Annotated in this window: 223 protein-coding genes, 1 tRNA gene and 1 riboswitch (1 of these 225 running past the window's edge); of the genes, 113 read left to right on the top strand and 111 right to left on the bottom strand. The window is 57.1% G+C overall.

What is annotated here, in order from left to right; translation table 11 throughout:
* Positions 1-47: 47 nt before the first annotated feature.
* From GS646_RS05310 to GS646_RS05295, 4 genes are all read right to left on the bottom strand, one after another.
* Positions 48-344 carry a hypothetical protein gene (locus GS646_RS05310; RefSeq protein ID WP_171647701.1) on the bottom strand — a complete coding sequence of 99 codons (297 nt, stop codon included), beginning with the start codon at positions 342-344 and terminating at the stop codon, positions 48-50.
* A complete protein-coding gene (locus tag GS646_RS05305) occupies positions 328-585 on the bottom strand; it encodes a hypothetical protein (RefSeq protein WP_171678525.1) in 258 nt (85 codons plus the stop codon). The genes GS646_RS05310 and GS646_RS05305 overlap by 17 nt, the downstream gene beginning before the upstream one ends.
* 882 nt (positions 586-1467) lie before the next feature.
* A complete protein-coding gene (locus GS646_RS05300) occupies positions 1468-3828 on the bottom strand; it encodes a VapE domain-containing protein (protein ID WP_171647705.1) in 2361 nt (786 codons plus the stop codon).
* A gap of 138 nt (positions 3829-3966) precedes the next feature.
* The gene (locus GS646_RS05295) at positions 3967-4230 is read right to left on the bottom strand and encodes a hypothetical protein (protein ID WP_171647707.1); all 264 of its coding nucleotides are present in this window, start codon (positions 4228-4230) and stop codon (positions 3967-3969) included.
* 588 nt (positions 4231-4818) lie between these two features.
* On the opposite strand from GS646_RS05295, the gene GS646_RS05290 reads away from it, so the two are divergent.
* Positions 4819-6675 carry an SLC13 family permease gene (locus tag GS646_RS05290; protein WP_171186249.1) on the top strand — a complete coding sequence of 619 codons (1857 nt, stop codon included), beginning with the start codon at positions 4819-4821 and terminating at the stop codon, positions 6673-6675.
* Positions 6676-6755: 80 nt separating this feature from the next.
* On the opposite strand, the gene GS646_RS05285 is transcribed toward GS646_RS05290, so the two are convergent.
* Positions 6756-7712, bottom strand: coding sequence for an NAD(P)-dependent oxidoreductase (locus GS646_RS05285; RefSeq protein ID WP_171186127.1), 957 nt, complete (start codon positions 7710-7712; stop codon positions 6756-6758).
* 146 nt (positions 7713-7858) lie between these two features.
* Positions 7859-8076, top strand: a riboswitch (cobalamin riboswitch).
* Between the two features lie 93 nt (positions 8077-8169).
* On the opposite strand from GS646_RS05285, the gene GS646_RS05280 reads away from it, so the two are divergent.
* From GS646_RS05280 to cobJ, 7 genes are read left to right on the top strand one after another with little or no spacing between them, the layout of a single operon-like run.
* Positions 8170-8544 (top strand): DUF1636 domain-containing protein, encoded by a 375-nt coding sequence (locus GS646_RS05280; RefSeq protein ID WP_171090997.1) that lies wholly within the window; start codon positions 8170-8172, stop codon positions 8542-8544.
* 1 nt (position 8545) lies between these two features.
* On the top strand, positions 8546-9601 hold the full coding sequence (cobW, locus tag GS646_RS05275) for a cobalamin biosynthesis protein CobW (RefSeq protein WP_171090999.1): 1056 nt from the start codon (positions 8546-8548) through the stop codon (positions 9599-9601).
* Between the two features lie 3 nt (positions 9602-9604).
* Positions 9605-12898 carry a cobaltochelatase subunit CobN gene (gene cobN / locus GS646_RS05270; RefSeq protein ID WP_171647709.1) on the top strand — a complete coding sequence of 1098 codons (3294 nt, stop codon included), beginning with the start codon at positions 9605-9607 and terminating at the stop codon, positions 12896-12898.
* The gene (locus tag GS646_RS05265; RefSeq protein WP_171186133.1) at positions 12895-14016 is read left to right on the top strand and encodes a cobalamin biosynthesis protein CobG; all 1122 of its coding nucleotides are present in this window, start codon (positions 12895-12897) and stop codon (positions 14014-14016) included. Before cobN ends, GS646_RS05265 begins: the two co-directional genes overlap by 4 nt.
* Positions 14016-14645, top strand: a complete 630-nt coding sequence (locus GS646_RS05260; RefSeq protein ID WP_171186135.1) for a precorrin-8X methylmutase — start codon at positions 14016-14018, stop codon at positions 14643-14645. The genes GS646_RS05265 and GS646_RS05260 overlap by 1 nt, the downstream gene beginning before the upstream one ends.
* The gene (locus GS646_RS05255) at positions 14642-15370 is read left to right on the top strand and encodes a precorrin-2 C(20)-methyltransferase (RefSeq protein WP_171186137.1); all 729 of its coding nucleotides are present in this window, start codon (positions 14642-14644) and stop codon (positions 15368-15370) included. The genes GS646_RS05260 and GS646_RS05255 overlap by 4 nt, the downstream gene beginning before the upstream one ends.
* On the top strand, positions 15367-16131 hold the full coding sequence (gene cobJ, locus GS646_RS05250; protein ID WP_171186139.1) for a precorrin-3B C(17)-methyltransferase: 765 nt from the start codon (positions 15367-15369) through the stop codon (positions 16129-16131). The genes GS646_RS05255 and cobJ overlap by 4 nt, the downstream gene beginning before the upstream one ends.
* On the opposite strand, the gene GS646_RS05245 is transcribed toward cobJ, so the two are convergent.
* Positions 16122-16868, bottom strand: coding sequence for a cobalt-precorrin-6A reductase (locus tag GS646_RS05245; RefSeq protein WP_171186140.1), 747 nt, complete (start codon positions 16866-16868; stop codon positions 16122-16124). The genes cobJ and GS646_RS05245 overlap by 10 nt on opposite strands.
* Between GS646_RS05245 and cbiE the strand changes: the two genes are divergently transcribed.
* The 13 genes from cbiE to mdoH all read left to right on the top strand — a co-directional run bounded on the left by cbiE (position 16867) and on the right by mdoH (position 31578).
* Complete coding sequence (gene cbiE / locus GS646_RS05240) at positions 16867-18066, top strand: precorrin-6y C5,15-methyltransferase (decarboxylating) subunit CbiE (protein ID WP_171647711.1); 1200 nt, start codon at positions 16867-16869, stop codon at positions 18064-18066. The two genes, GS646_RS05245 and cbiE, sit on opposite strands and share 2 nt — an antisense overlap.
* Positions 18063-18443 carry a cobalamin biosynthesis protein gene (locus GS646_RS05235; RefSeq protein ID WP_171091015.1) on the top strand — a complete coding sequence of 127 codons (381 nt, stop codon included), beginning with the start codon at positions 18063-18065 and terminating at the stop codon, positions 18441-18443. The genes cbiE and GS646_RS05235 overlap by 4 nt, the downstream gene beginning before the upstream one ends.
* Entirely contained in the window at positions 18440-19234 is a 795-nt protein-coding gene (cobM, locus tag GS646_RS05230; protein WP_171091017.1) for a precorrin-4 C(11)-methyltransferase, read from the top strand. The genes GS646_RS05235 and cobM overlap by 4 nt, the downstream gene beginning before the upstream one ends.
* Positions 19221-20543, top strand: coding sequence for a cobyrinate a,c-diamide synthase (locus GS646_RS05225; RefSeq protein ID WP_171186145.1), 1323 nt, complete (start codon positions 19221-19223; stop codon positions 20541-20543). The genes cobM and GS646_RS05225 overlap by 14 nt, the downstream gene beginning before the upstream one ends.
* Entirely contained in the window at positions 20540-21268 is a 729-nt protein-coding gene (gene cobA / locus GS646_RS05220) for a uroporphyrinogen-III C-methyltransferase (RefSeq protein WP_171186147.1), read from the top strand. Before GS646_RS05225 ends, cobA begins: the two co-directional genes overlap by 4 nt.
* Entirely contained in the window at positions 21261-22004 is a 744-nt protein-coding gene (cobF, locus tag GS646_RS05215) for a precorrin-6A synthase (deacetylating) (protein WP_171186149.1), read from the top strand. Before cobA ends, cobF begins: the two co-directional genes overlap by 8 nt.
* 85 nt (positions 22005-22089) lie before the next feature.
* Positions 22090-22548: a DUF302 domain-containing protein gene (locus GS646_RS05210; RefSeq protein ID WP_171186151.1), complete on the top strand. Its 459-nt coding sequence runs from the start codon at positions 22090-22092 to the stop codon at positions 22546-22548.
* Positions 22549-22627: 79 nt separating this feature from the next.
* Positions 22628-24247, top strand: coding sequence for a thiamine pyrophosphate-binding protein (locus GS646_RS05205; protein ID WP_171647713.1), 1620 nt, complete (start codon positions 22628-22630; stop codon positions 24245-24247).
* Complete coding sequence (locus GS646_RS05200) at positions 24234-25418, top strand: CaiB/BaiF CoA-transferase family protein (protein ID WP_171186154.1); 1185 nt, start codon at positions 24234-24236, stop codon at positions 25416-25418. Before GS646_RS05205 ends, GS646_RS05200 begins: the two co-directional genes overlap by 14 nt.
* Positions 25419-25597: 179 nt before the next feature.
* Complete coding sequence (locus GS646_RS05195; RefSeq protein WP_171186156.1) at positions 25598-26968, top strand: tetratricopeptide repeat protein; 1371 nt, start codon at positions 25598-25600, stop codon at positions 26966-26968.
* A gap of 28 nt (positions 26969-26996) precedes the next feature.
* Complete coding sequence (locus GS646_RS05190) at positions 26997-28214, top strand: OpgC family protein (protein ID WP_171647715.1); 1218 nt, start codon at positions 26997-26999, stop codon at positions 28212-28214.
* Positions 28211-29710 carry a glucan biosynthesis protein gene (locus GS646_RS05185; RefSeq protein ID WP_171647717.1) on the top strand — a complete coding sequence of 500 codons (1500 nt, stop codon included), beginning with the start codon at positions 28211-28213 and terminating at the stop codon, positions 29708-29710. Before GS646_RS05190 ends, GS646_RS05185 begins: the two co-directional genes overlap by 4 nt.
* Entirely contained in the window at positions 29707-31578 is a 1872-nt protein-coding gene (gene mdoH, locus GS646_RS05180; RefSeq protein WP_171647719.1) for a glucans biosynthesis glucosyltransferase MdoH, read from the top strand. The genes GS646_RS05185 and mdoH overlap by 4 nt, the downstream gene beginning before the upstream one ends.
* On the opposite strand, the gene GS646_RS05175 is transcribed toward mdoH, so the two are convergent.
* Positions 31579-32403, bottom strand: a complete 825-nt coding sequence (locus GS646_RS05175) for a PHB depolymerase family esterase (protein WP_171186164.1) — start codon at positions 32401-32403, stop codon at positions 31579-31581.
* A complete protein-coding gene (locus tag GS646_RS05170; protein WP_171186165.1) occupies positions 32400-32873 on the bottom strand; it encodes a rhodanese-like domain-containing protein in 474 nt (157 codons plus the stop codon). The genes GS646_RS05175 and GS646_RS05170 overlap by 4 nt, the downstream gene beginning before the upstream one ends.
* A 222-nt stretch (positions 32874-33095) precedes the next feature.
* Here GS646_RS05170 and GS646_RS05165 point away from each other — a divergent pair, with 222 nt between their 5' ends.
* The 7 genes from GS646_RS05165 to selD are packed head-to-tail and all read left to right on the top strand — an operon-like array spanning position 33096 to position 41190.
* Positions 33096-35966 carry a monovalent cation/H+ antiporter subunit A gene (locus tag GS646_RS05165; RefSeq protein WP_171647721.1) on the top strand — a complete coding sequence of 957 codons (2871 nt, stop codon included), beginning with the start codon at positions 33096-33098 and terminating at the stop codon, positions 35964-35966.
* The gene (locus GS646_RS05160; RefSeq protein ID WP_170751150.1) at positions 35966-36325 is read left to right on the top strand and encodes a Na+/H+ antiporter subunit C; all 360 of its coding nucleotides are present in this window, start codon (positions 35966-35968) and stop codon (positions 36323-36325) included. The genes GS646_RS05165 and GS646_RS05160 overlap by 1 nt, the downstream gene beginning before the upstream one ends.
* Positions 36322-37866, top strand: a complete 1545-nt coding sequence (locus tag GS646_RS05155; protein WP_171186170.1) for a monovalent cation/H+ antiporter subunit D — start codon at positions 36322-36324, stop codon at positions 37864-37866. The genes GS646_RS05160 and GS646_RS05155 overlap by 4 nt, the downstream gene beginning before the upstream one ends.
* Entirely contained in the window at positions 37866-38363 is a 498-nt protein-coding gene (locus GS646_RS05150) for a Na+/H+ antiporter subunit E (protein WP_171091225.1), read from the top strand. Before GS646_RS05155 ends, GS646_RS05150 begins: the two co-directional genes overlap by 1 nt.
* Positions 38360-38632, top strand: a complete 273-nt coding sequence (locus GS646_RS05145) for a K+/H+ antiporter subunit F (protein WP_174825372.1) — start codon at positions 38360-38362, stop codon at positions 38630-38632. The genes GS646_RS05150 and GS646_RS05145 overlap by 4 nt, the downstream gene beginning before the upstream one ends.
* 7 nt (positions 38633-38639) lie before the next feature.
* Positions 38640-39026 (top strand): Na+/H+ antiporter subunit G, encoded by a 387-nt coding sequence (locus tag GS646_RS05140; RefSeq protein WP_171091048.1) that lies wholly within the window; start codon positions 38640-38642, stop codon positions 39024-39026.
* A gap of 4 nt (positions 39027-39030) precedes the next feature.
* Complete coding sequence (selD, locus tag GS646_RS05135; protein WP_171186172.1) at positions 39031-41190, top strand: selenide, water dikinase SelD; 2160 nt, start codon at positions 39031-39033, stop codon at positions 41188-41190.
* On the opposite strand, the gene mnmH is transcribed toward selD, so the two are convergent.
* The gene (mnmH, locus tag GS646_RS05130) at positions 41181-42233 is read right to left on the bottom strand and encodes a tRNA 2-selenouridine(34) synthase MnmH (protein WP_171186174.1); all 1053 of its coding nucleotides are present in this window, start codon (positions 42231-42233) and stop codon (positions 41181-41183) included. The two genes, selD and mnmH, sit on opposite strands and share 10 nt — an antisense overlap.
* A 47-nt stretch (positions 42234-42280) precedes the next feature.
* On the bottom strand, positions 42281-42946 hold the full coding sequence (locus tag GS646_RS05125) for an SOS response-associated peptidase (protein ID WP_171186251.1): 666 nt from the start codon (positions 42944-42946) through the stop codon (positions 42281-42283).
* Positions 42947-43000: 54 nt separating this feature from the next.
* Here GS646_RS05125 and GS646_RS05120 point away from each other — a divergent pair, with 54 nt between their 5' ends.
* Entirely contained in the window at positions 43001-44653 is a 1653-nt protein-coding gene (locus GS646_RS05120; RefSeq protein ID WP_171186176.1) for a sulfotransferase, read from the top strand.
* 64 nt (positions 44654-44717) lie between these two features.
* Here GS646_RS05120 and GS646_RS05115 read toward each other — a convergent pair whose 3' ends face one another.
* Complete coding sequence (locus GS646_RS05115; protein WP_171091055.1) at positions 44718-46301, bottom strand: bifunctional UDP-sugar hydrolase/5'-nucleotidase; 1584 nt, start codon at positions 46299-46301, stop codon at positions 44718-44720.
* A gap of 107 nt (positions 46302-46408) precedes the next feature.
* Between GS646_RS05115 and GS646_RS05110 the strand changes: the two genes are divergently transcribed.
* The 4 genes from GS646_RS05110 to arsC are packed head-to-tail and all read left to right on the top strand — an operon-like array spanning position 46409 to position 48568.
* A complete protein-coding gene (locus GS646_RS05110) occupies positions 46409-46747 on the top strand; it encodes a DUF952 domain-containing protein (RefSeq protein ID WP_171091057.1) in 339 nt (112 codons plus the stop codon).
* Positions 46744-47175 carry a DUF1330 domain-containing protein gene (locus tag GS646_RS05105; RefSeq protein WP_171091059.1) on the top strand — a complete coding sequence of 144 codons (432 nt, stop codon included), beginning with the start codon at positions 46744-46746 and terminating at the stop codon, positions 47173-47175. Before GS646_RS05110 ends, GS646_RS05105 begins: the two co-directional genes overlap by 4 nt.
* Entirely contained in the window at positions 47172-48230 is a 1059-nt protein-coding gene (locus GS646_RS05100; RefSeq protein ID WP_171647723.1) for a quinone-dependent dihydroorotate dehydrogenase, read from the top strand. Before GS646_RS05105 ends, GS646_RS05100 begins: the two co-directional genes overlap by 4 nt.
* The gene (gene arsC, locus GS646_RS05095) at positions 48227-48568 is read left to right on the top strand and encodes an arsenate reductase (glutaredoxin) (protein WP_171177544.1); all 342 of its coding nucleotides are present in this window, start codon (positions 48227-48229) and stop codon (positions 48566-48568) included. The genes GS646_RS05100 and arsC overlap by 4 nt, the downstream gene beginning before the upstream one ends.
* On the opposite strand, the gene GS646_RS05090 is transcribed toward arsC, so the two are convergent.
* The 3 genes from GS646_RS05090 to GS646_RS05080 are packed head-to-tail and all read right to left on the bottom strand — an operon-like array spanning position 48565 to position 50823.
* On the bottom strand, positions 48565-49881 hold the full coding sequence (locus GS646_RS05090) for an MATE family efflux transporter (protein ID WP_171647725.1): 1317 nt from the start codon (positions 49879-49881) through the stop codon (positions 48565-48567). The two genes, arsC and GS646_RS05090, sit on opposite strands and share 4 nt — an antisense overlap.
* A 2-nt stretch (positions 49882-49883) precedes the next feature.
* The gene (locus GS646_RS05085; RefSeq protein ID WP_171091068.1) at positions 49884-50402 is read right to left on the bottom strand and encodes a PaaI family thioesterase; all 519 of its coding nucleotides are present in this window, start codon (positions 50400-50402) and stop codon (positions 49884-49886) included.
* Between the two features lies 1 nt (position 50403).
* A complete protein-coding gene (locus GS646_RS05080) occupies positions 50404-50823 on the bottom strand; it encodes a PaaI family thioesterase (protein WP_171091070.1) in 420 nt (139 codons plus the stop codon).
* 115 nt (positions 50824-50938) lie between these two features.
* Between GS646_RS05080 and GS646_RS05075 the strand changes: the two genes are divergently transcribed.
* From GS646_RS05075 to GS646_RS05040, 8 genes are all read left to right on the top strand, one after another.
* Entirely contained in the window at positions 50939-51307 is a 369-nt protein-coding gene (locus GS646_RS05075; RefSeq protein ID WP_171186184.1) for a MerR family DNA-binding transcriptional regulator, read from the top strand.
* A gap of 270 nt (positions 51308-51577) precedes the next feature.
* Positions 51578-51979 carry a MerR family DNA-binding transcriptional regulator gene (locus tag GS646_RS05070; protein WP_171091075.1) on the top strand — a complete coding sequence of 134 codons (402 nt, stop codon included), beginning with the start codon at positions 51578-51580 and terminating at the stop codon, positions 51977-51979.
* A gap of 42 nt (positions 51980-52021) precedes the next feature.
* A complete protein-coding gene (locus tag GS646_RS05065; RefSeq protein ID WP_171186185.1) occupies positions 52022-53803 on the top strand; it encodes an acyl-CoA dehydrogenase C-terminal domain-containing protein in 1782 nt (593 codons plus the stop codon).
* Between the two features lie 54 nt (positions 53804-53857).
* On the top strand, positions 53858-54070 hold the full coding sequence (locus GS646_RS05060; RefSeq protein WP_171091078.1) for a hypothetical protein: 213 nt from the start codon (positions 53858-53860) through the stop codon (positions 54068-54070).
* A gap of 279 nt (positions 54071-54349) precedes the next feature.
* Positions 54350-54988 (top strand): glutathione S-transferase family protein, encoded by a 639-nt coding sequence (locus GS646_RS05055; RefSeq protein WP_171647727.1) that lies wholly within the window; start codon positions 54350-54352, stop codon positions 54986-54988.
* Positions 54989-54999: 11 nt separating this feature from the next.
* On the top strand, positions 55000-56211 hold the full coding sequence (locus GS646_RS05050) for an acetyl-CoA C-acetyltransferase (protein WP_171186189.1): 1212 nt from the start codon (positions 55000-55002) through the stop codon (positions 56209-56211).
* Positions 56211-56699 (top strand): cupin domain-containing protein, encoded by a 489-nt coding sequence (locus GS646_RS05045; RefSeq protein ID WP_171186191.1) that lies wholly within the window; start codon positions 56211-56213, stop codon positions 56697-56699. The genes GS646_RS05050 and GS646_RS05045 overlap by 1 nt, the downstream gene beginning before the upstream one ends.
* Complete coding sequence (locus GS646_RS05040) at positions 56692-58893, top strand: 3-hydroxyacyl-CoA dehydrogenase NAD-binding domain-containing protein (protein WP_171647729.1); 2202 nt, start codon at positions 56692-56694, stop codon at positions 58891-58893. Before GS646_RS05045 ends, GS646_RS05040 begins: the two co-directional genes overlap by 8 nt.
* A gap of 56 nt (positions 58894-58949) precedes the next feature.
* On the opposite strand, the gene GS646_RS05035 is transcribed toward GS646_RS05040, so the two are convergent.
* Positions 58950-59723: a Hint domain-containing protein gene (locus GS646_RS05035; RefSeq protein WP_371732028.1), complete on the bottom strand. Its 774-nt coding sequence runs from the start codon at positions 59721-59723 to the stop codon at positions 58950-58952.
* Between the two features lie 223 nt (positions 59724-59946).
* Complete coding sequence (locus GS646_RS05030) at positions 59947-60882, bottom strand: DMT family transporter (protein WP_171186195.1); 936 nt, start codon at positions 60880-60882, stop codon at positions 59947-59949.
* A 147-nt stretch (positions 60883-61029) separates the two neighbouring features.
* Here GS646_RS05030 and GS646_RS05025 point away from each other — a divergent pair, with 147 nt between their 5' ends.
* The gene (locus tag GS646_RS05025) at positions 61030-62043 is read left to right on the top strand and encodes a hypothetical protein (protein ID WP_171186197.1); all 1014 of its coding nucleotides are present in this window, start codon (positions 61030-61032) and stop codon (positions 62041-62043) included.
* A 6-nt stretch (positions 62044-62049) separates the two neighbouring features.
* Here GS646_RS05025 and upp read toward each other — a convergent pair whose 3' ends face one another.
* The 7 genes from upp to GS646_RS04990 form a co-directional block, all read right to left on the bottom strand.
* The gene (gene upp / locus GS646_RS05020; RefSeq protein ID WP_171177569.1) at positions 62050-62682 is read right to left on the bottom strand and encodes a uracil phosphoribosyltransferase; all 633 of its coding nucleotides are present in this window, start codon (positions 62680-62682) and stop codon (positions 62050-62052) included.
* Positions 62679-63665: an adenosine deaminase gene (locus GS646_RS05015; protein ID WP_171186201.1), complete on the bottom strand. Its 987-nt coding sequence runs from the start codon at positions 63663-63665 to the stop codon at positions 62679-62681. Before GS646_RS05015 ends, upp begins: the two co-directional genes overlap by 4 nt.
* A complete protein-coding gene (locus GS646_RS05010; protein WP_171186203.1) occupies positions 63662-64873 on the bottom strand; it encodes a phosphopentomutase in 1212 nt (403 codons plus the stop codon). The genes GS646_RS05015 and GS646_RS05010 overlap by 4 nt, the downstream gene beginning before the upstream one ends.
* A complete protein-coding gene (locus GS646_RS05005; protein WP_171186205.1) occupies positions 64870-66177 on the bottom strand; it encodes a thymidine phosphorylase in 1308 nt (435 codons plus the stop codon). The genes GS646_RS05010 and GS646_RS05005 overlap by 4 nt, the downstream gene beginning before the upstream one ends.
* Before the next feature lie 4 nt (positions 66178-66181).
* On the bottom strand, positions 66182-66574 hold the full coding sequence (locus tag GS646_RS05000) for a cytidine deaminase (protein ID WP_171186207.1): 393 nt from the start codon (positions 66572-66574) through the stop codon (positions 66182-66184).
* Between the two features lie 92 nt (positions 66575-66666).
* Positions 66667-67770, bottom strand: coding sequence for a cupin domain-containing protein (locus GS646_RS04995; protein ID WP_171186222.1), 1104 nt, complete (start codon positions 67768-67770; stop codon positions 66667-66669).
* Complete coding sequence (locus tag GS646_RS04990) at positions 67733-68437, bottom strand: hypothetical protein (RefSeq protein WP_171186224.1); 705 nt, start codon at positions 68435-68437, stop codon at positions 67733-67735. The genes GS646_RS04995 and GS646_RS04990 overlap by 38 nt, the downstream gene beginning before the upstream one ends.
* A gap of 183 nt (positions 68438-68620) precedes the next feature.
* On the opposite strand from GS646_RS04990, the gene GS646_RS04985 reads away from it, so the two are divergent.
* From GS646_RS04985 to GS646_RS04975, 3 genes are all read left to right on the top strand, one after another.
* Entirely contained in the window at positions 68621-70894 is a 2274-nt protein-coding gene (locus GS646_RS04985; RefSeq protein WP_171647731.1) for an NADP-dependent malic enzyme, read from the top strand.
* A 367-nt stretch (positions 70895-71261) separates the two neighbouring features.
* Positions 71262-73151: a propionate-CoA ligase PrpE gene (gene prpE, locus GS646_RS04980; protein ID WP_171647733.1), complete on the top strand. Its 1890-nt coding sequence runs from the start codon at positions 71262-71264 to the stop codon at positions 73149-73151.
* 88 nt (positions 73152-73239) lie between these two features.
* Positions 73240-74676 carry an amidase family protein gene (locus tag GS646_RS04975; RefSeq protein WP_171647735.1) on the top strand — a complete coding sequence of 479 codons (1437 nt, stop codon included), beginning with the start codon at positions 73240-73242 and terminating at the stop codon, positions 74674-74676.
* A gap of 259 nt (positions 74677-74935) precedes the next feature.
* Here GS646_RS04975 and GS646_RS04970 read toward each other — a convergent pair whose 3' ends face one another.
* Positions 74936-75697, bottom strand: coding sequence for an NAD kinase (locus tag GS646_RS04970; RefSeq protein ID WP_171091113.1), 762 nt, complete (start codon positions 75695-75697; stop codon positions 74936-74938).
* 167 nt (positions 75698-75864) lie between these two features.
* On the opposite strand from GS646_RS04970, the gene glyA reads away from it, so the two are divergent.
* Positions 75865-77160 carry a serine hydroxymethyltransferase gene (gene glyA / locus GS646_RS04965; protein ID WP_171644509.1) on the top strand — a complete coding sequence of 432 codons (1296 nt, stop codon included), beginning with the start codon at positions 75865-75867 and terminating at the stop codon, positions 77158-77160.
* A gap of 89 nt (positions 77161-77249) precedes the next feature.
* On the opposite strand, the gene GS646_RS04960 is transcribed toward glyA, so the two are convergent.
* From GS646_RS04960 to GS646_RS04945, 4 genes are all read right to left on the bottom strand, one after another.
* Entirely contained in the window at positions 77250-77534 is a 285-nt protein-coding gene (locus GS646_RS04960; protein ID WP_171093944.1) for a hypothetical protein, read from the bottom strand.
* 37 nt (positions 77535-77571) lie between these two features.
* Complete coding sequence (locus tag GS646_RS04955) at positions 77572-78249, bottom strand: PspA/IM30 family protein (RefSeq protein WP_171647488.1); 678 nt, start codon at positions 78247-78249, stop codon at positions 77572-77574.
* Between the two features lie 94 nt (positions 78250-78343).
* Positions 78344-78934, bottom strand: coding sequence for a TetR/AcrR family transcriptional regulator (locus GS646_RS04950; RefSeq protein WP_171647490.1), 591 nt, complete (start codon positions 78932-78934; stop codon positions 78344-78346).
* Between the two features lie 57 nt (positions 78935-78991).
* Positions 78992-79366, bottom strand: coding sequence for a hypothetical protein (locus GS646_RS04945; protein ID WP_171093950.1), 375 nt, complete (start codon positions 79364-79366; stop codon positions 78992-78994).
* An 89-nt stretch (positions 79367-79455) separates the two neighbouring features.
* Here GS646_RS04945 and GS646_RS04940 point away from each other — a divergent pair, with 89 nt between their 5' ends.
* The gene (locus GS646_RS04940) at positions 79456-80214 is read left to right on the top strand and encodes an alpha/beta fold hydrolase (protein WP_171093952.1); all 759 of its coding nucleotides are present in this window, start codon (positions 79456-79458) and stop codon (positions 80212-80214) included.
* Here the strand turns inward: GS646_RS04940 and GS646_RS04935 are convergent, their stop codons facing one another.
* The 6 genes from GS646_RS04935 to GS646_RS04910 form a co-directional block, all read right to left on the bottom strand.
* A complete protein-coding gene (locus GS646_RS04935; RefSeq protein WP_171647492.1) occupies positions 80215-80400 on the bottom strand; it encodes a hypothetical protein in 186 nt (61 codons plus the stop codon).
* Between the two features lie 92 nt (positions 80401-80492).
* Positions 80493-80870 (bottom strand): rhodanese-like domain-containing protein, encoded by a 378-nt coding sequence (locus GS646_RS04930; protein WP_171647494.1) that lies wholly within the window; start codon positions 80868-80870, stop codon positions 80493-80495.
* Between the two features lie 66 nt (positions 80871-80936).
* Positions 80937-82289 carry an HlyD family type I secretion periplasmic adaptor subunit gene (locus GS646_RS04925; protein ID WP_171647497.1) on the bottom strand — a complete coding sequence of 451 codons (1353 nt, stop codon included), beginning with the start codon at positions 82287-82289 and terminating at the stop codon, positions 80937-80939.
* Between the two features lie 2 nt (positions 82290-82291).
* On the bottom strand, positions 82292-84418 hold the full coding sequence (locus GS646_RS04920) for a type I secretion system permease/ATPase (protein ID WP_371732027.1): 2127 nt from the start codon (positions 84416-84418) through the stop codon (positions 82292-82294).
* Positions 84419-84553: 135 nt separating this feature from the next.
* Positions 84554-86509: a type I secretion protein gene (locus tag GS646_RS04915; RefSeq protein WP_171186701.1), complete on the bottom strand. Its 1956-nt coding sequence runs from the start codon at positions 86507-86509 to the stop codon at positions 84554-84556.
* A gap of 133 nt (positions 86510-86642) precedes the next feature.
* Entirely contained in the window at positions 86643-88943 is a 2301-nt protein-coding gene (locus GS646_RS04910; RefSeq protein WP_171186703.1) for a hypothetical protein, read from the bottom strand.
* A gap of 599 nt (positions 88944-89542) precedes the next feature.
* Between GS646_RS04910 and GS646_RS04905 the strand changes: the two genes are divergently transcribed.
* Both GS646_RS04905 and GS646_RS04900 read left to right on the top strand, forming a co-directional pair.
* The gene (locus GS646_RS04905; RefSeq protein ID WP_171647499.1) at positions 89543-90295 is read left to right on the top strand and encodes a response regulator transcription factor; all 753 of its coding nucleotides are present in this window, start codon (positions 89543-89545) and stop codon (positions 90293-90295) included.
* Entirely contained in the window at positions 90288-90785 is a 498-nt protein-coding gene (locus GS646_RS04900) for a hypothetical protein (RefSeq protein WP_171186706.1), read from the top strand. Before GS646_RS04905 ends, GS646_RS04900 begins: the two co-directional genes overlap by 8 nt.
* A gap of 489 nt (positions 90786-91274) precedes the next feature.
* On the opposite strand, the gene GS646_RS04895 is transcribed toward GS646_RS04900, so the two are convergent.
* Positions 91275-91844, bottom strand: coding sequence for a TetR/AcrR family transcriptional regulator (locus GS646_RS04895; protein WP_171186708.1), 570 nt, complete (start codon positions 91842-91844; stop codon positions 91275-91277).
* Positions 91845-91969: 125 nt separating this feature from the next.
* Between GS646_RS04895 and gntH the strand changes: the two genes are divergently transcribed.
* From gntH to GS646_RS04860, 7 genes are all read left to right on the top strand, one after another.
* Positions 91970-93163, top strand: a complete 1194-nt coding sequence (gene gntH, locus GS646_RS04890; RefSeq protein WP_171647501.1) for a guanitoxin biosynthesis MBL fold metallo-hydrolase GntH — start codon at positions 91970-91972, stop codon at positions 93161-93163.
* A gap of 54 nt (positions 93164-93217) precedes the next feature.
* Positions 93218-94984 carry a hypothetical protein gene (locus GS646_RS04885; protein ID WP_171647503.1) on the top strand — a complete coding sequence of 589 codons (1767 nt, stop codon included), beginning with the start codon at positions 93218-93220 and terminating at the stop codon, positions 94982-94984.
* A complete protein-coding gene (locus tag GS646_RS04880) occupies positions 94977-96260 on the top strand; it encodes a HupE/UreJ family protein (protein WP_171647505.1) in 1284 nt (427 codons plus the stop codon). The genes GS646_RS04885 and GS646_RS04880 overlap by 8 nt, the downstream gene beginning before the upstream one ends.
* A 575-nt stretch (positions 96261-96835) precedes the next feature.
* A complete protein-coding gene (locus GS646_RS04875; RefSeq protein WP_171678549.1) occupies positions 96836-97981 on the top strand; it encodes an endonuclease/exonuclease/phosphatase family protein in 1146 nt (381 codons plus the stop codon).
* On the top strand, positions 97981-98157 hold the full coding sequence (locus GS646_RS04870) for a hypothetical protein (protein WP_171186719.1): 177 nt from the start codon (positions 97981-97983) through the stop codon (positions 98155-98157). Before GS646_RS04875 ends, GS646_RS04870 begins: the two co-directional genes overlap by 1 nt.
* Before the next feature lie 58 nt (positions 98158-98215).
* Entirely contained in the window at positions 98216-100186 is a 1971-nt protein-coding gene (locus GS646_RS04865) for a C1 family peptidase (RefSeq protein ID WP_171647507.1), read from the top strand.
* Between the two features lie 5 nt (positions 100187-100191).
* The gene (locus tag GS646_RS04860) at positions 100192-103812 is read left to right on the top strand and encodes a P-loop NTPase fold protein (protein ID WP_171186723.1); all 3621 of its coding nucleotides are present in this window, start codon (positions 100192-100194) and stop codon (positions 103810-103812) included.
* Between the two features lie 264 nt (positions 103813-104076).
* On the opposite strand, the gene GS646_RS04855 is transcribed toward GS646_RS04860, so the two are convergent.
* Positions 104077-104162 (bottom strand) — tRNA-Leu (locus tag GS646_RS04855).
* A 168-nt stretch (positions 104163-104330) separates the two neighbouring features.
* On the bottom strand, positions 104331-104597 hold the full coding sequence (locus GS646_RS04850; protein WP_171177687.1) for a DUF2312 domain-containing protein: 267 nt from the start codon (positions 104595-104597) through the stop codon (positions 104331-104333).
* A 151-nt stretch (positions 104598-104748) separates the two neighbouring features.
* Between GS646_RS04850 and GS646_RS04845 the strand changes: the two genes are divergently transcribed.
* A complete protein-coding gene (locus GS646_RS04845) occupies positions 104749-104967 on the top strand; it encodes a hypothetical protein (protein ID WP_050603376.1) in 219 nt (72 codons plus the stop codon).
* A gap of 9 nt (positions 104968-104976) precedes the next feature.
* Here GS646_RS04845 and GS646_RS04840 read toward each other — a convergent pair whose 3' ends face one another.
* Positions 104977-105192 carry a hypothetical protein gene (locus GS646_RS04840; RefSeq protein ID WP_171093981.1) on the bottom strand — a complete coding sequence of 72 codons (216 nt, stop codon included), beginning with the start codon at positions 105190-105192 and terminating at the stop codon, positions 104977-104979.
* A gap of 244 nt (positions 105193-105436) precedes the next feature.
* On the opposite strand from GS646_RS04840, the gene GS646_RS04835 reads away from it, so the two are divergent.
* The 4 genes from GS646_RS04835 to GS646_RS04820 are packed head-to-tail and all read left to right on the top strand — an operon-like array spanning position 105437 to position 107627.
* Positions 105437-106300 (top strand): MBL fold metallo-hydrolase, encoded by an 864-nt coding sequence (locus tag GS646_RS04835; RefSeq protein WP_171093983.1) that lies wholly within the window; start codon positions 105437-105439, stop codon positions 106298-106300.
* 26 nt (positions 106301-106326) lie between these two features.
* The gene (locus GS646_RS04830; protein WP_171647509.1) at positions 106327-106755 is read left to right on the top strand and encodes a YeeE/YedE family protein; all 429 of its coding nucleotides are present in this window, start codon (positions 106327-106329) and stop codon (positions 106753-106755) included.
* Positions 106755-107186, top strand: a complete 432-nt coding sequence (locus GS646_RS04825; protein WP_171186727.1) for a DUF6691 family protein — start codon at positions 106755-106757, stop codon at positions 107184-107186. Before GS646_RS04830 ends, GS646_RS04825 begins: the two co-directional genes overlap by 1 nt.
* A 9-nt stretch (positions 107187-107195) precedes the next feature.
* Positions 107196-107627 (top strand): TIGR01244 family sulfur transferase, encoded by a 432-nt coding sequence (locus tag GS646_RS04820; RefSeq protein WP_171186728.1) that lies wholly within the window; start codon positions 107196-107198, stop codon positions 107625-107627.
* Positions 107628-107637: 10 nt separating this feature from the next.
* Here the strand turns inward: GS646_RS04820 and GS646_RS04815 are convergent, their stop codons facing one another.
* The 5 genes from GS646_RS04815 to GS646_RS04795 all read right to left on the bottom strand — a co-directional run bounded on the left by GS646_RS04815 (position 107638) and on the right by GS646_RS04795 (position 113552).
* Complete coding sequence (locus GS646_RS04815) at positions 107638-108741, bottom strand: FliM/FliN family flagellar motor C-terminal domain-containing protein (protein ID WP_171647614.1); 1104 nt, start codon at positions 108739-108741, stop codon at positions 107638-107640.
* A 77-nt stretch (positions 108742-108818) separates the two neighbouring features.
* Complete coding sequence (locus GS646_RS04810; RefSeq protein ID WP_171186732.1) at positions 108819-111497, bottom strand: sensor histidine kinase; 2679 nt, start codon at positions 111495-111497, stop codon at positions 108819-108821.
* Positions 111497-111625, bottom strand: coding sequence for a hypothetical protein (locus GS646_RS23195; RefSeq protein ID WP_371732026.1), 129 nt, complete (start codon positions 111623-111625; stop codon positions 111497-111499). Before GS646_RS23195 ends, GS646_RS04810 begins: the two co-directional genes overlap by 1 nt.
* 176 nt (positions 111626-111801) lie before the next feature.
* Positions 111802-112182: a response regulator transcription factor gene (locus GS646_RS04800; RefSeq protein WP_171186736.1), complete on the bottom strand. Its 381-nt coding sequence runs from the start codon at positions 112180-112182 to the stop codon at positions 111802-111804.
* Positions 112183-112259: 77 nt separating this feature from the next.
* On the bottom strand, positions 112260-113552 hold the full coding sequence (locus GS646_RS04795; RefSeq protein WP_171186738.1) for a helix-turn-helix domain-containing protein: 1293 nt from the start codon (positions 113550-113552) through the stop codon (positions 112260-112262).
* Positions 113553-113764: 212 nt separating this feature from the next.
* Between GS646_RS04795 and GS646_RS04790 the strand changes: the two genes are divergently transcribed.
* The 4 genes from GS646_RS04790 to aat all read left to right on the top strand — a co-directional run bounded on the left by GS646_RS04790 (position 113765) and on the right by aat (position 116992).
* On the top strand, positions 113765-114301 hold the full coding sequence (locus tag GS646_RS04790) for a helix-turn-helix transcriptional regulator (protein ID WP_171093998.1): 537 nt from the start codon (positions 113765-113767) through the stop codon (positions 114299-114301).
* Positions 114302-114451: 150 nt separating this feature from the next.
* Complete coding sequence (accB, locus tag GS646_RS04785; protein ID WP_171186739.1) at positions 114452-114952, top strand: acetyl-CoA carboxylase biotin carboxyl carrier protein; 501 nt, start codon at positions 114452-114454, stop codon at positions 114950-114952.
* Between the two features lie 9 nt (positions 114953-114961).
* Positions 114962-116308 (top strand): acetyl-CoA carboxylase biotin carboxylase subunit, encoded by a 1347-nt coding sequence (accC, locus tag GS646_RS04780; protein WP_171186740.1) that lies wholly within the window; start codon positions 114962-114964, stop codon positions 116306-116308.
* 51 nt (positions 116309-116359) lie between these two features.
* The gene (gene aat / locus GS646_RS04775; protein ID WP_171186741.1) at positions 116360-116992 is read left to right on the top strand and encodes a leucyl/phenylalanyl-tRNA--protein transferase; all 633 of its coding nucleotides are present in this window, start codon (positions 116360-116362) and stop codon (positions 116990-116992) included.
* Here the strand turns inward: aat and GS646_RS04770 are convergent.
* The 6 genes from GS646_RS04770 to GS646_RS04745 form a co-directional block, all read right to left on the bottom strand.
* Positions 116947-117315, bottom strand: a complete 369-nt coding sequence (locus GS646_RS04770; RefSeq protein ID WP_171647511.1) for a DUF2155 domain-containing protein — start codon at positions 117313-117315, stop codon at positions 116947-116949. The genes aat and GS646_RS04770 overlap by 46 nt on opposite strands.
* Positions 117312-117764 (bottom strand): outer membrane lipid asymmetry maintenance protein MlaD, encoded by a 453-nt coding sequence (gene mlaD / locus GS646_RS04765; RefSeq protein WP_171094008.1) that lies wholly within the window; start codon positions 117762-117764, stop codon positions 117312-117314. Before mlaD ends, GS646_RS04770 begins: the two co-directional genes overlap by 4 nt.
* A gap of 11 nt (positions 117765-117775) precedes the next feature.
* Positions 117776-118159: an NADH:ubiquinone oxidoreductase subunit NDUFA12 gene (locus GS646_RS04760; protein ID WP_171094011.1), complete on the bottom strand. Its 384-nt coding sequence runs from the start codon at positions 118157-118159 to the stop codon at positions 117776-117778.
* An 80-nt stretch (positions 118160-118239) separates the two neighbouring features.
* Positions 118240-118602: a RidA family protein gene (locus GS646_RS04755; RefSeq protein ID WP_171186745.1), complete on the bottom strand. Its 363-nt coding sequence runs from the start codon at positions 118600-118602 to the stop codon at positions 118240-118242.
* Between the two features lie 161 nt (positions 118603-118763).
* On the bottom strand, positions 118764-120032 hold the full coding sequence (gene clpX, locus GS646_RS04750; RefSeq protein ID WP_171094016.1) for an ATP-dependent Clp protease ATP-binding subunit ClpX: 1269 nt from the start codon (positions 120030-120032) through the stop codon (positions 118764-118766).
* A 131-nt stretch (positions 120033-120163) separates the two neighbouring features.
* Positions 120164-120796 carry an ATP-dependent Clp protease proteolytic subunit gene (locus tag GS646_RS04745; RefSeq protein WP_170530866.1) on the bottom strand — a complete coding sequence of 211 codons (633 nt, stop codon included), beginning with the start codon at positions 120794-120796 and terminating at the stop codon, positions 120164-120166.
* A gap of 367 nt (positions 120797-121163) precedes the next feature.
* Here GS646_RS04745 and GS646_RS04740 point away from each other — a divergent pair, with 367 nt between their 5' ends.
* Both GS646_RS04740 and GS646_RS04735 read left to right on the top strand, forming a co-directional pair.
* On the top strand, positions 121164-121505 hold the full coding sequence (locus tag GS646_RS04740) for a helix-turn-helix transcriptional regulator (protein WP_171186747.1): 342 nt from the start codon (positions 121164-121166) through the stop codon (positions 121503-121505).
* A 61-nt stretch (positions 121506-121566) separates the two neighbouring features.
* Complete coding sequence (locus GS646_RS04735; protein WP_171094020.1) at positions 121567-121704, top strand: entericidin A/B family lipoprotein; 138 nt, start codon at positions 121567-121569, stop codon at positions 121702-121704.
* Positions 121705-122858: 1154 nt separating this feature from the next.
* Here GS646_RS04735 and GS646_RS04730 read toward each other — a convergent pair.
* Complete coding sequence (locus tag GS646_RS04730) at positions 122859-123308, bottom strand: hypothetical protein (RefSeq protein WP_171094022.1); 450 nt, start codon at positions 123306-123308, stop codon at positions 122859-122861.
* Positions 123309-123522: 214 nt separating this feature from the next.
* On the opposite strand from GS646_RS04730, the gene GS646_RS04725 reads away from it, so the two are divergent.
* Complete coding sequence (locus GS646_RS04725) at positions 123523-124287, top strand: hypothetical protein (RefSeq protein ID WP_171186751.1); 765 nt, start codon at positions 123523-123525, stop codon at positions 124285-124287.
* Positions 124288-124317: 30 nt separating this feature from the next.
* Here GS646_RS04725 and GS646_RS04720 read toward each other — a convergent pair whose 3' ends face one another.
* From GS646_RS04720 to GS646_RS04700, 5 genes are all read right to left on the bottom strand, one after another.
* Positions 124318-124638, bottom strand: a complete 321-nt coding sequence (locus tag GS646_RS04720) for a hypothetical protein (RefSeq protein WP_171186753.1) — start codon at positions 124636-124638, stop codon at positions 124318-124320.
* A gap of 157 nt (positions 124639-124795) precedes the next feature.
* A complete protein-coding gene (locus GS646_RS04715) occupies positions 124796-125215 on the bottom strand; it encodes a hypothetical protein (protein ID WP_171186755.1) in 420 nt (139 codons plus the stop codon).
* A gap of 73 nt (positions 125216-125288) precedes the next feature.
* Positions 125289-126173 (bottom strand): DUF4747 family protein, encoded by an 885-nt coding sequence (locus tag GS646_RS04710; RefSeq protein WP_171186756.1) that lies wholly within the window; start codon positions 126171-126173, stop codon positions 125289-125291.
* 263 nt (positions 126174-126436) lie between these two features.
* Complete coding sequence (lepA, locus tag GS646_RS04705; RefSeq protein WP_171186758.1) at positions 126437-128236, bottom strand: translation elongation factor 4; 1800 nt, start codon at positions 128234-128236, stop codon at positions 126437-126439.
* Positions 128237-128322: 86 nt separating this feature from the next.
* Entirely contained in the window at positions 128323-128877 is a 555-nt protein-coding gene (locus GS646_RS04700) for an RNA ligase family protein (RefSeq protein WP_371732024.1), read from the bottom strand.
* Between the two features lie 244 nt (positions 128878-129121).
* Between GS646_RS04700 and GS646_RS04695 the strand changes: the two genes are divergently transcribed.
* Together GS646_RS04695 and GS646_RS04690 are read left to right on the top strand one after the other, a co-directional pair.
* Positions 129122-129430 carry a hypothetical protein gene (locus GS646_RS04695; RefSeq protein WP_171647517.1) on the top strand — a complete coding sequence of 103 codons (309 nt, stop codon included), beginning with the start codon at positions 129122-129124 and terminating at the stop codon, positions 129428-129430.
* Positions 129431-129496: 66 nt separating this feature from the next.
* Positions 129497-130450, top strand: a complete 954-nt coding sequence (locus GS646_RS04690; protein WP_171186762.1) for a LysR family transcriptional regulator — start codon at positions 129497-129499, stop codon at positions 130448-130450.
* Here GS646_RS04690 and GS646_RS04685 read toward each other — a convergent pair.
* Positions 130447-130890: a low molecular weight protein-tyrosine-phosphatase gene (locus GS646_RS04685; protein ID WP_171647519.1), complete on the bottom strand. Its 444-nt coding sequence runs from the start codon at positions 130888-130890 to the stop codon at positions 130447-130449. The genes GS646_RS04690 and GS646_RS04685 overlap by 4 nt on opposite strands.
* 27 nt (positions 130891-130917) lie before the next feature.
* Here GS646_RS04685 and GS646_RS04680 point away from each other — a divergent pair, with 27 nt between their 5' ends.
* Positions 130918-131616: an NAD-dependent deacylase gene (locus tag GS646_RS04680; RefSeq protein WP_171647521.1), complete on the top strand. Its 699-nt coding sequence runs from the start codon at positions 130918-130920 to the stop codon at positions 131614-131616.
* Positions 131617-131677: 61 nt separating this feature from the next.
* Complete coding sequence (locus GS646_RS04675) at positions 131678-132286, top strand: HdeD family acid-resistance protein (protein ID WP_171647523.1); 609 nt, start codon at positions 131678-131680, stop codon at positions 132284-132286.
* Positions 132287-132374: 88 nt separating this feature from the next.
* Here the strand turns inward: GS646_RS04675 and GS646_RS04670 are convergent, their stop codons facing one another.
* From GS646_RS04670 to meaB, 4 genes are all read right to left on the bottom strand, one after another.
* Positions 132375-132863: a copper chaperone PCu(A)C gene (locus GS646_RS04670; protein WP_171647525.1), complete on the bottom strand. Its 489-nt coding sequence runs from the start codon at positions 132861-132863 to the stop codon at positions 132375-132377.
* Between the two features lie 44 nt (positions 132864-132907).
* The gene (locus GS646_RS04665; protein WP_171186772.1) at positions 132908-133258 is read right to left on the bottom strand and encodes a hypothetical protein; all 351 of its coding nucleotides are present in this window, start codon (positions 133256-133258) and stop codon (positions 132908-132910) included.
* 405 nt (positions 133259-133663) lie between these two features.
* Positions 133664-133951 carry a 50S ribosomal protein L28 gene (rpmB, locus tag GS646_RS04660; protein ID WP_171094054.1) on the bottom strand — a complete coding sequence of 96 codons (288 nt, stop codon included), beginning with the start codon at positions 133949-133951 and terminating at the stop codon, positions 133664-133666.
* A gap of 185 nt (positions 133952-134136) precedes the next feature.
* A complete protein-coding gene (meaB, locus tag GS646_RS04655; RefSeq protein WP_171186774.1) occupies positions 134137-135108 on the bottom strand; it encodes a methylmalonyl Co-A mutase-associated GTPase MeaB in 972 nt (323 codons plus the stop codon).
* A 176-nt stretch (positions 135109-135284) separates the two neighbouring features.
* Between meaB and hrpB the strand changes: the two genes are divergently transcribed.
* From hrpB to GS646_RS04640, 3 genes are all read left to right on the top strand, one after another.
* Positions 135285-137735: an ATP-dependent helicase HrpB gene (gene hrpB, locus GS646_RS04650; protein WP_171187127.1), complete on the top strand. Its 2451-nt coding sequence runs from the start codon at positions 135285-135287 to the stop codon at positions 137733-137735.
* A 154-nt stretch (positions 137736-137889) separates the two neighbouring features.
* On the top strand, positions 137890-138348 hold the full coding sequence (locus GS646_RS04645) for an NUDIX hydrolase (protein ID WP_171187129.1): 459 nt from the start codon (positions 137890-137892) through the stop codon (positions 138346-138348).
* 89 nt (positions 138349-138437) lie between these two features.
* Complete coding sequence (locus GS646_RS04640) at positions 138438-139916, top strand: inorganic phosphate transporter (protein ID WP_171186776.1); 1479 nt, start codon at positions 138438-138440, stop codon at positions 139914-139916.
* Between the two features lie 9 nt (positions 139917-139925).
* Here GS646_RS04640 and GS646_RS04635 read toward each other — a convergent pair whose 3' ends face one another.
* The 3 genes from GS646_RS04635 to GS646_RS04625 form a co-directional block, all read right to left on the bottom strand.
* On the bottom strand, positions 139926-140900 hold the full coding sequence (locus GS646_RS04635) for a 2-dehydropantoate 2-reductase (protein WP_171647527.1): 975 nt from the start codon (positions 140898-140900) through the stop codon (positions 139926-139928).
* 77 nt (positions 140901-140977) lie between these two features.
* Positions 140978-141940 carry a pirin family protein gene (locus tag GS646_RS04630; protein WP_171186780.1) on the bottom strand — a complete coding sequence of 321 codons (963 nt, stop codon included), beginning with the start codon at positions 141938-141940 and terminating at the stop codon, positions 140978-140980.
* A gap of 121 nt (positions 141941-142061) precedes the next feature.
* The gene (locus GS646_RS04625) at positions 142062-142895 is read right to left on the bottom strand and encodes a phytanoyl-CoA dioxygenase family protein (protein ID WP_171647616.1); all 834 of its coding nucleotides are present in this window, start codon (positions 142893-142895) and stop codon (positions 142062-142064) included.
* A gap of 210 nt (positions 142896-143105) precedes the next feature.
* Here GS646_RS04625 and GS646_RS04620 point away from each other — a divergent pair, with 210 nt between their 5' ends.
* A complete protein-coding gene (locus GS646_RS04620) occupies positions 143106-143594 on the top strand; it encodes a twin-arginine translocation pathway signal (protein WP_171186784.1) in 489 nt (162 codons plus the stop codon).
* 6 nt (positions 143595-143600) lie between these two features.
* Positions 143601-144197, top strand: coding sequence for a ferric reductase-like transmembrane domain-containing protein (locus GS646_RS04615; RefSeq protein ID WP_174839920.1), 597 nt, complete (start codon positions 143601-143603; stop codon positions 144195-144197).
* Here GS646_RS04615 and argF read toward each other — a convergent pair.
* Both argF and GS646_RS04605 read right to left on the bottom strand, forming a co-directional pair.
* Complete coding sequence (gene argF, locus GS646_RS04610) at positions 144194-145120, bottom strand: ornithine carbamoyltransferase (RefSeq protein WP_171094069.1); 927 nt, start codon at positions 145118-145120, stop codon at positions 144194-144196. The two genes, GS646_RS04615 and argF, sit on opposite strands and share 4 nt — an antisense overlap.
* Positions 145121-145195: 75 nt before the next feature.
* On the bottom strand, positions 145196-146383 hold the full coding sequence (locus GS646_RS04605; protein WP_171647529.1) for an aspartate aminotransferase family protein: 1188 nt from the start codon (positions 146381-146383) through the stop codon (positions 145196-145198).
* Positions 146384-146684: 301 nt separating this feature from the next.
* Here GS646_RS04605 and GS646_RS04600 point away from each other — a divergent pair, with 301 nt between their 5' ends.
* Complete coding sequence (locus tag GS646_RS04600) at positions 146685-147587, top strand: DMT family transporter (RefSeq protein ID WP_171186788.1); 903 nt, start codon at positions 146685-146687, stop codon at positions 147585-147587.
* Here GS646_RS04600 and GS646_RS04595 read toward each other — a convergent pair.
* The 3 genes from GS646_RS04595 to GS646_RS04585 all read right to left on the bottom strand — a co-directional run bounded on the left by GS646_RS04595 (position 147567) and on the right by GS646_RS04585 (position 150004).
* Positions 147567-147986, bottom strand: coding sequence for a NusA N-terminal domain-containing protein (locus GS646_RS04595; protein WP_171186790.1), 420 nt, complete (start codon positions 147984-147986; stop codon positions 147567-147569). The genes GS646_RS04600 and GS646_RS04595 overlap by 21 nt on opposite strands.
* Positions 147983-149092, bottom strand: a complete 1110-nt coding sequence (locus GS646_RS04590; RefSeq protein ID WP_171647532.1) for a Hint domain-containing protein — start codon at positions 149090-149092, stop codon at positions 147983-147985. The genes GS646_RS04595 and GS646_RS04590 overlap by 4 nt, the downstream gene beginning before the upstream one ends.
* Positions 149093-149200: 108 nt before the next feature.
* Complete coding sequence (locus GS646_RS04585; RefSeq protein WP_171094079.1) at positions 149201-150004, bottom strand: ABC transporter permease; 804 nt, start codon at positions 150002-150004, stop codon at positions 149201-149203.
* Between the two features lie 126 nt (positions 150005-150130).
* Here GS646_RS04585 and GS646_RS04580 point away from each other — a divergent pair, with 126 nt between their 5' ends.
* On the top strand, positions 150131-150706 hold the full coding sequence (locus GS646_RS04580; protein ID WP_171647534.1) for a GcrA family cell cycle regulator: 576 nt from the start codon (positions 150131-150133) through the stop codon (positions 150704-150706).
* A 5-nt stretch (positions 150707-150711) separates the two neighbouring features.
* On the top strand, positions 150712-151356 hold the full coding sequence (locus tag GS646_RS04575) for an NUDIX hydrolase (protein ID WP_216601657.1): 645 nt from the start codon (positions 150712-150714) through the stop codon (positions 151354-151356).
* A 3-nt stretch (positions 151357-151359) separates the two neighbouring features.
* Here GS646_RS04575 and GS646_RS04570 read toward each other — a convergent pair whose 3' ends face one another.
* The gene (locus GS646_RS04570; protein WP_171094082.1) at positions 151360-152436 is read right to left on the bottom strand and encodes a DUF2235 domain-containing protein; all 1077 of its coding nucleotides are present in this window, start codon (positions 152434-152436) and stop codon (positions 151360-151362) included.
* Positions 152414-154705, bottom strand: coding sequence for a xanthine dehydrogenase family protein molybdopterin-binding subunit (locus GS646_RS04565; protein ID WP_171186798.1), 2292 nt, complete (start codon positions 154703-154705; stop codon positions 152414-152416). The genes GS646_RS04570 and GS646_RS04565 overlap by 23 nt, the downstream gene beginning before the upstream one ends.
* 112 nt (positions 154706-154817) lie before the next feature.
* Here GS646_RS04565 and GS646_RS04560 point away from each other — a divergent pair, with 112 nt between their 5' ends.
* The 4 genes from GS646_RS04560 to GS646_RS04545 all read left to right on the top strand — a co-directional run bounded on the left by GS646_RS04560 (position 154818) and on the right by GS646_RS04545 (position 160465).
* Complete coding sequence (locus GS646_RS04560) at positions 154818-155546, top strand: dienelactone hydrolase family protein (protein WP_171647536.1); 729 nt, start codon at positions 154818-154820, stop codon at positions 155544-155546.
* A 79-nt stretch (positions 155547-155625) separates the two neighbouring features.
* A complete protein-coding gene (locus tag GS646_RS04555) occupies positions 155626-158787 on the top strand; it encodes a valine--tRNA ligase (protein WP_171186807.1) in 3162 nt (1053 codons plus the stop codon).
* Positions 158788-158929: 142 nt separating this feature from the next.
* Positions 158930-160093, top strand: coding sequence for a benzoate/H(+) symporter BenE family transporter (locus tag GS646_RS04550; RefSeq protein WP_253746538.1), 1164 nt, complete (start codon positions 158930-158932; stop codon positions 160091-160093).
* 39 nt (positions 160094-160132) lie between these two features.
* Positions 160133-160465, top strand: coding sequence for a DUF1992 domain-containing protein (locus GS646_RS04545; RefSeq protein ID WP_171186809.1), 333 nt, complete (start codon positions 160133-160135; stop codon positions 160463-160465).
* Here GS646_RS04545 and GS646_RS04540 read toward each other — a convergent pair.
* The 3 genes from GS646_RS04540 to GS646_RS04530 form a co-directional block, all read right to left on the bottom strand.
* Positions 160462-160836: a VOC family protein gene (locus GS646_RS04540; RefSeq protein WP_171186810.1), complete on the bottom strand. Its 375-nt coding sequence runs from the start codon at positions 160834-160836 to the stop codon at positions 160462-160464. The genes GS646_RS04545 and GS646_RS04540 overlap by 4 nt on opposite strands.
* Positions 160833-161615 (bottom strand): crotonase/enoyl-CoA hydratase family protein, encoded by a 783-nt coding sequence (locus tag GS646_RS04535; RefSeq protein WP_171186812.1) that lies wholly within the window; start codon positions 161613-161615, stop codon positions 160833-160835. Before GS646_RS04535 ends, GS646_RS04540 begins: the two co-directional genes overlap by 4 nt.
* A gap of 66 nt (positions 161616-161681) precedes the next feature.
* Positions 161682-162752, bottom strand: coding sequence for an SMP-30/gluconolactonase/LRE family protein (locus GS646_RS04530; protein ID WP_171186814.1), 1071 nt, complete (start codon positions 162750-162752; stop codon positions 161682-161684).
* An 86-nt stretch (positions 162753-162838) separates the two neighbouring features.
* On the opposite strand from GS646_RS04530, the gene GS646_RS04525 reads away from it, so the two are divergent.
* Positions 162839-163954, top strand: coding sequence for a pyridoxal phosphate-dependent aminotransferase (locus GS646_RS04525; protein ID WP_171186815.1), 1116 nt, complete (start codon positions 162839-162841; stop codon positions 163952-163954).
* Between the two features lie 3 nt (positions 163955-163957).
* Here GS646_RS04525 and GS646_RS04520 read toward each other — a convergent pair whose 3' ends face one another.
* The 6 genes from GS646_RS04520 to GS646_RS04495 all read right to left on the bottom strand — a co-directional run bounded on the left by GS646_RS04520 (position 163958) and on the right by GS646_RS04495 (position 172784).
* Positions 163958-165166 (bottom strand): alanine--glyoxylate aminotransferase family protein, encoded by a 1209-nt coding sequence (locus tag GS646_RS04520; protein WP_171647538.1) that lies wholly within the window; start codon positions 165164-165166, stop codon positions 163958-163960.
* 51 nt (positions 165167-165217) lie between these two features.
* Positions 165218-165850: a bifunctional 4-hydroxy-2-oxoglutarate aldolase/2-dehydro-3-deoxy-phosphogluconate aldolase gene (locus tag GS646_RS04515; RefSeq protein WP_171186819.1), complete on the bottom strand. Its 633-nt coding sequence runs from the start codon at positions 165848-165850 to the stop codon at positions 165218-165220.
* A gap of 3 nt (positions 165851-165853) precedes the next feature.
* Entirely contained in the window at positions 165854-167659 is a 1806-nt protein-coding gene (gene edd, locus GS646_RS04510; RefSeq protein WP_174839917.1) for a phosphogluconate dehydratase, read from the bottom strand.
* 2 nt (positions 167660-167661) lie between these two features.
* Positions 167662-169107 carry a glucose-6-phosphate dehydrogenase gene (gene zwf / locus GS646_RS04505; protein WP_171186821.1) on the bottom strand — a complete coding sequence of 482 codons (1446 nt, stop codon included), beginning with the start codon at positions 169105-169107 and terminating at the stop codon, positions 167662-167664.
* A gap of 148 nt (positions 169108-169255) precedes the next feature.
* Complete coding sequence (ptsP, locus tag GS646_RS04500; protein WP_171186823.1) at positions 169256-171499, bottom strand: phosphoenolpyruvate--protein phosphotransferase; 2244 nt, start codon at positions 171497-171499, stop codon at positions 169256-169258.
* A gap of 46 nt (positions 171500-171545) precedes the next feature.
* On the bottom strand, positions 171546-172784 hold the full coding sequence (locus GS646_RS04495) for an aspartate kinase (protein ID WP_171186826.1): 1239 nt from the start codon (positions 172782-172784) through the stop codon (positions 171546-171548).
* Between the two features lie 165 nt (positions 172785-172949).
* On the opposite strand from GS646_RS04495, the gene GS646_RS04490 reads away from it, so the two are divergent.
* Positions 172950-173306: a hypothetical protein gene (locus tag GS646_RS04490; RefSeq protein WP_171647540.1), complete on the top strand. Its 357-nt coding sequence runs from the start codon at positions 172950-172952 to the stop codon at positions 173304-173306.
* On the opposite strand, the gene GS646_RS04485 is transcribed toward GS646_RS04490, so the two are convergent.
* The 5 genes from GS646_RS04485 to GS646_RS04465 form a co-directional block, all read right to left on the bottom strand.
* Entirely contained in the window at positions 173300-173938 is a 639-nt protein-coding gene (locus tag GS646_RS04485; RefSeq protein WP_171186830.1) for an SDR family oxidoreductase, read from the bottom strand. The two genes, GS646_RS04490 and GS646_RS04485, sit on opposite strands and share 7 nt — an antisense overlap.
* 3 nt (positions 173939-173941) lie before the next feature.
* The gene (locus tag GS646_RS04480) at positions 173942-174397 is read right to left on the bottom strand and encodes a DUF1178 family protein (RefSeq protein ID WP_171186832.1); all 456 of its coding nucleotides are present in this window, start codon (positions 174395-174397) and stop codon (positions 173942-173944) included.
* Positions 174398-174469: 72 nt separating this feature from the next.
* Entirely contained in the window at positions 174470-174931 is a 462-nt protein-coding gene (locus tag GS646_RS04475) for an NUDIX hydrolase (protein WP_171186834.1), read from the bottom strand.
* 135 nt (positions 174932-175066) lie between these two features.
* A complete protein-coding gene (locus tag GS646_RS04470) occupies positions 175067-175810 on the bottom strand; it encodes an EcsC family protein (RefSeq protein ID WP_171186836.1) in 744 nt (247 codons plus the stop codon).
* A gap of 52 nt (positions 175811-175862) precedes the next feature.
* On the bottom strand, positions 175863-176357 hold the full coding sequence (locus GS646_RS04465; RefSeq protein WP_171186837.1) for a GNAT family N-acetyltransferase: 495 nt from the start codon (positions 176355-176357) through the stop codon (positions 175863-175865).
* A 71-nt stretch (positions 176358-176428) separates the two neighbouring features.
* On the opposite strand from GS646_RS04465, the gene GS646_RS04460 reads away from it, so the two are divergent.
* Together GS646_RS04460 and GS646_RS04455 are read left to right on the top strand one after the other, a co-directional pair.
* Entirely contained in the window at positions 176429-177034 is a 606-nt protein-coding gene (locus GS646_RS04460) for a flavin reductase family protein (RefSeq protein WP_171186839.1), read from the top strand.
* The gene (locus tag GS646_RS04455) at positions 177034-177672 is read left to right on the top strand and encodes a CatB-related O-acetyltransferase (RefSeq protein WP_171186841.1); all 639 of its coding nucleotides are present in this window, start codon (positions 177034-177036) and stop codon (positions 177670-177672) included. The genes GS646_RS04460 and GS646_RS04455 overlap by 1 nt, the downstream gene beginning before the upstream one ends.
* A 32-nt stretch (positions 177673-177704) precedes the next feature.
* Here the strand turns inward: GS646_RS04455 and GS646_RS04450 are convergent, their stop codons facing one another.
* Positions 177705-179339, bottom strand: a complete 1635-nt coding sequence (locus tag GS646_RS04450) for a SulP family inorganic anion transporter (protein WP_171647542.1) — start codon at positions 179337-179339, stop codon at positions 177705-177707.
* Positions 179340-179400: 61 nt separating this feature from the next.
* On the opposite strand from GS646_RS04450, the gene GS646_RS04445 reads away from it, so the two are divergent.
* Entirely contained in the window at positions 179401-180066 is a 666-nt protein-coding gene (locus tag GS646_RS04445; protein ID WP_253746539.1) for an invasion associated locus B family protein, read from the top strand.
* Positions 180067-180132: 66 nt separating this feature from the next.
* Positions 180133-181005, top strand: a complete 873-nt coding sequence (locus GS646_RS04440; protein ID WP_171186845.1) for an S-methyl-5'-thioadenosine phosphorylase — start codon at positions 180133-180135, stop codon at positions 181003-181005.
* 2 nt (positions 181006-181007) lie between these two features.
* On the opposite strand, the gene GS646_RS04435 is transcribed toward GS646_RS04440, so the two are convergent.
* Positions 181008-181856, bottom strand: coding sequence for an alpha/beta hydrolase (locus tag GS646_RS04435; protein ID WP_171186847.1), 849 nt, complete (start codon positions 181854-181856; stop codon positions 181008-181010).
* Positions 181857-182107: 251 nt separating this feature from the next.
* On the opposite strand from GS646_RS04435, the gene GS646_RS04430 reads away from it, so the two are divergent.
* Entirely contained in the window at positions 182108-182737 is a 630-nt protein-coding gene (locus GS646_RS04430) for a LysE family translocator (protein WP_171186849.1), read from the top strand.
* 7 nt (positions 182738-182744) lie between these two features.
* On the opposite strand, the gene GS646_RS04425 is transcribed toward GS646_RS04430, so the two are convergent.
* Positions 182745-182918 (bottom strand): hypothetical protein, encoded by a 174-nt coding sequence (locus GS646_RS04425; RefSeq protein ID WP_170384937.1) that lies wholly within the window; start codon positions 182916-182918, stop codon positions 182745-182747.
* Positions 182919-183243: 325 nt separating this feature from the next.
* Between GS646_RS04425 and GS646_RS04420 the strand changes: the two genes are divergently transcribed.
* Both GS646_RS04420 and GS646_RS04415 read left to right on the top strand, forming a co-directional pair.
* Entirely contained in the window at positions 183244-183783 is a 540-nt protein-coding gene (locus GS646_RS04420; protein WP_171186851.1) for an adenine phosphoribosyltransferase, read from the top strand.
* A 170-nt stretch (positions 183784-183953) separates the two neighbouring features.
* Entirely contained in the window at positions 183954-184436 is a 483-nt protein-coding gene (locus GS646_RS04415; RefSeq protein WP_171186853.1) for a fasciclin domain-containing protein, read from the top strand.
* Positions 184437-184473: 37 nt separating this feature from the next.
* Here GS646_RS04415 and GS646_RS04410 read toward each other — a convergent pair whose 3' ends face one another.
* The 11 genes from GS646_RS04410 to coxB all read right to left on the bottom strand — a co-directional run bounded on the left by GS646_RS04410 (position 184474) and on the right by coxB (position 194434).
* Entirely contained in the window at positions 184474-185889 is a 1416-nt protein-coding gene (locus GS646_RS04410; protein ID WP_171647543.1) for an FAD-binding oxidoreductase, read from the bottom strand.
* Positions 185890-185927: 38 nt separating this feature from the next.
* Entirely contained in the window at positions 185928-186746 is an 819-nt protein-coding gene (locus GS646_RS04405) for an MBL fold metallo-hydrolase (RefSeq protein WP_171186857.1), read from the bottom strand.
* Positions 186747-186849: 103 nt separating this feature from the next.
* A complete protein-coding gene (locus tag GS646_RS04400; RefSeq protein ID WP_171094139.1) occupies positions 186850-187434 on the bottom strand; it encodes a GNAT family N-acetyltransferase in 585 nt (194 codons plus the stop codon).
* Positions 187434-188696 (bottom strand): pitrilysin family protein, encoded by a 1263-nt coding sequence (locus tag GS646_RS04395; protein WP_171186858.1) that lies wholly within the window; start codon positions 188694-188696, stop codon positions 187434-187436. Before GS646_RS04395 ends, GS646_RS04400 begins: the two co-directional genes overlap by 1 nt.
* The gene (gene thrC, locus GS646_RS04390; RefSeq protein ID WP_171186860.1) at positions 188693-190081 is read right to left on the bottom strand and encodes a threonine synthase; all 1389 of its coding nucleotides are present in this window, start codon (positions 190079-190081) and stop codon (positions 188693-188695) included. Before thrC ends, GS646_RS04395 begins: the two co-directional genes overlap by 4 nt.
* The gene (locus GS646_RS04385) at positions 190078-190755 is read right to left on the bottom strand and encodes an SURF1 family protein (protein ID WP_171647545.1); all 678 of its coding nucleotides are present in this window, start codon (positions 190753-190755) and stop codon (positions 190078-190080) included. Before GS646_RS04385 ends, thrC begins: the two co-directional genes overlap by 4 nt.
* Before the next feature lie 156 nt (positions 190756-190911).
* Complete coding sequence (locus GS646_RS04380) at positions 190912-191727, bottom strand: cytochrome c oxidase subunit 3 (RefSeq protein WP_171094145.1); 816 nt, start codon at positions 191725-191727, stop codon at positions 190912-190914.
* Between the two features lie 22 nt (positions 191728-191749).
* On the bottom strand, positions 191750-192325 hold the full coding sequence (locus GS646_RS04375) for a cytochrome c oxidase assembly protein (RefSeq protein ID WP_171094147.1): 576 nt from the start codon (positions 192323-192325) through the stop codon (positions 191750-191752).
* Positions 192325-192486: a hypothetical protein gene (locus GS646_RS04370; RefSeq protein ID WP_171177886.1), complete on the bottom strand. Its 162-nt coding sequence runs from the start codon at positions 192484-192486 to the stop codon at positions 192325-192327. Before GS646_RS04370 ends, GS646_RS04375 begins: the two co-directional genes overlap by 1 nt.
* Complete coding sequence (gene cyoE / locus GS646_RS04365; RefSeq protein ID WP_171094151.1) at positions 192483-193433, bottom strand: heme o synthase; 951 nt, start codon at positions 193431-193433, stop codon at positions 192483-192485. Before cyoE ends, GS646_RS04370 begins: the two co-directional genes overlap by 4 nt.
* Positions 193434-193522: 89 nt before the next feature.
* Positions 193523-194434 carry a cytochrome c oxidase subunit II gene (gene coxB, locus GS646_RS04360; protein WP_171094153.1) on the bottom strand — a complete coding sequence of 304 codons (912 nt, stop codon included), beginning with the start codon at positions 194432-194434 and terminating at the stop codon, positions 193523-193525.
* Between the two features lie 176 nt (positions 194435-194610).
* Between coxB and tldD the strand changes: the two genes are divergently transcribed.
* The 5 genes from tldD to GS646_RS04335 all read left to right on the top strand — a co-directional run bounded on the left by tldD (position 194611) and on the right by GS646_RS04335 (position 201615).
* Positions 194611-196032, top strand: a complete 1422-nt coding sequence (tldD, locus tag GS646_RS04355; RefSeq protein ID WP_171647547.1) for a metalloprotease TldD — start codon at positions 194611-194613, stop codon at positions 196030-196032.
* A gap of 237 nt (positions 196033-196269) precedes the next feature.
* Positions 196270-197394, top strand: coding sequence for a DNA-processing protein DprA (dprA, locus tag GS646_RS04350; protein WP_171186867.1), 1125 nt, complete (start codon positions 196270-196272; stop codon positions 197392-197394).
* A 180-nt stretch (positions 197395-197574) separates the two neighbouring features.
* Positions 197575-200193 carry a type I DNA topoisomerase gene (gene topA / locus GS646_RS04345; RefSeq protein ID WP_171186869.1) on the top strand — a complete coding sequence of 873 codons (2619 nt, stop codon included), beginning with the start codon at positions 197575-197577 and terminating at the stop codon, positions 200191-200193.
* 91 nt (positions 200194-200284) lie between these two features.
* Positions 200285-200989, top strand: a complete 705-nt coding sequence (locus GS646_RS04340) for a CoA transferase subunit A (protein WP_171094159.1) — start codon at positions 200285-200287, stop codon at positions 200987-200989.
* Positions 200989-201615 carry a CoA transferase subunit B gene (locus tag GS646_RS04335; protein WP_171186871.1) on the top strand — a complete coding sequence of 209 codons (627 nt, stop codon included), beginning with the start codon at positions 200989-200991 and terminating at the stop codon, positions 201613-201615. The genes GS646_RS04340 and GS646_RS04335 overlap by 1 nt, the downstream gene beginning before the upstream one ends.
* A 36-nt stretch (positions 201616-201651) precedes the next feature.
* Here GS646_RS04335 and GS646_RS04330 read toward each other — a convergent pair whose 3' ends face one another.
* Complete coding sequence (locus GS646_RS04330; RefSeq protein WP_171186873.1) at positions 201652-202518, bottom strand: lytic transglycosylase domain-containing protein; 867 nt, start codon at positions 202516-202518, stop codon at positions 201652-201654.
* Positions 202519-202871: 353 nt separating this feature from the next.
* On the opposite strand from GS646_RS04330, the gene GS646_RS04325 reads away from it, so the two are divergent.
* From GS646_RS04325 to pdeM, 15 genes are all read left to right on the top strand, one after another.
* Positions 202872-203102: a Flp family type IVb pilin gene (locus tag GS646_RS04325; protein WP_171186875.1), complete on the top strand. Its 231-nt coding sequence runs from the start codon at positions 202872-202874 to the stop codon at positions 203100-203102.
* Positions 203103-203397: 295 nt separating this feature from the next.
* Positions 203398-203637 (top strand): hypothetical protein, encoded by a 240-nt coding sequence (locus GS646_RS04320; RefSeq protein WP_171186689.1) that lies wholly within the window; start codon positions 203398-203400, stop codon positions 203635-203637.
* Positions 203638-203928: 291 nt separating this feature from the next.
* Positions 203929-204810: a Flp pilus assembly protein CpaB gene (cpaB, locus tag GS646_RS04315; RefSeq protein WP_171186877.1), complete on the top strand. Its 882-nt coding sequence runs from the start codon at positions 203929-203931 to the stop codon at positions 204808-204810.
* A 194-nt stretch (positions 204811-205004) separates the two neighbouring features.
* Positions 205005-206411, top strand: coding sequence for a type II and III secretion system protein family protein (locus GS646_RS04310; RefSeq protein ID WP_171186879.1), 1407 nt, complete (start codon positions 205005-205007; stop codon positions 206409-206411).
* A gap of 17 nt (positions 206412-206428) precedes the next feature.
* A complete protein-coding gene (locus tag GS646_RS04305) occupies positions 206429-207055 on the top strand; it encodes an OmpA family protein (RefSeq protein ID WP_171186880.1) in 627 nt (208 codons plus the stop codon).
* 199 nt (positions 207056-207254) lie between these two features.
* Entirely contained in the window at positions 207255-208493 is a 1239-nt protein-coding gene (locus GS646_RS04300; RefSeq protein ID WP_171186882.1) for an AAA family ATPase, read from the top strand.
* 24 nt (positions 208494-208517) lie between these two features.
* Positions 208518-209960, top strand: a complete 1443-nt coding sequence (locus GS646_RS04295) for a CpaF family protein (RefSeq protein WP_171094170.1) — start codon at positions 208518-208520, stop codon at positions 209958-209960.
* 11 nt (positions 209961-209971) lie between these two features.
* Positions 209972-210940: a type II secretion system F family protein gene (locus GS646_RS04290; RefSeq protein ID WP_171186884.1), complete on the top strand. Its 969-nt coding sequence runs from the start codon at positions 209972-209974 to the stop codon at positions 210938-210940.
* Between the two features lie 9 nt (positions 210941-210949).
* Positions 210950-211933, top strand: coding sequence for a type II secretion system F family protein (locus GS646_RS04285; protein WP_171647549.1), 984 nt, complete (start codon positions 210950-210952; stop codon positions 211931-211933).
* Between the two features lie 6 nt (positions 211934-211939).
* Positions 211940-212521, top strand: a complete 582-nt coding sequence (locus GS646_RS04280) for a tetratricopeptide repeat protein (RefSeq protein ID WP_171186887.1) — start codon at positions 211940-211942, stop codon at positions 212519-212521.
* A 30-nt stretch (positions 212522-212551) separates the two neighbouring features.
* On the top strand, positions 212552-213403 hold the full coding sequence (locus GS646_RS04275) for a lipopolysaccharide assembly protein LapB (RefSeq protein ID WP_171186889.1): 852 nt from the start codon (positions 212552-212554) through the stop codon (positions 213401-213403).
* Between the two features lie 3 nt (positions 213404-213406).
* Positions 213407-213952 carry a prepilin peptidase gene (locus GS646_RS04270; RefSeq protein ID WP_171186891.1) on the top strand — a complete coding sequence of 182 codons (546 nt, stop codon included), beginning with the start codon at positions 213407-213409 and terminating at the stop codon, positions 213950-213952.
* Positions 213953-214069: 117 nt separating this feature from the next.
* The gene (locus GS646_RS04265; protein WP_171186893.1) at positions 214070-215377 is read left to right on the top strand and encodes an ATPase; all 1308 of its coding nucleotides are present in this window, start codon (positions 214070-214072) and stop codon (positions 215375-215377) included.
* A gap of 40 nt (positions 215378-215417) precedes the next feature.
* Positions 215418-217829, top strand: a complete 2412-nt coding sequence (locus GS646_RS04260) for a ligase-associated DNA damage response DEXH box helicase (RefSeq protein ID WP_171647551.1) — start codon at positions 215418-215420, stop codon at positions 217827-217829.
* A gap of 40 nt (positions 217830-217869) precedes the next feature.
* On the top strand, positions 217870-218532 hold the full coding sequence (pdeM, locus tag GS646_RS04255) for a ligase-associated DNA damage response endonuclease PdeM (RefSeq protein ID WP_171186896.1): 663 nt from the start codon (positions 217870-217872) through the stop codon (positions 218530-218532).
* 2 nt (positions 218533-218534) lie between these two features.
* On the opposite strand, the gene GS646_RS04250 is transcribed toward pdeM, so the two are convergent.
* From GS646_RS04250 to tolR, 12 genes are all read right to left on the bottom strand, one after another.
* Entirely contained in the window at positions 218535-219221 is a 687-nt protein-coding gene (locus tag GS646_RS04250) for a LytTR family DNA-binding domain-containing protein (RefSeq protein ID WP_371732022.1), read from the bottom strand.
* A gap of 271 nt (positions 219222-219492) precedes the next feature.
* A complete protein-coding gene (gene folD / locus GS646_RS04245) occupies positions 219493-220383 on the bottom strand; it encodes a bifunctional methylenetetrahydrofolate dehydrogenase/methenyltetrahydrofolate cyclohydrolase FolD (RefSeq protein ID WP_171186900.1) in 891 nt (296 codons plus the stop codon).
* A gap of 52 nt (positions 220384-220435) precedes the next feature.
* The gene (locus GS646_RS04240) at positions 220436-220741 is read right to left on the bottom strand and encodes a chorismate mutase (protein ID WP_171186902.1); all 306 of its coding nucleotides are present in this window, start codon (positions 220739-220741) and stop codon (positions 220436-220438) included.
* A 58-nt stretch (positions 220742-220799) separates the two neighbouring features.
* Positions 220800-222476: a formate--tetrahydrofolate ligase gene (locus tag GS646_RS04235; RefSeq protein WP_171186903.1), complete on the bottom strand. Its 1677-nt coding sequence runs from the start codon at positions 222474-222476 to the stop codon at positions 220800-220802.
* Positions 222477-222641: 165 nt separating this feature from the next.
* Positions 222642-223217 carry an MOSC domain-containing protein gene (locus GS646_RS04230; protein ID WP_171647553.1) on the bottom strand — a complete coding sequence of 192 codons (576 nt, stop codon included), beginning with the start codon at positions 223215-223217 and terminating at the stop codon, positions 222642-222644.
* A 98-nt stretch (positions 223218-223315) separates the two neighbouring features.
* Positions 223316-225232 (bottom strand): ATP-dependent zinc metalloprotease FtsH, encoded by a 1917-nt coding sequence (gene ftsH, locus GS646_RS04225; protein WP_171094198.1) that lies wholly within the window; start codon positions 225230-225232, stop codon positions 223316-223318.
* A gap of 75 nt (positions 225233-225307) precedes the next feature.
* The gene (gene tilS / locus GS646_RS04220; RefSeq protein WP_371732021.1) at positions 225308-226567 is read right to left on the bottom strand and encodes a tRNA lysidine(34) synthetase TilS; all 1260 of its coding nucleotides are present in this window, start codon (positions 226565-226567) and stop codon (positions 225308-225310) included.
* Positions 226558-227379, bottom strand: a complete 822-nt coding sequence (gene ybgF, locus GS646_RS04215) for a tol-pal system protein YbgF (protein WP_171647557.1) — start codon at positions 227377-227379, stop codon at positions 226558-226560. The genes tilS and ybgF overlap by 10 nt, the downstream gene beginning before the upstream one ends.
* Before the next feature lie 4 nt (positions 227380-227383).
* Positions 227384-227890 (bottom strand): peptidoglycan-associated lipoprotein Pal, encoded by a 507-nt coding sequence (gene pal, locus GS646_RS04210; RefSeq protein ID WP_171186911.1) that lies wholly within the window; start codon positions 227888-227890, stop codon positions 227384-227386.
* Between the two features lie 72 nt (positions 227891-227962).
* Positions 227963-229282, bottom strand: coding sequence for a Tol-Pal system beta propeller repeat protein TolB (tolB, locus tag GS646_RS04205; protein ID WP_171186914.1), 1320 nt, complete (start codon positions 229280-229282; stop codon positions 227963-227965).
* Positions 229279-230382, bottom strand: a complete 1104-nt coding sequence (locus GS646_RS04200; RefSeq protein WP_171186916.1) for an energy transducer TonB — start codon at positions 230380-230382, stop codon at positions 229279-229281. Before GS646_RS04200 ends, tolB begins: the two co-directional genes overlap by 4 nt.
* A gap of 9 nt (positions 230383-230391) precedes the next feature.
* A protein-coding gene (gene tolR / locus GS646_RS04195; RefSeq protein ID WP_152457226.1) for a protein TolR crosses the window boundary here: on the bottom strand, positions 230392-230686 show its 3' portion. 182 nt of this gene lie beyond the right edge of the window; the window shows 295 of its 477 coding nt (coding positions 183-477); its start codon lies beyond the right edge, outside the window; the stop codon is at positions 230392-230394.

Here is a 230686-nt window from a genome sequence, read left to right as displayed (position 1 = left end):
TCGACGGTCGAACCCTTCTTTTTCCGAAGGGTTGGCCGGGTCGGTGGTCACGCCGCGCCGCGCTTGGTCCATGCGTGCCAGCGGCGCACGTCGTCCAGACACCGCTGACTGCAACAGGTGTTGCCGCCCCAGTTCCATCGATGGTCTTGCCGCAGGATTACCCCGCAGCCGTCGCACAGGCGGCTGGCACGTCGGGTGATCCGTCCACCGTTTTCGACGCTGACACCCTTGGTCACCTGACTGACGGTCATGCCCGCAACGCCGCGATTGTCGTGCTGGATGGCCCGCATGTCTGCGTTGCATCGGGCCGCGTCGGCCAGCATCAGGTCAAGCAACGTCGGCATGGGCCATCACCACTTTGATCGGTTCGGTGCGCCGTTTGAAAATGCACGTGCGACATCGGCAAATCAGATGGTCGGGGTCGAACCCATCAGCATCATCCAGATCACCCAGATACGAAACGCTAAGGTTTCCGATCACGCCGCAGGTTTCGCACCGGGCGGTCGTCATCATCATTTCGCGATACGTGCCCTTGGCTGCGTTGAAGTTTGCTTGGCTCATTCCGACGGGCACACTGGCTGGCATGATTGGCGATCCCTTTCATTCGAACATCACGTGGCGGGCGTCTGCGTGGCATGGTCGATCCATTGAACAAGGACACGCACCGGCTGGCGCGTGAATCGACCCAAATGGTAATACTTTCGCAAAATTTGTAAATAACCGATCATTATTCGGTCTAGTTTGATAGTGATATTGGTCTGTAATTTTTGATAATCGGGCCGGATTAACAAACTAAACCAAAAGGTCATTTTGTGTCTTTGTTGTAAAAATTAGCGACCCGTCGCGGTAAGCGTTCCCTTAACGATGTTTGCGACCACCCCCGCCCCAAATCAGACACCTTCCCAATAAAATCAATGACTTACATGATCGATCCAATCATCGTTCCGTCAGCGATCAATGATTAACCAAATAAAATCAATGGGTTGCGCTGTTGGTTGCTGGGTTGGGTGATGATGGGTAGCTGCATGATGATAACGATCCAATCACTGATCCAATCATCGATCCGTCACCGATACGATAATCATCTGCTGGTGATCCACGGGCGATCCATCGATGGAAAGACTAGGGATTTTTGGCGGCTGCTTATCTGGTGCCGTACACCCAGATACCGCCCGGTCGTACAACTTTGCAAGAAAGTGAACCCGAAAAAGTCTTCCAGCCTATATATACTATTTCAAACCCTAATTATCGCTGTATCTACCGTTTATAATTTTATAATTTACTTATTATTTATTCTGGCAACCTTACTCTTTTATTATTTATTTTCTTGTAAAAAAGAATAAGTATAAGAAAAGGCTTGTGAATTTGTGTCAAGAAAGTGTGTAGAAAGTGTAATCGTCGCAAATTAGTGTCATTACACTTTCTTGTACGCGAAAATTATCGAAATTACACTTTCTTGCGGATTTGCTACACTTTCTTGCGGAATTGTTTGTTGCCACGATTGGGGTCAGTCACTTTCATGTCACCCTTGGTGTGCTTCCAACCCAACCGTTTCAGCACAGATTCAATCCGCTTTTTCGCTGATGGTCGTTGGCGTGGGATAAGTGCATCATCACCAATCACAGATTTTATTTCTGGGATCGTCACCACATCCCGACCTTCCAGATAATTCGCAATCCGAACGTGCCATTCATCTTCTTCGACGCGTTCCTGCTGGATGATCTTGGCTTGCGCTGCGATGTCGCGATCCAGATGCCACTTTTCACCACTCGAATATGCCTGATACGCTTCGGCCCAAATCTGATCGCGGTCGCGGATCAAACCAGCCACATCCAACGGCAGCGTGCATTCCACGATCCAGAACCGACGTTCACCGGCTGCGTCCTTCAGGTAATCATCCCGGTTGGTCGATCCGGCCAGAACGCAGCGGCGTGGATACCGGGCCTGAAGTTCGGTGTGCATGGTCCGCTGTTCATCATATCGGCGCGTCATGAAGTGGCGTGCGTCTTCCAGTTCTGATTTCAAGATCGACGTCAATTCAGCCATTTCGACAATCCACTTACCGGCCATGTTCACCGCGATCCGTTCATTGTCCAAACCGGGCAGACTGTCGGTGAACCATTCATCGACCGGGACCAGCGCGCGAAGCAGTGACGACTTGCCGACACCCTGTTCGCCTTCAAGGATCAAACCATTGTCCATCTGGCATCCGGGGTCCATGGCGCGGGCCACAGCCCCGATCAACCATTTGCGGCCCACCTGCGCGACGTACGCCCCGCCAGAGGGGTCAACGCCCCCGTAGGTGACCAACCACCCATCCAGACGCCGTACGCCGTCCCAGACCAGCCCGGTCAGATATTGTTGCACCGGCTCGAAACGGTTGTCTTCAGCACGCAGCGTGATGGCGGTGTCCACATCCGATTGCTGGATGCGCGGGAACATGGGATGGCGAAGCAGTGCGGCACGGATGCGTTGCTGATCGTTCTTGGTCAGCGCGCGGCCCGGTTCCGGATCGATCATGCCGGGGAATGGAACGGTCACGATGATCCGACGGGCAAAGGAATCCCATGCAAAGCAATCGTGCCATTCAGGCGTGTTGTGCATATACGCGACGACATTGGCCATGCTGTTGATGATGACTTCCTGATTGCCATTGACCGCGTGCGGCATAAACTCCCGATTGACCGGGACCATGGGCGGCATCGCAGGCGCGTCAGGGGCCGTCACAGGGCCGTCAACGCCCGGTGGCAGCAGTATCTGCCCATCCATGGGCATACCGGCCTGCACAGCGCCTTTCAGCTTGGCTGCTAATCTGACGCGTTCGTCCAGATTACCGGGCAATACGCCCCCGGTACATTCGCGGGCCAAGGTGACCAGCGTGCCGAATCCGACGCTGTTGTCCGGTTCGATTTCCATCCATAGCCGGTCCGTTGCCAGCGGGTCATTCTTAGTGGCCAGTGCGGACCATTGCTGGAAGTAGGGCAAGCCGTTCCCACCCAATGACGCCTTCAACGCAAACGCGACCCGTCGCCAATCGTCATATGACAGTTCATCGTTCTTCAGATACGCCATCACTTCCGGCACCAGTGCGGGATCGAACGGTTCCGCCCCAAGATCGGACCCGGTGCCGTCGGCATTGTTGTGTCTGGTTTTGCGTCCGCGTTTCCAGCCGTGCTGTTCGATGATGACGCAGCATTCTTCGACCAGTTCGTGCAGCAGTTCAGCATTAATGGACGGGAACGCGTGCAACGACATCATGTCCCAATTGAACCACTGATACGGCACGCCGGTCGGATGCGTTCCGGCAATGACCACTTGGGTTTTGGTGCCGCGTATCTCTAAGCCTTGGATGTTGTCCGGATTGTCATCGATCCGGAAGTTCACCTGCATCGACTTGATCGGATCACCATCGACGCGAAACAGCCACAGCTTCTTCGGTTCCTGTCCGACGCGCACGGGCCACTGTGCCCCGCCCCGGTTCCAGATGTGCTGGTGGATCGCGTTGGCCAGAACCGGATCGGTCAGGTCCGCATCAAATGACACCCAGTCGCGGCCCTGTATCAATCCGACATTGGCGTGCAGTTGGTCAAACCGGGTCGCCATGAATTCCGACATGACAAACGATGGCCAGCGTCCCAAGCCGTTCCACTTTCCGGCATAGAAATCCCCCGGCACCTTGCCGCAGGTATCCGGATCAACCTTACTGTCTTCATGTAGTTCAGCACCGGGCGGAATGACCGGGATGGTACCCATAAACCCAAGGCGCAACGCCCACATATGCCATCCAAAAGTTTGCTGTTGCTGCGGGGTGGGTGTATTGTCATTCATATCTGACGATCCTTTGGCATTGAGGGTTGTTGTTTTGTTTGCCCCCGGCCCACTCAGGTCGGGGGTTTTTCTTTCGTCACCGATGGATCGCGTCAGTTCGGGTCAGCCACACCCGCCACCATCGGCCCTTTGGCTTTTTTAGAGCGTAAACAACGCCCGCATTTCATCCAGCATCCCGGCACGAAACGCACCGGCATAGGCTTGGGGTTCAGCGGCACGCCACTGGCTGTAAACCAGATAACCCTTGGTGCTTTCCCGCAGGCGATCCGGCGTCCAGCGGTGCTTCCGGATCATGTGTTTGGTCGCTTGTTTGAGGTATCCACCGCGTTCAGCGGCACGGTATGCGCCCCGGCTTCCCTGCTTCCATTCGCTGGGGTGCCGGTAGCGTTTCGCGTCGGCCAATACTCTGGCCTTCGTCCAATGTTTATACAGTCTAGGCATGGGGCCAGCATCGCCACAATCCGCTGGCCCAGCAAGCGATAAATTGCTAAAAGTCACATGTGATCAATGACTTACACTTGCTAACTTAAAGGAAACTAAAATGATCGATCTGGACGCAATCATCCAAGAACGCGTTGACGCCCTAATAAGTGAACATCTGGGTCAGGCATTTTGCAAATCCGTGTACACCGGTTCGATTCCGGTACTCGCCTCCACAACATCTTGTTTCCACGTTAGCATTGAGTTTTCGAAGCTTGTGAACGTAGCATTTTGCGTGATTGTCCTGGCATATGGGTTTCATTAAAACCGCAACCCAAACAAACAAGAATTGATGCCCTGAGGCATGCGATGAGGCAACGACCCAAGTATTTGAAGTGAGATGCAATGGGCGGGGGCCTAAATGCACATAGTCGCGTGAGTAACATTATGTCAAAATTTGGGTCGTAATCGAAATTTCATGACAATGAATGCGGGATGAACTAAAGGTTTATTTCAGAATAAGTAATAAGTTCTGGACGTCTAGTGGAACACATAGCCTTTACCTTCGAGATGGGGGTCGTTTGCGCCCTTCTCGCCTTCACAGTTTTCCTATTTGTGTCCGAGGTCGTCAGAATCGACCTTTCCGCCATACTGGTTTTGGTTCTTGTCGGCTTGCTAAGCTACGCACCCGGCCTAGAAAATCTGGCGGATGTGCCGCGTCTGTTTGATGGGTTTGCGTCAAACGCGGTCATTTCGATCATTGCGGTCATGATCGTTGGTGCTGGATTGGACAAAACCGGCATCATGAACAAAGTTGCGGCCGTTATTCTGAAGTACGGCGGCAAATCGGAAAGCCGCGTGCTGCCGATCATCTCGGGAACTGTTGGCGTCATTTCTTCCTTCATGCAAAACGTTGGCGCTGCGGCCTTGTTCCTGCCAGTTGTCAGCCGGATATCGACGAGATCGGGCATACCGCTGTCGCGCCTGCTTATGCCGATGGGGTTCTGCGCGATCCTGGGGGGGACGATGACGATGGTGGGGTCCTCACCGCTGATCTTGCTCAACGACCTGATCCAAACGGCCAATGACGGCTTGCCGGACAATCAGAAAATGCAGCCGTTCGGGCTGTTCTCGGTAACACCGATTGGGGCGGTGCTGATCCTGACAGGCATCGGGTACTTTCTGCTGCTGGGACGCTGGGTTCTTCCTGTGCAGGAAGGGGCCGACAATACGGGCACCGGTCAGGGCACACAAGAGTATTTGCAGCGGGTCTACGGGCTAAAGGCAGATGTGTTCGAAGTTGTTGTGCCTGCAGACAGCCCGCTGGTCGGGCAGATCCTGGCCGATATCAACCATGAGAACCACCTGTACATCATTTCAACTTTCTATCGTGGCAAAACGTCAATGGTTCAGGTTCTGACCGCTGAAATCGCAGCCCCTTGTCGGCTGGCGATTGTCGGACGGCGTGGCGAGGTAGAGGTTTTTGCGAAGAAATTCGGCTTAACAGTTCTTCCCGATCTGGATGTTTTTGTTGAGGAGTTCGCACCCACCAACGCCGGTGTCGCCGAAGTTGTCGTTACCCCCGACAGTAAATTGATCGGCAAATGCCCGCGCGAGCTTTTGTTCCGCAAGACATACGGTATGTCGCTTCTGGCTATTCACAGAGGGGAAGAAACGCTCAGCCACGTAGAGACCGATGATCATCAGTCCACTCAGATCGGGCTGGAAAAGTTTCATGCTGGTGACATGCTGGTCGCACACACGCGGTGGGACAATCTGATGCGGATCACCCGCGATCCGGATTTCGTTGTGGTCACAAGCGATTTCCCGCAGGAGGAATTGAGACCTCAGAAAGTCGGGTGGGCGCTTGCTTTTTTCGCTATTTCAATATGCCTGATCCTGTTTACCGACGTACGCCTTTCGCTTTGTCTTCTCACAGGGGCAGCTGGCATGATGCTGAGCCGCGTTCTCAGCGTGGATGAGGCTTACCGTGCCGTTGGATGGAACACTGTTTTCCTGCTTGCCTGCCTCATACCTTTGGGACAGGCGGTGCAAAATACCGGCACAGCCGCATGGATCGCACAGCAGATCATGGTCATTCTCGACGGCTGGCCGCTTTGGTCGCTTCAAGCGGGCATTGCTGTTCTGGCAACGGCGTTTTCATTGGTCATGTCGAATGTTGGCGCCACCGTTCTGCTCGTACCGCTGGCTGTGTCCATTGCAGTGGCTGCCGGAGGCAACCCTGCAGTCTTTGCGCTGACCGTTGCCATTTCCACCTCGAACAGCTTCATCATCCCGACCCATCAGGTCAATGCGCTGATCATGGGTCCGGCAGGGTACAAGGTCATGGATTTCGTCCGTTCAGGCGGCATCATGACCGCGCTGTTCCTTGTCGTTTCATTGGTGATGATCAACGTTATGTACTAGCGCGGCAATCGGGGCCGGATTTCTGGGCTGGCCCACCCCGATTGCCGATTACATTTCGTTGGAAAGGTTAGCTTGAACCTCTACGCCGAGCCCCGGCCTTGCGGGACAACCTCATACCCCGGCTCTTCCGGTTCATCATCTTCCATCTCCGGCGGGAAACCGGGGGCTGTGATGTCCAAACCAGTCGCCTCTTCCAGACGTTTGATGATATTCGGCGACAGCTCGCGATCGCCATACCGGGCAATGCCATCTTCAAAAATCTTGATCATGACCGGATTCATTTCCAGAGGCACCCCGGCGCGGTCCGCTACCTCTTGAAACAGACCAATGTCCTTTTTCACCAAGTCCATAGTGAAGGAGATGTCGCGCGAACCATTCAGTATGACCTGACTTTCCGTTTCATGCACAAAGGACGTACCGGACGAGATTTTTATCGCCTCATATGTCGTGTTGAGATCCATGCCCGCCGCCTTTGCCGTGACCAGCGCTTCGGCGCAAGTGATCAGGTTGGCTGTGGCCAGATAGTTGGTCAGCACCTTCAAAACCGAGGCAGAGCCCAATTCACCCGTGTGCAAAACACGCCGTCCCATGGTGGTCAGAAACGGCAGAATCCGCTCAAAAGTCGCACGGTCACATCCCGCGAAGATCGAGATATTGCCGGTGGCCGCCCGATGGCACCCGCCCGAAACCGGGCAGTCCACTGCCGCGCCTCCGCGTTCGATCACCTCGGCCCCCAAACGCTTGACCTCGGCCTCATCGGTTGTCGACATCTCCATCCAGATTTTGCCGGGGCCCACTTCGGGCAGCATCTTTTGCATGACCGCATCTGACGCCGCAGGCGATGGCAAGCAGGTGATGACCGCATCGCAATCGCGCATCAACTGTGCCGGGCCTTCGGCTGCCTTTGCGCCAAGGGCGACAAACGCGGCCACCAGATCCGCGTTCAGATCATGTACCGTCAGATCAATACCGTTCCGCAGCAAGGATCCCGAAAGCTTGCCGCCAACGTTTCCCAACCCGATGAATCCTACTTTCATATGTCGCCTCTCCCTGCTGGCTTGTACCTGTCATGCGATCACGGATTTATCTGACCATTCATGCCGCCCAACGACAACCACAGGTCGCTTTTCACACCCGCCTCCTGATGTTACGCGCAACGCGCTTGACAAGCGGGCCAGCGGTGCCGCATGACCCATTCGTTGGTGTCGGCAAGAGCCGATGAAAAGGGAATGCGTCAACGGATCTTCCGCCAAACGCAGCCGCCCCCGCGACCGTGACCGGAGAGGGTGCCCAATGCCACTGGCCTAGGCCGGGAAGGCGGGACATCCGACAGAGGACCCTGACGTACCGGGCCTCTGACATCCGCAAGCCGGGAGACCTGCCAACACCCGAAGTTGAAACCGGGCGGGGTGTTCCGGTATCGGGTCCATGTTGCAACACGTGGCCCGCTTGAAACCCCGTCCCCCGCGAAGAGGATTTGGGGGGATGAGAGACATGACTGAGACCACACCGGTCGAACTGCTGGTCTGCACGACCTGCCGCCGCGGGCTGCCCATCGAAGACGATGCGCAACGCCCCGGCACTTTGCTGCACCAGGCATTGGAACAAGCCGAACTGCCTGAAGGCATCACCCTGAAACCTGTCGAATGCCTTTCGAACTGCGATCAGGGCTGTTCTATCGTGCTGCGCGGTGGCCCCGATCGCTGGACCTTCGTTTACGAAAACCTGAACGAAGTGGACCATGTCGATGTAATCGTCGACGGCGCAACCAAGTATCTGGCCACCGAAGATGGCCTGGTGAAATGGCGCGAGCGCCCTGAACATTTCCGCAAAAACTGCGCTTCGCGCATTCCCCCGATTGGAGCCTGACATGTCGAATCTCGAAAAACTTCCCGTCACCGTGATCACCGGCTTTCTGGGCTCGGGCAAAACCACGCTGGTCAAACACCTGATGCAGAACCCGCAGGGCAAACGTCTGGCTGTTGTCGTCAACGAGTTTGGCGATGTGGGCGTGGATGGCGATATCCTGAAATCCTGCGCCATCCCGGATTGCCCTGCGGAAAACATCATGGAGCTGGCAAACGGCTGCATCTGCTGCACCGTCGCGGATGACTTCATCCCGACCATCGAGGCGCTGATGGCGCTGGAACCGCGCCCCGAGCACATCCTGATCGAAACCTCTGGCCTCGCCCTGCCCAAGCCGCTGCTGAAAGCGTTCGACTGGCCGGATATCCGCTCAAAGATCACTGTCGATGGCGTGATCGCTCTGGCCGATGCCGAGGCCGTCGCCGCCGGTCGCTTTGCCCCGAATGTCGAAGCTGTCGATGCCCAACGCCTCGCCGACGACTCGATCGATCACGAAACGCCCCTGTCCGAGGTGTTTGAGGATCAGATCTCTTGCGCCGACATCATCCTGTTGACCAAGCCTGATCTTGCAGGACCCGAAGGTGTGGCCAAGGCCAAGGAAGTCATCGCCTCCGAAGCACCGCGCCCCCTGCCTGTTGTCGAAGTCGCCGAGGGCGTTGTGGATGTCCGCGTTGTACTGGGTCTGGAAGCCGCAGCCGAAGACGACATGGATGCACGTCCGTCGCACCACGACGGTCATCACGATCACGAACATGACGATTTCGAAAGCATCATCGTCGAGTTGCCGGAACAAACCGATCCAGCCGATCTGGTCGCCAAGATCGAACGTCTGGCGACCGAGCTGAACATCCTGCGGGTCAAAGGTTATGCGGCAGTACAGGGCAAACCCATGCGCCTGCTGGTTCAGGCTGTGGGCACACGCGTCCGTCACCAATATGACCGCCCATGGGGACCAGAGGAAGAGCGCCGTTCGCGTCTGGTTGTTATCGCCGAGCATGACGACATCAAAGAGGCCGAAATCCACGCGATCCTCGCGGGCGTCACCGAGGCTGCCGAGTAAACCATGCACGTCGTCTTCCGCGAAAGCCACGGGCTCGAGGAAACCGAGACCCCAACCGATCTGGGCCAAAGCCCGGCGGATCTGGTTGTTTTGTCCTTCTCGGACAGCGACCTCGGCGCTTTCGCGGCGGGCTGGCATCGTGGCGGCGGAACCGAGGGTCGAATGCCAACGCTTCGACTGGCCAATTTGACCGCTCTCAAACACCCTCTGTCCGTCGACACTTATGTCGAGCAGACGTTGGACGGCGCCAAGGGCATTCTGATCCGCCTGATCGGCGGCGTGCCTTACTGGTCCTACGGCTTGCAACAGGTTCTGGCGCTGGCGCAGGCCAAGGGTATCGCGCTTGCCATTCTGCCCGCGGATGGGCGCGAAGATACGCGGCTGGATGACTATTCCACCCTGCCCGTTTCAACGCTACGCCGTTTGGCCCATCTGTGCGACACCGGTGGCGAGGTCGCGGCGCAAGCGGCATTGGCCCAGATGGCCTTGGCAGCCGGGCTTTATGCCGGGCCGGTGATGGGCGCAAAGACCCTGCCTGAATGCGGCGCATGGTGCCCGGATCGTGGTGTAATCCCAACGGATACCGCGTTCGAAGGCGACGCAAAACGTATCGTCGTCACGTTTTACCGCGCCTACCTGACGTCGGCCGACACTGCCCCAGTCGCAGCTCTGATCCGCAGCTTGCGTGCGCGCGGATTTGCGGCAGTGGGCCTGTTCGCGCCTTCGCTCAAAGCGCCAACTGCTGCCGATTGGTTGCGCGAGACGCTTGGGGCGTTGACCCCCGCTGCCATCATCAACGCAACGTCCTTTTCGGGCAAAGGCGCGTCGGGCACGTCTCCGCTGGATGCCGCCAATGTGCCGGTGTTTCAGGTCGCTCTGGCCACCTCGCGCCGCAAAGCCTGGGCTGAGGCGGAACGCGGTCTCTCACCTGCCGACCTTGCCATGCATGTTGTCTTGCCCGAGGTAGACGGGCGGATTTCGGCGGGCATCGCTTCGTTCAAAGAACCGGGCAAACGCGATCCTCATCTGGAATACTCCCGCTTTGCCCACCGGGCCGAGGCCGAACGGATCGAAGCCATTATCGACCGGGTATCAGGCTGGCTGCACCTGAACGACAAACCGAAGGCGGATCAGATCCCAGCGTTGGTGCTGTCGACCTATCCCGGCAAAGACTGGCAGATGGCCCATGCGGTAGGTCTGGACGCGCTGGCATCTGCCGAGGCGATGCTATGCGATCTACAGAACGAGGGCTATGACACCGCGCCAGCAGAGCCGATTGCTGAAACACTGTTGGACGCCCGGATTTCATGGCCGCTGGACGAGTACTTGCAAGCGCTGACCGATCTGCCCGAGCAGTTGCGAACCGACCTTCAAACAGTTTGGGGCAAATGCGAAGACGATCCGGCCTTTGCAGATGGCGCGTTCCACTTCACAGCACTGCGCCGTGGTCAAGCTCTGGTCGCGTTGCAACCCGAACGCGGTACACCGGAACTGCGCGATGACGATTATCACGACTTGTCGCGCACGCCCCGTCACAGCTATGTCGCCTTTTATCTGTGGTTGCGCAAAGGTCTTGGTGCGGACGCGCTAATCCATATCGGTGCGCATGGCACTCTGGAATGGTTGCCCGGCAAATCTGTGGCCCTGTCTGCCGATTGCTGGCCCGAAGCGCTGATCCGCGACCTGCCAGTGATCTACCCGTTTATCGTCAACGACCCCGGCGAAGCCGCGCAGGCCAAGCGTCGGATCGGGGCCGTCACGCTGGGCCACATCCCACCGCCGATGAAGGAAAGCGGGACGCCGGACCGGATGGTGCGGTTGGAGTCGCTGCTGGATGAGTTCTCGAACGCAGACGGGTTAGACCCCAAGCGCCGCGACCGTTTGCAAGAAGATATCCGGGACGAAGCGCAGGCCATCGGGCTGGAAAACGATCTTGGCCTCGATCAAGCCACCTGCACAGCCGAGGCGATCACCCGGATCGACCGCTTTGTCTGTGACATCAAGGAAAGCCAATTCGGTGACGGGCTACATATCTTTGGTCGCGTGCCCGAAGTGACAGGCAATTTTGACCCAACGGCTTCGGCCCATGCCGAACGAAGTGCTCTGATCGACGCGCTCGCGGGCAAACGGATCGAGGCTGGTCAATCCGGCTCTCCGTATCGTGGGCGGTCGGACGTGCTGCCGACCGGGCGAAACCTTTATACTACCGACCCACGCTCGGTCCCGACCCGCGCAGCATATGCGCAGGGCGTCAAACTGGCTGAAGAACTTGTGCGCCGCCATCTGCAAGAAGAAGGCGATTACCCCAAAGGGCTGATTGTAGACCTGTGGGGCTCGGCCACCATGCGCACCGCGGGTGAAGAATTTGCCATGGCGCTGCATCTGCTGGGCGTCAAACCCGTTTGGGACAAGGGTTCCGAACGGGTGTCGGGCGTCGAAGTCCTGCCGATTACCGATCTCAGCCGCCCGCGTCTGGACGTCACCCTGCGCGTGTCGGGCCTGTTCCGGGATGTGTTCCCGACCCTTTCGGCGCTATACGGCCAAGCCGTTCGTGCTCTGTCTGCGCGTGACGAAGCACCGGACTGGAACCCCTATGCAGGCTTGGCCCCTACGGCCCGCGTCTACGGCCCGGCGCCCGGGAGTTATGGCGTCAACATGACCCAATTGTCCGAAGTCTACACCGACGAAGCGCGCGCCCAGGCGGGTGAGGCTTGGCTGGAAGCCAGTTCTTTCGCGCTGGAAGGCGAACACATCGCACAGGACAAAGACGGCATCACCCAGCGCGTGGCCAATGCTGACAGCTTTGTTCACCTGCAGGATCTGACCGAAACCGATCTGCTGCTGGCCAATGACTATGCCACGCATGAGGCCGGATTTGCGGCAGCCAAGAAAATCACCGGAGGTAGCGTGCAGCTTTACCATCTGGACAACACAAACCCCGAAACCCCCCGCGCCCGAACCCTGCCGGAAGAGATCAGCCGTGTCGTTCACGCCCGCGCCGCAAATCCCAACTGGATCGCAGGGATGCAGCGGCATGGCTTCCGGGGCGCGGCTGAAATCGCGGCGACGCTTGATCACATGGCATCCTTCGCCCATCTGTCCGGGACGGTCGCACCACATCTGTTCGATCTTTACCACGATGCCACTTTGGGCAACGAAGAAGTGGACACCTTCCTGCAAGAGGCCAATCCCCTGGCCCATCAAGCAATGCAGGACCGGTTCCGCGCGTTGCTTGAGGCCGGGCTTTGGAACACCCGTCGAAACTCGATCCGGGCGGATCTGGAGGGCCTGACATGAGCGCTCCTATCGTGCAGGGTTGGTGCCCCGGTGCCCATCGTCCAATGATGTCCGGCGACGGGTTGGTCGTGCGGGTCCGGCCCCGGCTGGCGCGTCTGACAGCGGATCAGGCATTGGGTCTGTGCGACCTTGCAGATCGGTTTGGCAACGGGTCGATCGACTTGACCAACCGTGCCAATCTGCAATTGCGGGGCGTGGAGGACTATGACCATCAGCCGCTGCTTAAGGAGCTTGCAGCGCTGAACCTTCTGGATGCGGAACCCGGCATCGAGGTGCGACGCAATATTCTGGTCACACCGCTGTATCAGGCCGGTGATTTGACTGCGCGCCTCACCCAGGAACTGATCGACCGGTTGGCAGAGTTGCCTGCCCTGCCCGCCAAGTTCGGTTTTGCCATCGACACCGGACCCGCGCGGCTTTTGAACGCGGATTCAGCGGATATTCGTCTGGAAACAGGCGTTGACGGCCTAATCCTGCGCGCCGATGGCTGCGAAACCGGGCGGCCCGTGACCGAGGCCGACGCCATTGATCATGCGATCGCGTTAGCCATGTGGTTTTCAAAGACATACACGTCCGAAACTCGCCGCATGGCGCGGGTCATCGACTCGTTGCCGCAGGAATGGCAAGGGCATGCGCCGGGTCCCGTCGGCTCAAAACTGCAACCTGGCCCATGTGATCTGGGCGCGCTGTACGGCGCAGCTTTTGGATCGCTGCCTGCGCGCAAACTTTATGATCTGATTGACGACAGCGGCGCGGCTGCCCTGCGTGTCACGCCGTGGCGGCTGATCCTGCTGGAAGGCGGGGCGGCGATACCCGCAACAGAGTTTGTCACGGACGCCTCTGACCCGCTGATGACCACCGACGCCTGCCCCGGCGCACCGTTCTGCCCGCAGGCGCAGGTGGAAACCCGCGACATCGCCCGTGCCTTGGCTGCGCGCATACCCGGACGCCTGCATGTCTCGGGCTGTGCCAAGGGCTGTGCCCGGATGGGGCCTGCCGACATCACATTGGTGGGCGCAAACGGACGATTTGATCTTGTAAAACAGGGCCGCGCAGGGGATGAGCCCTGCCAGCGCGGGCTCGACCCCGAAACACTCATGACTATGGACTTCACCTGATGCCCTACACATACGAAACCGATGGCGCGGCGATCTACAAGGAAAGCTTTGCCACCATCCGGTCCGAGGCTGATCTGGCCCGTTTTGATGCCGATGAAGAGCAGGTCGCCGTCCGGATGATCCACGCCGCGGGCATGGTCGGGCTGGAAGAGTTCGTCCATTTCTCGCCTGGTTTTGTGACGGCTGCCCGCACGGCCTTGGAAAACGGTGCACCGATCCTGTGTGATGCGCGTATGGTCAGCGAAGGTGTGACCCGCTTCCGGCTGCCCGCCGATAACGAAGTGATCTGCACCCTGCACGATGAACGCGTGCGCCCTTTGGCCGCCGAGATGAGCAACACCCGCTCTGCTGCTGCGCTGGAACTGTGGCGGCCGCATCTGGAAGGCGCGCTGGTCGCCATCGGCAACGCACCGACGGCCCTGTTTCACCTTCTGAACATGTTGGAAGACCCTGATTGCCCGCGCCCCGCCGCGATCATTGGCTGCCCCGTGGGCTTTGTCGGCGCGGTAGAATCCAAGGATGCCCTGTGGGAGGCACAACCGGTGCCGTCCTGCATTGTCAAAGGTCGTCTGGGCGGCAGCGCCATCACCGTGGCAGCCGTCAACGCCATCGCAAGCCGGGCAGAATGAGCATGGGCACGATATATGGCGTGGGGCTTGGCCCCGGCGACCCGGACCTGATGAGCGTCCGGGCGGATCGCCTGTTGCGCAACGCCAAGCACGTGGCTTTCTTCCGTAAGCCAGGCCGCAGCGGTCAGGCCCGCAAGATCGTCAACGGAATGATCCCTGAAGGTGCGGTGGAATTTCCGATGGAATATCCCGTAACCACCGAGATCCCCGTCACGGACCCACGTTACAATGAATTGCTGGCCGCGTTCTACGAGGATTGCACTGCCCATCTGAAAACACTGTCCGAACAGGGCGAGGACGTTGTGGTTTTGTGCGAAGGCGATCCGTTCTTCTATGGCTCGTTCATGCATCTTTACAACCGGTTGCGCCATGAAGCTCCGGTGGAGGTTGTGCCTGCAATCACCGGCATGTCCGGTGCGTGGACCGCGACAGGTGACCCGATCACATGGGGTGATGACGTACTGACCGTGCTGGTTGGCACCTTGCCGGAAGACACTTTGGCCGAGCGTATGGCGCAGACCGATGCGCTGGTTGTGATGAAGATCGGGCGGAACATCGACAAGGTGAAGCGGGCCTTGAAAACCTCAGGTCTTTATGACCGGGCGTGGATCGTCGAATACGCGCAAATGCCGAACCAGACGGTGACAAAACTGTCGGAGGCTTGCGAAAAGATCACCCCGTATTTCTCGATCATCGTGGTGCATGGCCAGGGACGGCGGCCATGAGCGGTTGGGTCAAGATTGCAGGGTTGGGACCGGGTGATGAGGCACTGGTGACACCAGAAGTTACTGCGGCGCTGGAAGAGGCCACCGATGTGGTAGGTTACATCCCGTATGTGGCCCGTGTGGCCGAACGCCCCGGCCTGACCTTGCACGCAAGTGATAACCGGGTCGAAATCGACCGCTCTCAACATGCATTGCAAATGGCAGCTGAGGGCAAGAAAGTTGTTGTCGTATCCTCGGGCGACCCCGGTGTGTTTGCCATGGCCGCAGCCGTCTTTGAGGCGCTGGAGAGCGGCCCTGCAGAATGGCGCGATCTTCAGATCGATGTACTGCCGGGTATCACCGCGATGCTGGCCGCATCTGCGCGGGCGGGTGCGCCCATGGGGCATGATTTCTGCGCCATCAACCTCAGCGACAACTTGAAACCCTGGTCATTAATCGAAAAGCGGTTGCGTCTGGCGGCACAGGCCGATTTTTCGATGGCCTTCTACAACCCACGCTCAAAGTCTCGCCCGGAAGGGTTTGTAAAAACACTCGAAATCCTGCGCGACGAATGTGAGCCCGAGCGCCTGATTATGTTCGCTCGCGCGGTTTCGCGGGCGGACGAGGCGATCCGGATTTCGACGCTTGCCGAAGCCACACCCGAGATGGCGGATATGCAGACAGTGGTCATTGTGGGTTCGTCCCGCACCCGCGTGATCGAGCGCAAAGGCGCACCAATCGTGTACACCCCTCGCTTCACCCCTGATGAGGATCAGGGATGAGACAGCCAGTCCAAAACCTGAGCGACAGTCGTAAGCTCGGTCCGTTGTGGCAGAACCGGGCGGTCGATCATCAGCACAGGCAGGCCCAATGCGCGCGCCGCGTCCAGCTTGGCCCGCGCACCGGTGCCTCCTGCGTTCTTGGAGACAACAAGCTGCGTCCCATGGCGCTGCATCAGCTCGCGATCGTCGGCTTCGGTAAAGGGCCCTCTGGCAACGACAACTTCGGCATTCGGCAAGGGCAAGCTGTCGGTGTCATCCACCAGACGCAGCAGATAAATGTGCTGGGGCTGGGCTGCAAAATCCTCAAGATGCATACGGCCAACGGCCAGGAAAACCCGCTGTGCGTCCCCGGACAGTGCATCGACAGCCGCCGCGATGTCAGGGACGTGATGCCAGTTATCGCCGGTCTGCGGCGTCCACGCCGCGCGGGTCAGCGCGGCCAGGGGCGTCTGCGTTGCCCGACACGCCTCGATCGCATTCCGGCTCATCTGGGCCGCAAACGGATGGGTTGCGTCCACGACATGAGTGATGGCGTTGTCGCGGATGTAATCTGCCAGACCTTCCGACCCGCCGTAACCGCCAACACGTACTGGCAAAGGCTGCGGGCGTGGCGCTTCCACTCGTCCCGCGTAGGAATAGACGGCCGTAATCCGTTGTTCCGAAAAGGTTTTAGCCAAGGCGTTGGCCTCGGTCGTGCCGCCAAGGATCAGCACATCGGGGATCAGGAGGTTGGTCATGTCTGATGCTCCGTGGCTGACAGTTCTGGGGCTGGGCGAAGATGGGCTTGATGGCCTGTCGCCAACAAGCCGTCAAGTGCTGGACCGGGCCGAAGTGATCATGGGGCCACCACGCCACCTGTCACTGCTGCCCGAAACCGGGGCGGAACGCATTGAATGGCCGGTGCCCTTCTCGGATGGTTTGCCGATCCTGCAAGGGCTGCGCGGAAAGCAAACTGTAGTTCTGGCCTCGGGCGATCCGTTCTGGTTTGGCGCGGGGTCTGTCATTGCGCGCAACTTCGATGCCGGTGAATGGACCGCCCTGCCCGGCCAATCCACCTTTTCGCTGGCCGCTGCCCGGCTCGGCTGGCCCTTGGAAAGCACTTTGACCTTTGGCCTGCACGCCGCGCCGCTGACCCGGCTGCGCCCCCATCTGGCCCCGGGTCTGCGCGCGATTCTGTTGTTGCGCGACGGAAAGGCTGTGGCGGAACTGGCAACATACCTGACTGAAACCGGTTTTGCAGATTCTTCCCTGCACGTGATGCAGGCTTTGGGCGGCCCGCGCGAAAACTCTCAAACCGTCACTCTGACCGAGGCCCTTCCTGGCACGTTCGACCACCCCGTCTGCGTTGGCCTGGACGTCACCGGCGCAGGTCCTGCGCTGTCCAAAGCGTCTGGCAAACCCGATGACATCTTTGAAACCGACGGGCAGATCACCAAACGTCCCATCCGAGCGCTGACCCTCTCAGCGCTTGCCCCGCAACGGGGCGAACATCTGTGGGATATCGGTGGCGGCACAGGTTCAATAAGCATCGAATGGCTGATGTGTGATCCGACCCTTTCCGCGACGTGTATTGAGCCCCGTGCCGACCGGGCTGAGCGAATCCGCCGAAATGCAGATACGTTGGGGCAAGATCGATTGAATGTAGTACACGGAACCGCACCAAAAGCGCTGTCCGGTGTCGACCTGCCGGATGTCGTTTTCATCGGCGGAGGATTGAGCGCCAATCTGCTGGCGTGGCTGCGCGATGCGCTTCCCAAAGGCACGCGCCTTGTAGCCAACGCTGTCACATTGGAAAGCGAGGCCCTGCTGGCACGTTGGCACGAAGACTTGGGCGGTGACCTGCTTCGGATAGAACTGGCACATTCCGCCCCGCTGGGACAGAGGCGCGGCTGGAAATCCGCCTATCCGGTGGTGCAGTGGAGCGTAACGCTATGATCGTTGCTGGCCTCGGTTTCTCCTCTGCTGCAACAGAAGATAGCTTGCGTGAAGCATTTAACGCGGCGACTGCGAACCATGATGTGGCAGCCTTGGCGACTGTAACCGACAAGGAAGGCCATTCAGCACTGACATCTTTTGCAGAAGAGGTGTCTCTGCCCGTGCATTTCATTGCCGCAGCCGATTTGGCCGGGCAACGCACACTCACCTGCTCGACCCGCAGCCGTGCCACCTATGGCACCGGAAGCGTGGCCGAAGCATCCGCATTGGCCGCCGCCGAAAAGCTATTTGGCTTGGGCGCGCGGCTGCTCTCACCCAGACAGATTTCAGACGACCGGCTGGCGACCTGCGCCATAGCCATCGGAGGACAAACATGACCGTTCATTTCATCGGCGCCGGACCGGGCGCTGCCGACCTGTTGACGCTGCGCGGGCGCGATATCATCGCATCCTGCCCCGTGTGCCTTTATGCTGGTTCACTGGTGCCCGAAGAGATCCTGAGCCACTGTCCCGAGGGCGCAAAGATCATCAACACCGCGCCCATGGATCTGGATCAGATCATGGCCGAGATCGACGCGGCCCATAAAGTGGGTCAGGATGTGGCGCGCCTGCATTCGGGTGATCTGTCGGTCTGGTCGGCTATGGGTGAGCAAATCCGCCGCCTGAAAGAGATGGGCATCCCGGTCAGCGTCACACCGGGCGTGCCGTCGTTTGCCGCTGCCGCTGCTGCGCTGGGTACGGAGCTGACGTTGCCGGGTCTGGCGCAATCCGTGGTGCTGACCCGGACGCCGGGACGAGCATCCTCGATGCCCGAAGGCGAGACGCTGGAAAACTTCGCGCGCACAGGGGCGACGCTGGCCATTCACTTGTCGATCGGCAATCTGGACAAGGTGATCGCCGATCTGACACCAGCCTATGGAGCAGATTGCCCGGTAGCCGTAGTTTACCGCGCCAGCTGGCCGGACGAGCAGATCATTCGAGCCACGTTGGAAACACTCAAAGACGCGCTGGACGAGAAAATCTCACGCACTGCATTGATCATGGTCGGCCCGGCGCTGGCGGGCGAAGGCTTTGACGAAAGCTGCCTGTATTCCAAGACCTATGACCGCCGCTACCGCCCTCAAAGCGCGGATAGCCCGTGGTCCAGCTGGAGCCATGGCGATGACTAATCCCCCAGGCGTTCTGATCTCGGCCCCGTCGTCGGGCACCGGCAAGACAACGGTGATGCTGGGCCTGTTGCGGGCGCTGGCTGAGGATGGTCTGACCGTGCAACCGTTCAAAAGCGGGCCGGATTACATTGATCCTGCGTTCCATCGGGCGGCAGCGGGCCGTGCCTCGTTCAACCTGGACAGCTGGGCGATGGGCGATCCTTTGCTGAGCGCGATTTCAGCGCAGGCCGAGGGCGCGGATATCGTTGTGGCCGAAGGTTCGATGGGGCTGTTCGATGGTGTCGCCAAACCCGGAGAACTGGGCCACGGGTCAAGTGCTGAAACCGCTGCGCGCATGGGGTGGCCTGTGGTTCTGGTTCTGGACGTCGGCGGTCAAGCGCAATCGGCGGCAGCCACGGCGTTGGGGTTCAAGATGTACAACCCCGATCTGCCCTTTGCCGGAGTGATCCTGAACCGCTGCGCCAGCCCCCGGCACGAGCGTTTGACCCGACTGGGCATGGAACGCGCAGGATTGCCGGTGCTGGGCGTGTTGCCGCGCCGGGGTGACCTGACCCTACCCGAACGGCATTTGGGTCTGATCCAGGCCGTTGAGCATCCGGATCTGGAAAGCGCAATCGTTGGCTATGCGGCGTTTCTGCGCGAACATGTTGATCTTGAGGCGATCAAGCGGGCGGCTTCCACAGGCCCCGGCGGGCCATCGTCAGCCGCGCTGCCGCGCCCTCCTGCTCAGCGGATTGCTCTGGCTCGGGATGCGGCCTTTTCGTTCACCTATCCGCACCTGCTGGAAGGCTGGCGCGCGGCTGGGGCCGAAATCCTGCCTTTCTCGCCACTGGCAAATGAAGCCCCGGCGACGAATGCCGATCTGATTTGGCTGCCCGGTGGATACCCTGAGTTGCACGCCGGAACGCTGGCGGCAGCGAACACATTCCTGACGGGTCTGCGCAAACATGCCGAGACCAAGCCGGTTCATGGGGAATGCGGGGGCTATATGGCGCTTGGGACAGCGCTGATCGACAAGGATGGCGCACGGCATGAAATGGCGGGTTTGCTGGGACTGGTGACGTCGTATCAAAAGCGCAAGTTCAACCTTGGTTACCGCAAGGCTGAATTGCTGGCACAGATGCCCGGTTTTGCTGAAGGCGCTGCACTGCGCGGGCACGAATTCCACTATTCTTCGATTGTGGACCAACCTGATGCCCCGCTTGCGCGTGTGTTTGATGCCGAAGGCGCAGAAGGCCCGCAGACGGGCTCGGTGCGCGGCAACGTCACCGGCACTTTCTTTCACCTGATCGCAGAGGCCTCGGCATGAGCGGCTTTGTCTCTTTCATCGGCTCGGGCCCCGGTGATCCGGAACTGCTGACGCTGAAGGCCGTGGACCGGATGCAAAAAGCGGATGCCATTCTTTTCGACGATCTAAGCAGCGGGCCCATTTTGAGCCACGCGCGCGAGGATGCGGATCTTGTGGGTGTCGGCAAGCGGGCTGGTCGCCCCTCGCCCAAACAGGACCATGTCAGCCGGTTGTTGGTAGATTATGCCCAGACCGGCCAGCACGTTGTGCGGCTGAAGTCTGGCGATGGCGGCATGTTCGGACGTCTGGAAGAAGAGCTTGTGGCCCTGCGTGAAGCTGGAATCGCTTATGAAATCATTCCCGGCATCCCCTCTGCCATCGCAGCAGCAGCGGCGGCAGGCATTCCACTGACGCGCCGGTTGACCGCGCGGCGGGTGCAATTTGTCACCGGTCACGACGTCAGCGGTGAACTTCCGGACGATCTGAACCTGACTGCTTTGGCGGATTCTCAAGCGACCACCGTTGTGTTCATGGGCAAGCGCACCTTCCCGCTGCTGGTTGAAGCGTTGAACGCCCATGGCCTGCCACTGGACACTCCGGCGTTGATGGCTGAATCCGTGTCGACCCCGGATCAAAAGCTGCAGCGCGCTACCATCGGCGCGTTGGCGGATCAGTTGAAATCTGAGATTGGCAAAGCTCCGGCGTTGATCCTGTATGGCCCGCTGGCGGAGTTCGAAGATGATTGACTTGAGCCTGATCGGCATCGGCACGGGAAACCCCGATCATGTGACCTTTCAAGGGGCGCAGGCGATCCGGGCGGCGGATCTGATTCTGATCCCGCGAAAGGGAGAGAATAAAGCCGATCTGGCTGGGCTACGCGAGGAAATCATTGCAGAAGTCACCGATACCACGCCCCAGATCGCATATTTCGATATCCCGAAACGCCGCGCGGACGATGGCTATTTGCGCGGAGTTGACGAATGGCACGATGCCATTGCCCTGCGCTGGCAAGAGGCTATGGATACCCACCCAACGGCACAACATGTGGTCTTGCTGATTTGGGGGGACCCGTCGCTCTACGACAGCTCGCTGCGCATCGCTGCACGGCTGGACCCCAAACCCAACACGAAAGTGATCCCCGGCATTACTGCCTTGCAAGCGCTGACCGCGGCCCATGCGATCCCGATCAATGATCTGGGTGCGCCTTATGTCGTCACAACAGGCCGCCGCATTAGAGATGAAGGGTGGCCCGCAACCGGCTCAAAAGTAGCGGTTATGTTAGATGGAGAATGCTCGTTTCAATCCCTTGAGATGGCGGAATTCGACATCTGGTGGGGCGCGTATGTGGGTATGAAAGAAGAGCTGCTGATCAACGGTCCGCTGGATCTGGTCGCCCAACAGATCCTGGATACGCGTGCCAAAGCACGAGCAGATCATGGCTGGATCATGGACATCTATGTGCTGAAGAAGCGCAGTGTTTGACTGCACGCGATGAACACGCGTTTGTGACCGCGCAGCGCGCCTAAGTCTGGCACAAAAGTCTCAGCATTCTATCGGAGACGTGATCATGAAAGCCTTTATTCCCCTGCTCTGCCTGATCGCTTCGCCCGTCTGGTCGCAGGACGCGCCGGAAGGCTGGGCCGTCTACCCGACAGACAAACCCTATTCCGAGCTGGTTGACGACACCAAAGCCGCCATCAAGGAAAACGGGTTGATCGTCGTGACGCAGGCTGGCCCCACCAAGGCAGCGGCCGCGCGTGGTATCACCATTCCAGGCAACCGGGTGATCGGAGCTTTCAACAACGACTACGCGGTGCGGGTGCTTGAAACCTCAACCCATGCGATGATCGAAGCGCCCATCCGCTTTTATGTCACGGAAAACGAGGACGGCTCTGCCACTCTGTCCTACAAAACCCCCAGCTTTGTCTTTGCCCCTTACGCATCAGAAGGGGGGCAAGCATTGGCGGACATCGCCGCAGAACTTGACACAAAGTTTCAATCTGTCGCCCAAGACGCAGTCAAATAGTCACACTGGCGTGAACCGCCTTGCGTCCGGGGGCGTCCTCCGCAATCTGCTTTGAAACGGTTTTTTCGGAGCATGACTTATGCAGGACCCCTCGCCCCGCGCCGCGGATCTTCTGGCCCAACGCCTGTACGAAGCAGGGTGCCGCCACGCCTTTGGGATGCCGGGGGGCGAAGTTCTGACATTGGTCGACGCGCTGGAAAAGGCAGGTATCACCTTTCACCTGACCAAACACGAGAACTCCGCCGGTTTCATGGCTGAGGCCGTACATCACCGCGACGGCGCGCCTGCGATATTGGTGGCAACACTTGGCCCCGGCGCGATGAATGGCATCAACGTGGTGGCCAACGCATTGCAGGACCGTGTGCCGATGATCGTGCTGACAGGGTGTGTCGATGCGGATGAAGCGTTGACCTACACACATCAGGTCATGGATCACGCGCAGGTCTATCGCTCGATCACCAAGGGCACCTTCACACTGACGGCCAAAGGCGCGGATGTCATTGCGGACAAGGCGGTCTCGCTGGCGATGCAGCCGCGCCCCGGCCCGGTTCATATCGATGTTCCGATCTCAGTCGCCGACACGCCAGTGACCGGGGTGAAACGCCGCCGCTTGACCAAGATCGCGCCTGTCAGCCCCGGGGGCGAGTGTTTGGAAAAGGCCCGCCGCTGGGTGGCAGAGGCCGAACGTCCCATTGCCGTAGTCGGTCTGGATGTTCTGTATGACGACTCGCGCAGCGTCGTGCAGGCATTTTTGGAACATTTCGGCATCCCGTTTGTGACCACCTACAAAGCCAAAGGCGTGGTCCCTGAAGATCACCCCTTGTGTCTGGGCGGTGCCGGTCTGTCGCCGCTGGCGGACAAGCATCTGGTGCCTCTGATCGAACAGTCGGATCTGGTGCTGTGTTTGGGCTATGACCCAATCGAAATGCGCCCCGGCTGGCGCGAGATTTGGGACCCCGCAGACAAACGCGTTATCGATATCTCTGCCGTGGTCAATGATCACTACATGCATCAGGCGGGGCTGAATCTGGTGGCCGATACAGGCGAGACATTGGAAGCCATCGCCAAGGGCAATCCGGCGCGCGCCACGTGGCCGGACGGCGAGCCCGGGCAAGTCAAAGCCGCTTTGGCAAAGGCCTTCCCGAATGACGAAGATTGGGGACCGGCGGCGGTTATTGCTGAAACGCGGGCAGTATTGCCCCCTGAAACTCTGGCAACCGCAGATAGCGGAGCACATCGTATTTTGCTGAGTCAGATGTGGAATTGCAGCGAGGAGCGGGGACTTATCCAGTCTTCGGCGCTGTGCACCATGGGATGTGCGGTTCCAATGGCGATCGGCCTGAAACTGGCAGAGCCTCAGCGCCCGGTCATCAGCTTTTCAGGCGATGCCGGTTTTCTGATGGTGGCCGGGGAATTGTCGACCGCAGCCGAGATGGGCGGCAATCCGATCTTTTTGGTCTTTGTCGACGCAAGTCTTGCGCTGATCGAACTGAAACAGCGTCAAAGACAAATGGGAAACAAAGGCGTCGACTTTGGTCACCACGACTTCGCTGCCATGGGTCGGGCCTTTGGTGGACATAGCCATACCGTTCGAAACCGGACAGAATTGCGCGCAGCGTTGGAAGCTGCTGTAAAGGCAAACACTTTTACTGTCATCGCGGCAGAGATTGAGCGTGGAGGCTATGATGGCCGCATCTGAAGGCCCCTTGAAGGGCGTCAAAGTTCTGGATCTTAGCCGGATTCTAGCAGGACCCACATGCACGCAATTGTTGGGCGATCTGGGCGCAAGCGTTATCAAGATCGAAAACCCCGGCACAGGCGGCGACGACACAAGGCAATGGGGTCCGCCCTATGTGACAGATGCCGAGGGCAACCGCTCGGACCTGAGCGCCTATTTCATGTCCGCCAACCGCAACAAGAAATCCGTCGCGCTGGATATCGCTACCGCTGAGGGTCAGGCCGAAATCCGTCGGCTGGCCTCACACGCGGATATCCTGATCGAGAACTTCAAACCCGGCGGGTTGGCCAAATACGGCCTGGACTACGACACGTTGTCGAAAGAGTTTCCCGGATTGGTCTACTGCTCGATCTCGGGCTATGGACAAACCGGACCGAACGCCAGCAAACCCGGTTACGACCTGATGGCACAAGGCTACGGCGGGATCATGTCGCTGACTGGCGATCCAGAGGGCGCACCGATGAAGGTGGGCGTTGGTATCGCAGATGTAATGTGTGGCATGTATGCGAGTGTCGGGATTCTGGCCGCGCTGCGCCACCGAGACCTGACCGGTGAAGGTCAGCAGATCGATCTGGCGCTTGTTGACGCGCAGATTGCGTGGCTGATCAACGAAGGTGTTAACTACCTGACCTCGGGCAATGTTCCCCAGCGGCGCGGCAACGGACATCCAAATATCGTGCCCTATGAGGTTTATGAAACCGCAGACGGCCATGTGATTCTGGCCGTTGGGAATGACGGACAATTCAAAAAGTTCTGTAGCTTTTTAGGAAGATCCGAACTGGCCGAAGACCCTCGCTTTGCGACCAACCCATCGCGCCTTGAACATAGGGACGCGCTGAACGCCATCTTGCGACCCTCGATGCAGGCCCTGGACACAAAAGAGGTCATCTCGGGTCTTGAGGCTCTGAAAGTTCCGGTCGGCCCGGTGCAGACGCTTGATCAGGTTTTCAACACCGAACAAGTCGCCGCACGGCACATGAAGATCGACATGCAAGCCCAGCCGGGCCCTGTCAGTCTGATCGGAAATCCGCTCAATCTGTCACGCACGCCTGTAACATATCGCAGTGCGCCCCCGGTGTGTGGAGCGGATACTGAAGCAGTTCTGAGCGCCGAAAACCCGTTCGAGGATTGAAATACTTGCACATTTAGGCGGCAACTCGCTGAAACATGCTCTTGAATCGGCGGTTTTTTTCGCCTTTTTCGCACACGGCATTTCACCAATTCGAGAGCAGGGTCGATACTGTTACGTCCCTCTCTCACACTCTGTTACATCGAACAGAGTGAAGTACCGCAATCAGATTGGACCCAAGTATGAAACAAGATGTTTTTGGACAGATGAACACTCTGAGCCAGCCGGCTGCGGTCGACGCCTGGAATGGTGTTCTGCTTGGGTTCATGGCGCATGCTGCCGTCACGCCCCAACATCTGGGCAAAGCGCTTGAGCTTGAACCTGATTTTGCGCTGGGTCACGCAGTCAAAGGTCTGTTCATGGCGCTGCTGGGCAGACGCGAGATGATGGCTGTCGCGGTTGAAGCCCTGGCAGCGGCCAATACCGCGATGGAACGTCAGCCGATCTCAGCCCGCGAGCGCTTGTACGTGGACGCTTTGGCGCTGTTTTTGGCGGGACAACAAACGCAGGCGGTGCAGAAATTCGAAGCGGTCCTGCGTGATGATCCGCAGGACACGCTGGCGATGAAACTGAGCCATGCAACACGATTTGTTCTGGGCGATGCCGAAGGTATGCGCCGGTCGATCGAACGTGTGATGCCAGCCTACGAACCCGACCATCCGGGCCGTGGCTATCTGCTGGGCTGTCACTCTTTCGCGCTGGAGGAAACCGGCGCCTATGAAAAGGCCGAAATCGCAGGCCGTCAGGCGCTGTGGATGGTGTCGGACGACGCCTGGGGCCTGCACGCGGTGGCCCATGTTCATGAGATGACCGGCAACGCGCAGCTGGGTTTGGATTGGCTTGCAGGGCGCGAAGATGCCTGGGCGCACTGTAACAATTTCCGCTATCACGTCTGGTGGCACAAAGCCCTGATGCATCTGGATCTGGGTCAGGTTGATCAGGTGATGGAGCTGTATGACGCCCATATTCGCAAGGACAAGACCGACGATTACCGCGACATTTCGAACGCAACCTCGCTTCTGTCCCGGCTTGAGCTTGAGGGCGTGGATGTCGGCAACCGCTGGGAAGAACTGGCCGATCTGAGTGCTGCGCGCACCGAAGATGGCTGCCTGATCTTCGCGGACCTGCATTACCTGTTGGCTCTGACCGGCGACAATCGTGCCGATGCAACCTCCAAGATGCTGAGCCGCATGAACCGTGACGCAGCCCACGCAAAAGACGACACCACCCGCCGAATGGCTGATCCCGGTGTTGCCGCAGCCATGGGGTTGGAAGCCTTCGGAGACGGCCATTATGGCACCGCCTTCGATCACCTGCTGGCGGCGCGAGGATCGATGCAATTGGCCGGTGGCAGCCACGCGCAACGTGATGTATTTGAACGCATTACCATCGATTCCGGTCTGCGCGCCGGACGTCTGGACGCGGTCGAGCGTATTCTGGACGACCGTCGTGCCAAGCGTGCCGGAGGCGAAGACAATTATGCCATCGCACGCCGCGCCCTGATTGATGCGGCCCGCGATAGCGGCGACGTGCAAAGCGTCCCCGCCGAATAACAAGACGATCTAGAAGGACAGAAAACGTATGGCGACCATATCGCCCGCTTCTGATTTTGCACCAGCTGCGGCCCCTGCCGCGGCCCCTTCCCGTACGCGCGATCCGCGGTTGGACTTATACCGTGGTATTGCGATGTTCATCATCCTCATCGCCCATATCCCAAACGATCCCTGGGCCAAATGGATTCCAGCGCGGTTCGGTTATTCCGACGCGACAGAAATTTTCGTGTTCTGTTCTGGCATGGCCTCTGCCATTGCTTTTGGCGGCGCGTTTTTGCGCAAGGGCTGGTGGATGGGAACAGCACGTGTGGCGTTCCGCATCTGGCAAGTTTACTGGGCGCATATCTGTCTGTTCTTCTTTGTGGCCATGACCATGGCTGCGCTGGACCAGTCCGGTGCGTTCGAGAAAACCTATATCTCGTCCCTGAACCTGCAGCATTTTTTCAACGATCCAGCCTCGCAGATGGTTGGGATTTTCACACTGACGTACGTGCCGAACTACTTTGACATCCTGCCGATGTATCTTGTGGTTCTGGCGCTGATGCCGCTTTACATGGCGCTGTATCGTGTCAGCTTCTGGCTGATGGCAGCAGTATCGGTCAGCATCTGGTTTATTGCTCAGACCGGCGCATTGGCATTACCGGCCGAGCCATGGTCGGACCGTCAATGGTTCTTTAACCCGTTCGGTTGGCAATTGCTGTTCTTCACAGGGTTCGCCTTCATGCGCGGCTGGATTCCCGCCCCACCCGTTTCGAAAACCCTGATCTGGGTGGCAATTGCCTTTGTTGTCCTTTCGGCTCCGTTCGGGTCGTGGAAGGTCTTCACCTGGATCAACACCGCCGCGCCGGATCTTGGTGCAGTAATTCGCAAGGGCTGGCCTCTGACTGAAGACCTGCGTGGAAAAACCGAATTTGGTCTGCTGCGCTACGTCCACTTCTTGTCGCTGGCTTATCTGGGTTGGGTTGCTGCGGGCGAGCATGGCCACCGCCTGATTGCAACCGGGCACAGTGTGGGCGCGCGTGTCTGGCAACTTCTGCTGGCGGTTATCACGAAGGTCGGCCAGCAATCCCTTGCAGTCTTTGTGTTTTCCATGGCCGCAGCCCGCCTGATCGGCGTTGCTCTGGACCAATCTGGGCGAGATGTTGCCAGTGTCTTTGTCGCCAACATGATTGGCTTTGCGATGATCATCGGCGTTGCCTATTTGGCAGCTTGGTTCAAGTCACAACCCTGGAAGACCAAGAAATGAACTTTACCCGTCGCGCATTCCTCGTTTCGACGACCGCTTTGGCTTTTGCCCCGTCCGCCTATGCGACGGGCGGCGAAGTACCTTTTGATCGTAACTATGTGATCGAGATGGCGCGTGATCTGGCCAGCCGTCCCTATGCGGAACGCGATATGGTTCCCCAGGAATGGCAGGATCTGACCTATCAGCAATACCGCTCGATCCGGTTCCGGCTGGACCGCGCGCTTTGGTACGAGACCGAAACCCCGTTCAACGTGGATTTCTTCACTCCTGGCTTGTACTTCCCCCGTACCGTAAAGGTCGAAACTGTTGAAAACGGCATGACCACGCCAGTCGCTTTCGACCTTGCGATGTTCGACAAGTCCGAAGATGTCCCGCAATTGCCCATCGACGATACGCTGGGCTTTTCTGGACTGCGTCTTCGGACCGAAATGCACCGCCCCGGCAATACAGATGAATTCTGCGTCTGGCAAGGGGCAAGCTATTTCCGCGCCATTGGTCTGCATGAGGTTTACGGCCTGTCCGCCCGAGGTCTGGCCCTGAAGACCGGCGATCCCGATGGCGAGGAATTCCCCGAGTTTATCCGCTTTTGGCTGGAGCGCCCCGAACCCGGCCAGCGCAGTATGGTTGTACATGCCTTGATGGACAGCCCCAGCGTGACCGGGGCCTATCGGTTCAACGTCACAGCAGGTGCAGACTGCGTCATGGACGTTGAGGCCACGCTGTTCCCGCGCGAAGAGCTGCCCCATGTCGGAATTGCGCCGGGCACGTCGATGTTCCTGTTCGACCAAACAAACCACAGCCGGTTCGACGATTTCCGCCCCGCCGTGCATGACAGTGACGGATTGTTGATCCGCAATGGCGCGGGTGAGGTTTTGTGGCGGCCGCTGGCCAACCCGACCCGCCTGCAGATCTCGTCTTTTGTTGATACGAACCCGCGCGGTTTTGGCCTGATGCAGCGCAAGCGCGAGTTTTCGGACTATGCCGATCTGGAAGCGAATTATCACAAGCGCCCCGGTTTATGGGTCGAACCCAATCAGGATTGGGGCAAAGGCACTGTGACGCTGGTGGAAATCCCCGCTGATCAGGAAATCTATGACAATATCGTCGCCTATTGGCGCCCGGCTGAGCCTTATGCGGCGGGCAGTCAGGTCGACATGTCCTATCGTCTGATCTGGGGTGAAGAACCTCAGCGCACGCCTATGCCGCGGGTCATCAATACCGCGATGGGGGACAACACGTTCGGCGAGGGCCGTCTGGCTGTCATTGACTTTGAAGACAGTGAACTGTTCGAGGACATCGACGCGATCTCGATCTTTGTTGACTCGCCCCATGCCGAAACTTCTGAAGGTGTTTTGCAACGCAATCCCGATACCGGTGGCCTGCGTCTGGCCTTTTCGTTCCAGCCCGGAGACCGCAACCATGTCGAGCTGCGCGCGCAGCTTCTGAAAGACAAACAGCCCGCCTCTGAGGTCTGGCTTTACCGTTGGACCACATGAGCCGCGATCTGCATATCATGCCGCCAGAAGCCCCTTTGGCGATGCCCGCGCAGAACTTCGGCGCGCGGTTCCGGGACGCGGATGCGCCGTCCGGCAAGCGCGGCTCATCGGCTGGGTTTTGGCGCGCGTTGGCGTTTTCCCCGGCTATGGCGGCAACACTGGGCCTGCTTTGGGTGATGAGCGATTGGTTCAGCGCTGAAGGGATCAACCTGATCGAAGCCATCCTGTTGGCGCTGATCTCGTTCAATTTCTTCTGGATCTCGTTTACGGTTTGCACGGTTCTTTTGGGTATGTTGTCCCTGTCGCGGCAAGATCGCCCTCAGAAAAGCCACAGCGCGCAGCCATTGCGCGTGGCCTTGCTGACCCCGGTTTATAACGAGGTGCCGTGGAACGTGCTGGGCAATGCCCGCACCATGCTGGAAGATTTGCAGACCCGTGGCGGACAGCACCATTATGCCATGTTCATCCTTTCCGATACACGGGACCCCGAAATAGCGGCGCAGGAACAGGCCAGTGTCGAGGCCCTGCGTACCACTTTGGCACCGGGGCTGGAGTTGTACTATCGCCGCCGCGATCAAAACACCGATCGCAAGGTGGGTAACATCGCCGACTGGGTCAGCCGCTGGGGCGCGGATTGGGATGCGATGTTGGTGCTGGATGCCGACAGCTTGATGACCGGACGCGCGATCTATCGACTGACTGATGCGCTCGCGCGTGATCCCAGCGCGGGGCTGATCCAAAGCTATCCGCAGCTTATAGGCGCACAGTCCGTCTTTGCCCGGATGCAGCAATTCGCAAACGGCGTCTATGGCATCGCCTTTGCCGAAGGTCTGGCGCGTTGGTGCGGGCAAGAGGGTAATTATTGGGGCCACAACGCCATCATCCGCACCAAGGCTTTTGCCACCAGCGCTGGCCTGCCCAAGTTGCGGTCATTCAGCGGTCAGGACAAGCTGATCATGAGCCACGATTTTGTCGAGGCTGGATTGCTGCGCCGCGCCGGTTGGGCGGTGCGCTTTTTGCCACGCATTCGCGGATCATACGAAGAAACACCACCCACCCTCATCGATCATGCCATGCGGGACCGCCGCTGGTGTCAGGGCAATTTGCAACACCTGAAACTGCTTGGATCGACCGGGTTCCGTGCCGTATCGCGTTTTCACATGTTTCACGGTGCGGTTGGATACCTGATGTCACCTTTGTGGTTCGCCCTGCTGTTGATGTGGGCGTTGATTGGTCAGGGTCAGGACGCATCTGTCCTGCATTACTTCAGCCCTGACAATCCTTTGTTCCCGCAATGGCCCGAGATGTCGGAGACCCGGCACGTGCTGATCATTCTGGTCATGTACGCCATGTTGCTTGCGCCCAAGGTCCTTGGTGTTCTGGCCCTGCCGCTGAGCGGTGTGCGCTATTCCGACTTTGGCGGCGCGCGCAAGTTTCTGACGTCGTTCCTGGCCGAGGTTCTGCTGTCCATCCTCTATGCTCCGATCTTGATGGTGCAACAGATGATCGCAGTCTTCCGCACCGCCTTTGGCATCCAACGCGGCTGGTCTCCGCAAGCCCGTGATGGCGGCAGCTATGGGTTGGGCACTCTGGTTTTGTGCCATGCGCTGGAAACGATCAGTGGCATAGCGCTGAGCGTGGGTATCCTGTCCGGTCTGGTTTCGATCTGGCTGGCCCCGATTGCGATTAGCCTGGCACTTGCAATTCCGTTGTCGGCCCTCAGCGGTGTGTCAGCGGGCGCTGCACGCAGGATGGTCGGGATGCGTGAGGATTTCAGCGAGCCCGCTATCACGCGCTCGGCCCGCCGTTATCGCGATGAACTCAAGCGGCTGGTCGAAGGTAAAGGCAGCATGACCCCGGCGGAATGATCAACTGCCGGGTAACCCCTCGTACCAATCAACGATCATGTCTGCCCAACCGGCAGGTACATTGTGCCCCGCGGGGAACAGCGCAAACTCCAACGCGCTGCCTTCGGTGCAACCCGTCCAGCGACGGCGCATGAAGTCATCAGTCACCGTGAAACTGCTTGGTTTATGATCGACACAACCATTTGCTTCTCGCCAGATTTCAAGCCCGGCGAAAATGTCACCCTGCTGGAAACGCCCGCCACCCAACAAGCGACCTTCCAAGGGCACCACATTATCCGTCCAGCCATGGGTGTGGAACATGCGGATCGGACCCTCGCAAGCCTCGGGATGCGGACGCCAGAACCCGCCCGAGACGGGAACGTAGGCAGAAAACGTATCAGGGGCCTCACAGGCCAGATAGTTGACCATGAAGCCCCCTGCCGAAAATCCACCCAGCAGGACGCGGTCGGGATCGACGCCGAACCGGTCGGCGGCATCTTGCACAACCTCAGTCAGAAAGGCAGTTTCGTCCCGTTCGCCAAACCCGGGATAGAAATTCCAGCTTTTGGTGCCGCCCCGATCAGGTCGTTCCAGACCCTCAGGTGCCATAACCGCATAGCCACGTTCCAGCAAAGGTTCGACCATCGCGCGATTGCGCATCGTGCCCGATCCGCTGCCACCGTAGCCGTGCAGGAATAGAACCATCGGAGGATTATCCGCATCAGGCAATTCGAGGTGATAGGTGCCCATTGGCGTTTCGCATACAGCATCCTGACCGGCGCACCCGGCCAATGCCGCCTGCCCGGTTGCGGCAAGAAATGCCGTTAGACTGAGTGTTCGGATCATCCTGCATCCTCATTATATCGACGAACCGGCAGTCCGGCCCGAACCCAACCCGGCCCAGCCGCCGAGCCCAGCATGCCCTCGGGCACATCAATGATATTGGCGAAACCGGCCGCGATGAGCTGATTGCTCAATCGTGCCGAGCGTACACCACGCGCACAAATCAGCGCGACGGGTGCCGATTTGTTACCGTCAGTCAGTTGCGAGAGCGCTTCGATGAAATCTTCACGCCGCATATCAAGCGGAGTAGCACCCTCACCAACGCCCGAAGCGCGCCATTCGCGCGGCGTTCGAATATCGACAAGCAGGATGTGCCCTTCGCGGGCTTGTTCATGAGCTGCAGCTACACTGATCCGGCCACCGCCATGATCTTCCGGGATCAAGCGATATTCCCGGATCGCAAACCCGGCAGCGACCGCGGCACCACCGCCGATCAACACCCATCTGCGGGTTCGGTTCACTTGTTCGGCCACGCGATGCCTCCTGTTTGCTACCCGTTGATCTAGCACAGATGGAGGAAAACGGAGCCCACTAAACCCCTGAACAAGATCAAGATCGCGTCATTTTTTCGCAGAGCTGCAGTATAGTTGAGTGTTTCAGTAGAATTTTGTGAAGAAGTTACAATATCTGGACAGTCAAGAAAATATCCTTACAAAATTGGCTTCATCCTGACCGCTCAGACCGGAGTATCGCACTTGTCCCTATTCCTTATCGCGGCCCTTCCTTTCCTTGGTGCTGTGTTCCCTGCTCTTCTGATCCGTGCAGGCAGAAACGCGGCTGCATCCGCAGCGGCATTGACGACGTTTCTCGCCCTGATGGGGCTTTTGATCCACATCCCTTCGGTCATGCGCGGCGAAGTTGTTACTGCACGGTTCGATTGGATTCCGGGACTTGGTTTAAACGCGAACTTTATGCTGGACGGACTAGGGTTTTTGTTTGCCCTGCTGATTTTGGGCATCGGTCTGCTGATCATCCTGTACGCGCGGTTCTACCTCTCGCGCGAAGATCCGATGGGGCAGTTCTATACCTATCTGCTGCTGTTTCAGGGCGCGATGGTCGGGATCGTTCTGTCAGACAACATCCTGCTTTTGCTTATTTTCTGGGAGCTTACGTCACTCAGCTCATTCCTGCTGATCGGCTATTGGAAACACCTGCCCGAAGGTCGCCAAGGCGCGCGTATGGCGCTGGCCGTTACGGGTGGCGGCGGGTTGGCGATGATTGCCGGGATGCTGATCCTGGGAAACATCGTGGGGTCATATGATCTGAGCGTCATTCTGCAAAACAAAGAACTGATCCAGGCTTCGCCCTACTACCTGCCCGCGCTGATCCTGATCCTGTTGGGCGCCTTCACAAAATCGGCCCAGTTCCCGTTCCATTTCTGGTTGCCGCACGCGATGGCGGCACCCACGCCGGTTTCGGCCTATCTGCACTCAGCCACAATGGTTAAAGCCGGTCTGTTTCTGATGGCGCGGATGTGGCCGGTTTTGGCCGGGACGGATGCATGGTTCTATATTGTCGCCACCACTGGTCTGGTGACCATGCTGTTGGGCGCGGTGATTGCTCTGTTCAAGGATGACTTAAAGGCGCTGCTTGCGTTTTCGACCGTTTCTCATCTGGGCCTGATCACCATGCTGCTGGGTTTTGGCACCAAGTTCGCAGCTGTCGCCGCCGTGTTTCACATCATCAACCACGCGACCTTCAAAGCCGCCCTATTCATGACCGCCGGGATCGTTGACCATGAAACCGGCACCCGTGACGTCAAGCGATTGGGCGGATTGCGGCATCTGATGCCGATCACCTTTACAATCGGCACCATCGCGGCCCTGTCGATGGCGGGCCTGCCGCCGCTAAATGGGTTCCTGTCGAAAGAGATGATGCTGGAGGAGACCGTCCACACGACATGGCTGAACTCGCATTATCTGGTGCCGGGATTGGCCTTGCTGGCATCGCTGTTTTCTGCAGCCTATTCCTTCCGTTTCGTGAGCCACGTGTTCCTCGGCCCGCAGCGCGACGACTACCCTGCGCATCCGCATGATCCACCCGTCGGTCTGTGGATTGCACCAGCCTTCCTGGTCGTGCTGGTCATTCTGATCGGCCTCTATTCGGCTGCGATCGTCGGCCCCTTGGTCGTCGTGGTGTCCAGCGCGGTGATCGGCGGAGAAAAGCTGCCCTACTACTCGCTGAAGCTGTGGCACGGTTTTGTGCCGGCACTGTACATGTCGATTGTCGCGACGCTGGGTGGCCTGTTCCTGCTGTCGATGCACAAACGCGGTGAGCAGCTATGGAACGCCCTGCCCCGCCCTGAGGCGAAGGTCATTTTCGAAGCGATCATCAACGCCTTCACCCGCCTCAGCCAATGGATCACGGATGAGCTGCACAACGGTGTCCTCAGCCGCTACGCGATCATCTTCGTCGCCTTTACCGTCGGTCTGGGCTACTACGCCTATTCGACAGGAACGATTGGCGTTGAAACACGTGTTCCGCTGCCTGCGCAGATCATCCCGATCATCGGCTGGATTTGTCTGGTTGGCGCGACCTTGGGGATCATGTGGTTCCACCGCAACCGTTTGTTGTCGCTTGTCCTGATCGGCGTCGTCGGCCTGATCGTGTCGGTCGCCTTCAACTATCTGTCTGCACCGGATCTGGCTCTGACCCAGATCTCGGTCGAGGTGGTGACAATGATCCTGCTGCTTCTGTCGCTGAACTTCCTGCCCACGGAAACGCCGTGGGACAGTTCAGCCGCACGACGGTGGCGAGATGCTGCGATTTCTGTTGTCGCGGGTATCGGGACCGGAGCGCTGATTTACGCGATCATGCTGCGGGACTTTGCCTTCCCGACAATCTCGGACTTCCATCTGGCGAATTCGTACAAGGGCGGTGGTGGCACCAACGTGGTGAACGTTATTCTGGTCGACTTCCGGGGCTTTGATACCTTTGGCGAGATCATCGTTCTGGGCATCGCGGCTCTGATCATCTTTGCCTTGACCGAAGCGGTTCTGAGCACGAATGTGCGCGGCTATCTTCTGAACCGAAAACCGCATTGGCCGCAATCGGGGGATTCTCATCCGCTGATGATGGTGGTTGCGACGCGTGTGATGATGCCCATCGCCCTGATGGTTGGCGCCTACATTTTCTTCCGGGGTCACAACCAACCCGGCGGCGGTTTCATCGCTGGTCTTGTCGTCGCAATTGCCTTTCTGATGCAATACATGGCCAGCGGATATACGTGGGCCATCGAACGACAAAGGTTCTACTATCACGGCACCATCGGCTGGGGTGTTCTGATTGCAGCCGCGACCGGCCTGGGGGCCTGGTTCAACGAACGTCCCTTCCTGACCAGCGATTTCGGTTACATCAACTGGCCACCGCTGGAAGAGTTCGAATGGGCCACGGCCATGCTGTTTGACGTGGGCGTTTTCCTCGCCGTTCTTGGGGCGGTGATGCTCGCGCTGGACAGCCTGTCGCGCTTTGCGTGGCGGCCGGGTATGGCGCAGGAATTCCCAATGGATATCAACCCACTGCGGGATGCCCCTCAAGACGAAGATAAAGAGAAGGAGCAGGCCTGATGGAAGCGCTCGTAGCCTCTGCCGTAGGCATTATGACCGCCGCCGGGATTTTCCTGATCCTGCGTCGCCGGACATTCCCAGTCATTCTTGGCCTGTCCCTGATCACCTACGCGGTGAACGTCTTCTTGTTTGCCACCGGGCGCCTCGCGCTGAATGCGCCAGCCGTTCTGAACAAATACGAAGACGTGCCCTATACCGACCCGCTGCCACAGGCGCTGGTGCTGACAGCCATCGTGATCTCGTTCGGGATGACGGCCGTGATCGTGATGATTGCCCTTTCGGCCTACCTGTCTTCAAAGGATGACCATATAGACATGAGCCCGCAGGACAGCGTGGACGCCCCGGGAGAAGACGCATGAACCACTGGATCGTTGCGCCGATCGTCCTTCCCGCGATCCTGGCCCCGTTCATCATCATGGTCCTGCGGTATCATCTGGACCTGCAGCGCATCTTCTCGGTCGCCGGTGTCATTGCCCTGCTGGGCATTGCCCTGACCATCACCGCGCAAGCGTCAGGTGGTGAAATTCTGGTCTACGAGTTGGGCAATTGGCCTGCACCTTTCGGTATTGTCATGGTGTTGGATCGGCTCTCAGCCATGATGGTTCTGCTGACCGCGCTGCTGGCCTTACCCATTGTGCTTTATGCCATAGCGTCGGGCTGGGACGAGCGCGGGAAACATTTCCACGCACTGCTCCATTTCCAGCTTATGGGCGTTTGCGGAGCTTTCCTGACCGGCGACGCGTTCAACCTGTTTGTGTTCTTCGAAGTTCTGCTGATCGCCTCCTACGGGCTGATGACCCATGGCGGCGGTTCGGTTCGATTGAAATCGGGCGTGCAGTATGTGGCTTACAACCTCTTGGGCTCGACCCTGTTTCTGTTTGCCTTGGGGACAATCTATGGCGTCACCGGTACGCTGAACATGGCAGACATCGCTGTGCGCGTTGCCGAAATCCCCGCCGAGGACACCGCCCTTTTGCGGGTTGGCGCAGTGCTTCTATTGCTGGTCTTCTGCATTAAAGCTGCGGTTTTGCCGCTGCATTTCTGGCTTCCTGCCAGCTACGCCAATGCGCCATTACCCGTGGCTGCCTTGTTCGCCATCATGACCAAAGTTGGTGCTTACTCGATCATTCGCATGTATACGCTGGCCTTCGGACCCGAGGTCGAAGCGACGCAAGGTTTGGTGGGCGATTGGCTGCAACCTGCCGCGCTTTTGACCTTGGCCGTTGGGGCCGTCGGCATATTGGGATCACAGCACATAGCCCGCATGGTGGCATTTTGCGCCATCGCTTCGATGGGTACGCTGCTGATCGCAATCTCGCAATTCACGCCAGATGCGACGGCGGCTGCACTCTACTACGTGTTCCACTCGACGCTTGCGACTGCGCTGTTATTCCTGGTGGCGGATCTGGTGATGGAACGTCGCGGCGGTGCCATCGCACCCACAACACCGATGCCACAGAGCGGCCTGATCTCGGCCCTGTTCTTTGTCGGAGCCATCGCAATGGCAGGTATGCCCCCGCTTTCGGGCTTCATCGGCAAACTGCTGGTTCTGGACGCGTCCCGCGATGCATCGGATGCAACAGCGGTCTGGGCTGTTATTCTGATCGGATCTTTTGTCACCATCGTTGGGCTGGCGCGCGCGGGAACGTTGATCTTCTGGAAAAGCCACGACACGCAGGTCGTCACCATCGAAGAGCCTGTCCAGGGCGAAGAGGTCCCAGCACCGGTCGCCCCAGAACCGCAACTCGGCCTTGCGATCACAGCCGTGTTTGGACTGGTGGCGGGTTTGATCCTGCTGACCCTGTTTGCAGGTCCGGCCCTTGAATACACAAGCAAGACCGCAGCTCAGCTGTTTGCGCCCGAAAACTACATCTCTGCCGTATTGGGAAGGGAAGAATGATGAAACTGCTACACCGGATTTTTCCGCACCCTCATCTGACTTTTCTTCTGACGCTCGTCTGGGTGCTGCTGGCCAATAACGGGTCTTTGAACTCTTTGGTGTTTGGTCTGATTTTGGGGATCATCATCCCCTTTATTACGCAGCCCTACTGGCCGGATCGTCCCAAGCTGCGCAATTGGCCGATGGTGGCAGAGTACATGCTGGTCGTGCTTTGGGACATTGTGATTGCAAACATCACCGTTGCCCGAATTATCCTGTTCAAACGCGATGCCGACCGCCAACCCAACTGGGTCTGTGTCCCGTTGGAACTGCGCACGCCAGAGGCGATCACCGTTCTGGCGGGCACCATAACCATGACCCCAGGCACCGTCAGCTGCGATCTGTCGGCGCAAGGGCATAACCTTTTGGTGCATTGTCTTGACGCCCCCAACCCTGAAGAGGTGCGCGATCAGATCAAGCAGCGTTATGAGCGCAGGCTGAAGGAGATTTTCGAATGATTTTGGAATATGCCATCTTGTTTGCCTTTGCCTGCTTCGGAGCCGCCATCATGATGTGCCTTTGGCGGATCATCACCGCAGACGGCGTTGGTACCCGCGTTCTTGCGCTGGATACGATGGTGATCAACACCATCGCCCTGATGATCCTGTATGGTCTGGATCAGGGCACCGAAATCTTTTTCGAAGCTGCCATGATCATTGCCATGCTCGGCTTCGTCTCAACTGTGGCTTACGCGCGCTTCATGTTGCGCGGCAACATTATCGAGTGAGGGCGGCATGACATTACTCGTCGAAATTCTGATCGCCGTTTTCCTGATCATGTCGGGCATCTTCGGTTTTGTCGGTTCCTTCGGCATGATCAAGCTAAAAGACCCTATGTCCCGCCTGCACGCGCCGACCAAGGCGACGACGTTGGGCGTGGGCGGTGTGCTTCTGGCCTCGATCACGCATTCCGTCCTGCTGGAAGGCAAACTGTCATTGCATGAGCTTCTGATCACGCTTTTCTTGTTCCTGACGGCACCGATCACGGCCCTGTTCATTGCCAAATGGCACATTCATCGTCATGAAAAGCCCAGCGATTTGCCGGATGCGGGTGAGGATGAGCTTTGGGCCACTCACGCGGTCGAGCAGGTCGAGGACGTCCCGGACCATAGCGCGAATTAACCCAATGCACTCACCTCCGCTACCTTTAACCCGCGATCTGGTTCTTGTTGGCGGAGGTCACACCCATGCGTTGCTTTTGCGGAAATGGGGGATGAACCCCCTGCCCGGGGCACGGGTGACAGTGATCAACCCCGGTCCAACCGCGCCATATTCCGGGATGCTACCCGGATTTGTCGCCGGACATTATGATCGCCGGGAATTGGACATTGATCTGGTGAAACTCGCGCGCTTCGCAGGCGCTCGTGTCATTCTGGGTGCGGTTGAGGGGATCGATACCGACGCACATCAGGTGCATGTTCCCGGACACCCGCCGGTCGGGTTTGATGTGGCGTCGGTCAATGTCGGGATCACTTCGGACATGCCCGCTCTGCCGGGCTTTGCCGAACATGCCATTCCAGCCAAACCTCTGGGCCGATTTGCTGCGCGGTGGGCTGACTACCTTAATCACGATGGCCCTGCGTCAGTCGCGGTGATCGGCGGGGGCGTTGCCGGGGCCGAATTGGTCATGGCCATGGCCCATGCTCTCAAAGCAAAGGGGCGCGCGGCGCGGATCACGCTGATCGATAATGCCTCGATCCTGACGGCCACCAAACCCAAGGCGGCGGCCACGATCCGCCGCGCCATGCAGGATCTGGGTGTGGACGTCATCGAAAACGCAGTGATCACCCGGATCGACGCGGATCGCGTGGAACTGAAGGACGGCCGCGCAATACCTGCAGATTTCGTCACCGGAGCCGCCGGGGCGCGCCCTTATGACTGGATCGCACATACCGGGCTGGATCTGCAGGACGGGTACATCCGGGTGAACGGCCATCTTCAATCCAGCGACCCCGCTGTTTTTGCAGCCGGAGATTGCGCCCACCTGTCGGATAATCCGCGCCCCAAGGCAGGCGTTTACGCGGTGCGCGAAGCGCCCGTTCTTTTTGATAATCTGCGTGCCGCGCTGGGGGCGGGACGGATTCGCAGGTATGTCCCGCAGAAGGATTACCTCAAACTGATTTCTTTGGGCGGCAAATCCGCGCTTGGTGAACGTTTGGGGACATCCTTCAGCGGTCCGATCATGTGGAAATGGAAGAACCACATTGACCAAACCTTCATGAATAGGTTTCGAAACCTGCCGCAGATGAAGCTTCCAGCATTACCACGCGACCGGGCCTTTGGGCTGGATGAGACGCTTGGGGAAAAACTAATGTGCGGAGGATGCGGGGCCAAAGTCGGGCGCGACGCGTTGCAGACCGCTCTGAAATTGCAACCCGCGCCTGTCCGATCAGACATCACCCCCCTGCCCGGCGATGATGCGGCTTTGTTACAGGCGGGTGGCGTTCAGCAAGTCATGACCTCGGATCACCTGCGGGCTTTCACCAATGATCCCGCCCTTATGGCGCGCATTGCTGCTGTGCACGCCTTGGGGGATATCTGGGCCATGGGAGCAACGCCTCAGGCCGCAACGGCGACGATCATCCTGCCTCGTATGTCCGCCAGTCTTCAAGGCCGCACCATGGCAGAAATCATGGCAGTCGCAGGCAAGGTGATGAAAGAGGCCGGGGCCGAGATCGTGGGTGGGCACAGTTCCATGGGCGACGAGATGACCATCGGCTTTACGATAACCGGCCTTTGTGAAACGCCTCCTGTAACATTGGCGGGTGGGCAACCGGGGGACCGTCTGATCCTGACCAAGCCCTTGGGCAGCGGCGTTATGATGGCTGCGGAAATGGCCGGTCTAGCGGACGGAGCCTGGGTCGCAGCGGCCTACCAGCAGATGACCCAACCGCAGGGAGAGGCGGCACGTATTATGGCCAAAGCCCATGCGATGACGGATGTGACCGGGTTTGGATTAGCCGGACACCTGCAAGGTATCTGCGACGCCTCAGGCTGCGGTGCCGTGCTTGATCTGGACGCGATTGAGGTGATGGATGGTGCGCTGGAGCTGTCTGAACAAGGTATGCGGTCAACGATCTTTGCCGACAACCGGGCTATTGCCATGGGCCTGCCCGCCGAAGGCAAAGCCGCTTTGTTGTTCGATCCGCAAACGGCTGGGGGTTTGCTGGCGGCTGTCGATGCGGCAGCGGCCGATGCACTGATTCAGGACTTGAAGGCCGCAGGGTACCCCGCCGTAATCATTGGCGAATTGACTGATACTCCGGGCATGCGCCTTCAAAGCTGATTCAACAGGCTTTCGATTTGAGACGCTGCCGTTGCAAGGCCGTCATCGTCCAATGTCGCAATGTTGATGTTGGCCAGTACCTGTACGGACCGCGACCGCCGTGATTTGGTGTAGGCCGGATCATAGTGCTGTTCCATCAACGCCTGTGTCAGCGCGTGTTTTTCATCCGCATCGATCAGGTGCATCCACCCATCGACAACGTCATGTCCGCGATGAAAACGCAGCGGAGAAAGCCGATCCCGCAAACGATCACTGTCAGACAGGATGTCGTCATAGGCCCTCACCAGATAGGCGGCGCGCGCTTCAATCGGTGCTGTGATTTGCACCCTGGGGGCCGCGCATAGCGCGGTCCAAAGGCTGGGCGGCAGGATCAGACTGCCGATTTTCGAAGATTCCGCTTCGACCACAACAGGGCGCGCTGGATCCATTGCGCACAGCGCGCTGGACAATGCCGATTCAAACGCCTTTTGCGCGGGCTGTCCGCCTGGCCTTTCCCCCAGCAAAGATCCCCGGTGATTGGCCAATGCCTCAAGGTCCAGAACCTGAACGCCACACCTTTGCAACAGAGCCAACAGATCCGTCTTGGCCGTTCCGGTATAGCCATCCAGGGCGATCAATCGATGCGGTAGTGGATCGTCGTACAAATACGCATTCACCAACCGGCGGTACGTGCGATAGCCGCCTTCGACCACGTCAGCGCGCCAACCGATTTGCTGCAACATCCAGGTGAACGAACCAGAACGTTGACCACCGCGCCAGCAATAGACCAATGGTCTCCAACTACCCGCGTGATGGCTGAGGCGCTGTTCGATGTGATTGGCCGCATTGCGGAACACAAGCGCGGCCCCCAGTTTGCGCGCCAAAAACGGGCTTTCCTGAACATAGATGGTCCCAACCCGAGCGCGCTCTTCGTTGTTCAGAACCGGTAGATTTATAGCACCCGGCAAATGATCCTCGGCATACTCGGCCGGGCTGCGCACGTCGATAACCGTATCAAAGTTGTGCGCGTGAAGCTTGGTCAGATCAGGGAATTTCAAAGCCATACCAGTGGTCTAGCTTGCCGAGTTTCGAAAGAAAAGGTCATGCGCCCTTAGCCGTCGAAAGGTTCAATCAGTTCGGGTCCGCTGGCCCGGTTGGAATTCACCGTCGGGTCGACGCGGTGGTAGGCCAGCACGCCCTCGTCACCCGGCTGCATCAACCGTGCGGCACCTTTCCCCGACTCGCCCAGCCACAATGGCCAGTCTTCAGGCTCAAGGATCAAGGGCATCCGGTGGTGTATTGTCTTGAGATTTTCATTTGCACCTGTGGTCACGATAGCGCAGGTGCCTTGTCGGCTTTCCTGTGGTCCCCAATCCTGCCAGACGCCCGCGAAGGCAATCGGGGCTCCATCCTTGCGATGGATGTACCACGGCAGTCGGGTGCCCTGATCGGTTTTCGTCCATTCGTAGAACCCGGTGGCCGCGATCAGGCAGCGGCGCGACCGGCAGGCTTCACGAAAGGCTGGTTTTTTCGCCAAAGTCTCGGACCGCGCATTGATCAACAACGGGCCAGCCGTTTCAGATTTGTACCAGTGTGGCAGAAATCCCCAACGCAAACCGTCCAGATGGCGGCCTGTTTCACCGCTGCGCACCACATGTACCTGATTTGTCGGACAAACATTAAAGTTTGGAACTGCTGGCAGCGTATTTGCCGGCCGTGCAGAAAACAGCTGCGCCATGGCGTCATTGGGAAGAGTTATTGCAAACCGTCCACACATGGGTAATGAACCATCGATACATTCTTGATACAGGCGCAGGATCTTACGGGTCACATGAAAAACCAAACGACTCAATCCCTCAAGAGCAAAGCGATTTCCCTTCTGGAAGCAGAAAAGTTGCCACAGGCTTTGAAAAAGGCGCAGCTAGGCGTCAAGAAATTCCCCAAGGACTCGGACTTTCACGCCATCGCCGGTTTTGTTCTGACCGAGATGAAACAATACAAGAAATCCATTCCGCATTTCGTCGAAGCCTCGCGGATGAAACCGGATGATCCGCAATTCGTGGAAAACCTCGCCAACGCTCTGATGCAGATCGGCCAGTTTCCCAAAGCGCTGGAATACACCGAACAAAAATTGGAACAGTTCCCCAACAACAAGGAACTGAACCGAGTTCTGGATGAGATACACCTCAAAGGTACATCGTGGCGTTCGATCATTGAACACGCAACCAACAAGCTGGCCAATGACCCCGACAATGCTGATTTGTTGACCAAGCGGGCCCGAGCCTATTCCAAGATTGGATTTGTCGATGAAAACTCCCGTGATATTGCGCGTGCCTATGAACTGGACCCGAACAATATTAAGATCTCCTTCCAGAAATCCGTAAATCTGCACCAAAGCGGCGATAAAGAAGCATCTACCGAGATTCTACACCGTATCCTTGAGGAAAATCCTGAGCACGCCCCGACATTGCTGCAATTGTCGACAATGGTCGGCAAGGAGGATGCGGTGAACCTGATGGACGCAGTTGAGATCGCTATCGCCAGTAACGAGAACGTGCTGGTGGAGCTTGAGTTCGCCAAAGCGCATCTGATTTCCCAAACCGATGGTCTGGAAGCGGCGCTGTCGCAATTTGCTTACGCCAATGCGATTCAGCACGACGGCAATCCATATAACTTTGCTGCAGAAGAGAAAAAACTTCGCAATATCACAAGCCTGTTCCCGCTCGGCGAAGACATTCAAACCTCTGACAACAACGATTCACCGGTACCGATCTTTGTACTTGGGCAGCCGCGGTCTGGTACCACACTGATGGAAATGATGCTTAGTTCTGCGCCACATATTGCTGGGTGTGGCGAGTTAATGCTGGGCGCGGACTTATCCCAAGACTTCGAGAACGGTAAAAACGCTTTCACCGCCGCGAAGGCAACCGAATTTGCGCAGGAATTCCGTAAGCTAATGCCGCCAATCCCCGCGGATTCGGTCGCCTTTGTCGACAAGATGCCCCACAATTTTCAGCGAGTGGGGTTCCTGCTGGCCGCGTTCCCAAATGCCAAGATAATCAACATGCTGCGAGATCCCCGCGATGTCGGCTTGTCCAAGTGGATTCGCCGCTTTCCTGCAGGCGGGATGCGCTATGCGTCAAATCTGCGGTCGATTGCTCATTCGGCGAACTTGTACCGCCAGTACATGGCGCATTGGCAGTCCGTGTTTGGCGAAAACATCCTGACCATTCCTTATGAGAAGCTGGTGGCCGACCCGGAGACCTACAGCAAACAGGTCGCCGCGTTTTGCGGCATTGAATGGAGCGAGGCCATGATGCGACCCGAGCAAAACACCAAACAGGTCAGAACAGCTAGCATCGATCAGGTTCGCAATAAAATCTCAACCAAATCCATTGGTGGATGGCAGAGCGTCTCCGAACATTTGCGCCCTATGCTGGACGACTTGGACCCATCGCTTTGGCCGGAATACGATTTCAGCTGACAGGCCGTGAAACAGAAAAAGCCGCATCACCCGGATGCGGCTTTCTTGTTTCAGGTGGCAGAATTTACTTCTGCTTGATACGCCCGTCCAGATAGGGCTGATACGGCGCGTTTTCCGCTAGATATTCGGCTGTGACATCGGCCAGATCGGGGCCGAAGTCATAGGCATTCTTGTCGTCACCTTCGAACATCGAATAACCATCGCCACCGTTGCGCACATAGTTGTTGGTCACAACAAGGTAAGTCTTGTTCGGATCAATCGGAACAAATCCGTCACCTTCGGCCACCATGACTTCGCTGATGCGGCCTTCGTTCGGGGCCACGCTAGGATCCCAGGTAAAGCTCAGGCCCGCAACTTGCGGAAAGCGGCCTTTTACCTCTTCAACCTGACTGACTCCATTTTCCAACGCGTCGATGACGGTCTGGCCGGTGATCTCAAAAGTGGACAGCGTGTTCTGGAACGGCAGAACCGTCAGCACTTCGCCCATGGTTACATCACCCTCGTCGATAGACGCACGCAGGCCACCTGAGTTGGCAATTGCAATCTGCGCCCCCTGATCGGCGACACGGGCCAGCATCGCGTCGGCCACAAGGTTACCCATTTCACATTCCTGCACACGGCAGATCGACCTGTCGCCCTGAATTGCTGCGCCTGAGTTTGCAACAACGCGTTGCTTCATCTCTTCAATCGGCGCACCCATTTCGGCCACGCGGGCAGCGATGTCAGCGTCAGGCGTGACCGAGGCGTCCAGAAGAATGGGTTCGCCCTCGGCTGCAATCAGATTGCCGTCGTCGTCAAAGGTCAGGGTGATCTCGCCCAGGTATTTTGAATACGCGTAAGCCTGAACCACCGGCACGTCACCAACCATCATCGGATACGACCCGGCCGCGCCCTCCTGCGTGTTCGACAACAGAGTATGCGAATGACCACCGACCACCAGATCGAGGCCCGGAACCTGCGCTGCGATCTCAAGATCCTTGGCCAGACCCACATGGTTCAAGGCGATGATGATGTTGACGCCTTCATCCTGCAGTGCCGCCACATCCGCCTTCAGGCTTTCGATCTCGTCCTGAAACACAACGTCCTTGCCGGGGCTGGACGTCTCAACCGTATCCGTGGCGAGCGCCGAGATGATACCGACTTTCTGGCCGCCGATATCAAGCACAACATGGTTTTCAACCTTGCCGTTCAGCTCGGCCGACGATGACAGGTCCAGATTGCCTGAAATCACCGGGAAGCTGACCGTTTCAATGAACGATGCCAAACCTTCAGGGCCGTCGTCGAATTCGTGGTTCCCCACGGCCATGACGTCATAGCCGATCGCTTCCATAAACTCGGCTTCTGCTGCGCCCTTGTAAGTGGTGTAGAACAACGACCCTTGGAAAGGATCGCCTGCGTCCAGCAGCAGAACATTCTGATCCGCCAGCGCATCACGACGGGAATCAACGATCGTCTTGAGGCGCGCAACCCCGCCAAAACATTTGCCTTCCGCTTCATCCTCAGCGTCGCAAGTTGAGTCGTATTTATTGATCGACTCGATGCGGCTGTGAATGTCGTTGGTGTGCAGAATGGTTAACTTATATTCGGCCGCCGCCATACCGGCAGTTAGGCCAAGAATTGCAGCAGACGCCAAGAATCGGGTCAACATACTGAATCTCCCTGTTTATATTTTCAAAGATCGTGCGCTTATGGAGAGCGAGAGTCAAAGAGGAAATCCGGCTTGATTCCGAACGCCGCGCGGGGCATCAGATCGATATGCTGATTTACAAAATTTTCCGGGCCGATGAATGGGCCGCCCTGCAAGACAAGGGCGCAACAGATGGCGCCCCAATTGATGTCACCGATGGCTTTGTCCATTTTTCAACGGCTGAACAAGCTGCTGAGACGGCGGCGAAACACTTCGCAGGTGTGGATGATCTGACGTTACTGGCCTGTAATGCCGACGCCATGGGCGACGATCTGAAATGGGAAGTTTCTCGGGACGGTGCCCTGTTCCCGCATCTCTATCGCCAGATCCGGCTTGGCGACGTTGTCTGGTCGCGCCCTCTGCCATTTGACGGTGCTGTGCACCAGTTCCCCGAGGACATGGAATGACATCCTTTATCGACCCGGATCGGGATCAGTTCGAAGCATTCAAAGCGCTGGATCGCAATCAGCCGATCGAAATGCTCAATCTGGTTAAATTCCGGGCCGTAGCACAGTATCCCGCGTCGCATGAATTGGCAGGCGCGGGGCTGACAGGTGCAGAAGCCTATCAGAAATACGGTGCTGAAACCGCCCCGATTATTGCGCGTATCGGGGCAAGTATTTTGTGGCGTGGGGTGTTTGAAACAACTCTCATCGGACCGGTTGATGAGGTCTGGGATGCCGTCTTTATCGCCCGCTATCCGACCGCGCACGCGTTCCTTGAAATGGTGACAGACCCAGTGTACCGGGCCGCGGTCATCCACCGTCAGGCTGCAGTCGAAACCTCGCGCCTGATCCGGTGTGGATCCGGGGAAAGCGGAAAGGCCTTCGGATGAAGCTGATTGAAAAACTGGGGCTGAGCGCCCTGCACCGCATGGATCCCGAAGCTGCGCATGGCATGTCGATCATGGCGTTGAAGTCCGGGCTGACACCCGCGCCGGGACCGGTGACGACACCGCGCCTGAAAACCAAAGTGGCGGGGTTGGATCTGCCCAACCCAGTCGGTCTGGCCGCTGGTTTTGACAAAAATGGCGAGGTTCTCGCCCCCCTATCACGCGCCGGGTTTGGCTTTATCGAGGTGGGCGCCGTCACGCCCCTTCCGCAGCCGGGAAACCCCAAACCACGCCTGTTTCGTCTGACCGAGGACAAGGCAGCCATCAACCGCTTTGGTTTCAACAACGAAGGCATGGAGGTGATGGCCAAACGGCTGGCAGAGCGCCCCAAAGACGCAGTGATCGGCCTGAACCTTGGGGCCAATAAAGACAGCGAAGACCGCGCTGGTGATTTTGCGAAAGTTCTGGCCCATTGCGCGGCACATCTGGATTTTGCCACCGTAAACGTATCGTCACCGAACACGGAAAAACTGCGCGATTTGCAGGGCAAGGCCGCGCTGACCGCGCTGTTGAATGGTGTGATCGAAACACGCCATGCTCTGCCCCGCCCGCTTCCGATCTTTCTGAAAATTGCGCCTGATCTGACTGAACCGGAATTGCAGGACATTGCTGAGGTCGCTCGCGAAACCCGCGTGGATGCGGTGATTGCCACCAACACCACCCTGTCGCGCGACGGGTTGCTTAGCGCGCATAAAGGGGAAACCGGAGGATTGTCTGGCGCGCCTTTGTTCGAAAAATCCACCCGTGTGCTGGCGAAGCTGAGCCAGTTGACCGATGGAGCAATCCCGCTGATCGGCGTCGGCGGCATCAGCAATGCCGAGCAAGCTTACGCCAAGATCTGCGCCGGGGCGTCTGCTGTACAGTTCTATACCGCCATGGTTTACGGTGGGATCTCACTTGCTGCTGATATCGCGCATGGGCTAGATCAATTGCTGGCGCGTGATGGCTATGACAGCGTTGCCGAGGCCGTGGGCAGCAAACGAGAGGACTGGCTGTGATCGAATACTGGCATAACCCCCGCTGTTCCAAATCCCGCGCCGGACTGGCGCTTTTGGAAGAAAAGGGTGCGCAGATCACATTGCGAAAATACCTTGAAGATGTGCCCTCGGCCGATGCGTTGCGGGCCGCTCAGAAAGCACTGGGACTGCCTGTAATTGACATGGTGCGTACCGGCGAAAAGCGGTTCAAGGAATTGGGGCTGGCAAAAACCGCATCGGATGACGAGCTGATCCGCGCCATGGCCGAGAACCCCATTCTGATCGAACGGCCTCTGGCCATTGCCGCTGACAAAGCTGCCATCGGGCGTCCGCCGGAGAACCTGTTGGCTTTGCTTTAGGCCACTTGCGCTTCAAGCTTGGGATAGCGCCAGCCCATCGTCGCACCCCGCGCGATGTTCAGAACCATCAGTGCGGCCCAAAGGCCGTGATTGCCAAAGCTCGGTACCAGAACGAACAGAGCGACCACATAGATCGCTACGGATTGAATCATTGCGTTGCGCATGGCGCGGGTCCAAGTGGCACCAATGTAGATGCCATCAAACATCCAACTGGCCACACCGACAACTGGCGCTAACGCCGCCCAAAACAAGTAGTCACGGCTGGCCAAACGCACCTCGGGCGAGGTTGACATCAGATCAATCAGGGACGGGCCAGCCAGGAAGAACACAGCCCCCAGTAATATGGCTCCACCAAGCCCCCATTGCGATGCCATGATACTGGCGCGCCGCAGTTGATATCGGTCCCGCGCACCAACCGCACTGCCGACCAACGCCTCGGCTGAAAAGGCGAACCCGTCCAGGGCAAAGGCTGTGATCTCAAGGAATTGCAGCAGAACCTGATTGGCGGCCAGGTTCACGTCGCCCAGATCCGCGCCCACGAAAAGGAAGGTCGTAAACGAGCCCGTCAAAAGGACCGATCGGATCATGATGTCACCGTTGACCTGCATCATTCGGCGTAGGCGCGCAGCATCGAAAATCCTGGCCCGGTCGCGCCAGATTTTACCTTCGAATCCATCCCGACACAGCCAAAGGCCCAGCGCCAAACCGGTCCACTCGGCGATCAGGGTGGCCACAGCGACGCCCTCCACGCCCCACCCCAGCCCCAGAACAAACCACAGGTCCAGAACGATATTCAGCCCGTTCATCCAAATTTGCAGAACGAAAACGCCACGCGTCCGTTCAACCGCGATCAGCCATCCGGTCACGGCATACAAAGCAATGGTGGCCGGAGCACCCCAAATACGAATCTCGAGATAGGCGCGCGTCAATGCCTCAACCTCGGGGCTGGCAGGTGACAGGGCAAATGCCCCGGCAAAGACCGCTGCTTGCGCAAGAACAAAGAACACACCGGCCGCTGCACCCAACATCAAGCCCCGGATCAGCAAAGCACGGGTTTCCACCACGTCACCTGCCCCGCGCGCTTGGGCAGCCAAACCGGTCGTGCCCATGCGTAGAAAACCGAATATCCAATAGATCGAAGCCAGTATAACCGCGCCCATACCCACGGCACCGATAGGTGCGGCCTGCCCCATTTGACCGACTACGCCCGTGTCTACCGCGCCAAGAATGGGCACGGTCGCGTTCGACAGCACGATCGGGACTGCGATCTTCAGCACCCGTCTGTGCGTGATGGGCGCCGACGCGTCCTGCATCGTCAGCTCTTGTCTCTGGGGGGTTGAGGCATCAGGAAATGCCCTGATGCCTGCGCAAACAGTTTCGCATGATTGTCCTGCCAGGCTTCCACCCGGACCGAAGCATAACGCCGCCCCGACCTGCTGACAAAAGCCCTTGCGTAAGCATCACGCGGCAGGCCCGAGCGCAGGTAATCAACGGTAAAGTCGATTGTCTTGGGAAAGCGGATGTCCGGGTCGGTCACGATGGCCTCACCATCGATCTCACCACTCTCGATGCGCGGGAACATGTGTTCCCAACTGAGAGTGATGACAGCGGTCACTTCGAGAAAGGCGGCCGTGACGCCGCCGTGAATCGCAGGCAAAAACGGGTTGCCGATCAGTTTGTCGTCGAAATTCAACACACCGGTCAGTTCATCCCCACGCCGGTCGAAGTTGATATCGAGAAAGCGGATATAGGGTACGCCATCAACCAGCGCGCGCAATGCCGCATCGCGCCGTTGTTTGACCACCTGCATCGGTTCAGGCCGCGGTCTTGCCATGTTACTTCCCCTCAACCGTAAAGGACCCGGCAGCGGTTGCCACAGGCAGGTCTGTGTCATTGTCAACGGCAGTCGCCCGCACAAACGCCACGTTCCGCGTGATGTGATAGCAGGTCGCGCGTGCCGTGATTGTCTGACCCGGCGTTGCCGCGCGCATATAGTCGATCCGCAAGTCTATGGTTGCAGTCCCCCCGGGTGCCGATGGGTGGCTCATCACCGCAGCACCGCAGCACGTATCCAAAATGGTCGAGATTGCCCCGCCGTGGATCACGCCGGTGCGCGGGTCTCCGATCAGATCTTCGTTGTATGGCAGCGTGATCTCTGCTTCGCCCTCGCCAATATGGGTCAGCGTCAGGTTCAGGGCCCGCGCATGAGGGATCGCCTCGATAAATTGGCGGGCTAGTACTGTCTTGTCGACCATTGGCATTTGTCCTGTTCTCGTCCCTTCCTTTATGAGCCGCTGTTTCGGCAAAGGGCAAGCCCACCTGTTGCGCTTGGGATCGGGACCGCCTAGGTTGCTGGCAAGGAGACTAGGAATGTCCAACAACCGTTTGTCATTCAAAGAGATGTGCGCCGAGTTCGATGTAACACCGCGCACCCTGCGCTATTACGAATACATCGAACTTCTGCAACCAGATCGCGAAGGCCGGTCCCGATTTTACGGCGCGCGGGAATGCGCCCGGATGAAGTTGATCATGCGTGGCCGCAAGTTTGGATTCCCGCTGGAAGAGATTCGCCAATGGCTTTTGATCTATGAGGATCAGGGCAACGAAGCTCAAATGGCTACTTTTGTTGAGATGGCGGACCGCCAAATGAGCGAGCTTGAGCAGCAACGCGAGCAACTTGACGAAGCCATGGACGAACTGAAGCGCCTGCGCGACCAAACAGCAAAGTCCCTGAAGTAGGTCTTCCTTCGCTTCGGAATTCTTTCCTGTACACTCTGTCTTGCGACACACCTCACGCGTGTGCGCACAGCTTTTTTGCACGCAAAAGCTGGGGCTCAGGCTTGACCTTAGGGCAAGAAAATTACGCGAAAGCCCGTTTACGCGTTTGGATGTTACGTCAACTTTGAAGTGACGCAGCGTCTGAATTACGTAAACGTCACTCACGTGTTGTAAAGCTCAAAGCAACTGCGCAACTCATGTCTCATGACGCCAGTGACGAGAGTATGACGAATGACCGAAGATGTGATGACAATCCGCGAGATGTGCGAGACTTACGATGTCACGCCACGCACTTTGCGGTTCTACGAGGCCAAGGAACTTTTGTTCCCGATCCGCGAAGGCCAAAAACGTCTGTTCACCAAACGTGACCGGGCGCGGCTGAAACTGATCCTGCGCGGGAAACGCTTTGGCTTCAGCCTGGAAGAGATCCGACAACTTCTGGATCTGTACCATGTGGGCGACCAGCAGGTCACTCAGATGACCCGCACATATGAAATCGCGTTGGAACGTCTGGCGGACATGGAAGAACGCCGCCGCGAGCTGACGCAAGCCATCGACGATCTGAAAGAGCAGTTGCGCTGGGGCGAGAAAGTCATCGCCTCGATGAAACAGGAAAAGAAGGCGGCCGAGTAACCTCGCCCCGCCATCCGGACATATGAATTAAGGGAGCTTCACATGCCCGTTTACAACGCGCCAACCAAAGACACGCAGTTCATCCTGCACGACGTTCTGAAAATCTCTCAGTCGGATATTCCCGGCTATAGCGAACTGGAAGCCGAGTTTACCGGCGCGGTTCTGGAAGAGGCTGGCAAGGTAGCCACCAACGTCCTGCATCCGTTGAATGTCGTAGGGGACACCGAAGGGTGCCGGTTGGAAAACGGTATTGTGTACACTCCTACCGGTTTCAAAGACGCCTTCGAGCAGATGAAAGAAGGTGGCTGGACTGGCCTCGACATGCCGGAAGAGTATGGCGGCCAGAACATGCCCTATGTACTGGGCACCGCCGTGGGCGAGATGTTCTCGGGGTCTAACCAGGCATTTACCATGTACCAGGGTCTGACGCATGGCGCGGCCTCTGCGATTCTGGCGCACGGGACTGACGAGCAAAAGAACAAGTACCTGCCGAACATGGTCAGCTGTGAATGGACCGGGACCATGAACCTGACCGAGCCGCATTGCGGCACCGATCTGGGCCTGATGCGCACCAAAGCGGAACCGCAGGGCGATGGCAGCTATAAGATTTCTGGCCAGAAGATCTTTATCTCGTCCGGTGATCACGACATGGCCGACAACATCATCCACCTGGTGCTGGCCAAGATCCCCGGTGGCCCTGATGGCATCAAGGGCGTGTCGCTGTTCATCGTGCCGAAGTACATCGTCAACGAAGACGGCACACCGGGTGAGCGCAACGGCGTCTCGGTCGGCAAGATCGAAGAGAAAATGGGCATCCACGGCAACTCGACCTGCGTCATGAACTATGACGAGGCCACCGGTTGGCTTTTGGGCGAAGAACACAAAGGCATGCGCGCCATGTTCACCATGATGAACGAAGCGCGTCTTGGTGTGGGGATGCAAGGTCTGGCACAGGCCGAGGCCGCGTTCCAAAACGCTCTGGAATATGCCAAGGACCGCCTTCAGGGCCGCGATGTGACCGGCGTGAAGAACCCGGACGGCCCTGCCGATCCATTGATCGTACACCCTGACATCCGCCGCAACCTGATGGATCAGAAAAGTTTTACCGAGGGCGCGCGCGCGTTCATCCTTTGGGGCGCGACGATGCTCGACAAGTCGCATCGCTCGGGTGACAAAGACGCGGATGGTCTGATCTCGCTGCTGACGCCGGTCATCAAGGGTTTCCTGACGGATCAGGGCTATGACATGACCGTGCAGGCGCAACAGGTTTATGGCGGCCATGGCTACATCGAAGAATGGGGCATGTCGCAATACACCCGCGACGCCCGTATCGCGATGATCTACGAAGGCGCAAATGGCGTTCAGGCGCTTGACCTTGTTGGCCGGAAACTGGCGCAGGACGGTGGCAAGCACGTCATGGCGTTCTTTGAGATGGTCAAAACCTTCTGCAAGGAAAACGGCGGCAAGGACGAAGCGTATGACAAGGCGTTCATCGAGCCGCTGAAAGCCGCGTCAAAAGATCTGCAGGCAGCTGGCATGTACTTCATGCAGGAAGGCATGAAGAACCCGAACAACGCGCTGTCTGGTTCGTACGACTTTATGCACATGTTCGGCCATGTTTGCCTGGGCCTGATGTGGGCGCAGATGGCGAGAGCGGCACAAGATGCTCTGGACGGTGGTGCATCGGACAAAGAGTTCTACGAGACCAAGATCAACACCGGCCGCTTCTACATGGCACGCCGCTTGCCCGCGACCAGGATGCATCTGGCGCGCATCCAGACGGGTGCGGACACGGTAATGGCACTGGACGCGGCGAACTTCTGATCTCAGTGTGGGTTCGGGCAACCCTGCCCGGACCCAGACCACCGGAGGACCCAAATGCCAAAGCGTTTTCGCCTGACACGTCGCTTTCCTGTCGCCATGACTGAGGACGGGTATCGCAAGCTCAAAGCGTTCGCGCGAGAGGCTGGTCTGGACGAAGGTGAGGCTTTGTCTTTTTTGTTCGAAAATTTCAACAGTGTGATTGATGAGGAAAACCTGACCCACCGCTTGCGTATCTTCAACTCTGAGCTTGAGGCACGGAAAAGATGAGCCAATGCGATGAACTTACAATGACAACGCTAGCCTAAATGCCGGATGCCTCCGGCGGGAGTATTTGTGAAAAGATGAAGCGGCGACGCGTCCCTGCCACAGGGCGCACTCGCCACCAGGACAGGGACGACTTCACCTTTTGCGGTCATCGGCTCTCCAGCCTGTACCGCGGGACCATTGAATTCGAAGATGGTTGATCAAAGGTTACTGACAGACCTTCATCTTTTCAAAAATACTCAAATCCGGCCTAGCCAATTGCGCCTTGGGAGGGGCGATCGCATGAGCATCAAACTTCATTGCTTTGGAGAAAGCGGAAACAGCTACAAGGCTGCTTTAGCGCTGGAAATGTCCGGGTTGGATTGGGAGCCCGTCTTTGTCGATTTCTTCAACGGTCAAACGCGCACACCTGAGTTTCGTACTGAGGTCAATGAGATGGGCGAAGCGCCTGTCCTGATCGACGGTGATTTCCGCACCAGTCAGTCCGGCGCCATTCAAGCTTATGTGACTGAAAAATCGGGCAAGTTCGGAGGCAAGGATCGCGATGAAAATTACGACATTTTCCGCTGGGTCCTGTGGGACAATCACAAGCTTAGTTCGATGGCGGGCTTGACGCGTTTTCTGATCAACTTCCTCCCGGAACAGCATCGCAATCCCGATGTGATTGCTTTCAATCAAGGGCGCCTGAAGGCAGCTTACCAAGTGTTGAACGCCCATTTGGAGGGTCGCGACTGGATCGTTGGCGACGGCGTGACGAACGCCGATCTCAGTTGCTGCGGCTATCTCTATTACCCCGAACCATTCGGCTTTGACCGCGCCGACTGGCCCCATATTGACGCCTGGCTGACCCGGTTATCCGAGCAGCCCGGCTGGAAACACCCCTATGACCTGATGCCCGGCAACCCGTCGGATCGAGCTTAAGGAGAAGACCCATGACCGAAGCTTACATTTATGACGCCCTGCGCACCCCGCGCGGCAAGGGCCGCAAGGATGGCAGCCTGCACGAGGTTACCTCGGTGCGCCTGTCCGCCCTGACCCTGAACGCGATGAAAGAACGCAATAACCTTGAAGGTCACGCCGTCGAGGACGTGATCTGGGGCAACGTCACACAAGTAATGGAACAAGGCGGCTGTTTGGCACGCTCGGCGGTTCTGGCCTCGGACCTGGATCAGTCGATCCCCGGTCTGGCGATCAACCGTTTCTGTGCCTCGGGCATGGAAGCCGTGAACCTAGCGGCGAACCAAGTCAAAGGCGGCGCTGGCGAAGCTTATATCGCTGGCGGTGTTGAGATGATGGGCCGTGTGGCTATGGGCAGCGACGGCGCGGCGATTGCAGTTGATCCTTCGCTGGCGATGGAGACCTATTTCGTTCCGCAGGGTATTTCAGCGGATATTATCGCTACGGAGTATGGCTTTAGCCGCGACGACGCAGACGCGCTGGCCGTTGAATCTCAACGACGCGCGGCAGAGGCCTGGGAAGACAACCGGTTCGAGAAATCGGTCATCACCATCAAGGACCAGAACGGTCTGACCATTCTGGATCGCGACGAATATATGCGCCCTGGCACTGACATGCAAAGCCTCGGCGCGTTGAACCCATCCTTTCAGATGATGGGCGAGCAGATGCCGGGCTTCGACAAGGTGGCGATGATCAAGTACCCGCATCTGGAACGGATCAACCACATCCACCACGCGGGCAACAGTTCGGGCATCGTGGACGGTGCGGCAGCTGTTCTGATCGGCAACAAGGAATTCGGTGAAAAATACGGTCTCAAGCCGCGCGCCCGTATCAAGGCAACCGCCAAGATCGGCACCGACCCGACCATCATGCTGACCGGCCCGGTTCCGGTGACCGAAAAGATCCTGGCCGACAACGGCATGAAGATCAGTGATCTGGACCTGTTCGAAGTGAACGAAGCCTTCGCGTCGGTTGTGCTGCGGTTCCAGCAGGCGTTTGATGTTGATCCGGCCCTTGTGAACGTAAACGGCGGCTCGATCGCGATGGGGCACCCTCTGGGCGCAACTGGCGCGATGATCATCGGCACTCTGCTGGATGAGCTTGAGCGTCAGGACAAGGAAACCGGTCTGGCCACGCTCTGCATCGCGTCCGGCATGGGTGCGGCAACGATTATCGAGCGGGTCTGATGCCCAAGCTGGATCTCTCTCAGATCCCGTTCAAGGGTGGCTCGTCCTATCCCGGCAAGCTGGCTGAGGCGGTCGGAGGCCGTTTCAACCAAGGCGTTGGAGATGCGGGTGGGCTGACCCAATTCGGGGTCAACATCGTGCGGCTTGAGCCGCAGGCTCTGTCCTCGCTGCGTCATTATCATATGGAGCAGGACGAGTTTGCCATCATGCTCAGCGGTACATGCGTGCTGATCGACGACGATGGAGAGCATGAGATGCAGCCCGGTGATTGCGCCGCGTGGCCCGCTGGTGAAACCAACGGCCATCACCTTGTGAACAAGACCGATGCGCCTGCGACCTTTCTGGTGGTGGGCACTCGGACCCCGACAGAGACCTGTTTTTACAGCGACTTAGACATGATGGTGAAGGATGATGAGAACGGATTCTCTTTCACCCGGAAAGACGGCAGCCCGCTGACGGCTGACCAGATTGGAGATGACAATGACTGATTTCACTCTGAGCAAAGACGCGGACGGCGTCGCCTTTGTAACCTGGGACGCCCAGGGCAAATCCATGAACGTGCTGACCCGCGAGGCGTTTCAGGAGGTCAGCCATCTGATCAATCAGGCCCTGAACGATGATGAGATCAAGGGGATCGTCATCACCTCGGGCAAAGAAGGTTCGTTTGCAGGCGGCATGGACCTGAATACGCTGGCCACCATTCGCCAGGAGGCGGGTGAAGAACCGGCGCAAGCGCTGTTCGATTTCGTCATGGGTGGCCATCACATTCTGCGCAAGCTGGAATTGGCAGGTATGGACCCCAAGACCAAGAAGGGCGGCAAGCCGATTGCCTGCGCAATCAACGGCACATGCGCCGGGATCGGGACCGAGATCGCCCTTGCCTGCCATCACCGCGTGATGACCGACAACCCGAAATCCAAGATCGGTCTGCCCGAAATTCTGCTGGGTATCTTCCCGGGTGGCGGCGGCACAATGCGCTACAGCCGCATGGTTGGCGCGATGGCCGCCGCTCCAGTGCTGTTGGAAGGCAAAATGATGGACCCGAAGAAGGCTAAGGGTGCACAGCTGATCGACGCAGTTTCAGATGACCCGGTTGCGGCGGCGAAGGAATGGGTTCTGAACGCCAAGGATGCCGATCTGGTCAAGCCTTGGGACGCGAAAGGCTATAAGATGCCCGGCGGCGCGCCCTATCATCCTGCAGGCTTCATGACCTTCGTGGGTGCAAGCGCGATGGTCAACGGCAAGACACAAGGTGCATTCCCGGCGGCCAAGGCTCTGCTGAGTTCGATCTATGAAGGCGCGCTGGTTGACTTCGACACCGCCCTAAAAATCGAGGCGCGTTGGTTCACCAATGTCCTGATGAACCCGTCCTCATCGGCCATGATCCGTTCGCTGTTCCTGAACAAAGAAGCGTTGGAGAAAGGTGCTGTGCGTCCCAAGGATGTACCAGATCAGCGCGTTAAAAAGGTCGGCGTACTGGGCGCGGGCATGATGGGTGCCGGTATCGCTCTTGTCTCGGCTCAGGCCGGGATGGAGGTTGTTCTGATCGACCGTGATCAGGAAGCCGCCGACAAGGGCAAGGCGTACAGCGAAAGCTATATGGACAAGGGCATCAAGCGTGGCAAAGCCACAACTGAGAAGAAAGAAGCCCTGCTGGCACGCATCACTGCCACCCCCGATCTGGAACAATTGAAAGGTTGCGACCTGATCATCGAAGCCGTGTTCGAAGATCCGGGCGTGAAGGCCGAGATGACCAAGAAGGTAGAGGCGATCATCCCCGAGGATTGCATTTTTGCTTCGAACACCTCGACCCTGCCGATCACCGATCTGGCAAAAGCCTCGGTCCGGCCCGAGCAGTTCATCGGTATCCACTTCTTCTCGCCAGTTGAGAAGATGTTCCTGGTCGAAATCATCAAGGGCAAGGAAACCGGGGATCGCGCAGTGGCGAAGGCGCTGGATTATGTCCGTCAGATCCGCAAAACGCCGATCGTGGTCAACGATGCGCGCTTCTTCTATGCCAACCGCTGCATCATCCCCTATATCAACGAAGGTGCGCGCATGATCACCGAGGGCGTCAGCCCTATCCTGATCGACAACGCCGCGCGTCAGCTTGGCTTCCCGGTCGGCCCGATCCAGCTGACCGATGAAACTTCGATTGATCTCGGGGCCAAGATCGCCCGCGCCACCAAGGCGGCCATAGGCGACGCCTATCCCGAAAGCCCCTCAGACGATCTGATCTTCTGGATGGAGGAACAGGGCCGTCTGGGTCGCAAGGCCAATGCGGGCTTCTTCGACTATGACGACAAGGGCAAGCGCGTCGAGTACTGGAAGGGTCTGCAAGACAAGTACCCGCACGCCAAAGACCAACCGGACCTGATCGAAGTGCAGGAACGTCTGATGTTTGCACAAGTTCTGGAAGCGGTACGCGCATTGGAAGAAGGCGTTCTGGAAGACATCCGCGAAGGCGACGTCGGCGCGATTCTGGGCTGGGGCTTTGCCCCATGGTCGGGTGGTCCGCTGAGCTGGCTGGATATCATCGGCACGCCCTATGCGGCCGAACGCTGCGATCAATTGACCGAAGCTTATGGCGAGCGCTTTGCCTGCCCATCGCTGCTGCGTGAAATGGCCGAAAAAGGTCAGAGCTTCTATGGCCGCTTCAATCCTGAAGCAAAAGCCGCCTGAAACAATGATGCAGGCGCGTGAAACCACGCGCCTGCATCGTTCTTGTCAGTGTTTGGTTAGATCTGCCATTCGGGCCGCAGGAACAGAACCGGAGCGTTCGGACGCCCCGGTCGACCCGGCCGCCTGACCCCAGATGGCGGGCGGATCGGGAATATCGGATCCTGTGGAATGGGTGCAGGCAGTGCACCCAATGGGTTTGCAAGGGCTGACATATCACCCTTGATTGCAATGGAGTTGGCCAAGTCCGCAGCGGCCACGTCGTCTGCCACCTCGTAGCTTTGCCTATGCAGCGACCCGCGCATCGAAAAACGACCCGAGGGGCAATAGGCTTGTAAGCCGCCTTCGACAAAGATCACCTGATCCTCGTCGAAAAACAGCGAACAGACTTCAAAAGAAGATCCCGGTGCTTGTGACATCAGACGACCTGCGCCACTCAGCACACGCGCGGGCACCACTGACACCCCGTCTCTTTCGGCATCGATTTTGGACAGGGTCAACGCCATGCCCTGTTCGGGCATCAGCCAGACAGGCCGTCCGTTAAACGCGGCGCGGGCCGGTACAAAAACAGGCAGATATTCGTCCCGCCGCTCGTCTGCAGGGATAACCACAACGTTGGTTGAAATGCGGCGCACCTCTTTGAAGCCGTGATCCAACGTGCGGATAAGATCGCCAACAGCGATCCGTTCGACGGGTTTCCAACCACTGGTGGTTGCAACTTTCGTGCCTTTCAGAAATCCTCCGCGGCGTGCATTCACCGCTTGGTTCAGGTTGGTTGGATCACCGTCAGGCGTTTGATTCAGATAAACAGAAATACTCGTAACTTCAGACACGTGCCGAACCCCCTTTGGCACCAATTGATATGTCTCAGTGGTAGCACCAAAGATGAAGGTCGTCTTATTTCCGACATAATTACGCCCAATTTGGGCTAATTTTGCCTTATGTTCCGGTTTTTTCGTAAACACTCTCACCGAATAAACGGGCTTTATCGCGAAATCTGAAACGAAAAGCGGGCAATCTTTGTTCGAATCCCGGCCCTTCAGTGCGTTGGAAGCGTCAGGCCACCTTTTGCAACGACGAAGAGCGTCTGGCCCGCCATCCAAGCAATGCCCCTGCCGCCGCTATCAAGACTATTCCCGAAACTTGCAGGGCACCGATGGTCTGCCCAAGCGCGACAAAGGCAAAGAGCGGACCAAAAATCATGACTGAATATTCGAAGACCGCAACATACGACGGCTCGCCAACCTGATACGCCTTGATCAGCATATAGACAGCGATTGTTGAACCCACAGCCTGGATGCCTATCCAAAGCATCGCGGGTCCGAACGCCCAAACCCAGCCACGCGTGACAAATCCATCCGGTCCGTCAGGGGTTTCAACGGGAACAACCGTGAAGGCGATAACACCAATCGCTCCGGCAATGGCCAGCGTGGTAACCATTGCCGCCAACATTGCCACTGTGCTTTCTTCAGAGCACATCGAACGTGTCAGGATCGAACTCAGCGCATAGAAAAACCCTGCCGCAACCGGCAGAAGCGTGCGCGCGTCAAAGTCAGTCGGGTTTGGCTGAAGCACCAAGAGAATACCGGTAAAACCCATCAGAACAGCCAGAATGCGCCAGGGGCCAATCGTCTGCTTGAGCGCAAGCGCCGAGATCAGCAACACGAAGATCGGCGACGTGAACAATCCCGCCAACGCTTCTGCAATTGGCATCATTGACAACGAGGCGAAGTAACACAGCATGGCCGTCGTGATCAGAAGGCTGCGCAAAATGACAGCCCCCCAACGACGCGGGCGCAGCCCACCCAATCCCAGAACAGACAGGCCAACAATGAGCGGAAACATCAGCAGAGCGCGAGTCAGGTGGAACTGCCACAAGCCAACCGTTTCAGCCAACAGAACCACCACATTGTCGATCACACCAATGATCGCCATGGCACCGACCATCAAGCCAGAGGCCAACACCGGTGAAGTTGTTGGATGATCCTGCATGTAAACGCCCCAATTGCGATCAAAGATCGGCGGTTCCAATCCTGTTCGGTATCCAGCACATTTCGGAATGACTGCGCAACAGGTTTGCGCCTAACGAATGCCCCATGCTAAGCTGTGGCAAAACAAATCTGAGCAGACCCCATCAAGATGACGGCCCTGAAAAAGTACCAGCGGATCGAAGCCACCGGTCTGTGGCGCCCCTCGCCCGATGAACAACGGCGAGAGGTCGTGGTGTCGATCGGCGAAGCCACTCTGACGATTTCTGACTTTAATGACAGGGCATTGACCCATTGGTCTTTGGCAGCCTTGGAACGACAGAATCCGGGCTCTTTTCCGGCCATCTTCCACCCCGACGGCGACCCGGACGAAACGCTGGAACTGGCCGAAACCGAGACCACGATGCTGGACGCCATCGACCGTTTGCAGCGCGCCATTGATCGCGCACGCCCGCATCCCGGTCGTCTGCGGTGGTTGAGTGTTGGGGGCGTCGTTGCCGCTGTTCTGGCCCTGTTGCTGTTTTGGCTGCCTGCTGCGCTGCAAGGCCACGTCGTCTCGGTTGTACCTCAGGTCAAGCGACAAGAGATCGGGGAAACCATTCTGCACAGAATTGAACGTGTTTCCGGGCGCGCCTGTTCTTCGGTCGATGCGCAGGCTTCGCTGGATCGGCTGGCCAAGCGGACTGGTGTACGCCAGATCATTATCCTACCCGCGGGCGTTCAGGATAGTCTGAGCCTTCCCGGCGGCACGGTTGTGTTGAACAAATCGTTGGTGGAAGACTATGAGGACCCTGCCGTCGCCGCGGGTTATGTCATTGCGGAACGTGCCCGCATGGAACAGACGGACCCGCTTGATGATCTTCTGGATCGAACCGGTGCATCGTCGGCCTTCCGTTTGCTGACAACCGGCGGACTGACGCCTGCCATCATCGACAGCTACACAGAACAGGTTGTGTCAGACCCTCGGCCTTCGCTTTTGGATGACCAGCTTTTGGCGGTCTTTGCACAAGCCGCGCTGCCCTCGACGCCTTATGCATATGCCCGAGATATAACAGGTGAAACTGTCTTGGGACTGATCGAGGCGGACCCGATGGCAGGTCGCACCCTGGAACAGGTTTTGCCGGACCGCGACTGGGTCCGGCTTCAGAACATTTGTGGCGAATAATCGGACTTACTTGGTGCCAAACATACGGTCACCCGCATCGCCCAGACCCGGCATAATATAGCCTTTCGAGTTAAGCTCACGGTCCAAAGCGGCGGTGACAATATGCACGTCAGGGTGCGCTTCTTTCATGCGCGCCACACCTTCGGGTGCCGCCAGCAGGCAAAGGAAGCGGATATCCGTCGCGCCCGCCTCTTTCAGCAGATCAATGGCGGCGGCAGAGCTGTTGCCGGTGGCCAGCATCGGGTCAACAGCAATGACCAGTCGGTCTTTCAGCCCTTCGGGTGCCTTGAAATAGTACTGAACGGGTTTCAGCGTTTCTTCGTCTCGGTATAGACCCACGAAACCGACACGTGCTGAAGGCACCAGTTCTAGAACGCCATCCAACATCCCGTTGCCGGCACGCAAGATAGACACCAAGGCCATCTTCTTACCCGCCAGAATGGGGGCGTCCATCTCTTCCATCGGCGTTTCGATATGGCGCGTGGTCAACGGGATTTCGCGCGTGACCTCGTAGGCCAACAAAAGCGTAATTTCGCGCAGCAACTGCCGAAACTCAGCCGTTGAAGTGCCCTTGTCCCGCATGAGCGTCAGTTTGTGTTGAACCAACGGGTGATCGACGACGGTCAGATGTTCGCTCATGATGTCTCCAGTCTTTTCTTGACCCGCGCGCGGGTGTCTTCATCGCAGAAAGCCGCATTTAGGGCCGTCTCATTCAGTGCCGCAAAATCCTCGGCCTCCCAGCCGAAAGCTGCGTTCAACATCTCATATTCCCGCCGCATGGTCGTGTGAAAAAATGGCGGGTCGTCTGTGGATACCGTGACCTTCACGCCCGCGTCGCGCAAGCGCGCTATCGGGTGGGCCGCGAAATCAGGGAAAAGGCCAAGAACCACGTTCGATCCCGGGCAGACCTCGAGGGTTATGTCGCGGTCGACAAGCTCGCGAACAAGGTCCGGGTCTTCAACGGCGCGGACGCCGTGACCAATGCGCTCGACCCCCAGATCGCGGATGGCATCACGTACGCTGTCAGGGCCGCCGAACTCACCCGCATGAGTGGTCAAACGCAGACCGGCTTCGCGCGCGCAATCGAAGGCCCATTTGAAATCGCCTTGCGCACCAATGGATTCGTTCCCACCCATGCCAAATCCGGTGATCCAGTCGCCCGCGGTCTCAGCTGCACAATGGGCGCTGCGCTTGGCCTGTTCGGGACCGAAATGGCGCACACAGGTGATGACGCCACGCAGAGTGATACCGAATTTGCGCTCGGCCTCATCTGCGGCATCCTGAATGGCGTTCAGATAATCGCGCCACGCGTTCAGATCGCCGCCGCCACAGAAATCAGGGCTCAGAAAAGTCTCAGAATAGACCACACCATTCTCAGCGCTTTCTTCCAGAATGGCCAAAGTGAGCCGCCGGAAGTCTTCGGGCGTTTTCAGGACTTCGCAAGCAGCTTCATACACGCTCAGGAAATGCGCGAAGTCGCGGAAATCATACGATCCGTCCGGCTTGAAGATGCCGCTCAGGTCCACGCGTTTTTCATGCGCGAGCTGGCGGATGAAGGCGGGGGGCGCTGCGCCTTCGTGATGCAGGTGCAGTTCGATTTTTGGAAGGTCGGCGACGCTCATAAAAAATTCCTACCCGGCCCTTGCGCCGGAATGTTCAGGTGATGGGCAATGCTGGCGGCTATGTCGGCAAAGTCCACTTGCCCGATTTGCCCCGCACTTTGCCCTGCTATCAAAACCGGCACCTGTTCACGCGTGTGATCCGTTCCGGTCCAGCTGGGGTCATTGCCATGATCAGCAGTCAGCAACAATAGGTCGCCGGGGCGGAGCTTTGCCAGAATCTTTCCGATCTCGCGGTCGAACCATTCCAAAGCGCGGGCATAACCGCTGATGTCGCGGCGATGGCCGTAAAGGCTGTCGAATTCGACAAAATTAGCAAAGTTTAAACTGCCTTCTTCCGCCTCATCCACAAGATCAGACAGGTGCTGCATTAATTCGGCGTCCGATCCTTTGCACAGCGTGTCGATGCCCTGCATCGAAAAGATGTCGCCGATCTTGCCCACGGCGTGCACCTTCCGTCCCGCATTCTGCGCCCAATTGGTCAGCACTGGTGCGGGCGGCAAAATGGCGAAATCCTTGCGATTGGTCGTGCGTTCAAAGCCCGTCTCTGGCGTGCCGATAAAGGGGCGCGCAATAACACGACCCACTTTCATCTCATGCAATCGCGGCGCAAGCGTGCGGCACATGTCCAGCAGCCGGTCTAGTCCGAAGCTTTCTTCGTGGGCAGCGATTTGAAACACGCTGTCGGCAGAGGTGTAGCAGATCGGCCAACCGGTCCGCATGTGCTCGGCACCCAACTCGGCGATGATCGCAGTGCCCGACGCATGACAATCCCCAAGGACGCCGTCGGTCCCCGCTGCCTCAGCCGCAGCACGGCTCAGGTCCGCTGGAAAGGCTGGAACCGTGTCTGGAAAGTAATGCCAATCCCATGGCACCGGTAGGCCCGCCAATTCCCAATGGCCCGAAGGTGTGTCCTTGCCGGGCGAATGCTCTCGCGCGCAGCCCCAAAGGCCCGTGGGTTCTGCGTTCAATCCCGGGGTTGTGTCCCCGGACGCCAAGCGCACAGCCGCACCCAGACCCAATGCGTCGAGATGCGGCAGGTTCAAAGCACCTGAACGACCCTCTTCCGCGCGCCCCTCGGCACAAGCCTGCGCGATGTGGCCCACTGTATTCGCGCCGGTATCCGGAACGTTGCTGTTGAAAAAACGGTTGGCATCCGGCGCTCCGCCAATCCCGACGGAATCCATCACCACGAGAAAGGCACGGCTCATAAGCTGATCCTTTCGTGGATCAGAGCAGGCAATGTCGGAGCAGTATCGCTGATCGTGATCGCGTCAAGCACGCTTTCAGCGGCGCGCCGCGCAGCGTCCTCCCGCGCCGAATGGATTACAGCGATGGGTGCCCCTTTGGACACACGATCCCCCAGCCGGAGAATGCCGGAAATCCCAACAGCCGGGTCGATCTGGTCGCTTTCGACCTGACGACCACCGCCCAGCGCCACCACGGCAAGACCCAGCGCCTCACCGTTGATAGCCGCAATATAGCCGTCCTTCGGGGCAGAGACTTCTTGGATGACACTTGCTTCTGGCAGGAACCGGGCCCAGGTCTCGACGAACTGTACGGGGCCGCCGACCGCAGCCATCATGCGACCAAACCGCTCCGCAGCGCGCCCGTCACGAATGATTTCGGCGATTTTTTCTCGCCCCTCCTCAACCGACGCGCACATTGCTGCATCCTTCAGCAATACCCCGCCCAACTCGGCAGAGATGTCTGCCAACGGTGAAGATTGCGATCCCGTCAGGACCTTCATGACTTCGGCAATTTCCAACGCATTGCCAAGCGCCGGTGCCAATGGCTGATTCATGTCCGTTATGACGGCTGATGTCCGGCACCCGGCCGCGTTCGCGGTCTGAGTCAATGCAAAGGCCAGCTTGTTCGCTTCCTCCATCGTTTTCATGAAGGCACCGCTGCCGACCTTGACGTCCAAAACCAACGCATCCGGGCTGGCAGCCAGCTTTTTGGACAGGATTGATGCGGTGATCAGATCCAGGCTTTCGACCGTCGCGGTCACGTCGCGCACCGCATAAAGTCGCTTGTCCGCCGGAGCGATCTGACCTGTTGCGCCCACGATGGCCGCACCGGTTTCGCGCAAGATCTGCGCAAGGCGATCCTGCCCGATCTGTGTGCTGACACCCGGTATCGCCTCAAGCTTGTCCAACGTGCCACCAGTGTGCCCCAAGCCACGGCCCGAGATCATCGGAACATAAGCCCCGCATTCCGCAAGCGCCGGGGCAAGTACCAGACTGACGCTATCCCCGACCCCGCCGGTCGAGTGTTTATCAATCACAGGCCCGTCCACGTCCCAAGTGAGAACCTCACCGCTATCGCGCATCGCAACCGTCAGATCCGCACGCCCCTGCGAGCCCAATCCCCCCATGCAGACAGCCATGGCAAAGGCCCCGGCCTGCGCGTCACTGACGCTGCCATCGGCTAGACCTTGCGCGAACCAGATCAGTTCCTCGCGCCCCGGCACCTGCTGCTTGCGCAGTTTTGCAATGATCGAACGGGCGTCCATGCGTTCAGACATCCTCCATGTGGGACGCATCGAACGCGCCCGGCAGCAATTCTCCGATGGTGGTTTCGAACTCGGCACCTTCCACGGTCGCCAAAGTGACTTTCACATCGCGCTTGCCGAACTCGGCCAGTTTCTGTCGGCACCCACCGCAAGGCGGCACGGGTTGCGGGCTAGAGGCGACCACATAAACTTCGGTCAGTTCCTGCTCGCCCGCGGCGACCATCGCAGCAATCGCGCCAGCCTCAGCGCACGTGCCTTCGGGGTATGCGACGTTCTCGACGTTGCAACCGGAATAAACCTGACCCGAGGAAGACCGCAGCGCCGCGCCGACCTTGAAGTTCGAATAAGGCGCATAGGCGTTTTCCCGGACGGACAAAGCAGCGTCTTTCAGCGACATGGCGATTCCCTATTTTTGATCATCTGGTCAGAAAATTGGACCCTACCGGAAAAAGGTGGGGGAATAGAAGCCCCCCTTCCCTTGTTTTTCAGTCACCCAAGCGCAGTGGTGAAGGTACCGGGCAAGGTGACTTCCAGCAATTCGACATCGTCCGACGGCGTGGACAGGCGCGTACGCATGCCCGGTGGAATGACGAATGCGTCGCCTTGCTCCAGCCGGTATGGCTCGCGGTCTTCGCCTTCCAGCGTCACTTGGCCGTCCATCACAAAGGTAAAATGGATATCGGTGTCATGACTGGCCCATTCCGGATCACCCTGCCCTTTGCGCACGACCTGAACCCCGGCGACACCCTTGGTGTTTTCGGCAATCGTTGTGTCGCGGCAGATGTAACCTGGCAAACGGAAAGGCGCCCATTCGGCATCCTTCGCCTGATTGTAGACAAAGCGTTGTCCCTGCCATTCCCGATCGGGACGAAAATGCGGGGTTGGGAGCTGCATGTCATGGTCGATTTCCGTGACATGTTCTGCCGGCACACCGATCTCAATGACCTGAACGTTATCGGATGCTTCCAGCACGCGATGACGAATTTCCGGCGGCTGGATAAAGCAATCGCCAGCGGTCAGGCGCATTTTCTCACCTTGATCTTCATAGACGACATCAACCCATCCGTGGATGCAGAAGATCAGCTGAAACCCAACCTTGTGAAAATGTACCATGTCAGGCACCGGGCCACCGTCGGGGATACGAATATGGCTGGCGATGATCGATCCACCCAAGCGGTCTGGCACCAGATCGCGGTAGTGCATCCCGGCGCGGCCAATGATCCAAGGTGCCTGATCCTTGAGCCTGCGCACCACAAAGGAATGAACCGTTACAGGCATTACTAACGGGGGGTTACGCTCTTCGATTTCAACACGGGTGCCGTTGGGCGCAACAAGAACGCGTTCACCATTGGCGAAACCTTCGGGGTCATCGGTCAGGATACGCAGCGTTCCGGCGCTTTCGGGTGCATCCTTTTCGATGCGCAAGCGCAACCCATGACCTGAGAACACCGCTATTCGCGGATCGTCTGCAGGATAGATCATGTCCATCTTCATCCCTAATGTCTTTGTGTAAAAGGGGATGTCGTCACGCAACTCCTGCGTGGGCTGGCGAAATTCAGCGTATGTCTGCGATGGCCCGGCTGTCTTGGTCATTGGGTGTTCCGTTGGATTGTGCTTTGGGCCATCCGATCAGAACAGCGACCAAAATGCCAATCGAAAAGAACATCTCGAGCGTTTCTTCCAGCACAAAAAGGCGCACCATCATGAGGTCTGACAAAGCACCAGCATATAATCCCGAAAACTCTTCCAGAAGTTGGGCGATGACAGCAGCAGACCCCGCCGCGATAAACACCATTAAGGAAAGGTTGCGTTGTTTGAACGCGCGCCAACCTGTCGGAATGCCGTGCCAGACGGCACCACCGAGCACAAGGATGACCAAAGCAACCCTGACCCAGGTGACATCTAAAAAAACGTCTAAACCGTGAAGGATCGTGAACGGTAGACTACCCTCGGAATAGATGTCAGCCTCTAATTCGCGCTCGGCCAGCAAAAGGCAGGTCAGGCCAATATATGCACGCGAGATACCACGATAGCGCCACAGCGCAGCAAGACCTGCGACAAACAAACCAGCGGCAGAGAGTGTTTCGATCGGGCCACCTTCCTGATTAAACGTCGCTGCGAACTCGGGCCAGACGAGAACAACGCCAACGAGAGCGCACGCCAATGCCACCACGCCCCTCAACGCCAGCCGAGAATAGCCAGCATGTGCAGAAAAGCCGGACGAGAAGCCCTCGGCTTGATCACTTAGCTTGATTGTCATTACTGCTGCTTCTTGCCTGTGTGGTCATTGAATCGCAAAGTTGCCCGTATGTAAATGTTTTGCGACAAAATTCAATCCGCAGACGCCTCACAGTTGCGACAACTCGCCGAAGTGACGCAACGTAGCCAAGCCTGAAGAAATAGTTTAAGGTTAAATTATATTTTTTAGGGAGAAGAAAAACCGATGCCTGACACCCCCAGTTTGAGACAGGCTGCGCTTGAATATCACGCACATCCGAAGCCCGGAAAGCTTGAGATCAAGGCCACAAAGCCAATGGCCAACGGGCGCGATCTGGCTCGGGCCTATTCGCCCGGCGTGGCTGAGGCCTGTCTTGAAATCAAAGCCGATGCCGCAAATGCCGAGCGTTACACCGCACGTGGAAATCTTGTTGCGGTGGTGTCCAACGGCACTGCTGTTCTCGGGCTGGGGAATATCGGAGCGCTTGCCTCGAAACCGGTGATGGAGGGCAAGGCCGTCCTGTTCAAAAAGTTCGCAGGCATCGATTGCTTTGATATCGAAGTCGACCAACCCGACCCCGAAAAACTGGCGGACATCGTTTGCGCGCTGGAACCGACATTTGGCGCGATCAATCTTGAGGATATTAAGGCCCCCGACTGCTTCATAGTCGAGAAATTGTGCCGCGAACGCATGAACATTCCGGTGTTCCATGATGACCAGCATGGCACCGCCATTGTCGTGGGGGCGGCCGCAAAGAACGCCTTGCATGTCGCAGGGAAATCATTTGACGACATCAAGGTCGTTTCAACCGGCGGCGGGGCCGCAGGAATTGCCTGCCTGAACATGCTGGTGAAACTGGGCGTCAAGCGCGAGAACATCTGGTTGTGTGATATCCACGGGCTTGTCTATGAAGGTCGTGCCGAGGACATGAACCCGCAGAAATCCCGGTTCGCTCAGAACTCGGATCTGCGGACCTTGGACGACGTGATCGGAGAAGCAGACCTGTTTCTGGGCCTCAGCGGCCCGAATGTCCTGAAACCCGAAATGGTTGCGAAAATGGCCAGCCGCCCGATTATTTTTGCGCTGGCCAACCCAACGCCGGAAATCCTGCCTCAGGCCGCGCGCGAGGTTGCGCCGGATGCGATCATCGCCACAGGGCGCAGCGATTTTCCCAATCAGGTCAATAACGTACTGTGTTTCCCCTTTATTTTTCGGGGCGCGCTGGATGTAGGTGCAACCGAGATCAATGATGAGATGCAGATTGCCTGTGTCGACGGTATCGCCGAAATGGCGCGCGCGACAACCAGCGCTGAGGCTGCCGCAGCTTACAAAGGCGAACAGCTGACATTTGGTCCAGATTACCTGATCCCCAAACCTTTCGACCCTCGTCTGGTTGGTGTGGTCTCTTCGTCTGTGGCAAAGGCGGCCATGGATAGCGGCGTCGCCAAGAGGCCAATCGAGGATCTGGAAGCCTATAAGGAAAAGCTGAACCAAACCGTCTTCAAGTCTGCCCTTCTGATGCGCCCCGTGTTCGAGGCTGCAGCAGCTGCCTCCCGCCGGATCGTCTTTGCCGAGGGTGAGGACGAACGCGTGCTCCGGGCCGCTCAAGCCATCTTGGAAGAGACAACTGAAACACCAATCCTGATCGGGCGCCCAGAAGTGATCGAAGCACGCTGTGAACGGCTCGGCCTAACCATCCGCCCTGGAACGGATTGCCAGATCGTGAACCCGGAAAACGATCCGCGGTATTATGATTACTGGAACTCGTATCATCAGATCATGCAACGCCGTGGTGTCACACCGGATTTGGCCAAGGCGATCATGCGCACCAACACCACAGCGATTGGCGCAATCATGGTCCATCGCGGTGAGGCTGACAGCATGATCTGTGGCACATTCGGCGAATATCGCTGGCATCTGAACTACGTGGAACAGGTGTTGGACGAAGGCGACCTACGTCCGCATGGCGCTTTGTCTCTGATGATTTTGGAGGACGGGCCCTTGTTCATCGCCGACACCCATGTTCGTCAACTGCCCACGCCCGAGGAATTGGCCGAAACCACAATTGGTGCCGCGCGGCATGTGCGCCGGTTCGGGATCGAACCAAAGATTGCCTTCTGCTCGCAGTCACAATTCGGAAACCAAGCCGAAGGGTCCGGCAAACGGCTGCGCGCGGCTCTGAGCATTCTGGATCAACAGCCGCGTGATTTCGTTTACGAGGGCGAAATGAATCTGGATGCCGCATTGGATGCGGACCTAAGGGCCCGCATCTTTCCAGGATCACGACTGCAGGGCGCGGCAAATGTATTGATTTTTGCTCATGCGGATGCCGCCAGCGGGGTGCGCAATATCCTCAAGATGAAGGCGGACGGGATCGAAGTTGGCCCCATTCTTATGGGCATGGGCAACAAGGCTCATATTGTCACGCCTTCGATCACAGCGCGCGGGTTGCTGAATATGGCTGCCATAGCAGGCACCCCGGTTGCGCATTACGGCTGAGCAAACTCAGCAAGAAAACCAAAACCGCTCCCCAGTGTTGGGTGCGGTTTACCAAAAGTTTACCGCCGCTCTGCTATTGCAGTTCACGCATAGCCCGATTTTCTGAAGGCCGCGCACCGACCAGACCTTGCGCGTTAAGGTGAGTCGTGACCCGGTGTTTTTTGCAGCAAGTAGTTTGCAGTTTTGCAAAATGGGCTGAAAAATATCGAATTCCCGATATTGAAAAAGGGGTTTGCAAAACTTTGCAGCCCCCTCAGCGGGTTCCTGCAAATATTTTGCGATAAACTGACGCGTCGTCATTTGATACGCTTGCCCGAAAGTTTTCTGGGTCCTAACACAATGTCCAAGTCGTTGTGAGGAGGACGAGATGGCGTATCAGGACGTTTATGACAGCTGGAAAACTGACCCCGAAGCGTTCTGGATGGACGCTGCCAAGGGGATCGACTGGGTAAAAGAGCCCAGCAAAGCGTTGTTCGACGAAAATGCGCCACTGTATGAATGGTTCAGTGATGCGCGGGTCAACACATGCTGGAACGCTGTGGACCGCCACGTTGAAAACGGTCGCGGCGAACAAACCGCCATCATCTATGACAGCCCCATTACACACACCAAACGCGAAATTTCATATGTTGAACTGCGCAACCGCGTGGCCAACCTTGCCGGTGCGCTGCGAGCCAAAGGCGTCGAGAAAGGTGATCGCGTCATCATCTATATGCCGATGATCCCCGAAGCGCTTGAGGCGATGCTGGCCTGCGCCCGTTTGGGTGCAGTGCATTCGGTCGTGTTCGGCGGGTTTGCCAGCAACGAATTGGCCGTTCGGATTGATGACGCCAAACCAAAGGCGATCATCGCCGCATCTTGCGGGATGGAACCGGGTCGTGTCGTGCATTACAAACCATTGTTGGACGGTGCGATCGACCTGGCCGAACACAAACCTGAATTCTGCGTCATTTTCCAGCGTGAACAAGAGGTTGCCCAGCTGGTCGAAGGGCGCGATTTCAACTGGCACGGCTTCCAATATGGTGTTGAACCGGCCGAGTGTGTGCCGGTAGATGGCAATGATCCGGCCTATATCCTTTACACCTCTGGCACTACGGGCGCGCCCAAGGGTGTCGTGCGCCCCACTGCCGGACATCTGGTGGCGCTGAACTGGTCAATGAAGAACATCTATAACGTCGATCCGGGCGACGTGTTCTGGGCCGCATCCGATGTGGGCTGGGTCGTGGGCCATTCATACATCTGCTACGCACCGCTCATCCATGGCAACACAACCATTGTGTTCGAAGGCAAACCGGTTGGCACCCCCGACGCTGGCACCTTCTGGCGCGTGATCTCAGAGCATAAGGTCAAGAGCTTTTTCACAGCCCCGACAGCGATCCGGGCCGTAAAACGAGAAGACCCAAAAGGGGAGATGATCGCCAAATACGACCTGTCCCATCTGCGCGCCCTTTACCTTGCCGGTGAACGCGCTGATCCCGACACCATCATCTGGGCGCAAGACGCACTGAAGGTTCCGGTGATCGACCACTGGTGGCAAACCGAAACGGGTTGGGCCATCGCTGGCAATCCGCTGGGCATCGAAGAGCTACCGGTCAAGCTGGGCTCACCCGCCAAACCAATGCCGGGCTATGACGTGCAAATTCTGGACGAAGGCGGTCATCCAATGAAAGCGGGGGAGCTGGGCGCCATTGCAGTCAAGCTGCCGCTTCCTCCAGGCACGTTGCCCACCCTTTGGAACGCAGAGGCACGGTTCAAGAAATCCTATTTGGAGCACTTCCCCGGATATTATGAAACCGGCGACGCAGGCATGATCGATGAGGACGGTTACCTTTATATCATGGCGCGTACGGATGACGTCATCAACGTGGCAGGCCACCGCCTGTCGACCGGCGGGATGGAAGAGGTGCTGGCCGCCCACCCCGACGTGGCCGAATGTGCGGTGATCGGCGTATCGGATCAGTTGAAGGGTCAGATGCCGGTCGGGTTCCTGTGCCTGAACGCAGGCGCAGACCGGGATCACGGCGATGTGGTTCAGGAAGTGGTCAAGATGGTGCGCGAAAAGATCGGCCCTGTTGCAGCGTTCAAGCTGGCCGTTGTAGTAGACAGGCTGCCCAAGACACGCTCGGGTAAGATCCTGCGCGGCACCATGGTCTCTATTGCTGACAACCAGGACTATAAAATGCCCGCCACGATCGACGATCCGGTCATCCTTGATGAAATCAAGGACGCCTTACAAACAATCGGTTACGCCAAGTAATCTAGGGGGCGGCGTAGGCCGCCCTTTTCGCGTCTGCACTTGCATCCTGGATCAGGCCCCCTACTCTCGCTGTAAACAGTGAGGGCCCATGACACACTCTGACATCTGGCGTCTCAGCGCTACAGATTTGACCAACCTGACACGTCGCGGTGATCTGAGTGCCACTGAGGCTGCTCAAGCTTCGATTGACCGGATGGATGCAGTCAACCCGGACCTGAACGCTGTTGTAGAAGATCTACGCACCGAAGCCTTGGAACGCGCGCAATCTCTGGATCACGCCCGTGCAAACGATCAACCGACCGGGCCCCTGCATGGTGTACCGGTTACGATCAAAGTGAATGTCGACCAAAAAGGGCACGCCACCACCAATGGCGTTGTGGCATTGAAAGATGTGATCGCCCCGGATGACGCGCCGGTCGTCAGCAATTTGCTAAAAGCTGGGGCCGTTGTCATCGGGCGGACCAATACGCCAGAGTTTTCGTTTCGGGCCGACACAGACAACCCGCTATATGGGCGCACGCATAACCCTTGGGGACGGCATATCTCACCCGGCGGGTCTTCGGGCGGGGCGGGCGCTGCAGTGATGGCAGGTGTCGGAGCGTTGGCTCATGGCAATGATATCGGCGGCAGTCTGCGCTTTCCCGCAGCGGCCAACGGAGCAGTCACTGTGAAACCTGGGCTGGGGCGTGTCCCGGCCTGGAACCCCAGTCAAAAAGTTGAACGAGGTCTGTTGGCACAGTCGATGTCCGTTCAGGGCCTGATCACACGCTCAGCTGCGGATTTGCACCTGTCGATGCCCAGCGTGATCGCGGCCGACGCGCGTGACCCTTTCCATGTGCCAATGCCTTGGCGCGGTGAAGCCCCCGACGGCCCCATCAAGGTGGCGTTCACGAAAAATACCTTTGGATATGCCCTGCATCCCGAGGTCGAAAAGGCGCTTGATACGGCACGGGACGCTCTGGTCGATGCTGGCTATGCCGTGGATGAGGTTGATCCACCAGACGTGTTTGAATGTGGCAGGATCGGCTATCGGACCTTGATGGGCGAAGTTCTGACCTTGATGAAATTGGATATCGAAGCAGCGGGATCGCAAACCATTCGAGAGATTTTCGACGTCTACTTTCAGGAATTTCCGCCCATCGTCGAAACCGATCTGGTAAAAATGTTGGCCAAACGCAGCCACTATGCGCGTGAATGGTCGCTGTTCTTGCAAGATTATCCGCTGGTTCTGTCGCCGTTCCTGCCGCAGCCTTTTTTCAAGCCCGACCGCGATACTGAAGGGGCTGAAGGTGTTCATGAGGTTTTGGGCTGCGCTGTATATTCATATGCGATGAACTTTTTGGGGCTACCAGCAGCCTGCGTGCCCGCGCGGCTGGCAGATTTGCCCAAGGGACCTCAGCCAATCAACGTTCAGATTGCCGCCAATCGTTGGCGCGAAGATCTGGCGGTAGATGCCGCCGCAGCAATCGAAGCCCGCGTGGGTCAAATGTGCACCGCGCTTTGGGAACAAATGGACACGACGTAGGCGAATGCAAAAAAAATAGACCCTGGGTCATTGTGCCCAGGGTCCGACTGCTTAAATAAGCCCGGAAATCTGATGACGAGCGTAGCACCACCCACCCTCGCCAGCGCAAAATTTGCACAATCATTCGAAAACGCCGTTCAGGTGGCCACTCACTCCCACCTTGGCGTGTTCTCCGGGTGAATTCACCCTAGCCAATTCGCGATAAATTCCCTGTGAACTGGTTCACATAAGCCAGAAAAAAATGCGCGGCGGCTCAAATTCATGTGAATTGTTCAGAAATTAGGCGTTCTTCAAGGCCGTGGCCGGGGTCAAACAGAATACGGTGGGCGATGGCCGGTTCAGACCTGATTTCGACCCAATCGATTTCAGGGAATGAAATGGAATCGGCATCCGCCATAACCGGGCGTTTATCCGCATCCAGAACATCGAACCGAACCTTTGCGATCTTGGGCAACAGCGCACCGCGCCAACGGCGGGGGCGAAAAGCGGCAATCGCCGTCAACGCCAAAACATCCGATCCGATGGGCAGGATCGGTCCGTGCGCGGAATAGTTATAGGCTGTCGATCCGGCTGGTGTTGACAACAGAGCCCCATCGCAGACCAGTTCCGGCATCCGCACGCGGCCATCGACGCTGATCTTCAGCCTTGCCGCCTGTGGCCCTGCCCGCAACAGCGACACTTCGTTAATGGCAAGCGCCTCGTGCAGCGTGCCGGATTGATCCATTGCCCGCATCAAAAGCGGGTTGATTACTTCTTCCTCGGCATCCTCGAGACGTGCCATAAGGTCGTCTTCGTGATATTCGTTCATCAGGAATCCGATCGTGCCCCGGTTCATGCCGTAAACCGGTGTATCAAGATGCTGCATGTTGTGCAGGGTGCGCAACATGAAGCCGTCCCCGCCCAAAGCGACAACAACATCAGCATCCCGCGGTGCCGCGTTTCCGTGTTTGGCAACCAGAATATCCCGGGCCGTCTGCGCCACTTTGACATCACTGGCAAGAAAGGCGATTCTCTTTTTCATGTTTTCCGGTTTCCGGTGCTACACATTTGGTTCCGAAACAAACATACCTTTCCCCAATAGGCCAGTCTTGACGCCCCAGCGGACCAAATCGTCGCTTTACAGCTTTTGAAGATGCAGCGTTTCCGATAGGAAATCCGCAAGTTTTTACCCAGCCATGTGGAGCGCCCATGAACGCCAACCTTCGTGACACCGGATTTTTCACCCAGTCCCTGTCGGATCGTGACCCTGAGCTTTTTGGCTCGATCACGTCCGAGCTGGGCCGTCAGCGCGACGAGATCGAGCTGATCGCATCCGAGAACATCGTCTCTGCCGCCGTGATGGAAGCGCAGGGCTCGGTGATGACCAACAAATACGCCGAAGGTTATCCCGGTCGGCGCTACTATGGCGGTTGCCAGTTTGTCGATATTGCCGAGAACCTGGCCATCGACCGGGCCAAGGAACTGTTTGGCTGCGGCTTTGCCAACGTGCAGCCGAACTCGGGCTCTCAGGCCAACCAGGGTGTGTTCCAGGCGCTGATCCAGCCCGGTGACACCATTCTGGGCATGAGCCTGGATGCCGGTGGTCACCTGACCCACGGCGCGCGCCCGAACCAGTCGGGCAAGTGGTTCAACGCGGTGCAATACGGCGTCCGCAAAGAAGACAACATGCTGGACTATGATCAGGTCGAGGCGCTGGCGAAAGAGCACCAGCCCAAGCTGATCATCGCCGGCGGCTCGGCTATCCCGCGCCAGATCGACTTTGCCCGCATGCGCCAGATCGCCGACATGGTGGGTGCCTATCTGCACGTAGACATGGCGCATTTCGCCGGTCTGGTTGCGGCGGGTGAGCACCCCAGCCCCTTCCCGCATGCGCATGTGGCGACCACGACGACCCACAAGACCTTGCGTGGACCGCGTGGGGGTATGATCCTGACCAATGATGAAGATATCGCTAAGAAAGTGAATTCGGCGATCTTCCCCGGCATTCAGGGTGGCCCGCTGATGCATGTGATCGCCGGTAAGGCCGTGGCCTTTGGCGAAGCCCTGCGGCCCGAGTTCAAAACCTATATCCAGCAGGTCATTACCAACGCGCAAGCGCTGTCGGACCAGCTGATCAAGGGCGGTCTGGACACGGTGACCCACGGCACCGACACCCATGTGGTGCTGGTCGACCTGCGCCCTAAGGGCGTGAAGGGCAATGCAACCGAGAAGGCTCTGGGGCGGGCGCATATCACCTGCAACAAGAACGGCGTACCGTTTGACCCCGAAAAGCCGACCGTTACCTCGGGCATTCGTCTGGGTTCGCCCGCAGGCACCACCCGCGGCTTTGGCGAGGTCGAGTTCCGCCAGATCGCCGATTGGATCATCGAAGTGGTCGACGGCCTGGCGGCCAACGGCGAAGACGGCAACGGCGCTGTCGAAGCCAAGGTCAAAGCCGAGGTCGCAGACCTCTGCGCCCGCTTCCCAATCTATCCGAACTTGTAATCTATAAAACACAAATGATAACGGCGCCTCTGAGGCGCCGTTTTTCTTACTAAGGCTCGGGCCAAACGCAACGGCCGGAACGGGTGGGATCAGACCTCGCCCTCGGCCTCTTTCAAAGCATCTTCAAGCAGCTTCTCGTTTCGCGCCTCTTCGATCCTGTTGATGCGATCCTCAGCCGAGCGGCTGTCAAAGCGGTATTTCACAACATTGATCAGGCTGAGTGTCAGCAAAACAATGCCCATACCCCAGTAACCCTTGGTCGCCAGCGGCACGTCGGTAGACAAGTACAAAGAGATGCCCAGCAACAGGTAAGCCACAGCCACGCCAGCACCGTTCAGCATCAGGATCAAGTTGTTTTCACCACGATTGGTCATTTGAAGTCTCCTTAGTCAAAATACGGGTTCGTCAGTTTCAGGATTGAGCCTTAAGGCGGCTCAGAACTTCCGCTGCGCTAGAGCGGGTTTTGGGGCCATACCCGGCCTCTTCCATCCGTTGGGCCACGGTGCTGTGATCCAAGCCCGCATCGATCTCGCGCAGGATTTCGGATTGTTCGAACGGGTCATCCTGAGACATCACTCGGGCGATCAGCTCTTCTGCTTCTTCCGCCGGGCTGGTGCCACCCAAGTGACGGTTCAGCCGCTTTTGCAGCCCCTGCTCTCGTTTCACCGCTCGCGCCGAGATCGCGCCTTGTTTGAGATCCAGAATGCGGCGGTTGGCCGTCTGCACCGAGTGGCGCAGTTGCAAGATACGCGCCTCAAGCCGGTCGACGGTTTGCTGGCGCAACGCCAATTCGTTTTCCAAATCCGCAACCGCCTGCGCCGCGCTTTGAACAAGGTCCTGCTGATCATCTGCCAGCGCCTGACGGGTCCTATCCATCAAGTCCTGGATGCGGGCCTGCAAGGTTTCGATTTGGCGGGTTTCACCGCGTTGCTTCTGGATCAGGCTGGCAAGCGTCAACTTGGCGGCCTTAAGGTTTTGGTCGGCCTCCCGGATTTTCTGGTCAATCAGCTCAATTGAAAAACTATCGCGCAGCCTGTCTTCGGCCCGGGCATTTGCACCATTCATCAGGGTCTTCAATGTATTGAACATGTGATCCTCCAAATTCATGAACATCGTTCATAACTCGGAAATAGCAATTTCATGAACAGCGTTCAAGTATTTTTATGAACGGTGTTCAAGAACACTATTTGTTTCCAATTCGTGAAAGAACCTGCGCGATCATGCGTTCAATCTGTTCAGGCGGCACGCGCGAGATACGGTTCTCTAAACCAAGGGTGACGATTCCGTGCACCGATGAGAACAGCGCCCGTGTCATCAAATCCATCTCGCTCCGATCCAATTCGGGGAACAACTCGCTGACAGGTTCGGCAATAAAGGAAAACAGGTCTTTCAACGCGCTGCGATACCAATCGGGTACCGAGCCATCATTCGGCATCTGCAGATCAAACAAAGCCCGCCACAGGTTGGCGTTATCGTCGGCGAAATGCAGGTAAGCCGTGCTCATGACAATCAGGCGTTGCACCGGTGGCTCACTGCCGTCAAAAGACGTTCCGACAGCTTGCCCAAGACGTTTGAACGTACGCCCGTTTACAGCCATGACAATCGCGTTCAGATCTTCAAACACGTTGTATATGGCACCCAATGCGCATCCAGCATCTTTGGCCAAATCGCGTGCACGAAGGTCGCTTAGACTGTTTTGATCGATGCGTATCTCGGCCGCCTCAACCAGTTTTTCGCGCAACTGTTCTCGCCGGATTTGTGCTTTGGTTGCCATTGCGCCCTCAGAGCTTGAACCACGTTCAGATCCCTGCGCATAATCCGGAACCCAAGGTCAGATCAAGCCACGCCACCACAGAAAAACCAGCAGCAGTGTCGTCAGTGCCAGCAAGTTAAAGGCCAACCCACCCAGCATTCCCAAAAACCAGCCCCATCTGCGGTCGGCCAGATTGATCGCGCTGAGATGTCCTTGCACAACATCAGACGCGCGGATCAGCTTGGGTGTGTCCAGTACCTGCCTCAGCTTGGGATGCGCAGCCATCGCCTCGGACCGTGCCAACACCATGGCTTGTTTGTAAACACGTCGCGGCAGGCGTCGCTTGGCTTTTCGGATCGACGCCTCAAGCGTTTTGTCCCGCACGCCAAGCTTGGCGCGCAGCAAGGCTACGGTCTCGGCAATCCGGGTTTGAATGTCTGTGTCCTGCGACATGGGACCTCCTAACGCGGCAATCTAGCCTTTGGCTCAAAGACCTACAATGGGGCTAGTCGTCCGCAGCGCGTGCGGGTATCACTCGGGACATGTTGAATACAATAATACATGGCGAACCAACCGCCCTTCCGCCGCTTATCATTGCACATGGCCTTTATGGATCCGCCCGCAACTGGGGTGTGATTGCCAAACGGCTTTCGGACGAACGGCAGGTCGTGGCGGTGGATATGCGCAATCACGCGCGCAGCATGTGGGACCCGCAGCATGACTATCCGCATCTGGCGCAGGATATCGCCGAAGTCGTCGAACAGTACGGCGGCAAGGCCGATGTGCTGGGGCATTCGATGGGCGGCAAGGCTGCGATGACGCTGGCGCTGCAACACGGGTCATTGGTGAACAAGCTGGTGGTCGCAGACATTGCGCCAGTGAAATACACGCATAGTCAGATCCAGTTCATCGAGGCCATGCGGGCAGTGGATTTTTCACGCATCGAACGCCGGTCAGACGCAGAGCAGCAACTGGCTGAACTGGGTGTTGAAAAAGCACTGCAGAGCTTCTTTACGCAATCCCTGGACATCAATGGCAAACGTTGGCTGTTGAATCTGGATGTATTGGCGGACCAGATGCCCAACATCATGGGCTTTCCCAACTTGGATGCCTCATGGAACGGGTCCGCTCTGTTTTTGTCAGGTGGTGCATCAGAATATGTTCTGCCAGAGCATCGTGACAAAATCCGCGCGCTGTTTCCCAACGCAAGGTTCGCCAAAATTCCCGGAGCCGGTCATTGGCTGCACGCCGAGAAACCGCGCGAGTTTGAAGCGGCCGTCAGAACGTTTCTGAACGCTTGATCATGCGCCCTGATACAACCGCTTGGCAAGCATCCAGGATGCTGGCGCAGCAAGCACGGCCCCTGCTGCTGCGCCACCAACAATCGCGCTGACTGAAACCATACCGGCAGACAAAACGGCGATCACAGCCGAGCCCGACAGGGCAGTTGCGATCAGTGAATACAGCATAGCGGCAAGGCGAAACATGGCCGGAATTCCTTTTGGTGACTTCCAGCTAAATATCACACGATTCTAATGTGTTTTGCTTTGATTTGGGTCAGATGAGAAACGCCCATATGTCAGGCGCTGACAAGTTCGCCGCCCCCGTTCACCCAATCCACCAAACCGCCAAGGTTGTAGACCTGCTGATATCCCATGTCTTTCAGCAGCTTGCCAGCCAACGCTGCACGCCCACCCGAAGCACAATGTAAAATGATGGGACGGTCTTTGCGTAATTCCGGGTCGTGGGATTGCAGCGTGTCGTCTGCCCGGAACTCCAGCATTCCGCGCGGGATATGATGTGCCCCGGCGGCACGGCCGGTGGCTTGTAATTCCGCCGCATCCCGAATGTCCAGAAGCAGACCGCCCTGTTCCAGGATGGTCTTCGCCTGCGCTGTATCAATCCGCGCAACCACCGCATTGGCGGCCGCCATCATGTCTTTGACCGTTACCGGCATGTGTGTACTCCTTCACCTGTTCCGGAAAAGGGTAACATGCAAAAATTGGAAGGTGTAGCCGTGACCTCAATGCTCACGAAACGCACGAGACATGCTGTCTGACACTGGTTTCGCGATATAGGCGGCAAAGGTCCTCTCTTCAGTCTGGATCATGATTTCTGCGGGCATCCCGGGCGTTGGGATAAAGCCGCTGACACGTTGCAGTTCATCCGGAGTAAGGGAAATACGTGCCAGATACACTTCTTGAGGGCTGCCTGTGGTCTGTTCAGGCAAAGCGTCAGCAGAAATATAGAAAACCTCTCCATACAAAACAGGGGTCGTGCGTTGGTTCAACGCGATCAGACGCACCGAGGCTGTCTGCCCTGTGATCACGCTGTCAATTTCCGTGCGGGGAATCTGCGCTTCGATGATCAGGGGGGCATCGGCAGGCAGGATCTCGGCAATGGGTTCGCCAGTTTCAATAACACCGCCCGGCGTGTGGTAGTGCAGCCGCACGACTGTACCGGTAACTGGGGCCCGGACAACCGCCCGGTCCAGAACGCTGCGGGCCTGACGGGATTTTTCACGCACGCTTTCCAGATCGGCTTCGATCACGCCCAACTCATCCAGCGCAGCTTCACGATAGGCAGATCGGGTGCGCATGATCTGCTCTTCGTATTTCAACAGCATCTGGTTGATCTCGGCGGCTTCGGCCTGCAAGCGCGCCTGTTGTCCTTCGGCCTCGGCCTGAACGCGACGGATCGTGTTGAGCTCACCCTTGCGGACCAACCCCTTTTCGTAAAGTTGGCTCTTGGCCTCGTATTCTTCCTGCAAAATCTCGGCGCGCCGCATCATGCTGTCCAACTGAGCCTCAAAGCCGCTGGACCTGATTTTCAACGCTTCCATGTTCCGCTCAAGCAATGCGACATCATTCAGCAACGTCTTGCGCGACACGTCAAAACTGAGCTTTTGTCCATCGAGAATTGCCATGACTTCGACGTCATCGGATGCCTCGACAAGATCAGGTGAAAAGACAAGTCGGTCTTGTTCACCATATTCGGCCAGCAGCCGTTGGGTCATGGCTTGCAGGCGCAGTTTGCGGATGAACAACTCGCGCTCATTAGCTTGTGCCGAGGTTTGGTCCAACGTCATCAGCACTTGCCCGGCCTGAACCGACTGACCTTCGACCACCTTGATATCTTCAATGATGCCGCCTTCAAGATGCTGAACGATCTTGTTGCGACCGGTGGCTACAAAGCTGCCCTGTGCAATTACCGCAGCCGCCAGAGGGGCGCTGAACGACCAGACCCCAAAACCGCCAAAGCACACCAGAAGCATGATCAGCCCGATGGCAATCAGCCGGTTGATCGAGCGCGGAACCTCGGCATACCAAAGTTGAGATTCATCGGCAGAATTCTTCACAGGTACGAGGTCATTCATGGTCAGCCCCCCTGCTGGCCTTCAATTCCGGTTTGTTTGCGCGGCGCGTTGATCTGTTGCAGAACCTGATCGCGCTGCCCGAACAGGGCCACACGCCCATCGGTTAGCAGCATGATCTTGTCGACCACGTTCAACAGTGTCGGTTTCTGCGTGATAACGACCACGGTGATCTTGCTTTCGCGCGCCTGTTCAATCGCCCGGGCCAGCGCTTTGTCACCAGCCACATCGAGGTTCGAGTTTGGCTCATCCAGCACAACCATTCTCGGGTTGCCGAAGAACGCCCGCGCCAGCGCTATACGTTGCTTTTGCCCACCGGACAAAGGCGCGCCATCTGCGGCGACCACCGTCTCATACCCTTGCGGCAGGGTCGCGATCATGTTGTGAACATCGGCCAAAACGGCAGCATCGTGGATCTGTTCGTCGGTCGCATCGGCCCGCATCCGACCAATGTTGTCCTTGATCGTGCCGGGGAACAGTTGGACATCCTGCGGCAGGTAGCCGATGCTTTCCCCAAACTGGCGTGGATCCCAGTTGCGAATATCCATCAGGTCCAGCCGCACACTGCCCGAAGTCGGCAGGATAGACCCCACCAGTGTTTTCCCCAGCGTCGTCTTCCCCGCACCGGAGTTGCCGATAATGGCCAACGTTTCACCGGGTGTCAGCGAGAATGTGATCCCGTTCAAAACCACCCGTTTGGTCCCACCGGGCACATACAGCAGGCGTTCAACATCCAAACGGCCCTCGGGGCGCGGCAGGCGCAGTTTTTCGTATTGCAAGGCCGAGGTCGACAGCAGCGCTTTGATCCGGCTGTAGGCCCCACGTGTCAGCAAATAGCTGTTCCAGCCTTCAATCGAACCTTCGATGGGCGCAAAGGCACGACCTGCAATGATCGAGGCGGCAATCACCATTCCGCCGGTGATCTCTCCTTGCAAGGCCAGATAGGCGCCCCAGCCCAGAATACCGATTTGGGTCAGCAGCCTGACAGCGCGCGAAACCGCGGCGAAGATCACATTGCGGTCCTGTGCGCGCACCTGCCAAGTCAAAGACTGAGCGGTGTCCCTGCCCCAGATCCGCACGGCTTCGGGGATCATGGCCAGCGCGTTGATGATCTGACTGTTGCGCGACATCGAATCCAGATGCTGGTTCGCCAGCGACTGCGCCTTGTTGGCCTCGGCAAAGGGTTTGGCTGTCATTTTCTGGTTGATCAAGGCAATCGTCATCAACAGTAGCGCGGTCACGACGACGATCATGCCCAACTGCGGATGCACCAGGAAAATCATCAGGATAAACAAAGGCGCGAAAGGGACATCCAAGAATGAGATCAGAGTACCCGACACCAGAAAACCACGCAGTTGCTGCAAATCGCCTAATGTCTGGTATTCGCGCCCGTTGCCATGCAGAGACGCATGGGCCGCCGCGCTGAGCACAGGTGCGCCCAAGCGGGCTGCCACTTCAACCCCGGTGCGCATCAGCATGAACCGGCGCACCGCGTCAAAGGCCGATTGAAAGATCACCGCGCCTGCAACGATTGCGGTCAGCATGATCAATGTGTCCAATGACCGGCTGGTCAGAACGCGATCACTGATCTGAAACAGGTAAATCGGGATCGCCAGGATCAGGATGTTGGTGGCGCAAGTCAGAACCAGCACAAAAGCAAGGTTGCGCCAGATCGCGCGGATCGACACCTGCAAGGTACGCTGAAAATCCTCGGGCGGGGTGCGCTTGTGAAAAGTTTGGGGTGGCCCCTTGCCATCACCGCCGCCGGTCTGATTTTGCGGCAGTGGCTGGTTCGCCTTGGCCTCGATCGTGGTGCCCATGCGGTTTTCGCCGGCTGCGCGCGCAGAGGGGGTCTTACGCGCAGTCGTTTCCTCGGCGGTTACCTGATCGGGGCCGTCAGCATCGGCCACCCCATTGCCGCCACCCGTTGGGTCTTTGTCTTGTGCGGGCTGCGGCTGCACGCGCCGATGGGGAGGATCAGCGCGCCGTTGTTCCTGTGAGTGGTGTTGGTCCTCGGCGTGTTTCAGTTTCTCAGGTTTCTCTGACTGTTTTTCATCTGGGTTTGGTACGCGCATCTGCTCTGTCAGATGCAGACGCGGTGCGATTTTGGGCCTTTCGGGCGCGGGTTTCACCCTTGCACCCAGACTTTGGCTTTGCGGCCTTCCTCCGCCCTGTCTGTCCAGGGGGCTGGATAAGTAAGGGCGGCGCGACGTGAATACGATCGACATCTACTAACCTTTTGGTCACTCGGTAAAAAAACAGGAAAATCAGGCCAGCACGGATTGCAGGCCGTCGTCGTTGGTCGTGGTATCTGTTGCCGGAGTGGTCAAGGCCAACGCAGCATCCGGCTGCGCGACACTCATATCGCTCATTATGGCGGCGATGGCTTCATTGGTCATTGCCGTTATGTCTTCATTCGTGGGCATATCCAGCAGACTGGCCTGATGCAAAAGCAGATCCGAATATGCTCCGTTTGCGGCCATGATTGTCGAATCCACACCCATCTTGGTCACACTTGCGCTGTTCAACAGGGCGTTGCTGCCAGCGACCACTTCGGTCTGCGGCGCTTCGGGGCCGGATAGCTCAATGTCATCCTGATCCTGCATCACGGTGGTCTGTTCAACGACGTTCACCTGCACCAGATCTCCGTCGATCTTGAGAACACGGATCTGCTCCATCCCGGCGAAATTGGGATCATTCAACAAAGCGTCTTCAAGCGCGGCAATGTCGTCATCGGCCAGCGCCATAGTGTCGGACATCTCCTGGGACATGTCCTGATAGGTATCGTCCCCAACCGTTTTGACAGTGGCTTCGTTCATGACCAGGTTTTCGTCGCCCCCGGCTTCGCCTTCATCCATTGACGGGTCCATGCCGCCGCTGATCACATCGTCATCCACCAAAACGAGCGTCTGGTTCACAACGTCCACAGAAACCATGTTTCCGTCGATGATGATCACATCATAGTAATTGCCCAACTGAATAAGGTCCGAGACGTTGTACATCTCGTTGTCGCCCATCGCATACACGGTCGACGAAGCCGAAATTTCGGTCTCGATTTGGTCGATATCTGTGGCATCGATATCCTGCTTGATGAAATTCGCGACGACCAGATCACCCTGAACATGGTCTACGATAACAATCGGCGCCGCTGCCGCAGCGCCTGATGTTGCACCAAGCCAAGGTGCTGTTTTGGACTCGACCTCGATTTGCGAAGTCTGCACGATATTCGTACCACTTCCCGTTCCCGGAGCACCTTGATCCCAGTCGGAAACAACAGCGACCTGACTAATGGCCGTCAGGCTGACCGCCTGCCCTCCTACAGCTATGATCGGGGCATCCACCCAAGCCACAGTGGCCGACATGGCGTTGATCGCAACGTTGCCACCGGTCACAACCAGGTGCCCGTCATCAAATTCCGGGTCCTTTGACTGATCCCATTCATCGGGATACGGCAGCTCAGCCGTGTTTTCAGTGTCATCAGGCTGATGATATTCGGGAAGCAGATCCTTCCATTCCGGAGCCTCCGTGACGTATTCGCCGTTTACGATCACACCCAACGCATCGTCGCCATGGAACTGGTGCACAATCACGCCTTCAATGTCCGCGATCACCGGGTTTGCCATCTGTTCGGCCAGCGCCTCGAGCATTTCTGTCGATTGGTAGTCCGTGAGTGAAAATGATGGCGCAGCAATGGCGTGAAGCGACAGAGCCATGTCCATCATCTGCTCGCCCTGGGCCATCAGAACCTCAGGATCCCGGAAGTCGCCGTCGCCGACGACATCGTTATCGCGCATGTAGACGCTTTGTACCGTAACGGTCACAGCCGAACCCAAAGGCACTGTTTCAGGCGGCAGAATGATCAGTTGGACAAACGAAGACGGGCCTGAATCGCTTATTTCATTTTCCGGCACATACCGCACAGGTTCTGCGGAACCATCGATAACAATCATCGCTTCGGACACCGGCACGGTAGGCGCGTTCGGCAGCGGCAATTCGGGGTCAGAGGGTTGGAAAGTATAGGGCAAAGCTTTGTACTCGCCCGCAGGAATATCAAGGTCTGCCTTGATGTGGATCGAGGCCGGATCTTCCAGCCCTTCGATTTCGGCTTTGCGCCTCAGAGCAGTGAATTCTTCGTATTGATCCCGCAACCGGGACTGTTCGATCGTAAGCTCAAAAGTTCCAACAAAATGCGCTATCGTTTCAGAAATACTGTCTAGGGCCATGTCGGTTTTCCTTTTCACCCCTGCCAGCACAAATTTCCGGTCTGGGTTCTGTTGGGCCGGGGCCGCGTTTTACGGCCCCGGCAGTTTTGTAGAATGAGACGAGGCCCGAAAATGCGGGCCCCGCTTGTTTGACTTAGGTGTCGGTGTCGTCGCTTGCGTACGAGGACGTCATCGAGCCGCCAACCATGGTCGTATCGACCGAGTTACCAAGCACGTTGGCACCCATGACGATCGATTGGTTGAAGGCCGAAGTATCGACAACCGCCGCAGCCGAGGCGTAGGATTCGCCGGTCACGATGCCATCGCCACCATTGTTTGCGCCCCAGTTGCCGCCCGTGCCACCTGCGCCACCGTCACCCGAATAGGCTCCGGCTGCGCTGCCGCCCGTGATGGTGCCACCCATGGTGTCACCCGAGGTTGCGCTGCCCATCGAGGCTCCGCTGGTTCCGCCGTTTGCAGCAGACGCGCCACCGGCACCACCGTTACCCGAGTCAGCCGAACCCGTCGCATCACCGGAACCGGTCGAGGTCGAGTCGTTGTCGGAACTACCCGCACCGCCGTAACCGGCAATCGCTTCGGCCAGGCTGTCCGCTGCACCGTTTGTGTCCGCGTCTCCGAAGACATCCGCTGCACCGCCGCCGCCTGCGGTATTGGCTGCATCGGCAGATCCGGCACCGTTGCCGCTGGATGTAGACGTCGGAGTGGTGCTGCCACCTGCGCCGCCGTCACCGTCAGCTGCAGATGTGCCAGAGCCCATCGCATCTGCCGCGCCGTCGGCTGTATTCGAACCGCCATCACCGCCGCTGCCATCTGTGGCTTGCGAGTTGCTGGCTGAACCGTTCACATCGCCTGGGCTTTGGTCGATATCAGGGCCACTTGCCGACTGGTCACCAACGCCCTGGGCGTCAGACGTTGCGTCTGCGGTTCCGCCGGAACCATCGCCGCCCGAGCCGTCGCCAGCCGTTCCGTCACCGCCGTCACCATCTCCGCCAGTTCCGTCGCCGCCGGTTCCGTCACCACCTTCACCGGGTTCGGCATCAATCATGCCAAGCTCTTCCTGCAGCTCCATGATTGCAGCTTCAAGCAACGCAGCAAAACCACCTTCGCCGTCACCGCCGGTTCCGTCACCACCGGTTCCGTCGCCGCCGGTTCCGTCACCGCCCGTGCCGTCGCCGCCAGTTCCGTCACCGCCGTCACCATCAGCCGAACTGTCCGCACCGCTGTCTGCAGTGCCATCCGCTGTGTTGTCGCCTGCAGAGGCGTCATTGGCTTCGGTGTCGCTATCGCTGCTGTTCGAAGCTGAACCTTCGGTCGCAGCATTACCGTCACCGCCGTCCGATCCGGACGCATCCGTTGCGTTGTCTGCAGTACCGGTACCGGTTCCGGTCGAGTCGGAATCGCTGTCTCCGCCGTCGGCGTTACCCGACGAGCTTGCACCGGACAGACCCAGACCAAGACCCAAGCCGAACGAATCCGCGCTGCCACCGGCGCCGCCGGTTCCATCACCGTCCACGCTTGTGGTGCCATCGTTGTCCGAAGAGGCCGAACCATCTGCATCGCCCCCGTTGCCACCCGAGCTGTCGCCGGTCGAGCTGGCATCGGAAGTGCCCATGCCCATACTTGCGTTGGACGCGTCACCCGAAGACCCACCGTCTCCGCCTGCCGAGTCCGCATCGGCGCTGCCGGTGTCACCACCTGCCGCCCACGCGTGGCTGCCAAGCGTTGATGAGTTTGCCGAACCACCTACTGTGGTTCCGCCGTCACCCGAGGTTCCGCCATCTGCATTCGCGCGAATACCTTCAGCAGCCGTGGCTGTCCCACCATTTGCATCGCCGTTCTGGTAGAAGCCTGAATTGTTGGCAACGCTCGCTGATTCCAGCGTGTCGTCATCACTCAGGCTGGCAACCTGATTGTTGACTGATGACATCGCCGTACCGGCACCATCCATTGAGATGTCCAGGTTCATGTCATCGCCGGGATCATAGGTCAGATCACGACCTGCGGTGATCACGTCGCCAACCGTCGCGGAATCCCCAAGATCCAAATCAACCTGATCATCGTCGCGCGGTATCCACTCACCACCACCAAAGTCGATATTAATGGCGTTGTTGTTCGAGTTGTCGTTGCTGTCGTCACCGGCATCCAGTGTCTGCGACTGGTCTTGTCCCTGACCTTGATCCTGACCTTGACCTTGGTCTTGACCCTGATCCTGGCCTTGGTCTTGACCCTGATCCTGTCCTTGGCCTTGGTCTTGGCCCTGACCCTGATCGTTCGAGTTGTCGACATTCTGGTCTTGCTGCTGCTGTTGCGCTGTCAGATCAGCCTCGACAAAGGCTTCTTCTACAGGAATTTCAACATTGACCGGAGCATCCAGATTTTCGACGTTAATTTCATCGACGGTCGTCACGTTGGTATTATTTACATTACGTCTCATAACAAAATCCCATTTCTGGAACGCCAGACCGCCATTCATCTACAAAGCGGTATCAGGCGCGGTTGAAACAAAAAGCCACACGCAGCGAAACAAGCGCTGAATGCGGTGTACATTTACTTATTCGAGGCCACCTCCTTTCCCGGCTAAGCCGAAAACGTGACCCTCCAAATTAATGCTGAAATACGCTGAGGGCGATCACGTCAGGGATAGTCGCTTCTGAAATTGAAGCTTGGCCATGTTCGCAGCGACATCAGCTCGCGCCTAGCTGATTGAAAGTATAACTTTCCTCAAGTATTTGACTATTAACGTTATTTTAGCAAAGCGCCCAAGACAGCGCTGACTCATAGTCGAAGTTCTAGACTTGGATATAGTCAAAAAATAAACACAATTGTTTCCGCTGCTTACACAAAAGAAGGCATTAAAACCTAATCAATAGTTCTATATCTTAACGATCGGTCGCGCATCGTCAGGTTGTAGAGATTCAAGACTTGAGGTATAATAAAAAGAGTATAATTCCTTGATTAGTTAACGTTTTTTACCCTGGTTCTAATTTAATTAAGCACCAATTTCCGGTTACGCCTGTTTTGTAGGGGGCAATAATGAGTAAGTCTTTGCAGAATGAAACTGCCAGTCTGGATAGTTGTTCAGAAGATTTATCGATAATCTTTGTTGGGAAAGAACTGTTCTATTCCAATCAAACACTCAGAAGCGTGCAGACCGAATTTGGCGTGCATGCAGAACGCTTCGAGACCCTTGATGCGATGCGTGCGCACACGCCGACCGATAACAAGATTATTGTTGTCGACCAAATGATGCTTGAAGATCTCCTGTCTCGCCCCAATGCCTATACCAGCTCAATCGGGGCTGGTTGTTTGGCGTTTGCTTATCGCAAAGAAGACTTGGCCCGCCGCTTGTTTCAGGGGTGGGACCGAGCGCAATTGGGTGAGATCGGCTTTCTGCCAATGAATGTTGCACCTGATGCATGGCGCGCGATCTTAAGGTTGCTGATGCATGAAGAGTTGTATTTACCAAGTTTTCTGGCTGACTGCGTTCACACCCCATCTCAAAGCCCCGCCCCGGCTGCTATCCAAGCGCCGCCGGCTGCTCCAAATGGTGTCGACAGACATGCACGCTATTCGAAACTGACCCGTCGTGAAAAACAGGTGCTGCAACTTGTTTCGCAAGGCAAAAGCAACAAGCTTATTGCAGCCACGTTGGGGATCACGGAACATACAGTCAAACTGCACATGCACAATGTGGTGGGCAAAATTGGCGTCAGCAACCGAACCGCTGCGGCGCATTTCTATTTTGAGGTCGCGCCTCACGCGGCGCAACAGTCTGCCCTTGACTGACACATTCGAAACCCGGTTCGACCGCCTGATTTTATTGGTTGGCAGGTTGAACTACATGTGGACCAATACGGAAAGCCTGTTGATCCACCTGATAGCAGGTCTGACGGGGGCATCCAAAGACGTCTCGGTCATAATCTTTCTGACTCTGAACACCACCCGCGCCCGAATTGATCTGGTCGAACGGCTGGCCAAGATGGATGGGCGGTCGCCTCAAATCCGCGACCCGATCCTTGCACATACACAGCGGCTGACCAAACTGTCAGGCATCCGCAACAAATACAATCACTGTATCTATTCCTTCGACCCCGAAAGCGGCAATCCAAAGACCATTCTGATGCGGATCGCGGATCGGAAAACCGACATCAAACTTGGACGCGAAGATACAGTGGACGACGATGCCTTACGTGAAATTGAACGGGTCGTTGATCAGCTGTCCGTGGCAAACAAGGACATTTGGAAGTTGATTCAAGATCTCGGGTATCCAGTTTAGGTCCAGCCAGAGTAACCGGTTCAAATGCACCTGCAATAAAACGGATGGTTGCATAGGATTAGAGCGGTGCGGGCGGTGAGCACCATGCTGATGTTGCAGCATGGAATAAGTCTGGTGTAAATCGTTGAATCTAATTCATTTTGAAAACGTGGATTGTAGCAAGTTGTGTCAATATTTTGCAAACAACCCCACATTAGACGGGGATCTAGCTGGCGAAGTTGTCGGCGGTAAAGTTAAAGAGCGCGCCAGAAGACGTGGAGGGGCCCGTCACACGTTGGGGTACGTCGAACGGGTCCAAAGCCCCCGGCCGCAACGCCGTGACAGGAGGTCCCTGATAGATATGCGCGGCTGGACACAGAACACGCTAACTCTTACCTGGCGCTACTTTTCACGATCCTGAAGGCGGCGAACGGAGTAAAGTGCAGGACTTTCGAATCCCGCTCTCGAGCGAAGCGTTTCGGGCTTTCGAGCAATGCCCTGACCTTTTTTCTACTTTCCGACAAGAATTGCGTGTTCCCGTTCGATCACCTTTTCCCAATCGCCTTGCGCTTTCAGACCGGTCGAAGAGTCTCCCATTAGCGAAGTGACCATCAGTCTTCCACGCGCCTTCGCTTCTTCTTTCGAGAACCCGGCCTGTTCAAACATCCAGGCAGCGAACTGAAAGCGTTTGCCGATTGTTCTTTGGTACGCTTCTTGCACTTTTTCATCAGTTTTTGCCCAGACTGATACGGCGTGATCCGGCAAGGCGGCGTCCTCTTCAATGACCTTTTTCATAAGAAGCAGAATGCGGTCTTCCGGGGGGCCACCAAAAACCTTTGCCTTTGCGATCACTTTGTCAGTCAGTTCCTGCTCCCAATATCTAAGAACCTCATCCAAAAGCTCACGGACGTTCTTGAAATGCCAGTAAAAGCTGCCGCTTGTCAGGTTCAGCCGCTTTGCCATTGGCACGACCTTTATCGCGGAAACGCCGCCCTCATTGAGGACTTTGTAGGCCAGCAATATCCAGTCTTCCTTGGTTGCGGCGTTTTTGGGTGAGGTTTGAGTAACAGTTTCTGACATTCAGATTATAGCATTCATTGTTTGACATAGAGCAGTCTATGGTCGTACCGTAGAGAAGTCTATGGGCAACTAAGAGTTCACGACATCGTGCTCTTCGAAACGCCATGCAGAAATGGGGGGGATCAATGAAAAGCATTATGAATTCCACGACTGGCGCACTATTGGCATTGGGTTTTTCGTTGGCTGGCATTGCTTCAGCACAAAACGCGCTGCCGACTGGTCGCACTGCGTCTGCAATTGAAGATGATGTTTATCCCGCGTCTTACTTTCCCAACACCGAAATCCTCGGCGAGGATGAGATGCGTATCACTGCACTGGGTACGGGGATGCCAAACCAGACCAAGGCGGCCGTTTCTATTTCGTTTTATGTAGAACTTGGAAATGGGGACGTCTTTCTGTTTGACGTAGGAACCGGCGCAACTGGAAACTTGTTTTCGTTGCGACCGGATTTTGCAAAGATCGATAAAGTCTTTTTCAGCCATTTGCATGTTGACCACGTTGGAGACTTCATGGGCCTCCACGTTGGAGGTTGGCTATCGGGAAGATATACCCCGCTCCGCATCTTTGGCCCGTCCGGATCAGAAGATGAACTGGGCACCAAAGCCTATGTTGAAGGCATGTCAAAAGCCTATGCTTGGGATCTAGCCACACGTACGGGGGCGCTGCCGGATGATGGGGCCAAGCTTGAAGTTACCGAATTCGACTACATGCAGGAAAACGAGATCGTTTATCAGGAAAACGACGTAACTATCCGGTCCTGGCCTGCGATCCACAGTCTAGATGGCTCGGTAAGCTACTCTCTGGAATGGAATGGACTGAAATACGTCTTTGGCGGAGATACTTACCCAAACAAATGGTATGTAGAATATGCTAAGGGGGCGGACATCGCTTCTCACGAGGCGTTTCTACCACCGAATGCGCTAGCCCCTTATTTTGGTTGGGACATGAAACAGGCGACTTATGTAGCTACGCGCGTTCATACGGAACCTGCGGCTTTCGGCAAAGTTATGTCCGCTGTCGAGCCACGCATGGCCCTAGGGTATCACTCTGTTCTTTCGCCCGAAAACTATCAGGCAATCCTGGAAGGTGTTCGTTCGACATACGATGGACCGCTTACGCTGGCGCGAGATCTACAGGTGATAAACGTAACCAAGGATCAGATCGTTGTTCGGGAAGCGAGTGTTGACGACTATGCGCTGCCACCAGCTGTGAGCGACGAATACATCAATGCACCGCGTTCAAAAGAAAAAGAGCCTTCTGAAAAGGTTCAAGCCGGCAAATGGGATGGTTACACGCCACCGCCAATGCCGGATAATTAACGTTCAGGGGTGAACAAAATTCCAATTTGGCGGTATCTGTGCCGACTATTCTTGATGCTGAGCGTGATGGCCTCGGGTGCACAGGCCGTTTCAGCAGATGTTGTTTTGACAAACGGTTCGGAAGTCGCACCCAATATTGCTGTCCTTCATGTCAAAGATGATGGGGTTTACGTCGACCTTGAGGTCTATGTCGAAGATATTCCTTTGTTTGCGGATATGCTGCCAATCGGATTGTCATCCGATTTCGTCGAGGGTGAGCCGGAGGTTGAACAAGAGTCCGATCAAGGTTCTGCCCAAGCCAAAAGTCGGGCGCTGTCTATTGTTGCAAGGGACGAACAGCCCCTACACGCTGAAATCAGAAAGCTAGAATACCGAACGCGCATCGACCGGGCCTCGCCGCTTGCAGGTCAGCGCGATCCTTTCTCGGGTCAAATTGTTCCCAGCCCGCCAAAAGATCCGCGTGTTCTGTTCGTCGAAGTGTTCTTTCCGTTTCAGAACTCAGTTCCCAACGAGCTGACCATAATGCCTCCATCGCAGGATGGCGAACCACTGGTGACAATCGGGATGCAGGTTTTTGACCGAGAGGTTCCGGTCACGGATTTCAGTTTCTTGGCAAAGCCGGCAGAGTTAAAGATTCACTGGCCTGATCCGTGGGACAGCCGCTTTTCTGCTGAAAGCCTGAATCGAAAAGCTCAGGATGGGACATCCACCTTTCTCTACATCGAACCTCGTGAAGTTCGGCATGAAACACTGATCCGCTTGCGTGAATTGGCGCCTTGGATTGGTGAAGCTTTCGAAGTGGGGCAAACGCTTTCGCCACAACATAGCGCCTTGATCGTAAACCAGGCGGCGTCCTTTTTGGCTTCTCGTAACCCGGTGACCATTGATGGCAAGTCAGTGCAACCATCAAACGCTACTGCAACACTCCTAGAGCTGACATCTCAGGGTTTTCAGGTTGTCGAGCCGGGAAAGGAAGTGTCTGTGAACAATACGTTTATTGGAGCTATCCTGTCTTTCTCATCGGCAGACCTTCCCGATCAGGTGGCGGTCACTTGGGATATGTTTGACGAGGAAATTTCCCGCGTTGCGACCATTTCAAACGATATCGCCGGGCCGTTCTTTGGAGCTGTTACACCTGCGGACCCTCAGTTTCACTGGCAGAACCACCTACTCCAATACCAAAGAGCATCCGTTACTCAGATTCCAGTTGAGCAGCAGAAACGGCAGAACCCTGCCGTGGCTTTGATCGCCGGGATTATCAGCGCCGTCTCACTCTGTTTTCTCCTGCTAACCAGAGGCAAAGTCGCAAAGCGTGCCAGTTGCGTGACTATGATTGCCGTTGCTTCGGCAACGTTTGTATTTTCGGGATATTTGCCGGAATTACCCTGGAGTAAGCCCGCGCCCCCTGAGCAGCAGGTTGCGGAAGATATACTGCGCTCGATGGTCGAAAACTTGAACACGGTGACCCTGGAAACTTCGTCGGCAGCAAGAAAGGCAGAGCTGGCCCACATTGTAACGGCAGCGTCTCTGGGCGACATCGCAACAGAGGTAGAACGTGGCCTCGTAATCCGAACGCCGGGAGGCAGTCTTGCTACAGTTACAGATATTAGTGCCCTGAAAGTAGAGCGCGTTGACCCGACCCTTAAACCGGGTGGATTTAGCACTCTGGCAAAATGGACAGTGAAGGTCCAAGGCGGTCATTGGGGACACGCCCATATACGCGCGGTTACGTTCCGGGTACTCGCCGAGGTCGTACCTGAGTCAGGGCAATGGAAGCTGGATGGATTAACTGTAATCGAGGCCCGAGATCCAAATGCATGAGCGTTTAAGACCAAAGGTTTTTGCTTTCGGCGCTCTGTTTGTCGGAGTGCTTTTGTCACTGACTCTGTCAGCCTCGGCGCATTTTTTGCTAAACCTCAACGTTCGAATTTCGCATGTCGAGCATTCCGAAGGCGGTCTGCGCGTCTACATCCGTACGCCCATGCCTTATCTGGTTGCAGACAAGGTCGGTGATCAGGATGGTGATGCCTTGCCGAAAGCTGCACCATTCACGACTAATGCATTGAGCGACGGTCAGTTGGTGCACTTTGTCGACTTGCAGGCTGTCATGAGCGATCCTAATGGGCTGGGACAATTCGCCGAAGGTGGGTTGCATCTGTTGGTCGACAATCAGCGCTTAAGAGGAACAGTTAAGTCGGTTCGCTTGCATCAAGTTGGAAATGAGCCCGGATTTGCAACTTTGGCCGAAGCTCAACAGGCCGTGGACACCGAAACGGCCTTAACGCCACCGCTTTTTGTTGGTGACACAATTGTCGATCTCGTCCTGCATTATGACACTGACGGCCCGGTCCAATCTTACAGCATTACCAACGTGCTGGACCCCGGCTTGCCCGATCAGGACCAAACGGCCAACCTCATACTCGACTACGCGTCGGACACACCGCAGATATTCCGATCTCGGGGCCTGATGACTGAACCATTGGTGGTTCAGCACGAGGGGTATGGAGGATTCCTGAGTTTTGTCTGGGAAGGTATACGACATATCCTCGAAGGATTGGATCATGTTCTTTTTGTTGTGTGTTTGGTCATTGGAGCGCAGACCCTCAGGGCGCTATTGCTGCGTGCAACCGGTTTTACCGTTGGGCATAGCGTAACGCTGTCGCTGGGGTTTTTCGGGTTTGTACCATCGGGCGCGTGGTTTGTTCCTGCCGTTGAAACCGGAATCGCGCTTTCTATCATATTTGCAGCTGTCGCAGCGTTTATGAGTTTTAAGGACAGCGCGCGCTCTGAGGTCACGATGGTGCTTCTGACGACGCTGATTGGCCTCTTGCACGGGCTTGGGTTTAGCTTTGTGTTGCACAAGATTTTGCAGGTTACATCCCCAAACATCTGGCAAAGCCTGCTTGCATTCAATCTTGGCGTCGAGCTTGGCCAGGTTGCCATTATTCTTGTGCTCTGGCCTGCCTTAATGATGTGTCGGCGCGTGAACTCCAGTTTGTGGATGTCCCTACGAGTGGGCTTAGCCGTTGGATGTGCGGCTATCGCCTGCCTTTGGACCTTTCAGCGAATTGCCGAAGTTTATTCCACGTTGGCTTAAGGTCATTGCGATGGTGCGTGCCGTGATGGTCGCCTGACAGAAAAGCGGACATTTGGCTGACCCGCAGCAGAAGACAGATTGGGGCTCGCACCAGGCTTTCTATGCGACAGATCCGAACTGGTCGAATAGAACCCTGAGCTGCCGTTTAGCCGGTCTCGCGTGATTGCGACCCCAGCATGATGGTTCGATCCTTTCGTGCCGTTCCACCTTGGTCACCGTCGCCACGGTACAGCCCATCTGAGGAGACATATTCGCTACTTCAGCGTAACCGGGACGCGGTCGAGCCAGTAGATCGCTGGACATGGCTTTGATCGCCTGCCGCATCTTGTGAGGGCTGCTCAGGCAACCATAACCTCTGAATCAACATCATTCCGAAGGCCTTATGGAACCGAGTTCATCGGAATGGGCACCCATTGTTCAGGCGGCCTCTAAGCAAAAACGGAGGAGATACAGGTACTCAGGTCAATTCGCACCTTCTACGCCGAACGATTCTTTGACCGCAAGATTCTTGCCACAACCCAAAGCTTTGTTACTCTACTAAAGTATATTTGAGTGATCACTTTTGGGGGAAGCAATTGAAACTAACTTGTTGGAACGCCGAATGGCTGGATAGCGCTTGGGGAGTTGTCTCGGGAAAATATGCTCCGGAGGAATACAAATTCCCGCACAAAGTCCCCAAAATGGGTGACGCGAAAAAGCGAGTGAAATCCGTCTCGCAATACATTGATATGTTGGACGCCTCAATCTTGTTCCTTTGCGAAGCGCCTGAGGGTGAAGACGAAATGGCGGACTTCGTAAAAAAACACGCAAAGGAGTATGATCTCATCAAGCGTGGCAGCGGCGATGGATATGCGACAGACGGTCGGCAATGGCAGTGGTTTTTGGTCAAGAAGGATGTCGCAGACCGCATTTCACCAAGCCTTGTTCCGATATCAACCTGGCGTCAGTTTGCAGCAGTCGAAGACCCCTCCGTCAGCATAGACGGAGAATGGAAAGTCGCGTTACCGCGCCTCAAAACTGTTGGTGGTGTCAAGGATGTTCCTGTCTCGTCACGTGTTTCGCATTCCTTTTATCGAGAGCCGCAAATTCTTCGTTTCAACTTCGGAGGCGCGCAACACGAGGTCATTGGAGCCCATCTCAAGAGCAAGTTCACAGGTGGTAAGCCGCGTGCACGCAAAGTTGGCGAGAGCTTCGACGACTATCTGGCTTCATCAAAGAAAGTGCGTGAGTACATCGCGGCTTCACATGGAGCCCGCGTTAAACTGAGTTCTGAGGCGCTGGTGATCCGGGCCTATATCGACCGGCGTTTCGCTCAAGAGGCTGATCCTTCGATCTTTGTAGTGGGCGATCTTAATGACGGGCCCGGCAAAGAACTGATGGAGCGGGAATATCTCTTGCACGATTTGATCTCAAACCTGCAAGGCGAAGTGTTTTTTGCACGAAAATTTTTGAACCACGCATTGTTCGATCAACCGACAGAACTTCGATGGACAGCGAAATTTAAAGACTCCTTAGACCCGGAGCGTGAAGAGCATATCCTTCTCGATCATATTCTGTTCTCTCAGGCTCTAACCCGTTCTGGCACAAGCCCGCTTCAAGTCCAATCCGGTGCGGGACGTGTCGAACATCTTCTACACGAGGAAGCGGAAGCGAAATTTGGTCGTGACGTACTAAGTGACCACAGGCCCGTAAGCGTAGACATGATACCCAGAGTCTCTTGATGAGACTGTTCGCCAAAACGCTCTACGGCACCTTTGCACTTTGTTTGATGACCGGTACCGGTCACAATCGCGAATCCAACCGTGCCGGTTTTTTGAGAAAATTGCATGCTCTGGGATTACGGGAGACGATCCTTTGCGCAGGGAACATTCCGGGCTACAGTTTTTCTGACAAGTAGTGAGCAAATTAATTCTTAAGAACAGTATATTGGAACAAGCCCAATCGGAGGGATCCCTGTGAGCAAATGCCCAACAAAATCGCGCAAGACCCAGAAGTCAGCATCCAAAAAAATTGCCGACCCCTCCAAAACGCTGGATAATGCTCCAAGACTTGGGAACAGGGTTCTCAACGCCTTGACAGACGGACCGGATCTCAGAGACCGGATCTATGAGCCGGCTCTGCTTGATCTCAAGATGACGATGGACCCTCCAAGTGAGGACGAAAGCCCGATCCTTGATCAAGGTTTAGAAGGTGCATGCACTGGGTTCGCCCTGTCTAGCGCTATTAATTTGATGAACTATCAGCGGCACCAGAAGCTCGAAACCCCGCGAATACCTCCTCTTTCAAGCCCTCGAATGCTCTATGAAATGGCCAAGATTAATGACCCTTGGCCAGGTGAAGAATATGAAGGCTCAACGATCCGAGCAGCCTTGAAGGGCTTCTATCACAATGGCGTTTGCAGCGAAGAAGAAGCCCCCTACAAGGATGGCGATAACAATTGGTACCTCAAAGTTAGCCACGCAAAAGATGCACGCAAACTGGGTCTTGGCGCTTACTTTCGATTGAAACCAGAAATTATCGACTATCATGCCGCATTGAACGAAACCGGCGTCATATATGTTTCCGCCCGCATTCACCGCGGCTGGCAGAAACCAAGCACAGATCGGGTAAAAGGCGATATCAAACCATCCTATATAAATATGGGCGGGCACGCCTTCATCATCGTCGGTTACGATGAAAAAGGTTTCCTCATTCAAAACTCATGGGGTGAAGATTGGGGTGGCTTTAACGGCAGGCCCGGCATTGCACGATGGCGGTACGAGGACTGGGCTGAGACAGTCATGGACGCATGGGTCCTGCGTCTTTCGGTGCCAACTCCCGATGCTTTTGACCTTACCGTAACGAAACCGACCAAAGAAGCTGAAGCCCTCTTTGGTTCAGAGAACGTAGCCGCTCCCCGGCAGGAAGAAATCATTGGACACATCATCCATCTGGACGATGGGAAACTGAAAGGAACTGGTAAATACCCCACCCCGATCACAACGATCCGGGAAACAGCCAAATTCCTGGCTGATGAAACTGCAACTGCTGAGCGTGATTACAAACACCTGATGTTCTATGCCCATGGCGGCCTCAACAGTGCTGCCGCGTCAGCAACGCGGGTGCGTAAAATGAAGGAGATCTTCAAGCGCAACGGCATCTACCCGATCCACTTTATGTGGGAGACCGGCTTCTTTGAATCGCTAAAGGACGTAATCTTTTCATCGAACAAAAGAACTGAGGGTCGCGTCGGAGCCGCAACGGATTTCTCAGATCGTGTCATCGAGTTCTTTGCGCGCGGTCCCGGCACCGCCATCTGGAAGGACATGAAATGGGACGCGGAACAAAGTTTTAAGGCCTCTGGTGGGGGGCGCCAGGCACTCAAAACACTATTGGCTGGCAATGCAAGCCGTTCGAAACCCCTTCAAATCCATCTCGTTGGCCACAGTGCCGGCTCTATTCTGATCGCACATCTTTTAGAAGCCATGGAGGCAATGAACCCGCTTTCAAGCCCGATCAAGTCTGTGTCTCTCATGGCCCCGGCCTGCACGGTCGATCTCTACAACAAAAGCTACGAGCCAAGAATTGCAAAAACATCATCAGCTAGCGGCATCACAAAGCTATGGCAGTACAATTTGATTGATCAACGCGAAAAGGATGACAGCGTTGGTCCTTATCGAAAATCGCTGCTCTACTTCGTTTCAAACGCATTCGAAGACAAAAAGAAGATGCCTCTGTTGGGCATGGAAAAATTCGAAGAGAAGCTACCGTCAAAGGCGGGGTACAAAGTTCACTACGCAGGCCGGTCTTCAAATATCACAAACAGCAAAACTCATGGCGGCTTCGATAATGATCAGGCAACCATGAACGACGTCCTAGAGAACATTCTCGGCGAGAAGCCGGATACGGGCAAAGGGTTTTCTGAAGAGGATGTGAGGGGATATTAACAAGAATGGATGCGCCCCAAAGTTTCTGGATTTTCCAATATACAAACGGTGATCGAACCGAACGCCTTCTTGATGAAAGTCAAAATCAGAAATCAGAGGGCATCGTCAATTGGCTGTGGAACAGCAAAAGAAAACAACAACCAGCTCCTGGAGACTCTGTGTTCTTCCTGCGAGCCGGCCCTCGACCGAAAGACTACCCAAAGGATCAGGCGTGGCGGGGTTTTGTTGGGTTCGGTGTTGTAGCTGGCCAACCCGTTACACTTCGAAATGCGCAATCAGCTGAAGGCATTCCCGTTGAAACGCAAGGCTATTTCCCAGACAAAGCCCTGCCTGATTACCTCGTTTGGCACGATCATCGCGTTGCGTCGGCGGCCTCGATCTATGGTCAACAGGGCACGAACTTTCCGATCGATCGCGATGTCGCCGTCGGGCTGGTTGATGAACTCGAAACACCCGAGGACGGAATTCGTCGCGCAAATGTTCACGACCTTCCATCTTTGCGCGCGCTGTTGGAAGACAGAGATCGAATTGATGTTGTCACCCGACATGTTGACAAAATTCACGCCTGGCTCGACCGGGATGCGGCTCTCTCTCTTCAACTAGCCCGAGCTTGTAGCGGTGTATCAAGTCGTCGTTCAGGGGAGCTGACTTGGACACATTTGTTTTTTGGGATTCTTTTGCGAGGCAAAGGTCTGCAAAAGAACTCCAGAAAGAACGTTGCTGCCTTGTGCCTCTATCAACTGGCCTCGCCCAATGGTGACGATGCGGAACTCGACGTTCATTGGGCAGACTCCCTCACTCCGATCACAGCACTCAAACGCAGTGACGCGGTTCCAATGGAAAAAATGAGTCCAAGCGCCGCACGTGCGATTGCACAAGCCAAGGTAATTTCAGGTGACGGGTTGATCTCGGCTGACGCTTTATTGGCTGCGCTGTTGAACGCTCATCCCAACGACAACATCTATGAAGACGTTTTCAATACCGATCTAGAAGGTCTCATTGAACGCATCTACGAACAGGCTGTCCAAAATTCACGAACCGAGGAGCTGCGGCAATTCCTTGGATGGGTCGATCAAAATGGCCTTGCTGACGGTCCAGCGACACAATCGCGCGAGGCACCGACAGAAAGTGAAGATGCGGAAACAGATGAGTCTGATCGCGAGTTTCAGGTCCTGCACGTCCCCAATACCCAAAACGATTTAACAGATCAAAAAAAGGACTTGCTCGACGTTAAAGAGGAAGCTCGGGCGTTTGCCCGTTTGATTGCGTCAACCAAATTCAAGCCGCCGCTTGCAATCGGTGTGTTCGGACCATGGGGAAGCGGCAAGACCTTCTTCATGAACCAAATTGAAGAAGCGATCGGCAAACTCGAAGATCAGAAAGTCAGGGGTGTCGACGGTCAGCCAACGCAAGCTGAGCCTTCTTTCCATGATAAGATTGTGCGCATTCCATTCAATGCCTGGCATTATATGGAATCCAATGTTTGGGCGAGCCTAGTTGATGTGATCTTCAAAGATCTCGACGCATGGCTGCGCCGCGAGAATGGCGGCACCACAAAAGGTGACGAAATCGATGCCTTGTTTGATAGCCTGACCACGGCGCAGGAAGAACGGCTGAACGCCATCGAAGCTTTGGCAGAAAGGGTGAAAGCTCTCGAAAGCGCACGTCAAGACCTGACCGATGCGGAGGTACAAACCAGGGAATATTGGGAAGCTGTTCTCGCCGAGTTGGAAAGCGCCGCGTTCTCTGACGGCAAGATAGAAGGTGCTCTCAACACACTAGGCCTCCAACAACTCAACGACGAAGCAACAAATCTGCAAAACGTGATTACTGAAGCACGAAAAACAGCTTCAGATGCAGATTTGTTATTCAGGTCCTTGCGATCCCGCGTTGCTTCACCGTTCAATTTGGCCGGTTTGGCAGTAGCCGTTTTGCTAGGTCCCTTTATTGTCGGTTGGCTCATAAACTATGCGGAGACAAATCAGTTTTTCGGGCTCTCCTCTGAATTTAAGCTCAATGAGGCTGTTACGACGATTTCTGGCTTAGCAGCCAGTGTCACTGCATGGCTTGGTGTCGTTACTGGCTTCGCAAAGAGGGGCGTAACCGCTTTGCGTAAGTTGGAGACTAAATTCAATGAAATCGACGCAAAACGTACAACCCCGCTGGCAGAGCTGGAAACCGACATTGATGATGCAAAATCAGTGTTAATTCAGTCGGAAGAGGCTGTTGCTGAAGCTCAAAGCCGACTGATGGAGAATACGAGTGCGGGTCGGGTCGCAGCATTTATTCGCGAGCGTGCAGAGAGTGATATCTACACCAAACATCTCGGTATCATTGATACGATCCGTCGAGATTTCGAACAGCTTTCAGCTCTTGTTCAGAACTCCAAGGATGGTCGCAAAGAGGAAGATATCCTGAAGGATCACCAAAACCATGTTGCGGCTCAGATTGATGCCATAAAGTCGCGATACACCCTGAACAAGAAAGCCTATGCGCCGGTCAATGAAGCGCTGAACCAGCTTATCGAGACCAATAAATCTGGGGTTCAGTTGGGAACGACCTTCGACAGGATCGTACTCTATATCGACGATTTGGATCGGTGTCCTCCAAATAAGGTCTATGGAGTTCTCCAAGCTGTTCATCTGTTCCTGACTTTCCCTCTCTTCGTGGTCGTGGTCGGAGTCGATACCAGGTGGATGGAAACATCTCTGAAAGAAGAGCTTGGAAGCCTGGTGGATGGAACAAGTGGGGCAAACCCAAAGGACTATTTGGAGAAGATCTTTCAGATTCCCTATTGGACACGGCGAATGGAAGGCAACATTGCTAAGAACTTCGTCAAAGGCATAGTTCCGACAACAGTGGCCCTGCCCGACCAAAACGATAATGATGACCAGAGCGAAGGTGACAAGGATCCATCTGAAACAAGGAATGAGTCAGCTACATCGCTCGAAGCGAACTCTGAAACCAAAAGTAAGGACCCTTCACAGGGGCAAGCAAAGACAGGTGATCAGTCTCTGGACGATGATGAGACCTATGACGACGTTGACGAACCAGGTGGGGAGGAGAACGACAACGACCGTGATTCTGAGGTTCTAACCCGTCCAGTAGACATAACTGAAACTGAGCAAAGAATTCTGGAGGAATTCGCCCCCTTTGCGGGACGCTCTCCAAGAAAACTTCTACGGTTTGTGAATGTCTATGGACTGATAAAATCAGTCGACAAAAAAGATGGTACCCCGCTTGTCAACCATGACGAGGACGAACTTGCCTGCCGGGCGCTCATAGCTCAGCTGGCTCTCGCAACGGGCTCTCCTGAAGCGGCCGTTCATCATTTCGATTTGATCGAAGCGAGTGGAGATTATTCAGGCTATTTTGATGTCAGCGGATCGGATGATCTTGAGCAAGAACCTGAACTTCGCCTTCCGTCTGATCTATCTGACTTGATATGGGAACCCTTGCGTCTGGTTCTGCCTTCCGATGGGAGTCCTAAATCTGCTCATTTGGATCTCTATGAACGATTGAAGCAAACGGCACCTATCGCACGCCGCTATACATTCGCATCCTCTGATGCAGTTCAGACCATTAGAAACGACGACAAAGCGCAGCCGCCAAGTTCGAAAGAGTAAGAGGATGAACAAGCTCTGGGTGAGCAGGCTGGAAAGAGAAGAGAGAGTTTTCCACGGCCCGGAGTTACCAAAGTAACATGGTTACGGCTACAGTGAAAAATCTCAAGTTACCAAGAAATCATTCCCGACCCATTTCAAATTTTGAGTGTCCCGGTTGATGCTGCGTTGCAGTTTCCCGAAAGGCCGCCTTTCCAACGCCGATTGGGGCCTGCTTCGGTGGGGTAATTTTTTCTACTGTTTTTTCAGTGACTTTGGTGAGAATTTTGGTGCGGGCGGTGGGACTCGAACCCACACGGGCATACGCCCTTCAGATTTTAAGTCTGATATGTCTACCATTCCATCACGCCCGCACGGCGCGGCCCATTTGGGCTATGCAGTTTCCTTACAATCACTACAGGACGAGAACAATGCGCTTTGATGCAGATGAGGTCGGAAATATGGTCGGCGGTCCAATCCCAAGCCATACTCGCCCTTTGGCCTGACAAGGGAGAGGCACCGCCCCTCCTTGCCGGAAGGTCTCACATACCAAGTGCTTCTTTGTACATCTCCAACACGGCCTCTTCTTCGGCAATGTCGTCCTTGTCACGCTTGCGCAGCGCGATCACTTTGCGCATGACCTTGGTGTCGTAGCCCCGGGCTTTGGCTTCGGCCATGACTTCTTTCTGCTGTTCGGCCAGGTCCTTTTTCTCGGCATCCAGACGTTCGAACCGTTCGATGAACTGGCGCAGCTCGCCTGCGGTCACGCGGTAATTGGCGGCGGCCTGATCTTCGGTGATGTCTTCCATATGCGTCTCTCCCAAAGGCTGAAAATCTGATGCAAGATGCCGGATACAGTGCTGTAGCCCGGGTCGCAAGCACCCAATCCTCAGACGCACTTGTGCCACCTGATCCGATCCGTTAAGCGCGGGGTCAGTTCACGATGAGATGTGGGGAACCATGTTTGAATTCATCACCTGGGGCGGAGCAGCCCTGTCCCTTGCCGGGCTTTGCGGTCTTGTCTGGTGTATTCTTCGCGTGATGAAAGCGCGCAAGGCCGGTTTGTCGGATGACGAATTGCGTGCGGTTGTTCAGGGCGTACTGCCCTGGAACCTGGCCTCTTTGTTCTTGTCGGTTATTGGATTGATGATGGTCATCCTCGGGATATCCTTCGGATGACCGCCTAGGTCAGATCGGCAGGTTATCGAACTGCGCTTCCATCGCGTCTTCGCACAAAGCCGCATCCAGTCGCCGCAATCGCGACGGCACGTGCATACCCTGCTGTCGCATTCGATCAACAACCTTGCTCACACTCGGTTGCAGCGCCAATCGCGTGTCCAGACACGCGCCTTGAAGCTTTTGTTCAAGCTGTTCTGCTTCGGAATACAGATTAGTTGCTGTCATAACCATCCTCCCAAGTGTTGCCAGTATCCCTCATATAGGTAACGGGAATAAGACCCGCAGATGTTAACCTGAATATGTGCGGGTTTTTGCCTGACGTAATCGTAATTTCGGCAATTCGGCGCAGATGGGTTAAAGTTTAAGCCATTTTAATCGAACCTGCCTTGACGGGCATCAAATTCAGATTGGCAGTTGTGTCACATTCCGAAATACATATATGAATTAAGCAACCGAAATGGAGGACAATATGACGCCCGCAGTGAAAGCGTTTTTCGACGATCAAACCTTTACGGTGTCTTACGTCGTCTACGAACCACAAGGGCGCGCCTGCGCCATTATCGACAGCGTTTTGGATTTTGATCACGCCTCGGGTCGAACAACGACCGCTTCGGCTGATCAGATCATCGACTATGTGCGCAGTCACGACCTTAGGGTTGAATGGATTCTGGAAAGCCACGTTCACGCCGATCATCTGTCTGCGGCCCCCTATCTGCAACAGGAACTGGGCGGCAAAATCGGGATTGGTGCTCAGATCGTCACCGTTCAGGACACGTTCGGCAAGGTTTTCAACGAAGGAACCGAGTTCCAGCGCGATGGCAGCCAGTTCGACGCGTTGTTTTCGGAAGGCGACAGTTTCCACATCGGCCAGATGCGCGGAGACGTGCTGCACACCCCAGGTCACACACCTGCCTGCCTGACCTATGTGATCGGCGACGCAGCTTTTGTTGGAGACACGCTGTTCATGCCCGATTTCGGAACGGCACGATGCGATTTCCCCGGCGGCTCCTCGGCGACCCTCTACGCGTCGATCCAGAAAATTCTGACCCTGCCAGATGAGACGCGAATCTACGTGGGCCACGACTACAAGGCCCCAGGCCGCGACGAATACGCGTGGGAAACGACGGTGGGCGAGCAAAAGGCCCTGAACGTCCATATCGGACAAGGCCGCAGCATCGAAGAGTTTGTGGAAATGCGCGACGCACGCGATGCGACACTGGCTATGCCGCGCCTGATTTTGCCGTCCTTGCAGGTCAATATGCGCGCAGGACAGATGCCGCCTGCAGATGAGGAAGGTGATGTCTTTCTGAAACTGCCGATCAACAAACTCTGACACGGGTAAACAAAGGGATAAACCTCATGAATATAGAGTGGGTCATGGGCCTGTTCGGCGGTTTACAGATTGGTCTGGGCGGGGCTGTTTATCTGCTTGGCAACGGTCGGATCATGGGCGCAAGCGGCATCCTGGGCGGCCTTGTTGATGGCAGCGCCCGCGATACGATGGCCGAGAAGTTGGCCTTTGTTGCTGGCCTGATCGGTACGCCGTTTCTATTGCGCCCGCTGATTGCGCCCGAAGTTCAGACACATCTTACCAGCAACTTGATCCTTGTCGTCATCGCCGGGTTGCTGGTTGGCGTTGGCACACGTATCGCCAATGGCTGCACGTCTGGTCACGGGGTTTGCGGCATTTCCCGGTTTTCACTGCGCGGGATCGTGGCCACCGTCTTTTATATTCTAGCCGGGGGCGTGACCCTGGTTTTCTTGCGTCACTTGTGGGGCCTGATCTGATGCGCCATTTCATTGCTTTACTTGCCGGATCACTTTTCGGTGCCGGATTGTTGATTTCGGGCATGACCGATACGACAAAGGTTCAAGGGTGGCTGGATGTTTTCGGCAACTGGGACCCGACTTTGGCCTTCGTGATGGGTGGAGCGATTTTGCCTATGCTGATCGCATGGCGTTTGACAGCAGGACGCAAGTCTTTGACCGGGAACGCATTTCCGCCAGCTGCAAAACCCGAAGTAGACCGAAAGTTGGTCGTAGGATCAGTACTGTTTGGAATGGGTTGGGGGCTGGTTGGTCTTTGCCCCGGACCAGCGATGGCGTCGTTGAGTTACGGAGGGCTTGGCGGTGTGGTCTTTCTGATTTCGATGGCGGCAGGCATGTTCGTTGCCCCAACATTTGGCGCGCAACTGGACAGAGCGGCAAACGCGGCCTAAGGAATTGGCATGGAGATTCGACCCATCACCCCCCGCTATGCCGTATCGCCGCAGATCACAGTTGAGGATGTGCCTGCAATAGCCGCTGCCGGCTTTGTGAAGGTGATCTGCAACCGCCCCAATGTCGAGGTCCCGCCCGTGATGCAATCCGATGCAATCGGCGATGCCGTGCGTGCTGCGGGCATGGAATATGAGGTGCTGGAGCTGACGCATCAGACGATGACACCCGAGAACGTGAAACTGCAACGTGAGATGGCAGAGAGATGCGGCGGACCGGTCTTGGCCTACTGTGCGTCGGGCACGCGATGTTCCGTTGTTTGGGCTTTAGGGCAATGCGACCAAATGAGTACAGATGAAATCCTGAACGCAACGACAAATGCAGGATATCAGTTGGAAAATTTGCGCCCTGCTTTGGACAGTCTTCGCACCAAAATGGGTTAAACACTCTGCGTTACGAGCTGCCGTTCTCTGGTTCGGGTGTATTCAGCCCGGCCAGTTGAGAGATTTCGGCCACCATCCGATCAGAGTCGTCCAGGATCAGATCTTCTGAAAGGCTCCCCTCAAAGTCCGTCATGGGCACCGGGGGTGTGATTTCTACCACGTTGGCCATTGGTTCGTCCAAACTGTCCTGCGGGTGAATCCCTCCGCGGCTTTCAATAAACTCCTGGGCTTCAGTTCCGCTTAGCGCTGGTAGCGCAGCATGTTCGTTCAAGCGTACAGCGCGCAACCCTCCGCACTGGCCCAAGCGACCAACACCTGCCCGCGTGCGTTCGATCGTCAGGATCTCGGTTCGGTCCAAACGCGCCCCACGCAGGGGCAGGATGTCGCCAATTTGCATAGCGGTCAGCATAGACAACGGCACGGTCATCCGACACAAAGCCGCGTTCAAATCGGCCTTCACCACACCCGAGGAATGCTCAAGTCGCGGACCTGAATGATCCGATGCCTCATCAGCTATGTCAGACACGATTGGGGATTCTGGCACAAAGACCGAGATATGCCCTTGCTTTATCCCATTGGCCAAATCGACGGTCAGATCAAAGACCCGATATGCTTCATCTGTCAGAGCCAGCGACAGTTCCCGAAGGTTCGCAGCGCGCGATGCATACTCATGACCAACAAGGCAAACCTGTTCTGCTGTCGGGTCAATCAGACCGGCGGATCGGGTCAGAGCAGCTTCGATCAGAAGCGCAGACATGGCGGCGTCCGTGTCTGTAAATGCACGAGGAGCCGGATCGTCCTGCAAGACCTCTCCAATCGTTTGGGTTTGAACGATGGCAGACACCAGATGCGGGTCAAGGCAAGCCGCCAAACGCCCCCCAGGCCCGTCAAATACCAGCAACAGCCAATCCGGACCAATCGCTTCGACCAGATCCTCGGCAGAGCGGCTGGATTGCTTAGCCCCAATTATTGCAAGCGATAGATTCACGCGGTCGTTTGCGGCCCGCGCAAACCCCAGACGCAGCGCCCGCAGAACCGAGCGCGGACGGTCACCCAGATCTTTCTGACCAACGGTCAGTTTCCGCGCCAAGGCGGCATTGACGGTTTCTGACATGACGCCGATCACCAATTGTTCCAGCAACTGGTAATAGGTTTACATCGCCGAACGTTACAAAGTTCTTTATGACCGCATCACTGAGCAGCTTGCCGATGAGCCAAAGGCAAGCTCACTCGAAACGCCGCTCCGCCCTGTCCCGGCAGATAGGTGATCTCACCCCCAAGTCGCTGCATGATCTCGCGGCAGATGGCCAGACCCAGCCCTGCCCCGCCGGCCTTGTCGACGCCAACGCGCGCAAATTTCTCGAACACCATCGAGCGCGCGCCGGGCGGAATACCACTGCCGTTGTCTATGAAATCAATGATAACCCGCCCGCCAACGTCATATGCTGAAATTGTCAGCACTGGCTCGACCGCATCGCAGTATTTCTGTGCGTTTGAGATCAGGTTTATGAACACCTGCCCCAGCCTGTCCAAATCCGTGTGCAAAACAATCCGCTCAGCAGCTCGTGCGCGCCGTACAGTTATCTTGCGGCCTGCTCCGGCCAATGCGCTGGACACGGCACGATCCAGAACCGAACGCAAACTGTCATCACTGATGTTGAGGTTGACCTGACCGTTTTCCAGAACACTCAGATCCAGCAGATCGTCCAGCAGGCGAGTCAATCGCAGCGCCTCATCGTGGATGATTGTGGCGTATCGGGTTTGTTCCTCACGGCTCAGACCTTCAGTGTCACGCATGATTTCAGAAAACGCCCGGATCGAGGTCATGGGCGTCCGCAATTCATGACTGACCTGACTAAGGAAGTTGTCCTTTTGCGCCGACACCTGTGTAAGTTTGGAATTAGCCTCGCGCAGTTGCCGCGCCGTTCGGCTAAGCTCGGATGACTTCACCTCAAGCTGGCTGGAGTATTCCAGCAATTGCGCGGATTCATCCGCCACAGCCAGCAGATCTTCGACCGAAACTGACGAGCCGCCCACGATCTGGCCGATCATGGCATGGGCCGTGGCCGTCCCAACGGACCCGCTCAATTCGCGTTCCAAACGGCTGAGAAATCCGGGGGTAGGTTCCGGTAGTTGCGACCGCCCGCCCTGCTTCTCGGCTTCGGCCTGAAAGAACTCCTGCGCGGGACCGGTGCCCAAAATACGCTGGGTCATGATCATCAGGTCTTCGCTTTGCGCGACCGAGCCCGACCAGCCGCGCGGAGCGACCGAATGATCGAACACGTTGACAAATTGCGCCCCCTGCAACCGCTCAAGCGGGCTGGGAAAACTGAGCAAAGAGGCCACGCAGAACGCGATTGTGTTCAGCAACAGCGACCACATCACGGAATGGACGATCGGATCTATCCCCTCAATCCCAAACAGGGCCTGTGGACGCAGCCAGCCGATTCCGAACAACCCGTTCTGCAGCACGCCATCGGGCATTGATGCGCCGCCCATTCCAGGCAGCAGCAAGGTGTAAATCCACAGAAGAAACCCAACCGTCAGCCCGACAAGTGCACCGGTTCGTGTGGCCCCGCGCCAAAACAGACCACCAACCAAAGCAGGCAAGATCTGAGAAATTCCGGCAAAGGCGATCAAACCGATCGAGGCCAGCGCTGCTCCACCGCCCGACGCCCGATAATAGAAATAGCCCAGCGCCATAACAACGGCGATAGACACGCGGCGGGCCATCAGAACGATATTGCGAACATCGCCCGAGACTGAGCCCGTGCCTTCCTGTGTGTTCAGCCAGATGGGCATGACGACATGGTTTGAAACCATGGTCGATAGCGCCATAGCGGTCACGATTACCATTGATGTCGCAGATGAAAATCCACCGATAAAGGACAGCATCGCCAGCCAATCGTTACCCTGTGACAGGGGCACAGTCAGAACGAACAAATCTGGATTGGCGCCTTCGGGCAGCAGGTCCAGGCCCACGACGGCAATCGGGACGACAAACAGGCTCATCAATAGAAGATAGAGCGGGAAAGCCCAGGCTGCGGTTCTCAGATGGCTTTCGTCGTCATTCTCGACCACCATCACCTGGAACATGCGCGGCAAGCAGATAAAGGCTGCAGCAGACAAGAAAATGAAGGTCGTCCAACGCCCGGCGTCGACGTTCCACTGCCCAATTTCCGACGCATCGATCCGCTCCATCATGGGTGCGATACCACCGGCGATGCCCCAGACGACAAAAACGCCGACTGCGATGAGTGCAAACAGCTTAACAACGGCTTCGACCGCAATCGCCGTGACCACCCCGTGATGGCGCTCATTTACGTCCAGATTGCGTGTGCCAAAGAGAATGGCAAACACGGCCAAGCCAGCCGCAACCCAAAACACACTCGAGCCTTCGCGATACAGGCCCGACGGGTCGGCCTCGGCAAAGATCGAGAAAGACAGCGTAATCGATTGTAATTGCAGCGCGATATATGGCGTTCCGCCCAACACCGCCAGAATGGTGACGCAGACCGCCAGTGTGTTTGACTTGCCATAGCGCGACGACAGCAGGTCCGCGATCGAAGTCACCCTTTGACTGCGCCCCACACGCACAAGTTTACGCAGCCCCCACCACCAGCTGACCATAACCAGCGTGGGACCAAGGTAGATGGTGACAAACTCTAACCCCGATCGCGCGGCGTTGCCCACAGCACCGTAGAACGTCCAAGCAGTGCAATAGATCGACAAAGACAGCGTATAGATCAGTGGAGAGCGCAGCCATTTCCCACGCCCAGCCGCAGCCATGCGATCTGCTGCGAAGGCTACAGCAAACAGAAATACGACGTAGCCCAAACAAACGAGAATCAGAACGTTCACAGTGGTCATCATTCAACCCCTGTGTCTTGATCCTCGGGCGTGGGTATGCGGCGGGCAGCAAAGCCAAAGATCAGACCGATCACGATCAGTGCGCCCCAGCAAACGAAGACGTAGAAGATTGCCGATGACAGTGGCACTGCGGCATCCCCGTTGGAGCGATCTGGCCACAGAAGCGGTAGTGCGAACAAGAGAGCCCCAAGAAATGGCAGCAGTCGGGCAGCGTCTGTCAACCTGCGACGGCGATAGCTTTGACGTTCCAGGAAAACCGAAGGTCGTGCGCCCGGCGGCTGATTTTTGTTACTCTCGCCTGACATTATAGTCGCGTCGCCTGCGCATGAAGGTCACGCACAGCCGTCAGCACTTCGGCGTTGGAAAACGGTTTCGTCATAAATCGGCTGACACCTGCATTTTCCGCCATTTCCCGGTCGCGCGACTGTCCGCGCGCCGTCAGCATAAGTACAGGAAGACCAGACAGCTCTTCCATCTCTCTCAGATCACGCAGAACATCCATGCCGCTTTTGCCCGGCAGCATGACATCCAGAATGACCAGATCAGGCTGTGCGCCCTGAATTACCTGAAGCGCGTCGGCACCGTCGCCGTGAATCTCGACCTGCCAACCCTCGCGGGTCAGCAGGAACCGGATTGCCTCGGCGATATTCGGCTCGTCCTCGATCAACAGAACCTTACGGCTCATATTTTCAGTTCCTCCCAAGACCGGTCGCCCATCCCTTGGCCGGTCGTAGCCAGATTAAGCGTTCTGTCAGGAAAGTGTCAAAAACCTTCGCTCAAAATCGACGGCTCGCGGCGTGCTGTGCAATCATTGCGGGGGCAGACCCGACAATTAGGTCCAACCTCGGTAACTGCTGGTTCGAAAGCTGTTTCCGGCTCGGGGCGCACCAACATGACAGATCGATAGGCTGGATCTTGATCGTACCCGGCCACAGAATGCGGCCAGGCATACGCGAAACACTCAAACGTGGCCGAGGCCCGTCCAGTCTGCACAACGCGCTTGCGCACCGGCACCAGGGGGCGGTTCAAAGCAGTAAAAACTGGCCAAAGGGGGCAAGCCTCGCCATGTCTTGGCATGGCAAATCCCGGAACCGGCTTGAGGAACAAGATGCTGCCGGACGCATCGCACAGCACCAAGCCGATCGGGCCAGACACAACACTTTCGGGCAAACATGCCAAGCGTCTCAGGACCGTTGCCATGTCCACAGAAAAGTGGCGCGCAAGGTTAATCGGATCCGGGCCAGCGTCCTGAACAAACGAAGCAACCGCATCCATTGGCATGGCTTGTGCGTCAGCGCTCAGTGTTTCCAACATATCACGTGCGACGGCTCGGGCCGCCGCAGTGTTAAGGTCACTCAGGTCAACGATATCAGCCTCACCTCGACCCTCCAATTCCGGGAAAGTGTAATCACGCGCCTGAAAGAACGCTTCGACCTCTTCCAAAGGTACACCGCGCGGGTCGACTGCCGTATCGCTTTCGTCCAGAAACGTCACCAGCGCCTTGGAACTGCCTGCCAATCGTTCGGCATCCTGGTGCAGGTTCTTATGAAACCGTTCACGCCATTCAGCCTCGATATCCTCGGTGTCTGCAAGAATCGCGGCCGTAGATCGAATCGCTGCTGCTGTTGACAAGACCTCGTGCATCGAGGCCGCCAGCTGAGGATCATGGGTCAGCCGGTCAGACAGCATCTCGACATTGCGTTCCAACGAGACGACACGGCGATGCATCTGTGCCAGCACCCCGGCCCAGCCTGGAAAGCGTCCGGCGAACTCTTCCAGAGCGTCCAATTCGGCGGTCTGACCAACCGCATCATCCGCTGCTTCGCGCAGGGCCGACACCAATGTGGCTTCGATCCCCTTTGTCAGCACCGAAGGCTCTACCGACAAGGCCGCTGCGATGTCCACCAGCAGCTTGCCCCCGATCCGACGCCGATTATGTTCGATCAAGTTCAGGTAAGAGGCCGAAATCCCAGCCAACCGCGCCAATTCAGCTTGCCTGAGCCCGGCAATCTGCCGCCTCTCTCGGATACGGCTTCCCGTCAAAGTATCTCGCATGCTTGCATCCTCCTGGCTAAGGTTAAGCCGAGATTGCGAAAATTATTATCGAAACATGTTATATATTTCTGAGGTTTAGTTCAAAGTTTTCAATCCTGATTTACAATTTTAACAAAGCCAGCGTGGTCACCACACAGGGATGACTTGTCGTTATCACACGATAAAGCCCTTCCCCCCTTCTCTTCTGCGCAGTTTCCCGGCACGATACCCGTATGAGCGACCCAGCCTTCGAATATGCGCCCATCGGCCTTGTAGAGCTTGAAAACCGGATTATCCGGCGCTGCAATCTGCAATTCGCGCGCACGTTCGGTGGCGAAGAAGCCGACTATCGCAACATGCCACTGCTGCACCTTTATCCTTCAGTCGCCGATTGGGAACGGATCGGAGAGCGCAGCCTGCAGGTCATGCGCGACACCGGCTATTACACTGACGAACGCGTCATGAGACGGCGCGATGGCGATCTGTTCTGGTGTCGCGCGCGCGGTCGATCACTGACCCCCGATGATCCGTTTCGGCACGGCATCTGGAGTTTTTCGGATATCTCAGAAGAACGACCTCTGGTTGAATTGACAGTGCGTGAACGCGAAGTGGCCATCTTGTCCTGCCGCGGTTTGTCGGCCAAGGAAATCGGCGCAGAATTGGGGCTGAGCTATCGCACGATCGAAGCCTATCGCGCCCGGTTGCTTGAAAAATTTGGCGCACGAAAGCTGTCTGAACTGGTCGCGAAGCTGTCGGGGATGCCCCTGTAAGTCAATCGGCCCTTTAAATTAAGCGGCAAACCAGTTCGTGATGGTGCGAGTCGGCGCTTTTCATGCACCGCTGCTTGGCCTATAACGCTGCGTAATTTGATCAGAGCCCGCAAAAACAGACGGGCCAAAGGGGAACCGTCGAGGACACTCATGACAGATACCAAACACGAAGCGGATGTGGCATTCATCAAGGCTCTGGCTGAATTGCTGCGCGAAAACGACCTGACCGAGTTGCAGGTCAAACGCGAATACGGCGAAGAAGACAGCCTGAACGTACGCGTCAGCCGTATGACACAGGCCGCTGCCGCTCCGGTTCAGGTCGCGGTGCCCGCCGCAGCCCCTGCTCCAGTTGTCGCCCCTGCGGCCGCCCCTGCCGCTGCCGAAGCTCCAGCGGCGCAGGAAGACCCTGCCAGCCATCCCGGTGCTGTGACCTCACCCATGGTTGGAACGGTCTATATGCAGCCTGAACCCGGTGCGCCTGCATTTATCTCCGTTGGCGCTGCGGTCTCGGAAGGCGACACGCTGCTGATCGTCGAAGCGATGAAAACCATGAACCACATCCACGCCCCAAAATCGGGCACGATCAAACGCATTCTGGTCGGTGATGGCGACGCTGTGGAATTCGGCACTCCTTTGGTCATCATCGAGTAAGGCGGGCCCATGTTCGACAAGATCCTGATTGCCAACCGAGGCGAGATCGCCCTGCGCGTCATCCGCGCTGCCCGCGAGATGGGGATAAAGACGGTCGCCGTCCATTCCACCGCCGACAGCGACGCGATGCATGTACGCATGGCGGACGAATCGGTCTGCATTGGTCCTCCGCCCAGCCCGCAAAGTTATCTGTCCGTGCCTGCCATCATTTCGGCATGCGAGATCACTGGTGCACAGGCCATACACCCCGGCTATGGCTTCTTGTCCGAGAATGCCGAATTCGTGCAGATTGTCGAAGATCACGACATCACGTTTATCGGCCCCACCGCCGAGCATATCCGCGTGATGGGCGACAAGATCACCGCTAAAGACACGATGAAAGCACTGGGCGTGCCTTGCGTGCCCGGATCTGACGGTGGCGTACCCACATTGGAAGACGCCAAGCGCATCGGTGAGGAATTCGGCTATCCGGTCATCATCAAAGCCACCGCCGGTGGCGGCGGTCGCGGCATGAAGGTCGCGATGAATGCGGATGAAATGGAAAGCGCCTTTATGACCGCGCGTGCAGAAGGCAAGGCCGCCTTTGGCAATGACGAGGTCTATATCGAGAAATACCTGACCACGCCGCGCCATATCGAAATTCAGGTCTTCGGCGACGGCAAGGGTAAAGCGGTGCATTTGGGTGAACGCGACTGCTCGTTGCAGCGCCGGCACCAGAAAGTGTTTGAAGAGGCCCCCGGCCCCTGCATCACCCCCAAAGAACGGGCTAGGATCGGCAAGATCTGTGCCGACGCCGTGGCCAAGATCAACTATATCGGCGCGGGCACCATCGAGTTCCTCTATGAGAATGGCGAGTTCTATTTCATCGAAATGAACACCCGCCTTCAGGTGGAGCATCCGGTAACAGAAGGCATCTTTGGCGTCGATCTGGTGCGCGAGCAAATCCGCGTGGCCGCAGGCGAGCCGATGTCATTTGGGCAAGATGATCTGGAAATCAACGGCCACGCCATTGAGGTGCGGATCAACGCGGAAAAGCTGCCGAATTTCTCGCCTTGTCCGGGTAAAATTACCGCATATCACGCGCCGGGTGGTCTGGGCGTGCGGATGGATTCAGCGCTTTATGACGGATATTCAATCCCGCCCTACTATGACTCGCTGATCGCTAAGCTGATCGTTCAAGGCCGCGACCGGGCCGAAGCGCTGGCGCGGCTGGAACGCGCATTGGGAGAGTTGATCGTGGACGGAATCGATACCACAGTGCCTCTGTTCCATGCCCTGCTGCAGGAACCCGACCTGCACAGCGGCGACTACAACATCCACTGGCTGGAGCGCTGGCTTGCGGAGAATATGGAATAGTAACCTCCAAGAACCGGAGGGCGCACGCCTTCCGGTTCCCTCTTACCCAAAATGAGCCTATCCGCTGAACTTTTGCTGCACGGGTACTCCATCGGCATTTTCCCGATGGCCGAACACCGCGATGACCCCGAGCTGTTCTGGGTCGATCCAAAATTTCGCGGCGTCTTTCCGTTGGACGGGTTCCATGTCTCCCGTAGTCTTTCACGCCGCATCCGCAATTGCGGGTTCGAAATCACGATAGATCAGGACTTTTCCGGCGTCGTGGATGGCTGTGCCGACCGGGCCGACACCTGGATCAACGCAGAGCTGCACGATCTGTACCGCCAATTGCATCAAACAGGCTATGCCCATTCTCTCGAAGTCTGGGACGGAGCCGCACTTGTGGGCGGTGTCTATGGTGTAACCTTGGGGGCTGCATTCTTCGGGGAAAGCATGTTCTCACGCCGCACCGATGCGTCGAAAATCGCCCTTGCCTATCTTGTGGACCGCCTGCGACAAACCGGATTCCACCTGTTCGATACGCAGTTTCTGACTGCGCATCTGGCGTCCCTTGGCGCTATCGAAATCCCGCGCAGCGCTTACAAAAGAGAACTTGAAGAGGCTCTGAATCTCGGCGCCGATTTCAAGGCGTCAATCGATCAGTCCGCAGCGGGTGTGATACAGCGGATCACCCAGACATCATAACGCGCATGGTCCAGCGCGTTCAGGGCTGGGGATGTCGCAATCATCCAGCCGTCAAACAACTGATCAGCTTTCCCCGTTTCCCAAATCGTAAGATAGGCAAACGCGTCACCCGTCGGGTTATCAACTGGATAGCGGCAATCCCCCAACGCAACATCCAAGCCGAAAACAGCTTCGGTCTCACCGATTTGCATTTCAACATCAACGGTCTGACCGCTGACTTTGTCCAGCCCGCGCAGCATGGCCCCCGGACCGGACTGGACCTTTTGCTGAGCAACAACACTGGTTCCGACCAAAAGAAGGGCAATCAAAGCAGCACGGATCATTCGCTGCCATCTCCGGCCACAAACTTGACCAGCAGAGAGATCAGGCTGACCGCGCCTTGTGTATCTTCGATCTCGTCTCCGGGTTCGAAATAGAATGGCGACCCGCCGGGCATAACTTCGACGAAATTGCCACCCAGCAGCCCCTCGGACGAGATCACAATAGCGCTGTCATCCGGCACTAGGATGCCATCGGCAATGGTGAAGGTCGTGTCTGCACGATAGGTATCCGCGTTCAGCGTCACACCGGTTACCGTTCCAATCTTGACGCCTGCAAGACGGACATCCGTGCCAACACCAACCCCTTCCAGCGACCTGAAAGACGCACCAAGTTCGTACCCGGCCGCGCCTTGCGACAAGCCCGTCGATTGGCTGGCGTAAACGCCAAATGCCAGAGCGCCGGCCAACACGACGCCACCGACAAATACTTCGGTCCAATTATGGCTCGACATGTTCGCCTCGCTTATTCTGGGCTCCAGGCCTCATAATCCTTGCGTTCTACCGGCTCGGCCCGACGCAGCGAACCTGCTGGCGCATAAGCCATAGCAGTACCGGTCAGGTTTTCCTGATGCGGCTTTTCCCAGGATTTATGCGGCAAAGGCTTATCCGTCGGAGGCTCATCCCAGGTGCGATGCAACCAACCGTGCCATTCGGGATCAACTCGGCTGGCTTCAGCCTCACCGTTGAAGATCACCCAGCGTTTGCTGTCGTCCGCTGTGCGATAAAAAACATTGCCTTCATTGTCTTCGCCGACTTTGACGCCTTTTCGCGAAGTGTAAATCTGCGTGTTCAGAGTGGACCCATTCCACCAGGTTACGGCTCGCAAAAGACTGTTCAGGATTCCCATCGGGTGCCTCCGGCATTTCGGTCGAGAAAAGGTATGGACCAAAGGCTCGCCAAGGTCCAGTGCCCCTGGTGCCGCAAGCGTCACTCCGGCAGAAACGCGGTCACTTCGATCTCGATCCTGTATTTCGGATAGATCAATCCACATTCAATCATGGTCGCAGCCGGAGGATTTGCGCCGAAGGTGTCCGCCAGAATGGGCCAGCAAGGCTCAAACTCTGTGCGATCCGGCAACATGTATGTCACCCGAACCACATCCTCGAATCCTGCACCTGCCTTTTGCAGAGCAGTTTCAATGATGCTCAGCGCGGAGCGACACTGCGCCACAATATCTTCACCCTGCCCCACTGTTCCGGCCACGTGAACCCAGCCGCCCGCGACAACCGCACGGCAGTATCCAACTTTTGCTTCGAATTCACCGCCGGATGAGATCCGCTGAATCGCCATGCCGCTTCCTCTTCGTTGATCGCAAGCCCAAGACCACTGCAACAAACGAAAAAAGGCAATCGCCAGTTCTCAGGCCGCAACTGTCTCGGGGACACTGGTAAAACGACAGCGGGGGCAGAGCCCCCTACTGTCTTGTCAAATCCAACACCCGTGAATTGCTATTAACCTGCGGATGCAGATTCCGGCGCTGCGTCTGCATAGATGAACAGTGGTTGTGACTCGGACGATACCGCCTCTTCGTTCACGACAACTTCACTGACGTTCTTCATGCCCGGCAGTTCGAACATGGTATCCAGCAGAATGTCTTCCAGGATCGACCGCAAGCCTCGTGCACCGGTTTTGCGCTCAATCGCCTTCTTGGCTATAGATTTCAGCGCATCATCCGTGAAGTCGAGTTCGACATCTTCCAATTCGAACAAGCGCTGATACTGCTTGACCAAAGCGTTCTTGGGCTTGGTCAGGATCGTGACCAATGCGTCTTCGTCCAGATCTTCCAAAGTTGCCAGAACCGGCAAACGTCCCACAAACTCGGGGATCAAGCCGAATTTCAGCAAATCTTCTGGCTCAAGATCCTTGAAAATCTCGCCTACGCCGCGGTCGTCATTGTCACGCACATCGGCACCAAAACCCATGGCCGAGCCTTTGCCGCGCTGCGCGATGATCTTGTCCAGACCAGCAAAGGCACCACCGCAGATGAACAGAATGTTGGTGGTATCCACCTGCAGAAATTCCTGCTGCGGATGTTTGCGTCCGCCTTGCGGAGGAACGCTGGCCACGGTGCCTTCCATCAGTTTCAGCAAGGCTTGCTGCACGCCCTCGCCCGAAACGTCCCGTGTGATCGACGGGTTTTCAGACTTGCGCGTGATCTTGTCGACCTCGTCGATATAGACGATGCCGCGTTGCGCGCGTTCGACGTTGTATTCGCTGGCCTGAAGCAGCTTGAGGATGATGTTTTCGACATCTTCGCCCACATAGCCCGCTTCAGTCAGCGTCGTTGCATCAGCCATGGTGAATGGCACGTCCAGAATACGGGCCAGTGTCTGCGCCAGAAGGGTCTTACCGCACCCTGTTGGGCCAATCAGCAGGATATTGGATTTCGCCAGTTCAATGTCGCTGCCGGCTTTCTGAGCATGGTTCAGACGTTTGTAATGGTTGTGAACCGCAACGGACAGAACGCGCTTAGCGGTTGCCTGCCCGATCACGTAGTCGTCCAGAACCTCGCAGATGTCTTTGGGCGTGGGCACACCATCAGACGACTTCAGCCCGCTGGCCTTGGTCTCTTCACGGATGATGTCCATGCATAGTTCGACGCATTCATCGCAGATGAACACGGTCGGGCCCGCGATCAGTTTTCGCACCTCATGCTGGCTTTTCCCGCAGAAACTGCAGTAGAGCGTGTTCTTCCCGTCGCCGCCTGAATTCGTCGCCATGATATACCTTTCGGGCCTCGTCCCTGCACCCCGGCAGGGATGCGCTTACGCCTGTTTGTGCAGCTTAGGCCAGCACTCTGGCGGCTACAATCTCAAAATGACCCCCGCGCCGATGGCGCGGAGCACTGGCCTTAGGCCTCTTCCGTGTCCATTTTTGCACGGTTTTCGACGATTTCATCGATGTGGCCCCAGTCTTTCGCTTCTTCCGGGCTCATGAAGTTGTCACGGTCCAGCGCCTTTTCAACCGCCTTTTTAGTCTGCCCGGTATGACGCACGTAAATGTCATACAGGCGATCCTTCAGCTTTTGTGTTTCGGCCGCATGGATCATGATATCGCTTGCCTGACCCTGATAGCCACCACTGGGCTGGTGAACCATGATCCGGCTGTTGGGCAGCGAAAAGCGCATCCCTTTCTCACCACCAGCCAATAGAACCGACCCCATCGATGCCGCCTGACCGATCACCAATGTGGAACATTTCGGCTTAATGTACTGCATTGTATCGTAAATCGATAAACCGCTTGTCACCACACCACCAGGGGAATTGATGTAGATCGAAATTTCCTTATTCGGATTCTCGGCCTCAAGGTGCAACAGCTGCGCAACGACCAAATGGCTCATACCATCGTGAATTGGGCCGTTGATGAAGATGATCCGCTCTTTCAAAAGACGCGAGAAAATATCGTAAGCGCGTTCGCCCCGGCTGGTCTGCTCGACGACCATGGGAACGAGCGTATTCATGTAAGTATCTACGGGATCGAACATTCTGAACCTGCCTGCTTTGCTATGGATCGGGACACTACCCCAACAAGTATTACCCGAGTCTTAGTATCGGCTCGGGGGGGCTGCAAGGGGGGCAGGTGAGAACGACGCAGGAATGTGTGCTGTGATCAAATACGCGCAAGGCAGCACCCGATGTTCACATTCAAAAACGGCTGATGGAACGCAACCGACGCCCTTTGGTTGCGGTAGGGGGGAAAGGTGGCTTCTGTTTCCCTTTCACGCATCACGGTATTTTGATTTATACATATAGAGCAAAATGACCGAAACATGTATGTGGATGCAACGCGGCAAAGGTTCGTTGTAATGTAATAACGTGACCCACTTGATGGGTTAGCAAGGAAAAAGAACAATGGCACTTCCCCAACTGTCACAAGACATGTCCCAAGAAGACTTTGACCGCATGGTCGGCAACGCGACACGTGCGTCGAATTTTCTAAAGGCGATCAGCCATGAAGGGCGCTTGATGATCTTGTGCCACCTGGTATCGGGTGAGAAATCTGTGACAGAATTGGAAGAGCTTTTGTCCGCAAGGCAAGCCGCGGTGTCTCAGCAATTGTCGCGCCTTCGATTGGAAGGTTTGGTCATCCCAAGACGGGAAGGTAAAGCAATCTACTACCGTTTGGCGGACGATCGTCCAAAACGGATGTTAGAAGTGATATATGAGTTGTTTTGCGGCGATGGTGCCTCTTAACGGCTGGTTTCATTAGCGGAAAGCTGCTACCGAACCTCCATCGAGCACCAAGGAGACGACAATGATCCGTGTTATTCTGATTGGCCTGAGCCTGTTTGCCCTGACAGCCTGCGAAACTGCAAAAGGCGCTGGGAAAGACATTGAAAAGGCCGGGGACGCCATCCAGGACGCTGCAACAGACGTGCAGGAAAACCTGTAAGGTTTTCTGAACTTGCTCAGTGCGTTCGTCTTCAAACCAAGTAGACGGATTGCTGCGCCCGATCTCAATACCCACATTGCCGGGGCGCGGCCTCTTGGCTTTATTTTCCAGAACCACATTGGGGCTCTTTTGCACGCGCGAAAGAGCCCCGTTCCCGTTCAGCTGGGGGTGAGTGGTAGCCTGTATAAAACCGTAAACCGGCAAAGGAAAAGGCGTCAGGTGCGCCGACGTTGTCTTTGCGAGTACCCTTTCGGATACGCCTGACGCCTTACCGGGTCGATGCGCCCCAAGGGGTGCCCCGATCCTTTTGCCTCAGCCCACTGAGGGGCCGTGACAACTGCTTTGACCCCAAAGGGTCGCGCAGCCTGCATCGGCCATCAAAGAGGATAGTCAACTGAAACAAGCGCGATGCTTGCCCGCAACTGACCTTAACGGTAAGTCTTTGAAGCTCTAAGAAAATCCCAAGACCCTCTCAAACCCTCAAACCCCTGGACCTTTGCTTACCACCGTCGGTTCCGAGGACCCTAGGCAGTGATCAGACTGTTACATTCCGGTCCTCGCCCGGCAAGAAAATAGCACTGCAGCATGAAAAATAGACGGGGATAAAATGTTGATATCCGGCGGGACATTTCTGTGGATAATCCGAGAAAGCACGACACCGCGCTGAGTTGATCGGATGTTCAGGTAGCCGTCGATTATGTGCCACTTTTCCATGAAATGCTGCGGGTGCAAAGGCGGAAACTCGGCCGTTTCAGTGAGAACCACTGGGTTTGATCAACTCTCAGGCACCAAATCCGTCGAATCGACGACCTGAACAGCTCTTTATTAGGTCACCTCGTTACCCACGGCAGTGCTTGGCCCCCAGCTGAAATAGGGCGTGAAAAACTCTTGTCGGTAATTCATCAAGAACCGGATGGCGAAGATTCACTACGTGCGAGACCCAACTGGCCCCGATCGTGGGACAGCGCATTCCAACCGGAACGCTTTGAATCCTGTAGCACACAGTGACATCGCCACCCGGTCTCCTCCCCCTGGCAAAGACAATGGCTACAATACTGAGAAGCGGTCCGACCCGGACGACGACCGGCCACTCTGCCGCATAGGCGGCGTGCGGCGGTCTATACCCCCTACGGTCCGACCGGGCCGGAACCGCTTCAGTTCACCTGACGTTCCAGAACGGTGCTGTAAGTCGTTCCGTTTCGCAGGCTACGGAAATCCGCATAGATCTTGCCGTCTTCATACCGCGCATCGATCAACGCATTGGCGCCAATCACCAGCGGTGAGGTTTCAACAATGCCGATGGCGCCAGAGCCATCCAGACTGATGGTTCCGGTTGCCTCGTACTCATTCCATTCGGTGTCGCCATCGCGCCGCCATTTGCTGGGACCCCAAAAGACATTGTCCTCCTGAATCTGCACATCCAGCATCCATTCGGCCTGGTTGAACCGAGGCTCGTCGCCTTTGTAGTAATGGCTGGGCTGGACGGTCGTGTAAGACCCCAACCACGTACCGCGAAGGTCGGGCGTTGTTTCAGCCATCGCGGCTGTTCCAAGGGTGAGTGTCGTGGCCAAAGCAGCTGCTCCGGCAGTCATGTATCTGGTCATGGGCTCTCTCCTTCTGTGTGCCCAACAGATTGGGAGAGCGCATAGCGGTTACAACTTACCTAAAGTAAACTTCACACACCGTTCAGGTTGCCGGGCGCATGAAGCGATCGGAACCTGCTGATGGTGCGCCTTTTTCCTTCCCACAGCAGTCAACGCAACTTAAAGACTGGGTGCGATACACCCGCCCGACGGACAGAAACGCGAAAAGGTACAAATGCACTTTCCCAAAAGACACCATCGCGCCTTCAAAAGCGCTGTCCGACGCTTCCGAAGCGAGTTTTCGCAATTTGTACTGGAACAAAGCGGCTCTGAAGTGCTGTGCGGGCCGATGAAAGGCTTTCGCTTTACCGAAAACGCCTTTTGGGGCGGGCACTCTGATACCGCCACAAAGATCTTTGGCCTGTATGAGCAGCAGAATCTTGGCATCCTGAGCAACTCGGACAAGCCCGTGCTGGTGGATATCGGCGCGGCCGATGGCTTTTGGGGCGTTGGCCTTGTCTCGACCGGTAACTTCGAGAAAAGCGTGTGTTTTGAAGTATCGGCAAAGGGCCGCGAGGTCATCCGCGAGACGGCCGAGCACAACGGTGTCGGTGACCGCGTGACCGTATTTGGCGACGCGTTGGATAACACCGCCGAGAATATCGCAAGTGTTGCCCCCGACCCCGGTGACATTTTCTTTCTGATCGACATCGAGGGCGTGGAATTCAGCCTGCTGACCGAAGAATTTCTGACGCAGTATCGCCAGTCGGAATTCCTGATCGAACTGCATCCTCAGATGGTCGAGAACGGCGCTGCCAAATTGAGGGCCATCGAAGATTTTTGCGGTCAGTATTTCCAGATCACCTATGTGGACGGCAGCGTCCGCGACACGTCAGAGATGGATAAAATCCTTAAGCTGGGGGATGATTTCAAATGGCCGATCATCTCGGAAGGGCGCGGGTTTCCGATGCAATGGCTGCATCTGGTGCCGCGCGGATAAGGCATTTGGCCTGAGCGAAAAGAGAAAGCGTCAGGCCCAGGCCAGCGCTGTGCCGATCAGAACCAGAACGATCCCCGCAACTTCCCGGCATGAGAAGTTCTCGCCAAACAGAAAGAATGAGGCGATGGCGATCAGCACGACCTCGGCCCCCAGAATACCGGTGTAGATGATGCCCAACCGCTCTTCACGCAGCGCGGCGAGTTCCAGCGTTGCGGCGGCCAGCAATGTGGCGACGATCAGTAGGGTCAGGCCAACACCGGGGATCTTCCACCAGAACTTCATCGAGATCATGGCCACGGAATAGAGACCCGCCGACCCAAGGGCGATGAGGGGGATCATGGATGTAGACATCTGGGCCTCCTGCCGAGGTTGCCGTTGGGTCAAGTGTAGCAGGTGGGCGGCTTTGAGGCTGTGAGGTTGGTCACAGTGGGGTTATGGATTATAGACCCATCCTAAGTAGGGTGGGTCAGTCCAACCCTCGTGGAGGGCTTCGGCCCGCCCTACGAGGCTAATCGTCTAAAGGTGCCGCTGAGTTTTTTATGTCCGCAACCAGAATAAGATTACCGGCCGCAGCAAGACCTGCGAGCAATGAATAGGTAAACAGCCAGAAGCCAACACCAGAAAGAAGCAGAGTGTCATAGGCCTCAACTGCCAGAGCAAATATTATTGCTAGTATTTGCAGCAGAACAAAATGAAAGAAAACTGCCACCAACTGCATGAACATTGAGTCTTCGGCACCGTCTTTGTGCAGTAGTTTGACGTACGCGCCGGACGTCATCGCAAAAACGATCGCCATTGCTCCCAGAGAGAAAGAAACCATTGAGGGCAGGATTGAAAGGGCAAGGCTCGCCCATTCCCGCTGGCCGTCGCAATTCACTGGCAACCAGAGCCCATGCAACAGCCAGGTCAAGGCGAACGAAAGATACAAATAAGGAGACTTCCGGAGAGCTTGGAAACCTCCATAACCTCGCCAATAGATTTTGAATGGCTTAGGAATTATCCTACTCAAGGACGTTAAACTCATCTGGATTATCGCCATTAAATCGATAGAGCTCTCTGCCTTCAAAAGCCACACGCCTTATGGCACCGTAACTGCTTTCGTCTTGCTCGAGTTCAATCTCGATTTCGGCGGGTACCTCCTTCGTCGATCTGGTGACACGCTTTTCATCGGTGTCAAACCCGGATACTTCCACTTGTCCATTGTCTTTTGCAAGGCTTGTGTAGATTCGCATGCGAGGTGTTAACACTAGTGTGTCCTGACCGGAGGCCTTTGTCGCAGTTGTTTGAAGCCTCTTGATTTTCATTGCTTCTATTTCTTCGAGAACTTCGCGATGTTCGTCACTCAAGTCATCAGGATTTGGCACGAAAAGATCTATGTCAATCTTGGTGATAGAGTCGACATCAAGGACATACTCCAGAGCGTCAGATTTTGATGCAACATGAACGAAAACGTCATCACAAATTGATCCTTTCGCATTTCGCAATATGTCCTCGAACGCCTTGCGAGCTACGTTTGGCGAGATCGTACTGCCTTCGTCATTGTTCAACTCCACATACAACGCATGCTTGTCTTCGCGAAATGAAAAATAGAAAATTCTAGAGTTAAACCCAATGTCGTCTGGAAACTGAATTCCGGCTTCTTCCAAAGATTTTTCCTCCAAAGAGGACTTGCTAACCGCTGGCGCCGTTGGGTCAATTTCTGACCAAGTAGCAATACGGCCCCGGAAAATACCGTCTTCTGAGGCTGTTATTGGTGAAATCCGTGCATAGCGTTCACCCCGGTGTTTAATCGGATTCGACTTAGATGCCGCTTCAAACAAATCTCTATAGGCATTTTCAGGATGGGGTTGAGCAACTACGTTCAGCAGTACGTAGGATTTTCTCATTCAATTTTTCCTATAATCTTATAAGTTGTAGAATCCGCGCGCCAACGGCTAGGTCGCACAACCTTGATCATCAGTCAACGCGCTAAAATAATTGCGAACTGTCTATAATCTCCCGTGGGAACGCAGTTGACTGCGCCACCCGCTTTAACCCACCCGTCGTAATAATGCTCAGCCTGCAGCTGTCTAACAGCACTATTACTGCATCGGGTGCCGCACGCGTTTGGCTTTGCCAAACGCTTCCGCGCACTCGCACTTAAAATGGACTAAGAATCCATTTTAAGTGCGGAAATAAACGCCTCCTGCGGGATATCAACCTTCCCGAACTGGCGCATCTTCTTTTTACCCGCCTTCTGCTTGTCCAACAGTTTGCGTTTCCGCGTGGCATCGCCTCCGTAACATTTCGCAGTCACGTCCTTGCGCAGGGCGCTCAGGGTCTCGCGGGCGATGACCTTGCCTCCGATGGCGGCCTGGATCGGGATTTTGAACATGTGGCGCGGGATCAGGTCCTTGAGCTTTTCGCACATCGCCCGGCCCCGCATCTCGGCCCGGTCGCGGTGAACCATGGTCGACAGCGCGTCGACCGGCTCGTCATTCACCAGCACCGACATCTTGACCAGATTGTCCTCGGTATAGCCAGTCATCTGGTAGTCGAATGAGGCATAGCCCTTGGTCACCGATTTCAGGCGGTCATAGAAGTCAAAGACAACCTCGTTCAGCGGCAGGTCATAAACGACCATGGCACGGCTGCCCGCATAGGTCAGGTCCAGCTGGATGCCGCGGCGGTCCTGGCAGAGTTTCAGCACATCGCCGAGGTATTCGTCTGGCACAAGGATAGTCGCCTTGATGCGCGGCTCCTCGATATGGTCGACCTTGGACGGGTCGGGCATGTCCGCGGGGTTGTGCAGCTCGATCATCTCGCCGTCCTTCATGTAGACGTGATAGATCACCGAGGGCGCGGTGGTGATAAGCTCGATATCGTATTCGCGTTCGATGCGGTCGCGGATGACCTCAAGGTGCAACAGGCCAAGGAAGCCGCAGCGGAAGCCAAAGCCCAGCGCGGCTGAGGTTTCCATTTCAAAGCTGAAGCTGGCGTCGTTTAGGGCCAGCTTGTCGATCGCATCCCGCAGGTCTTCAAATTCGGCCGAGTCCACGGGGAAGAGGCCACAGAACACCACCGGCTGCGCGGGTTTGAAGCCGTCCAGTGCGTCTTCGGTCCCGTTGCGGTCATTGGTGATGGTGTCACCGACGCGGGTGTCGCGGACCTGTTTGATCGAAGCGGTCAGGAAGCCGATTTCACCGGGGCCGAGGCTGTCGACCATCTCCATCTCGGGCCGGAAAACGCCGACGCGGTCGACGTGGTGCAGGGTGTTGTTCGACATGAACTTGACCCGCATCCCCTTTTTCAGCGTGCCGTCCATGATGCGGACCAGAACGATGACGCCCAGATACGCGTCGTACCAAGAATCCACCAGCATTGCCTTGAGCGGCGCGTCCAGATTGCCCTGCGGAGCGGGCAGTTGCTGCACAATGGCTTCCAGCGTTTCGTGGATGCCCTGCCCCGTTTTGGCGCTGACCTGAATGGCATCAGTCGCGTCGATGCCGATCACATCCTCGATCTGTTCGGCCACGCGGTCGCAGTCGGACGCGGGTAGGTCGATTTTGTTCAGCACCGGCACGATTTCGTGGTCGGCATCAATGGCCTGATACACGTTGGCCAGCGTCTGCGCTTCGACCCCTTGGGTCGAGTCCACAACCAGCAGCGAGCCTTCGACCGCGCGCATCGACCGGCTGACCTCATAGGCAAAGTCCACGTGGCCGGGGGTGTCGATCAGGTTCAGCACATAGTGCTCGCCGTCATCCGCCGTATAGTCGATGCGGACCGTGTTGGCCTTGATGGTGATGCCGCGTTCGCGCTCGATATCCATGCTGTCGAGCAGCTGTTCTTTCATGTCGCGGTCCTTGACGGTTCCGGTCTCTTGGATGAGCCGGTCAGCAAGGGTGGATTTGCCATGGTCGATATGCGCGACGATGGAGAAATTGCGGATATGAGCGAGGTCTGTCATGGGTTGGGGATATGCGTCGGAAATGGGCTGCGGTCAAGGTGGCAAGACGCGCTGCTAAATCCCCTATTTGCGATGCCTCAGTCCGGTCAGACCAGTCCGTTTTTGACCAGTTGCGCGTTCATCCAGTGTATCTCACTTTGCACATGACCCTCACGCACATATTTCGCGAGATGAGTGGGCATGTCTTCTTCATTGAATGCCGCTGTTGTTCGGACGACAAACCCCTCTTGTGCGTCGAGATTCAGGTCAGCAATCACATCTGTCAGGACCTGCGTGTTGAACCGCCCGCGATACAGTATAGGAACAGGTGTGATCCCAAGCTCGGTAAAGCGCGAAAGCGTCGCATTCCAAGATTGGATCACATCCCCTTTGACCCAAGCAAAACCCAGAAAGTAAGTCGTTAACGCTGAATACGCGATGGAGTGACGCGCAAACAAGTACTCGCCAACAATGCGTTCATCCTCGGCAAGGTGAGGTGCGATACCGGCGGCAAACGCCTTCATCCAATCACGCGACGGGTGGTATCTGGCGTCGATACTACGAGGGTGACAGCCTTGGCTATGAATGGTCGTGTTCTCGCCGTCCATCTTTTCGGTGAAAACCACTTCGTCAGCCGATGCCAGTTCATCGACACAGGACATAATTTTGTCATCGCTGGTAGCGCCGGGAGATTGAGGCAGGTGAAAAGTGCGCCCGTATTTCTTAAGCATCTCGGTCTAACTTAACTTTCTACCCTAATGTTTTGCCAGAAAACGCGACATGCCAGCCGCGTGCAATCACTTTTTCGCAACGTATGATTGATCCGTTAACCACTTTGATTCATACTCCCGCGCAGACTGAGAGGGGCACAAGATCCCTCAGGGCAGGCAAAAACGAGGCATGAGCATGAAACAGTTCCTCTTAATCGCATTCTGTGCCGCATCGATGACGGCCATCGCTCCGCAGGTTGAGGCCGCGCAGATCAAGCGCGCCTGCTTGGCGTCGGATCGGGCGGCGGCCACACGGGATCGGTGCAGTTGCATTCAGCGCGTGGCAGATCAGGCACTGACGCGCAGTGACCAGAAGACCGTCTCGAAATGGTTCGAAGACCCCCATCAGGCGCAAGAATTGAAGATGTCGAAGACCGCACGTGATGATGCGTTGTGGGATCGGTATCAGAACTTTGGCCAGATGGCGCAGGCGATCTGCAGTTAACGCACCGCAAATCCTTGACCTGATGCAAGCTGCGCCCCAGAAAAGGCGCAGCGAAAGGTGTGTTCGATGGTGATGAAAGGGCTGACCCTGCGGGGCCTTGAGGTGTTCGAGGCTTTGGCGCGGACGGGATCGGTAGCGCAGGCCGCCGAGATCACCGGGCTTAGCCAGCCATCCGTTTCTCAGCAATTGCGCAATCTGGAAAAGGCGCTGGGCACCGATCTGGTCGATCACGGACGACGCCCGATGCGATTGACGCAAGCCGGGCGCAGTTTTCTGGAACGGGCCGAGGCTGTTTTGGCCGAGTTGCAGATGGCACAAAGCGAGCTGTCGGTCATGGAACTGGGACACCTGACCACGCTTTCCATCGGGTTGATCGACGATTTCGACAACGATCTGACCCCACGGCTGGCCACGCTGCTGGCGGACAGCCTGACACGGTCGAATTTCAAACTGATCACCCTGTCCAGCTTGGATCTGTTCGAGGCGTTGGCCGAACAACGGCTACATATGGCGGTCACCGCCCATAGCGGCGAGGTGTTAGAGGGAGTGGTCGAATATCCTCTGGTGCGCGATCCATTCATTCTGGTGGCCCCGAAGGGGTCTGGCGGCGTGGCGGCGGTGCAAGACGGTTTACCGTTTCTACGCTATGCCCGCGAGCAACTGATCAGTCGCCAGATCGAAGTGCATATGGCGCGTGAGGCGCAGGAGTTCGAGGAACGGTTTGAGATCGGGTCGCATATGGCGCTGATGGCCATGGTCGCGCGTGGCCTGGGCTGGGCGATCACGACGCCGTTGGGTTTCATGCGTGCAACACGGTTCCATGATGGCTTAGAGGCCCACCCTGCCCCGTTCGGAGATTTCTCTCGCACGATCTCTCTTTTGGCCCGCACCGATTGGTCGGATCAGGTGCCGCAGGAGGTCGCGGGAATGACACGTCGGCTGATGCAAAACCAGATCATCGAACCGGCCCTCAACAAACTGCCTTGGCTGAACGGTCAGTTGAAGGTGATCGGCGGCTAGCGCTCCAGATGAGCGGCCAAGCCGGCTACTGCTGTTTCGATCAGATCCAGCGCACTATCGAAATCCCGCGTATAATAGGGGTCAGGCACATGATCAGACTGGGTTTCATGGGCAAAGTCGGTCAGCAGGCGCACAGGCGTGTTATTGCCTGCAGGGCGCAGATCTTCGATATCCGCCATGTTGTTTGCATCCATGCCGATGATCAGATCGAAACGTTCGAAATCGGCCGCCGTGAACTGACGGGCACGCAGGTCGCTGAGGTCATAGCCCCTGGCTTTTGCGGCGGCCTGCATCGGTCCGTAGGGTGGTTTACCCGCGTGCCAACCCATTGTTCCGGCACTGTCGATTGAATGATGCGGCGCGCGAGAGCGAAAGACGCCCTCGGCCGCGGGGGATCGGCAAATGTTGCCGAGACAGACAAAGAGGATACGGTGTGACATGGCAAAGCTGTAGCGTGTGGAGGGGACATGGAAAAGATCGTCATTTTGACCGGAGCCGGAATTTCCGCCGAAAGCGGGCTCAGCACCTTTCGCGATGAGGACGGGCTATGGGCGCAACACAGGATTGAGGATGTGGCCACACCCGAAGGCTTCGCCCGCAACCCGGCCTTGGTGCAGGGATTTTACAATGCGCGTCGCACTCAGGCGGCGGGCGTAGAACCGAATGCCGCTCACAAAGCACTGGCACGTCTGCAACGGGACTGGCCCGGAGAAGTGGTGATCGTCACTCAGAACGTCGACAGCCTGCACGAAGCTGGTGGCGCGCGAAATGTCATTCACATGCACGGGACACTGGCAGGTGCGTTGTGTTCGGCCTGTGGGCATCGCTGGATCGCTCCACCTGAGATGGCCGTGGGTGAGCCCTGCCCATCCTGCAACCAGCCAACGGCCCGTCCCGATGTGGTCTGGTTCGGAGAGATGCCGTACCACATGGATGAGATTTACGACCATCTGGCCAGCGCGTCGCTTTTCGCCGCCATCGGCACCTCAGGTCAGGTCTATCCGGCTGCAGCGTTTGTGCACGAGGCACAAGCCGCGGGCGCACAAACCGTAGAGATTAATCTGGAGCCGACGCTTGGGGCCTCGGGATTTGACACATATATCCTCGGCAAAGCGTCAGAAACTGTGCCGCACTGGGTTGAGCAATTGCTGGCGCGACCCTCATAAGGTGCAGACAACGCTTGATTTATTTGCTTAGATTGCATCCGAAACTACCGGAGGATCTGCCATGACCGACCAAGAACCCAAAACCGGCGAAATCCTTGAGGATGGCAGCATGGCCCAACGCGACCTGCTGGGCGCGCAATTGTCCAATCTCTGGTGGACCTTCTTGCTGCGCGGCGTTCTTGCGGGAATTGTGGGCATCGCTGCGCTGTTCTGGCCGTCTGGCAGCATCGCCATGCTGTTGCAACTGGTCGGTGTACTGTTGATTTTAGATGGCGGCCTGACACTTTTGGGGATCGGACGTCGCGGGGTGTTGGGAGGCGCTGCAATCGGCGCACTTCTGATCGGTTTGATCCTGTTGATTTGGCCCGAAGGCACGGTCAAGCTTGCCTTTTTCCTTTTGGGCGCATGGGCATTGATTATCGGAATCGGTTCACTGGCAGCGGCTCAACAGATGCATGAGCGGGACCCACAGCGTGGCTCCATGAGGGTCTCGGGCTTTGTGGCTTTGGTTATCGGGTTGGTTCTTATGATCTGGCCAGCAGTAGCGCTGGTGGCGTTGGGCTGGGGTATCGCCTTCTCAGCGCTTGCAATTTCTGCCGTCATGTTCTGGCTGGCTTCCCGATTCCGCAAAGCGGGTGACAGGGTCGGATTGAAGACCGTCAATAAGTAGAGCGGCCATTGACCAAAAGCGTTTCAGGCCGGGCAGTGCCCGGCCTGACGTTATTCAAAGGTCGTCGGACTGTCCGAAGACTCGCGCTTTAATCTGAATGCGATCCGTGATCGTGTGACCCGTGTCCGCCTTTGTCCTGACGTTCAAGGTCGACGGGGATCTCGATCTCAACCTCACCAGCATTCTCGAAAATCAGTGTCACCGGGACCGTAGCATCTTGCTCAAACGGTGCAGTCAGACCCATGAACATAACGTGGTCACCACCGCGTTTCAGCATGTGGGTTTCGCCTGCAGGAATCACAAAGCCTTCTTCGACATGCACCATCTTGGCCACACCATTGTCATCAACCTTGTGCGTGTGCAGCTCAACGCGCGCCGCAGCATCTGACGTTGCGCCAATCAGGCGGTCGTCCGTGTCACCCTGGTTCTGGATCATCATGAACGCGGCACCAGCCTTGGCGGTTTTACCCGAGGATCTGGCATAAGCGTCATCCACAGAAATGGTACCATCAGCCAATGCAGGAACGGCCAGGGTCATCGCGGCCAGGGTTGCGAGCAGATTTGATTTGAAAGACATCGCGTGTCTCCTTGTTGTTTGATTTCTCGAAAAAAGATGGAGTTTCAAACAACAACTGGCGGTGCACGGGCCGGGGTGTGGGGAACTGGCAATGCAATCTGATTACCGACATCCCGTAACGGCGCGGGCTGCGACAGTTCCGGCGGTGCGGGCATCGGGGGATAGGCCGCAGCAATCGCACCCATAAGGGACAACGCGTAATCCGGGCAATAATGCGGTGGCGCCGTGGGCCGACCACTTTCGTCCATATAGACAACAACCGGGCCAGTACCGGTGCACAGCACCATCTGACCCACAGCAGTGTCCATACCACGTGACATGGCAACGCCCTGCCCGGTCAGCATCAGCAGCAGGGAAACGACGAAAGGTAGGAATCTGGTAGTCTTAGGTCTCATCCTGACCTTGGTATAGGTCAGCGCCCGAAGGCGCTTCAAGCGCAAAAGGGTCGCGCTTGAAGCAGGTCTTAGTAGTCCAGTCCGGTCCGTTTCACCTGGCTTGCGGTGAAGCTGGTATGGGTCCGGTTCACCCTGCGCTGCATCTGTGAACAGGCTGCAATTGCCTTACGAAACACAGCGGCCAGAAACAAAAAAATGTAGAAACTTTTTAACGACATTATAGGGCCCCCGCCTGATGAATGCCCTGACGTTAGGTTAGATTCGAACCTCTGTATGTGAAGAAATTCACCAATCGAGAAAAATAATTTCGAAATTGGGAACAATGCCAGCCACTCATCGGAGGCCGCGACAAAAAAAGCCCCGCACTTAAAGGTGCAGGACTTTGAATTTCATAAGGAAAAAGGCTTAGGCCGATGCTTGCGCCTTGGCAATTTCCTTTTTCACTTTCAGTGCGTTTGCCGACAGCTCTTCGTCCTTGGCTTTGGCCAGGAACGCGTCCAGACCACCGCGGTGGTCGACCGAGCGCAGTGCAGCTGCCGAGATGCGCAGCTTGACGCCACGGCCCAGAGTCTCGGACTGCAGGGTGACGTCGTTCAGGTTCGGCAGGAAACGACGTTTGGTTTTGTTGTTGGCGTGGCTGACATTGTTGCCAGTCATCGGGCCTTTTCCGGTCAGTTCGCAACGGCGCGACATGGTTTCTTCCTTTGTTTCTGGAGGCCGGGCTTCAGACCCTTGGCCAAATCACAAGGGGCGCAACCCGAAGTCGCGCCCGAAAACTGGTTGGATGCGTGTAGTGGGAATCGCCGGGAGGGTCAAGACAGGCCGCGCGAAATCTTTCATTTTGCTCGGCCATCACGATCCTCGCCCGCGCCCAACCATCAGGTCAGCGTGCTGAGCAGTTCTTCCGCCGCTTTGGCCGGGTTCAAATGGCCCGCTGAGACTTCGGCGTTCAAACGCTCCATCTCGGCCCTGGCTTGCGGCGTGTCAAGGCGCGCAAGCAGAGCATGACGAACCTCTTGATCGAACCAGTAGCGCGCCTGTGCGGAACGGTTTGCGTCCCATATGCCATTGTCACGACGCCATCGGGTCAAGGATTGGATTTCGTCCCATGCCTGCTCCAGGCCCTGCTCTTCAACCGCTGAAACAGTCATGGCCTTGGGAAAGCCTTCCGGGTCTTGTGGACGCTTGCGCAGCAGCCGCAATGCGCCTGCATAGTCAGCGCAGGTACGCGTTGCGGTCGCCTTCAAGTCACCATCGGCTTTATTGATCAGGATGATGTCGGCCATTTCCATGATGCCGCGCTTCACACCCTGCAATTCGTCTCCGCCCGCAGGGGCCAACAACAGCAGGAACAGATCCGACAGCTCGGACACAACCGTTTCCGACTGACCGACCCCCACGGTTTCGGTCAGCACCACATCATAGCCCGCAGCCTCGCACAGGGCGATGGCCTCACGGGTGCGGCGTGCAACGCCACCGAGGTGGCTTTGACTGGGAGAAGGACGGATAAAGGCGTTTTTTTCACGGCTCAAGCGCTCCATCCGGGTCTTGTCACCCAGAATCGAGCCACCCGAACGGGCCGAGCTGGGATCAACCGCCAATACCGCCACGCGCAGCCCCTGCCCTGTCAGCATCATGCCAAAGCTTTCGATGAAAGTGGACTTACCCACACCGGGCGTCCCCGACAGACCAATCCGCAACGCCTGACGTCCGGATCCTGCCAGTTGGGCCAAAAGATCGCTGGCCTGTGCCCGGTGATCAGCACGGTTACTTTCGACCAGAGTAATCGCACGCGCCAGCGCCCGACGCTCACCATTCAAAATCCTGTCGCTTAAACTGTCTGTCTGCATTCTTGTCCCGATCCATGAGGCAGGAATAGTTGCCGTGGTCAGGGGGCGTTTGTCCAGACCAGAGAACGCGTGAAATGCATTCCAAACAAAACCTGCGTCATTTCGTTCTGGGAAAGGTGCCGATGGGCGTGCGGGAACTAGACGGCATCGAAACGATGGCGGATAAGGTCCGCATGATAACAAGCCTGCCGATAGATGACGCCGTTCCCGACTTGCTGGAAGCCCTAAGCAAACATGGGCGAGCAGTTTTGCAAGCACCACCGGGCGCAGGCAAAACCACGCGGGTGCCATTGGCGATGCTGGAAGCAGGCCTGCGCGACGGTAAGATCGTGATGTTGGAGCCCCGCCGCCTGGCGGCGCGGGCGGCAGCCGAGCGGATGGCCGAAACTCTGGGCGAACGCGCGGGGCAAACCGTGGGTTACCGCGTGCGCGGCGACACGAAAGTGTCTAAAGTCACGCGGATCGAGGTCGTTACCGAAGGCATCCTGACCCGGATGCTGCAATCCGACCCTGATCTGCCTGGCATTGGCGCGGTGATTTTTGACGAGTTCCACGAACGCTCTCTGAACGCCGATCTCGGACTGGCGCTGTGTCTTGAGGTGGCGGGTGCGCTGCGGGATGATCTGATCCTGCTGGCCATGTCCGCCACATTGGACGCTGAACCCGTGGGCCGGTTGATGAACGCCCCGCTGATCACGTCCGAAGGGCGCAGCTTTCCGGTCGAGACCCGCTGGCTGGATCGCCCTCTTGCGCCTCAGGCTCGGCGTCTGGATGCACTGGTTGAACTGGTGGTACAGGCCGAGCGTGAAACGCGCGCAACAGGGGGTGGCCTTTTGGTTTTTCTGCCCGGCGAGGGCGAGATCCGTCGGGCTGAAGGCGCGTTGAAGTCCCGGCTGCCCGAAGCCTGCGCCGTGCATCCGCTGTTCGGAGCAATGCCCTTTGCCGCCCAGCGCGCGGCAATTGCCCCCGCTAAAAGCGGGCGCAAAGTGGTTCTGGCGACGTCGATTGCCGAAACGTCGCTGACCATCCCAGATATCCGGGTGGTCGTGGACATGGGCCAAGCACGGCGGGCGCGGTTTGATCCGGGCTCGGGCATGTCGCGGCTGGTCACAGACCGCGTGACACGCGCCGAAGCGACGCAACGCGCAGGCCGCGCAGGCCGTGTGGCCGAAGGCGTTTGTTATCGGCTCTGGTCAAAAGGTGAGGAAGGCGCGCTGGCTGCCTACCCGCCAGCCGAGATTGAGGCAGCCGATTTGACCGGGTTGGCGTTAGAGCTGGCTCTTTGGGGCGCGGATGCCAGCGACCTGGCTTTCCTAACCCCACCACCGGACGGAACCATGTCCGAGGCGCGGGCTTTGCTAAGAATGCTGGGCGCATTGGACAGCAACGGCCGGATCACGGATCACGGGCGCGCCTTGGCGGCGCTGCCTCTGCACCCCAGGCTGGGTCACATGTTAGACCGCGCAGGCGTGCAGGCCGCATCACTGGCAGCACTGATGGCCGAACGCGATCCTCTGCGCGGTGCTCCGGTCGATATCGCGCTGCGGCAAGAGGCGCTGCGGGATGTGCGGGCGTTTCAACGCAACCGCGTCTGGCAGGTGAATATGGGTGCCCTGGACCGAATAAAGGCCGAGGCCAAACGGTTGCGGGCGCAAGTCACAGACGGATCCGAGCCGCAAAGCACGGCTGCCATGGCCGCCCTCGCCTATCCAGATCGCATAGGACAAAGGCGCAAGGGGGAAGCACCACGCTATGTGTTGTCGGGCGGCAAGGGCGTTGTTCTGGACAACGGCGACACGCTGGCAGGCGCGCCTTACTTGGTTGTGACCGATACGGATGGCAACCCGCGCGAAGCAAAGGTGCGACTGGCCACGCAGATCTCGGAACAAGAGATCCGGGATTTGTTCTCGGATCAAATCGCATGGATAGACAGCTGTACATGGTCGAAACGCGAACGCCGGGTTGTGTCCCGACGGCAGGAGCGGTTCGGCTCGATCACGCTGGATGATCGTATCTGGAAGGATGTCCCGGATGATGTTGTCGCCAGGACAATGTTGGACGGGGTACGTGATCTGGGCTTACGATTGGATGGGGCTGCCGCCCGCCTGGCGGCTCGGGTCGAACTGGTTCGCGCGGACGGGGTCGACTTGCCCGATTTCTCGGTCGAGGGTCTGATGGCCAGTTTGGAGGGCTGGCTCCTGCCGATGCTCTCAGGTGTCAAAAGTGCAGAAGATTGGAAGCGGTTCGATCTATTGCCCGCCTTGCGCGCCAGATTGGATTGGTCCCAAACGCAAGAGCTGGACCGGCGCGCGCCGGGGTCGTTTGAAACACCGCTGGGGCGCAAGGTGCCGATTGATTACAGTGCTGCGGTCCCAGAAATCTCGGTCCGGTTGCAGGAGTTGTTTGGCGTGTCCCGTCATCCGGTTGTCGGGGGCACGCCGCTGAAGATCACCCTTCTGTCCCCTGCGCAGCGCCCAATCCAGATCACACGCGATCTGCCTGGATTTTGGGCTGGCTCTTACGCGGACGTCCGTAAGGACATGAGGGCGCAATACCCCAAACATCCCTGGCCCGAGGACCCAACCCAAGCCGACCCCACGCTAAGAGCCAAACGCAGGCGCGATTAGACTCGCCCCAAAAGCTCAAAACACACAGTACTTCCGCAATCCGCCCCTAAAACCGCTCGCGAACTGAGAATTCCTGAAGATTTAATTGAAATTCAACATTTCCACTGTTACGTCCCTTCAATTCCGATGACAGCATATGGGTAAACCGCTTCTAATGGGCTCAAAACTGGGAAATCTATGGGAAGAGGTCGGCAGACCTCTGATCCTGCGCCCTCGGCGGGTGCAGTTCGCGGCCCTATGCACCCGAAAGAAGAAAGGCCAGGACGAAGTTCTGTTGATCACAAGCCGTGACACAGGTCGCTGGATCATTCCGAAAGGTTGGCCCATCGACGGTCTGGACGGGGCTGAAACAGCACTGCAGGAAGCTTGGGAAGAGGCCGGAGTGCGCGCGGAAACCGTTGATAAGACGCCGGTAGGCCACTTTACCTATGACAAAATCCTCAAGGACGGGTCTGCTCAGCCGGTGCTGACCAGTGTCTACCGGATTGCTGTCAGCAAGCTGGTCGAAGATTTCCCCGAAGCTCATCAGCGAACACGCAAATGGTTTTCCCCGGCTGAGGCGGCTTCGCACGTGCAGGAACCTGAGTTGCGGGCGTTGTTGCGCAAAATGTAACGTTTACACAACAATTTCATGACACGTGGCTTGCTCTTGCAATAGCGAACCGTTAGCTGCGGGCGGTCTTTGAAAAACTGATCAAGCCCATGTCTGATACAAACCCAAAACCACGCTGGCAGGCGCTAGATACCGATCTGCATCGCATTTCTCGCGTTGAAAACGCCAGCATACACGTGTCGCGCCCCATGCTAGCACCCGGCATCGCGTTGGCGTTCATGGTCGTTGCAGGACTGCTGGCAGCCGTTCTGTTTGGCCAAGCAGAGGGCAGCTATATCGTGGTGGCTGCTGCCGCTTTCGGGGCCTATATGGCGATCAATATCGGCGCCAATGATGTGGCCAACAACATGGGCCCGGCAGTTGGTGCAAACGCGCTGACCATGGGCGGGGCCATTGTGATTGCCGCCATTGCCGAAAGCGCGGGCGCGTTGCTGGCAGGTGGCGATGTGGTCTCGACCATCTCGAAGGGCATTATCGACCCTACTTCGGTTCAGAACAGCAATGTGTTCATCTGGGCCATGATGGCGGCTCTGATTTCTTCAGCCATGTGGGTCAATCTGGCGACCTGGGTCGGTGCGCCGGTATCGACCACGCACTCGGTTGTCGGCGGGGTTATGGGGGCCGGAGTCGCAGCTGCGGGGCTGAGCGCAGTCAGCTGGGGCACGATGAGCGCGATTGCAGCCAGTTGGGTGATCTCGCCCGTGCTGGGCGGTGTGATTGCCGCGTGTTTTCTGGCGCTCATCAAGGCCAAGATCCAGTATCAGGACGACAAGATTGCAGCTGCCCGAAAATGGGTGCCTATTCTTGTGGCGATGATGGCAGGGGCTTTTGCAACCTACCTCGCGGTCAAAGGTCTGAAACGCATCGTGAAAATCGAACTTGAGATGGCTCTTGTGATCGGCTTCGGCGCGGGTCTGCTGGCCTGGTCCGCCGCCGTACCTTGGGTGCGGCGCAAGTCCGAAGGTCTTGAAAACCGGACACGATCGCTGAAAACCCTCTTTGGCCTGCCTCTGATCATTTCGGCCACGTTCCTGAGTTTCGCCCATGGTGCCAATGACGTGGCCAACGCGGTCGGTCCTTTGGCTGCGATTGTGCACGCGGCGGAATTCGGAGATTTCGCTTCAAAAGTTACAATCCCGCTTTGGGTGATGATCATCGGCGCGTTTGGCATTTCGTTCGGCCTGTTCCTGTTCGGCCCCAAGCTCATCCGTATGGTCGGCAGCCAGATCACCAAGCTGAACCCCATGCGAGCCTTCTGCGTTGCCCTTTCGGCAGCGATTACCGTGATCGTAGCCAGCTGGCTTGGCCTTCCGGTCAGCTCAACACATATTGCAGTGGGTGCGGTCTTTGGCGTCGGCTTTTACCGTGAATGGCACTCTGAACGGCGGCGCAAGCAAGTCAGTTTTCAACGTGCAGCGACCCAAAGTCTGGCCCCAGAGGAGTACCGTCGTCGCAAGCTGGTACGACGCTCACACTTCATGACCATTGTGGCGGCATGGGTGATCACCGTACCTGCTGCTGCAACCATGTCGGCCGTTATCTATTGGATGTTGACTGCCTTCGTGTAACCGGAGTGGTTACAGCCTGATCTGATCCGGCGTCAACGGATGATCGGGCGCGTGTTTGATCAGATCAGACACTTGCGTGCAGATGGGTGTCGGCACGCCGGTTTCTCGACCCAGTCGTATGATATGACCTTGCAAGCTATCGATTTCCGTTTGCCGTTCAGCCATCAAATCGTAGGCCATCGAGGTTCGGGCGCTGGGATCAATGGTCAGCATCCTGGCCGCAATGCGGGTGAATAAGGGCGTCGGCAGCCGCAGGATATGCGGGGTCATCCAGGCGGGAAGCGGCGTGGTAGAGGCCACAGGGTGCCCCGCTGCTTTTAGAACGGAAAGCGCTTCTGCCATCTGATCTGCAACGAGGATGCGCCAGTCGCGGTTTGTCAGTTGATCCACAATCGTAAGGCCTGACAACGCATTCAGCGCGTTGTTCAGGTTGATCAGCAACTTGCCCCATTGCACGGCTTCGATCTGGTCGCTCGCCAAAACAGGCAGATCCGGGCTGCTGAGGCGGGACGCCAGATCGCCCGGACCGCTTTCAATAACAATCTCGCCCGATGTCGCCCGGTGATAGGTGCCAGGGCCATTTGGCACAACGTTGAAAGGCACCATTCCGGCGCGCACATCACGCCCGGGCAGGGTTGCGCGCAAGGTCGCTGCGTTTTCGATCCCGTTCTGCCAGGACAGAACCGGCACGTCTGGCAAAGCCTCGGTGCTGATCTGGTCGGCGATATCCGCCGTAGCCCCCGATTTCACGGTAACGATGATCAGTTCCGCATGCCCCAGACAGGTTGGATCCTGGCTGAGAGCCAACGACCCTGCTGGTGCGGTATAATCGAGCCCGCCAAAATCCGTGACCGTCAACCCGTTTTCGCGGATCGGATCCAGCACATACGCACGGCCCAGTAAGGTGACGGAACGGCCCGCTCGGGCCAACAGTGCTCCGCAATAACAGCCAATACTGCCTGCACCCGCAATAACAACTTTCATAATACCCCCTCAGAAATACCTGAAAGGATCACCGCAAACCGTCGGTTACACAACCCCGCCCCACTAGGGACGGCCCGTTATCGCGCCAGACGTGGCTTGGTTCGCTCAAGTTCCTCAGAAATCGGAATAAATTCCTGGTCGTCACCGGGCGGAAGATGAAAGGCACCATTGGCCCAATCGGCGCTTTTCCACTCACGCGTTGCGGTTTCGATCTTTTCTTTCGAAGACGAAACGAAGTTCCACCAGATATAACGGTCTTCGTTCAGTGTCGCGCCGCCCAGCAGCATCAGCCGCGCCCCCAAAGGGCCCGCCTTGACCGACAGTTTGTCTCCGGGGCGGAACACCATCATGCGGCCTTCGTCAAACGTGTCGCCCGCGATCTCGACTGAACCCTGCGTCACATAGACACCGCGATCCTCGTGATCGTCTGGCAGCGGGAAGGACGCGCCGGGCTCAAGCTGTACATCCAGATAGAACGTCTCAGACAGCATGGTGACCGGGCTGGACTCACCATAGGCTGAGCCCAGGATTAGCCGCGCGCTGACACCCGCATCCTGAATGTGCGGCAGCGCGCCTTGTTTGTGGTGCTCAAAGTCGGGCGCCATGTCCTCATGCGCTTCGGGCAAGGCGATCCAGGTCTGGATGCCAAACAGACTGTGTTTCTTACTACGAGTTTCATCGCTGGTGCGTTCGGAATGGGTCACGCCGCGCCCTGCTACCATCCAGTTGACCTCACCCGGATAGATCATCTGGTGGGTGCCAAGGCTATCGCGGTGCTCAAACTCGCCCTGATAGAGGTACGTGACCGTGCCCAACCCGATATGCGGGTGGGGCCGCACGTCTATGCCACCTTCGGTGATGAATTCAGCCGGACCCATTTGATCGAAGAAGATGAACGGGCCCACCAATTGCCGTTGGACCGAAGGCAAAGCGCGGCGCACCTCGAAACCTCCCAGATCTCGGGCGCGCGGAATAATCAACGTATCCAGCGCCGGATTTTCCGAGACGCAATCTGGATTGTGGGTCGGGTTCCAACTCATTCCTTTTCTCCCTAAATCTCAGATGGCCGGGCTGGCACATCGTTCGCTGATAACAGAGATAACCCTAACCACGTCCTGATAAAGTGCATCTTCGCACATACTGGGTGCGAAACGAGCGTCCTTATCTTGGCCAAAGTTGAGGGAAGAATGCGCCGTCGATCCGATCCCCTTCGCCATATCCAGCGGCCTCGAACTGCGCACGCTCGCCCTTGGCCCAGTCGCCGCGGTATCGAATGACGCCATCCGGAGCGGTCATGCGGAGGGTAAAACGGCGAACCGTTTCCGTCGGGGTCGTTGCCGATAGCCCGCCATGCAAGGTTCGCATATCGAAAAAGATGCAGTCCCCAAGCTCCAGATCCCATTGCAACAGGTCATACGCATCGGGGTCCGCGTTTACATCAGGTGGCGGGTGATAGGTTTGCCCGGCAACCTCAGTCGGTTCATAACTTGGATGCCCATCAGCAAAGCGCACCCGCATGAACAGCTTGTTCCACAGGTGCGAACCTTTGACGAATGCGATGCCGTTTTCCTTCGTCACCGGCTCCAGCGGCAACCACAGCACGCACATAGTGCCTTCGAAATCGAAATAGGACAAATCCTGATGAAACGGCGGGCGCGATGTTGATCCGGCTTCACGAAGGAACCAGTTGTCCATAACAAGGTTGATGGACGGTGCGCCGAGCAACCCGGCAGCAAGTGACGCGCAAGGTGAGTTGCGCACGAACTCGGTGAATTGGGGGATCTTGTTCCAGGCCCAGTAATCCTCGAAATAGCCGGGGGCATTGGGGTCCTTGGTATGGCGCGTGAAATTGTTAGTCGGATTTTCAAGGTCGGCGTCGATGCCTTCACGCAACAACGACAGCCAGTCGCGCGAGAATTTGGACCTCAGAATAACTGCACCGTCGTGTCGGAATGCAGCTATATCCTCGGCTGAGACCTGATCCGCTTGTGTCATGGCACGACCTTTCGTTTCAAACACAATGTCCGTAAGCATCGCACCTTGTAAAACGAAACGTCAAAAAGATTCGGTGCCGCCTCCCCTGTCCGCCTCACAGAACCGTGAGAGTAAGATTTTGTGATCCGGTGTGCCTCGGAATCCACCGGAACCATGCTATCTTGAGTATCGATATCGGACCGTAAGGGGTCGCGGATTGGAGGTTTCTCAATGGCTGACGCGTTGCTCTCCCGTCGTTTACTGATCACCCAAGGTGCCGCTGTTGTGGCAACTGGGGCCTCGGGGCTTTTGTTACCGGCACGTGCGAGCGGGCTTGCACCAACGCCGTCGATGCGGGGTGGATCGAACAATTACCGTCCCGGAGCACCTATTGTGAACCGGATCGGTGGCGGTGGGTTCTGGATGACCGGCACGGTGCGGCGTGCAGGCGACGGAGCTCCCCTGCCCGGCCAGCGCATTCAGATCTGGGCGCACACGACCGAGGGGCACGAACGCGATCCGCACAGCCATGGCGCGACGTTGACGGATGCGAAGGGTGAGTTTCGGCTGGAGATGCCGCAAATCGTGCCCGCCTTCGGTCAACCTCACGGGCATTTGGCCTATGACAGCGGGGAGTTCGAGACCGTTTTCCTGCGCCCTGTGATGTCGAGCGCAAAGGACAAGACGCTCGCCGCGCATTTTGTATTGCAGCCTCTCTGAGTGGTGCTGAGGCGCAGCCTGATCTGGGTGCTGTTGAGTGCAGCCCTAGCAATCCCGGTCATCGCAGCGGCCCACAGCCCCTATCTGGCGTGGCGTGATCCGATCTACATTCTCTCCGGATTTGCGGGCATTATCGGAATGTGCCTTTTGCTGCTGCAACCGCTGCTGGCCGGGCGCTGGTTGCCTGGACTTTCCCCTGTGTCCAGCCGCCATTGGCACAGGCGGTGTGGATTGGCCCTGATCGTGGCCATATTGATCCATGTGGGAGGTCTATGGATTACCAGCCCGCCAGACGTAGTCGACGCCTTGCTTTTTGTTTCAGCCACCCCGTTTTCGAATTGGGGTGTCATCGCGTTGTGGTCAGCTTTTGCAGCGGCTCTTTTGGGTGTCATGCGCCAACGTTTGAACCTGCGGTTTCGCCTTTGGCGACTTAGCCATACCGGTCTAGCAATGGTGACAATTATCGGCAGCGTTGTTCACGCGATGCTGATCGAGGGAACAATGGAAATCATGACCAAGACCACGTTATGCGTTCTGGTTCTCTTGGCGAGCGTACGGACGCTCGCCAAGCTAAAGGTTTGGGATATCCGTCGACGAGCCTAAACGCCGAGGCACCAGCGCATGACCGCTTTTTGCGCGTGAAGACGATTTTCTGCTTCATCGAAAATGACGGAGTTCGGGCCGTCCATCACCTCGGACGTAGCTTCTTCTTCACGGTGCGCGGGCAGGCAGTGCATGAACAACGCATCCGGTTTGGCGTGGGACATAAGTTCCGTGTTGACCTGATAGGGGCGCAGCAGGTTGTGGCGACGTTCTTTGGCCGATTGGGAATCATGCATGGAAACCCAGGTGTCTGCGACCACAAGATCAGCCCCTTCAACGGCTTTGAACGGGTCGCGTTCCACCACGATTTGCGAGCCCTTCTGGCGGGCAAAACCCATGAATTCTTCTTCGGGATCAAATTGCGCCGGACCTGTGAACGTCAGATCGAACCCGAACTGGCCCGCTGCGTGCAGGAACGAGGCGCAGACGTTATTCCCATCTCCGGTCCAGACCACTTTTTTACCTGCGATGGGGCCGCGATGTTCTTCGAACGTCAGCACGTCGGCCATGATCTGGCAGGGATGCGTGCGGTCGGTCAGGCCATTGATCACCGGCACGTCCGAGTATTCTGCCATCTCGGTCAGGATCGTTTCATCAAAGGTCCTGATCATGATCATGTCGACATAACGGGACAGCACGCGGGCTGTGTCGGCAATCGTCTCGCCATGGCCCAGTTGCATGTCCTTGCCCGAAAGCACCATGGTCTGCCCACCCATCTGGCGCACGCCAACGTCAAAGGATACGCGCGTCCGGGTCGAAGGCTTTTCAAAGATCAACGCGACCATCCGGTCTTTCAGAGGTTGTTCCTGATCAAGTGCTGCCTTGGGTCGACCCAGACGCGCCTGCTTCATTGCACCTGCCTGATCAATCATGGCCCTCAGGTCGGCGGCGTCGGTTTTATGGATGTCGAGGAAATGGTTCATTTTACTTCGCTTTTTGGCTGATGACGTGTGGGGGCAAGCCCCCACACCCCCGGAGTATTTGGGAAAAGATGAAGCTTAGGCCGTTGCAAGCTGGGTTTCGATTTGTATTGCGGCCTTGTCGAGGCGGATCATGGCCTGTGCGATGTCATCCTCGGTCAATGTCAGTGGTGGCAGGAGACGGATTACGTTGTCGGCGGCAGGGACAGTAATGACTTCGTGGTCATACCCCGCATTCACTACATCGATATTGAGTGCCTTGCACTTGAGGCCAAGCATCAGGCCAGAGCCGCGAACTTCTTCGAACACATCAGGGTGGTCGGCGATCAGGCCTTCGAGCTTTTGCCGCAGAAGACCAGCCTTGCGGTTTACGCCTTCGAGGAACGCAGGCGTTGCGACCTGATCGATCACAGCGCAGCCCACAGCGCAGCCCAACGGGTTGCCGCCATAGGTCGAGCCATGGGTGCCAGCCGTCATGCCCGAGGCGGCATCTTCGGTTGCCAGCACCGCGCCAAGAGGGAAACCGCCGCCAATGCCTTTGGCGACCATCATGATATCTGGAGTGATCCCGGCCCATTCATGCGCAAAGAGCTTGCCGGTACGGCCAACACCACATTGGACCTCATCAAGGATCAACAGTAGACCGTTGTCGTCGCAAATTTGACGCAGAGCTTTGAGTTCAGCATCAGGCACCGGGCGGATGCCGCCTTCGCCCTGAACCGGCTCGATCAGGATCGCTGCGGTTTTATCGGTTATAGCGTTGGTGACGCCGTCAAGATCGCCGAAGGCAAGATGAACGAAGCCGGGCAGCAACGGGCCGAAGCCTTTGGTCATCTTTTCAGAACCAGCGGCGGCGATACCAGCCGAGGACCGGCCATGAAATGAGCCGTCAAAGGTTATGATCTCGACCCGCTCGGGCTGACCTTTGTCGTAGAAATACTTACGAGCCATTTTCACGGCCAACTCGCAGGATTCAGTGCCCGAGTTCGTAAAGAACACCGTATCGGCAAAGGTGTGTTCCACCAGTTTGTCGGCCAGCGCCTGCTGCTGTGGGATGTTGTACAAGTTCGAGACATGCCAAACGGCGTGCGCCTGTTCGGTCAGTGCGGCCACCAGTGCCGGATGCGCGTGGCCCAGCGCATTCACTGCGATCCCCGCCCCGAGGTCCAAGAAACGTCGGCCATCCGCCTCGGTCAGCCAGGCGCCTTCGCCCTTCACAAATGTCAGGGGCGCACGGTTATAGGTCGGCAGAACGGACGGGATCATCGGATCATCCTTTTCGAATAGCTTGAGCCCTGTGAGTGATACACGAGAGCCTTGGTCGTCAACAGATTTGGTGGGGTTTGCGCAGATTTTGAACGCGCAATAGATCAAACGGGCCGGTTACGCGGTCAGGCGTCGGCGTCGGAGTCGCAGGATATGTGCGGTTTTGATCATGGCGGCCCGTATAACGAGGCTGGTTCGATCTGGAAACCCTTTATTTGCGATGCTTCGAAAATTCGCTCGGAAGTAATAACGGCGAGATTTCCTACTTGTCATTCGCGTCCGCGTGTCGCACCGCTGCGGCATGACACCCGCACGCCAGAATCCAGCCCTCGCGGCCTTGTTTATCTTTGCCGCCAGCGCTCTTCTGGCTGGCACGACCTTGCTGGCCAAGGCGCTTGGCACGGATACGCTGGGCCCGCCGCTGCATCCGATGCAGATCAGCCATGGTCGATTTTTGTTTGCGTTTCTTGTGATTGTCTCAGCCGTTGCTGTAATGCGCCCGACCCTTAGACGCCCGCATTGGAGGCTGCATATCGGGCGTACCAGTTTTGGGTGGCTGGGTATCACACTGATGTTTGCTTCGGTCGCTTACATTCCGATGGCAGATGCTACTGCGATTTCATTCCTAAACCCGGTTTTTGCCATGGTTCTGGCGATCCCGCTATTGAAAGAAGGGGTTGGGCCCTGGCGCTGGCTGGCGGCGGCCGTTGCCCTTATCGGCGCATTGATTCTGTTGCGCCCGACCCCGGCCAGTTTTCAAGCTGCGGCTTTGCTGGCTTTGACCGCAGCCGCGGTCATTGGAATGGAGTTAATTTTCATCAAAAAGCTGTCTGGCCGCGAAATTCCGATTCAGATCTTATTGGTGAACAACTCCATGGGATTGGCAATCGCCACTGTTGCAGTGATTGCGGTGTGGCAGACGCCAACTTCGGCGCAATGGGCAGCGTTGGCTGGAATCGGCGTTTTGATGGCCTGCGCGCAAGCCTGTTTCGTCAATGGCATGGCGCGGGCGGATGCTTCTTTTGTAGCACCGATCAGCTATGCGACACTGATCTTTGCTGCGTTTTACGATTTCGTCGTGTTCGATGTGATCCCGGATCGGACAAGCCTGATCGGGTCCGCCATTATTCTGGCGGGAGGGCTGATTTTGGTCTGGCGTGAAGCGCGGGTGGTTAAACGCCCTTCAGTGCGCAGTGATCGATAAGTTCCGAATCTGTGTCTCGCCTGACCGTAACCACTCTGAAATCCTGTGCGGGTGAATGGGGGACACGGGATTTACGACATAGTGCCCAAGTTCGGCATCCGACTGCGTGTTTCTAAGATCGGTGAGCGCGACTTCACGGTACTCATTCACCATCAAATCGACGACTTTAAGAACCTGAGCCAATTCAATTGACCCGTCTTTCTTGAGCTTGGCCCAGAATTCGTACTCGGCCCCATACTCCGCCTCGGCAGCCCGGACATAGGCCGCTTCGATTTCCCGCGATGCGGTTTCCTGTGGGATCTGCTGCTGACGGATCAGGACGTTTGCCAGGACGAGCAGGTTTCGCTCGCCTTTCAGATTCAGCTCTTCAGGAAGGTCCAGAAATATATCATCTGTCATGCAGACGCTTCCACCACGGGTTTTTTGTTCTGAATCAGGCGTTGGCACAATCGGTTGATGTGCTTTCCGTGGGCATGAAAAGGTCGCGCGGGTGTGGGACTGGTTGTTTCATCGAGAAGGTCGGGAAACAGACATTCCAGTTCTTCGATTGCATCGGCGCTCAGCATTTTCATGGCTTCGGGGCCGATGTAGAGAGATTCGGCATAGGCACCATCCGCGACCACAATTGAGTGGTCTTCGAGTGCAAAATGGAAATACTCGACCTCTTCACAGGCTTCGACTCTCTCAATCCCCTGCAACCCGGTAAGTTTCTTGGCGGGAACTAGTATTTCAGCCTCTCCCAGAACCCGTTGCGCTACTTTTGAGCGCACCAACAGACGGTGCTGAGGGGAAACAGTCAGATCGGTTGCTGGCATGCCCAGACCAAGCGCGCCTTTCCGAATGCGTATCGGCCGTATTTTGGGATTGGCGATCAAGTCCAGACGGCTGAGTTTCTTGGACCCGATCCAACGGATAGCCTGCGGCTCACCGTCCAGAGTTGAAACCAAGTCGCCCGCTGAAAGGTCATCGATGTCCACTTCACCATCCGGTGTCTTAATCCGGGTGCCAGATGTGAAACAAACCATCAACGAGACATTATCGAGTATCGTCCCAAGACTGTTGTTTGGACCCTGCTCGGTAAAGCGAAGCGTGTACGTCCCTTCGGCACCGAAATTGAAGTTCAGGGAAACGTTCGTGAAACTTCCCACAGTGGTCGGTGTCACGACTTGCTGAAAAATCACGGTGTTGCTGGAATCCACAACCTCAACAAGAACCGGGTCTGCAAACACCCCGCCCGTGTTTCGGGCACCGATGTCGAAACTCAGCGTGGCACCTCGGTTGTCACCGGCCACCACAAAACTCTGCTGAACAACCGAAGTCGGGCCGGCGTTGCCATCAAGTTCAAGGACAAGATCTGACGGATCTCCGCCGGTGAAGAAGAGTGATTCCTGGCCAATCTCGATTTCGTTGCCGAACCACGCACCATAGGTGCTGAAGATCTGAAACGGACCCGTGATGCCGGGTGATTGAAAATCCCCACCGACAATAAGTTCTGTAAGAGCCATAAGAATATCGCCTGTCGTTCTTCGGTGTCCAAATACCCTACTCGGCCCTCGCCGCCAACATAACAGTCGGAAAACGCATCAACTTTACGTGACGTCGCCTGCGCAGCACTACGCCTTGAGGCGATACCCTGTGCGCAACATCTGCCAGGTGATGAGGCCGATCAATACCGTAGCAAAGGAACAGACAGCCATACCCACCCAAGGCGAACTGTCCGAGACACCGATCATCCCGTAGCGCAAACCGTCGATCAGATAGAACACCGGATTCAGATGGGTCAGACGGTTCAAAACCGGGGGGAGCGCCTGAACCGAATAGAACGTGCCCGACAGGAAGGCCAGCGGTGTGACGATGAAATTGGTAATGGCTGCCATTTGGTCAAACTTATTGGCAAAAATTCCGGCAAACAGACCAAGTGCTCCCATAAAAGCGCCGCCCAAAACGACGAAGATCGTCGCGATAATGAAGTTTTGAGGCACGATGCCAAGTACCAGGGCCAGCGCAACAGCGACAACACACGCAATCAGGATGCCTCGGGCGATTCCCCCCGCCAGATAGCCAAGCAGGATTTCAAGCGGCGACAGCGGCGGCATCAGGGTATCCACGATATTGCCCTGTACTTTGGAAATGACCATGGAAGACGATGTGTTGGCAAAAGCATTCTGGATCACCGTCATCATCATGATCCCCGGTGCCAGAAAGACCAGGAACGGCACCCCCATGACATCCGGGCGGCTGGGCCCTATGGCAATGTTAAAGATCAGCAGAAACAGCCCCGCCGTTACCAACGGCGCTAAAAGGGTTTGCGTCCAAACCGCCAGAAAGCGCAGAGTTTCGCGCTGCGCCAGCGTGTAAAGGCCCATCCAGTTGACTGCTCCGAAGCGGTGCGCGGTCTGTTCTGCGGAATTCTGCATGGTTTACCCTCAACCTGATTCGAAGACAGCTTGTAACTCGGGCTGCAGTGTTTAGAATAGGGGGCTGAGACGATTTCCCAAGGCGGCCCGAATCCGGGGCCGCTTTCCGCTTTTGAAAGGCTAACGATGTCCTGGACAGACGAGCGCGTAGAACTGCTGAAGAAGATGTGGGGCGAAGGCCAGTCGGCCAGCCAGATTGCCAAGGAACTGGGCGGCGTGACCCGCAACGCGGTGATCGGTAAAGTGCATCGCCTGGGCCTGTCCAACCGGGCAGCGGGCGCTTCTCCGGCCAAGTCAGATCCAAAGGAAAAACCAGCTCCGGCACCCAAAGCCGAGGCCAAGCCAAAGCCTGCGCCCAAGACCGAACCCGCACGTCCGGCCCCTGCCCCTGCGGCCGAGGCCAAACCGGCCGTGCCTGCCCGCCGTCAGATCATCCCTGCCGGTCAACCGTTGCCTCCACAGCCGTCGGCCAACGAGATCAGCCCCGAGGCGTTGGCAAAGGTCAACGAGGTCGAAAAGAAGGCTAAGAAGCTGACGCTTATGGAACTGACCGAGAAAACCTGCAAGTGGCCGGTCGGCGATCCAGCGACAGAAGATTTCTGGTTCTGCGGTTTGCCCGTTGAAGCCGGCAAACCCTATTGCGAGGCGCATGTGGGCGTGGCCTTCCAACCCATGAGCGCGCGTCGCGACCGACGCCGGTGACACAGATGCGCCAGGATCCGACAGCAATGGAGGATACCTGGCTAGCCCGTGCAAAGCGCCTGCTGGCCCTGTCTGAAACCGGCCAGCATTTCACCAAAGACCCTTTTGACCGGGAACGTTACGACGAGATCGCCGCCATGGCCCGCGCCATGCTGGCTGATCTCGGTCAGGTACCGATTTCGCGGATTGAAGGGTTGATCACAGATCACGCGGGTGGCTACGCCACGCCCAGTATCGATATTCGCGGTGCGGTGATCCGGGACGACCGCATCCTTCTGGTGCGCGAACGTAGTGACGGGTGTTGGTCGATGCCCGGCGGCTTTGCCGATATCGGCAGCTCTCCGGCAGAAAATATCGAGCGTGAGGTCTGGGAAGAGGCCGGGCTGCGCGTTCGGGCGCAGCGTTTGTACGCCCTACGCCACAAAGCGCGGCATCCCTACCCGGCAGATGCACGGGATTTCTATAAGTTCTTCTTCTTGTGTGACGAAGTTGGGCAGGCTGACCCCAAAGCGGGAAGCGAAACCAGCGATGTTGGTTTCTTCCCAATGGCAAATCTGCCAGACTTGTCCCTTGCCCGAAATATTGAGAGGGACATTGCAGAAGCGTTTGAAGCGCAATCTACCTCGACGGCAACAGCGCTGTTTGACTGATCTCTACTGCGCGGGATGTGACGGCAGGTTCGGCATCGCCACCCAACCGGGCAATTCGTCAGGTGAAACCGAGACGTGCAGACGCTCGGATTGATCGCGGCCTACTTTGCGGTGTTTGCGCAGCAGGAAAATCTTGCCCCAGCCGCGCCACGTCCCAACCGAACGCGCGTGCGGATCGGTGGGGAAGCGGTCACGCCAGCCTTCAGGTAACGGCAATCCGTGCATCTCGGCCTTGTCCAGCATCCAAATCAAGGAAATGTTGCTGAGCGGCCGTGCCTCTTCATACCCGTTCAACTGCCCGCCGATGTCACCATGTGTGCCCCGGAACCAGACTTGTTCCACATGCCCTTTGAATTCGGGCGTGCATTTCCACAGAACCGGATCGAACACCTCGCGCGTCTCGTCCAATGCCATCGCGTGATAGCCGTGGCGGGTCGAGGGGCCCAACTGATGGTTGTGGAAGGCGTGGCGTTCTTCGGCCCAGCGCCACAACAGCGGCAGTCGCAGGCCCAACGCCTTGACGGTGTCCCAGACCCCGATCATCTCGATCTCAACCTCGTCGTGACAAAACTTGCGGCGGAAATCGCGCGCGGCGGTGCCGCTGGGATTGCATTCATAGTGGCGATAGGCTTGCTGGATGTTGCGCTCGGTCGCGTGTTCGGCCTTGAGCAAGCCGATCATGTCGATCACTCCGGCCAGACTGCGCACGCCGTACGCCCCACGCGAATAGCCAATGAAATAAATCCGATCCCCGGGTTTGTAGCGTGAGGCAAGATAGCCATAGGCACGGCGGATCTGGCGATTGATACCCCGCCCCATCATCACATCCAGCGAGGACTTCCAGCTCTCCCACTGCACGCCCGCCTCATAAAACACCGAAACCTTGCTGCCCATCTCGCAACACAGGCGCAAGGTTTGCCCTGCATGGGTCTCGAACCCCGGTTCGAGCGTCGACATGGTACCGTCAAGGATGATGACATGGCTGAGCGGTTCGCGGTGAAGAACCTCGGCAGAATGTTCGGACCGCAAAGGCCGTCCGAGCCATCCAAGAACCTTTCTACTCAGCCGCGACAGATTCATGCGTCAGCAATTCCCATACTCTTTGAGGTGTGAAAGGCATATCCGCCTGCCGCACCCCGTGATCCCAGAGCGCATCCTGAACCGCGTTTGCCACTGCGGCCAGCGCGCCCACTGTACCGGCCTCGCCGCACCCTTTCATGCCCATCGGGTTCGAGGTTGACGGAACCGGCACCGAGGTAAACTTAATCATGGGTATGTCGGCTGCACGGGGCAAGGCGTAATCCATAAACGAAGCCGTGAGCAGTTGCCCGTGTGCATCGTGCACAACATGCTCGCTCAGCGCCTGTCCGATGCCTTGCACCACCCCGCCGTGCACCTGCCCTTCGGCCAGCATCGGGTTGATAAGGTTGCCAAAATCATCAACAACCGTATAGCGATCAACCCACGTTTCCCCGGTGTAAGAATCGATCACGACTTCGGCAACATGCGCGCCGTTGGGATAGCTGCGGGCATCCAGGTTGGCACGCGCTTCATGCTGTAGCAAATCCATACGTCCATCGATGCGCGCCATCTCGGCCGCTTCGGTCAGGGTCGGCGTCAGGTTGGACCCCGGCGCGCGGAATGTCTCGTGGTCAAAACTCACATCGTTTTCCTCGACCCCCATCTTATCGGCCAGATAAGGCGTGAATGCGGCGATCATCTTGTCAATCGTGGCGAGCGTTGCCGTGCTTTGCACCGTGACCGAGCGTGATCCGCCCGTGCCGCCGCCATGGCCAAGCCTATCAGTGTCGCCTTGAATGACAGTGATCTTGTCCATGGGAATACCGGTCTGGTCTGACAAGAAATGGGCGTAAACCGTCTCATGCCCTTGCCCGTTCGACTGCGTGCCCACGTAAAGGTTCACTCTGCCATCCTCGCAAAACTCGACCTTTGAGTTCTCGGAAGGATCACCCAAAATACTTTCGATATAGTAACAAAGGCCCCGCCCCCGGATCAGGCCGCGCTCGGCATCTGCCGTTTTGCGGGCCTCAAAGCCGATGGTCTGGCTGGCTGCGCGACTGAGGATCATGTCGAAATCGCCAACATCATAGGTTTCGCCAGTGGCCGAGGTGTAAGGAAAATCGTTGGGGCGGATAAAGTTCTTGCGCCGCAGCTCCCACGGATCAACCCCCAGCTCGCGTGCTGCACGGTCCATCGCGCGTTCCAGCACATAGATCGCTTCGGGGCGGCCTGCACCGCGGTACGCATCGACTTGCGTCGTGTTTGTGTAAAACCCCTCGACCCGCAGATAGGTGGTTTGCACGTCATAAACACCCATCAGCACCTTGCTGAACAGGCTTGTCTGAATTGCCTGCCCGAAATGGCTGTTATAGGCACCAAGATTGACCTCGCTGTGGACACGGTAGGCCGTGATCTTGTGATCAGCATCAAAGGCCAGTTCAGCCAACGAGTGCAGATCGCGGCCATGGTGATCGGACAGCATCGCCTCGGACCGGTCCGACATCCAGTGCACCGGTTGGCCCAGCTTTATCGCAGCGACAGCGACGCAGAAATATTCGGGATATGGCATCACTTTCATGCCGAAGCCGCCGCCCACATCCGGCGTGGTGACCCGGATATCCTCAGCATCAAGCTTCAGCTTTTGAACCAGTTGCGCCTTCATCGCCCAGACGCCCTGCCCGCCATAAGAAAAATGCAGACGACCTTCGAACCAGTCGGCCTGACATCCGCGCGGTTCCAGCGAGCTGATGATGACCCGGTTGTCCTGCACGTTCAGCGACACGGTATGAGCTGCGTCCTGAAAAGCGGCCTCGGTGGCGGCTTCGTCACCCAGCCCCCAATCAAAGGCCCGATTGTCGGGGGCTTCTGGGTGCAGAATCTCACCGCCTGCCTTCACGTCCAGCTTGGCAGGGCGTTCTTCCGTGTCCATCCAGATCAACTCGACCGCGTCCTGCGCCTGTGCCAGCGTGTCCGCGATAACAACCGCCACCGGCTCGCCGACAAAGCGCACGCGGTCCTTGGCCAGCATGTGCCGCTCCGGAGCCGCAGCCTTCGATCCATCGCGGTTTTGTAAAACGGCGGCGTTTAGCACCGTGTCGATGCCCGAAGCTGCCAGATCATCCAACGTCATCACCAGTCGCACACCTTCGGCAGAGCGCGCATCCTCAAGATCTAAACTTGTAATTTCCCCATGGGCAACCTGGCTGCGGAAGAAGGCAGCAAACAGCGCATTTTCAGGCACGGCATCATCCATGTAACGCCCCTGCCCAGTCAGGAACCGCTGATCTTCGGTCCGTTTGACGGGCTGGCTCTTGCCGAATTTTTCCATGGGCGGTCCTCCTTATGGATCTTGCGGCCGAGCCTAGCCCGTGCCCCGACGATGTCCAGCGGGGCTCACGGAAATTCGTTTGTGCCTGCCAGATGTTGGAGTAGGTTTGGTCATGACCTGGACCCACGACATCGTTTTTCCTTTTTCCGCTCCGCTAACTGGCGGTCAGAGCGTGACACATGACGTCTATGTCGGCGGAGAGGGGCCACCGATCCTGATCCTTCAGGAATTGCCCAGAATCGGACCAGAGACTTTGGCGCTGGCAGTAAAGCTGAACGCATCCGGTTTTCGTGTCTACCTGCCACATCTTTTCGGCACTTACGGCAAGGTCGAGATGGCCAAAAACACCGCCCGTCTATTTTGCGTTCGGAAAGAGTTCAACATCTTCGCCAGAGGCAAACAAAGCCCTATCGCAGGGTGGATGCGCGCCCTGACCCACGAGATCAAGCAGCGCGAAAGTAGCGCCGGTGTAGGTGTCATCGGCATGTGCCTGACAGGCAGTTTTGCCCTGACTTTGATGGCCGAAGACGCCGTTGTCGGCGGGGTCGCCAGCCAACCTGCATTGCCAGTTTTAGGTGGCAAGCATCTGCACATGAGCGCGCAGGATATCGGCGCAGCATCGGCAGGAATGGCCGCGAAGGGGCCCGGGCTGGCAATGCGGTATTCCGAAGACAAACTGGCACCTAACAAACTGATGCAAGCGTTGGAGCGGGCTTTCGGCGATCTGTTGGAGACAGTGGAATATCCCGGCAAGGATCACTCGCTGCTGACGCTGGATTTCCACGAACCTGCCTATCAACGCGTGGACGCCTATTTCAAAGCCCGCTTTGGCATGAGCTAAGCGCGCAAGGCCTTCCCCTTCCTGCCTCCATTCGCTATTGCAGGCGCTGACCCGAATTTGTTGACGCAGGACGCACCCCATGGCGATGGAAAAGACATTCAACGCGGCCGAGGCCGAGGCCCGCATCTATGAAGCCTGGGAACAGGCCGGAGCCTTCAAGGCAGGCGCGAACAAATCGCGCGACGAAAGCTTTACCATCATGATCCCGCCGCCCAACGTCACGGGCGCGTTGCATGTGGGCCACGCTTTCAACAACACGTTGCAGGACATCCAGATCCGCTGGCACCGAATGCGCGGGTTCGACACGCTCTGGCAGCCCGGTCAGGACCACGCGGGCATCGCCACGCAGATGCAGGTCGAGAAGATGCTGGCCGCCACGCAACAGCCGGGTCGGAGCGAGTTGGGCCGTGAGAAGTTCCTGGAGAAAGTCTGGGAATGGAAAGGCGAGTATGGCGGTACAATCATCGAACAACTGAAACGCCTGGGCTCCTCCTGCGACTGGTCGCGCAACGCCTTCACCATGGCCGGTGCAGCTGGTGATCCTCGCACGGGGCATGAGAACTCGGCCAATTTCCATGACGCCGTGATCAAGGTCTTCGTCGATATGTACGAAAAAGGTCTGATCTATCGTGGCAAGCGTCTGGTCAACTGGGACCCGCATTTCGAGACCGCGATCTCGGACCTTGAGGTCGAGAATATCGAGGTCGCCGGGCATATGTGGCACTTCAAGTACCCCTTGGCCGGCGGTGAGACATATGAGTATTTGGAAAAAGATGAAGATGGGAATGTGATCTTCCGCGAGGAGCGGGATTATATTTCCATTGCCACGACTCGCCCCGAAACCATGCTGGGCGACGGCGCAGTTGCGGTCCATCCCTCGGACGAGCGTTACGCGCCAATCATTGGGAAACTTTGCGAAATCCCGGTTGGTCCGAAAGAGCATCGCCGTCAAATCCCGATCATCACCGATGACTACCCGGATCCCGATTTCGGCTCAGGCGCAGTGAAGATCACAGGCGCGCATGACTTCAACGACAATATGGTCGCCAAGCGTGGCGGCATTCCAATGTACCGCCTGATGGACACCAAAGGCGCGATGCGGGCCGATGGTGCCCCTTACGCCGACGAGGCCGACAAGGCGCAGGAATACGCACGTGGCAAAGAGTTCACCGAAAACGAGATCGATGCGATCAACCTGATCCCCGATCACCTGCGTGGACTCGACCGATTCGAGGCGCGCGCGAAAGTGGTTGAAGAGATCACCGCCGACGGTCTGGCCGTGATGACCCGCGCCGATGACGCGCGTCTGGGCTCAACCGCTTTGAAGCCCGATCACGAAGGTGCCGACAAGATGGTGCCGCTGGTCGAGAGCAAGCCAATCATGCAACCCTTCGGTGACCGCTCGAAGGTTGTCATTGAGCCGATGTTCACCGACCAGTGGTTCGTCGACGCCGAAAAGGTCGTCGGCCCCGCGCTGGATGTGGTCAAGGACGGCACGGTCAAGATCATTCCCGAGTCGGGCGAGAAGACCTATTACCACTGGCTGGAAAACATCGAGCCCTGGTGCATCTCGCGCCAGCTGTGGTGGGGGCATCAGATTCCGGTTTGGTATGGCCTTGATCTCTCGGCTGAGAACTTCAAGGACGACGAAAATGACGGCGACCTTGATCTGGTCGAACTGGGCCGTTTGTTGAACGAAGGTGGAATGCTGCACCGTGGCAACGTCATGGAATGCGCTGCGAGCCTTGAGGCTGTGACGGAGAAATTCCTCGACGACAACGCAAACATTCCAAGTCCACTGAGCCACGCGACGGTTATCGAAGTCGCTGACAAGCAGGAAGCCATCCATCAGTTTGCGGAAAGCCTGGCTCAATATGCCGTCGAACAGGATCCAACCAAGCTGGTCTACCCTGTTTGGCGCGACCCCGACGTCCTCGACACATGGTTCTCCTCCGGCCTCTGGCCCATCGGCACGCTGGGCTGGCCCGAACAGACCGAGGAGCTGGAGCGTTACTTCCCCACGGACGTTCTGATCACCGGCTTCGACATCCTGTTCTTCTGGGTCGCCCGGATGATGATGATGCAACTGGCCGTGGTCGATCAGATCCCGTTCCACACCGTTTACCTGCACCAGCTCGTCCGCGACGAGAAGGGCAAGAAGATGTCTAAGACCACCGGCAACGTAATCGACCCGCTGGAGATCGTGGACGAATTCGGCGCCGACGCGCTGCGATTCACCAACGCCTCGATGGCGGCGATTGGCGGCGTGCTGAAACTGTCCCGCGAGCGCATCACCGGCTACCGCAACTTCGGCACCAAACTATGGAACGCCGTCCGCTTTGCCGAGATGAACGAGGTCTTCACCGACACCGTTCCGCAACTGGACGTGGCCGACCTGAAACCCAATGCTGCAGTGAACCGCTGGATCATCGGCGAAACCGCCCGCGTTCGCGAAGAGGTGGACGCGGCATTGGAAAGCTATCGCTTCAATGACGCAGCCAACGGGCTTTACGCCTTTGTCTGGGGCAAGGTCTGCGATTGGTACGTGGAACTGTCCAAACCACTGCTGCAAGGCGACGATGCCGAAGCGCAAGCCGAGACCCGCGCCACCATGCGCTGGGTTTTGGATCAATGCATGGTCTTGCTTCACCCAATCATGCCCTTCATCACCGAAGAGCTATGGGGCCTGACCGGCACGCGACCCAAGATGGTCGTCCACGCCGACTGGCCCACCTACGCCGCTGCCGACCTGATCGACGCTGACGCGGATCGTGAAATGAACTGGGTAATCTCGGTGATCGAAAACACCCGTTCGGCCCGTGCGCAGATGCGGGTGCCGGCTGGCCTCTACGTACCAATGCTGGTGACCGAGATCGACACCAACGGCCAAGCCGCCTGGGACCGCAACGAGGCGCTGATCAAGCGCCTGGCGAGGATCGACAGTCTGACATCGGCGGATGAGCTGCCCAAAGGCACCATCTCCATCGCCGCCCCCGGAGCCTCCTTTGGCCTGCCGCTCGCCGACATCATCGACATCGGCGCTGAAAAGGAACGGCTTGAGAAAGCCAAGGGCAAATTGGCCAAAGAGTTGGGCGGCCTGCGCGGGCGCTTGAACAACCCCAAATTCGTGGCCTCGGCCCCGGAAGAGGTGGTCGAAGAAGCCAAAGCCAACCTCGCCGCCCGCGAAGAAGAAGAGGCGAAGCTGAACGAGGCGCTCGCCCGCCTCGCTGAGATTGCCTGACTTTCATCTTTTCAAAAATACTCAAGTCCCAACCCCTGCGCCCATACCGACGCAGGGGTTTTTCTTTACCCTCAAAGCTTTCCCCTTGTTCGCCCCACCTGCCAGTTGTTAGCAATCAAGCAAAACAACGCCCGAGGCTCTGATGGCGCAGCCCTTTCCCCCGATGCAAACCGTCTCGACCGGACTGGTCGTGGCTGTCGTTGGGTTCTTCAGCTCGTTCCCCATTGTCCTGCAAGGGCTCGCCGCCATGGGCGCATCCAAGGCCGAAGCCGCCTCGGGTCTAATGAGCGCCGCCATCGCCATGGGGCTGGCCGCGATCTTTCTCAGCTTGCGTTACAGGCAGCCGATCAGCGTGGCCTGGTCCACCCCCGGCGCGGCGCTGCTGGCCGTTTCCGCCACCCCGGTCGAGGGCTTCTCGGGCGCGATCGGAGCATTCCTCTGCGCCGGCGCGTTGACGGTTTTGGCCGGACTCTGGAAACCGCTCGGCCGTTTGGCTGCTGCAATCCCGACGACGCTGGCCCAAGCCATGTTGGGGGGCGTTCTACTACCGCTGTGTATCGTCCCCTTCAAGGCCGCGGTCGAACTGCCTTGGCAAGCTCTGCCTGTCATCCTGACATGGTTTTTTGCCGGGCGCTTCAACAAGCTATTCGCCGTGCCCGCTGCCGTTGTGGCCGCCGCACTGGTCGTCGTATTCAGCGCCGACGGTACATCAGTACGACCCGAGAGTTACCTGGCTGCTCCGGTCTGGACAATGCCCACATTCTCGCTGGCCTCTGCCATCGGCATTGGCTTGCCCTTATTTGTCGTGACAATGGCCACCCAGAATATACCGGGCATCGCGGTCATGCGCAGTTTTGGCTACACGCCCGAACCGGGCAAGCTGTTCTCGTCAGTGGGTGGCGCAAGCCTGTTGTCCGCCCCATTCGGGGCACCCGCCACCTGTCTTGCAGCCATTACGGCCGCCATGTGCTCCAACGAAGACAGCCACCCGGATCGCACCTTACGCTATTGGTCAGCGATCATGGCGGGGGTGTTTTATTGCCTGTTTGGTATTTTCGCCGTAGCGATTACCGGATTTGCCGCCCATGCCGACCCGTTGTTGATGGGGACGCTGACCGGTGTCGCTTTGATCGGCGTGATGGCCAACGCCACCTTCGCCGCGCTGGAAGTTCCTGCAGAGCGCGAAGCAGCCATCCTGACCTTTGCAATCACAGCTTCGGGCATCACTGCGTTTGGTTTCGGCGCGGCTGTTTGGGGTCTGCTGGCGGGCGGGGTCGCCTACCTGATCTCGCAACGGATCAGATAGATGGTTTTTCTGACACTCCAGATCGCCTAAACTGAACCCATGTTTGGAGCATTGGCAAAACTGGTCGAACGCCAGATCAAGAAGGCTCAGTCCGAAGGCCAATTACAGGGGTTGGAGGGTGAAGGCGAACCGCTGCCTGACAGGTCATCAGAAGCGATGACTGATCCGGCCATCGCCGCAGGTCACCGGATCATGGCGCAAGCCGGTGTTTTACCGGAAGAGTTCCACATCAAGAAACAGCTCGAAACAGCGCGGCAGACCTATGCCGACCTGAATGACCCGACCAAGCGCAAAGCCGCGATGGCCCGCATTGCCGATTTGGAGATGCGCTACAATATGGCCCGCGACGCACGCCGGGCCTTTATGCGTTAGCACTTGTTCAGGAAAGCGCGGCTCGAGACGGAAACAGAGTTTTTGGAGGGGTCTTTGGTATTTGCAAACTGATACCCGTCGGCCTGATGAATCGGCCCAAATACCAAGCCGCGCTCAGCTGCCTGAGCGCAGAACTCTGCAACATCCGGTACGTCAAAAACCAGCTTCACAGCGGCTTGCCCCTCCCGGGTACCTTTGACCGCCGGATGCAGAAGAAGATGCACGCCATTTGATTTTGGAACCAGTTCAACAATTCGATCACCCGGGTTCCGCTGAACAACATAGCCAAAGTGGGTTTCGTAGAAGGTCACCATTTGGTCCATTCGTTTGGTGTACAGCACCAACCGGCTGATCGCGGGAAAAGCGGTCATTTGAACTCGGGCTTGCGGCCCTGCATCTGCGCCATCACAACCTCCATCTGGTCGGGCTTGCCGATCAGTTCCACCTGCTCGGCGGATTCCGCCATCAGAACATCAGTGCGCCCCTGCGTTTCGGCGACTTCGATTAAACGCTTCGCAGCGCGGATGGCCGAGGGGCTTTGACCGGCGATATTCTCGGCAAGGGCCAGTGCTTCGGTCAACGGATCATCGGAAAGCTGCGTGACCAGACCCCAATCCGCCGCTTGCTGCGCACCAATTGGACGCGCGGTGTAGGTCAACAACCGAAGCACATCCGAACGGACCAAGCGCGGCAACAAAACCATGCCGCCCATATCCGGAATGATACCCCATTTCATCTCCATCACAGCCAGTTTGGTCTCGGGATGCGCAATCCGAATGTCCGCGCCCAGCGCAATTTGAAGCCCGCCCCCGTAAGCCACACCTTGCAAGGCGCAAATCACCGGCACCGGGACACGGCGCCAGATAAGGGCCAGTTCCTGCATCTCGTTGGCGTCTTCGTGGCTGCGGGTCATCAGCCATTCAGTTGGGTCCATGTGGGCCATCTTCGCAAAGCTGGCCATGTCCAGCCCTGCGCAAAAGCTTTTTCCTTCCCCGGACAAGACCACGGCGCGCGCATCCGAGGCCGCAACCTCTTTCCCGGCTGACAACAGCGCTTTGATCATCGCGTCATCCAGCGCGTTCATCTTGTCGCCTCGTGTCAGCGTGACATGGGCAACATGATCTTGGTAAGTGACGGATACACGTGACATAGGCGGCCTCTCGAAGTTCCAGTGTTGCAAACATGCCCGCCCCGGCGGCCGAATACCACCACGACGTCAGGGCAGATCGCTGATAGGCATCCGCCCAAACCATGGGGAATCGAGGGTCATGACATAGAACTGATCGTCCACGATCTTGCCCCCGGTTGTGATACCCAAGCGGCCCTGCGGGTCCTGTAACGTGCGTAGAATTGCGCCCTCGCCATCGAATTGCACGACCATACCTCGATGAATTGGTGCCGGTCGAACCGCCGGACCCAACCGCCAGATCACCTTCCGCAGGAACGGGTAAGGCATCAGCGCTTCGGACGGTACGCGCGGGCTGGCAAAGGCCAACCAATAAGTGCCATCTCCCTGCGCCTCGATATTGTCGGGATACCCAGGCAGGTTTTCCATCAGAATCTCTTGTTGTCCGGCCTTGGAACCGGTCAGCCAAAGCTTATGCACCCGTGCGCGACCCGTTTCTGCGATCAACAGAAAGTCCTCATCAGGTGAAAGGGCGACACCGTTGGTATAGACGAACCCCTCGGCGATCTTCTCGGTCGTGCCATCCGGTGCGCGACGCGCGACATAGCCTGTGTCGGACTGTTCCCAGATGGTCAGGACCGAGGTGGGTTTGGTCCCCCCCATGGTTTCCGGGTCGAAGCGGTCTGTTGAATTGGAAAAATAGATCGTGCCATCCTGCGCCACGTCCAGTTGGTTGGCATAGATCACTGGCGCACCGTCGACGTCAGCAACGACAGTTTCCAAGGTGCCCTGCCCGGTCCATCGCATCACACCGCGAAAACTGTCAGCAATATAAAGTGCGCCATCCGGCCCGGCCTTAAGGCCAAGAGGTCGCCCACCCAGACGATCAACCTCGACAGGCTCAGCTCCATCAACGCGGTAAAGTATGCCTGACAGGCTTGTCGTATACACCGTACCATCAGACATAACGGCGATGTCTTCGGGGCCAACCTCTTCTCCGGGCAAGCGGACAAGCTGCGCGGCGTCCAGCGCTGTATTTTCCGCGAAATCCCCAGAGAATCCAGCGTCCTCCGGAAACTCGACGGCGACGGGTGCAACCGGTACAGGCCAGAACAGAAGATAAGCGACACCCAGAAGAAAAACCGCGAAAAGAATGCGCATTTGCGTTCCCTTGTTAAAGCCCGCCACAGCGCGACTAACCGCGTTGTGAGCTTGCTCAATAAGCGGGCTTGAGGTTATCTGCCCACATGACCGGACCTCGATACACACCGCTTGCCCAATCCCTGCCCGCCACCGTGCCCTTTGTCGGCCCCGAAACGCAAGAGCGGCAACGGGGTGCGCCGTTCGCGGCACGTCTTGGGGCAAATGAAAGCGTGTTTGGCCCTTCACCACAGGCTATCGAGGCCATGGCGCAGGCCGCATCTGAAATCTGGATGTATGGCGACCCCGAAAACCATGACCTGCGCAATGCATTGGCAGATCATCATGGTGTGATGCCAGAGAATATCGTTGTGGGCGAAGGGATTGACGGGCTTTTGGGGTATCTGGTGCGTCTGATCATAGGTCCCGGAGACGCGGTGGTGACCTCAGACGGGGCCTATCCGACCTTTAACTATCACGTGGCCGGGTTCGGCGGCGATCTGCACAAAGTATCTTACACCGGGGATCACGAGGATCCAGGTGCCCTGTTTGCCAAAGCAACCGAGGTCGGCGCCAGGCTGGTTTATTTGGCCAACCCAGACAACCCAATGGGCAGTTGGCACTCGGGCGCAGAGATCGTGACAGCATTGGATGCCATGCCAGAAGACTGCCTGTTGGTTCTGGATGAGGCCTACGTGGAATGCGCCCCTGATGGGACCGCTGCGCCTGTTGATATAGATGACCCCCGAGTGATCAGGATGCGAACCTTTTCAAAAGTTTACGGTTTGGCAGGCGCACGGGTTGGCTATGCGTTGGGAGCGCCGGATCTGATCGCCGCCTTCAACAAGGTGCGTAACCATTTCGGCATGAACCGCGCCGCGCAAGCCGGTGCCTTGGCGGCGCTGCAGGATCAAGCCTGGTTGTCGCACATTCAGGCCCGGATCACGGAAGCACGAGATCGTATCGCTGCAATAGCGCGCGAGAACGGGTTGGAGCCCCTGCCTTCAGCGACCAACTTTGTCGCGATTGACTGCGGGCGGGATGGAGACTTTGCGAAAGCGGTTTTGGACTCTTTGGTTGCGCAGGGGATTTTTGTGCGGATGCCGTTTGCTGCACCTCAGAACAGGTGCATACGGGTCAGTTGTGGAGAGGCCGCGGATTTGGATGCATTTGCCGCAGCCCTGCCAAAAGCGCTTGCCGAAGCGCAGGAACGCGTCGGCTGAAATTTAATCGCTTGGCTCAGTTTGTGTCGCAAGCGTCGTTGCGGCGGCCTCAAGCGCTCCTGCGCCTCGGGGGATGTCCAGCGCAGCCATTGCGGTTTCCATGCCCCCCAGCATCGCCATGATCATTTGCCCGTTCACATGCCCCATGTGGCCGAGACGGAAACAGCCGTCGTAGTCCTCCATCCCCAAACCGATACCAAGCGTCAAACCCAATTGGTTTTCGGTGTAGGCGCGCAAAGGGGTACCCCTGCCGTCACTCAGGCGCAAAGACGTGACGGCACGGCTGCGGTGGGCACGGTCGGTAACGTTGAGATGCAAAGCCCCGCCTTGCGCCCAAGTTTCGCACGCGGCCCAGATCGCTTTGGCCAGATGTTCATGCCGGGCCCAAACGTGTTCGATCCCCTCGGCATGGATCAGATCCAGCGCGGCGCGCAATCCATAAAGATGATGCGTCGGCGCTGTGCCATTGAAATACTGGTAGAAAAGGTCTGGGTTTGCGCGCGGCTGCCAGTCCCAATACTGCGACACGCGCGGCATTGTGGCCCGCTTGGCCTGAGCTTTTTCGTTAAAGAAAACAAACCCCAAACCGGCTGGAGTCATCAGACCCTTTTGGCAGGCACTGACCGTTACGTCTACGCCCCAGTCATCCATCTCAAACCGGTCGCATCCCAAAGAGGCAATACAATCAGCCATCAGCAATGCCGGGTGACCGAGATCATCCAGAAGTCGGCGAAGCGTGGGGATGTCGTTGCGGATCGAGCTGGACGTGTCCACATGAACCGCTAGCACGGCTTTGATCTGATGGTCTTTATCCGAGCGCAACGCGTCGTCGATTTGATCGAAATCCCACGCTGAGGCGGTTCCAAAGTCGAGCAGTTGAACCTTGGCCCCCACCCCTTCAGCCATTTCAGCCCATCCGTGGGTGAATCGACCAGATGCCGGGGCAAGCACCGTTTCACCCGGCGCGATCACATTGGAAAGTGCTGCTTCCCAAGTACCGTGACCGTTGGCAATGTAGATTGCCACATTATGTCGTGTCCGTGCGATGCGCTTTAGATCAGTGATCAGCGCGGGCATCATCTCGACCAGTTCACCGTCATAAATATTTGGCGACGGGCGGTGCATGGCTTGTAATACGGCGTCGGGCATGACCGACGGGCCGGGAATGGCCAAATACTCGCGCCCTTGCACGAGCGAAATTTGGTTTGTCATAAGATCAACCTGTCTGAATTGATGCACACCCTAGCAAGGGTTTTGGCGGCGTCAATCCATCAGCTTCGAGGCTTCGCTCGCCAGCGCTTCGATACCCGCCCAATCCCCGGCTTTGACCAGATCCTTTGGCGCGACCCAGCTGCCGCCAGCACAGACCACGTTGGACAATGTCAGGTAATCGCGGGCGTTAGAAGGGGACACACCACCTGTAGGGCAGAAACTGATCTGCGGCAGAGGCGCACCGATTGCTTTCAATGCCGGTGCCCCGCCCGAAGCCTCGGCCGGGAAGAATTTCAGCATGTCGTAGCCTTTTCCCAACAACTCCATCGCTTCGGTTGCTGTGGCAGCGCCGGGCAACAGCGGCAGGCCCTCTGCCTCGCACGCTGCGATCAGCGCGTCAGTTGCGCCCGGAGAGACACCAAACTGAGCACCCGCTTCTTTGGCCGCACGTACATCCTCGGGTGTGACCAGCGTACCTGCGCCTACAACACCGCCGGGCACTTCAGCCATGGCCCGGATTGCATCCAAGGCAGCCGGTGTGCGCAATGTGACTTCAAGCGCGGGTAAGCCTCCAGCGACCAGCGCTTCAGCCAAAGGGCGCGCATGCGCTGCGTCGTCGACGACCAGGACAGGCACAATAGGCGCAAGAGCGCAGATTTCGCGGGTGCGTTGGGATTTCGTCATCACTTATGCTCCGAATATGCTTGCGCCTGTGTCGGCAGATCCGACATTCAGCCGGAACGCACCAAAAAGGTCACGCCCGACACCGTGTTGATTTGCTGACAGGTCGACGGTGGCAACGGGGCGGTCCAGCACGCCTTCGGTCAGGATTTCCAACTGACCCTGCACCGCATCAACACGCAGAATGTCGCCATCCTGCAGGCGCGCAATGGCACCACCGTCCAGCGCCTCAGGACAGACATGGATGGCTGCGGGAACTTTGCCCGACGCACCGGACATACGGCCATCAGTGACAAGCGCCACCTTTTGACCCCGGCCTTGCAGGATCGACAGAATAGGAGTCAGCGAATGAAGCTCGGGCATCCCGTTCGCCTTTGGGCCTTGGAAACGCACGACAACGATTACGTCATCCGTGAATTCTCCGGCCTTGAAGGCCGCTTTGACGTCATCCTGATCATGGAACACACGTACAGGTGCTTCGACCACCTGATGTTCGGGGGCAACGGCTGAAACCTTCATAACACCGGTGCCCAAGTTGCCCGTCAGGCGCGACAGACCTCCGGTTGGTTGGAACGGATCATTGGCCGGGCGCAAAATCTTTTCGTTCAGGCTGTGGTCGGTCCCGTCGTGCCAGACAAGGTCTCCGTCCATCAGTTTGGGTTCCTTGGTGTAATTGTGCAGGCCCTGTCCTGCCACGGTCAGAGTATCGGGGTGTAGTAGACCGTTCTCAAGCAGAGTGCCGATGGTATACCCAAGCCCTCCAGCGGCATGGTAGTGGTTCACGTCAGCCAGACCGTTGGGATAAACCCGCGCAACCAAAGGCACCACGGCAGAGATTTCGGAAAAATCTTCCCAATCCAAAACGATACCGCCTGCCCGCGCCATAGCGATCAGGTGGATCAGCAGGTTGGTCGATCCACCTGTTGCCATCAGACCCACGATGCCGTTCACAAAGGCACGTTCGTCAAGGATCTGGCACACAGGTGTGTAGTGGTTGCCTAGCGCGCTGAGAGACAGGGCGCGGCGCGCACCTTCCTCGGTCAGGGCATCACGCAAGGGCGTGTTTGGGTTGACAAAGCTAGAGCCCGGCAGGTGCAGGCCCATGAACTCCATCAGCATCTGGTTCGTGTTGGCCGTGCCATAAAAGGTGCAGGTGCCGGGGCCATGATACGCGGCCATTTCCGCCTTCATGAGCGCATCGCGACCCACCTCTCCGGCCGCGAATTGTTGGCGGACCTTGGCTTTTTCGTCGTTCGGCAACCCGCTGGTCATCGGACCTGCGGGCAGGAAAACGGCTGGCAGGTGGCCAAAAGCCTGCGCGCCGATGATCAGTCCGGGGACGATCTTGTCGCAGACCCCAAGGAAGACCGCGGCGTCATACGTGTTGTGACTAAGGGCAACCCCGGTCGCCAATGCGATCACGTCGCGTGAGAACAGCGACAGCTCCATCCCCGCCTCACCTTGCGTGACGCCATCGCACATCGCCGGAACCCCACCTGCGACCTGCGCGGTGCCGCCTGCGGCGCGGATCGCCTGACGGATCAGTTCGGGATAACGCTCAAACGGCTGATGCGCCGACAGCATGTCGTTATAGGCGGTGACAATTCCCAGATTGCCTGCCATACTGGTTGCCATGGACTGCTGGTCGTCCCCGGCGCCTGCGTAAGCATGAGCCTGACCGCTGCAAGACAAATGCGCGCGGGCCGGGCCCTTGGATTTGGCCTGTTCCATACGTTCCAGATGCGGACCGCGCAGATCGGCGCTGCGGTCTATGATCCGTTTTGTGACGTCGGCAATAACTGAATGTACCATGATTACCCTCCGATCTGACGCCAGCGGCGTCCATCGCGATGCATCAGCATCAGTGCTTCTTCGGGGCCGGAACTGCCCTGATCGTAGCGAGACGGGCGGTCTCCGCGCTGTTCCCAGCCCTGAATGATGGGATCGACCCAGGCCCAAGCGGCCTCGGCCTCGTCGCCACGCATGAACAGCGTCTGATCGCCTCGGATGACATCCATGATCAGCCGCTCATAGGCATCTGGGGCTTGCGCTTCGGCGCCAAGCGCATCGGCAAAGCTCATGTCCAGTGCCACGTCCGACAGGCGGAACCCACCGGGACCCGGATCCTTGATCGTGGTGCGCAGGGTAATGCCTTCGTCGGGTTGCAGACGGATTACAAGCACGTTTCCGTGCAGGGGGCCGACATTGGGGAAAATGGTATGTGGCGGATCCCGGAAGAACACCGCAATCTCGGATTCGCGCGCGCGCAGACGTTTGCCGGTGCGCAGATAGAAAGGCACACCCGCCCAACGCCAGTTACCAATATGAACCTTTAGGGCAATGAAGCTTTCGGTTCGACTGGCGGGGTTGCCGACATGATCGACATAGCCGCCTTCACCCTTGTCCGCCCGGTATTGGCCACGTGCGATATCCTTGGGCTCGACCGGCTCCAGCGCTTCGATGACTTTGACCTTTTCGTCACGCACGGCGTTTGGTGCGTATTTCGAAGGCGGCTCCATCGCTGTAAGGCACAGCAATTGCACCAGATGGTTCTGGATCATGTCCCGCATTGCACCGGATTGATCGTAATAGGCCCCGCGCCCTTCGACGCCCACGGTCTCGGCCACGGTGATCTGAACGTGATCGACATGGGTGGAATTCCAAAGCGGCTCGAACAGCGAGTTCGCAAAGCGCAGCGCCATCAGGTTCTGCACGGTTTCCTTGCCCAGATAATGGTCGATCCGATAAATCTGATGCTCTTCGAAACAGGCGCGCAAACCCTCGTTAAGTGCCTTAGCCGAGGCCAGATCATGACCAAACGGCTTTTCGACGACGATGCGACTGTCGGGTGTCGCCAAGCCAGTGTCATGCAAGCGCTGCGCAATGCCAGCAAACAGACTTGGCCCAACGGAAAGATAAAAGGCCCGCACAACATCATCACGCACCAGCTTTTTTAGATCGGGCCACCCGGCTTCACCCAAAGCGTCCACAGGCACATATTCGACATGTGCCAGAAACCGATCCAGCGTCTCGGACGAAAAGTCTGGTGCAAATTTCTGCATCGAGGCGCGGACCTGATCGCGGAACCCGTCGCTGTCGATCTCTGACCGCGCCGTGCCGATGATACGCGCGCCCTCGGGCATTTGACCAATCGCAAAACGATGGCACAGGCCCGGCAGGATCTTGCGTTGCGCCAGATCGCCGGTCGCCCCAAACAGCACCAGATCAAATGGTTCTACCGGAATTACGCGTGAAACCATCACGGGCTCCTTCTGAGTGTGCCGATATCAACCTCGCATGGCACGAAACCGCACAATACAAAGACTGTTATCGCTAACATTGCCAGTCAAATAGAAAGCTCCAGCAAAAAAATCAAGCAGAGTTTCCCAAACTGGATCGTTTTGCGCCCTACCCCTGATTGCGCAACCATTCCATCACAGCCGGGCGCACGCTTTGCTCGCCGCGATGGCGGGCGTCGGCAATGATTTTACGCACCTCCGACAGGTCACAGCGCAACAACAGGCTTTTAACCGGGCCAATTGAGGCTGGACGCATCGACAATGTCCGTATGCCAATCGCCGCCAGACACAGAGCCTCTACCGGGCGGCCTGCGTCTTCGCCACAGAAGCTGAGGGGGGTGTCCGATATATCGCAGCGCTCGACAATCCGCTCCATCAAACTCAGGAAACTGACATTTAGCGTGTCATATCGCCGGCGGACCAGCTCGTTTTCACGGTCGGCCGCGAAGAAAAACTGTTTGAGGTCATTGCCGCCGATCGAGATGAAATCCACCTCGTCAAAGAACTTCTGGGGGGCAAAAGCCAGCGATGGCGTTTCCAGCATCGCGCCGACCTCAAGCATTTCCGGCAGGACGTGGCCCAACCGTTTCTCACGCTCGATGGTTTTGTTCACCTCCCACCGGGCTTCGCGGAACTCGTCGGCCTGCGCGACAAAGGGGAACATGATGGTCAGCGGACGACCATTTGCAGCCCGCAGAAGCGCTTGCAACTGCATCCGCATAACGCCGCGTTTGTCCAGGCCCACGCGAATGGCGCGCCAGCCCAGCGCAGGGTTTGGTTCGGCCACGTGTTTCATGTAGGGCAACACTTTGTCCGACCCGATATCGAGGGTGCGGAACACCACCCGTTTGTCGCCTGCCGCGTCCAGAACACGTTGATATTGCGTGACAAGCTCGGAACGCTTTGGCATCTTGTTACGGATCAGGAATTGCAGTTCCGTGCGGAACAGGCCCACGCCTTCTGCGCCCGACGTACCCAGCGACGGCAGGTCAGCCATCAGACCCGCATTCATCACCAGATTGATGCGCGCGCCATCACGGGAAACACACGGGGTTTCTCGGATCGAGGCATAGCGTTCCTGCGCCTTGGCCTGCATGGCGATCTTGTCACGAAAGGCACTGACCACGGTATCTTCGGGGCGCAAATGCACAACGCCCTGATCCCCATCGACCAGAATATGATCACCGTTCAACGCTTCGGTCGTAATCCGACCCACATGCACCACAAGCGGAATCGCCAGTGCCCGCGCCACGATGGTTGCATGACTGCCGACCGAGCCTTCCTCGAGCACGATCCCTTTCAGCGCCCGTCCGTATTCCAACAGGTCTCCGGGGCCGATATTGCGGGCGATCAGGATCGGATCAGGTGGCAAATCGGCACTGTCGGTCTTGCCCTGCCCGGTCAGAATGCGCAGCAGGCGGTTGCTGAGGTCATCCAGATCCGCCAGTCGTTCGCGCAGATAGGGGTCCGTGACCTGCCCCATGCGCGCCCGCGCTTGCGATTGCTCTTTCTCGACTGCAGCTTCGGCGCTGAGGCCAAGTGCAATGTCCTCTTCCATCCGGCGCATCCAGCCCTTGGAATTGGCAAACATGCGATAGGCTTCCAGCACTTTAAGCTGTTCGGTGTCGCCGTTCTGAGAAATCTCGAGCATCTTGTCGACACCGACACGCAGTTCGTCGACCGCTTCGACCAGCCGCTCACGCTCTCGGTGGGGGTCTTCGGCAATCGGGTTTGTGACAACGACGCGGGGCTCATGAAGCCAGACATGTCCTTCCGCAGACCCTTCCTGTGCTTGACCACCACGCAGCAGAACCGATTGCTGGTGCAACGGTGACAGTGCCGCGCCCTCGCCCACAAAAGCACCAAGCTCGGCCATTTCGGCCAGAACCATAGCAACCACTTCCAAAGCATACACTTCGTCGGCGGAAAATTCGCGCGCTTCACGAGACTGGACCACCAAAACGCCCAGCTTTTCCCCTAGGCGCTGAACCGGGACGCCCAGGAAGGACGAATACCGTTCCTCGCCGGTTTCCGGCATGTACCGGAATCCCTTTTCGGACGGTGCATCCGCCGTATTCACGATTTTTCCGAACTTGGCGACGCGCCCCACAAGACCTTCGCCCATGCGCATCCGCGTTTTATGAACCGATTCAGGTGAGAGACCTTCGGTCGCGCACAGCTCCAGCGTCTCTTCATCGCGGAACAGGTAGACCGAGCACACCTCGGCCCGGATGCTGTCAGCAATCAGGTGGGTAATCCGGTCAAGGCGTTCCTGACCGGCGGCTTCGCTCGCCATTTCTTCGCGCAACCGCCGCAGCAGCTTACGGGATTCTGTTTCGGTGCCGTCCGCCATGGCCCACCCAGTTTAGTGTGTCAGGCGAGACCCTTGGCTGAAAAGCTCAGGCCGCCTTGTCCAGTTCAAAGGCATCATGCAGCGCCTGAACAGCAAGTTCCATGTATTTCCTGTCGACCAGAACGGAAATTTTGATCTCAGAGGTTGTAATGACCTTGATATTGATCCCCTCATCCGAGAGCACCTTGAACATTTTGGCCGCAACACCCGACTGCGAGCGCATGCCGATTCCCACAACCGAGACCTTGCAGACGTCATTGTCGGCGACCAGCTCAGCATAGTTCAACTCGCCCGCATCTTTGATCGCAAGCAACGCTTTTTCTGCGCGTGCCACCTGATCGGTCGGGCAGGAGAATGTCATATCCGTGCGGCCCTCGTCCGAGATGTTCTGAACGATCATGTCCACATTCACACCCTCGTCGCTGAGCGCAGTGAAGATGATCGAGGCGATACCAGGGCGGTCGGCCACGGATACAACGGTCATCTTGGCTTCGTCACGGGAATAGGCCACACCGGCCACAACATTGGATTCCATGATATCCTCCTCGTCGCAGACCAAAGTACCGGCCTCGTCGGATTGTTCTTCGAAACTTGAGAGAACGCGCAGTTTCACTTTATAGCGCATCGCCAGCTCGACCGAGCGGGTTTGCAGCACTTTCGCACCCAGCGATGCCAGTTCAAGCATTTCTTCGAACGAAATGCGGTCCAGCTTGCGCGCCTTTTCGCAGATGCGTGGATCGGTGGTGTAGACCCCATCCACATCTGTGTAGATGTCACAGCGCTCGGCACCGAACGCCGCTGCGAAAGCCACGGCTGTGGTGTCCGAGCCGCCGCGACCCAACGTGGTGATACGACCCTCGGGACTAAGACCCTGGAAGCCCGCAACAACAGCAACTTTCATGCCTTCCCCGAACTTCTGGTTCAGGTTCTCGGTCGGGATCTCTTCGATCCGGGCCTGGCTGTGGGCGCTGGTGGTCAGCAGCGGCACCTGCCAGCCCTGCCAACTGCGGGCGGGAATATCCATTTCCTGCAAGGTCAGCGCCATCAGACCAGCAGTGACGTTTTCACCCGAAGACACAACAGCATCGTATTCACGCGCGTCAAACAGGGGCGATGTCTCATTCACCCAGCCCACCAGCTCGTTGGTTTTGCCGGACATGGCCGAGACGATGACGATTACGTCATAACCTTTGGCAACTTCAACACCAATGCGCTTGGCGGCACGGCGGATGCGGTCCAGATTGGCGACAGATGTGCCACCGAATTTCATAACGAGTAAGGGCATGGGGGCAAAAGTCTCCGCGCCGTGGATTAGAGGTTCCGTGCCTCATATGCGAGGGACATCCCAAGAGCAAGGGCGCAAAAGGCGTCTGCCTGCGGCGCAGGGCCGCTTTACTTTGTAAGGGCGTGGTGTCAGCCTAAGGACAACAACCAAATCAAGAGGTTCTACATGTTTCGCCTAGTCCTTGCAGTTGCTCTCCTTTCATCGCCTGCCCTGGCCCAAGTCGCAAGCGTCGCGGGGACTGATGGCCAGAACGCATTGGGGACTGTGCCCTGCGCAGCCAATGCAGGTGATCCGCTGCAAAGCTGTAATGCAGAGCTGCGCCGCCACGATGACGGCACAATAACGCTTGCAGTCGGTTTGGGCGGCGGACAAGTGCGCAATATTTATTTCAAAGATGGCGTACCTGAATCCAGCAGCTCAACCTCGAAAATGTCTTATGAAACGCGTGGCGATCTGATGGTGATCTATATCGATCCAGGCGAGGTCTACGAGATCCCCAAGGCCGCACTGGCTGCTCAGTAAGCGTGCGGCTGCCCGTCATAGGTTTCAAAACAACCTGAGGTGGACAGTGACAAGTCATCAAAACGGTCCATCAGGCCGGACACGGCCTGGTCGACATGAATGTCAGCCGCGACACCGCCCATATCGGTTTGAACCCAGCCCGGGTGATAGATACCAACGGCAATACCGTCTTGCTTGAGGTCTGTCGCCAGGTTGCGACCCAAGTTCAACACCGCCGCCTTGGACGCGCGGTAAATATAGCTGCCACCCGGCGCGCGGGTATGCGAGGCCATTTGCGACGACAGGATCGCCACCTTGCCGCCTGACGCGCGAAGATTGGGCAATAGGGCCTGAATGGTCAGGAACACTCCGGTAACGTTGGTCGCAAAGCTTTGCGCCCACATGTCGACCGGGTAGTCGTTGATCGTGTGGCCCTTGTCCAGATACACGCCTGCATTGCAGATCAAAAGGTCAATGGGCTGATCCTTCAACCGTTCAGCCATTGCCGCTTGCTGCACCGGATCCGTTACGTCCAGACGCAATTGCGCGCTGTCGTCGCGCGACGTTCCGGTAACAGCTTCGCCCCTGTCGCTGTAGCGCTGAGACAGAGCGCGTCCGATGCCGCGATTGGCGCCGGTGATCACGACGTGCATGTGTCAGTTCGTCTTTCTGCTGGGGACAAAGGGCAACGGAGCGACCGGCACGCCATCTTCGATAAGCGATTTGGCCTCGTCTGGCTTGGCCTCTCCGTATATGGCGCGATCCGGGGCCTCGCCCAGATGGATCTTGCGCGCCTCGCTGGCAAAATCCTTGCCTACGTAATCCGAGTTTTCTTCGACATGCCGCCGCATCTCGGCCAAAACCTTCTCAATTTCCGGCGACGGGGTGGCAACATCGATTTTCTCTTCCGCAGCAGGCGCTGGCTGAAGTTTCGGTTGCGCGTTTCGCGCCGGACGAACGCGTGGCGTCATGATCGCCTTTTCAACCCGCTCACATCCGCAGACCGCGCAGGTTACCATCCCTGCCGCAGCCAGTTTGTCGTAGGCTTCGGCGGATTGGAACCAACTGTCGAACGTGTGGCCTTCACTGCATTTCAACGCGTATTGAATCATGTTCAGTCCAAAAAATCGATTGGCGAATAGATACCGACCAAAATGACAATAGCAAGCCTCTCGGGCCTGATCTTAATGTGCGTATGGCTTAAAGTCTCGTAACAGATTGGACAGTCCGGGTGAATGCACCTTAAGAGCTGCCTTTTTGAGCGGGTACCACTTGCGCTTGCGCATCCCTTGTTCCGGGAATTCCTGCGAAATGGACCGCACGTGAACCGGGAACACATCCACCAGAATCAACACGGGCGGTCGATTCGGCTGGTGTTTGTGATGAAGAAACTGCCCCTGTCGAACCCCGCTGCTTTGACCGGAGACTCCTGCTTCTTCCCACGCCTCCTGCAAGGCCGTTTCAGCCGGGGACAAACCCGGGATGAACCAGCCTTTGGGAATAATCCAATGCTGCGCCTTGCGTGTTGTGATCAGCAACACCTCGGGCCGGTTGTTCTTGATCCGGTAACACAGTGCAGCGGCCTGCTGCAAAACGGGCTGTTCCGCAGCGTTAAGATCTTCAAGACGCAGCAGCGTTTGTTTCATGACCTGGCGGTTCCTTAGGTCAAAATTCAGCCCTTTCGCACATAGGATCAAAACGAACCCATTTGGTGTAAGGCATGCTACAAGATACCATATAATGTGTTCATCGCCAAGTCAGGCGCGGGTTTGACGGGAAAATTACATTCGGGCCGAAAGCTGCCGCACCAGTTCGTCGTGGGGAATATCAGCGTCGATTGCCAGACGTCTCAATCCAAAATGTACGCGTGCAATCTGCTGGTAGTACCGCGTGTAGACATAGTTCGTCCCACCGCCGGCTAAGGCTCCGAGTACGGGTACGGACTGGGCCGCCAGCTTTTGGCCCAACACAATCGAAAAGCGCGGTGCAACTGCTGCAATCAGGCGCTGCATAGCGGGCCCCGTCAGGGTCAAGCGAACCGAGAAAAAGCCAAGATCCGCACCATCGTCATGGGAAAGCGGCCCCGAGGCGGACAGAACCCGCACACAGTCGAATTTCACGTTCTCTGCTGTAGGGTCAAAGCCTTCGCGCGCCGCAGCCCCTTGAATGGCGCGTAGCAGCATAGCGGTTGTTGCGGGTAATTCCATCAAAGCTGTCGAAACCCCACCCAGCCCGCCAGCCGCACCCATGGCCGTCGTGACAGCGGTATTCACCCAGGGTTTCTGATCGGGAACGGCGCGCCGTGAACCTTGCGCGGCGTGCATCGCCAGCCACAAAGCCTGCTCGGTTGCTCCGGTCAAGCCATGCCGCACCGGTTCCGGCAACTGCTCCAGCAAAGACTCGGCTGATCCGCCCAGCTTGTTCAAGAGTTTCACACCAGCACCACCGGCAGATCGGTAGTGATCCGCCAGACGATCCAGTTCGGCCTCGGCATCCACGTTTTCAACAAGAACCACGTTCTGCATCTACGCCCTCCTGCCCATAAACATCGGCGTTGCGCGGCGTGGATTCAATAGGTCAGCGGCTCCAACGGGTAACTGCACCCACTACCCCGGACCAGACGCCGGGTTTCAATTCCAATCCCAAAACCCTGTCAGGATTGGTGGGCGGCGGCATCTCGACCCCACTCAAACGCGCGAATCCGAACCGTTTGTAATAGGGTTCATCACCCACCAGCATGACACGCTGCCACCCGCGCGTGCGCCCCGCCTCAACACCTGCGTGGATCAGATACCCGCCCAGCCCCTCGCCCTGATGAGTAGGGTGTACGGCGACGGGCCCCAACAGTAACGCATCGTGATCGCCGACATGAACGGGCCAGAACCGGATTGCACCGGCCAGAATGCCCTGACCATCCCGCGCGACCAAAGACAGCCCCGTGACCGGCGGCACGTCATCGCGCAATCGATAAGACGACAAAGCCTCACGACCCGGCGCAAAGCACAGGTCATAGAGGGCCTCAACCTCCCACCAATCGTCCGGCTCTTCCGGCCTGATCCCGAATTGCTGCACCCTGCCCTCTTTTCCTTGCTGGAATTCGCCCTAGCACTTCGGTACGCCTTGGGCAAACGCTTGGAGATCAGATGTTCTATCGCCCCGAAGACGGCCACGGCCTGCCGCACAACCCGTTCAACGCCATTATCACACCGCGCCCGATCGGCTGGATTTCAACCCGGGATGCAAATGGGATCAACAATCTGGCACCTTATTCCTTTTTCAATGGCGTCGCCTACACGCCACCGCAAGTGATGTTCGCCACAACCGGCACCAAGCACGATCAGAACGGAGGCAAGGACAGCATCGCCAATATCGAAGCGACCGGCGTTTTCTGTGTAAACGTGGTGGCCCATGCTCATCGGGACGCGATGAACGCCAGTTCGGCCGGTCTGCCGAAAGACGTTGATGAGTTTGAACATGCCGGGTTGTCACCCGTCGAATGCGAAACGATTCCATGTTCCCGGATTGCAGGGGCACCCGCTGCACTGGAATGCAAGCTCACCCAGATCGTCACTCTACCCGGTGAAGCCAATCGGGTTGTATTTGGCGAAGTAATCGGCGTGCATCTGCACGATGATCACATCCGGGACGGTAAGTTTGATGTGACATCGTTTCAACCGCTGGCACGGCTTGGATACCGGGACTATGCCGTTGTGTCCGAGTTGTTCAGCCTATCAAGGCCAGATGATTGATGCCCCTACCCAAAGCCTCTCACCGCTACCCGGTGACCCTGCCTGACGGAACCGAACACCTGGGGACGGTGCTCCTCAATCAAGCCATCGATCACCCTCGCTTTCAGGCGGGCGATTACAGCTATGCGTCTGATTTCGAAGCGCCAACGGATTGGGCCTCTCGCTTGGCCCCATATCTTTATCCGTCTTCGCGCGAACGTCTTGTGATTGGTAAGTTCTGTCAAATCGCCCACGGCGTTCGGTTCATCACGTCATCGGCCAACCACGCCATGGATGGAGCGACGTGCTTCCCGTTCCCGGTTTTCGATCCTGCAAAGCTGTTGGAATATCAGCCGGACACGCGTGACACTGTGATCGGAAACGACGTTTGGATCGCCTATGGTGCTTTGATCATGCCGGGGGCAAAAATTGGCGACGGCACAATAGTCGGAGCAGGCTCTGTCGTACGTGGTACGATCCCACCTTATGCGGTCGTTACAGGTAATCCAGCCGAGGTGCGTCGATTCAGGTTTGACCAAGACACCATTGATCGATTGCTTGCCTTAAAATGGTGGGATTGGCCTGCCGATAGGATATCTGAGGCCGAGGAAGCACTACTGTCGGGCAATATCGAACTGCTGGAACAAATGGCTTCGTGAAAAAAGGCGGCCTGTAAAGCCGCTTTTCGAACTTAGTGCCCGCCAAGAATACCGGTGCGGACGGAATAGTCGACCGCCAGTTCGTAATCCGGGTCGTCATCGCTGTCGACCATCAGGTGTCCTGCCTTGTTCAACAGCTTATGACAATCGCGGCTCAGGTGGCGCAGCATGACACGTTTTCCCGCAGCTTCGTATTTAGCAGCGATGTTTTCGATGGCCTGCAAAGCAGACTGATCCACGACCCGGCTTTCTGCAAAATCGACGATCACGGTTTCAGGGTCGTTCGGGACGTCGAACAGTTCGATGAAACCATCAGAAGACCCAAAGAACAGCGGTCCTTGAATTTCGTAGACCTTTGCGCCCTTTTCGGTCTCAGAGTCGCGCGTGACCGCGTGAATGCGTTTGGCGTTGTTCCAGGCATAAGCCAGGGCCGAGACGATGACGCCGACCACAACGGCAACCGCAAGGTCCTCCATCACGGTCACGACGGTCACCAGAACGATGACAAAAGCATCTGTCATGGGGACCTTGCGCATGATCTTGAACGAGTTCCACGCAAAGGTGCCGATCACCACCATGAACATCACACCGACCAAAGCGGCCAGCGGGATTTGTTCGATCAGGGGCGAGGCAAACAGGATAAAGACCAGCAGGAACAGCGCTGCCGCGATACCGGCGATACGAGTTCGGCCGCCGGATTTCACGTTGATCATCGACTGACCAATCATTGCGCAGCCGCCCATGCCGCCAAAGAACCCGGTCACGATATTCGATGCGCCCTGCGCGATGCATTCCTGAGACGCGCCACCGCGTTTTCCGGTGATCTCGCCCACAAGGTTCAGGGTCAACAGGGATTCGATCAGACCAATGGCCGCCAGAATGACAGCATAAGGCAGAATGATTTCGAACGTTTCCCAGTTCAGCGGCACCATCGGGATGTGGAACGCAGGGAGACCGCCTTCGATCGAGGCAAGATCGCCAACGCGTGGCACGTCCAGTCCCAGGCCGATAACCAGAGCCGCGACCACCAGAATTCCGGCCAGAGGCGCAGGAATGATGCGCGTGACACGTGGCATGACCCAGATCACCGCCATTGTCAGCGCCACAAGACCCAACATGGTGTAAAGCTGCATTCCCGACAGCCATTCCCCTCCGCTCATGCCATGGCCGGTGTTTTCCATGGTTCCGGGCACTTTGAACTGCCCCATCTGGGCCAGAAAGATCACGATGGCCAAACCGTTCACAAAGCCCAGCATCACCGGGTGCGGCACCAGACGGATAAAGCGCCCCCAATGCATCGCCCCGGCTATGACTTGGAGAATTCCCATAAGAACAACGGTCGCGAAAAGGTATTCGACCCCGTGTTCGGCCACCAGCGCCACCATGACAACCGCCAGAGCGCCGGTCGCGCCCGAGATCATACCGGGCCGCCCGCCGATCAGTGCCGTGATCAGGCCAACCAGGAACGCCGCATAGAGACCAACCAGCGGGTGCACGCCTGCGACAAAGGCAAAAGCCACAGCCTCGGGCACCAACGCAAGGGCCACGGTCAGGCCGGACAAGAGTTCGATCCGCAGGCGAGAGAAGGTCAACCCCTCATCAGGCACCCAGCGCAGATCGGGCATGGCAACGCGGTTGGCAAAACTTGCCAGCAAGGCTCGGGGCATTGGTCAGTCCTATAGGGTTTTATGTTCGCGCGAAGGCGCCTATGTAGCGGACACAAGGGTGTTGAGCTACCGCATCAAGCGGGATGCAGCCATGTGCTTGATGCATACCTCGGCCTCGCGGCAACGTGACTTGCAGGTCTACGGTTCACCAACCAACAGTGTGGTCATGCGTTGGATCATGCTCTTTCTCGTTTCAGCCCTGCCCGCTTTGGCCCAGGATCTGGAAGGTAACGACACGGCCGGGAATTGGCGGGTCACCCACCATGAGATTTTCGGGATATGGAATTCGATCTGCGACGAACGCGAAGAACACGGGGCGTTGAAGCAGCGGTGTTACATCCGACGGGCAGAGGTGTTTTCGCAAAGACCGAAATTTGCGGCACAGTTCGTTTTCATCACGCCAGAGGCCCAAGGCTTCAAGGTGGAATTCGGGATGGAACCCGGCACCCTTTTCAATCCGTCCGGGTTTCGCATCGACAAGGGTAATGAAACCATCTGGCGCACGCGGCGTCCCGGTTGCCTGATCGGGCTTGGCTGCACCTTCGAAGATCAGCGTGCCGAAGACCTGTTAGATGCCATGCTGGCCGGGGACGAGTATCGCTTTGTATTTCGTGACAGGCATGGGCAACCGCAGAACTTAACCTGGCCACTGGACACGTTCGGCACAGCCTGGGCTGATTTCAAGACACAGTCTCATCTGCGTAACCTGCTGCCGAAACAGGATTAGACCCCTTGTCAAAAGCACCCCCAGCCCGCACAAATCCGACAGCAATTCAATACGTGGAGCAGGACTGTGACCCAAACCAAGATTGCCGTTATTGGCGGATCAGGCATCTATGAGATCGACGGGCTGGAAAATGCGGAATTGGTCGAGGTTGAGAGTCCATGGGGAACGCCATCGGACCAGATCCTGACCGGTTCATTAGACGGTGTCGATATGGCCTTTCTGCCGCGTCATGGGCGCGGCCACGTGCATTCGCCAACCGATGTGCCCTATCGCGCCAATATCGACGCGTTAAAGCGGCTGGGCGTGACGGACGTGATCTCGGTTTCAGCCTGTGGATCGTTTCGCGAGCATATGGCACCCGGCGACTTCGTGATTGTCGATCAGTTCATCGACCGGACTTTTGCACGGGATAAGAGCTTTTTCGGAAGTGGCTGTGTGGCTCATGTCAGCGTGGCGCATCCGACTTGTCCGCGCCTGTCAGACGCCTGCGAAACAGCAGGGAAAGCCGCGGGCATCAATATCCTTCGTGGCGGCACCTATCTGGCGATGGAGGGGCCTCAGTTCTCATCCCTCGCAGAATCCAAGATGTATCGCGAGCAATGGGGCTGTGATGTGATTGGCATGACCAACATGCCCGAAGCCAAACTCGCCCGCGAAGCCGAGCTTTGTTACGCCTCGGTCGCGATGGTCACGGATTATGACAGCTGGCACCCGGACCATGGTGAGGTTGACGTGACCGCCATCATCGCAACGCTGACCGGCAACGCTGACAAGGGTCGCGCATTGGTCAAGGGGCTGCCCGCGTTACTGGGGGCTGAACGTGAACCTTGCCCGCATGGCTGTGACAGGGCCTTGGAATACGCGATCCTGACTGCCCCTGAAAAACGCAACCCTGCGCTGTTGGCCAAGCTGGACGCAGTGGCAGGACGCATTCTCTGACGTTACCTTTGTGGCAAACGGTCCTGAACAGTTTGCCACAGACCATGTGACCACAAGTCATTGTGGGTTCCGTCTTGAACCGAGAAGAACTCCACCCCTTCGCCGCCCATGTCGGCAAGGCGTTCTCCGTGATGTACGGGAACGGTCTGATCGTCGGTACCGTGGAAGATCAATGTCGGCACCTCGATAGCGTCTATGATGTCTCGGGTGGCGAACTGGTCGCGCATCAGGGCCGATACGGGCAACCAAGGGTAACGTTCAGCTGCCACATCCACGGTCGCTGTAAACGGCGCTTCCAGCACCAGCATCTCGGCCTCGGGCCGTTGCGCTGCAACCGCCGCAGCCACTCCTGTACCAAGGCTTTGGCCGTGTAGAACAACTTGCTCTCCGGCGCTGCGCAATTGGTCAAACAACTCTAATCCGTCCGAGATCAAACCCGCTTGGGACGGCGCGCCTGCACTGCCTGGAAAGCCGCGATAGCTGGGCGCTAGTAGCCCGTAGCCGCTGTTCAGTATCTCTCGGAACCGATCCGCGCGATCGCTCAGATTGCCGCTCTGGCCATGAAAAAACAATACGGTCGGGGCACCTTCGACGGCTGCCGGCGCGGCCCAAGCCGTCAGAACCGTACCATCGGACATAGGCATTGAACGCACATCGATATCCGCCAAAGAAACCGAGGCTGGATCAGGCAATTCACCGTCTGGCTTGTAAAGCAGCGATTGCTGGTTGAAGTACATGTATCCGACGATGACCCCATACACGACGCCCCCGGCCAGCAAGAGGCCAAGCAGCAACCGTTTGATGCGATTGATCCGCCTCAACGTATTAGTATCTGCACTTTGGATCTGCACCTTTGCCTCCTGCGAAGTTATTTCCTTTAGTCTGGGGAGGTTCAGGACCGTTTCAAGATGAATGAGCAAAGCTTCATCTAAACTTCAAGCCGTTGCCACACTGCTTAAATCCATCAGCTTTGCGATTCAGATGCGAGAAACGCACAGGTGCTTGATCTTGCCGCCTCAAAAACAGCCAAACGATCAAGGCAGAGACTTGACGTTGGCATCATACAAGGGCTTGGTGTGACGACACCTTTACAGGAGACCCCATGTCGCTTGAACTCTGGCTGGCTTTTGTCGCCGCGTCCACCGCTTTGCTGCTGATCCCCGGCCCGACCGTGTTGCTTGTGCTTAGCTATGCGCTGTCCAAGGGCCGCAGCGTTGCTGTGGCCTCGGCAACCGGAGTCGCGGTGGGGGATCTTATCGCGATGACCGCCTCACTGTTGGGGTTGGGCGCGCTGGTGCTGGCATCCGCCACCTTGTTTTCAGTGCTAAAGTGGATCGGGGCAGCCTATCTGGTCTGGCTTGGGATCAAACTGCTGCGAAGCGCACCGTCCGGCGGGCTGAACGCGGTCGATACCGACAACGATGTAACGGCGCGCAACGTGTTTGGGCACGCCGCTGCGGTGACCGCACTGAACCCGAAATCCATCGCCTTTTTCATCGCCTTTGTTCCGCAGTTCCTGCGTCCAGCCGATCCGCTGGGCCCCCAATTCGTCATCCTGATCGCGACATTTGTGGGTCTGGCTTGGCTGAACGCGTTGGCTTATGCGCTGCTGGCCGACCGGCTGCGGCGCGTAATTGGCCGTGCCAGCGTTATTACAGCAATGACGCGATTTGGTGGGCTGACTTTGATCGGAATGGGGGTCGCGACGGCTGTTCTGCGCCGCCCGGCCTGAGGCGCGCTTAGTCCTCGGCGTGTTCTTTCATGAAACCGCGAATAAACCGGCGGATTTCGCGCGCGGCTGACGTGTCCAGCTCTTTGCACAGTTCGACAAAAGCGTCGCGCTCATCCTTGTCCAAGCGCAGGACCAGTTGACTGTTTTTCTTGGTCGATCCCTTGCCGTCTTTCTTAGCCACGCGCACTGTCCCCAACATCATCTTGCAATTTTAGGCGATGCATTGTATATACATAGCATAGTGATTGTCGTTATCGGGCACTTAACAACAATAAAAGGAATATGGCAATGAACCTTCATACTGCTCAGGCATTTCTATTGCGAGATCAACGCAATTGGCGCAAACCGCACCTGTCTTGGTTGCCCGCCACGCTGTACCGCTACAAAAGCCTGCCGAAAGCTATTGTGACCCGCCGCTCCTGACAGTGCGCCGGAATGGCACCTTGCATGGTGCCCTATGATGGGCCAAACAGCCTTGCGTGTTTTGACGCTAAAAGGGTTGGCCCATGTCCAGAAATAAAACTGTCAAAGATTACATCCGAACCATCGTCGATTTCCCCCACGAAGGGATCATGTTTCGCGATGTAACAACCCTTTTTGCCGACCCGCGCGGGTTTCGGATGGCTATCGACCAGATGCTGCACCCATACGCCGGTGAGCGGATCGACAAGGTGGTCGGGCTTGAAGCGCGGGGATTTATCCTGGGCGGTGCGATTGCACATCAGCTAAGCGTTGGCTTTGTGCCGATCCGCAAAAAAGGCAAACTGCCCGGAACCACAATCAGCCAAGACTACAAGCTTGAATACGGTGAGGCGATTGTCGAACTCCACGACGATGCCATCCAACCCGGCGAAAAGATACTGGTGGTCGATGATCTGCTGGCCACAGGCGGCACGGCGGCGGCCGGTATCAAGCTGATCGAGCGGCTTGGCGGCGAAATAATCTCATGCGCCTTCATCATCGACCTTCCAGAGTTGGGAGGCCGTAAAGTTCTTGAAGACATGGGCATGGATGTGCACGTTCTGTGCGAATTTGAAGGGCTCTGATCGAAAGAACTTCACAAAAACGTGACTGGAAACCAAAAGCCGCGCTGGCTTAGCGCGGCTTGTTTGTTGATCAAGTCGCAAGTTGGAACAAAACAAGTGATCTTGCTGTGAGGCTACCGCGTAACTCGGGTGATGCTGCTTGAAGCATTCCAACCTAGGGAGATTAGCATATGTTCCGCAAATTCGCCGCCGCTGGTGTCGCCTCAATCCTGTTCAGCACAACTGCTTTGGCCGATGGTCACGGCAAAGACATCGTTGACACAGCTGTTGCCGCTGGCAGCTTTGAAACACTTGTTGCCGCTGTGCAGGCCGCCGAACTGGTGGACACGCTGAAAGGCGAAGGCCCGTTCACAGTGTTTGCCCCAACCGACGACGCGTTCGCGGCTTTGCCTGAAGGCACTGTTGAAAACCTGCTGAAGCCTGAAAACAAGGATCAACTGGTTGCCATCCTGACCTATCATGTTGTGCCAGGTAAGGTCATGTCAGGTGATCTAAGCGACGACATGACCGCCGCAACCGTACAGGGCGGCGATATCACAATCGATCTGGACTCTGGTGTTATGGTCAATGACGCGAACGTCGTTCAGGCCGACATCGAAACCAAGAACGGCGTGATCCATGTGATCGACAAGGTGATCCTGCCTGCGTCGTAAAGAAATCGTCGGGCACGGCCCCTGATGTGGGCCGTGTTCACACTTTCAGAACCGCACCGGGGTTCATGATACCCTGCGGATCCAAAGCTGCCTTGATGGCCCGCATCGCACTCAGCTTGACCGGATCGCCATAACGCTCCAGATCGTCGGTCTTCAGACGCCCCACCCCATGTTCCGCACTGACCGAGCCGTCATAGGCGTCAACCAGATCATGCACCGCTTGTTTGATGACACTGCGTTGATCTTCAAATTCTGATCGGCTGTGCCCATTGGGTGGAAATACATTGTAATGCAGGTTGCCATCCCCAAGGTGCCCAAAGCAATTGATCCGGTACGGGCCAAGTTCAGCGATCATCTTTCCACCTTCGCGAATGAAGTCAGGAATTCTGGAAATCGGAACCGAAATATCGTGGCTCGAAACCGAACCAATCAGCCGATTGGCCTCGGGGATGCGTTCGCGTACCGCCCAAAGATCGGCACGTTGGGCTTCGCTTTGCGCAATCACTCCGTCCAGAACTTGCCCACGATCTTCGGCGGCAACATAGAGAGTCTCCAAAGCATCTGAAGATGATTGACCAGCGGCCAGACCCAGCTCGATCAATACGCACCACTCTGGCCGTGTACTGAACGGTCGGCGGACGTCTGGAAGAACCTCTGACAGGAAATCAAACCCTTGCCGGTGGATCAGTTCAAAAGTGCTGACAGTCTCGCCCACCTGATCCCGTGCCAGCGCCAGCAGGTCAATGGCCGCTTCAGGTGAAGCCACCTGAAACATGGCCGTGCCCTGAACTGCAGGCTTTGGAAACAGCTTGAGGGACGCGGCCGTGATGATGCCCAATGTGCCCTCGGCCCCGATTAGAAGATCGCGCAGGTCGTAGCCGGTGTTGTCCTTCCGCAAGCGGCTGAGCCCATGCCAAATCTCGCCATTGGGCAGCACCGCCTCAAGCCCCAGACACAGATCGCGCGCGTTGCCGTAGCGGAGTACGTTGACGCCCCCGGCATTGGTCGACAGATTGCCCCCGATCCGGCAGGACCCCTGCGCCGCCAATGACAGTGGAAACAGCCGATCCACTTCCTCAGCCGCCACTTGAACGTCTTGCAGAATGGCACCGGCTTCGGCGATCAGAATGTTTTCAGTCGGAAACACAGACCGAATAGCTGTCATGCGCTCCAAAGAGATCAGCAAAGGTGGCGGGCCGTCTGAGATCACCTGCCCGCCTACCAGACCTGTGCCGCCGCCATAAGGGACAACCGGCACCCGCTCCTCTGCAGCCAACCGCACCAACGCGGCAACCTCTTCGGTGTTTCGGGGAACAGCCAACACACCGATCTGGCCAGCGAACCGCCCGCGCGGTTCTTCCAGATACCGATCTTCTACGGGGCGCAGGATATCTTCGCCCAATGTCGAACGGATCAGCGCAGCAAAACGGGCATCGGCGGGGTTCAAACTCATACGTTTTCAATGCCCAAGTAACGCGGCTGCGGCAAGCCCTATTCCAGATCAATCAGATATTGCGGCTCCAGAACAATTACCGTCGGCCTGTCTGGCAGATCCCTGAGGGAAACGGTGAGTTCTGACACCCCCTGGCGGTCAACTGGAAATGTATCACGAATATCGACCAGAAACCGATCCAGCGAGAACCCCGAGAACCAATGCATCGGAATAATCACCGAACTCTTCAGCCGCTTCAAAACCGAGATCATATCCGGCAAGGGCATCGTGGTCCCCCCATCAACCGCAGCCATGACCACATCCAGCCGCCCCAAAGCGGCAAACTGTTCGTCTGATGGCACATGATGCAGATGACCCAGATGACCAATACACAAACCCTCAACCTCGAATACAAAGATCGAGTTCCCGCGCTCCTCGACCCCGCCATAGGCTGACCGGATATCGGTCGAAACATTCCTCACAAGCATCTCACCCAGATCAAGATGATGCTCAATGCCCTGCCCGAACTCTCCCCATCCCGGCAGAACATTCGGGATCGCCGGGTCGGGGTGGGCGGTCCAATGGGTGCTGTGGGCATGGTTCATCGTCACAACATCGGGGATCAAATCTGCGCTGCCGATGAACCCTGTAAAATCCGTGACGGCATTCAACCCACCCCGCGTCTGGATCAGAAACGACGCGTGCGCGATGTAGCTGATCCGCACGGAAAATTCCGGCACTGGATCCTGCCAAGCCGCTTTGTGAAGGTATTCAATACCCGGCGCTGCATCTGCGATAGCAATGCAATGGCTCGGCCGCCGCTCCTGCGCTAAAGCCCCGCCCGAAATCACCATCAATGCCGCAACCAACCAGCGCATAATCCAAGTGTAGCGCAGAACGCGCCCGAGTCATGCCCCCTTGTTCATCTGGCCAAAAATACCTCGGGGGAGGCGCGGCGAGCCGCGACGGGGGCAGCGCCCCCTAACCCGCGTCGGTTTTCCCGCGCCTGTCGGATCGTAGGCTGGCATACAAAACGTGTGTCCGCCACCGCCCGTTGATCTGCAGGTAAGATTGCGCCACACCTTCGTATTTGAAGCCCGAGCTTTCCAACAACCCGCGCGAAGCCCGGTTTTCCGGTAAGCAGGCCGCTTCGATCCGGCTCAGATCCAGTCGGGTAAAGGCGTGATGAACCATCGCACCAATTGCTTCACGCATGTATCCCTGCCGGGCAAAAGCCTGACCGGTCCAATATCCCAGAGTACCCGCCTGCGCGGGACCACGCCTTATATTGTCAAGCGTGATGGCCCCCACCAGAACGTCATCCTCGCGGCGAAACAGGAACAGCGGTATCGCAGTACCACTGGCGACTGAACGCTGTGCCCAATACACCCGATTGGTAAAGGATTTGCGGCTTAGATGATCGCTGGCCCAGACAGGCTCCCACGGCGTCAGATAGTCTTTTGAAGACCGCCGCAACGCGGACCAGTTATTGAAATCGGAATGTACAGGCGGGCGCATGCTAAGCCGCGCTGTTTCGAGTTTCAGCTTGCGTCTGCCCAACAGCATCACGCCGCCCGCCTCTCCTGCAGTTCGGTCAAGCTCGGCGCACCGGACACAGGCCCATAAAGCGCCAGAGCTGCCGGAGCCTGTACAGCCATGGTTTCTGCAAAGGCTCTCACATCTTCAGTGCCAACCGCATCGATCTTGGCAACAGTATCCTCAAGCGAGGGCACCCTACCCCAAATCTGCACCAGCCGCGCCAAACGTTCGGCCCGGTTCGATGGGCTTTCCAGTCCCATCAACATCCCAGCCTTCATCTGGGCGCGGGCCCGGGCGACCTCCTCTGCGCTCATGTCCTCGGCCGCGCGTTTCATCTCATCAATGGTGATCGTCGCCAACTCACCAACCTGATCCGCCGAGGTTCCCGCATAAATCGTGGTTGTACCAGTATCAGCGTAAGCACCGGTCTGAGCAAAGATTGTGTAGCACAGCCCGCGCGTTTCCCTCACCTCCTGGAACAAGCGTGAGGACATGCCGCCGCCCAAAGCCGTCGAATAAATCTGCGCCGTATAAATCGCGTCGTCGCGGTACCCGGGGCTTTCCAGCGCCAGGGCAAAGTGCGCCTGCTCCAACTCTTTCTCTTGCCGTGCCTCACCTCCGGTGAACCGTGCGGCGTCCGGGATCAGGCCCTTGCGTGGTTGCAGATGCCCGAACATCTCTTCGGCCATTTTCATCAGCGCATCGTGATCCACGGCACCGGCAGCCGACAGGATCATCTGCTCGGGGCCGTAATGCTCGGCTACAAAGCCCGACAGATCCTCGCGTGAAAACGCACTGACCTTTTCAGTTGGCCCCAGAATAGTGCGACCCAAGGGTTGGTCGTGATAGCTCTGCTCTTGCAGCCAGTCAAAGATCACATCGTCCGGCGTATCATAGGCCTGACCGATTTCTTGCAGGATCACCCCACGCTCAACTTCGATCTCACGCGGATCGAAAACCGGGTTCAGAACAATGTCACCGATCACGTCCATCGCCAGCGCGACGTCGTCCTTGAGAACACGCGCGTAGTAGGCCGTCACCTCGCGCGAGGTATAGGCGTTGATATAGCCGCCCACATCCTCAATCGCTTCAGCGATTTGCAGCGCAGAACGACGCTCGGTTCCCTTGAACGCCATATGTTCAAGGAAATGCGCGATGCCGTTTTGCTCGATCCGCTCATGCCGCCCACCGGCGGTCACCCAGATGCCGATGGCCGCTGATTGCAGCCCCGGCATATGTTCACTGACGATACGAAAGCCGTTCTTCAGTTGGTCTTGTCTGACAGTCACTCGGCGATATGCCCTTTGATATGATCCTCGAGGGCACCCAGATCATTTGCAATGCGGGTCACCCGTTCCGGACGTTCATACAGATCAGACATGCGGGATGGAAGAGGCGGATGCACGTCGCTCGCCTTCTCGACCGCAGCAGGGAATTTCGCAGGGTGCGCAGTCGCCAGGGTAATCATCGGCACGTCAGCCGCTCGGTGCTCTTCCGCAACCTTGATACCAATGGCGGTATGCGGACAAACCAGTTCCGCACTATGCGCCAGCGTGTGCTTGATCGTCTCCAGCGTCTCGTCTTCAGATACGCGGCCCGAGTCGAAACTCTCACGCAGCGCCTCCATCGCGCCCTGGCTGACGTTGAAGCCGCCATTCTTGAGCTCGTCCATCAACTGAGCGACCGCGCTGCCATCCTCGCCATAAGCGTAGTACAATGCACGCTCAAAGTTCGAGCTGACCTGAATGTCCATCGAGGGGCTGATCGAGGGAATGGTATCTCCCTTGAAATACCCCTCGCCCGACAGACAACGATGCAGAATGTCGTTCTGGTTGGTTGCCACCACCAAACGGTCGATGGGCAGGCCCATACGTTTGGCCAGATAACCCGCGAAAATATCTCCAAAGTTCCCGGTCGGCACGGTGAAGCTGACCTTGCGATGCGGCGCGCCGAGACTGACGGCGGCAGAGAAATAATAGACAATCTGCGCCAGAACGCGGGCAAAGTTGATCGAGTTCACACCCGCCAGTTTCACGCTGTCGCGGAAGTCGAAGTCGTTGAACATGTCCTTCAGCGCAGCCTGGCAATCGTCAAAATCACCATCCACGGCCAAAGCGTGCACATTGCTGTCCGCAGGCGTGGTCATTTGACGGCGCTGCACCTCGGATACGCGGCCGTGCGGAAACAGGATGAACACGTCCACCGCGTCCAGCCCACGGAAAGCTTCGATGGCGGCGGAACCTGTATCACCACTGGTTGCACCTACGATGGTCACGCGATCCCCGCGTCGTTTCAAGGCAACTTGGAAAAGCTGACCAATCAACTGCATCGCGAAATCCTTGAAGGCCAGCGTTGGCCCATGGAACAGCTCCAGCAGGAAGTGATTCTCGTTCAACTGCTTCAACGGCGCGCGGGCGTCGTGGCCAAAGCCTTCATAGGCGCGGTCTATGATTTCCTTGAACTCACCTTCGGCAAACGAACCGCTGACATAGGGCCACATCACCCGGAACGCGATTTCCTCATAGGGCAGACCGGCCAAAGCGGCGATCTCGTCTTGGCTCATCACCGGGATCTCGGCGGGCAGGTACAGGCCGCCGTCGCGGGCCAGACCGGTCAGCATCGCCTCTTCAAATGTCAGTTCGGGCGCTTGGCCACGGGTCGAGATGTATTTCATGTCGCGTCACTCTCAGAATTGGCGCGGCTGCGCCACAGGAAGTATCCGGTCATAGCGGCCCAGACCAGAGCCAGACCAAACCAGGTGATTGCATATTGCAGGTGATCATTAGGGATGCCCGCCGTATCGACCGATAAGGGCGCCACATTCGGGTCGGTTTGTGACCGGGCGATCAACAGAACTGGTTCGGCCCCCAAAGCAGCGGCCAAGTTCTGTACGTCACGTGCGAACCAGATATTGGCGTCGATATCCGCCTCAGGCGTGTAACCGTCGATCTCATCCGGCCAGTGAAGATTCCCGGCAATCTCCATTGGGCCGGTCAAACGCTCGGTGTCTTTGGCAGTCGTAGGAACAAAGCCCCGATCCACAAGGATCGTGCGATCCCCTGTGTTGAAAGACTGGATGATGCGATAGCCCGCCCCTACCTGTTTCACAGAGACCAGCACGTGAATTTCCCCGGGGACCATTTCACCTGACACGATCACCGGCAGATACTTATCCGCATCCTCTGACACCTGCGCTGGCAGATCCACAGGATCCGCCGAAATTCGATCCTCAATCTCGGCCAGCACCTCTTGTTTCCATGACAGACGCTGCACTTGCCAAATGCCAAGCGACAGCAACACGCCCAGACCGGCGAGACCGAAGATCAGCAGGAAAAGAATGCGGCGCATGGTGGGATCAGACCTCGTTGCAGGAACCGGCGTCTTGTTAAGGGTGGAGCAGACGAAAATGCAACCACGCAATTGTATCGGGCGCAATCTTGTACCCAGAACAGAGAAAAAGCCGCCCCAAAGGACGGCTTTTCCAATTGGATTACCTGATCGGCATTACATCAGCGGGGCTTGGCCCCAGATGTAGACGGCGAAGAACAGGAACAGCCAGACAACGTCAACGAAGTGCCAGTACCAGGCCGCCGCCTCAAAACCCACATGCTTCTCGGGGGTAAAGTCGCCCTTAAGAGCACGGATCAGACAGACCGTCAGGAAGATTGTCCCGATGATCACGTGCGCGCCGTGGAAACCGGTTGCCATGAAGAAGTTCGAATAGAACTGATCGCCGCCGAATTCCCAGCCTTCGTGGGCCAGCAACTCGTAGTATTCGTAGGCCTGCAGGAAGGTGAACAGCAGACCCAGTACGATACCGATGGCCAGACCGTTGATCAGCGCCTTGCGGTCATTATCATGCACCAGCGCGTGGTGTGCCCAGGTGATCGCACAGCCCGACAAAAGCAGGACCAGAGTGTTGATCAGCGGCAGGTGGAAGGGGTCAACCGCATGAATATCCGGCTGGATGTACTCAGTGCCCGCATAGTCGTACATCGGATACATGCGATGCTTGAAGAACGACCAGAACCAAGCGAAGAAGAACATCACTTCGGACATCACAAACAGGATGAAACCATAACGCAAACCGATGCGGACGACGGGCGTGTGATCGCCTTGACGGCTTTCAACAACCACTTCTGACCACCATGCGAACATGGTGTACAGCACCGCGACCAGACCGGCCCAGAACATCCACGGCGTAAGGCCATGCATCCAAAGGACGGCCCCGAACAGCATCACAAAGCCACCAACGGCTCCGATCAGAGGCCAGATCGACGGGGCCAGAATGTGATAATCGTGGTTTTTAGCGTGTGCCATCAGCGTCCCTCACCTACAGGCGTTAGTTCGTGTTTGTATCTGCCTGCGTTTCAAGGGCGGCATAGCCCTCGGGCAGGTCAATTTCGTAGAATGTATACGACAGCGTAATCGTATGAACATACTTTGCTTCAAGATCGTCGACCAGTTCAGGGTCGACGAAGAAGGTCACCGGCATCTCTACACGTTCGCCGGGTTGCAGCACCTGCTCTTCAAAGCAGAAACAGGCGATTTTCTGGAAATACCCACCCGCCGAATAGGGGGCGACGTTGTAAGAGGCTTGGCCCGCTATCGGCCGGTCGGTTGGGTTGTATGCTTCGTAGAAGGCAAGCCCGGTTTCGCCGATGCGTACTTCCATCTCACGTTCAATCGGTTTGAACTCCCAAGCCATACCCTTGGCCTTGGAGGCGTCAAACCGGACGGTGATGGTGCGGTCCAAAATGTCTTCGGGCGCTGATTCAGCTACACCGGTGGTGCCGCCAAACCCAGTTACCCGGCAGAACCAGTCATAAAATGGCACAGCCGCCCAAGCCAGACTGCCCATAAGGATGACTACGCCAACAGTCTGTGCAACCGTTTTCTGCGGACCTGTCAAAGCCATCAGTTCTGAACCTCCTGTGTTGCCATACCGAAATCCGTGCCCGAGACCTTTACGACCGTCAGCCCAAAAATGATTACGATAAATGCGGCCAGTGTCAGACCAACACCCAGATTGCGGCTGAAGCGTCGCTGATGCAACTCATGGTTCTTGCGCAGGCTCATGACCAACCTCCCAGGCCATAAGGTTTCAGCAAAGCTTCAACCAGAATGGCGCCGAAATGCAGGAAGAGATAGAGCAGTGAAAGTTTGAAAAAGCTGCGCTCAACCTTGAAATTATCGGCTTCGGAATCCTCTTCGGTCCGCCGCGAGATTTGCCAAGCTCCGCGCAGGAACAGGGCGTTCAGCACCAGCGCAACCGCCAGATAAACCGGGCCACCGATACTCGAGAACGCCGTGCCGACAGCCAGCACTGCAAGCAGAGCGGTGTAGACCAGGATATGAAACCGTGTGGCGCGACGGCCATGTGTAACGGTCAGCATCGGAACACCCGCGTCATCATAATCCGAGCGCATGAACAGAGCCAACGCCCAGAAATGCGGTGGAGTCCACATGAAGGTCAGGGCGAACATCAGCCAGGGCTCAACCGTCATCGAGCCGGTGGCAGCAACCCAGCCGATAACGGGCGGGAACGCACCAGCGGCACCGCCGATGACGATGTTCTGCGGCGTCGAACGCTTGAGCCACATTGTGTAGACAACAACGTAGAAAAAAATCGTGAAGCCCAGAAACGCGCCTGCAAACCAGTTTGTTGCAAGACCCAGCATGATCACGGAAAGGCCCGAAAGAGCCAGCCCAAGCGCCAGCGCCTCACCCTCTTCCACCTTGCCGGAAGGGATCGGGCGACCCTTGGTGCGTTTCATCACGCGGTCGATATCTGCGTCCCACCACATGTTCAAAGCACCAGACGCTCCACCGCCGATCGCTATGAACAAAATGGCGCAAAAGCCAACGAAAGGATGCACGGAAACGGGTGCCGCCAGCAGTCCGACCAGCGCGGTGAAAACAACCAGAGACATCACACGCGGCTTCAGCAGAGCGAAGTAATCGCCAAAGCTGGCCTCGTCCGCATGGGCGGTCGCAGTGCTGGCATTGATGCTTGCGTCGGTCATTTCCGGTCCTTCTGGGGCGAAAGCTGCGCGATTACCCGCGCAGCCTGCGTCATGTCCAAGGAGGGGTTATCCCCGCCCATGTCGCTCAGTTAGTTCGAGGCGACCTGATAGCTTTGCGGCAGACCCGCATATTCGTCGATCGCGCCCTGAAGCCATGCGTCGTAAGCTTCCTGGCTGACCACTTTGACGGTGATCGGCATATAGGCGTGGTCCTTGCCGCAGAGTTCGGAACACTGACCGAAGTAAACGCCTTCTTTCTCGGCTTCGAACCACAGTTCAGCCAAACGTCCGGGCACGCCGTCCTGTTTCACGCCAAAGGACGGGATGGTCCACGAATGGATCACGTCGGATGCGGTCACTTGCATCACGATAACCTTGCCAACCGGTACGACCACTGCGGTATCGGTGGCCAGCAGCCATTCGTCGTCGCTGTAACCCGCATCTGCCAGCTTGGCGCGCATGGCGTCATCCAGAACAAACGGGGTCACGTCCGCATCTGCAGGGCGCGCACCTTCGTCCAATGTGGCCGGGTGGCCCAGCAAGTAGCTGTCGAACGCAAAGTCGTGATCGACATATTCGTAGGTCCAGTACCACTGGTTGCCCACAACTTTGATGGTGATGTCGCCTTCGGGAATTTCCTGTTGCTTGAACAGAACCGGCAGCGAGAACGCACCAATGAAGACCAGAATCAGGATCGGACCGAGGGTCCAGGCAATCTCGACCGGGGTATAGTGCGAGAATCGCGCCGGGGTCGGGTTTGCACGCTGGTTGTAACGTACGATGCAGTAAAGCAGCAGGCCCGCAACAAACAGACAGATCACGGTGATGATCACCAGAATCATTGTGTCCAGCCGCTGAATACCATCGGCCAAGCTTGTGGCCGCAGGCTGGAAGCCCATACCGCCATCGACCGGCTTGCCAATAATCTCAAGCTCCTGAGCCATGGCGGGAAGGCTGGAGAGGGCTGTCATAAACCCTGAAAGCATCAAAGCATTCTTCATGTTCTGTCCTGATCGTTTGATCTTTGCGTCCCTGGCGAAAAGGTGTGAATCGGTCGCACCTCTCCCGTTGTCTTTGGCCGCGTTAAAAACCATATTCCGTCGGGTAGATAAAGCAAAATGCTTGCGTCAAACAGACGCTATTTTTGATCTGGATCAAACCCGAAAGGTCACAACCCATGTCCGACGCCCCTTTTCGCCCGTTTGAAAGCGCCCTTCCGCATGATGAGGCGTTGTCTATTCTGCAATCGGCGACCGCCGGGGCCGAAGACGGAGAACTGTATGTCGAGCGTCGCAAATCCGAGTCCTTGGTGTTTGATGACGGGCGTCTGCGCACCGCGTCTTACGATGCCTCCGAGGGATTCGGCTTGCGCGCAGTTCAAGGCGAAGTGGCCGGTTACGCCCATTCCACAGATGTGTCGATTCCCGCGCTGAAACGCGCGGCCGAGACTGCACGGCTGGCCGTTGGGGACGGCGGTGGGACGCTGGCCGAGGCACCCCGGTCCACCAACACGCGGCTCTACACCGACGAAGATCCCATCGACTCTGCCGCGTTTCCGGTCAAGATCGAAACCCTGCGCGAGATCGATGCCTTTGCCCGCGATATGGACCCGCGTGTGGTGCAGGTCAGCGCTATGATCTCAGCCGCTGTTCAAGAGGTCGAGATTCTGCGCCCTGACGGCGTGATGGTGCGGGATGTGCGCCCGATGACGCGTGTGAATGTTTCGGTGATCGTTGAACAGAACGGACGCCGCGAAAGTGGTTCGGCAGGTGGCGGTGGCCGCGTTGGCCTGAGCGGGTTGATCGATCCGAAGGACTGGCAGGCCAAAGCCCGTGAAGCGTTGCGCATTGCGGTGGTCAATCTTGATGCGGTTCCAGCCCCTGCAGGGGTGATGGAGGTCGCGCTAGGCCCAGGCTGGCCGGGTATTCTGCTGCACGAGGCCATCGGCCACGGGTTGGAGGGGGATTTCAATCGCAAGGGCAGCTCGGCCTTTGCCGGTCTCATGGGACAGCAGATCGCCTCAAAAGGTGTAACCGTAGTCGATGACGGCACGATTGCTGACCGCCGAGGCTCGATCAGCGTGGATGATGAAGGCACGCCCAGTTCGCGCACAGTGCTGATCGAGGATGGCATTTTGACTGGCTACATGCAGGACCGTCAGAACGCGCGTCTGATGGGCGTTGCGCCTACTGGCAACGGGCGGCGGCAGAGCTACGCGCACAAACCCATGCCGCGTATGACCAATACGATCATGCTGGGAGGGGAGGCTGACCCTGCGGCCTTGGTCGCGGATATAAAGGACGGCATCTGGGCCGTGGGTTTCGGCGGCGGACAGGTGGACATCACCAACGGCAAGTTCGTCTTCTCCTGCACCGAAGCGTATCGGGTGGAGAACGGCAAGATCGGCGCCCCTGTGAAAGGGGCCACTCTGATTGGCGATGGGCCGTCCGCTTTGAAACGGATCCGGGGGCTTGGCAACGACATGGCACTGGATCCCGGCATGGGCACTTGCGGCAAGGATGGACAATGGGTGCCTGTGGGGGTCGGACAGCCAACTGTGCTGATGGACGGTCTGACCGTAGGCGGCTCAGCGGCCTGAGTCGGAAAAGTACGGAAAACACAGGTGCAGGGTTAACCTTGCACCCGTACGCCTTACCCTCTGACCGCAAGCCTTATTCTGCGCTGGAGTATCCGTACTTATTTTAATGTATATTTTCCAACGCGTTAGGGAGTTTTTGATAGCACGTTCGAAAAAATAAGCCTCTAATTTTCTACGATTTACAGGCTGTTAACCCGCCCTCTTGTAAACCAGTTTTGCAACAAGGCGGAGCACCGGATGACCGAAGAGCAGCTTTCTTCCAATCACCCCCCACTCCCACCCACCACGGAAGAGGACAGGTTTTCGTGGCTTCGCCTTTTGCGTTCTCGCAAGGTTGGTCCGGCGACGTTTCGCCGGCTTCTGCGGGAACATGGCTCGGCGCAGAACGCGCTGGCTGCGCTGCCCGAAATGGCACGCGCCGCCGGAATAGATGGGTATGAAATCTGCCCCCCTGGCGTGATCGAGGCGGAACTCAAGGCCGCAAAAGCCGCCAAAGCGCGGCTTTTGTGCCTTGGGTCCGCTGATTTCCCAGCAGCCTTGAATGATCTGAACGATGCGCCCCCGATGCTGTGGGCGATCGGTAACGTATCTCTGCTGCAGCAGCCAGCTATTGCAATGGTCGGCGCGCGAAACTGTTCCTCGCTTGGCGCACGGATGGCCCGAGGGCTGGCGACCGATTTAGGCGGCAAAGGACATGTCATTGTCTCTGGCTTGGCCCGAGGAATAGATACGGCAGCGCATATTGCAGCCCTGACTTCCGGCACCATTGCTGTCATGGCGGGCGGCGTGGATGTGATTTACCCGGCAGAGAATACAGAACTGGCCCATGACATCGCCTCCAACGGGCTGCGCCTGTCGGAACAACCGATGGGCGTGACACCTCAGGCCCGGCACTTCCCTCGTCGGAATCGGATCATCTCGGGCCTTGCGCAGGCCGTAATCGTGGTCGAGGCTGCAGCCAAGTCCGGCAGTCTGATCACGGCGCGCGATGCGTTGGATCAGGGGCGCGAGGTTCTGGCCGTTCCTGGCCACCCGTTCGATGCGCGGGCCGCCGGGTGCAATCTGTTGATTCGGGATGGTGCTACTCTGGTGCGGTCGGCAGAGGACGTGATTGAAGCCCTGCCGCAAAAGGACGACCTGTTTTCACGTAAGCCTGATCAGCCCCCTGCCCCCGCCGCACCAAGGTCCCAAGACTTGCACGTTCAAATCCTCGAACGGCTCGGCCCCTCACCTATCGCAGAAGACCAATTGCTGCGCGACATTGCGGCTTCGGCTGGTGAGCTTGGCCCCGCATTGGTCGATCTGGAACTGGATGGACGAATCCAGCGCCAGCCCGGAGGTCTGCTGTCGCTGGCAGGCTGATCGAACCGCCCACCGAGACCGTGGCATCGGCCTATCTAACGGCACGAGAGCTGTAATAGTTGCCTGAAATCACGTTGCTTTTCAGCCTGCAAAAGGAACGCATTGACAATTCCCGCTTGCCCCACACATTTTGCACCACCATAGAAGGCGCCAAATTCGTCGAGCGAGGTTTCCCCTTAAATGCCTGTAGTTGTTGTAGAATCTCCGGCCAAAGCAAAAACAATCAATAAATATCTCGGCCCCGGCTACACCGTTTTGGCCTCTTACGGCCATGTGCGGGACCTTCCTCCGAAGGATGGATCGGTTGATCCCGAACATGAATTTTCCATGAAGTGGGAAGTTGGCAATGACAGCCGCAAGCATGTCAAAGCCATCGCTGACGCGCTGAAAGAAGACAACGCGCTGATCCTTGCAACCGACCCTGATCGTGAAGGCGAGGCGATCAGCTGGCACTTGCAAGAAGCTCTGACCAAGCGCCGTTCGATCAAGAAAGATACGCCGGTCAGCCGCGTAACCTTCAACGCCATCACCAAAGAAGCCGTCACCCAGGCGATGCAGAACCCGCGTGAGGTCGATATGCCGCTGGTCGAGGCCTATCTGGCACGCCGTGCGCTGGACTATCTGGTGGGCTTCAACCTTTCTCCCGTCCTTTGGCGCAAGCTGCCCGGAGCAAAGTCCGCCGGTCGCGTGCAATCCGTCTGTCTGCGCCTGATCGTCGAACGCGAGATGGAGATCGAGGCGTTCAAGCCGGTTGAATACTGGTCGGTTAAGGCGCTTTTCGAAACACCGCGCGGCCAGACCTATGAGACGCGGCTGGTTACGCTAGCCGGGAAAAAGCTGGATAAACACGATCTGGCCAACGCCACGCAGGCGGAACTGGCGGTGCAGGCGATCACCAGTCGTGCGCTGAGCGTCACATCGGTCGAAGCGAAACCGGCAGCCCGCAACCCCAGCGCGCCGTTCATGACGTCAACCTTACAACAAGAGGCCAGCCGCAAGTTCGGCATGGGTGCGCGCCACGCGATGCAGGTGGCCCAGCGGCTGTATGAGGCTGGATACATTACCTATATGCGGACCGACGGCATCGATATGGCCCCCGAGGCCGTGGCCGCCACCCGTGATACAATCGCGGACCGCTATGGCGCCGAATATGTGCCGGACAGCCCGCGCATGTATAAGAACAAGGCCAAGAACGCACAGGAAGCGCACGAATGTATCCGCCCAACGGATATGTCACGCGACGCAAAGGCGCTGAAGGTCACGGATGAGGATCAGCGCAAGCTTTATGACCTTATCTGGAAACGCACAATTGCTTGTCAGATGGCCGCCGCCCGACTGGAGCGGACCACCGTCGAGATCGGCAGCGACGACGGTCAGGTCGGCCTGCGCGCCACTGGTCAGGTAGTTCTGTTTGATGGCTTCATGCGCGTTTATGAAGAAGGTCGCGACGATGTAGCCGATGACGACGAAAAGCGCTTGCCGCAGATCATGCAAGGCGATCCGGCACGTTTTGCCAAAACCTCACTGAAAGATCAGTTCGCGAAAGCCGAAGAAAAAGCCGCGATCCTGTCCGAAAACGAATCCGTTCTGGCGTTGCAACACCACACCCAACCGCCGCCCCGCTATACCGAAGCGACCTTGGTTAAGCGGATGGAAGAGCTTGGGATCGGGCGTCCGTCAACCTATGCCTCGATCGTTACGACGATTCAGGACCGGGAATATGTGCGCAAGGACAAGAACCGGTTGATCCCCGAAGAAAAGGGCCGGATCGTCACGATCTTTCTGCTGAACTTCTTCCGTCAATATGTGGGTTATGAATTCACAGCCAATCTGGAAGAAGAACTGGACGACGTCAGCGCCGGAGACCGCGATTATAAGGACCTGCTGGGCAAGTTCTGGCGCGATTTCTCGGCCGCTATCGGAGAGACATCCGAGCTGCGGATATCCGAAGTTCTGGACAAGTTGGACGAAGCGCTGGCGCCGCAGCTGTACCCGCCGCGTGAGGATGGATCGGACCCGCGCATCTGCCCGAAATGCGGTACCGGCCAACTGCATCTCAAAACCTCGCGCACGGGCGGTTTCGTCGGTTGCGGCAACTATCCCGAATGTACCTATACGCGCCCAATCGCAGGTGAAGGTGCCGAAGGGGATGAACGTTTGCTGGGCGAAGATGCGGGGGACGAGATCTGGCTGAAATCCGGTCGTTTCGGTCCTTACGTTCAGCGCGGCGAACCCACGCCCGAGAACAAGAAGCCACCGCGCGCCTCTCTGCCGCGTGGTTGGAGCAAGGATGACATGGATCTGGACAAGGCACTGACGCTGTTGTCCCTGCCACGTCAGATCGGCGAACACCCGGAAGGTGGCATGATCAGCTCGAATTTCGGGCGTTTTGGCCCTTACCTGATGCATCAACTGCCGGAAGAGGCAAAGCCGGTTTACGCCAATCTCAAAGACCCAAACGATGTGTTCGAGATCGGCATGAACCGCGCCGTTGAACTGCTGGCCGAAAAACGCGCCAATCCAGGGCGCGGGCGTCGGGCCGCTGCCAAACCGCTAAAAGATTTGGGTGAACATCCCGACGGCGGCGCGATGCAGGTTCTGGACGGGCGTTACGGGCCTTATGTGAAGTGGGAGAAGGTCAATGCAACCATCCCCAAGGACATCAAGCCCGAAGACGTGACGCAGGAAATGGCCATCGAACTGGTGAACGAACGCGCTGCCAAGAAGGGCACCAAGAAAAAGGCAGCCCCAAAGAAGAAGGCGGCAGCCAAGAAGACAACCAAGAAGGCGGCGGAATAGGTAGAAATACCAACACCCCCTTGGTTTCATTGACTTCCCCATGACGTGGCGGCACAACCTGCCCATCACCATGTCATTGGGGGAGTTTTCCATGAAGAAAGTCTATGCCAATGCCTCTGAAGCGCTCGACGGAGTGCTGTCGGATGGCATGCTGATTGCCGCAGGCGGGTTTGGCCTGTGCGGCATACCGGAGTTGTTGCTTGAGGCCATCAAGGATTCGGGCGTCAAAGACCTGAGCTTTGCATCGAACAATGCCGGTGTGGACGATTTCGGAATCGGCATCCTGCTGCAGACCAAGCAGGTCAAAAAGATGATCAGCTCATATGTCGGCGAAAATGCAGAATTCATGCGCCAGTATCTGAGCGGTGAGTTGGAACTGGAATTTAACCCGCAAGGTACTCTGGCTGAACGGATGCGCGCCGGCGGCGCTGGTATTCCGGGCTTTTACACCAAAACCGGTGTGGGCACCGTTATCGCCGATGGCAAGGAACACAAAGACTTCAACGGCGAGACCTACATCCTTGAAGAAGGCATCTTCGCCGATTTGGCCATCGTCAAGGCGTGGAAGGCGGATGACACCGGAAACCTCGTGTTCCGCAAGACCGCCCGAAATTTCAATGTGCCCGCGGCGACCTGCGGTAAAATTTGCGTGGCCGAAGTAGAAGAGATCGTTCCGCGCGGCTCATTGGATCCGGACTCAATTCACCTGCCCGGCATCTATGTGCATCGCATCATTCAGGGCGATCACGAAAAGCGCATCGAACAACGAACCACCCGCAAGAAGGAGGACGCATAATGCCCTGGGACCGCAATCAGATGGCCGCGCGCGCGGCAGAGGAACTGGAAGACGGCATGTATGTGAACCTCGGCATCGGGATCCCGACGCTGGTGGCGAACTATGTGGGTGACAAGGACATCACCCTGCAATCCGAAAACGGCATGCTGGGCATGGGCCCCTTCCCGTTTGAAGGCGAAGAAGACCCGGACCTGATCAATGCGGGCAAACAGACGATCACGGAACTTTCCCGCACCGCCTATTTCGACAGCGCCACATCCTTTGCCATGATCCGTGGCGGCAAGATCGCTGCGGCGATCCTGGGCGCAATGGAAGTGGATGAAAAAGGCGACCTGGCAAACTGGATGATTCCCGGCAAGCTGGTGAAAGGCATGGGCGGCGCGATGGACCTGGTCGCTGGTGTCGGCCGTGTCATCGTTGTGATGGATCACACCAACAAGCACGGCGACAGCAAGGTACTGAAAGAATGCACCCTACCCCTGACAGGTAAAGGCGTGGTCGATCGCATTATCACCAATCTGGGTGTGCTGGATGTGGTCGAAGGTGGGCTGAAGATCGTCGAATTGGCCGATGGGGTCAGCGAAGACGAGATGCGCGCTTCGACCCAAGCGACACTTGTTTCTTAAAAGAACAAAGGTCCGCCGAATCAAGGCGGGCCTTATTCAGTTTGAGGTCTGGAACACGCAACCGTCAGAAATCAGATCGGGCGGCGTGGCACACAAGGCCTTTGCGATCTGGAATGCCGCCAGAACCTTGGGCACGTAGTCGCGGGTTTCAGTGTAAGGCGGAACGCCACTATGTTTGCGCACGGCCCCTTCACCCGCGTTATACCCGGCCAAAACCAGAATCGGATCATTCCCGAACTCTTCCATCAGCCAATTGAGGTATTTCACACCCCCGGCGATGTTCTGGTCTGGCTGAAGGCTGTCTTTCACACCAAAACGAGCTGCCGTGGCGGGCATGAGCTGCATAAGGCCCTGCGCGCCTGCGGAACTGATCGCATCTACCCGTCCTGCCGACTCGACCGAGATCACTGCCAGGACAAGTGCGGGCGAAACATTCGTTCCAACAGTTGAACGCAGAATCTCTTTGCCCTGCTGCTGCGCAATGTTCTGGAGTGTTTGCAGGCGGGGCGACCGGACATTGGTCGCAGCAAGGGCGGAAATAGCCGCATCCAGGCGCCCGGCCCCACCTTGGGCGATCTCGGGCGAGATCCTGTCCCAAAACGCCTTGTACGACCCTTTAGGATCACGCTTGGGTTTTAGGTCCGGCTGAACAGGCGGGGCAACTTCGGTGCGCGCAATAACGTCCGGCACCGAAATCTCAGCCCCTGTACTGGGTGCTGAGGGCTGCGTCGCATGTTCTTCTGCAGTAATCTGTACAGTCACCCGAGGGCGCTGCCCCGGTTGGGGCGCCTTGATCCGTTTGTACACGCCGCGCGGTTCAACCTCGGTCGCATCTACAGATGTGACACCCGATACGAGAAACGCCAGTACACCGGCGCATTGGAGTGCGGTCCGGAGATTCATTTGCCTGCCTCTTGTTTTCTTTTTAGGCGATTTGAACCCCGAATCTTCGCGCAAGGCCAGAAAAACAAAGCGAAATGGGGCAATTTCGCCTCATTTGACGCAATTTTGCACCGCCCATGATAGGAAGAACTCACCCAATCGAATTTTTAATTATTAATTTTCAATATGTTACAGATTTTCTAACCAAAAAGTTAAGTTGCACGGAAAAAAATCTGCGTTTGGCCCAATTCCTGCCACGCCCCACAGGCAAACATAGATGCATACCGAGACGGACGGGAGCGGACTGAGAGAGAAAGCTCTGGAAGACGCCGAGGTTCATTAGACTTATTTAGATCCTTTAGGAGGGACGTAACATGATCAAGTTCATCAAGAACTTCCGCAAAGACGAAGACGGCGCAGTAACAGTTGACTGGGTTGTTCTGACCGCAGCAGTCATCGGCCTGGCAGCAGTTGCATACCAGCAGATCGAAGATGGCGCCACTGGCCTGGCAACCGGCGTGAACGAAGCGCTGAACGCCGCATCGCTGAGCACCGGTAGCAATAGCACCTCCGGTGGTATCACTAGCGAAGGTAAAAGCAACTAAGCTTTTAACCTAGCAGAATTCAGAGGCCGCGCCGCATTGGCGCGGCCTTTTTCATTTAAGGTGATATGCGCGTACCCCATGTCCCGCCACAACGATACGCAGACTGAATCTTGGAGTTGGACCAGGAAACTCTGAGCGATAACCACCACCTGCCTGATGAAGGCCAGAGCAAAAAAGAAATCTGCCCAAATTCAAGCCAATAAAACCTACGTTTCGCCCAATTTCCGCCATTCCCGCGCAATCATTTTTGTCAAAACTATTGCAAACACTGTGAAAAGAAATTGGAGACACAGACATGTTCAGGTTCCTTGACCGATTCAAGTCGGACGAAGCAGGAGCGGTGACAGTTGACTGGGTGGTGCTGACGGCAGTGCTCATTGGATTGTCTGGCGCGACTTACCTTGTGATTAGCTCCAGCGTTGACAGCCTCGGCGGCAATGCCAACGAAGCCATGAACGCTGCCGTTGTCAGCACCGGCTCGAATAGCGCGCCCGGCGGTATTGTGACAGAAGGCACGGCAGGCGGCGGAGGCTAAGCCCGGTCGCATCTTGCCTGCACCTGCCTAAGCTGGATAGGGTTATCGGCGTGCTAAAAAAACGCGACGTCCTTTGGGACGTGGCGTTTTTTTTTTGCGTACACTGCGAACCAAGTTCGCTCCTATAGCCCAATATCCCGAGCAGAAAATTGTACGAATTTTGGCGTAGAAACTGACAAACAGACATATTTGTCCCACATTTCGACACAATTTGCTTTTAAGAATTAGGCTGTTTCAAAGCGACCTATTGGCCGTTTAGTGTTCGACCAAACAAAATAAAGAGGTACTCGCATGCGAGCGGTATTCGGACTTGTCCTGATTGTCGGCGTAGCTCTGGCCGGTGGCGCAGTCTATATGGCGCGCAACTATATCTCGGCCTACCAGAACGAGCTGGCGCGTCAAAGGCTGGCCGCAGAAGAAGCTCTGGCCAACGCCCAGGTCGAGGTGATTCCAACGGTAACTGTCTTTGTCTCGAAACGCGCACTGAGATATGGCGAACGTCTGACCCAAGAAGACATCCGTGCTGTGGATTGGCCGGAAAACGCGATTCCGGAAGGCACGTTCTCGGAGCTCACCGCATTGTTCCCTGAAAGTGGCCCCACTGAGCGTTTCGTGCTGAGAACGATGGAAAAAGACGAAGCAATCATGGCTGTCAAAATCACCGAGCCCGGTGAAAAGGCGGGGCTGACTTCACGCTTGGAAAAGGGAATGCGGGCATTCGCAATCAGTGTTGACGTTGCCTCGGGTGTTTCGGGCTTTTTGCGTCCAGGTGACAATGTTGACATTTACTGGACCGGCACCAGCGGCACCCTTGAAGGAAGTAGCAATGGTGGGATTACCAGATTGATCGAAGCCAATGTACAGCTGATCGCAGTCGACCAGACAGCAGGTTCCGACGTAACCAGCACGACAATCGCCCGAACGGTCACAGTTGCAGCAACACCTCAGCAGGTTGCAGCACTGGCGCAAGCCCAGAACTCTGGACGACTGTCTTTGGCACTTGTTGGTGTCGCCGATGAATCTGTCGCGTCAACGATTGAAGTCGACCAGCGCACGTTGCTTGGTATTCAAGCTGCTGCTCCGGAACCAGAAAAAAAAGTTGAAGAGGTTTGCACAACCCGCATCAGGCGCGGCGGTGAGATCGTCAACGTGCCAATTCCCTGCACAAACTGACGCCAATTCAGAACCTTACAAGATCAGAGCCGCACCTTGGGTGCGGTTCTTTTTTTATGATTGTTGCCAATTCTCCACATAAGGAACAATCCAGAAACCATTGATTATTGCAATAAATTTGGAATTCGCGCAGTCTGTTTACCTATAGGGCATAAGACCCAAAAAAACGAGGCGTGATCGGAGAGGCAGGTCACATGACAATACGTTCCTGGATCAGCGCAACCCTGCTGGGGTTGTCGCTTGTTGTTAGTCCGGTTGGCGACGCCGCCTGGGCTGAAACTTTGCGCGTGGTAAAAAAGGGTACAGTGGAAACGCTGGATGTCCCTATGAACCGCGCAATCGTCGTTGAAAGCGAGCAACCCTTTGCAGAGCTCAGCATTGCAAATGCGGGCATCGCGGACATCTCGTCGTTGTCGGACCGGACAATTTATGTTCTGGGCAAGGCCCCTGGCCTAACGACACTGACGCTGTTTGACGGGGCCGGCAACTTGCTGGCCAACGTGCGCGTACGTGTTTCACCAGATGTTACAGAGTTTAAAGAACGCTTGCGTCAGATTCTGCCGGATGAACCCATTGAAGTTCGGACAGCAAATGACGGCATCGTCTTGTCCGGGACAGTTTCAGGCTCGGCCAAACTGGCGCGTGCTCTGGAACTGGCCGAACGCTACGCACCAGAACGCGTCTCGAATCTGATGTCGGTCGGTGGCGTTCAGCAGGTAATGCTGAAGGTTCGGTTTGCAGAAATGAACCGGTCTGTGGCGAAAAGTCTTACAGCTTCACTTGGATTTGGCGGTGGCGACACGACTGGTGGCTTCAATACGCTCAACAACCAGTTCGCTCTGACAAACGCCTTGAACAACAACATTCCGGCACTTCAGGCGAACACCGGTGCGATTCTGTTTGGCTTTGGCGCAGGCTCGACACAGGTTCGTCTGTTGCTGGAAGCCCTTGAAACCAAAGGTCTTGCCCGCAGCCTGGCGGAACCCAACCTGTCGGCCCTGTCTGGGCAAGAGGCATCCTTCCTCGCCGGTGGTGAGGTTCCAATTCCGGTCCCGCAGGAAGAAGGTGTGGTGACCATCGAGTTTAAACCCTTCGGTGTTGAGATGGACTTTATCCCCCGCGTGGTGGATGGCGACCTGATCAACCTGGAAATGGCCACTGCGGTCTCAAGCATCGATAGCAGCTCGGACTTCACCATCAACGGTGACTCGGTTCCTAGCTTCATCACGCGCCGCGCAAAAACCACGATTGAACTGCGTGACGGTGAGAGCTTTGCCATTGCGGGTCTGATCCAAGACGACTTTGCGGATCTAAGTAACCAAGTTCCGTGGCTGGGTGATGTCCCGATACTGGGCGCCCTGTTCCGCAGCGCCGACTATCGGCGCGAGCAGAGCGAGCTTGTGGTCATCATCACTGCGCACTTGGTCACGCCTACACGCGGCGAAGCACTGGCGCTTCCAACCGACCGGGTCAAACCGCCCAGCGAATTTGACCTGTTCGTTAACGGCCAAGTTGCGCGCACACAGCGTGCCGGAGCTGGAGGCGCATCCGAGGTTGCCCGTCAGGACTTCGGTAGCTCCTACGGCTATGTCCTAGATTGATCAGGAGGATCGGACCAATGCAGAAGTGGATAATCACACTGGGTCTTACGGTCGCTGTTGCCGCATGTACGCGTGAAGCAGGATACGAGATCGATGCTGGAACCTTCGGAAACGCGACATTGAACAATATCCAGGTTCAGAACGGCGAACTGACATACGCCCAGATCCTCAGCCGTCGATTTGCTGCGGATGTACCAAGCCAAGTGAACTTTGCCTTTAATAGCTCACAACTGGACGCATCCGCCCAGCGGATTCTGTTGCAACAGGCCGACTGGATCAAACAGTTCCCCGAAGCCCGGTTCCGAGTCTATGGTCACACCGACGCCGTAGGCTCGACCAGCTACAACAAAAGTCTGGGTATGCGCCGGGCTCAGGCCGTCGTGAGCTTCCTTGAACGGCAAGGGATTTCACGATCCCGCTTGGAAGCCGTCGTGTCCTTTGGCAAGGCTCAGCCTTTGATCGCCACCCAGGAACGTGATCGCCGTAACCGCCGGACTGTGACAGAAGTTTCGGGCTTTGTTGATGGCAACCGACAGCTTCTGGACGGTAAATACGCCGAAGTCATTTACCGCGAGTATGTAGAAAGCGCGACCGCAAGAAGCTTGGTCGAAGACGTGACTGCAGAAGACGGTGAAGGTGGATAATTCACTCGAAATGGGCGGCATCGTCGCCCATTTCCCTACAATTGGTTCTTTTGCGCCCAATTCTCGCCCAACTTCAAAGCAACATTGTGAACAATAGGGTGACCTGCGGCCAAATTTGACCGTATTGGGGCGACAGCACATCAATCTGGCGGATTTCGTTCATATGACATGCTGAGCCCTCACGACGAGGATAGTGTTTATGACCAGCGCGACGCCGCAAGATGACAATTCAGCAATTTTGGCCTGCACCATAAGCCGGGATGTCCAGAATTTCGACCTTTTGATCGAAGACATGGAGGCCATTCTTGGAGAGCGTTGGGGTGATCTGGGCTTTGCCGAGGCGCTGGCCTTTTTCAGCCAACCAGAAGCTGAAACTCTTGAATTTGTGGCATTGGCTATCGACGGAGAGGATGAGGACAATCTCTCGCTGATGGGTGAGATCATCACCCAGGCCAAGGAAAAGAAGATCAAAGTTGTCCTGATCGCCGAGGATGTAACTCCCGCCTCGCTGCATCAACTGCTGCGTAAGGGCGCTGACGAATTCGTCCCCTACCCACTTCCGGAAGGTGAATTGCAGGAAGCGATTGAGCGCATGAAGCAGCCCGACCCAGTCGCAGTCGCACAGGCCGCCGCAGTGCCTTTGGCCAAAGGGGACTCAAAAGAGGGGGCGTTGTTCGTTGTACACGGACTGGCTGGCGGTGTGGGCGCGACCACTATGGCCGTCAACCTGGCCTGGGAGCTTGCCTGCGCGTCGGACAAAGATGCACCGTCTGTTTGCCTAATCGATCTGGATCTGCAGTACGGGACCGTGTCCACCTATCTGGACCTTCCGCGGCGCGAAACGGTCTTTGAGATGTTGTCAGACACAGAGTCGATGGACAACGAAGTTTTTTCGCAAGCCCTTCAAACATATGAAGAAAAGCTGCAAGTACTGACAGCGCCGTCCGATATGGTGCCATTGGATCTGATTACGCCAGACGATATTCAGCGTGTCATCGACATGGCCCGTGCGCATTTTGACTATGTCATCGTAGATATGCCCAAAACGCTGGTCCTGTGGTCAGAAACTGTGTTGCAGGCAGCACATGTGTACTTCGCTATGATCGAACTGGACATGCGTTCCGCTCAGAATGCATTGCGTTTGAAACGCGCCTTGCAAGCAGAAGAGCTGCCGTTCAACAAACTGCGCTTTGCGCTGAACCGCGCGCCCAAGTTTACCGATCTCAACGGTAAGAGCCGGGTAAAGCGTATGGGCGAAAGCCTTGGTATCTCAATTGATCTGCAATTGCCCGACGGGGGCAAACCAGTCATGCAAAGCGGTGACCACGGTCTCCCGCTGGCAAACTCGGCCGCCAAAAATCCATTGCGCCGGGAAATCGCGAAACTGGCGAAATCGCTTCACAGCCTTGGTAGCAGCAGCGCCGAAGAAGCTGCGTAACAACTTACCAAAGGGGTACCTGCCGTGTTTTCAAGATATAAAAAACCGTCCGCTGCACAGCCCGTGAAAACGCCGGCACAAACTGCCGAGCCGGCAGCGCCCGTTGCAGAGGCCCCCGCGACTACGACTGCGGTTGCACGCAAACCCCAAAAGAAGAAACCCGGCGAGGTTGCGGGTTCTGATCGTGATCGCAAACGCAAGGAACGGCTGGGCGAGATCAAAATCGAACTGCACCGGGAACTGCTGGAGAACCTGAACCTTGCCGCGTTGGAAAACGCGGGCGAAGCTGAATTGCGTGCTGAAATCAGCGCAATTGCCAGTGAGGTGCTGGAAACCAGGAATATTGTTCTGAACCGCGAAGACCGGTCGCAGTTGAACAAGGAACTATATGACGAGGTGACGGGCCTCGGCCCGCTCGAAACTCTGCTGCAGGACGATACGGTCAACGATATTCTGGTGAACGGCCCCCAACAGATTTTCGTGGAACGCGCCGGTAAGCTGGAACTCAGCGACATTACGTTCAAGGACGAAAAACACCTGATGCGGATCATCGACAAGATCGTGTCCGCTGTGGGCCGTCGTGTCGACGAATCAAACCCTTACGTTGACGCCCGACTGGCGGATGGATCGCGTTTTAACGCCATGGTTCCACCAATTGCCGTGGATGGATCGCTGGTTTCGATTCGTAAGTTCAAGAAAGACAAGCTTGGCATCGACGATCTGGTCAATTTCGGCGCGTTCACCGAAGAAATGGCCGCATATTTGCAAGCCGCAGTGTCAACCCGCCTGAACGTGATTGTTTCCGGCGGTACCGGTTCGGGTAAAACCACGACGCTGAACGCGCTTTCCAGTTTTATCGATGATGCCGAGCGTATTCTGACCATCGAGGATACGGCAGAACTTCAGCTGCAACAGACTCATGTGGGTCGGATGGAAAGCCGCCCGCCCAACGTGGAAGGCAAAGGCGAAGTCAGCCCGCGCGACTGTCTGAAAAACGCCCTGCGTATGCGCCCTGACCGCATCATCGTGGGTGAGACGCGTGGCGCGGAAGTGATCGACATGTTGCAGGCGATGAACACCGGACACGATGGATCAATGACCACGATCCACGCCAACTCGGCCCGTGACGGGATTTCGCGTCTGGAAAACATGATCGCCATGGCCGGGATCGAAATGCCGATCAAGGCCGTCCGCAGCCAGATTTCGTCCGCTGTGAACTTGATCGTACAGGCAAGCCGTCTGCAGGACGGTTCGCGACGCATGACCTCAATCACCGAGATTACGGGCATGGAAGGCGATGTGATTTCGATGCAGGAAATCTTTCGTTTTCAACGCGTTGGCCTGACACCCGACAACAAGATCATCGGGCATTTCACCGCAACCGGCGTGCGCAGCCACTATTCGGAACGCTTCCGTCTATGGGGCTTTGATCTGCCTGCGTCGATCTACGACCCAACCACAATGTAGGAGAACCGGGTATGCAATTGCCTATGGAGGCGATCATTTATGTCGCCATCTTTGTGGGGGTTCTTGCCCTGGTTGAAGGGATTTATCTTGTCGCCTTTGGCAAGTCCATCAGCCTGAACAGCCGAGTAAATCGCCGCCTGGACATGTTGGAAAAGGGTGCTGGTCGCGAACAGGTGCTGGAACAGCTGCGCAAAGAAATGCAGCAGCATATGAAATCGCAAAGCATCCCCTTGTACTCCCTGCTCGCGGACAAGGCTCAGAAGGCGGCGATTGCATTTTCACCTCGCCAGTTGATCATGATCATGGCTTTGGTGTCCGGCGTCGCTTTTGTCGGGCTGAGCATCGGTACAGCCACAGATACCGCGCTGCGGGCAGCAATCTCGATCGCGATTGGTATCGGCGGCGTTTACGCGTGGGTCAATCACAAGGCCAAGAAACGTATGAGTATGATCGAAGAACAACTGCCTGACGCGGTTGAACTGATGGTCCGCTCGCTGCGCGTCGGCAACCCATTTGTTTCGACCATTCAAGTAGTTTCAAACGAAGTCCAGGATCCGCTTGGCACCGAATTTGGGGTCATTGCAGACGAATGCGCCTATGGCCGCGACGTTGGCGAGGCGTTGAAAGATATGGCCGAGCGCTTGGACATGCAGGATCTACGCTTTTTGGCCGTAGCTGTTGGCATTCAGCAGCAATCAGGGGGTAACTTGGCTGAAATTCTGGCCGGCCTCGCCCAAGTGATCCGGGCTCGCTTCCGCCTCTTCCGCCGTGTGAAGGCCATCACCGCCGAGGCCCAGTGGTCCGGCAAGTTTCTGTCAGGCTTCCCGCTTGCCTGCTTGGTTTTCATCCTGGTCAAAGACCCGGGCTATTATGACGACGTATTGGACCATCCCTGGTTCATTCCCGCCTGTTTCGTTGTCGCCATTATGCTGACATTGAACCTGATCGTCATGAAGATCATCACAAACATCAAGGTCTGAGGGCGCATCATGGAATTTCTGACCAGCATCAATGACCTGTTGACCCAGCATCTGGGCGAGTTCGGGCCACTTATCGTTGTCGGCATCCTGGGTCTGATAATGATCCTCGTGGCAGTTTCTCTGATGATGAATCAGCCGGAAGACCCGTTGAAGAAACTGCAAAGATCAAACGCAGCCCCCAAAAAGCAAACAAAGGACAAAAAGGAACGGCTTCGCAACTCAAGCCGCAATGAGCAGCTTGAGAAATTTGCAACGTTCCTTGAGCCGAAAAACGAAGAAGAATACTCGGCCGTTGAACTGAAACTGCGCCAGGCCGGTTATCGGTCGAAAGACTCGGTGCGTTTCTTCCATTTCGCGCAGTTTTCGCTGGGTATTATTGGTATCCTGGTCGGAGTTCTTTTGATTACGGTGTTTTCCGGCGGTCAGGAATTCACCGGCCAACAGATGATTATCCGGATCTTTGTTCCAGGCGCGATTGGTTACTTCGCACCCAAGTATTGGATCACGCGTCGGGTAGAAGAACGGAAAGAGGCCATTACCGCAGGCTTTCCTGACACGCTTGACCTGATGCTGGTTTGCGTGGAAGCCGGACAATCACTGGATCAGGCCATCGTTCGAGTGTCGAGCGAAATGAGCGCCTCCTACCCCGACATCGCGCAGGAGTTCGAAATCGTCGCCCACGAGATGAAAGCCGGTAAGGACAAAGACACTGTTCTACGTGACTTCGGCATGCGGTGTGGTGTGCAGGATGTGAACTCGTTTGTGACTGTGATGATCCAGTCGGCGACTTTTGGTACATCCATTGCCGAAGCTCTGCGGGTTTACGCTGGTGAGATGCGTGACAAGCGCGTCATGCGCGCCGAAGAAGCTGCGAACAAGTTGCCGACAAAGATGACTCTTGTCACAATGATGCTGACCGTACCGCCGCTGCTGATTATTCTGATTGGTCCGTCGGTAAGGGTCATTTCGAGTTTTGGACGCGCGGGCGGATAGAACCCTATGAAAGCTGAATTCAGGTGCTTCCCTCTCGGGGTTCGCCGAATACTCTGGGCCACCACAGTTTGCGCTGTGGTGGCTTCCTGCACGGAAGGGCCGTCATCGAACGGTCTGGATGCACCGGGTGTTGATCACAATGCCCAAGCAGAAGACAGCATAACGGTTGGCAACAGGTTAATGGCCGCCGGAGAATATGAACTGGCATTGGAATCCTTTTCCCGCGCGGCTTTGGATCAGGGTATGACAACTCAGATCCTGACGTCTCTGGGTACAGCCAATCTTGGCTTGCGACGACTGGGCCAGGCTGAAACGCTGCTGCGCCGCGCCGTTGAGGACGATCCTGACTGGCCGGTTGCCTGGAACAATCTGGGCGTTCTGCTGATGGAAAAACAGGAATACCCCGAGGCCGCACAGGTGTTTCAACGGGCGTTTGCTTTGGACAATGGCGAAAGTGACGCAATCCGAGACAATCTGCGCTTAGCACTCGCAAAAATGGAAAATCCTGTTAATACTACTGTTCAAGAACAAGAATACACACTGGAACAGCAGGGCGATGGGCAATTTACGCTCCGCAAGATCCAGTAATTGAGGCAAGAGCAGTAAAGGACGCAAAAAATGCGCCAGCAATTCTTGATTCCGACTGTCATTATCAGCGGTCTGATCCTTTCGGCCTGTGCAAAGGAAACCGAAGAGGAAAAGGTTGAACGCACCTTTCAAGAGGTGAACGTCATTGACGAAACAAACTTGAACGATGTGCTTCTGAACGCAGCAGACCCCAATGAGGCTGTGACCTATTTCCATGGTGCCGCGAGCAAGAACCCTGACCGGATTGATCTTCAGCGCGGACTGGCTATTTCACTGGGCCGGGCCAAACGCACGACCGAAGCCGCCACCGCCTGGAAACGCGTGACGACTATGAAGGGCACGAACGCCGCTGACAAAGTCGAATACGCAGACGCATTGGTTCGCAACGGCGACTGGGCACAAGCCAAGACGGTGCTGGATTCCGTTCCACCGACCTTTGAAACCTTCAAACGGTACCGCCTTGAAGCAGTGGTTGCGGATTCACGCAAAGAATGGAAGCGGGCAGATCACTTTTATGAAACCGCTGTAGGTCTGACCACTCGGCCAGGCAGTGTGATGAACAACTGGGGTTATTCAAAACTGACCCGTGGGCAATATGCCGAGGCCGAACGCCTGTTCACTGACGCTATCCGTCAGGACAGTTCTTTGTTCACTGCCAAGAACAATCTTGTCCTCGCTCGGTCGGCGCAGGGAAATTATAGCTTGCCGGTCGTTCCGATGAGCCAGATCGAACGCGCACGGCTGTTGAACACGATGGCCATTTCAGCGGTCAAGCAAGGCGACGTTACCACCGCCAAGAACCTGTTCCGCGAAGCGATCGCAACGCATCCGCAGCATTTTGACGAAGCGGTCCGCTCGCTTCGTGCGCTTGAAGGGACCTGATACATGCACATCCCCGCAGCCGCCGCGGCTTGGTTTTTGCCGTTTGTGCTGCCGATCTGTTTTTACGTCGCCTTCACCGATATGCGTGACATGCGGATCAAAAACCACGCAGTTTACGCGCTGGCGCTCGTCTTTGTGGTGGTTGGTCTGATCGCGCTTCCACCCTGGTCCTCGGAATGGCTGAGCGGAAGTCTGGGGCCTCTGTCTGTGTCGTTGCCGGTATATGGCTGGCAACTGCTTCATATCGTTGTGATTTTGCTTTTAGGTATCGTTCTGAATGCCGCAGGAGCCATGGGCGCTGGTGACGCCAAGTTCATGGCGGCAGCATCAGCATTTCTTTGGTCAGACGACTTCAGGGTGATCGTATTGATCCTGATGGCCTGTATTCTGGCCGCTGTTGTTACACATCGGTTAGCCAAGCACACACCGCTGCGAGCCATAGCGCCGCATTGGGAAAGTTGGGATCGTGGCAAACAGTTTCCAATGGGGCTGGCTCTGGCCGGATCTTTGGCCATGTATCTGATTTTGGGCACTGTTCTCGGATCGTAAACTATCATCAGCACGCCTTGCGATTGCCTTTGTCCCGCCACAAAGCTGGGTCACTTTTTCTCCAAACCGCCCCCATTCGGGCATTTGGCGTGACAATTTGACGAACGAGCAACGCGCATGAATATGCAGACTTCCACAGTTATGGCCCCCCCTACCCCTAAGGGATTGGGTGAAATGAGACTTCCGCTGGTGATGATGCGGGACATCCTGCTGAAAACCGTCTTCCGCAAAAATGCCAGCACAGTTTCCGAAATCGCAGCGGCCATCTGTCTGCCCGGTTCCGTAACGCAAGAATTGGTCGACATAGCACGTGAACAGAAGCTGCTGGAAGCGACCGGAACGCTGAATGCCAACAGTGGTAACGAGATGGGGTATCAGCTGACCGATGCCGGCAAGGCCCGTGCATTGGACGCGCTCAGCCAATCAGAGTATTTCGGCGCAATGCCTGTTCCGCTGGACGTGTATCGCGAGCAGGTCAAACGCCAGTCTATCCGCAACATCCAAGTCACCCGAGAGCAACTGGTTGGTGCAATGGGTCATCTGGTTCTGCCCGACAGTCTGCTGGACCACTTGGGCCCTGCGGTCAGCGCGGGCCGGTCGATCCTTATGTACGGCCCTCCGGGTAACGGTAAATCCTCGATTTCGAACGGTATCCGCGACGCGCTTGGGGACAACGTCTATGTGCCTTACGCCATCGAATATGCCGGTCAGGTGATCACCGTCTATGATCCGATCGTACACACTGCGATCGAGCAAGAGCCAGACGACCCCAACAGCCTGCGTCGCCGCAAACGATTTGATTCGCGCTACGTCCAATGTGAACGACCCACCGTTGTGACCGGTGGTGAACTGTCGCTGAGCATGCTGGATCTAGTCTACAACCCGACCGCGCGCACATATCAGGCCCCACTGCAGCTGAAATCGACCGGCGGCATCTTCATCGTGGATGACCTTGGCCGTCAGGCCGAACCACCACAGGCGCTGGTGAACCGTTGGATCGTTCCGCTGGAAGAGAACAAGGATATCCTTGGCCTGCAATCGGGTGAGAAATTCGAAGTGCCGTTTGACACGCTGGTCATCTTCTCGACCAACTTCCACCCGAACGAGATCTTCGACCAAGCGGCGTTGCGCCGGATCTTCTTCAAAATCAAAATCGACGGTCCGAACCAGGAAAACTTCCTGAAAATCTTTGCCATGGTGGCCCGCAAACGCGGAATGCCGCTGGATGAGGCAGCGCTGGTGCATCTGCTGAAGGTCAAATACCCGACCATCAACAACATCTACGCCAACTATCAACCGATCTTCCTGATCGATCAGATGATCTCGATCTGCGAGTTCGAAGGCATCCCCTATCAGATGAGCCCCGAACTGATCGACCGCGCTTGGGCCAACATGTTCGTAAAAGACGAAAAAATCGTCAAATAACGCCATGCCAATTCCTCCGCCGGGCGGGTAATCTGTGTTCATGACGCAGATTCCCGCTCGGATTGGCACATGGTTTTCCGCCAAAGGCTGGTCCATTCACCCGCATCAGCATGAGATGTTCAACCGGGCGCAAGACCCCGCGACCTTGCTGATCGCGCCGACGGGTGGCGGAAAGACCATGGCCGGGTTTCTGCCAACATTGGCAGAGCTTTCTGACGGCCTTCATCGCGGGCTGCATACGATTTATGTTTCACCCCTCAAGGCACTGGCGGCGGACATTAAACGTAATCTGCGTACGCCTGTGGACGAAGTCGGCCTGCCCATCCGTATCGAAGATCGCACAGGCGACACCTCAGCCACTCAAAAGAAACGCCAACGCGTAGATCCGCCTCATATCCTGCTGACAACGCCCGAAAGTCTGGCCCTGTTGACCTCTTACGAGGATGCGCCATGTATGTTTGATGGGGTGCAGCGGATCATCGTTGATGAAATTCACGCGTTGGCAGAAAGCAAACGCGGTGATCAGCTTATGCTGGCCTTGGCGCGTCTGCAGCGCCTCAACCCCGATCTGCGCCGCGTTGGTTTGTCGGCCACGGTCGAGGACCCTGGTACAATTGCCCGTTTTCTGGCCCGCCATCCTGACCCATGCCAAATCGTACAGGCAGATCCCGGCCCGGACCCGGACATCCGAATGTTGGAAACGGTCGAGATGCCGCCTTGGTCTGGTGGTGGCGCGGCTTATGCGATCCCCGCCGTGCTCGAACAGGTCCGGCAACACAAAACTACGCTGATCTTTCACAACACCCGCGCGCAGGCCGAAATCTTCTTTCACAACCTTTGGCTGGCAAACGACGACGGCCTGCCGATTGGCATCCATCACGGCAGCCTGGACCGGCAACAGCGTGAGAGGGTTGAGGCTGCGATGGTCCGGGGCGATCTGCGCGCCATCGTTTGCACAGGCTCTTTGGATCTGGGCATTGATTGGGGCGATGTGGATCTGGTGATCCAGATCGGCGCACCCAAGAATGTCAAACGTCTGGTTCAACGGATCGGACGCGCCAACCACCGCTATAACGCGCCTTCCAAGGCCCTTTTGGTGCCTGCCAACCGGTTTGAGGTGGTCGAATGCATCGCCGCGCTGGAGGCCGCAAAAGCCCATGATCTGGATGGTGAACCGCGCGGTCCCGGCCCTCGCGATGTCTTGTGCCAGCACATCCTGATTGCCGCCTGTGCCGGACCGTTCGACGCCGATGACCTTTACACCGAGATGACATCTGCCGGGCCTTTTGCAGGATTGGCCCGGCCCGCGTTTGACGCGTGTCTCGATTTCTGTGCCACCGGCGGCTACGCACTCAGGGCCTACGACCGCTGGCAGCGGTTGCAACAGCGTGCCGACGGGCAATGGCAGTTGCGTGATCCCCGCGCAGCTTCGCGCATTCGTATGAATTTGGGGACGATTCAAGACACAGACACTCTGAAGGTGCGCCTTAAGCGCAGCCGGGGCGGCAAGCCGTTGGGAGAGGTTGAGGAAGCTTTTGCAGCCTCATTAACGCCCGGCGACACCTTTTTGATTGGCGGGCAAATCGTGCGATATGAGGGCCTTCGCGCAATGGTGGTCGAGGTCAGCCGCCGCGCTGATCGCAAGCCTAAGATCGCGACCTTCTCGGGCACAAAATTCGCGACCTCTACCCAGCTCAGCGACCGCATTCTGCGCATGTTTGCCCAAAGGGACTGGCCGCAACTGCCTTCTCATACTGCGGACTGGTTAGCCTTGCAGCGGCAGATCTCGCGCCTGCCTCAGCGCGACCGCTTGCTGATCGAAAGCTTTCCAAGCGACGGCCGGGAACATCTATGCGTTTATGGTTTCGCCGGCCGCAACGCCCAGCAAACACTCGGCCTGCTACTAACCAAACGGATGGAAGATACCGGCTTGGCCCCGATGGGCTTTGTTGCGACTGACTACGCCACGCTTATCTGGGGTCTGGATGCTGTCACCGACCCTACCCCGTTGCTTCAACGCGACGCGCTGCGCGCCGGGTTGGACACCTGGCTGGCTGGCAATGCCGTGATGAAACGCACCTTTCGGGCCTCTGCCACCATAGCGGGCCTGATCGAACGTAATACGTTGGGACAAAGGAAAAGCGGGCGGCAGGCGACGTTTTCGTCGGACATTCTTTACGATACCCTGATGAAATACGATCCTGACCACCTGCTGATGCAGATCACCCGTGAAGAAGCCATGCGTGGGCTGGTTGATTTTGGCCGGATCGAAGCGATGCTGGACCGGATCGGAGACCGCGTGGATCTGCTCCGGCTGGATCGTGTATCCCCTTTGTCTGCTCCGTTGTTTCTGGAGGTCGGGAAAGTGCCTGTCAAAGGCGCGGCAGAGGAGCGTTTGCTGGCCGAGGAAAGCGCTCGTCTGATGCAGGCGGCCGGGCTTGATCAGCTTTGATCCCCTTGCGCCGGATGCAAAAACGCGTCAAGAACGTATCATGAACATATGCGAGTTTTCTTTAGCAGGACAGCGTCTCGTCGCATTGCCATCGGGCGCACTGTGGTGGCCCGAGCGCCAACTACTGTGTGTCTCAGACCTGCACCTTGGTAAGTCCGAACGAATGCTGCGGCGCGGTGGACCCGCATTGCCCCCTTATGACACAAGCGAAACACTGGATCGGTTGGCAGGTGACTTGGAACGCACCAACGCGGAAACTGTTATATGCTTGGGCGACAGCTTTGACGACCTTGATGCCGCGCAGGCGTTGCCTTCAGCCGAAAGGCTTCGGATTTCTACATTGCAGGCCGGACGCAAATGGATATGGATCGAAGGCAACCACGATCCTGGGCCGATTGAGCTGGGTGGCGCACACTTGTTCGAATGGCGCTGCGATCCGCTGGTCTTTCGCCATATCGCAGAGGACCATCCGCAAGGAGAAGTCTCTGGCCATTACCATCCAAAAGCGCAAATTCGTGTGAAAGGAAGACATATCTCTCGGCCCGCTTTTCTGTTGGACAGTAACCGGCTGATCCTGCCAGCTTACGGTGTTTTCACGGGTGGGTTGCGCAGCTCAGACCGGGTTCTGGCCGACCTCATGGACCAGAACGCAACAGCAATCCTGACCGGCCCGCACCCGCACATGATACCGATGCCGCGCTGAAGTCAGATCAAACCGTCCTGTTCCAGCATTGGTTTATACTTGCGGCTGACCGGCACCAGATCGCCGTTGACCAGCTTTAGAAAAGTCTTGCCGCCTGTTTTCTCTACACCAGTGATGGAGTCATCAGTCACCCAATGTGAGCGGTGCGAGCAGTGACCGGGAACCGGTTCCATCTCGGCAATGGCATCCGTAAACCGCGACCGAAGCGTAAAGACACCTTCTGATGTCACGACATCCACATTGTGATCCCGAACAGTCAGGCGATAGATCTGCCCATCGAAATCAGGTGGCAGACGATTGACAAGTCGCGGCTTTTCTTCATCGGACGTGGGTGTCACTGCAGCCTGCAATTCATGACGCTGCACAAAAACCAGACCTGTGGCCAACAACACCCCATAAACAGCTACGGTTTGCGCCCCCGGTGCCATTTGGCCACCACAAGTGAACAAGATCCACGCCAAAAGCCAAAGCGAAGGTGTAAACAAAGACAGGATCAGAGCAGCGAAGGCTAAATCACGGGCTGGAATGTTTAACAGCAGAGGGCTGTTTAGCATCAGTTTCCGAACCAGCCCGGTTACAGAAAGCGCCAGAACCATCACTCCGGCCCAAAACAACAGACGCAAACCAAAATTTAGCTCGGATACAAGAAAAGGTGGAAACGCATAGGCCAGCAAAGGAAGAAAAACCACACCCGCTGTAACTCTCTGCGGAGTACATGCATTTCGAATTAAACTTAACTTAGACGTCATACTGCTTTTGTACGTACATTGCCCGAGTGCAATACACACAAGGGAAACTCAACCTGTAAACAACTGGGAATACAGGCTTATCACGATTTTTCAAGCTGGGGAAGTCATTCAAAATCCGATCGCCCCTGACGCTTTGGTGCAGTCCGATCTTATATTGCACTCAAGGGAGGGGTGTCGGGCCGCTTAGCACGGCCCGACCCACAATTCGAACTTAAGCAGTCAGACCTTCAGGCTCTGGCAGACCGTTGGACCGGCAACAGGCGGTCAGAGTGTTGGCCAGTAGGCACGCGATGGTCATCGGACCCACGCCACCCGGAACCGGGGTGATTGCGCCCGCACGTTCAGCCGCGCTTGCGTAATCCACATCGCCAACCAGCTTGTTCTTGCCATCGCGCTCGATACGGTTGATGCCCACGTCGATAACCGTGGCGCCTTCCTTGATCCAATCGCCCGGCACCATCTCGGGACGGCCGACAGCGGCCACAACGATGTCCGCGCGGCGTACAACGTCCGGCAGGTCTTTGGTGCGCGAATGCGCGATGGTCACGGTGCAGCTGTCGCCCAGCAGCAACTGCGCCATCGGTTTACCCACGATGTTCGAACGGCCAATCACCACGGCATCCATGCCCGACAACGAGCCATGATAATCGCGCAGCATCATAAGGCATCCCAGCGGCGTACAAGGCACCATCGACTTCTGACCAGTACCCAGCAGGCCCACGTTCGAGATGTGAAAACCATCGACATCCTTGGCAGGGTCAATCGAGTTGATCACCAGATCTTCGTTCAGGTGCTTCGGCAGCGGCAGCTGAACCAGAATACCGTGTACGGTAGGATCGTTATTCAGCTTGTCGATCAGGGCCAGAAGATCTTCTTCCGAGGTTTCGGCATCCAACTTGTGTTCGTACGAGTTCATGCCAACCTCAACGGTCTGCTTGCCCTTTGAGCGGACATAGACCTGACTGGCCGGGTCTTCACCGACCAGAACCACCGCCAATCCGGGGGTGATGCCGTTTTCTTCTTTCAGCTTAGCAACCTGATCAGCCACTTGCGCGCGCACTTTGGCCGCAAATGCCTTACCGTCGATAACCTGCGCTACCATCCTTTGATCCCTTCTTTCAAAAACGGATCGGGCGCAAAATGCGCCCGGTCAGTCAGTCAGAGCCGAGCACACGCTCTTCGCGGGCAATCGACCAGTCTATCAAAATTCGCCAGAGTTCTTCGGCAAGATCGGGGTCCATACCCAGTTCATCGGAACTCTTGCGCACGCGCTGCACCACCTCTTCGACACGGTCCGGGATTCGGGCGGGCAGCCCTTCGCCGGGTTTCAACTGGGACGCTCGGTCGATGTAACTGGCGCGTTTCACCAGCATATCGATCAGTTGGCGGTCCAGCCTGTCGATCTGAACGCGCAATTCCTGCATCGTGCTACAGTCTTGCGGCGGTGTCAGAGTGGGCATCGCGGTCTCCTCATGGCCCGGGGAAGTCCCCGGACCACGAGATGGTTCAAAATGCGGCTTAGAACAAGCCCTCGATCTCACCTGCGTCGTTAAGGCAGATGGTTTCAGCAGCCGGTTTGCGGGGCAGACCGGGCATTGTCATGATCTCACCGCAGACAACGACGATGAAGCCAGCACCTGCGGACAGGCGAACCTCACGTACCGGAACCGAGTGACCGGTCGGCGCGCCGCGCAGCGTCGGATCGGTCGAGAACGAGTACTGGGTTTTCGCCATGCAGACCGGCAGGTTACCGTAACCGGCTTCTTCCCACTCGCGCAGCTGGTTGCGGATCTTGTTGTCGGCCAGAACCTCGTCCGCGCGGTAGATGCGTTTGGCGATGGTTTCGATCTTCTCGAACAGCGGCATGTCGTCGGGGTAGATCGGCGCGAAGTTCGCGGAACCACCTTCAACGATTTCGACAACCTTTTCGGCCAGCGGTGCCGACCCTTCCGAACCCAGTTCCCAGTGACGCGACAGAACCGCCTCGACCCCGTGCTCGCCGCAATAGTCTTTCACGGCCTGAACTTCGGCGTCGGTGTCGGTGACGAAGTGGTTGATGGCAACGACGACCGGCACACCAAACGACTTCACGTTCTCGATGTGACGACCCAGGTTGGCACAGCCCGACTGAACTGCGTCGACGTTTTCGGCACCCAGATCGGCTTTCGCAACGCCGCCGTTCATTTTCATCGCCCTTACAGTGGCAACCAGTACAACTGCCGACGGGGCGATGCCCGCCTTGCGGCATTTGATGTTCATGAACTTTTCAGCGCCCAGATCCGCACCAAAGCCCGCTTCGGTCACGACGTAGTCAGCGACTTTCAGAGCGGTCTTGGTCGCGATGACCGAGTTACAGCCATGCGCGATGTTCGCGAACGGGCCACCGTGAACAAAGGCCGGGTTGTTTTCCAGCGTTTGCACCAGGTTCGGCTGCATCGCGTCTTTCAGCAGAACGGTCATCGCGCCTTCTGCCTTGATGTCGCGGCAGTAGACCGGTGTCTTGTCGCGGCGATACGCAACGATGATATCACCCAGACGCTTTTCCAGGTCTTTCAGGTCGTTGGCGAGGCACAGGATCGCCATGACCTCGGACGCCACGGTGATGTCGAAACCAGCCTCACGCGGATAGCCATTCGACACGCCGCCCAAGCTGGCGGTGATCTGACGCAGCGCACGGTCGTTCATGTCGACCACACGGCGCCATGCGACACGGCGAGTGTCAATCTCACACTCGTTGCCCCAATAGATATGGTTGTCGATCATCGCCGACAGCAGCGAGTGGGCCGAGGTGATGGCGTGGAAATCGCCGGTGAAGTGGAGGTTCATTTCCTCCATCGGAACAACCTGCGCGTAACCGCCACCTGCAGCGCCACCCTTCATGCCGAAGTTCGGACCAAGCGAGGCTTCGCGGATACAAATCATGGCGTTCTTGCCAATGCGGTTCAGGCCGTCACCCAGACCAACAGTCGTGGTGGTTTTGCCTTCACCTGCAGGGGTCGGGTTGATCGCAGTCACCAGAATCAGTTTGCCGTCTTCGCGGCCCTGAACCGAGTTGATGAAGTCCTGGCTGACCTTGGCTTTATCGTGGCCGTAGGGCAGCAGATCCGCAGAGTCGATGCCAATTTTGGCACCGATTTCCTGAATCGGCTTTTTGTTCGCTTCACGTGCGATTTCGATATCGGATTTGTAGCTCATTGGCCGGGGTCCTTAATTGAATACCGTGCAAAGCCGACGCAAAACGTCGGCGCTGCGCATTCCATACCCTTGTGTACAATCTCAATAGCCATGGATTCCGACATTCTGGTGTCGCGAAGCGTCGTAAGGTCATTTCGTGGGTTTCTAATCGGAAACCCGACCCGTTTATGGCGCCCAGTTGGGTTGATCCGGAACAAACAAAGCCAAGCGATCGCCAAGCTCAATCCGCCCCGGGCGCTCGACCCATCCTGTTATGCCGCGCCGCCCCACCGCCGCCGGTTTGAACGCGGCGCCATGCCCGGGTTGATCCGCCTCGATCTCGCGCCCCGGCAAAACGCAAGGCGCGTTCTCCATGTCTACAGTTATCGTCAAACCACCCCCCGCCTGTAGCCGAGAGGACGGGGGAACGTGCGAGAAATCGGGGATACCCTTCAGCACGATCGATGCACCAAGGTAAGCCGGATCAAGCGCATCGAGATCCATCTCAAGCGCAATCTGTTCAAGCTCTTCCACAGAAAGCACCGACAATTGACGGACATTGCGAATCTCTGTGCCTTGAGAATAGAGGTTCTTGACCCGCACACAGGATGCACGGTTGACGCCTGCGTGTCGTTCACCCTTCACGCCATCGAAGCCCAGGTTCAGCGCCTGGACCGCTTCGGCGCGCAGCGATTGCCCAGCAGGGACATAGCCGAGCCAAACCACTTCGGCTGCGTATTCAGTTTCCCGCAAAAACGGCATGTTGTTTCCCTGTTCCTTGGCACTTACGGGCGCACATTGCCCGGCAAGGACCTGAAGAAAAGAAAAGAGACCCGGGCCTCGGCCCGGGTCTTTGGTGATTATGTGGTGGGTTCAGGCTCCATCCCGCCCTCGGGCGGGGACTTCTTTGCCTTCGTCTTGGGAATGGCCGTAACGCTGGGTGCATTGCCTTCGTCCGGCTTGTCGCCTTCGTCATCGCCTTCGGTCGGCGATTCACCATTCATGACGCGCTTGATCTCGTCGCCGGTCAGGGTTTCGTATTCCAGCAGACCTTGGGCCAAACGCTCCCATTCTTCGTTCTTGTCTGTCAGGATCTTGTGAGCGCGCTCATAGCCTTGCTGAATCAGGCGCTTCACCTCTTCCTCGATCAGCTCTTTGGTATGCGCGGACACCGAGAACCCGGCAGTGTTGCCCTGATAGCCCTCATGCGCCTCGGCATAGTCAATATTGCCGACCTTGTCAGACATACCCCAGCGCATCACCATCGCGCGGGCCAACTGGCTGGCTTGCATGATGTCACCGGCGGGACCGTTCGAGACGTGGTCTTCACCGTATTTAATGACCTCAGCGGCCTTACCAGCCATGGTCATGGCCAGCTTCTGCTCGCACTCATCGCGGTGATAGTTCAGGCGGTCCATTTCCGGCAGAGAGACGACCATACCCAGCGCACCGCCGCGCGGAATGATCGTCGCCTTGTAGACCGGGTCACACAGCGGCAGTTCCAGACCAACAACGGCATGACCGGCCTCGTGATAGGCGGTCTTTTCCTTCTGGTCCTGGGTCAGCACCATCGAGCGACGCTCGGCCCCCATCATCACCTTGTCTTTGGCGTTCTCAAAGTCTTCCATTGTGACAAAGCGACGACCCACACGTGCCGCCATCAGCGCAGCCTCGTTCACAAGGTTCGCCAGATCAGCACCCGAAAAGCCTGGCGTGCCTCGCGCGATGATGCGCAGATCAACATCGGGGCCCAGAGGTGTTTTGCGCGCGTGCACGCCCAAAATCTTCTCGCGGCCTTTGATGTCGGGGTTGCCGACGGTCACGTTGCGGTCGAACCGGCCCGGACGCAGCAGCGCGGGGTCCAGAACATCTTTACGGTTGGTCGCCGCCAGGATGATCACACCTTCGTTTGCCTCAAACCCGTCCATTTCAACCAGCAACTGGTTGAGGGTCTGTTCGCGTTCGTCGTTACCGCCGCCGTAACCGGCACCACGGTGGCGGCCCACAGCGTCGATCTCGTCGATGAACACAATACAAGGCGCGTTCTTCTTTGCCTGTTCGAACATGTCGCGCACGCGGGATGCACCAACACCCACGAACATCTCAACAAAGTCCGAACCGGAAATGGTGAAGAACGGAACACCCGCCTCACCTGCAATCGCGCGGGCCAGAAGTGTTTTACCTGTACCCGGAGGGCCAACCAGCAACGCGCCTTTTGGAATCTTGCCACCGAGGCGGCTGAACTTCTGCGGGTTGCGCAGGAATTCAACGATCTCTTCCAGTTCTTCCTTGGCTTCGTCGATGCCAGCCACGTCATCAAATGTCACACGGCCATGCTTTTCAGTCAGCATCTTGGCCTTGGACTTGCCAAAGCCCATCGCACCGCCTTTGCCGCCGCCCTGCATCCGGTTCATGAAGTAAACCCAAACGCCGATCAGCAGTAGGAAGGGCAGCAGCGTGATCAGGAACGACTGGAACCCAGACTGCTGTTGTTTGACCGCTTGAACCGGAATGTTCTCATCGATCAGCAGCTTTGTTACCTCGGCGTCGCCGGGCTTGATGGTGACATAGGTCGCGCCGCTTTCGGTGGTATAACGAATCTGCTCGCCATCCAGCGTCACGTTTTTGACTTCACCGCTTTGGACGGCACCGACAAAGTCGGAATATGTTCTCTCATTGCTCTGAAGCGTTCCACCCGGTCCACTGAACAGATTGAACAGTGCCAGAATAAGCAGGAACAGAACGACCCAAAACGCGATATTGCGAGCGTTGCCCAAGGAAAATCTCCCAAAAGTTTCGGCAGGTGAGGAACTGCCAAGTTGTCACTTAAAATAGAGAGGATTGTTCTATGTTCAATGCGATAAAAAAGATGCGTCAAACGCGGGCCAATCCGAGACCGGATCAGCCTGCCATCCATTGGCAAATCCCGCAAGTGGTGCTGCAAGAACCGTTTCACCCGCCCAAACGGCAGGCGTTGCGGTCAAAGCAAGCCTGGGACGCCCGGTTGCGCGCCAATCCGGAACCTGCAGCAACCCTTTTTCGCCCAACGCCCGGATTTCCACGCCTGGGATTTCCGGCCCGGTCAGCACCCATTTTCCATCCCAGACAGCGCCAGATGCGGCAATTTGGCCCTCTACGGCCTTAAATTCCCTGCAAATCCAAACACTCGCGCCTTTTGGCACGAGCAGACATCCGGCAATTGACACGGCTTGACCGTGAACTACCGCATCCATAGCCTGCTCCAAAGCCGACTGGCGCGGGGGATAGCCCTGCCCCGCAATCCATTGAAGTGATCCCAGCAACACGCGTCTCTGGATTTCCCGCGGCAACGCGGCAAAGCCAGCCTGGTCCACCCTCACATCGCTGTGGTCAACCTGTGCCACATTCCGCGCGGATTCCTGCGCAAACACGGCCAACGCCCTATGCGCCTGAGCCAAATTTTCCGCCACACGAGATAAAGACAGCGCATCGATTCCCAAGGACGAAAGGCTTTGCAAGGCATCGCGGGCTTTGATCCGGTCAAATCGCATGTCCTGATTCGATGGATCCTCAACCCAACTCGCTCCGATTTCAGTTAGGTAGGCGCGCAGCCTGTCGCGAGTGATCCCCAGCATTGGGCGCAGCAACGTTACCCCATCCCTTTGCCGCACGGGCGACATACCTGACAGACCCGTCACGCCAGAGGATCGACCCAACCGCATCAGCAGTGTTTCGGCCTGATCGTCTGCTGTGTGTCCCAAGGCAATTGCACCGATATCACGGGCCTTCGCCCAGTTTATCATCAGACTGTACCGCGCTTGTCGCGCTTGATCCTGAAGATTGCCTTTTTCGTCCCAACCCGACCACCTCAAAATGTCATGCTGCACTCCAAGAGCCGCCGCCTCACCGGCAACGGCCTCGGCCTCCTGCGCGGCTTCCGGGCGCAAACCATGATCAACTGTGACGGCGTAAAGAGTGATTGCCTCGGTTTGCGCAATTGCGTGCAACAGATGCATCAAGGCGATGGAATCTCCACCGCCTGAGACTGCGATCCCCAATTCGCTGGGCAAATTGTCCGGCAACCGATTCCGAAGATTGGAAATCAGGCTGTCTGGCTGAGTGCTCAAGAACACCCCAGCGCGGTCATCTCTTGCGTGGCGTTCGACAAAGCGGGCGCAGAGGGGAAACGCACCCCGACCTCGTTCAGCGTGATACAGGCCTGATCGGTTTGTCCCAATCGGCCCAATGCCGCGCCCAGCTCATACAGAGCCTCGGGGGCAAAGGCCCCCTCGGAATCACCGGTAAAGCTGGCCAAAAAGGCACGGGCCGCTTCGCGGGTGTCGCCCAGACCTTCAAGGGCGTGGCCTCGTTTAAGGTTCGCTTCAGGGGCCAGAGGGCTGCCGGGATAGTTTGCCTCGAACTGCGCAAACATGGTAGCGGCGGTCTGGAAATCCCCATCGGTCAAAGCTTGCGACGCCGTATCGAAATCTGCGCGCTCGCCCACGGCAAGCTCGGTTTGGTCAGTTGCAGGTGGCGTTGCAACGTTCGCCGAGCCCGTTTCTGACACCGTGTCACCGCCCAGTGTTGATGTTTCCTCAAGCGCGGACAGGTCTCCGCCTTCCAGTTCGACCAGCCGAAACTCCAGATCCCCGATGCGGTTTGTGCCGTCAGTGACGATATTCTGCACCCGTTGGTTCAATTGCTCGGTCTGGCGCGTCAGACGCTGCAGCTCTGCTTCAATCGCGTCGACACGCTCAAGCACCGAACTGCCGGAAAGGTTGGGCGCAGGCGATCCTGTGGTGGAAAACTCGCGCTTCAGGCGCTGTATCTCGACATGCAGCACAGTCAGCTCCTGACGAATATCCGCCAAGGTCTGCTGATCCTGTCCCTTTGCCACGCCCGCCGTTGCCACGACGGCTGCCAAAACCCATCCTGCAATACGCATCGTCTTACCCCAAAGTTGACCCGGTCAGCACCGTCACCGCGCGTCGGTTTTTGGAATAGCAGTCCTCGGTGCTGCAAATCTCGATCGGGCGTTCCTTGCCGTAGCTGACTGTTTTAAGTCGATTACCTGCCACACCGCGGGAAATCAGATATTCGCGTGCAGCGTTAGCCCGGCGCGCACCCAGTGCAAGGTTGTACTCCCGCGTACCCTGTTCATCCGCGTGCCCTTCAATCGTGGCGACAAAATCAGGGTTGGCCAGCAGCCATTCAGCCTGCCCTTGCAGCACTGTTTGTGCCTGCGGCGTAAGGGTGGACTGATCAACAGCGAAAAGGACACGGTCGCCAACCGTCTGCTGGAAATACGCCGGCGAACGTGGGTCGCTTGGCGAGCCCGGCACGATTGCGCCAGTGCCACCTGCGCCACCGCCCCCCAACGCAGAAGGGTCGTTATTTGTACAGGCGGCAATCACACTCAGTGCGCCCAGCGCCAGAACTTTGCTCAATACGTTCATTTCAAGTGCCTCGTGTTTTGATTATTGCCGCCTGTCTACCACAGGCGCGATTCGTTGTGAACTTTGCTGCGATCAATTCTGCAATGGGCCCCATGACGGGTCGCTGCCACCATCCGGAGTGCGTACCGGGCGCAGGTTGCGGCCCGATATATCCACTGAATACAGCGAGGCCCTACCGCTTGCCCCCTGCGTTTCGCGGGTGAACATAATAACGCGACCATTGGGCGACCAGGTAGGGCCTTCGTCCAGGAATGACGCCGTCAGCAACCGCTCTTCCGACCCGTCTGTGCGCATGACGCCAATGTGGAACCGGCCTTTGTTTTGCTTGGTAAAAGCAATCAAATCGCCGCGCGGCGACCAAACCGGGGTGCCATAGCGCCCCGCGCCAAAGCTGATCCGCGTTGCCTCTCCCCCGTTTGCGGGCATCACGTAGAGCTGCGGCGTGCCCGACCGGTCGCTTTCAAAAACGATGCGGCTGCCATCCGGTGAATAGCTGGGTGCCGTTTCGATTGCAGGCGTGTTGGTCAGGCGTGTACTTTGACCCGAGGCCAGATCCATCTTCCACAAATCCGTGTTACCGCCCTGAATCAGCGAATACACGATCGACCGACCATCTGGCGAGAAGCGGGGCGAGAAGCTCATGGTGCCGTCCTGGGTCTTGAGTTCCTGCCGTTTCACGCGTCCGACATCCAGAACATAGATGCGCGGGCTGCCGCTTTCGTAGCTGGTGTAAAGCAACCGGTCACCTGTGGGTGAAAAGCGCGGTGCCAGTACGATGGCGGAACTGTCGGTCAGGTACTGCACATTTGCGCCGTCGTAATCCATGATCGCCAACCGCTTGAGGCGTTGATCCTTGGGTCCACTTTCCGACACGAAAGCCACGCGACTGTCGAAATACCCCCCTTCGCCCGTGATCCGGCTATAGACCTGATCAGCCACCTTATGCGCCATGCGACGCCAACCATCGGTCGTACCTGCCAGTTGCAGGCCGGTGCCAAGTTCCTGACCCGAGAACACATCCCAGACACGGAACCGAACCGTCAATCGTTTCCCCGAAACATTGACTGCCCCGGTGACCAGTGCATCAGCGTTGATTGCTTTCCAGTCAGCAAATTGTACTGGCGCTTCAAAACTGCTGACCCGGCTGATGAACGCATCCGATGAGATTTCGCGAAACAGGCCCGTCCCGGTCAAATCCGCTGCCACCACACGCGAAATATCCTGCGCGTATTGCGCGGCAGAGGGGCCATCGGGCACGAAATTGGGAACCGCAAAGGGCAAGGGCTCGATTATGCCCTGGTCCAATTCCAGCCGCAGGGGGCCGTTTTGTGCGTAAACCGGCGCGGACATTAGGGTCAGGCCGACAAAGAGGCTGGTCAGAAGTTTCATCATTTGATCCGCATCCTCTCGGGATTGAATGTAATCTCAACATCCTGCCACTGAGCGTATTTGTCAGCAGGCAAGTCATATCCTTTGGCTCCACAGCGCAAAATCGCGCGTCGGGCAGCCTGGTAAGCCTGATTGGCGGCACCGGCAGACCCGCCCGAGCTGTCCAGCATCCGAATACTACCGCCTACAACTGTACCATCACGGTTCAGCGAAAACGCAACAACAACCACCGTGTTCAGTGCATCTGTAGACAGTGAACCTACGTTCCAGCATCTGGAGACAGCCAGTCGCATCGCATCTTTCTCACCGCTGGTGAGCGGCGGACCCGAGGGCTCGGTGCCTGCGCCCAGGGCTTCAGCCAAGGCATCGTTTATCGCAGTTTCGTCTGCCTGCGCTTCAGATTCCGGGGTCGCGTCGGGCGTTTCAGCAACTTCCGGTTCGGGCGGCGGACTGGGCCGATTGGGGCGCGTGCGCGGACGAGGTGAACTGAGCAGCGGTTCCTTGGTCTCTTCCGCCTCGGTCACGATCTCTGGCGCGGCCTCATCCGGGGCGGTCTGATCTTGCTGTTCCTGCTGCACCTCAGCGCCCTCATCTAATGACACCGGTGGAGTTTCAAACTCATCCGGTGTCGCTTCGGGCGGCGGCGGCGCTATCGCCTCGGGCGCAACGCGATCAGCAGGGCGTGGCTGCGCCTCAGGCTCGGGCTGCACGGGCTGTGCAACGGTTTCAACCTCAGGCTCGGCCAACGAAGGTGGCTCTTCCGGCAGATCGGGCTCTGGCGGGGCCTCAACGATAACGGGCGCAGGTTCAGGGTCAGGTTCAGCAGGAACCACGGGTTCGGGGCGCGACTGTTCCTCAACCACCGCCTCCGGAGCAGTGGTTTCGGTCTGCTCAGGTTCGGGTGGTTGCTGAAGAGCAGCCGGTACTTCGGAAACGTCAGGCGCGTCGCGCTGCGCAGTCATGGCCGCAAACTGTTCAGCGGTAATCACGGAAACATCCTGCACGGCCATCGGCAACGGCTCGGACCGGAAGGTGCCGCCAAAAAGCGCGACGCCAATCAGGCTGACATGCGCAATCGCCGAAATCTTGGTGCCGGTATCCACCGTGCGACCTCACTCTCCACCTTCATCCAGCGTCGGCCCGCCCGTATCGGTCACAAGGCCAACGTTGGAAAACCCACCCGCATTCAGCGCGCCCATGACCTGCATCACCTGCGCGTAGGGAATTGCACCATCAGCGCGCAGGAACACACGGTCACTGCTCCGCTCTGCCGCAATCGCGCGCAGCTTGCCAATCAACTCTTCGCGCAAGACATCCGTCGTCTGGATTTGTACGCGCCCATCTGCGGTGAGCGTCACGGTCAATGGTTCCTCGTTGTCACCGGGCAAAGCGCTTGCCGCAGTCTTA

It is taken from the genome of Ruegeria sp. HKCCD4315 (genome assembly GCF_013112245.1).
Taxonomy (GTDB): domain Bacteria; phylum Pseudomonadota; class Alphaproteobacteria; order Rhodobacterales; family Rhodobacteraceae; genus Ruegeria.
This window is presented reverse-complemented; position numbering and strand designations above follow the sequence as displayed.

Coding starts and splice junctions, on each gene's coding strand:
- GS646_RS05310 (WP_171647701.1), bottom strand. CDS start 344: ATGCCGACGTTGCTTGACCTGATGCTGGCCGACGCGGCCCGATGCAAC.
- GS646_RS05305 (WP_171678525.1), bottom strand. CDS start 585: ATGCCAGCCAGTGTGCCCGTCGGAATGAGCCAAGCAAACTTCAACGCA.
- GS646_RS05300 (WP_171647705.1), bottom strand. CDS start 3,828: ATGAATGACAATACACCCACCCCGCAGCAACAGCAAACTTTTGGATGG.
- GS646_RS05290 (WP_171186249.1), top strand. CDS start 4,819: ATGGGGGTCGTTTGCGCCCTTCTCGCCTTCACAGTTTTCCTATTTGTG.
- GS646_RS05285 (WP_171186127.1), bottom strand. CDS start 7,712: ATGAAAGTAGGATTCATCGGGTTGGGAAACGTTGGCGGCAAGCTTTCG.
- GS646_RS05280 (WP_171090997.1), top strand. CDS start 8,170: ATGACTGAGACCACACCGGTCGAACTGCTGGTCTGCACGACCTGCCGC.
- cobW (WP_171090999.1), top strand. CDS start 8,546: ATGTCGAATCTCGAAAAACTTCCCGTCACCGTGATCACCGGCTTTCTG.
- cobN (WP_171647709.1), top strand. CDS start 9,605: ATGCACGTCGTCTTCCGCGAAAGCCACGGGCTCGAGGAAACCGAGACC.
- GS646_RS05265 (WP_171186133.1), top strand. CDS start 12,895: ATGAGCGCTCCTATCGTGCAGGGTTGGTGCCCCGGTGCCCATCGTCCA.
- GS646_RS05260 (WP_171186135.1), top strand. CDS start 14,016: ATGCCCTACACATACGAAACCGATGGCGCGGCGATCTACAAGGAAAGC.
- GS646_RS05255 (WP_171186137.1), top strand. CDS start 14,642: ATGAGCATGGGCACGATATATGGCGTGGGGCTTGGCCCCGGCGACCCG.
- cobJ (WP_171186139.1), top strand. CDS start 15,367: ATGAGCGGTTGGGTCAAGATTGCAGGGTTGGGACCGGGTGATGAGGCA.
- cbiE (WP_171647711.1), top strand. CDS start 16,867: ATGTCTGATGCTCCGTGGCTGACAGTTCTGGGGCTGGGCGAAGATGGG.
- GS646_RS05245 (WP_171186140.1), bottom strand. CDS start 16,868: ATGACCAACCTCCTGATCCCCGATGTGCTGATCCTTGGCGGCACGACC.
- GS646_RS05235 (WP_171091015.1), top strand. CDS start 18,063: ATGATCGTTGCTGGCCTCGGTTTCTCCTCTGCTGCAACAGAAGATAGC.
- cobM (WP_171091017.1), top strand. CDS start 18,440: ATGACCGTTCATTTCATCGGCGCCGGACCGGGCGCTGCCGACCTGTTG.
- GS646_RS05225 (WP_171186145.1), top strand. CDS start 19,221: ATGGCGATGACTAATCCCCCAGGCGTTCTGATCTCGGCCCCGTCGTCG.
- cobA (WP_171186147.1), top strand. CDS start 20,540: ATGAGCGGCTTTGTCTCTTTCATCGGCTCGGGCCCCGGTGATCCGGAA.
- cobF (WP_171186149.1), top strand. CDS start 21,261: ATGATTGACTTGAGCCTGATCGGCATCGGCACGGGAAACCCCGATCAT.
- GS646_RS05210 (WP_171186151.1), top strand. CDS start 22,090: ATGAAAGCCTTTATTCCCCTGCTCTGCCTGATCGCTTCGCCCGTCTGG.
- GS646_RS05205 (WP_171647713.1), top strand. CDS start 22,628: ATGCAGGACCCCTCGCCCCGCGCCGCGGATCTTCTGGCCCAACGCCTG.
- GS646_RS05200 (WP_171186154.1), top strand. CDS start 24,234: ATGGCCGCATCTGAAGGCCCCTTGAAGGGCGTCAAAGTTCTGGATCTT.
- GS646_RS05195 (WP_171186156.1), top strand. CDS start 25,598: ATGAAACAAGATGTTTTTGGACAGATGAACACTCTGAGCCAGCCGGCT.
- GS646_RS05190 (WP_171647715.1), top strand. CDS start 26,997: ATGGCGACCATATCGCCCGCTTCTGATTTTGCACCAGCTGCGGCCCCT.
- GS646_RS05185 (WP_171647717.1), top strand. CDS start 28,211: ATGAACTTTACCCGTCGCGCATTCCTCGTTTCGACGACCGCTTTGGCT.
- mdoH (WP_171647719.1), top strand. CDS start 29,707: ATGAGCCGCGATCTGCATATCATGCCGCCAGAAGCCCCTTTGGCGATG.
- GS646_RS05175 (WP_171186164.1), bottom strand. CDS start 32,403: ATGATCCGAACACTCAGTCTAACGGCATTTCTTGCCGCAACCGGGCAG.
- GS646_RS05160 (WP_170751150.1), top strand. CDS start 35,966: ATGGAAGCGCTCGTAGCCTCTGCCGTAGGCATTATGACCGCCGCCGGG.
- GS646_RS05155 (WP_171186170.1), top strand. CDS start 36,322: ATGAACCACTGGATCGTTGCGCCGATCGTCCTTCCCGCGATCCTGGCC.
- GS646_RS05150 (WP_171091225.1), top strand. CDS start 37,866: ATGAAACTGCTACACCGGATTTTTCCGCACCCTCATCTGACTTTTCTT.
- GS646_RS05145 (WP_174825372.1), top strand. CDS start 38,360: ATGATTTTGGAATATGCCATCTTGTTTGCCTTTGCCTGCTTCGGAGCC.
- GS646_RS05140 (WP_171091048.1), top strand. CDS start 38,640: ATGACATTACTCGTCGAAATTCTGATCGCCGTTTTCCTGATCATGTCG.
- selD (WP_171186172.1), top strand. CDS start 39,031: ATGCACTCACCTCCGCTACCTTTAACCCGCGATCTGGTTCTTGTTGGC.
- mnmH (WP_171186174.1), bottom strand. CDS start 42,233: ATGGCTTTGAAATTCCCTGATCTGACCAAGCTTCACGCGCACAACTTT.
- GS646_RS05125 (WP_171186251.1), bottom strand. CDS start 42,946: ATGTGTGGACGGTTTGCAATAACTCTTCCCAATGACGCCATGGCGCAG.
- GS646_RS05120 (WP_171186176.1), top strand. CDS start 43,001: ATGAAAAACCAAACGACTCAATCCCTCAAGAGCAAAGCGATTTCCCTT.
- GS646_RS05115 (WP_171091055.1), bottom strand. CDS start 46,301: ATGTTGACCCGATTCTTGGCGTCTGCTGCAATTCTTGGCCTAACTGCC.
- GS646_RS05110 (WP_171091057.1), top strand. CDS start 46,409: ATGCTGATTTACAAAATTTTCCGGGCCGATGAATGGGCCGCCCTGCAA.
- GS646_RS05105 (WP_171091059.1), top strand. CDS start 46,744: ATGACATCCTTTATCGACCCGGATCGGGATCAGTTCGAAGCATTCAAA.
- GS646_RS05100 (WP_171647723.1), top strand. CDS start 47,172: ATGAAGCTGATTGAAAAACTGGGGCTGAGCGCCCTGCACCGCATGGAT.
- GS646_RS05090 (WP_171647725.1), bottom strand. CDS start 49,881: ATGCAGGACGCGTCGGCGCCCATCACGCACAGACGGGTGCTGAAGATC.
- GS646_RS05085 (WP_171091068.1), bottom strand. CDS start 50,402: ATGGCAAGACCGCGGCCTGAACCGATGCAGGTGGTCAAACAACGGCGC.
- GS646_RS05080 (WP_171091070.1), bottom strand. CDS start 50,823: ATGGTCGACAAGACAGTACTAGCCCGCCAATTTATCGAGGCGATCCCT.
- GS646_RS05075 (WP_171186184.1), top strand. CDS start 50,939: ATGTCCAACAACCGTTTGTCATTCAAAGAGATGTGCGCCGAGTTCGAT.
- GS646_RS05070 (WP_171091075.1), top strand. CDS start 51,578: ATGACCGAAGATGTGATGACAATCCGCGAGATGTGCGAGACTTACGAT.
- GS646_RS05065 (WP_171186185.1), top strand. CDS start 52,022: ATGCCCGTTTACAACGCGCCAACCAAAGACACGCAGTTCATCCTGCAC.
- GS646_RS05060 (WP_171091078.1), top strand. CDS start 53,858: ATGCCAAAGCGTTTTCGCCTGACACGTCGCTTTCCTGTCGCCATGACT.
- GS646_RS05055 (WP_171647727.1), top strand. CDS start 54,350: ATGAGCATCAAACTTCATTGCTTTGGAGAAAGCGGAAACAGCTACAAG.
- GS646_RS05050 (WP_171186189.1), top strand. CDS start 55,000: ATGACCGAAGCTTACATTTATGACGCCCTGCGCACCCCGCGCGGCAAG.
- GS646_RS05045 (WP_171186191.1), top strand. CDS start 56,211: ATGCCCAAGCTGGATCTCTCTCAGATCCCGTTCAAGGGTGGCTCGTCC.
- GS646_RS05040 (WP_171647729.1), top strand. CDS start 56,692: ATGACTGATTTCACTCTGAGCAAAGACGCGGACGGCGTCGCCTTTGTA.
- GS646_RS05030 (WP_171186195.1), bottom strand. CDS start 60,882: ATGCAGGATCATCCAACAACTTCACCGGTGTTGGCCTCTGGCTTGATG.
- GS646_RS05025 (WP_171186197.1), top strand. CDS start 61,030: ATGACGGCCCTGAAAAAGTACCAGCGGATCGAAGCCACCGGTCTGTGG.
- upp (WP_171177569.1), bottom strand. CDS start 62,682: ATGAGCGAACATCTGACCGTCGTCGATCACCCGTTGGTTCAACACAAA.
- GS646_RS05015 (WP_171186201.1), bottom strand. CDS start 63,665: ATGAGCGTCGCCGACCTTCCAAAAATCGAACTGCACCTGCATCACGAA.
- GS646_RS05010 (WP_171186203.1), bottom strand. CDS start 64,873: ATGAGCCGTGCCTTTCTCGTGGTGATGGATTCCGTCGGGATTGGCGGA.
- GS646_RS05005 (WP_171186205.1), bottom strand. CDS start 66,177: ATGGACGCCCGTTCGATCATTGCAAAACTGCGCAAGCAGCAGGTGCCG.
- GS646_RS05000 (WP_171186207.1), bottom strand. CDS start 66,574: ATGTCGCTGAAAGACGCTGCTTTGTCCGTCCGGGAAAACGCCTATGCG.
- GS646_RS04995 (WP_171186222.1), bottom strand. CDS start 67,770: ATGACCAAGACAGCCGGGCCATCGCAGACATACGCTGAATTTCGCCAG.
- GS646_RS04990 (WP_171186224.1), bottom strand. CDS start 68,437: ATGACAATCAAGCTAAGTGATCAAGCCGAGGGCTTCTCGTCCGGCTTT.
- GS646_RS04985 (WP_171647731.1), top strand. CDS start 68,621: ATGCCTGACACCCCCAGTTTGAGACAGGCTGCGCTTGAATATCACGCA.
- prpE (WP_171647733.1), top strand. CDS start 71,262: ATGGCGTATCAGGACGTTTATGACAGCTGGAAAACTGACCCCGAAGCG.
- GS646_RS04975 (WP_171647735.1), top strand. CDS start 73,240: ATGACACACTCTGACATCTGGCGTCTCAGCGCTACAGATTTGACCAAC.
- GS646_RS04970 (WP_171091113.1), bottom strand. CDS start 75,697: ATGAAAAAGAGAATCGCCTTTCTTGCCAGTGATGTCAAAGTGGCGCAG.
- glyA (WP_171644509.1), top strand. CDS start 75,865: ATGAACGCCAACCTTCGTGACACCGGATTTTTCACCCAGTCCCTGTCG.
- GS646_RS04960 (WP_171093944.1), bottom strand. CDS start 77,534: ATGACCAATCGTGGTGAAAACAACTTGATCCTGATGCTGAACGGTGCT.
- GS646_RS04955 (WP_171647488.1), bottom strand. CDS start 78,249: ATGTTCAATACATTGAAGACCCTGATGAATGGTGCAAATGCCCGGGCC.
- GS646_RS04950 (WP_171647490.1), bottom strand. CDS start 78,934: ATGGCAACCAAAGCACAAATCCGGCGAGAACAGTTGCGCGAAAAACTG.
- GS646_RS04945 (WP_171093950.1), bottom strand. CDS start 79,366: ATGTCGCAGGACACAGACATTCAAACCCGGATTGCCGAGACCGTAGCC.
- GS646_RS04940 (WP_171093952.1), top strand. CDS start 79,456: ATGTTGAATACAATAATACATGGCGAACCAACCGCCCTTCCGCCGCTT.
- GS646_RS04935 (WP_171647492.1), bottom strand. CDS start 80,400: ATGTTTCGCCTTGCCGCTATGCTGTATTCACTGATCGCAACTGCCCTG.
- GS646_RS04930 (WP_171647494.1), bottom strand. CDS start 80,870: ATGCCGGTAACGGTCAAAGACATGATGGCGGCCGCCAATGCGGTGGTT.
- GS646_RS04925 (WP_171647497.1), bottom strand. CDS start 82,289: ATGAATGACCTCGTACCTGTGAAGAATTCTGCCGATGAATCTCAACTT.
- GS646_RS04915 (WP_171186701.1), bottom strand. CDS start 86,509: ATGGCCCTAGACAGTATTTCTGAAACGATAGCGCATTTTGTTGGAACT.
- GS646_RS04910 (WP_171186703.1), bottom strand. CDS start 88,943: ATGAGACGTAATGTAAATAATACCAACGTGACGACCGTCGATGAAATT.
- GS646_RS04905 (WP_171647499.1), top strand. CDS start 89,543: ATGAGTAAGTCTTTGCAGAATGAAACTGCCAGTCTGGATAGTTGTTCA.
- GS646_RS04895 (WP_171186708.1), bottom strand. CDS start 91,844: ATGTCAGAAACTGTTACTCAAACCTCACCCAAAAACGCCGCAACCAAG.
- gntH (WP_171647501.1), top strand. CDS start 91,970: ATGAAAAGCATTATGAATTCCACGACTGGCGCACTATTGGCATTGGGT.
- GS646_RS04885 (WP_171647503.1), top strand. CDS start 93,218: ATGCTGAGCGTGATGGCCTCGGGTGCACAGGCCGTTTCAGCAGATGTT.
- GS646_RS04880 (WP_171647505.1), top strand. CDS start 94,977: ATGCATGAGCGTTTAAGACCAAAGGTTTTTGCTTTCGGCGCTCTGTTT.
- GS646_RS04870 (WP_171186719.1), top strand. CDS start 97,981: ATGAGACTGTTCGCCAAAACGCTCTACGGCACCTTTGCACTTTGTTTG.
- GS646_RS04860 (WP_171186723.1), top strand. CDS start 100,192: ATGGATGCGCCCCAAAGTTTCTGGATTTTCCAATATACAAACGGTGAT.
- GS646_RS04850 (WP_171177687.1), bottom strand. CDS start 104,597: ATGGAAGACATCACCGAAGATCAGGCCGCCGCCAATTACCGCGTGACC.
- GS646_RS04845 (WP_050603376.1), top strand. CDS start 104,749: ATGTTTGAATTCATCACCTGGGGCGGAGCAGCCCTGTCCCTTGCCGGG.
- GS646_RS04840 (WP_171093981.1), bottom strand. CDS start 105,192: ATGACAGCAACTAATCTGTATTCCGAAGCAGAACAGCTTGAACAAAAG.
- GS646_RS04835 (WP_171093983.1), top strand. CDS start 105,437: ATGACGCCCGCAGTGAAAGCGTTTTTCGACGATCAAACCTTTACGGTG.
- GS646_RS04830 (WP_171647509.1), top strand. CDS start 106,327: ATGAATATAGAGTGGGTCATGGGCCTGTTCGGCGGTTTACAGATTGGT.
- GS646_RS04825 (WP_171186727.1), top strand. CDS start 106,755: ATGCGCCATTTCATTGCTTTACTTGCCGGATCACTTTTCGGTGCCGGA.
- GS646_RS04820 (WP_171186728.1), top strand. CDS start 107,196: ATGGAGATTCGACCCATCACCCCCCGCTATGCCGTATCGCCGCAGATC.
- GS646_RS04815 (WP_171647614.1), bottom strand. CDS start 108,741: ATGTCAGAAACCGTCAATGCCGCCTTGGCGCGGAAACTGACCGTTGGT.
- GS646_RS04810 (WP_171186732.1), bottom strand. CDS start 111,497: ATGACCACTGTGAACGTTCTGATTCTCGTTTGTTTGGGCTACGTCGTA.
- GS646_RS04800 (WP_171186736.1), bottom strand. CDS start 112,182: ATGAGCCGTAAGGTTCTGTTGATCGAGGACGAGCCGAATATCGCCGAG.
- GS646_RS04795 (WP_171186738.1), bottom strand. CDS start 113,552: ATGCGAGATACTTTGACGGGAAGCCGTATCCGAGAGAGGCGGCAGATT.
- GS646_RS04790 (WP_171093998.1), top strand. CDS start 113,765: ATGAGCGACCCAGCCTTCGAATATGCGCCCATCGGCCTTGTAGAGCTT.
- accB (WP_171186739.1), top strand. CDS start 114,452: ATGACAGATACCAAACACGAAGCGGATGTGGCATTCATCAAGGCTCTG.
- accC (WP_171186740.1), top strand. CDS start 114,962: ATGTTCGACAAGATCCTGATTGCCAACCGAGGCGAGATCGCCCTGCGC.
- aat (WP_171186741.1), top strand. CDS start 116,360: ATGAGCCTATCCGCTGAACTTTTGCTGCACGGGTACTCCATCGGCATT.
- GS646_RS04770 (WP_171647511.1), bottom strand. CDS start 117,315: ATGATCCGTGCTGCTTTGATTGCCCTTCTTTTGGTCGGAACCAGTGTT.
- mlaD (WP_171094008.1), bottom strand. CDS start 117,764: ATGTCGAGCCATAATTGGACCGAAGTATTTGTCGGTGGCGTCGTGTTG.
- GS646_RS04760 (WP_171094011.1), bottom strand. CDS start 118,159: ATGGGAATCCTGAACAGTCTTTTGCGAGCCGTAACCTGGTGGAATGGG.
- GS646_RS04755 (WP_171186745.1), bottom strand. CDS start 118,602: ATGGCGATTCAGCGGATCTCATCCGGCGGTGAATTCGAAGCAAAAGTT.
- clpX (WP_171094016.1), bottom strand. CDS start 120,032: ATGGCGACGAATTCAGGCGGCGACGGGAAGAACACGCTCTACTGCAGT.
- GS646_RS04745 (WP_170530866.1), bottom strand. CDS start 120,796: ATGTTCGATCCCGTAGATACTTACATGAATACGCTCGTTCCCATGGTC.
- GS646_RS04740 (WP_171186747.1), top strand. CDS start 121,164: ATGGCACTTCCCCAACTGTCACAAGACATGTCCCAAGAAGACTTTGAC.
- GS646_RS04735 (WP_171094020.1), top strand. CDS start 121,567: ATGATCCGTGTTATTCTGATTGGCCTGAGCCTGTTTGCCCTGACAGCC.
- GS646_RS04730 (WP_171094022.1), bottom strand. CDS start 123,308: ATGACCAGATACATGACTGCCGGAGCAGCTGCTTTGGCCACGACACTC.
- GS646_RS04725 (WP_171186751.1), top strand. CDS start 123,523: ATGCACTTTCCCAAAAGACACCATCGCGCCTTCAAAAGCGCTGTCCGA.
- GS646_RS04720 (WP_171186753.1), bottom strand. CDS start 124,638: ATGTCTACATCCATGATCCCCCTCATCGCCCTTGGGTCGGCGGGTCTC.
- GS646_RS04710 (WP_171186756.1), bottom strand. CDS start 126,173: ATGAGAAAATCCTACGTACTGCTGAACGTAGTTGCTCAACCCCATCCT.
- lepA (WP_171186758.1), bottom strand. CDS start 128,236: ATGACAGACCTCGCTCATATCCGCAATTTCTCCATCGTCGCGCATATC.
- GS646_RS04700 (WP_371732024.1), bottom strand. CDS start 128,877: ATGTCCTGTGTCGATGAACTGGCATCGGCTGACGAAGTGGTTTTCACC.
- GS646_RS04695 (WP_171647517.1), top strand. CDS start 129,122: ATGAAACAGTTCCTCTTAATCGCATTCTGTGCCGCATCGATGACGGCC.
- GS646_RS04690 (WP_171186762.1), top strand. CDS start 129,497: ATGGTGATGAAAGGGCTGACCCTGCGGGGCCTTGAGGTGTTCGAGGCT.
- GS646_RS04685 (WP_171647519.1), bottom strand. CDS start 130,890: ATGTCACACCGTATCCTCTTTGTCTGTCTCGGCAACATTTGCCGATCC.
- GS646_RS04680 (WP_171647521.1), top strand. CDS start 130,918: ATGGAAAAGATCGTCATTTTGACCGGAGCCGGAATTTCCGCCGAAAGC.
- GS646_RS04675 (WP_171647523.1), top strand. CDS start 131,678: ATGACCGACCAAGAACCCAAAACCGGCGAAATCCTTGAGGATGGCAGC.
- GS646_RS04670 (WP_171647525.1), bottom strand. CDS start 132,863: ATGTCTTTCAAATCAAATCTGCTCGCAACCCTGGCCGCGATGACCCTG.
- GS646_RS04665 (WP_171186772.1), bottom strand. CDS start 133,258: ATGAGACCTAAGACTACCAGATTCCTACCTTTCGTCGTTTCCCTGCTG.
- rpmB (WP_171094054.1), bottom strand. CDS start 133,951: ATGTCGCGCCGTTGCGAACTGACCGGAAAAGGCCCGATGACTGGCAAC.
- meaB (WP_171186774.1), bottom strand. CDS start 135,108: ATGCAGACAGACAGTTTAAGCGACAGGATTTTGAATGGTGAGCGTCGG.
- GS646_RS04645 (WP_171187129.1), top strand. CDS start 137,890: ATGGGCTCAAAACTGGGAAATCTATGGGAAGAGGTCGGCAGACCTCTG.
- GS646_RS04640 (WP_171186776.1), top strand. CDS start 138,438: ATGTCTGATACAAACCCAAAACCACGCTGGCAGGCGCTAGATACCGAT.
- GS646_RS04635 (WP_171647527.1), bottom strand. CDS start 140,900: ATGAAAGTTGTTATTGCGGGTGCAGGCAGTATTGGCTGTTATTGCGGA.
- GS646_RS04630 (WP_171186780.1), bottom strand. CDS start 141,940: ATGAGTTGGAACCCGACCCACAATCCAGATTGCGTCTCGGAAAATCCG.
- GS646_RS04625 (WP_171647616.1), bottom strand. CDS start 142,895: ATGACACAAGCGGATCAGGTCTCAGCCGAGGATATAGCTGCATTCCGA.
- GS646_RS04620 (WP_171186784.1), top strand. CDS start 143,106: ATGGCTGACGCGTTGCTCTCCCGTCGTTTACTGATCACCCAAGGTGCC.
- argF (WP_171094069.1), bottom strand. CDS start 145,120: ATGAACCATTTCCTCGACATCCATAAAACCGACGCCGCCGACCTGAGG.
- GS646_RS04605 (WP_171647529.1), bottom strand. CDS start 146,383: ATGATCCCGTCCGTTCTGCCGACCTATAACCGTGCGCCCCTGACATTT.
- GS646_RS04600 (WP_171186788.1), top strand. CDS start 146,685: ATGACACCCGCACGCCAGAATCCAGCCCTCGCGGCCTTGTTTATCTTT.
- GS646_RS04595 (WP_171186790.1), bottom strand. CDS start 147,986: ATGACAGATGATATATTTCTGGACCTTCCTGAAGAGCTGAATCTGAAA.
- GS646_RS04590 (WP_171647532.1), bottom strand. CDS start 149,092: ATGGCTCTTACAGAACTTATTGTCGGTGGGGATTTTCAATCACCCGGC.
- GS646_RS04585 (WP_171094079.1), bottom strand. CDS start 150,004: ATGCAGAATTCCGCAGAACAGACCGCGCACCGCTTCGGAGCAGTCAAC.
- GS646_RS04580 (WP_171647534.1), top strand. CDS start 150,131: ATGTCCTGGACAGACGAGCGCGTAGAACTGCTGAAGAAGATGTGGGGC.
- GS646_RS04575 (WP_216601657.1), top strand. CDS start 150,712: ATGCGCCAGGATCCGACAGCAATGGAGGATACCTGGCTAGCCCGTGCA.
- GS646_RS04570 (WP_171094082.1), bottom strand. CDS start 152,436: ATGAATCTGTCGCGGCTGAGTAGAAAGGTTCTTGGATGGCTCGGACGG.
- GS646_RS04565 (WP_171186798.1), bottom strand. CDS start 154,705: ATGGAAAAATTCGGCAAGAGCCAGCCCGTCAAACGGACCGAAGATCAG.
- GS646_RS04560 (WP_171647536.1), top strand. CDS start 154,818: ATGACCTGGACCCACGACATCGTTTTTCCTTTTTCCGCTCCGCTAACT.
- GS646_RS04555 (WP_171186807.1), top strand. CDS start 155,626: ATGGCGATGGAAAAGACATTCAACGCGGCCGAGGCCGAGGCCCGCATC.
- GS646_RS04550 (WP_253746538.1), top strand. CDS start 158,930: ATGGCGCAGCCCTTTCCCCCGATGCAAACCGTCTCGACCGGACTGGTC.
- GS646_RS04545 (WP_171186809.1), top strand. CDS start 160,133: ATGTTTGGAGCATTGGCAAAACTGGTCGAACGCCAGATCAAGAAGGCT.
- GS646_RS04540 (WP_171186810.1), bottom strand. CDS start 160,836: ATGACCGCTTTTCCCGCGATCAGCCGGTTGGTGCTGTACACCAAACGA.
- GS646_RS04535 (WP_171186812.1), bottom strand. CDS start 161,615: ATGTCACGTGTATCCGTCACTTACCAAGATCATGTTGCCCATGTCACG.
- GS646_RS04530 (WP_171186814.1), bottom strand. CDS start 162,752: ATGCGCATTCTTTTCGCGGTTTTTCTTCTGGGTGTCGCTTATCTTCTG.
- GS646_RS04525 (WP_171186815.1), top strand. CDS start 162,839: ATGACCGGACCTCGATACACACCGCTTGCCCAATCCCTGCCCGCCACC.
- GS646_RS04520 (WP_171647538.1), bottom strand. CDS start 165,166: ATGACAAACCAAATTTCGCTCGTGCAAGGGCGCGAGTATTTGGCCATT.
- GS646_RS04515 (WP_171186819.1), bottom strand. CDS start 165,850: ATGACGAAATCCCAACGCACCCGCGAAATCTGCGCTCTTGCGCCTATT.
- edd (WP_174839917.1), bottom strand. CDS start 167,659: ATGGTACATTCAGTTATTGCCGACGTCACAAAACGGATCATAGACCGC.
- zwf (WP_171186821.1), bottom strand. CDS start 169,107: ATGGTTTCACGCGTAATTCCGGTAGAACCATTTGATCTGGTGCTGTTT.
- ptsP (WP_171186823.1), bottom strand. CDS start 171,499: ATGGCGGACGGCACCGAAACAGAATCCCGTAAGCTGCTGCGGCGGTTG.
- GS646_RS04495 (WP_171186826.1), bottom strand. CDS start 172,784: ATGCCCTTACTCGTTATGAAATTCGGTGGCACATCTGTCGCCAATCTG.
- GS646_RS04490 (WP_171647540.1), top strand. CDS start 172,950: ATGTTTCGCCTAGTCCTTGCAGTTGCTCTCCTTTCATCGCCTGCCCTG.
- GS646_RS04485 (WP_171186830.1), bottom strand. CDS start 173,938: ATGCACGTCGTGATCACCGGCGCCAATCGCGGCATCGGACGCGCTCTG.
- GS646_RS04480 (WP_171186832.1), bottom strand. CDS start 174,397: ATGATTCAATACGCGTTGAAATGCAGTGAAGGCCACACGTTCGACAGT.
- GS646_RS04475 (WP_171186834.1), bottom strand. CDS start 174,931: ATGAAACAAACGCTGCTGCGTCTTGAAGATCTTAACGCTGCGGAACAG.
- GS646_RS04470 (WP_171186836.1), bottom strand. CDS start 175,810: ATGCAGAACGTGGTTCTTGTTGAAAACGTGGATGCCGAGGCCGAACTG.
- GS646_RS04460 (WP_171186839.1), top strand. CDS start 176,429: ATGTTCTATCGCCCCGAAGACGGCCACGGCCTGCCGCACAACCCGTTC.
- GS646_RS04455 (WP_171186841.1), top strand. CDS start 177,034: ATGCCCCTACCCAAAGCCTCTCACCGCTACCCGGTGACCCTGCCTGAC.
- GS646_RS04450 (WP_171647542.1), bottom strand. CDS start 179,339: ATGCCCCGAGCCTTGCTGGCAAGTTTTGCCAACCGCGTTGCCATGCCC.
- GS646_RS04430 (WP_171186849.1), top strand. CDS start 182,108: ATGTCGCTTGAACTCTGGCTGGCTTTTGTCGCCGCGTCCACCGCTTTG.
- GS646_RS04420 (WP_171186851.1), top strand. CDS start 183,244: ATGTCCAGAAATAAAACTGTCAAAGATTACATCCGAACCATCGTCGAT.
- GS646_RS04415 (WP_171186853.1), top strand. CDS start 183,954: ATGTTCCGCAAATTCGCCGCCGCTGGTGTCGCCTCAATCCTGTTCAGC.
- GS646_RS04410 (WP_171647543.1), bottom strand. CDS start 185,889: ATGAGTTTGAACCCCGCCGATGCCCGTTTTGCTGCGCTGATCCGTTCG.
- GS646_RS04405 (WP_171186857.1), bottom strand. CDS start 186,746: ATGCGCTGGTTGGTTGCGGCATTGATGGTGATTTCGGGCGGGGCTTTA.
- GS646_RS04400 (WP_171094139.1), bottom strand. CDS start 187,434: ATGCTGTTGGGCAGACGCAAGCTGAAACTCGAAACAGCGCGGCTTAGC.
- thrC (WP_171186860.1), bottom strand. CDS start 190,081: ATGAAATACATCTCGACCCGTGGCCAAGCGCCCGAACTGACATTTGAA.
- GS646_RS04385 (WP_171647545.1), bottom strand. CDS start 190,755: ATGCGCCGCATTCTTTTCCTGCTGATCTTCGGTCTCGCCGGTCTGGGC.
- GS646_RS04380 (WP_171094145.1), bottom strand. CDS start 191,727: ATGGCACACGCTAAAAACCACGATTATCACATTCTGGCCCCGTCGATC.
- GS646_RS04375 (WP_171094147.1), bottom strand. CDS start 192,325: ATGGCTTTGACAGGTCCGCAGAAAACGGTTGCACAGACTGTTGGCGTA.
- GS646_RS04370 (WP_171177886.1), bottom strand. CDS start 192,486: ATGAGCCTGCGCAAGAACCATGAGTTGCATCAGCGACGCTTCAGCCGC.
- cyoE (WP_171094151.1), bottom strand. CDS start 193,433: ATGACCGACGCAAGCATCAATGCCAGCACTGCGACCGCCCATGCGGAC.
- coxB (WP_171094153.1), bottom strand. CDS start 194,434: ATGAAGAATGCTTTGATGCTTTCAGGGTTTATGACAGCCCTCTCCAGC.
- tldD (WP_171647547.1), top strand. CDS start 194,611: ATGTCCGACGCCCCTTTTCGCCCGTTTGAAAGCGCCCTTCCGCATGAT.
- dprA (WP_171186867.1), top strand. CDS start 196,270: ATGACCGAAGAGCAGCTTTCTTCCAATCACCCCCCACTCCCACCCACC.
- topA (WP_171186869.1), top strand. CDS start 197,575: ATGCCTGTAGTTGTTGTAGAATCTCCGGCCAAAGCAAAAACAATCAAT.
- GS646_RS04340 (WP_171094159.1), top strand. CDS start 200,285: ATGAAGAAAGTCTATGCCAATGCCTCTGAAGCGCTCGACGGAGTGCTG.
- GS646_RS04335 (WP_171186871.1), top strand. CDS start 200,989: ATGCCCTGGGACCGCAATCAGATGGCCGCGCGCGCGGCAGAGGAACTG.
- GS646_RS04330 (WP_171186873.1), bottom strand. CDS start 202,518: ATGAATCTCCGGACCGCACTCCAATGCGCCGGTGTACTGGCGTTTCTC.
- GS646_RS04325 (WP_171186875.1), top strand. CDS start 202,872: ATGATCAAGTTCATCAAGAACTTCCGCAAAGACGAAGACGGCGCAGTA.
- GS646_RS04320 (WP_171186689.1), top strand. CDS start 203,398: ATGTTCAGGTTCCTTGACCGATTCAAGTCGGACGAAGCAGGAGCGGTG.
- cpaB (WP_171186877.1), top strand. CDS start 203,929: ATGCGAGCGGTATTCGGACTTGTCCTGATTGTCGGCGTAGCTCTGGCC.
- GS646_RS04310 (WP_171186879.1), top strand. CDS start 205,005: ATGACAATACGTTCCTGGATCAGCGCAACCCTGCTGGGGTTGTCGCTT.
- GS646_RS04305 (WP_171186880.1), top strand. CDS start 206,429: ATGCAGAAGTGGATAATCACACTGGGTCTTACGGTCGCTGTTGCCGCA.
- GS646_RS04300 (WP_171186882.1), top strand. CDS start 207,255: ATGACCAGCGCGACGCCGCAAGATGACAATTCAGCAATTTTGGCCTGC.
- GS646_RS04290 (WP_171186884.1), top strand. CDS start 209,972: ATGCAATTGCCTATGGAGGCGATCATTTATGTCGCCATCTTTGTGGGG.
- GS646_RS04285 (WP_171647549.1), top strand. CDS start 210,950: ATGGAATTTCTGACCAGCATCAATGACCTGTTGACCCAGCATCTGGGC.
- GS646_RS04280 (WP_171186887.1), top strand. CDS start 211,940: ATGAAAGCTGAATTCAGGTGCTTCCCTCTCGGGGTTCGCCGAATACTC.
- GS646_RS04275 (WP_171186889.1), top strand. CDS start 212,552: ATGCGCCAGCAATTCTTGATTCCGACTGTCATTATCAGCGGTCTGATC.
- GS646_RS04270 (WP_171186891.1), top strand. CDS start 213,407: ATGCACATCCCCGCAGCCGCCGCGGCTTGGTTTTTGCCGTTTGTGCTG.
- GS646_RS04265 (WP_171186893.1), top strand. CDS start 214,070: ATGAATATGCAGACTTCCACAGTTATGGCCCCCCCTACCCCTAAGGGA.
- GS646_RS04260 (WP_171647551.1), top strand. CDS start 215,418: ATGACGCAGATTCCCGCTCGGATTGGCACATGGTTTTCCGCCAAAGGC.
- pdeM (WP_171186896.1), top strand. CDS start 217,870: ATGAACATATGCGAGTTTTCTTTAGCAGGACAGCGTCTCGTCGCATTG.
- folD (WP_171186900.1), bottom strand. CDS start 220,383: ATGGTAGCGCAGGTTATCGACGGTAAGGCATTTGCGGCCAAAGTGCGC.
- GS646_RS04240 (WP_171186902.1), bottom strand. CDS start 220,741: ATGCCCACTCTGACACCGCCGCAAGACTGTAGCACGATGCAGGAATTG.
- GS646_RS04235 (WP_171186903.1), bottom strand. CDS start 222,476: ATGAGCTACAAATCCGATATCGAAATCGCACGTGAAGCGAACAAAAAG.
- GS646_RS04230 (WP_171647553.1), bottom strand. CDS start 223,217: ATGCCGTTTTTGCGGGAAACTGAATACGCAGCCGAAGTGGTTTGGCTC.
- ybgF (WP_171647557.1), bottom strand. CDS start 227,379: ATGCGTATTGCAGGATGGGTTTTGGCAGCCGTCGTGGCAACGGCGGGC.
- pal (WP_171186911.1), bottom strand. CDS start 227,890: ATGAACGTATTGAGCAAAGTTCTGGCGCTGGGCGCACTGAGTGTGATT.
- tolB (WP_171186914.1), bottom strand. CDS start 229,282: ATGATGAAACTTCTGACCAGCCTCTTTGTCGGCCTGACCCTAATGTCC.